This is a genomic window from Rhodobacteraceae bacterium M382 (genome assembly GCA_025141015.1).
GTDB lineage: Bacteria > Pseudomonadota > Alphaproteobacteria > Rhodobacterales > Rhodobacteraceae > Aliisedimentitalea > Aliisedimentitalea scapharcae.
The window spans coordinates 230687-461372 of the sequence record CP081098.1; the positions used below are offsets into that span (position 1 = coordinate 230687).

Consider the following 230686-nt stretch of genomic DNA (forward strand, 5'->3'; position numbering starts at 1 on the left):
TATGGGGTCGACACCCGACATATCGCGCAGATTGACGTTCCTACCGGTCATGCAATCATTGCAGTAGATCAACAGGGGGAAAATCAGATCATCCTGTATTCAGGAGCCAATCAGAAGATAGACCAGAACTCTTTGAAACAGGCTCTAACTGAGGCGAATGCGGGCGATATTCTTGTCATGCAGAACGAAACAAACCTGCAGGTCGACGCTGCACGAATGGCCCGAGGTTTGGGGTTAAATGTTTGTTATGCTGCTGCGCCATTTGATGAAGTGGCGGTTCAGGCCGTGCTCCCTTACCTTGATTTCCTGATCCTGAATCAAGTTGAAGCGGCGCAACTGGAACGATCCACGGGAAAAACACCGGATGCGCTGGGCGTGTCTGATGTGATCATGACCCTGGGTGCCCGTGGTGCCCGCCACATAGATGGCAATACGGGCGTGATTCATGATATTCCCGCGCTTCCCGTAACGGCTGTGGATACCACAGGTGCCGGCGATACGTTCACTGGGTATGTCTTGTCGGGTTTGGATCGTGGTCTGCCAATGGTCAATGCCATGGCCCAGGCCAATCGTGCTGCTGCTCTTATGGTAACACGCCATGGTACCGCAGACGTTATTCCAGATCTCAAGGACGTGCTTGACGCCCGTTTCTGATGATCTGAATGTGCTTCTTTCTGGTCAAAAATACCTCGGGGTGAATTGGCCAAAGGCCAAGAGGGGCAGCGCCCCTTTAGTACCCTTTGGCAAAAGGCGCGGCCTCTCCCCATAATTCCCGTACGCGCTTGTCCCTGCCACAGGCCTGGCGGTACCGTTTGTAAGCAGCGGCCTGACGTTTTGGCCCAAACCGGGTGAACACCAGATTGGTCCCCTTGTAATAGTCCTGATGATAGTCTTCGGCTTCGTAAAATGGGGCACTGGACAGAACAGGTGTCACAATGGCTTGTCCCAAATCCTTCTGTGCTTTTGCGATAGCTTGATCCGCCAGCGACTTTTCCTGACTATTGGAGACAAAAATCGCCGTTCGATAGCTTTCTCCGCGATCACAAAACTGTCCGCCTGCATCGGTTGGATCCACTGATCTCAGAAACAGCGACAACAGGGTTTCACGACTGACCTGATCTGCATCAAAGGTAATCTGAACAGCTTCGTAATGCCCTGTCCCGCCTTTGGTTACGTCCTTGTAGGTCGGATTGCCGGTCTTCCCACCGGTATATCCGGACACGGCCCCGATTACACCGGGCACCCCTTCGAAATCGCTTTCAACGCACCAGAAGCAACCCCCGGCCACGGTGAGTGCTTCGGGCGACTTGGCCTGGGCGTCCTGTGCATCCAGGATGCTGGCCAGACCCATTAGAATCGTTAGGGCCAAAGGCTTCAGTGTTTCGCTCAGCTGCATATCCGACTCCATTTTCTGGCAGGTTGGATCAGACACGGGACACTGGCAATTCTCAGACGTGCAAGGTCACGCAGTGGTGATCCTGTTTTACCACTTGGAAATTGGATCCAATCCACCTAGCGTGCCGCCGCAAGGAGGATCTCATGACCGACAAGATGAGCACGCACCAAGCCAAAGAAGATGCCCGCAACGAAGATATCCTGATCTATCTGAACGGACGCGTCGTACCCAAATCTGAGGCGACCGTCAGTGTGTATGACAGCGGGTTCATGCTGGGGGACGGGGTCTGGGAAGGGTTGCGCCTATACAACGGCACCTGGGCGTTCATGGATGAACATCTGGATCGGTTGTTTGAGGCAGCCAAGGCAATTGACCTGGACATTGGTCTGGATCGGGTTGGTGTCAAAACCGCCTTGTTAGAGACACAAAATGCCAATGGGATGACAACGGACGCCCATGCCAGGGTGATGGTGACCCGCGGGGTCAAAACCCGCCCGTTCCAGCATCCGCAGTTGTCGCAGCAGGGCCCGACATTCGTGATTATCATGGAACATTCACAGCCCAAGTTGCCGCGCCCAATCCGGCTGGCGACGGTACCCCATGTGCGTGGTCTACCGATGAGCCAGGATCCGAAATTGAATTCGCATTCCAAACTGAACTGCATCATCGCCTGTATAGCAGCCGAAAAAGCTGGTGCGGACGAAGCATTGATGTTGGACGTCAATGGATTTGTGAATACCACAAACGCCTGTAACTTCTTTATTGTGCGCAAGGGCGAGGTTTGGACCTCGACCGGTGACTACTGCATGAACGGCATCACTCGCCAAAAAGTAATCGATCTGTGCCGCGCTCATTGCATCCCGGTGCATGAGCGAAACTTTTCCCTCGTAGACACCTATGGTGCAGACGAGGCGTTCCTGACCGGCACCTTTGGTGCGCAGACCCCGGTGGGTGACATTGATGGGCGTGTCATCGGAACAGGTCAGATGGGCCCGATGACAGAGCGGATCCGGCAGCTGTACAAATCCCTGATCCAAGAGGAGTGTGCCTGATGCGGATTGCCATGTGGTCCGGGCCGCGGAACCTGTCGACCGCGATGATGTATGCCTTTGGAAATCGGTCCGATTGCGCAGTAGTAGATGAGCCGTTCTATGCGGCCTATCTGGCGAAGACCGGATTGAACCACCCAATGCGCGACGAGATTCTGGAAAGCCAGTCGCAAGACCCGATCGCGGTCGCGTCCTATCTGGAAACCGCAAAACCGGCGGACAAGCCACATTTTTATCAAAAACATATGACTCAGCATATGATTGATGGCGTGCCCCGCGATTGGATGCGGCATTTGACGAATGTGTTTCTGATCCGGCACCCGGCGCGGGTGATCGCATCTTATGCTGCGAAACGGGAGAACCCGACGCTGGGCGACATAGGATTCCGGCAGCAGGCCGAGTTGTTCGATCTGGTCACAAGCTGGGGTCAGACGCCTGTCGTGATCGATAGCCACGATATTCGCGATAACCCACATGAAATGTTGGAAAAGCTGTGTGACGTGATCGATCTGCCGTTTTCACCAGAGATGCTGGAATGGCCCAAAGGCGGACACAAGGATGATGGGGTGTGGGCCGTGCATTGGTATGGAGCGGTGTGGAACTCTTCGGGGTTTGCGGACCCCGAAGGGTCGCTGCCCGAGGTACCGGAAGATTTGAAAATGGTCCTGGAGGCCGCCATGCCATTCTATGAAAAGATGAAAGCGCAAAAGCTTTAGGATTGCAAAAGGGGCGCTGCCCCTCTTGGCCGTTGGCCAATTCACCCCGAGGTATTTTGACCAGAAAGAAGCAGGAAGTACGATGATCCGAACGTTGATCCATGTTGCCCTGGTGGTGCGCGACTATGATGAAGCCATAGCGTTTTACGTTGGAAAGCTGGGCTTTGAGTTGGTCGAGGACACTTATCAGCCCGAACAGGATAAACGTTGGGTGGTGGTACGACCGGGGAGCGACGGCTGTTCAATTCTTCTGGCTCGGGCCTCGGACGATCATCAGGACCGCTATGTTGGCGATCAGGCCGGGGGCCGGGTGTTCCTGTTTCTGAGAACCGATGATTTCTGGCGCGATTATGAGGCGTTTCGCGCAGAAGGCATCGAATTCGTACGCGACCCGCAAGAAGAGCCCTATGGCACCGTGGCCGTGTTCAAGGATCTTTATGGCACGCTGTGGGATCTGATCCAGTTTGCCGACGGGCGGCCCTGACGCGCGCTGCAAAGGAGGTTGACCTGTTTTCAAGGGATGTGTTGAAGTATTCCTATACTTCATTTTGGGTAGTTCACTAGCATACCCGAAATATACAGAAAAAAGGACTCGACTCGGACCTAATGAGTCGGAAGCATTTGAGCACATACATGCAGATAGGTGCCTTAAGACTGCCGTAGGCAACAGTCTGTCCTGACAAGACACTGTGCCGATCACAGTTGTGGCCTTTTCCTTCGTTTTACCCCAGCAATTGCCCCAGCTTCATGGCGACGCCCATGTCGCCGGACACCTTGATTTTGCCCATCATCACTGCGGTCATCGGGTTCATCTGGCCGGTCAGCAGCTTTTCCAGATTGGCGCGTGATAGGCGCAGGGTGCAGTCGGTGTCCTGATCGGTAGTGCTGGCGGTGTTGTCGGCCAGGACGATCACGCCATCTTCGCCGCAGTCGAACTTCAGTGAGCCGTCAAAAGCTTTGCCGGACAACCCGTCCTGAATACCCCTGGCGATGTCTTCCATGATGTCAGCTCCCTTTGCCCCGGAAAATGAAAATGCCCGCCGATAACTCTGGCGGGCATCTGTGAATTCTCAATGGGTGACGTAACTGGGGGTTACGTCAGGGGAGCCATTCAGCCACCAACGCGCTTGTTACGCGCGGCCAGCAGTTTCAGGCGCAGCGCGTTCAGCTGGATGAAACCTGCGGCGTCGGTCTGGTCGTAGGCACCGGCGTCTTCTTCAAAGGTCACATGCGCTTCGGAGTAGAGCGAATGCTCCGACCAGCGGCCCACGCAGGTCGCGGACCCTTTATAGAGCTTCAGACGCACGGTGCCGGTGACATGGGCCTGAGACGCATCAATTGCGGCCTGCAGCATCTCGCGTTCGGGGCTGTACCAGAAGCCGTTGTAGATCAGCTCGGCGTATTTCGGCATCAGCTCATCTTTGAGGTGCATAGCGCCGCGATCCATGGTGATGGATTCGATGCCGCGATGCGCTTCGAGCAACAAGGTGCCGCCGGGGGTTTCGTAGATACCGCGGGATTTCATCCCGACAAACCGGCCCTCGACAAGGTCCAGACGTCCGCAACCGTGCTTGCCGCCTAGTTCGTTCAGTTTGGTCAGGATGATGGCCGGGCTCATCGCTTCACCGTTGATGCTGACCGCGTCCCCCTTTTCGAAACCGATTTCGATGAATTCGGGCTCGTTCGGGGCGTCTTCGGGGTGCACGGTGCGCTGATAGACATAGTCGGGTGCGGCCACGGCCGGATCTTCCAGCACTTTGCCCTCGGACGAGGTGTGCAGCAGGTTGGCGTCGACCGAAAACGGCGCTTCGCCACGTTTGTCCTTGGCGACCGGGATCTGGTTCTGTTCGGCGAACTCCAGCAGGCGGGTGCGCGACGTCAGATCCCATTCACGCCAGGGCGCAATCACCTTGATGTCGGGATTCAACGCATAGGCGGCCAGTTCGAAACGTACCTGATCGTTGCCCTTGCCCGTGGCACCATGGGCAACCGCATCGGCGCCGGTGGCGGCGGCGATTTCCACCAGACGTTTCGAGATCAGCGGACGGGCGATTGATGTGCCCAGCAGATACAGGCCCTCATACACCGCATTGGCGCGGAACATGGGGAAGACGAAATCGCGCACGAACTCTTCGCGCACATCTTCGATAAAGATGTTCTCCGGTTTGATCCCCAGAAGCTCAGCCTTTTGGCGGGCGGGCTCCAGCTCTTCGCCCTGACCGAGGTCGGCGGTAAAGGTGACAACTTCGCAGCCATATTCGGTCTGCAACCATTTCAGAATGATCGACGTATCTAGACCGCCGGAATAGGCCAGAACAACTTTCTTGGGCGCGGACATGGAATTTCCTCTCAGGTAGATCGACGGGGCGATAGCCGGTTTTCAAGCCAAGAGCAAGATCATGGGGTTTTTGTCGCGGCAATCGGGCGTTAAAGCTGGGTCAACTGTATCAGTTTTTTGAGAAGGTATTCGATATGAAAGGTTGGCATATCTTTCTGCATTCCGTGCAGATGGTTCTGAGAAATCTGCACCCAGCTCTGCAGATCGGATTGGTGCCTATCGTTTTGATGGCAATCCTGTCCACCGTTTTGACCTCATCAACCGGTTTGTCCCTGGATATGCTGGGGAATGAACAGATGATGAGAACGGCGTTTGAGACCGGACAGATCAACATTGGTGGACTATTGCTGTTTGCAAGCATTTCCGTGTTTTTTACCCTTTGGATCTTTGTGAACTGGCACCGCTATGTCCTGCTCGAAGAGTATCCGACAGGATGGATTCCACCGCTGCGGTTAGATCGCATTCTAACCTATTTCGGAAAATCTCTGATGATTGGTCTGGCAATGGCGGTGATGTTGGTGCCGTTGGGGTTGGCATTCCTGTTGGGACCAATTGGAGCACTGCTGTTTGTACTGGGGGCTTTCTTTGTTGTGGTGACCGGTTACCGCTGGTTTTTGTTATTGCCCGCTGCCGCGATTGGAGATCCGTTGTCTATGCGCGAGGCATGGGACAAGACACGTGGGGCGTCTGGTGCGATAATCCTCATGTTGGTATTGGTTATGATGACCCAAGTTGGTCTGGACGTGGCAATTCGGCTGATTGCGGCAGTTTTGCCGATTGCTGCCCTGGTCGTGCAATGGTGTGTCGCGCTGGTCCTGATGTTGGTGAATGTCAGCCTGTTGACGACGATGTACGGGCATTTCGTTCAAGATCGGCCAATCAACTGACGGTATTCTTATGTATGCTTTGGTCCAGCCTCTTGCCTTGTGGGCGGGGTTGGGCCAGTGAAGTGACATGACTGAATTCATGACCCGTGCCCGCTCCGCCGAAAAGGCCATGCGAGACGTTTTCGAACGCACTCCGTTACAACGTAATGTGCATTTGTCCGACCGGTTTGGTGCCGATATCTGGCTGAAACGCGAGGATCTGAGCCCGGTGCGGTCCTACAAGATCCGTGGTGCATTCAACGCGATGCGCAAATTGCCGGATCAGGAATTGTTTGTATGTGCCAGCGCAGGCAACCATGCGCAGGGTGTGGCCTTTATGTGCAAGCATATGGGTGTGCGCGGTGTGATCTTTATGCCGGTGACGACACCCAAACAAAAAATCCAGAAAACAAGAATGTTTGGTGGCGAACATGTCGAGATCCACCTGACCGGAGACTATTTTGACGATACTTTGGCATCTGCCCAGGAGTGGTGTGCACGTGAAGGGGGACACTTTTTGTCTCCGTTTGACGATGCAGATGTCATTGAAGGTCAGGCGTCGATTGCTGTTGAAATCGAAGAGCAACTGGGCGGGGTTCCCGATCATGTGATCCTGCCTGTTGGGGGGGGTGGCATGTCATCCGGTGTATCGCGATGGTTCGGGGAACGGTCCCATTGCGTGTTTGTTGAACCAGCTGGCGGGGCCTGCCTGCGCGGCGCTTTGGCTGCGGGGCACCCGGTGACATTGGATCACGTAGATACCTTTTGTGATGGGGCTGCTGTGGGCCGGATCGGGCAACAGCCGTTTGATCATCTCAAACATGTACCGTTGTCGGATGTTCTAACACTGGGAGAAGACCGGATCTGCACGACGATTGCCGAGATGTTAAATGTCGAAGGCATCGTGCTAGAGCCAGCTGGGGCATTGGCCATCGAGGCATTGGGTGATCTGCAATCCTGGATTCGCGGGCGCACGGTGGTTTGCGTCACATCTGGTGGAAATTTTGACTTTGAACGTCTGCCCGAGGTCAAGGAACGCGCATTGCGGTATTCGGGTGTCAAAAAATACCTGATCCTGCGCTTGCCGCAACGCCCCGGTGCGCTCAAGGAATTTCTGGGAATTCTGGGTCCGGAAGACGATATTGCCCGGTTCGAATACATGAAAAAATCCGCGCGCAACTTCGGGTCGGTATTGATCGGGATCGAAACCAGAAAACCAGAGAACTTTGTTCGCCTGTTTGCCCATCTCCAAGAGGCTGGTTTTACCTATTCCGACATCACAAATGACGAAACCATGGCCCAGTTCGTGATCTGATCGACATCTTGTTCCGAGGGATGCCTTCAGCCGAATTTGGCGGGTAATTCAGTCATGAATTGCCCCTTGGATTCTTCATATGTTGCAAGGATGGATTGCAGATCGACGTTGGTGGCCTGGCCCTGTGCAGATTGTGTTTCGCCGTCCTGACAGAGCTTGGAAAACCCTTCGAATCCAAGGTTTAACGCACTCCCCTTAAGGAAATGCAGATCCTGTTCCAGAGAGTGCAGGTCTGCGCCCTGTTTGAGCCTCCCGATCACTTCCTCCACCTCTTCGAGAAAGATCTCGATGATCTCCTCGAAATCCTCCGCTCCAACTTCTTCGCGTAACTCACTGATACGTGCCCAATGTATCATCACTTGTTCCCTTTGAACCCAACCATAGAAAATTGGACCCTAGGAACGAGGCGTAAACCAAAGGTTAAAGGAACAATTTCACGGGATTACTTTTTGCTTTTCACGACATGTTAAGTGATGGCGCGAATATTGGGCTGAGCCGGGTGTTTTCCGGATCTTTTGTTCATGAGGTTTCTACAGTGCCGTCCAGCAGTTCACTTCAGACGACAACCATGCCCGACGACATGGTTATTCGCCGGGTTCTGGTCGTGGATGATAGCCGGTTGCAGCGACGCATTCTGGTGTCGTCTCTGCGCAAATGGGGATTCGAAGTTGTCGAGGCAGAAAGTGGCGAAGCAGCGCTCCAAATCTGTGAACACAGCCTCCCGGACCTGGTATTGAGCGATTGGATGATGCCGGGGATGACGGGGCTGGAATTTTGCCGGGCGCTGCGGGCCATGCCGTCTCAGGCCTATTGTTATTTTATCCTTTTCACCTCCAAGAGCGGCAAGGGCGAAGTTGCCCAGGGGCTGGATGCCGGTGCGGACGACTTTTTGACCAAACCTGTAAATTCGGATGAATTGAGAGCCCGAATCGCCGCGGGTGCGCGAATTCTCAGTATGGAGCGCGAGTTATCCGAAAAGAACCGGATGGTCTCTGAAACCTTGGGGGAATTGCAGCGGGTCTATGATGCGATTGACAAGGATCTGATCCAGGCGCGCAAGATCCAGGAATCTCTGGTCCCAGAGTTGTCGCGAGAATTTGGAACATCCCAGGTAAGCCTGCTTTTGAAACCCTGTGGGCACATCGGAGGTGACTTGGTTGGGATGTTTTCACCGGGTGTGAACCGGTTGGGGTTCTACAATATTGACGTGTCTGGACATGGTATCACTTCGGCGATGATGACGGCCCGGTTGGGTGGATATCTGTCTTCTCAGTATTTTGATCAGAATGTTGCCATGGAAAAGCGGTTCAATCGCTTTTATGCCCTGCGCCAGCCCAGCGAAGTTGCCAGCATGTTGAACGCAAGATTGGTCGCGGATGCGGGAATAGAAGAATATTTTACAATGGCTTATTGTATCGCTGATTTGCGAAACGGGCATGTAAAAATGGTCCAGGCTGGCCACCCGCATCCGGTAATTTTGCGGCTGGACGGAACAGCTGAATTTGTTGGCGATGGCGGTGTGCCAATAGGTTTGATCCCCGATATCCCTTACTCGCAGATAGATATCCATCTGAAACCGGGAGATCGGTTGTTGCTGTATTCCGACGGATTCACCGAAGCTCGGCTGCAAAACGGAGAGATGTTGGAACCAGAAGGTTTGTTGGACTTGATCCAGCAATGCCAGTCCCGACAGTCCGGGCAGGAGTTTCTGGACGATCTGTTCTGGAATTTGACACAGGTTCAATCGCAAGAATTTGGTATGGAAGATGATGTTTCGGCCACTTTGTTCGAATACAATGGGGCTTGATCCGAACATGATTTGCGTCGATCCACCCTGGTGCACCTACAGGCGCAATCATCCGCTTGGATAAAAAACGATGCAATGGACACCCATGGTGTAGGCAATGCGTTTTCAACTGATCGTCATGATGTATGGATGCGATGTGTTGTGCAGAACCACGCCGGATGAATGACCATATAGAAAACCGATGCTGGAGATTGAACATCACAGCGCGGGTCAGGGGCGATCAGATATTTCCCGCGTTCAGCAGACGGTGCGCGAAATATCTGTCTCCGGCATTGCCAAGCACTGCCGAGGCCTGATCGATGTCCATCCAAACCGCTTCGTGGTCTGGTTCACTGGGCGGCCCACGACGAACCAAAGGGCGGGCCAGATAGATGTTGCAGATCTTTTCTGCCCATAGGTCATATTCCGGCATATAGACGAAACGGCGGAACACACCGAACCATTTGGGCGTTGTAATCGACCAGCCGGTTTCTTCACGTATCTCCCGGTGGAGGGCCAATATCGGTGATTCGCCTGGGTCCACACCTCCACCCGGCAGCTGCAAATCCGGGTTTGGATCATAGTAGCAGGTCAAAAGTATTTTCCCGTCCCGAGGCAACAAAGCATAGGCTCCGGGGCGGCGACTATAGGTTTTGTCCGCCTGTGGCGGCTCTCCAAATCGTCTGATCACGTGCTACCCTCTTCCATCCGCTGTCACGAGCCCTATATAGGCTCGATATGCCAATCCTGGGCGTGTAAGGAAACCCCATGACTTTCGGATCAAAAATCGCGTGGGACGATACAGTCCTGCCTTTCCAGCTTGATGTCTCTGACATGCGCGGGCGCATTGCGCGTCTCGACGGTGTTCTTGATGGCATCCTCAAACAACACGATTACCCTGCAACCGTCGAAGCATTGGTTGCCGAGATGGCTGTGCTGACGGCGCTGATCGGGCAAACCATAGATTTGCGTTGGAAGCTGTCGCTGCAAGTGCAGTCCAAAGGTGCGGTGCGCATGATTGCCACCGATTACTATGCGCCTCAAGTCGACGGTGAACCGGCCCAGATCAGGGCCTATGCCAGCTATGATGCTGACCGGCTGACTGACGCGGTGCCGATCGCACAGGTCGGCGAAGGCTATTTCGCCATCATGATCGACCAGGGCAAGGGTACCAAACCCTACCAGGGGATCACTGCGCTGACCGGTGAATCGCTGAGCAATTGCGCCGAGGCCTATTTTGCCCAATCTGAACAATTGCCGACACGGTTCTCTCTCAGCTTTGGCAAATCCACAGAAGCAGGTGGACAGGAGCATTGGCGTGCCGGCGGCATTATGCTGCAGACCTTGCCCAAAGCGTCGCCGTTTGTGGCAGCAAATGATGGGGACGGGGACCAATTGAAACCAGCGGATCTGGTGTCAGGCGAACAAGAAGAAAACTGGAACCGTGTCAACGTTCTGCTGAATACGGTCGAGGACCTGGAACTGATCGGACCCTCGGTACCGCCCATTGACCTGCTGGTACGCCTGTTTCACGAGGAGCAGCCGCGGGTTTATGATGCGCAACCGGTTCGATTTGGATGTACCTGTTCTGAAGACCGAGTGCGTCAAAGCCTGTCGATCTATTCGGCAAAGGATATCGCAACGATGACAACGGATGACGGGGACGTCACAGCAGACTGTCAGTTCTGCGGAGCACATTACGTCCTGGATCCGAAATCGGTCGGCTTTGAGGCGGAGACACCCGAGGGTGAATGATCTCGCCCGGACATTGCAGGCTGCGCTGGGTCAGCCGGGAGAGGGGTCTTCGGATTTCGATTTGAACCCTGACACCGTGCTGCCCGAGGGGCGCAGGCTGCGTCCGGCCGGGGTTTTGATTCCGGTCAGTGTGGCGCATGGGGAGCCACGGGTGATTCTGACCAAACGGTCATCGGCTCTAAAACATCATCCTGGGCAGATTGCCTTTCCCGGAGGCAAGCAGGATGACGGGGATCGGGATGTGATTGCCGCGGCACTGCGTGAGGCACGCGAAGAAATTGGTCTGCCCGAAACCGTGCCACAAGTCATCGGACAACTGCCGCAACATGAGACGGTTACTGGGTTCAATGTAACACCGGTTGTCGCGCTGATCACCCAGACGTTTGATGTTGTTCCTGAACCCGGTGAAGTGGACGAAGTATTCTCTGTGCCGCTGTCACATCTGATGAACCCGGCCAATTACCTGATCGAATCCCGGATCTGGCGGGGGACACGGCGCTATTACTTTACTGTTCCGTTCGGGCCTTATTACATCTGGGGGGCCACGGCTCGCATGTTGCGGGGGTTGGCGGCACGGATTGCGGAATGACACGGATTGATCAACCTTGGCTGACGGACACGGCGACGCAAACCGTTTGCGCGGCCTTGACTGTTGACGGGGCGCAGGCACTGTTTGTGGGCGGATGCGTGCGCAATGCCCTGTTGGGTCAACCGGTTTCCGACCTGGACATTGCCACAGATGCGCAGCCTGAAACTGTTATTGCACTGGCAAAACGCGCCGGAATCCGGGCAGTTCCGACAGGGATTGATCATGGTACAGTGACGTTGATCGAACACGGGGTTCCGTTCGAAGTCACCACATTTCGTCGTGATGTTCTTACAGATGGTCGGCGCGCTGTGGTCGCGTTTTCCACAGATATTGCCGAAGATGCCCGGCGCCGCGATTTCACCATGAATGCGATCTATGCCCGCCCGAATGGCGAGATCGTTGACCCGCTGGGTGGGTTGGCCGATCTGAATGCGCGCAGAGTGCGTTTCATAGGAAACGGTGAAAACCGAATTCGCGAAGATTACCTGCGCTCGTTGCGGTATTTTCGGTTTCACGCCTGGTACGGTGATCCGCAGGCGGGCATTGATCCCGAAGCACTGGCGGCGATCTCTGCCAACCTGGATGGGCTTGCACAGCTGTCCCGGGAACGGGTTGGGTCGGAGGTGCTGAAATTACTGGGCGCGCGGGATCCGGCCCTGTCGGTTGCTGCAATGCGTCAAAGCGGCGTGCTCGCTCAGATCCTGCCCGGGTCAGATGACCGGGCGTTGGCCATTCTCGTACATCTGGAAGGAGAAGCACCAACAAATCCAGTTCGACGTTTGGCTGCGCTGGGCGATCCGGAAATTGCCAAGGATTTGCGCATGTCCAAACAGAGGTTCACCGAATTACGCATGTTGCGAGAGGCTGCCGTCGGCTCTCAGGGTGCGGCCGAGCTGGGGTATAAGCTGGGTCATGACCATGCGCGTGATGCGATGTTGCTGCGCGCCGCCTTGATGGAACAACCGATATCACCCGAAGTCGAGACAGATATCGCATTGGGGGCAGGCGCGACATTTCCTGTGTCGGCCCGTGATCTGATGCCTGAAATGACAGGTCCGGAATTGGGTCGCACGCTCAAATCGCTTGAACGGACCTGGATTGACAGCGGGTTCACCCTGGACCGTGATCAGTTGTTGGGAACGCTTGACTGACCCTACGTCAAATTGTCGGGGGGTGACAAAACGGCGAATCTGTTTTACCTCTTTGAGGCAATCGTACGTATTGGGAGGAATGCTAATGTATTACGGGATCTGGTTTCAATAACGCCTGAGACCCTGCCCGTTTGGTTCGGGGGGCCTTTGGCGCTGCCCTGAAAACTCATTTGCATTTCACTATGCTCGCACTTTGGAGCACCCCAATGTTTCGCTTTTTCGAAAATCTGATCGACCCCTATTGTGACTACGTCGAATCCGACACGCCGCCAACGCGGTTGTGGCCGTTTTTGCGCGATTATGCACAGCCGTTCAAACGCATCTTTTGGCTGACTGCCATCATGTCGGTGATCGTGGCGGCGATTGAAATCGGCCTGATCTATTACATGGGGCGGGTGGTTGACCTTTTGTCAGGTGAACCGGCGCAGGTCTGGGCCGAATACGGCACGGAGTTAATTGTTCTGGCTGTATTAATTCTGACGGTGCGGCCCGCTTTACAATTGTTCGACGTGCTGTTGCTCAACAATACGATCCTGCCCAACTTTGGCACCTTGATCCGATGGCGGGCGCATAAACATGTGTTGCGTCAGTCGGTGGGGTGGTTTGAAAATGATTTTGCCGGGCGGATCGCCAACCGGATCATGCAAACACCTCCGGCCGCGGGCGAAGTGGTGTTCCAAGTGTTTGACGCCATTACTTTTGCTTTGGCCTATCTGATCGGGGCGGCAATCCTGTTGATGGCGGCAGATCCACGTCTATTGGTACCGTTGGTAATCTGGTTTGGGTTGTATGCGCTTCTGACCAAATGGACGGTCAAACGGGTTGGCCCGGCCTCCCAGGCCGCCTCTGATGCGCGGTCAACGGTGACTGGACGGGTGGTCGATAGCTATTCAAATATTCATTCGGTCAAAATGTTCGCCCACCACAATCGCGAGCTGAGTTTTGCGAAAGAGGCCATAGAGGGCACCCGCAAGACGTTCCAGGCCGAAATGCGGATCTATACGATCATGGACGCGGTTCTGGTTACATTGAATGGTTTGTTGATCGTCGGCGTTGTTGGGTGGGGAATTGCCCTGTGGATGCAGGGGTCGGCCTCGGTCGGGGTGGTAGCGGCGGCAACGGCGTTGACCCTGCGATTGAACGCGATGACCGGCTGGATCATGTGGGCGCTGACCACGTTCTTCCGCCAACTGGGTGTTGTGGCCGAAGGGATGGAGACCATTGCCCAGCCTATCGATCTGGTGGATGCAGCCAATGCAGAACCGTTGCGTCTGACAGAGGGCAAAATCGAACTGCGCAATCTGTCCCATCATTATGGGCGCGAGGCTGGGGGTCTGGATCAGATAAACCTGACCATACGACCGGGTGAAAAGATTGGTTTGATCGGCAGGTCAGGTGCCGGGAAATCGACCTTGGTCAAACTGTTGCTTCGCTTTTATGACGCGGATCGGGGGCAAATCCTGATTGATGGGCAGGACCTGCGCGCCGTGACCCAGGACAGTCTGCGCAGCCACATTGGCATGGTGCAGCAGGACAGTTCGCTGTTGCATCGGTCAGTGCGTGACAACATCCTGTATGGCCGCCCCGATGCGACAGAGGCTGAAATGCTGGGTGCTGCCAGTCAGGCAGAAGCCCATGAATTCATTCTGGACCTTGAGGATCCACAGGGGCGCGGCGGCTATGACGCCCATGTGGGCGAGCGCGGGGTGAAACTTTCCGGTGGACAACGCCAGCGGGTCACTCTGGCGCGGGTCATTCTGAAAGATGCACCAATTCTGCTCTTGGATGAGGCAACTTCGGCTTTAGATAGTGAAGTCGAGGCCGCCATTCAGGACACGCTTTATGGCATGATGCAGGGGAAAACCGTGATAGCCATTGCGCATAGATTGTCGACGATCGCCCAGATGGACCGAATTCTGGTGATGGACCAGGGTCGGATCGTGGAAGAGGGCAACCATTCCGAGTTGCTGGGCGCTCAGGGTCTGTATTCGCAATTTTGGGCACGTCAATCTGGCGGGTTCCTCAATCCGGAGGCCGCTGAATGAGGCTGGGCCACCTGATCAACCCGTTTGGATCGGACCACACCCCTCCACCGGAAACTCTGGGCGCATTCCTGCGCTGGGCCTTAAAGGGGGCCTGGCCGGTCCTGTTTGTGGCAGCCTTCTTTTCTGCTTCGGCTGGCGCGATGGAAGCGGGAACTGCCTGGATCCTGGGGCAGGTGATTGACACTGCGGTGGCGACCGGGACTGACGGGTTTTTTGATCCGCGCAATGTCGGAATGATGGTTGCGGCTGTGGCCTTTTTCATGCTGTTGCGCCCGGCGTTGTTCGGGATGTCGGCGCTGTTCAACAACTATGTGGTCATGCCCAATGTGATGCCTTTGGTGTTGGCCAAACTGAATCGCTGGACGTTGGGTCAATCGGTGACCTATTTCGACGATGATTTCGCGGGGCGGATCGCGCAGAAACAGGTGCAGACATCGAATGCCGTGGCATCGGTGGTATCCGAGATCATCAGCGCCATCGTGTTTTCGCTGGCGTCTCTGGTTGGCGCGTTGGCACTTCTTGGATCGATTCATCCATATGTAGTGCTGCCGTTTATCGGTTGGTTGGCGATCTATTTCTTTCTGATCCGCTGGTATTTGCCGCGGATTCGAAAACGCTCGGCGGCGCGGGCCGGCGCGCGCGCCACTGTGACCGGGCAGGTGGTCGATACCATTACCAATATCAAGACGGTCAAGCTGTTTGCGTCTGCAAACCACGAAGACATTGCCGCCCGTGATGCCATGGTGACCTACCGGGAGCGCGCACTGGAATTTGGTGCGATGGCAGCGTCCTTTCGGTTTCTCCTGATGGCGCTGGCCGGAGTCCTGCCGGTATTACTGATCGGAGCCACATTGCTGTTGTGGCGCAACGGAATGGCAACCGCTGGGGACATTGCAGCGATTGGGAATGTTGCAATTCGCATCGCTCAGATGACTGGCTGGGTCAGCTTTACGCTGATGGGCATGTACGCGAATATCGGCGAGGTAGAGAATGGCATGCGCACCCTGGCACCTGCACGCCGCATAGAAGACTCTGAAAACGCACCGGACCTGAAGGTCGCGGGAGGAGAGATCCGGTTCGAGAACACCGGTTTTGCCTATGGGCGGGACATCGGCGGGGTTCAGGACATTTCTCTGACCATTGCTCCGGGTGAAAAGCTGGGTATTGTCGGCGCGTCAGGAGCGGGTAAATCGACACTGGTTTCGCTTTTGTTGCGGCTCTATGACGGAGAAAATGGCCGAATTCTGATTGATGATCAGGATATTTCGACCATCACTCAGGACAGCCTGCGCCGTCAGATCGGCATGGTTACCCAGGAAACCGCGATGTTCAATCGTTCGGCGCGGGACAATATCCTGTATGGCCGGCCCAATGCGTCTGAGGCCGAGGTTATCGCTGCTGCGAAAAAGGCTGAAGCGCATGAGTTCATTTGTGGATTGCAGGATGGAAAGGGACGCCAGGCCTATGATGCGCATTTGGGTGAGCGCGGTGTCAAATTGTCGGGTGGTCAACGACAGCGGATTGCATTGGCCCGCGCGATCCTCAAAGACGCTCCGGTTCTGGTGCTGGACGAAGCGACCTCGGCATTGGATTCCGAGGTCGAAGCCAGTATTCAGACGGCATTGCACCGGGTGATGCAGGGCAAAACCGTTTTGGCCATTGCGCACCGTTTGTCGACGCTCAGCGAAATGGACCGGATCATTGTGCTGGACAACGGTCGCATTGTCGAAGAAGGCAGTCACGAAACATTATTGGTCCAAGGCGGGCTGTACGCCCAGTTCTGGCATCGCCAATCTGGCGGGTTCATTAAAACCGACGCTGACGTCGAAGCTGCTGAATGAGGTTTCCGCTCTTTCTCCAGCTGCCAAGTCAGGCTATTGAGCGGCCATGAACACCACAGTCACAATCAATCGTTTGGGACATCAAGGCGACGGCGTCGCCGATGGTCCCTTGTTTGCAACGCGCACCCTGCCAGGTGAAATCGTTAGCGGTTTCGCCAAAGGTACCCAGCTGACCGATATCCGGATTGAAACGCCGTCCGAACACCGCGTAGCCGCCCCGTGTCGCCATTACAAATCCTGCGGCGGGTGCCAATTGCAACATGCCGACGACGGATTTGTTGCAGCGTGGAAACTGGACATCGTACGCCACGCCCTGGCCGCGCAGGGGTTGGAAACCGAAATGCGACCGATCCACACATCGCCACCACACAGCCGTCGTCGGGCAACTCTGGCAGCCCGTCGAACAAAAAAAGGCGCTTTGGTTGGATTTCATGGCCGGGCGACAGATGTGATCACCGAAATTTCCGACTGCCAGTTGTTGGAGCCGGTTTTGATGGGGGCTATTCCAGTGGCCGAAGATCTGGCCATTTTCGGAGCCAGCCGCAAAACACCCTTGGCAGTGACCGTGACCCAGTCCGACATCGGTTTGGATGTGTTGGTCCAACACGGCAAACCATTGGATAGCGAACTGCGACAGCAGTTGGCGATGCTGGTCGACAAATACAGTCTGGCGCGCCTGGCCTGGGATGACGAACTGATCGGGATGGAGCGCCCTCCGACACAGCCATTTGGCGATGCCCGCGTTTGCCCACCTCCCGGTGCCTTTCTCCAGGCCACCCGAGACGGCGAGGCCGCATTGTTGCATGCTGTGGAAGAAGTCACCCAGGGTGCGCGGCGTATTGTTGATTTGTTTGCGGGTTGCGGAACCTTCTCTTTGCCTTTGGCGCGCACGGCCCAGGTTCACGCCGTTGAAGGCGACGCCAATATGATCCGTGCATTGGACGCTGGCTGGCGGATGGCGCAAGGATTGAAGCAGGTAACCTCGGAGACCCGGGATCTGTTTCGCAGACCGGTTTTGCCGGACGAACTGAACCCATTTGGCGCACCATTCGAAGCAGCGGTGATTGACCCGCCTCGCGCCGGGGCAGAAGCTCAGATTGCCGAACTGGCCAAAGCTCAAACCGCAAGGATCGCATATGTTAGCTGCAACCCGGTGACGTTTGCCCGGGATGCCAAGGCTCTTGTATCTGCCGGTTACACGCTTAACTGGGTGCAAACAGTGGATCAGTTCCGCTGGTCCGCGCATACCGAACTTGCCGCTTCATTTTCGCTTTGATTGACAGATTGTTCTGATGACACAAACCGTGACACCTTCGAAGACTTCAGCCCTGATCCGATTTTTGGAAAAACCGGGTTTTGGGCAGTTGATCACCGGAGTCATCCTGGTCAATGCCGTTTTGCTGGGGATGGAGACGTCGCCAACCTTGATGGCTCGCTTTGGCGAGATGATCCTGTTGCTCGACAAGATCTGCCTGGCGATCTTTGTTATCGAAATCCTGTTAAAGCTCGTTGCCTATAGGGTCCGTTTCTTTTTCAACGGCTGGAACCTGTTTGATTTTGTGATTGTCGGCATCGCGCTGGTGCCGGCCGCACAGGGGCTGTCCGTTCTCAGGGCGCTCAGGATTCTACGGGTATTGCGCGTTATTTCGGTGGCTCCACGGCTGCGACGCGTGGTCGAAGGTTTCATCACCGCGCTGCCGGGCATGGGAAGCGTGTTCCTGTTGATGGCAATCATTTTCTATATTGGTTCGGTGATCGCCACCAAACTGTTTGCCAGCACTTTTCCCGAATGGTTCGGCACCCTGGGGCTGAGCGCATATTCGCTTTTCCAGATCATGACTCTGGAGAGTTGGTCTATGGGTATCGTGCGACCCGTGATGGTGATCTACCCCTACGCGTGGGTGTTTTTTGTGCCCTTCATCATGGTTACGACATTCGCAGTGGTGAACCTGCTGGTGGGTTTGATCGTGAATTCAATGCAGGACGCACACCATGAAGAGGATGGCGAGCGAACCGACGCCTACCGGGATGAGGTTCTGAGCCGGCTTGAAGCGATTGAACAGCGTTTGAGTGAGCACACCGGCGCTCAGACAAAGAAGTGATTTTGAACCCACCCTGAAACCCAGTAAGGGAAAAGGGGCAGAACAATCGGATTGAGATGCAGGTTATGGAACGACGTGTATTTGGAATTGGAGCAATTGCCGCCTTGTCTCTGGCGGGATGCGGCGCGTCGAGAGGCCCTAGCAAATTTCGTCGCTACAATGGACCCAAGGTGACATCGGTGGTGGTGAACAAGGGTGCACGCAAGATGTACCTGATGCATGATGAAAAGATTCTACGCGAATACAAGGTAGATCTGGGGTTTGCGCCCAATGGAGACAAGAAGATCGAAGGGGACGGAAAGACACCCGAAGGTTCCTATCTGATCGACCGGCGCAATCCCAACAGCTCGTTTCATCTGTCAATTGGGATTTCTTATCCCAATTCCAGAGATATCGCCGAGGCAAAGGCTATCGGCAAAAAGCCTGGAGGCGAAATTTTCATCCATGGGCAACCAAACTTGTTGCGCGATCTGAAACGCGCCCGCAAGACACCGGATTGGACAGCTGGTTGCATTGCCGTCAAAAACCACGAGATTGAAGAAATTTATGCCATGGTGCAGGACGGCACTCTGATTTCACTCCGGCCGTGACGCGCAAAAGTTTTGAAAAACTTTTGCCAATACTTTTCTAAAAGTATTGGCTGGTGGCGGATCAGCCGCCCATAATCAATGTCCACCACAGTTTGCCGCTGGATTCCTGGTGCCATGCGAAACCCATGTTCGTGGCATTGGCGTCCAGAATGACGCTGCGGGTTCCTGGTTCTTCCATCCAGGCCGCCAGAGTTTCCAATTCGGTTTCATAGGTTTCAGAAATCACTTCGCCCAGCATTGGTCCATTGTAACCAGCACGAGCGACACGATCGAGCGGAGACGATCCATCAGACCCAAAATGCCACGGGCGGTTCTGAACCGACATATCGCGAGAGTGAGTTGCTGCAGCGGCAGTCAACTGAGCATTCAGCTGGACCGGTGATTGGTTTGCCGCCTGGCGCAGGGCGTTCACCGAATCGAGAATCCGGAATTGCAGCTTCCCAGTTTCGCCGCCCCGAATGCGATAGGCTTTTGGAAGGGGTTTACCGTCGGATCCCAGTTGGTTGCTGGACGGAACCGGCGTACAAGCTGCTAGCGCCGTGAAAACGACCAGAACAATCGAAATAATCCGCACAGTTTCAGCTCCTTGCTGTCCAATGTATCAAGTTCACTTAACCTGCGATTCCGAGCGGCGCAAATCAACAAGCCAATTACTGCCACACTTCAAGCTGGTTTGATTTGCGACTGCGGCTTTCCGGTCATATTATGCCCGGTAATCGAGGATTCAGACCCCAGGTTGGTTATCACATGTCTCACAATGAATTCAAATTCCCGTCGCGCCGACAGTTTATTGCCGGTTCTGCTGCCCTGATCGGCGCACCTGCTTGGGCGCAGGATCTTTCGGAAGTCGAAGAAACGCAGGAATACGACCCCCTGCGCCCGCCGCCAGAGCCGGAGCCAGCGGTCCGCCGTAACATTTCATCGTTCCGTTCCCTGGACTGGCGTCCATACTTTAGCGGGCTGAAGGGCGGAGCGATCTTGGTAGATACTCAGTCGCGTGCGTTGCACTATTGGTCCGCAGATGAATCTGTTTACAAGCTTTATCCTTCGTCGGTGCCTTTGTCCGAAGAAATGACCCGTCGCGGGCGAACCAGTGTCATTCGCAAAGTCGAGGGACCCAGCTGGGCACCGACACCGTCGATGAAGAAGCGGAACCCGGAATGGCCAAGTTTCATTCCTCCGGGGCCAGACAATCCCTTGGGAACACACGCATTGTATCTGTCTTGGAAATACTACCGTATTCACGGCACACACGACACGCGCAAAATTGGTCGAAGATCGTCCAACGGCTGCATTGGTCTATATAATGAACATATTGCAGAACTGTTCTCGATGGCCAAGGTTGGAACCCAAGTGTTGCTAATTTGACGACATTTCGGTGCATAGACGGGTGTTTAGGAAAACAAGCATTTGCAATCAGCCCATTTTGCTGCAAAGAAAAACATACGAGGTAAGTCTTGGGTGCGTGGTACGGATTCGTCTGTTCTGCGCGAATTCTGGAGGTTAATATGAAAAAACTCGTTCTCGCCGCTGCTCTGACTGGTGCTGCTTCGACCGCCTTTGCTGGCAACGTTGCTGAGCCTATTGTTGAAGCACCGGTTATCGTTGAGCAAACCACAAGCTCTTCCAGCGGCATCCTGCTGCCGCTGTTGCTGCTGGTTCTGGTTGGCGCAGCTGTTGCAAGCAACTAATTGCTTGTACGCTGAATACCAAAGAAAAGGCGATGGGTTTTCCCATCGCCTTTTTTATTGCCTGAGGCAATTGTTGTGATGGGTGCGTGCAAGCACACACCCTACAGTCCAAACCTCAGGTGACTTCGGAGAGTACCTGGTTCAATGCCCAAAGGATCATATCGACATCTTGGGTATCAATTGTCAGGGGTGGGCGAATTTTCAGGATATTATCCTTGGGTCCTTCGCTGCCGATCAGGATGCGGAAATCGCGCATTCGGTTTTTGACATAGGAACAGATCTGCGTGGCTTCGGTCCCATCCGGGTTGACCATCTCCACTCCGACAAACAACCCCATCCCCCGCACGTCGCCGATACATGCATGTGTTTGCTTCAAAGTTGCGAGTCCATCAATCAGCCTGGCACCCATGACGCGTGCATTGTCCTGAAGGTTTTCGTCATCGACAATATCCAGGACCTCTTTGCCAATGCGGCATGACAGGGTTGATCCCCCAAAGGTCGAGAAGAATTCGATCCCGTTGTCAAAACTTGCTGCTATGGCTTTGGTTGTGACCAGCACACCCAGTGGATGACCATTGCCGATCGGTTTACCCATGACAACAATATCAGGCAGGGCACCTTGATGTTCAAAACCAAAATAATAGTGCCCCAATCTGCCCAGTCCGGTCTGGACTTCGTCTGCTATGCAGACACCACCCTCTGCGCGGATTTTGTCGTAGACAGCAGCCAGATAGCCCGGAGGCGGAATGATCTGGCCGCCGACCGAAGGAAAAGTTTCGGCAATGAAGCCAGCCAGCCCGTGTCCTTTGGCCTGGAGACGTTCGATAGCCTGGTCCACAAGCTCGGCAAACTTGGTAGCCCGATCTGGGTCGTTGCGTTTGAATGACCCGCGATAGTCATCCGCTACTTCGACAAGTTCGACCCAATCCGCCTGACCGGTTCCACCGGGTTTGTTGAATTTGTAGGCCGAAATGTCGATCGTTCCGGTGGTGTTGCCGTGATAGCCGTGGTCGGGTGTGACCATCCCGCGCGCACCGGTATGTGCACGGGCCAGACGCAGGGCCAGTTCATTGGCTTCCGTTCCCGAATTCACAAAGAAACAAACCTCGAAGTGGTCTGGCAATTTGGACAGTATCTTGTCGGCGAATGCCGTCTGGGCAGGGTGCAGATAGCGGGTGTTCGAGTTCATCCGTTTCAACTGGTCTGCGGCAACGGATTGGATCCGGGGGTGCGCGTGACCCACGTGGGGAACATTGTTGTAGGCGTCCAGATAAGGGCGGCCCCATTCATCGAACAAGTGATGCTTCCAACCGCGCACCAACATGACCGGGTCATTGTAGGTGAGGCTGAGGTTGCCACCAAAATGGTCGCGGCGGTCTTGTAGTACTCCCGCCTTGTCGGTCGGGTGATAACGCACCAGATCGTCAGCGAGGTTCAGCAGCGCCGCCGGATTGGGGCAGATTGCGCGCCACAAATACATCTCGTCCGGGTCGCCGACACCGGGCCAATCGGCCTCGATCCCTTGGGTGGTCAGCGCAAGTTGGAAATGCACATGCGGGGCCCAGCCACCATTCTGCGTGGGGTCTCCCAGACGGCAGAACTGTTGGCCCTTTTCGATGACATCGCCGGGTTTCAGATGGTCCAGAAATTCGGGGTTCAGGTGACCATAGAGCGTATAGAACGGGTCTCCATCCGGTGTTTTATGCCGCAGGATGATCACCCCGCCATAGTCCAGATGACCGGCGCGATATTCGGCGACAAAAACCTCGCCACGCAGCGGCGCGAACATTGGCGTTTCGGCAGGGGCGAATGCATCGACCGCCAGATGCACGGTGCGCCGGTCGCTGGCCTTCCATGGCCCTTTGCGAAAGGCCGGTTCAGCATAGATCAGCCGCGGTTCGTGGTAATAGCCCAGCCAGATGCGGCCATTGTCTTCGAACTCCTCACCTACGCGGGCGGCTTCCTCCAGCGGCATGTGAAACGGGTTCTGCGGCCAGGTGGAGTGTTCCACCGACAGCGACCCCAGCGGCGCGTCGCCCAGATCCTCACCCATCAGCGGAGCGAAATTACCGCGCTCGTTGTTCAACCACGCCATTACCCGATCTGCGCCGTCCACCACAGGCAGCCCACAGGCCGCGCGCAGGCGGGCAGTGATCAGGGCGGGGTTGATGTCCTGAGCTTCGAGGAAACGCCAGGCAGGTGCCTGCGAGATCGTCACATAGGGGTCGTTCGGGTTAGCCGCTGCCATCAGCCTTGAATTCACCACGCTGACAGCCAGGCGGGTCCGCAGCAAAGGCCAGATCAGGTCAACTTCATTCGGTGTCAACGAATTGGCCGAATGGTACCCGGCCACCAGCGCGGCCAACGCGGCTTCGGGTGCTGGGTGGTCCAGCACGATGTAGGCAGCAGCAATCGCAAGGTCGCAGATCCGGGGTGCGCGGCACATATCGCCTAGGTCGATAAGGCCCGAAATGGTGCGCGGTTCGTTCAGGGTCCCTGTGACGAGAATATTGTAATCATTGGCATCATTGTGGATCGCCTGTTTGGGAAGCCGGGCCAACGCAGATGTCAGGGCTGTGAAATCGGTATGGATTTGCTCCAGGATTGCATGGCGTTTGGGGTCGACCACCACATCCAGATCCTCGCCAATCCACCCGGCGTTCATCAGGTCCCATTTAAAATCTCGGTCCAGACCTTTGTGGTCGAAATCTTCCAACGCTTTGGCAGCCCCGCCCAAAGCCTCGCCAACCCCATGGATCAGGTCAGGACGTTTGGGCTCGGTCTGGGCATAGCAGCGACCTGGTAGACGTTCGAGAACCCAAACCAGCCGCTGTGCCCCCTGGTCGTCGGCAAGTGTCACGACCGAACTGTGATCAGAGGCGCGAATGACAGCAGGAAACGGAAGCTCTGGCGACACCGCCCGGATGTGGTCCAGCGCCTTGATCTGCATGTCGACCAACCAGGATTCACAATCGGGCCGCATGGCCTTGAGGATATACCCGGTCCCATCCGACGCAGTCGCCAGAAAGTTCAGGTCGTATTCACCGTCCAACCGTGTCAGATCGGCGCGAATTCCCCAATTATCCAACAGGGCACTGGCCCAATGTGTGTTGCTCATTCCTTGCTCCCCGGTCCAGTAGAATTCCAGATCCAATATTGGATCCTATTTGAACCGGGTCGGTCGTTTAGTCCAGCCACCCTTTGAGATTGTCCTGAATGATGGATGACAAAGCCGAAATATGGGCGTCCTGATCATTCAGGCAGGGGATATAGGTAAAGCGCTCGCCGCCCGCATGTTCAAAACTCTCGCGAATCTCTTCGTTGATCTCCTCGAGCGTTTCGATGCAATCGGCAGAAAAGGCCGGAGCGACAACCGCGATGTTCTTTTTGCCTTGCTTGGCCAACTCGGCAACATGATCGACGGTATAGGGTTTCAACCATTCTTCGGGGCCGAATTTGGACTGAAAGGTGCTGATGATATCCGTGTCGGTCCAGCCCAGGCGCTCTTTCAGCAGGCGCGTGGTTTTCTGGCATTGGCAGTGATACGGATCACCCTGTTGCAGATACCGTTCCGGCATTCCGTGGTAGGAAACAACGAGGATATCAGGTTTGCTGTCCAGCGCGGCATAGGCCGTTTCGACTGATCCAGCCAGGGCGTCAATATAGGCTGGTTGGTCGAAATAGGCGGGTACTGTACGTGCAGAAGGCTGCCAGGTTTCGTCCATCAGGGCGCGAAAGAACTGGTCATTGGCGGTCGCGGATGTGGCACCGGCGTATTGTGGGTAAAGCGGAAAGAACAGAATTCGGGTACATCCGGCGGCGACCATTTCCTGCACCTTGGATTTGGTCGACGGGTTGCCGTACCGCATACAGAAATCGACCATGACCCGGTCGCCATATCGGTCGGCCATCGCGGTGGTGATCTTGGCGGTCTGATCCTTGGTGATGGTCATCAATGGGCTTTCGCCCTGGTCGTGGTTCCAGATGGATTTATACGCCGCGCCCGAACTGAACGGCCGTTTCGTGAGGATGATTGCTTGCAACAGCGGTTGCCATTTCCATTTCGGATAATCGATCACCCGTTGATCCGACAGGAATTCATTCAGATACCGCCGCATTGGCCAGTATGTGTAGTCATCCGGCGTGCCCAGGTTGGCCAGCAGAACACCCACCTTTTCTGATGGAACCTTTGGATGGTTCGCCGGGGCGTGGGCGGGGCAGGTGGCTTGGGATTTGGCGTCCAGCATGGCGGGTCCTGTCAGTCTGAGGGCGTATGGGATCGAGATAAGCGGAAACCGTGCCGGGTCAATCAGGCAATTTTGTCTCAGGCACTTTCAAGGCATCGGCCAACCGGGATTTTGCCGATCCGGGACGCAGCGGTTTGGGTTGGCTGTCAGACGGGGACCATCCGGTCAGGCATATGATTTCGAACATCGCCGGAATGCGACCTTTGGCGGTGGCGAAATGTTCAAAATACAATCTGTTGGCCTCGTCAAACAGGGTGCGGGTGGTGGGCTTGCGCAGCCGTGCCGACATGGCGTTGGTTTCGCCCATGTGGCGCAGGTCGTGCATCAGATGCCAAATGTCGCGGTATTCTGCGGTTAATGGTACCACGTCAGCCACAGGCAGATTCACCCCGGCGCGTTGCAGCAATCCACCCAGATCACGGATTTCCGCCATTGGCGCGACACGCGGTGAAAGCCCGCCAGACACGCGGGTCTCGGCTTCGGCCAGGACGGCGCGCAATTGGTGCAGGGTTTGCCCGCCCAAGGCTACAACCAGCAGCAGACCGTCTTCTTTCAGCGCGCGACGGCATTGGATCAACTGGCCAACCGGGTCATTGGCCCAATGCAGCCCCATGGCGTGGATCACCAGATCGTGTGAGCTTGGCTCCAGATCCAGCACGTCGTCATCCGGAACGATTGTGGCATTCGGAAAACCCGGGGCCCAGAAATCTGGGACTGGGGTCACAATCGCCGGGGTTGTAAAGATTCTGTTAACCATAGAGAGGCGATCCTGTACCTCGTCCAACGCCGTCTGATGCAGGAACAACGCGTCCGGGCGAATGCGGGCGCGGTGCGCGATCAGCGCAGTCCTGTCAAAAAGTGGGGCCTGATTCGGAGTCTGGTTCGGTGCTTGAGTCATGGGGGCTAACTAAAGTGATGTGGTCCGGTTTTCAAACAGCAGTTCGTCTCGTCTATCCGTCGCGATGCCTGGGGTGTGGTGATATGGTCGACAGCGACTTTGGCCTATGCGGGCCGTGCTGGCGGGATACGCCATTTGTGTCAGGCACGGTATGCGAAGCCTGCGGAACCCCGGTGATGGGTGCCCCGGACGGATTTCGGATCGAATGTGATGATTGTATGGAACGGCCGCGCCCGTGGAACATGGGGCGGTCGGCGCTGGTCTATGAAGGGCGGGCGCGCAAGTTGGTGTTGGCGTTGAAACATGGTGATCGGCCTGAAATCGCCCGTCCGGCGGCGCTGTGGATGGCCCGGGCGGCGAAACCCTTCCTGCGACCGAACCTTTTGATTGCGCCGGTGCCGTTGCATTGGACCAGGCTGGTCCAGCGTCGCTATAATCAGGCGGCGCTGTTGGCGCAGGCGTTGGCTGATGAAACCGGTTTGAGCTGGTGTCCGGATCTGTTGGTTCGAACTCGTCGTACCCCGATGCTGGACCACAAGGGCGTAGATCAGCGGTTCGCAACGCTAACCGATGCCATTACAGATCATCGCAAGCGACGACACAGGATGGCAGCCCGCGATATTGTGTTGGTGGATGATGTGATGACATCAGGCGCAACGCTGACCGCCTGCGCCAACGCCTGTTTACAGGCTGGCGCACGTGAGGTGTTTGTCATCACTTTGGCACGGGCTTGTCGGGACCGATAGATTGCGGACATCCAGGTCCAACCGGCTCTCTCATAGGGAAAGGAGGTGATCACCTTGTCGTGAAATGGTGGCGACAGTTGCAATGACTCCCTAAATCGCTCAAAACATCATCAAACCCGAATAGGAGCCACCGCATGAAGCCGGTTGAAATCTATACATCGCCTCTGTGTGGCTTCTGCCATGCCGCCAAACGACTGTTGAATCAAAAGGGCGTAGAGTTCTCGGAAATCGACGTGCTGGTACATCCCAAGCGCAAAGCCGAGATGATCGACCGTGCCAACGGTGGGCGTACAGTACCGCAGATTTTCATCGGGGAAACCCACGTGGGCGGCTGCGACGACCTGTTTGCACTTGAAAATGCGGGCAAGCTTGACCCGCTGTTGGCGGCCTGATTGATGCGGACCGCGCTGCTTCAGCTGACCTCTTCGGATGACCCGGTCGAAAACCTGGCTACGGTCACTGACATGATCAACACGGCTGTTGCGGGCGGTGCCGGATTTGTGCTGACCCCGGAAGTCACCAATTGTCTGTCCACATCGCGACGCCATCAAAAGGCGGTGCTTTGTCACGAAGAGGACGACGCGACTCTGGCCGCATTGCGCCAGGAGGCGGCGCGCCACGGAATATGGCTGTTGTTGGGGTCGCTGGGGATCAAGACCCACGATGACGATGGGCGCTTTGCAAATCGACAGTTCCTGATAGCCCCGGACGGCGAAATCGCAGCACGATACGACAAGATCCACATGTTCGATGTTCAGGTGTCACCCGAAGAGACATATCGAGAATCAGATGGCTATCGCCCGGGGACACAGGCAGTGGTGGCTGAAACGCCTTTTGCCTGCATTGGCATGACCATTTGCTATGACGTGCGTTTCCCGCGTCTGCACCGGGCCCTGGCGCAGAGTGGCGCACAGATTCTGACTGCACCCGCAGCGTTTTCCTATGTAACGGGCGCGGCGCATTGGCATGCACTGTTGCGGGCGCGGGCAATTGAAACCGGGTGTTTCGTCGTGGCCCCGGCTCAGACGGGGAAACACAAATCCAGCCGAGGTCAAAGCCGCCAGACCTATGGTCATAGCCTGGTTGTGGCACCCTGGGGCGAGATTTTGTTGGACGCTGGTGAAGACCCAGGCGTGAGTTTCGTTGATCTGGACATGGGTTTGGTGGCACAAGCACGCAAACGCGTACCTTCACTGACCCACGATCGTGAATTTGACGGACCCTGAAACGGACCCGAAATGGATGACAACAACGCATTGGCTGTTTCGCTTTTCAGCGAAATTCTTATGGCGGACCAGCTTGCCCGGTCTCGCCTGACTCGTGCGTTGCCGCGCGGCATGGAACTGTCGCATTTTTCGGTGCTGAATCATTTGGTTCGGGTAGGGTTGGAACGGACACCCGCGCAATTGGCCAAGACGTTCCACGTCACCCGTGGGGCAATGACCAATACGTTGGGCAAGCTCGAGATGGCCGGGTATATCCATATTCGCCCGGATTGGGACGATGCCCGACGCAAGATGGTTGCCATCAGCCCGGCAGGGCGAAACGCGCGGGATGCAGCTATCGCCGGAATCGCGCCAATCATTTCCGAAGTGGTTGCCGAATTGGGTCAGGATCGGGTCAAGGCAACATTGCCCATCCTGCGCGAACTGCGGACCAAGTTGGAAAATGACGGTTAGGGTGTGATCGCCTGATCCAGGGTTCTGTGATGGATGGTCATGCAGCCCAGGTGACAACCGAAATGAAAAACGGGACGTCTATCCCCAAACGTCCCGTTCTTCGCTCCAAAATGCCCCGTGAGTGTATTTTGGCTTTTGGATAAACCCAGCTCTTGAGGAACATGGGGTATTACTCACTCGGTGAAGACCTCTCGGTCTGCTTTTGTGGCGTTGGCCGTTCCGCCTGTCCACCTACTCAAACTAGCAACTACAGCAATCGGCTCAACTGTGCATTAGGATCTAATCCTATACGAAAGGATAGATAATGTGACGCCAACTGGCGTCATGCTGTTTCGGGGATACCTGGAAGATCAAGAAAAAAGCGTTAATAAATAGTATTTTAAGCCGCAAAAAGAGGGTGACGCTAGTTAGGTTCACATGAATGACCTTACTTGGCGTCACCTTGTTGTCTGGAACGGGTTGGCTTTACCCACCCACGGCAAATCTCATCAAAGTGGTTTGGTACTGGCAGTAACGTAATTGACGCTCAGGTCGCGATCGGAAATCGACCAGCTCCAGGCCAATGGGTTGAAAACGAACCCCTTGCGATCCACCGGCGTCAGCCCAGATGTGCTCAACAATTCGAACAGTTCATCGGGAGTGATGAATTTGGACCATTCATGGGTGCCACGGGGCAGCCAACGCATCACGACTTCGGCTCCGACGATCGCCACGGCAAAGCTTTTGGGATTGCGGTTGATGGTGGAACAGATCTGTAAGCCACCGGGTTTCAACAAACGCCGCGTCGCAGTCAGAAATTCCAGTGGATCGGCCACATGTTCGACGACTTCCATGTTCAAAACAACGTCGAATTGTTCGCCGGCGTCGGCCATGGCTTCGGCAGTTGTGTGGCGGTAATCAATCTCCAACCCGGATTGCTCGGCATGGACACGGGCCACAGGCAGGTTGCCCTCGGCCGCATCGGCACCGACAACAGTGGCACCCAGGCGAGCCATCGGTTCGGACAACAATCCACCGCCGCAACCGATGTCGAGCAATCGCAGGCCCTGAAATGGCTGGGGCGACTTGAGGTCGCGGTCAAATTCCCCTGCGATCTGAGTGGTGATATAGTCCAGACGACAAGGATTGAGCATGTGCAGTGGCTTGAATTTGCCCTCGGGATCCCACCATTCGGCGGCCATCGCCTCGAATTTGGCGATCTCGGATGGGTCAACGGTGGATTGAGGCGCTTGCATTCCTGTCTCCGTATGCTCTTTTACCAGTCAGTGATTAATATAGGCCTGTAATGGACAAATACCCGGATCAAAAGCGCGCAGTGCAATATTTGTACCCGCCGATCGAACCCTTTGATCAGCGTATGCTGGATGTAGGCCAGGGTCATCGAATCTATGTCGAGCAGAATGGGAACCCAAACGGGGTCCCTGTTGTTGTGTGTCATGGCGGACCGGGTGGTGGGTGTAGCCCGGCGATGCGGCGGTATTTCGACCCGGCGGTTTACCGGGTGATTCTGTTTGATCAAAGGGGCTGTGGCCGGTCGCGTCCCCATGCAGCCTGCGAGGACAATACCACCTGGCATCTGATCGCCGACATGGAGAAAATCCGGCAGGGTCTGGAAATCGACAGTTGGATGGTGTTTGGCGGCAGTTGGGGTGCAACCCTGTCGCTGCTCTATGCCCAGACGCACCCGGATCGGACCAACCATCTGATCCTGCGCGGTGTGTTTCTAATGACCAAAGCAGAACTGGAGTGGTTCTATGGCGGAGGGGCTGGCAAATTCTGGCCCGAGCCATGGGCCCGTTTTGTATCGTTGATTCCCGAAAATGAACGCGACGATCTGATCGGGGCCTATCACAAGCGGCTGTTTTCGGGCGACCGCGCCGAAGAAATCAGCCATGGTCGTGCCTGGTCCAACTGGGAAAACGCGTTGGCGTCTATTCATTCGAACGGTGTCGTCGGTGAAACGCCAGGAGAATATGCCCGCGCGTTCGCCCGGCTCGAAAATCACTACTTTCTGAACGATGGTTTTTTGGAATTCGACGGACAGATACTGGCCAACATGGCGCGAATCTCGCATATTCCCGGAGTTATTGTTCAGGGACGCTATGATATGATCTGCCCGCCCTCATCGGCCTGGAAGCTGAACGAGCTGTGGCCCGCCGCTGATCTGCGGATGGTGCGCAATGCAGGTCACGCCATGTCAGAGCCAGGTATAAGCGCCGAACTGGTACGAGCAATGGATCGGATTGCCGAGGAGATGCAATGACCCGGATCGACCGACGCGCGTTATTCACTTCTGGTGCGGCCGCGGCGTTGCTGGCGGCAACGGGCACGTCCGTAACAGCGGCCCCTCGCCGTGGTGGGGTGCTGCGTTTGGCAGTGCCGCGGGATGGCGACATGCTCGAATCCGTGGCCCGCGGTGCGGTCTATGACACGTTGACCGAAATCGGCCCGGATGGCGTTCTAAAGGGTGAATTGGCGACCAGTTGGCGTAGCAGCCCGGATGCGCGGGTTTGGCATTTTCAGTTGCGCGACGAAGTACCGTTTCACGATGGCGCGATGCTCAATGCCGAGGATGTGGCTGCGTCTTTGCGGGCGCATGATTTCCCCGATGGATGCCTGGGAATCAAGGTGATCGGCACGACACAATTGCAGTTGGAGCTGGTCAAACCGAATTCGGATCTGCCCTACCTGTTGGCTGACCCCAAATTGATCATCGCCCGTGCGGGACAGATTGGGGCACCGTTGAATGCGGCCATCGGAACCGGGGTTTATCAGGTGTCTCAGGCGCAGGACGGTCGTCATTTCAGCGCGACCCGATTGGCGCAGCATTTCAAGGACGGGCAGGCCGGATGGGTCGACAGGGTCGAAGTCATAACTATCCCCGATGCGTCTGTGCGCGCCGAAGCACTGCGCGATGGATATGTCGATATTGCCGCCCTTCCAGAACCCAAAGGCCTGTTGCACCGCGGTGAGTTCACCTATCACCCGTCGGCCCACGATATGGCGCTGGCGACGCACGCCGGTGTCGGTCTGCCGCGCCGCATCGGAGCCAGGGCTCCAATGGATGATGGCCGAATCGTCCAGCGGTGGTGGGTGGCATGAAAACGGATATTGGGTGAACGACAAAGTCAGGACTTGAAGTATCGGGAGTTGCGGCGTATATGCCTCTCTCAACAGCGGCGCGTCGGGCACCAACCCGGGGTTCCACCGGATAGTTTCACGGGCCGCGCGCCCGTTTTTTTGTGTTTGGACGACCTGATGACCAACGACCTGATCGCCAAGGCAGCCATTGATCGCCGCATGGCCGAAATCATCACTCCGGTGATCGAGGATCTCGGCTTTGAACTGGTGCGCGTTCGGCTGATGTCTGGCAAGACTTCGACGCTGCAAATCATGGCTGACAAAGCGGACGGTGGAATCGAAGTCGATGACTGCGCCGAGATTTCAAACGCCGTCAGCGCGGTTCTGGATGTCGAAGACCCGATTCTGGATGCCTATACACTCGAAGTTTCCAGCCCCGGGATTGACCGGCCTTTGACACGGCTCAAGGACTTTGAGGCATTCGAAGGTTATGAAGCGAAGCTGGAAACAGACGAGTTGATCGATGGGCGTCGCCGGTTCAAGGGTGAACTGGCCGGGATCGAAGGCGAAGACGTGCTGATCAATATCGAAGATCAGGGTGAGACCGTGACCATTGGTCTGCAATTTGATTGGCTGAGCGACGCCAAACTGGTGCTGACCGACGACCTGATCAAGGAAATGCTACGCCAGCGCAAAGATGCTGGCGACCTGAACGAAGACCAATTCGACGAGATCGAGACCGAAGGGTCCGAAGAGGAGACGAAGTAATGGCAATCACCTCTGCAAACCAGCTCGAGCTGTTGCAAACCGCCGAGGCCGTGGCCCGCGAAAAGATGATCGACCCCGGTCTGGTCATCGAAGCGATGGAAGAGAGCCTGGCTCGCGCTGCCAAAAGCCGTTACGGCGCGGAGATGGACATCCGTGTGTCCATCGACCGCAAAACCGGTCGCGCCACCTTTACCCGTGTTCGCACAGTGGTCGAGGATGAGCTGCTGGAAAACTACCAGGCAGAATTCACCGTTGATCAGGCCAAACAGTACATGGCGGACCCTCAGCTCGGCGATACATTCGTCGAAGAAGTCCCGCCGGTCGAGATGGGCCGGATCGCCGCGCAATCGGCCAAGCAGGTGATCCTGCAAAAGGTCCGCGAAGCCGAGCGCGATCGTCAGTTCGAAGAATTCAAAGATCGTGCCGGGAGCATCATCAACGGTCTGGTCAAGCGGGAAGAGTACGGCAACGTCATCGTCGACGTGGGCGCTGGCGAAGCGATCCTGCGCCGCAACGAAAAGATTGGTCGCGAAAGCTATCGCCCGAATGACCGTATCCGTTGCTATATCAAGGACGTGCGTCGCGAAGTGCGTGGCCCGCAGATCTTCCTGAGCCGAACTGCACCAGAATTCATGGCCGAACTGTTCAAGATGGAAGTGCCGGAGATCTATGACGGTATCATCGAGATCAAGGCCGTTGCCCGTGATCCGGGTTCGCGGGCCAAGATTGCCGTGATTTCCTATGACGGGTCGATTGACCCCGTAGGGGCCTGTGTGGGTATGCGCGGCAGCCGCGTGCAGGCCGTTGTCAATGAATTGCAGGGTGAAAAGATCGACATCATCCCGTGGAACGAAGATCAGCCAACCTTCCTGGTAAACGCTTTGCAGCCTGCAGAAGTGTCCAAGGTTGTCCTGGATGAAGAAGCCGGCAAGATCGAAGTTGTCGTGCCCGAAGAACAGCTGAGCCTCGCAATTGGCCGCCGCGGTCAGAATGTGCGCTTGGCCAGCCAGCTGACCAACCTCGACATCGATATCATGACCGAGGAAGAGGAATCGGCGCGTCGCCAGAAGGAATTCGAAGCGCGCACCGGTCTGTTCATGGAAACACTGGATCTGGACGAATTCTTTGCCCAGCTGTTGGTGTCCGAAGGCTTTACCAACCTCGAAGAGGTCGCGTATGTCGAGCTGGATGAACTTCTGGTCATCGATGGTGTGGATGATGGCACCGCCGAGGAACTGCAGGCTCGTGCCCGCGATTATCTCGAAGCACAGGCCAAGGCAGCCCTGGATGCAGCCCGTGCGCTGGGTGCCGAAGAGAGCCTCATTGAATTCAACGGTCTGACGCCCCAAATGGTCGAGGCTCTGGCCAAGGATGACGTCAAAACCCTGGAAGATTTCGCCACTTGTGCGGATTGGGAACTGGCTGGTGGCTGGACCACAGCCGATGGTGAGCGGGTCAAGGACGACGGTATTCTGGAACCCTTTGGCATGACGCTGGAAGAAGCCCAGGACATGGTCATGACTGCGCGTATCCTTCTGGGTTGGGTTGATCCTGCGGATTTGGAAACAGAAGAAGAAGCCCCTGAAGGTGAAAGCCAGCAGGAGGACGAGGCCTGATTTCAGGTCTCGTTGGAGGTGTAAATGGGACGCGGTGGTGTCACAAAAGACCATTCGGACGGTCCGGACCGGAAATGCATTGCCACTGGTGATGCTCAGCCCAAACACGGGTTGGTCCGCTTCGTCATGGGTCCCGATGAACAGGTGGTTCCTGATGTCATGGGCAAGTTGCCTGGGCGCGGGGTCTATGTAACGGCGGATCGCGAGTCGTTGAACAAAGCGGTGGAGAAGAAACTCTTTGCCCGCGGCTTCAAGGCTCAGGTCACCGTTCCAGACGGGTTGGTGGACGAAGTCGAACGACAGATCGTCCGCCGGATCGTCGAACTGCTGAGTTTGGCCCGCAAGTCGGGCCATGCGGTTGCAGGTTACGAAAAGGTCAAGGACTGGCTCTCCAAAGAGGAAGCCGAAGTTCTGATCCAGGCCTCGGATGGGTCTGGGCGCGGCAAATCGAAACTGAGCACACCGCATTACGGAAAATATATCGGAAGCCTCACGGCAGACGAACTAGGCATGGCTTTTGGTCGCGAAACTGTGATACATGCGGCGCTCGCCTCTGGTGGACTCGGCAAACGTGTTGTAGAGGAAGCGCAACGACTGAACGGTATGCGTAATGTTGTCGGTGGCAAGGGCCGCCGAACGGAAGGATAAAGAGCTTTATGAGCGATAGTGACGGCAAAAAGACTTTGGGTCTGCGTAGTGGGGCCCGTCCGGGCAATGTGAAACAAAGTTTCAGCCACGGACGGACCAAAAATGTCGTGGTGGAAACAAAACGCAAGCGCGTTGTGGTTCCCAAGCCGGGCGCTGGCAAAGCGGGTGGTGGTGCTACACCATCCGGTGATCCATCGCGCCGTCCTGCCGGGATCTCTGATGCAGAAATGGCGCGTCGTCTGAAGGCCCTTCAGGCGGCCAAGGCGCGCGAAGCGGAAGAGACAGCCAAGCGTGCTGCCGAAGAAAAGGCCCGCGAGGAAGACCGCGCACGCCGCCGGGCCGAGATGGAAGCCAAGGAACGCGAACAGCGTGAAGCTGAAGAGCGTGCCCGCCAGAAGGCGGAAGACGAAGAGCGGAAGAAGCGTGAAGCTGAAGATGCTGCCAAACAGGCGGCTGCCGAAGCCGCTTCTGTCGCGGACAAGAAAAAAGTCGAGCCTGCCGCCCAGCAGCCGCGGACCTTTAAGACCCCGACTGGTGCCGATGCAACGCCCCGCAAAACCGACCGCGACCAGCGTCAGCCGGCCCGCAACAAGGGCCGTGATGATAGCCGCCGTTCTGGCAAGCTGACGCTGAGCCAGGCCACAGGTGGTGCAGGCGGACGTCATCGTTCTGTCGCCGCGATGAAGCGCAAGCAGGAACGTGCCCGTCAAAAAGCCATGGGTGGCGCAGTCGAGCGTGAAAAGGTAATCCGCGACGTTCAGTTGCCGGAATCCATTGTAGTTTCGGAACTGGCGAACCGTATGGCCGAACGTGTGGCTGACGTTGTCAAAGAGCTCATGAAAATGGGCATGATGGTAACGCAGAACCAGCCGCTGGATGCCGATACCGCAGAACTGATCATTCAGGAATTCGGTCACAATGTTGTGCGCGTTTCTGATGCAGACGTCGAAGATGTTATTGCTGATATCGATGATGACGAAGGCACATTGCAGTCGCGTCCGCCGGTCATCACCATCATGGGTCACGTTGACCACGGTAAAACCTCGTTGCTGGATGCGATTCGCGACGCCAAGGTTGTGTCTGGTGAAGCAGGCGGGATCACCCAGCACATCGGTGCGTATCAGGTGAAAACCGAGAGCGGCACCGTTCTCAGCTTCCTCGATACACCTGGCCACGCTGCGTTTACTTCGATGCGGTCACGTGGTGCTCAGGTCACCGATATCGTGGTTCTGGTTGTGGCCGCCGATGATTCGGTCATGCCGCAGACAATTGAGGCGATCAACCACGCCAAAGCGGCCAAGGTTCCGATGATTGTTGCGATCAACAAGATCGATAAACCGGCTGCCGACCCGAACAAGGTACGCGCCGAACTGCTGCAACACGAAGTGGTCGTAGAGCAGATGTCCGGTGAAGTGCAGGACGTCGAAGTGTCGGCCGTCACCGGTCAGGGTCTGGACGAATTGCTCGAAGCAATTGCGCTGCAATCAGAGATCCTGGAACTGAAGGCCAATCCTGATCGTGCTGCCCAAGGTGCAGTGATCGAGGCTCAGCTGGACGTGGGACGTGGCCCGGTTGCTACGGTTTTGATCCAAAAAGGTACTTTGCGTCAGGGCGATATCTTTGTTGTGGGTGAGCAATACGGTAAGGTCCGTGCGCTGATCAACGACAAGGGTGAGCGCGTCACCGAAGCGGGTCCGTCGGTTCCCGTCGAGGTTCTGGGCCTGAACGGCACTCCCGAAGCGGGTGACGTGCTGAACGTGACCGAGACCGAAGCCCAAGCGCGTGAAATCGCCAATTATCGCGAACAGGCGGCCAAGGACAAACGTGCCGCTGCGGGGGCTGCGACCACGCTGGAACAGCTGATGCAGAAGGCCAAGGACGACGAAACCGTCTCTGAGCTGCCAATTCTGGTCAAAGCTGACGTGCAAGGGTCTGCTGAAGCCATCGTTCAGGCGATGGAGAAGATCGGCAACGACGAAGTGCGCGTACGGGTTCTGCATTCGGGTGTTGGTGCGATCACCGAAACCGATGTGGGGCTGGCCGAAGCGTCCGGCGCTCCGATCATGGGCTTCAACGTACGTGCCAATGCCTCGGCCCGGAATACAGCCAACCAAAAGAGCGTCGAGATCCGGTATTATTCGGTGATCTACGATCTGGTCGATGACGTAAAAGCAGCCGCATCTGGCTTGTTGAGCGCAGAGATCAAGGAAAACTTTATCGGGTACGCCACGATCAAGGATGTGTTCAAGGTCTCCAACGTTGGCAAGGTCGCCGGGTGTCTGGTTACCGAAGGTGTCGCACGCCGCTCTGCGGGTGTGCGTCTGCTGCGCGACAACGTGGTCATCCACGAAGGCACGCTGAAGACCCTGAAGCGCTTCAAGGACGAAGTGAACGAGGTCCAGTCGGGTCAGGAATGTGGTATGGCATTCGAGAACTATGATGATATTCGCGCAGGCGATGTCATCGAGATCTTTGAACGCGAAGAGGTTACCCGGACACTGACGTGATCCAACCGACCTTATGAAACCAAAAAGGGACAGCTGAAAAGCTGTCCTTTTTTGGTTTGTGAGTGGTGTTGAACAAGTTTGATATGGGCAAGTAAACCAAACAAGTTGCCAAAATCGTGTTAGGCGGCGGTTTGCACCGGTCGCCCCTCATATACATTGCGACCAACCTTTACGGCGATCCTGCCGTCCGGGAATGCCCGAACGAATGTACCTTGCACTGAGACGCAACTGCCCAAAGTGATAGTCCTTAGCATGCCAAATCCTCCCCAAAGAACGAGACAGCTTCTTTTTACACCAAAATGATTAAAAAATGATCTACAAAATTACCATAGATTTTACACCTTTAGCGATCCTTCACACATTATGTAGCCGAATCACACTGCGCCCCCCCCAACATCCTGATGATATTGAACACGTCAGGGTTGTGGGGAAAATTCATAACCAATCACGCAGGATCGGAATCAGGGGAATATCGGCAGGCGGCATAGGATAGTTGCGCAGCTCATTCGTGCGAACCCACCTGAGTGTTTGGCCTTCCTGTGCAACCGGTATTCCCTGCCATTTTCGGCATGCAAACAGCGGCATCAACAAATGGAAGTCATCATAGCTATGGCTGGCAAAGGTCAAAGGTGCCAGACACGAAGCCCAGGTATCAATACCCAACTCCTCGTGCAGTTCGCGAATCAGTGCGGCTTCGGGTGTTTCACCGGCTTCGACCTTGCCACCGGGGAATTCCCAAAGCCCGGCCATGGATTTCCCTTCGGGGCGCTGCGCAAGCAGCACCCGACCGTCGACATCAATGAGCGCAACAGCTGAAACAAGTAGTGTTTTCACGACCGGTAATCCGCGTTGATTTCGATGTACCCGTGGGTCAGGTCACAGGTCCAGACAGTGCAGGCACCATCGCACAAACCCAGGTCTACCTTGATCATGATTTCGTCGTTCTTCATCAATGCGGCAGCGGACTCTTCGCGATAATTCGGGGAAACCCATCCTTTTTCCGCAACCAAAACATCACCAAACCAGATGCTTAGAAGATCGCGGTCCGCCGCGGCACCGGATTTACCCACGGCCATGACAACGCGCCCCCAATTTGCGTCCTCGCCAGCAATCGCAGTTTTGACGAGCGGCGAGTTGGCAATCGACAGGCCGTGTACCTTGGCGTCGGTGTCATTGGCTGCGCCTGTGATCTGGATTTCTATGAACTTACTGGCACCTTCCCCATCGCGCACAACCTGATGGGCCAAATCCAGCATCACGGTGTTCAGCGCCTGGGCAAAGGCTTCATTCCCTTCTGCATCCACACCGGATGCGCCCGTGGCACATAGCAACAGACTGTCCGAAGTCGAGGTGTCACTGTCCACAGTGATGCAATTGAAACTGGTGTTGTTCAGGTCTGACAGCAGGGCCTGCAACGCGCCCTGTTCGTATTTCGCGTCGGTAAAGATATAGACCAGCATGGTCGCCATATCTGGCGCGATCATGCCTGACCCCTTGGCAATTCCGGCAATTGAAACAGTGCTGCCGTTGATTTCAACCTGGGCAGTGGCCGCTTTGGCAAAGGTATCGGTGGTCATGATTGCGTTGGCCGCATCTTCCATCCGACCAGCGTCGAGTCCATTGTTCAGCTCGCCAATCTTGGCGACGATACGGTCATGCGGCAATGGCTCCCCAATTACCCCGGTGGATGCCGTAAACACGCGATCAGCCGGGACATCGACTGTGGCAGCGACTGCGGCGGTGATATCTGCCACAGATTTCTGGCCATAATGCCCGGTAAAGGCATTGGAATTGCCCGAGTTGACCAGAATCGCTGCCCCGGTCGCGCTATCTCCACCCAGTTTGGCCTGACAATCCAGAACCGGTGCTGAGCGTGTTGCAGATTGCGTGAACACCCCAGCTACAGATGTGCCCGGGTCCAGAACCGCCAGCATCACGTCGGTTCGCCCCTGGTATTTCACACCGGCTGCCGCCGAGGCAAATTGTGCGCCCTTGATCACGGGCAGATCGGGAAAGCTGGCCGGTGCCAGCGGAGAACGGGGCAGCGATTGCGCCATGATTAATTCCTCACCAGATCAAGATCCTGGATCATGTCAAACGACAGATCCTCAATTTCGGGATACTCCACCTCGGCGGCCTCGACCAGTTCAACAACGCGTTTCCCGACGGCTTCTTCACGCAGCTCGGCTTCCAATTCGCCCCGAACAGCGTCCAATTCAGGCGCGGATTGCTGGCGTTTGTCACTCAGTTGGATCAGGTGCCACCCAAATTGCGTGGCAACGGGATCGGATATTTGACCCGGCTCAAGCGATTTGACCGCTTCTTCGAATTCGGGGACCATGCGTCCTTCGCCAAACCACCCCAACGATCCCCCGTTCGGACCAGAGGGGCCGGTGGATTTTTCTTTGGCCATTTCGGCAAAATCTGCACCTGAATCCAATTGATCCTTGATGTCCAACGCGTCTTCCTTGCTTTCGACCAGAATGTGCGAGGCGTTGTATTCCGTGCCGCCAAAGCCGTCGGCGTAACGTGTCTCATAGGCAGTGCGTACATCGTCTTCGGTGGCAGCGTCCTGCATGACGCGGTCGATCGCTTCGCCCGCCAAGAGCGAGCGGCGTTCGTTTTCCAGCGACAGTTCGACCAGCTGCGGTGTCGGTCCCTGAAGTGATTGTTTCAGAGCTGTTTGCTGAACCAGCTGTTTCACGATGGCATCATATAACACGTCATTTGGAAGCTGCTGATACTGTTGCGGCAAAGTTTGCCGGGCGATGATGACGTGACCCAATGTGATCTCTTCGCCGTTGACACGGGCCACCACGGTTTCGGAATGTGGTGCTGCCGCACTGGCAATGGGCATGGCAAGGCTGGCTGCCAATACGAGAGATGGCAGAAAAGTGAGACCTTTGAGCATAGATTCATCCTATTCGGGGGCCGCGACCGGACCCGGCGTTGACACTGTTGTACCTGCCCCTTACATCGCCTTGAGGCCTTGTGCAGGACCGTCTTGTCCCCCGTATCTATGGGTTGTGAACGAGGCGGGCAAGACTGCCCGATTAACAGGACCGTTATAGATCCGTTGGAGTGAATATGCTGGGTATTGGAACTCTCGCCAAAAAGGTGTTCGGAACACCGAATGACCGCAAGATCAAGGCGACGCGCCCGCTGATCGAACAGATCAACGCGCTGGAACCGGAGTTCGAAAAGCTCAGCGACGAGCAGCTCAAGCAAAAAACTGCCGAGCTGCGGGAAAAGGCGCAAAACGGTACATCGCTGGACGACCTGCTGGTCGAAGCCTTTGCCAATTGCCGCGAAGCGGCCCGCCGGGCCTTGGGTCTGCGCGCTTTTGACACGCAGCTGATGGGTGGGATCTTTCTTCACCAGGGCAATATTTCAGAAATGAAAACCGGTGAAGGTAAAACGCTGGTTGCGACCTTCCCGTGCTATTTGAATGCGCTGGTCGGCAAAAGCGTCCATGTCGTCACCGTCAACGAATACCTGGCCAAACGTGACAGCGAATGGATGGGCAAGGTGTTCAATGCGCTGGGTATGTCCTGCGGGGTGATCTGGTCAGGAATGGGCCCCGAGAACAAGCTGGCCGCGTATCAGAGCGACGTTGTCTATGGCACCAACAGCGAATTCGGTTTCGACTATCTGCGCGACAACATGAAGTCTGAGCTGAACGAACTGTTCCAGCGTCATCACTATTTCGCCATTGTTGACGAAGTCGACAGCATCCTGATCGACGAGGCACGGACGCCGCTTATTATCTCGGGTCCTGCCGAAGACCGTTCTGAACTGTATGTCACTATTGATCAGGTGATTCCGTTGTTGACGGAAGAACACTACGAGCTCGATGAAAAGACCCGCAACGTCACATTCACCGACACTGGGAACGAATTCCTGGAACAGCAATTGATCGCCCGTGGTTTGTTGCAGGAAGGCGCGTCCCTGTATGATCCGGAAAGCACATCCGTGGTGCACCACGTCAATCAGGGTCTGCGCGCGCACAAGCTGTTCCTGAAGGACAAGGATTATATCCTGCGCGACAATCAGGTGATGTTGGTGGACGAATTCACTGGCCGGATCATGGATGGCCGCCGTCTATCCGAAGGTCTGCATCAGGCGATCGAGGCCAAGGAAGGTGTCGAAATACAGCCGGAAAACGTGACACTGGCGTCTGTTACCTACCAAAACTTCTTCCGTCTTTACAACAAGCTGGCCGGCATGACCGGCACCGCTGCGACAGAGGCCGAAGAATTCGCCGAGATCTATGGTCTGGGTGTGGTCGAAGTGCCTACCAATCGTCCGATTGCCCGTGTGGACGAAGATGACCAGGTGTTCCGCACAGCTGCCGAAAAATACAAGGCGATGGCAGATGAAGTGAAGACCGCCAACGAAAAAGGGCAACCGGTCCTGTTGGGGACAACTTCGATTGAAAAATCGGAATTGATGAGCCAGCTGCTGACTCAGGCCGGGATCAAGCACAGCGTATTGAACGCCCGTCATCATGAGCAAGAGGCACAGATCGTTGCCGACGCCGGTCGTCTGGGCTCGGTTACCATCGCCACCAACATGGCTGGGCGGGGCACCGACATTCAGCTGGGCGGCAATGTCGAGCTCAAGGTTCTGGAGGCGCTGGCCGAAAACCCCGAAGCTGACCCGGTGACTACACGTGAGGCCGAAGAAGCCAAACACGCCGAAGAAAAGCAAAAGGTGCTGGATGCCGGTGGCCTGTTCGTTCTGGGGTCAGAGCGGCACGAAAGCCGTCGGATCGACAACCAGTTGCGCGGCCGGTCCGGTCGTCAGGGTGACCCGGGACGCACGGCGTTCTATCTGAGCCTTGAAGACGATCTGATGCGTATCTTTGGTTCGGATCGTCTGGACAAGGTGCTCAAGACGCTGGGCCTCAAGGAAGGCGAAGCGATCGTGCATCCATGGGTTAACAAGTCGCTGGAACGCGCCCAGGCCAAGGTCGAAGGCCGGAACTTTGACATGCGTAAGAATGTGTTGAAGTTCGATGACGTGATGAACGATCAGCGCAAGGTGATATTTGGCCAGCGGCTGGACATCATGGCTGCCGAAGACTTGTCTGAAATTGTTTCTGACATGCGGTATGAGGTGATCGACGACCTGCTCGACGCGCATATGCCACCCAAATCCTATGCTGAACAATGGGATACCGAAGGCTTGTATGCGCAGGTTATCGAACAGCTGGGCATCGACGTTCCGGTCATTGAATGGGCCGCAGAAGAAGGCGTTGATGACGAAGAAATCCGCGAGCGGTTGGTCAAGGCATCGGACGAGATGATGGCCAAGAAGGCGGTGGATTTTGGCCCCGAAAATATGCGTCTGATTGAAAAGCAGGTGCTGTTGCAATCCATTGACACCAAATGGCGTGAACACCTGTTGACGTTGGAACATCTGCGATCCGTCGTTGGGTTCCGCGGCTACGCACAGCGCGATCCTTTGAATGAATACAAGAACGAATCCTTCCAACTGTTCGAGAACATGTTGGAGAGCCTGCGGGCCACGGTGACCAAGCAATTGGCCCTGGTTCGTCCGCTCAGCGATGAGGAGCGCCAGCAAATGATGTTGCAGATGGCGCAACAGCAACAGGCGATCCAGGATACAGCCCGTGAACAGGCCCGTGCAGCGGCAGGTATCGCGCCCGAAGGGGCTTCGGATGGGTTTGTAGAAGATGATCCATCAACCTGGGGTAACCCGTCACGCAACGACAAATGCCCTTGTGGCAGCGGTAAAAAGTTCAAACATTGCCACGGCCGTTTGTCTTGAACTTGCCACAAATGACCCAATGACTCCCCAAGGCGGCCACAAACTGGCCGCCTTTTTCCATGACAGTTGTCCCGACCTGCTAGGTAGTGGAGGGTGTCATGTTGAACAAACGTCTGGCCGTAATGATTGGTGGAACCGCAGCCTGTGCGCTGGGAATTGGCTTTGTCATGCAAAAGACGATTCCGGCCCCGCAACCGGTGCCGGTTATCCAGGCCCAAACTATCAGCGATCCGGTCATTCAGACCAATCCTGTCTCGGATGAGCCGTTGGAAATCGACGGTATCACCCTGACGTCGGCGCAACCCGACGAGGACCTGATCGTTGCCCGTTCAACCGCGCCGGATCAATTGCCGGAAACTCCCAAAGACCCGAAAACGCCCCGCTTGGGTTGTGATGTAGATCTGTCCGCCATCGCCGTGGACCAGGGTCATGTCCGGATTGGCGTCATTGCGCCTTGCCAGCAGAATGAACGTCTGACTGTGCATCACAGCGGTCTGATGTTCAGCGCCGCGACGGATGAAAACGGGATCTATTCTGTGCTTGTTCCGGCGATGTCAGAACAGGCTGTCTTTATCGTCGACTTTGCCAATGGAACTGACATGGTTGCGTCGGTGTCTGTTTCGGATTTGGCCGAATATGATCGCATAGCTGTTCAATGGAGCGGCAATTCGGGTTTTGAAATTCATGCCCGTGAATTTGGTGCCGGATACGGAGATGATGGGCATGTCTGGTCCGGGACGGATACATCTGCAACAGGTCAGGTCGTTCGATTGGGTGAAAATCAGGGCCTGAACCCGCTGATGGCCGAAGTCTACACCTTCCCCCGCGCCACCAATACCCAGTCAGGATCCATCGCGATGACAGTCGAAACAGAAGTCACGGCCCACAACTGCGGCAAGGACGTTTCGGCCCAATCCATTGAATTGCGTGGCGGTCAATCCCTGCGCACCCGCGATATGGTGCTCTCTGTCCCGAATTGTTCTGCAATTGGTGACTTTCTGGTGTTGAATAATTTGGTGGATGACCTGAAAATTGCGGCCAAGTGATCCGCAATTTTAATAGGATTCTCACATGGCTTTTCTTCGTGCGGCGGTCTTCGCCGCACTTTTTCTTGGTTGGATTGTACCAACACCTGCCCGGGCACAAGATGTTACTCTGACATCGCCAGATGGTGCGGTCGAAATTTCGGGAACCCTGTTGGGGTTTGATGGCGAATTTTATCGGGTTGATACCCAATATGGCGAACTGACAGTGGACGGGTCCGGGGTAATTTGCGACGGGCCAGGATGCCCGAACCTCTCGGAATTTGTTGCCGAGCTCGCCTTTTCCGGGTCATCGGCCATGGGTGAGGTGTTGCTGCCTGCCCTGATCGAAGGATTTGCGCTGCGCAAAGGGCTCAGAACCAATCGCATAAACCAGGATCCGACCCATTTTGATTATAGCCTGCACCGGCCTGATGATGGTGTTGCTGTTGCCAGGTTTTTGTTTCGCATCACCACCACTGACGAAGGATTTGCCGACTTGTTGGCGAATGAGGCCGACGTGGTTATGGCGCTGCGGGAAATTCGGTCAAATGAACATCAGCGCGCCTACGAAGCGGGTATGGGCAATATGACTGATGCCCGGCGCAGCCGTGTTCTGGCATTGGATGCTATGGTTCCAGTGGTCGCGCCGGGAAATCCGGTACGGACGGTTTCCGTTCCACAATTGGCACAAGTCTTTTCTGGTCAGATCGTGAACTGGCAGGAACTGGGGGGACCAAATGCACCAATTGCCCTGCACTTGCCTGCGGTTGGATCTGGAATGGCACAGGCGGTCGAAGATCGCCTGTTGGCTCCGGTTCGCTTGGATGTTGCCGACGACATTCAGCGACACGATCGCAGCGGTACCTTGGCGCGCGCGGTCACCACTGATCCGTTCGCGTTGGGTATCGCCAGCTTTTCCGAGACCGGCACCGCCCGTCCGCTGACACTGACAGGATCCTGCGGCTATCGATTGTCGGCGACCCGCCGCACGATCAAGACCGAAGACTACCCGTTGACCTCGCCCATGTTCCTGTATCTTCCGGCCCGCCGGCTCCCCCAGATCGGTCGCGAGTTTCTGTCCTATGCCCAAAGCCCGGCAGCCCAGGTTGTCATCCGCCGTGCCGGGTTTGTCGACCAGGCACCAGAGTATATTCGGGTCAGCGCACAGGGAGATCGCCTGGCCAATGCGATCCAAGCCGCGGGGGAAGAGGTTAAGCTGTCCGAGTTGCACAGGATGGTGAAAATGATGAAACCGACAACACGGTTGTCGACGTCGTTTCGCTTTGAGACCGGATCAACACGTCCGGATGCGCAGTCTCGGGCAAATATCGCGCAATTGGCCCGGGCGCTAGAGGTCGGCACTTATGATGCGCGCAAACTGATCTTTGTCGGGTTTTCTGACGGGGAAGGCGCTGCTGAGGGAAACCGTAGGATTGCCTTGAAGCGGGCACAGGCGGTTCGGGATGCCGTGCTGGCCGCGGCCGAGACGATGGATTCCACCCGTACTGAAATTGGGATCGAAGCCTTTGGCGAGGCCTTGCCCATGGCCTGTGATGACAGTGCATGGGGACGCCAGGTAAACCGGCGGGTCGAGGTCTGGGTGAGGTAACCCGTTCTCTGTCCGAGCCATATTGGCGATCTATGTGTGACCGCCTTTCTCTCTCCGGGTTTTGACCGGGAATGGAAAGGCGCGGCCCATCGGGCAGGAGGGCTTGTGTGCGGCCGGCGGGGCGCGCATCGGACCCTTTACAGATATCCTTCGCTGCGAAAGCTGAGCTCAGTTGATTTTCCGATGATCAGATGGTCGTGCAAGGAAAGACCCAGGGCAATACAGGCCTGATTGATCTGATCTGTCATCACGATATCAGACTCAGACGGTGTTGGATCACCAGACGGATGATTGTGAACGAGGATCAAGGCAGTGGCATTCAGTTCCAGCGCCCGCTTGGCAACTTCGCGTGGATACACCGGAACATGATCGACGGTGCCGCGCGCCTGTTCTTCGTCTGCAATCAGCGTGTTCTTTGGATCCAGAAACAGAACGCGGAATTGTTCGGTCTCTCGATGTGCCATCGTGGTGTGACAATAGTCCAGGACTGCGTCCCAGCTCGAAATCACATGACGCTGCATTACCCGCGCGCGGGCCATTCGGTGGGTGGCTGCCTCGACGATTTTCAGATCGGTGATGACTGCATCTCCGATACCTTGGATCCGGGCGAGCTGGTCGGGTTGGGCGGATAACACCCGGTTGAAGTCGCCAAAGTGATCCAGCAAAGCCCGAGCTACCGGTTTCACATCCCGACGCGGTATCGAGCGAAACAGGAGAAGTTCAAGAAGTTCGTAGTCTGGAATAGCAGCGGCACCACCAGTCATAAAGCGGTCCCTTAGGCGCGCACGGTGGTCTTTGATATAGGAGGGAAGCTGGCCAGTTGGCAGCCGCGTAGCCGGGGCCTCTTCGCCGTCGGCAAACAGCGGCAGCGACATTTCCTGAAAGGCAGACGGGCGGCTCATTCAGGGACAATAGCTCGATCATGGTGAAGAATTCGTTAACCCGCTGGGGCCGGACATTGTGTGATGAATGTCGCGCACAAGGGGCTTTGCCCCCGCAGCCTGTGGCTGCTCCCCCAAGGTATTTTGGACCAGAAAGAAGCAACAAGGTCACAGGAACCCCGCAAAAAAACCCGCGGTTTGAAGCCGCGGGTTTCTTTGGTTCTTCTGAATGGGATCGCGATGCTTAACCCTTCATCGAATCCCAAAAGCTTTTGACAGACTTGAAGAAGCTATTGCTTTCAGGGTTGTTGTCCTCGCTCAGATCATTGAACTCGCGCAACAACTCCTTTTGACGGGAGGTGAGATTGACGGGTGTTTCCACAGCCAATTCAATGAACATATCGCCGATTCCACCGCCACGCAGAGCTGGCATGCCCTTGCCACGCAGACGCATCTGGCGCCCGGATTGACTGCCTTCGGGGATCTGAACCCGCCCGCGCCCACCGTCAATGGTGGGGACTTCGATAGAGCCGCCCAGGGCAGCCTTGGACATGCTGACCGGCACCCGGCAATAAAGATTGACGCCATCGCGTTCGAACAGATCATGTTGGGCCACCTCGACAAAGATGTAGAGATCACCCGGTGGGCCGCCGCGCATGCCCGCCTCGCCTTCGCCGGCCAGGCGAATTCGCGTGCCGGTTTCAACGCCGGTGGGGATGTTGACGGACAGTGAGCGATCTTTTTCCACCCGACCCTGACCGTGACAGGATTTACAGGGGTTCTTGATCACCTGGCCCAAACCCGAACAGGTGGGACAGGTGCGTTCGACGGTAAAGAACCCTTGTTGCGCGCGCACCTTACCCATGCCGGAACATGTCGGACAGGTGGTTGGTTCGACGCCACCTTCGGCTCCTGTTCCATCACAGGAAGAACATCCCACAGCTGTGGGCACCCTGATGGTCTTTTGCAGGCCGGAAAAGGCGTCTTCGAGCGTGACGCGCAGGTTATAGCGCAAATCCGATCCACGCGCCGCACGACGGCCGCCACCGCCACCGCGGCCCCCCATGAAGTCTCCGAACAGGTCGTCGAAGACATCCGAGAATGCCGAAGAGAAATCACCAGACCCAAAACCGGGGCCTCCGGGACCACCGGGGCGCCCGCCGCCACCCATGCCATTTTCGAAAGCTGCATGGCCAAAGCGGTCATAGGCCGCCTTTTTCTCGGCGTCCTTCAGAACTTCATAGGCCTCGCCAGCTTCCTTGAACTGGGCTTCGGCATCGGGGTTGTCCTTGTTGCGGTCGGGGTGCAGTTCCTTGGCTTTGCCGCGGAACGCTTTCTTGATTTCATCCGCCGATGCGCCTTTGGACACGCCGAGCACTTCGTAATAGTCGCGTTTTGACATCGATCTATCCTTTTGCCTCAACGAAAGCGGGCCGGTCCGGGGTCCGGACCGGCCCATTTTTGGCCAAGTTCACGCCTTAGCGCTTGTTGTCGTCCAGGTCTTCGAATTCGGCATCGACGATGTCGTCATCGCCGGGACCGGTGTCTGTGTCGGCTGCCGCCGGTTCATCACCAGCTTCTTCGGCAGAGGCCTTGTAGATGGCTTCGCCCAGCTTCATGGCCGCTTCAGTGACGTTCTGGACACCGGCTTTGATCTTGTCGGCGTCTGCCTTGTCACTGTCGAGATCGTCCTTGAGCGCGGCAATCGCCAGCTCGATGGCTTCGATGGTGGTCGGGTCGACCTTGTCGGCGTGCTCTTCCATCGACTTCTCGGTGGAATGGATCAGCGATTCGGCCTGGTTGCGTGCTTCGACCAGCTCCTTGCGGGCCTTGTCGGCGTCGGCATTCTCTTCGGCGTCCTTGACCATCTTTTCGATGTCGTCGTCGGACAGACCACCCGAGGCCTGGATGGTGATCTTGTGCTCTTTGCCCGTGCCTTTGTCTTTGGCCTGAACCGACACGATGCCGTTGGCGTCGATGTCAAAGGTCACTTCGATCTGCGGCATGCCGCGCGGTGCGGGCGGGATGTCTTCGAGGTTGAACTGGCCGAGGATCTTGTTGTCGGCTGCCATTTCCCGTTCGCCCTGGAACACGCGGATGGTCACGGCGTTCTGGTTGTCTTCGGCGGTCGAGAAGACCTGAGACTTTTTCGTCGGGATCGTGGTGTTGCGGTCGATCAGGCGGGTGAACACACCACCCAACGTTTCGATCCCCAGCGACAGCGGGGTCACGTCCAGTAGAACCACGTCCTTGACATCGCCCTGCAGGACACCGGCCTGAATGGCAGCACCCATTGCAACCACTTCGTCCGGGTTCACACCCTTGTGCGGCTCCTTGCCAAAGAACTTGCTCACTTCTTCGGCCACTTTGGGCATACGGGTCATACCGCCGACCAGAACCACTTCGTCAATGTCACCGGCCGAGATGCCCGCGTCTTTCAACGCAGCGGCGCAGGGCTTCATCGACGCCTTGATCAGGTCGTTGACCAGCTGTTCCAGCTTGGCGCGGGTCAGCTTCATGACCATGTGCAGCGGCTGACCGCTGTTGGGGTCCATCGAGATGAACGGCTGGTTGATTTCGGTCTGGCTGGCAGACGACAGTTCGATCTTGGCCTTTTCAGCGGCTTCTTTCAGGCGCTGCAGGGCCATCTTGTCCTTGGACAGATCGACACCGTTTTCCTTTTTGAACTGGTCCGCCAAATAGTTGACGATACGCATGTCAAAGTCTTCACCACCCAAGAAGGTGTCACCGTTGGTCGATTTGACTTCGAACAGACCATCGTCGATTTCCAGAATGGTCACGTCGAATGTACCACCACCAAGGTCATAAACCGCGATGGTCTGGCTATCTTCCTTGTCCAGGCCATAGGCCAGAGCCGCAGCCGTGGGTTCGTTGATGATGCGCAGCACTTCCAGACCGGCGATCTTGCCCGCGTCTTTGGTGGCCTGACGCTGGGCGTCGTTGAAATAGGCAGGAACGGTGATGACTGCCTGAGTGACTTCCTCACCCAGATAGCTTTCCGCAGTTTCCTTCATCTTGCCCAAGGTAAAGGCCGAGATCTGCGACGGGGAGTATTTCTCGCCCTTGGCTTCGACCCATGCGTCGCCATTGCCACCGTCAACGATGTTGAAGGGGACCATTTTTTGGTCTTTGGTTACGGCAGCATCGTCGATACGACGGCCGATCAGGCGCTTGGCACCAAAGATGGTGTTGTCAGGATTGGTCACGGCCTGGCGTTTCGCAGGCTGCCCAACCAGACGTTCATTGTCGGTGAATGCGACGATTGAAGGGGTTGTCCGGGCACCCTCGGCGTTTTCGATAACGCGGGGCTGGCTGCCGTCCATGATGGCCACACAGGAGTTGGTGGTGCCAAGGTCAATGCCGATTACTTTGCTCATTTTTGATCCCTTTACTCTTCAAGGCGATTACCCGAGACCTGAACCCGTTTTGGCATCCTGGCCCCGATTCTCATGCGACGGGTGGGCTTCACCACATCGCGTCTCGGCGTATATAGGGAGCGAAAATACAGCCTGCAACCGCCCTTTGACGCTGGTTTTCGCGAATCTGTGATGAAATTGGAAAGTCTCTGGCAAGAAATGGAAATCAAGTGATGGTGCGGCTCAATGTTCGCGGGTTTGAAATTCACAAGTCCTTTTTGGATCCTGCCGCCCAGGCTGCGCTGATCGAGGCGCTGAAACCGGTCTTGAAAGCTGCGCCCTTGTTCACACCTACGGTGCCAAGCGGGCGCAAGATGTCCGTGCGTATGACATCGGCAGGAAAATTGGGCTGGGTGTCAGACACACAGGGATACAGATATCAGTCGGATCATCCTCTGGGGCAGCGGTGGCCACAGATTCCGTCCAAGGTTCTGGAGGTATGGCGGGATTTGGCAGGCGGAGTCCGGGATCCGGATTGCTGCTTGATCAACTATTATGGTGAAGAGGCCCGCATGGGGCTGCACCAGGACAAGGACGAGGCGGATTTTTCCTTTCCCGTGGTGTCTATTTCTTTGGGAGACGACGGATTGTTTCGCATCGGCCAACAGGCGCGCGGTGGCAAGACCGAATCAATCTGGTTGAACTCGGGAGATGTTGTGGTGATGGGCGGACCGGCGCGGCTGACTTACCACGGCGTGGACAGGATTCGGTTCAAATCGTCGCGTCTGCTACCCAAGGGGGGGCGGTTGAATCTGACGTTGCGCGTAGCGACCTAAGATTGGAAACAAAGGGGGTATGGGACCGCAGGCAGGTTTACCTGACTGCGCCACGCCCAACGGGCGGAAGCTCCCCGATAGGGGAGCAACGACGGGCGGGAGCCGCTGCTGATGCAGCAAGAGCGGACATTCAGGTCGCGAGCTGCGACGACTTGTCAGCGACGCGCACTCCAGCTGAGCGAAACCCGGCGGCGTGTGAAAAATTCGCCCATCAGGCCGATGACAATAAAGACAACACTCAGCCAGAACGCATATTGCCAAGTGGTGAAATGCGGATTGTAGTTGATGAACGCAAACCCTCTGGATTGGTCGATGATATGAAACAGAGGGTTCCAGTCGAACATGACCAACATGGATGATGGCAGCGTATTCGCCAGAAACATCTTGCCGGATGCGATCATGTTGGCCCGCTGGTAAACAGTTCGCAAAATGCCGGTGATACTGGGAAACCACGGCTGAAAACCCAACAATAGCAACCCGATCGAAACCCCTGAAAACCATGACATCAACACCATTCCGAATGTGCTGACCGGATCCTCGATGTGCACCGGAGTAAAAATGATGTGGTATCCCAACAGGATGATACCCATGGTCAATACCTGCAGATACAGGGTCGACATGGCCGCAGACACAATCGAAATAATCGAATTCATCGGTGAATGCATCATCATCGGGCTGTTGAGACTGCCCGCTCCCGCGACAGCGGAAATCGTCTTGGTCTGCAACATGAACAGCATGATACCTGTCATGATGTACAATATGATGTCGCCTCGAACTGCCGAGCTTCGCATGCCCATAAGGGCGAACATCAGATAGAACACGACAACAAAGGTGACGACCTGCATCAGGCTCATCCCCAACGCAACCAATGCGTTGTTATGCCGGGATCGGATATTGCGGACGATCGAATGAAAGGTGACCTCGGCCATGACCAACAGGCCGCCGATATTCGATTGATGCCGTCGTTGCTGAAACATGACAACCCGCCTTGTACGCTGCTGTACTCAATGTGACACGGAATTCTTGCTGTTCCGTTTCAAGCACACCATAAGGGGGCAAACGTGGATTTTCAATAAAACCCCATCGCTGGAGAGATTTCGTGAACTATGACGCCCTTATCCCGGTAATCCGTACTCTGGCCATTCAGGCGGGAACACGGATCATGAAATTCTATACGGCCGACGATTTTGACGTAAAGGTCAAATCGGACGACAGCCCCGTGACCGAAGCGGACGAAGCTGCGGATGCGCTGATCTCCGAAGGATTGCGGTCTGCGTTCCCGGACGTGATGTTGGTGACCGAAGAACAATCGGCGTCGCATTCAACCACCGGCGACACCTTCCTGATTGTTGATCCTCTGGACGGGACCAAGGAGTTCATTCACCGCCGCGGTGACTTCACCGTGAATATTGCACTGGTCGAAAACGGTGTGCCGACGCGGGGTGTTGTCTACGCGCCTGCCAAACAACGGATGTTCTTTACTCTGGCGGATGGGTCTACCGTCGAAGAAACCGGCGATTTCGACCCCGATACCATCGGCGCAACGCGCCCGATCCGCGTGGCAGACAGCGACAATGCGGCCTTGATGGTCGTGGCGTCCAAATCCCACCGTGATCAGGCGACCGAAGACTATATCAACAAGTATAATGTGAAAGACAGCAAGAGTGCAGGCTCGTCATTGAAATTCTGTCTGGTTGCCACGGGCGAAGCTGACATCTATCCGCGTGTCGGACGCACCATGGAGTGGGACACGGCTGCTGGTCATGCTGTTTTGCATGGCGCAGGCGGCAAGGTGGTGCGTTTTGATGACCATGCGCCCCTGATGTACGGCAAGGACGGGTATGCCAACCCGTTCTTCATCGCCTATGCACCGGGTGTAGAGCTGAAGGAAGCCTGATGTCCGTTCTGGTTGTTATCCCTGCCCGCTATGCCTCGACCCGATATCCGGGGAAACCACTGGTTCCGCTGACCGGTGCCAATGGAGACAAACGGTCTCTGGTCGAACGATCCTGGCTGGCAGCCAAGGCTGTGACCGGTGTTGACCGGGTCGTGGTGGCAACGGATGATGACCGCATCCGCGACGCAGCCCAAGCCTTTGGTGCCGAAGTGGTGATGACGTCTGTCGACTGTGTCAATGGGACTGAACGGTGTGCCGAGGCGCATGAGGTGCTGGGTGGGGGCTATGACATCGTGGTCAACCTGCAGGGCGACGCCCCGTTGACCCCGCATTGGTTCGTCGAAGATCTGGTTGCTGGCCTGCGCGACAATCCGGACGCCGAAATCGCGACGCCCGTTCTGCGCTGTGACGGTGCGGCGCTCAACAGCCTGTTGGCGGACCGCAAGGCGGGCCGTGTGGGCGGAACAACTGCGGTATTTGGTGCCGATCACGGTGCTCTCTACTTCTCCAAGGAAGTGATCCCCTACACCGCCGCAACCTATGCAACTGACGATGAAACGCCGGTCTTTCATCATGTCGGCGTCTATGCCTATCGCCCCGATGCACTGGCAAGCTACCCAGAGTGGAAGGTCGGCCCGCTGGAACAGCTGGAAGGCTTGGAGCAGCTGCGCTTCATGGAAAATGGCCGCAAAGTTCTGTGTACCGAAGTGGAGACGCGAGAGCGCCAGTTCTGGGAACTCAACAATCCAGAAGATGTACCAAAGATCGAGGCGATGATGGCAGAGATGGGATTGGATTGACCACTTTGCAGGCAGATCTCGTGCTTTTGACGCCTTCAAGATCGCTGGGGAAAAAATACTTGGAATTCACACAAGATTCCGCGGTATTTACAAGATACAATGGAATTGTGAGTATTTGTAATGTCGCTGTGTATAGACGTGAAAATTTCTTGATCGAGGATGGACCATGCGTAAAAAGGTAACAAAAGCAATCTTCCCCGTTGCGGGGATGGGGACGCGGTTTTTGCCTGCGACCAAATCGGTTCCAAAAGAGATCATGACGCTGGTGGATCGCCCGCTGGTTCAATACGCGATTGACGAGGCGCGGGCGGCTGGGATCAAGGAATTCATCTTTGTGACGTCGCGCGGCAAGGGGGCGTTGGAGGATTACTTTGATACCTCTCCTGTTCTGGAGCAGGAATTGCGCAAGAAGGGCAAGGACGAGCTTCTGGAGACGCTCAAGGCGACCAATATGGAAAGCGGTGCCATCGCCTATTTGCGTCAGCACCGGGCATTGGGTCTGGGGCATGCGGTCTGGTGCGCGCGGCGGCTGATCGCCAATGAACCTTTTGCCGTGATTTTGCCGGATGATGTCATTGCGGCCGAAACTCCCTGTCTGCAGCAGATGGTGGAGGCCTACGAAGAAACCGGCGGCAACATGGTTGCGGCGATGGAAGTCCCGCCGGAAAAGGCCAGCGCCTATGGGGTGCTGGACGTCAAGGAGGACATGGGGTCGATCGTGTCGGTCAATGGGATGGTCGAGAAACCCAAGGCCGAAGAGGCCCCGTCGAACCTGGCGGTCATCGGGCGCTATATCCTCAGCCCCAGCGTGCTGAGCAACCTGAACAAGATCAAATCCGGTGCCGGCGGGGAAATCCAGCTGACCGATGCGATCGCCGCCGATATCGACGCGGGCACGTCGGTGTATGGCTACCGCTTCCGCGGGCAGCGGTTTGACTGCGGCTCCAAGGCCGGCTTCCTGCAGGCCACCGTCGCCTTCGCCCTCGCGCGGGACGACCTCAGAGACGATCTCATGCAGTATCTCGAAGATATTCGGCAGGTCGGCAAAGCCGCGGAATAATCGCACCAGACATAATTTGATCGCATGCTGGCAACAGGCAGTGCGGGTTACTTTGCCCGCACGCTGGAACGCCAATGTTTGGCCCCGGTTTTGCCGGCTGCGCGGAATTATCTGACGACAGGTTGTGCATAGACAATCCAGTTGACCAAGTCGGCGACCCTGATGCCAAAACCAAAGGCGCGCGGGCGGCAGTGCAAATCTGGTGTGATCCCGGTCGGGTTGACCCTGCTGATGTTGACGGGGCCAGAACGATGGGCGGCGCTGGGCAATGAAGTGGTCACAAATGACCTCGGTGATTGCGGAGGTTTGAAAATGGCATCAAACTGGCCACTATGACCACGAAACACCTGCCTTTGACATGACGGACACGACCGCCCCGGGGATGCGCGCTTTGACTTGGCTTGAAGCCTACCGCATGCGGTGGAAGCGGCGACGGCTGCTGTGGCGGTCCTTTCGGTCGCGTCATCAGCTGACCGAAGTCGTCAACCGCACCCGAACCATTGCCCAGAGCGACATTCTGGTTGTGCTGGTCGTGCGCAACGAAGCCGGGCGGATCCCATATTTTCTAGAGTATTACAGAAAGCTGGGTGCGGGGCATTTTCTGGTTGTCGACAACAACAGCGACGATGGCAGCGATCAGTTGTTCGCCGGCCAACCTGATGTATCGCTGTGGCGCACCAGTGACAGCTATCGCGCGTCACGCTTTGGTCTGGACTGGATGACCTGGTTGCAGATCCGTTACGCAGACGGGCATTGGTGCCTGATGGTGGATGTGGATGAACTCATGGTGTTTCCGGTGGGCGACGGTGACACATTGCAGGAACTCTCGGCCAATCTGGAGGCCTGCAACCGCAACGCCTATGGCGCGGTTCTGTTGGACCTGTATCCCCAAGGTTCCCTGGGGATGCAGACATATGTTCCTGGACAGGACCCAACCGATGTATTGACCGGATTTGATGCTGGACCCTTTCGGGCCAAGCGACAATACCCGTTGGGCAACCTGTGGGTTCAGGGCGGTGCACGGGAACGTGTTTTCTTTGCGGATGATCCAGCACGCTCTCCGACATTGAACAAGCTTCCATTGGTCAAATGGAGCCGACGCTATGCCTATGTGAATTCGACCCATTCCATGCTGCCGCCTCAGTTGAATGGAACCTATGATGGGCCAGCTGGTCGTGAGCCGGGCGGCGTATTGTTGCACACCAAATTCCTGCCCGAGATTGTTTCCAAATCTGAAATCGAAAAACAGAGGCAGCAGCATTTCCATACCCCTGCCGATTTTGACGGGTATTATGATCGGATCACCCAGGCACCAGATATGTCGTTTGACGGATCTTTGCGCTACACGGGACCGCAGCAATTGGAGAAACTGGGCCTGCTTCGTCCGGTGCACAGGCCAAAAAGTGATGAATCGAGACAAATTGATGAAAAGAAGCCAGAACTGTAACGGTTTCTAAATTCATTGATTTATAGAAGAAAATTGTGACATATTGCGCAAAAAGGCTGGGGCAGACAGGATCAGGAGATCAGGGGTAACGGCTGCGCTTTTGGTTCAACGGGATTGGAAAGAACGTGGGCCTTTGGGATTCTTATCGAATGCGGGTACGGCGCAAACGCCGGATCATACGCTCCATTCGTAAATCCAGTGAGTTGAATGTGGTGCAGAACCACACCGGGCGTATTCGTCCGGACGATATCATTTTGGTTTCGACCATGCGCAACGAACAGATCCGCCTGCCGTATTTTCTGCGGTATTACAGGGATTTGGGCGTTGATCATTTCCTGTTCGTAGACAATGACAGCACCGACGGCACACAGGAGTATTTGATCGGGCAACCAGATATCTCGTTGTGGCACACACGTGCCAGCTACAAGCGGTCGACATATGGCGTGGACTGGATGAACTGGTTGCAGCGCAAATATTGTCACGAGCATTGGACTCTTGTTGTCGATCCGGATGAGTTTTTTGTGTTCCCGTTCTGCGACACACGGTCAATCCGGGCGTTGACCGACTGGCTGGATAATTCTGCCATTCGCAGCTTTGCCGCCATGTTGCTGGATGTTTATCCCAAGGGGCCGATTGATGCTGTGCCCTATCAGCCCGGCCAGGATCCACTGGATATTGCGTCGTGGTTCGACAGTGGCAACTATATGATTACCCGCAACCCGACCTACAGCAATCTATGGATACAGGGTGGCCCACGCAGTCGGGTGTTTTTTGCCAATGAGCCCAAAAAGGCACCAGCGCTGAACAAGACGCCTCTGGTCAAATGGGATCGAAAATACGCCTATGTCAGTTCAACCCACACGTTGTTGCCGCGAGGATTGAATCAGGTCTATGACGATTGGGGTGGCGAAAAGGCCAGCGGCATTCTGCTGCACACTAAATTCCTCGACACCTTTACCGCCAAGGCCCAAGAGGAACTGACCCGCGGTCAGCATTATTCGGAATCTGCCGAATACAAGGCGTACGCCGAACAGATCCATACCCAACCAGAACTGTGGTGCAAGTGGTCCGAGAAATATATCAACTGGCGCCAGCTTGAGATTTTGGGGCTGATGTCCAAGGGGAACTGGGCATGACGGTGGGGGTGGTCATGCTGGTGCATAATGCGCTCAACCGGGCCGAACAGGTGGCGCGTCACTGGACGGCAGGTGGCTGCCCCGTTGTTATTCATGTGGATCGCAATGTCTCCCGGCGCACCTATCGCAGCTTTGTCGAAGCGTTGTCGGATGACCCGAAGATCCTGTTCTGCAAGCGGCACAAATGCGAGTGGGGTATGTGGGGTATCGTTGCGGCGTCCCAATCCGGATCCGAATTGATGCTGAAACAGTTTGCCGACGTGCGACATGTCTATTTGGCGTCCGGGTCCTGCTTGCCGCTGAGACCCGTCCAAGAGTTGGTGGATTACCTGGCCGCTCGCCCACGCACAGACTTTATCGAAAGCGCTACAACAGCGGATGTGCCGTGGACGGTCGGGGGATTGGATGCAGAGCGGTTTACCCTCAGGTTTCCGTTTTCCTGGAAAAAACACCGTTTTTTGTTTGATCGATATGTGGATCTGCAACGTAAATTACGGGTCAAACGGATCGTTCCTGCCGGTCTGGTTCCCCACATGGGCAGCCAATGGTGGTGCCTGACCCGCCAGACCTTGTCGGCGATATTGCAGGATCCGGAACGACCGGCCTTTGATCGCTATTTCAAACGGGTCTGGATTCCGGACGAGAGCTATTACCAGACTTTGGTCCGCCAATTCTCCAGCAATATTGAAAGCCGGTCGCTGACATTGTCCAAATTCGACTTTCAGGGCAAACCGCATATTTTCTATGATGACCACCTGCAATTGCTGCGTCGGTCGGATTGTTTTGTTGCGCGCAAGATCTGGCCACGGGCCAACCGGCTGTATCAGGCGTTTTTGACTGACCAGGCGGGGGCGATGAAACGTACCGAGCCTAATCCGGGCAAGATCGACCGGATATTCGCCAAGGCGGTCGAACGTCGGGTCAAAGGGCGCCCGGGCCTGTATATGCAAAGCCGTTACCCCAAACACGGGGCGGAAAACGGGATTACATCGAACCCCTATTCCATCTTTGAAGGGTTTACCGAACTGTTCGAGAATTTCGAACCCTGGCTGGAAAAGGCGACAGGGGCGCGGGTCCATGGCCATCTTTTTGCGCCGGATCGGGTCGAATTTGCAGATGGGCAATCGATGATCAACGGTGCCCTGTCGGACAGCGCCGAACAACGTGACTACAACCCTAACAGCTTTCTGACCAACCTGATCTGGAACACCCGTGGTGAACGGCAATGTTTTCAATTTGGTCCGGCCGACAACCAAAAAATCAACTGGTTGATTGCACGAGACCCGAATGCCCAGATCTCGGTCATCTCCGGTGCCTGGGCGGTGCCACTGTTCAAGTCGAATCGCAATTTTGCCGACCTTCGGCGCGAGGCCGCCCGCCTGCAAAGAATCGAAAGCGACCATTTGGGCGTGCTGCGATCACAATATACCAAGGCGCGGGTGCGGATCTGGTCCATGGCCGAGTTTGTCGAAGCCCCGATGGAACCGATCCAGACGATAATCGACGAAGTCGGCCCGGTGAACCAGCGCCGCCTGACCGAAGCGCCAACCATGGTCGAACTCGAAGGGTTCGGGCAATTTCTGCAAAATCTAAAAAACCAGGGTATGCACCCGTATCTGATGGGGGATTTCCCGGTGGAACAAGGACCGATGAATATGCCAAAGCCTGTCCGAAAACCATATTTGGTGCGGTAACGTCGAATGTCCAACAGCTTTGATTACTTTGTTATTTTCGCGGAAATGCGAACAGGATCGAATTTTCTGGAAACCAACCTGAATGCATTCCAAGGGCTTGAATGCCATGGCGAGGCCTTCAACCCTCATTTCATTGGTTACCCGAACACGACCGAAATCCAGGGCGTCACTCAATCGGAACGCGATGCTGATCCGTCCAGATTGATTGACCGGATCAAACAGCAATCCGGAACCCTGGGCGGGTTCCGGTTTTTTCATGACCATGATCCGCGTGTGTTGGAGCTGGTGATGGACGACCCCCGGTGCGCCAAGATCATCCTGACCCGGAATCCATTGGAGAGCTACGTATCCTGGAAGATCGCCAAGGCCACCGGACAATGGAAGCTCACCAATGTCAAAAGCCGCAAGGAAGCGCAGGCGGTTTTCAACGGTGATGAATTTGGAGCCCACGTCGAGGCGCTGCAGGATTTTCAGGTGACACTGCTGAACCGGTTGCAGCGATCCGCGCAGGTGCCATTCTATATGCCGTACGAAGATCTTCAGGACCTGGATGTTCTGAACGGGTTGGCACGTTGGCTGGGATGCGATGATCAGCTGGAACATCTGGACAAAAGCTTGAAACGGCAGAATCCGGCCCCGATCACATCCAAAGTGGCAAACGTAGATGAAATGATTTCTGCGCTCGGTGGCATGGACCGGTTCAATCTGTCACGCACGCCCAATTTCGAACCCCGGCGCGGGGCCGCTGTGCCATCGTATGTGGCGGCTGTGGCAACGCCGTTGCTGTACCTGCCGATGCGCGGCGGACCGGAACAGGATGTTCTTCAATGGATGGCCGATCTGGACCGCGTGGCGATTGACAAGTTGCCAACCAAGATGAACCAGAAACAACTGCGCCAATGGAAGCGCCGCAGCATTGGCCACCGAAGCTTTACCGTGCTGCGCCATCCTGTTGCGCGGGCACATGCGGTGTTTTGTGATCGAATTCTGCAAACCGGCGAAGGCAGCTATCTCCAGATCCGCAATACTCTGCGCCGCCAGTTCCAACTGCCGATCCCCAAGGATTGGCCAAACAAGAGTTATAGCAAATCCGATCATCGCGCCGCGTTCGAGGTGTTTTTGGCCTTTGTCAAAGCCAACCTGGCAGGGCAGACAGGGATTCGTGTCGATGCGGCGTGGTGTACGCAGGCCCAGGCCCTGAGCAGTTTTGGTGATTTCAACTCACCGGATATGGTGCTGCGCGAAGAGGAGCTGGCCGAAATGTTGCCTTTGATGGCGCAGCGCTATGGGCATGTCGAACCACCCGTGCCGGTTTTGACCGGGGATGCCGAAAACGCGCCATTTGGTCTGGCCGAGATTTATGACAAGACCCTCGAAGAGGTCGTGGCAGACATCTATCAGCGCGATTACGTCATGTTCGGGTTCGGACCGTGGAAGAAAATGTGATTATCTCACAGGTCAGCTGGATGAGCCGGGTTCTGGTATCAGGCAGCTGACGAGGCTGCGTCGTGCTGACCCCGGATCTGTGGAGATGTCACGGCCACTCCCGGTGCAAAGGGGTGGGACGTCAGGACCGTGCCCTGTGTTTCAATCGCGGTACCGGCAGCGATCTCGATCCATTCACCATTGTCAGCATCCAACGGCTCCGAAGAGATGATAATGCCGGTTTTACATTTGCGATAGAACAGGCTGGGGGCGTGACGGTCCGACGCATAGCGCGCCGCGAACAGGCGTTCTCCATCTGACCAGCAGGCTGCAAAACGCATGAACGGAAGGGCACCGCTGTCGCGGGACAGGGATTCTACCCGCGCAACAGCCCGCGCCATTGCCGCGATTGGATTTTGATCCAGCCCTTCGCCCAAAGCGATCAGGAAAATGGCCTCGCTTTCCGTGGCCCCCAATCTGTCTCCGTACAGAGAGGCCGGAATCATGCCATCCAGCTGTTGGCGGATGGCGTCATGCCCTCCGGCCTGGCCATTGTGCATAAAGCACCACCGGCCATAGCCGAAAGGATGGCAATTATTGCGCGATGTTGCCGTTCCGGTTGATGCCCGTACATGGGCCAAAAACAACCCCGAACGGGTATGATGTGTCAGTTGTTTGAGATTGGCGTCAGACCACGCCGGGTGCGTATCCTTGTAGAAACAGGGATTGTTGCGATCCGAATACCAGGCCAAACCAAACCCATCGGCATTGATGGCCGTCTTGCCGATCAGAGCATTTCGACTTTGCGCGACCAGCGACTGTTGCTGGTTCAAAACCAGCTCATCAAGATAACGCGGAGCACCGCTCCAGGCGAGAAACCGGCACATGGGATGTCTCCAAATTAAGATGGCGCATATTTACCCAGACGCGCGCGGGAAAATGTATCCAATATTGGGAAATAACGACAAAATTCAGATCAAATGATTGGGTATGCTCCTCTCAACCTATCAAAACCTTAATCCTGAAAATACGCGGGATATTCGGCGCGGAATCGTTCGGCCCATTCTTGGCTCAGTGCATCTGCGAGCTTCGCGGTTGGGGGTAGAATATCTTCCCCAAATTGTGACGCGAGACCCAGGAAATTCAGACACTTTGCCAGAGTACCCGCAGGGTTGGCGGCAAGTTCATCATAGGAAATGCGCATAGGAGATAGCCCCTCCTGCACGAACCAACCTTCCCATGCCCGCTCCATCTCAAGGAGCTCCAAGAGCGTTTTCTCTATCTGTTGGGGATCATAGACAGGCGGCTTGGGCGCAGACAGGCGTTCCAACTCGCTCCCGTCCGCGGCCCTGTGCCAAAGCCCGGTTTGAGTGGCTTTGACCAACGAGATCGCTTGTTCCAACTTGTTGCTTCGGGTCAGGTGGATAAAACGGGTCGATCCAAAAGAGGCCTGAATGCGATCCAGATCGCAATCGGCTTGTGGGTGGAGACCGCCGATTTGCTGAATGAAATGATCAAAGCTTGCCCTCTGTATCCTGAGACCAAATACTCCTGTATCGCCCGTACCGATTTCGATGGCTGCATTTACGACCGTTCGTACCGCCTGTTGCGCAGATGGATCCGTCGTGCGCACCCCATAGGCCTGCAACCATCCATCCAGCGACGTGCTGTGAAAATGAGAGTCTGGGTTTCCAGCAATACCCGTTGCTTTCAGCAATGTGCACAATAGCGTACTGCCGCTGCGCGGGGTGGTGCAAATGACATAAGAGGAAATGTGCGATTTTCCTGACACAGCACCAGTCCGTTACATGTCGCTGCAGGGACCTTTGTAGACCGGATGCGCAAAACGCCTATCAGGCAGCCTGAACAGATTGGCCTTCGGTCAGAATGGTGTACAGCGTCGCGGCGTCCAAATTGGCCCGCAATTTGGTGCAGACCGAGGCTTCGCGCAGTGTACGCGACACCAAAGCCAACGCCTTGAGATGTTCAACTCCGGCCTGTTCAGGCGCAAACAATGCAAAGGCGACATCGACCGGCTGACGATCCACGGCACCGAAATCCAGAGGCTTTTCTAGAATCACAAATACGCCGGTTACCCGGTCCAGATCTTCCAGACGCGCATGGGGCAATGCAACGCCATGGCCCACACCAGTTGGGCCAAGGCTTTCGCGCTCCAGCAGAGCTTCGAGCGTTGTCTGTGCGTCCAGCCCATAAGCGGACTGGGCCACATCAGATATGTCCTGGAACAGGCGTTTCTTACTCGACGCAGAGGCAATAACCTTTACGGCCTCAAGTGCGAGGATGCTCGAAAGTTCCATTGTTGCTTGCTCCGCTATCGCATTCTCGGATGCGCTGGGTCAGGTTGATTATGGATCGATCCAACCGATATTACCGTCTTCGCGACGATATACGACGTTCAATCCATCCTTCTTCTCGTTCCGGAAGATCAAAACAGGTGCCCCGGCCAGTTCCATTTGCATGACAGCTTCTCCTACGGTCAGGGACGGAATCTTGGTTTCCATCTCTGCCACGATGATTGGCTGCAACGATTCTGGTTCGGTCTCTTCTGTTTGCTCCTCCGATGCGAGGATATAAGAGGCTGCACCGAAGAGTTCAACCGGTTCGGAGCGATCCTTGTGATGATCCTTGAGTCGGCGCTTGTATCGACGTAGCTGGGTTTCCATCTTGTCACAGCAGCCTTCGAATGCGGCGTAGATCTCGTTCGCATGGGCTTTTGCCTGAGCGGTCAGGCCAGTGGACAGATGAATTGTGGTTTCGCACACATATTCATGCGCCGAACGGGAAAACACCACATTGGCGTCTGTCGGACGTTCGGCATATTTTTTCACCGCTTCGTTCAACTCGGTCTGCACATGGGTTTGCAGAGCTTCGCCAATGTCGATTTGCTTTCCACTGATTTGGTAACGCATGTGGTCTCCTTCACGTATTTTCATCTTCAGCACGGCCATCCAATCAGACGGGTCCGCTACCAGCCAAAGATGAGGGGAATAGGCCGACCCGCTGATTGCATGTGTCCAGACCTTTGGAGAAAGGTCAGATCCGGATGCGCAGAAAACAGCGTGTTTGCCATACTCCAATTCAGGCGCAACTGATCCAAAGTGTCAATGCAATCCAGTGCGGTTTTACCGGAATCTTTTTCCGGGGTCGGGAAACCGGCAAAACATCGCAGGTCTGCGCCAGACGCGTATGGGGCTGGGTCTGCTATGCGTGCGCGATCCGCTGGGGTCTGTGTTCAGCGCGCGACCGCGCGCTGCGTGGCCCAACGGCACCGGATGCTTTTTCAAAAGCAATCCGTGCGGGCGGGAGCGCCGCCTGACGGGTTACGAAATCCGAAAATTGTCACCCAGATAAACACGGCGCACGTTTTCGTTGTCGACCACCTCGTCCGGGGTGCCTGACATCAGAACCTGCCCGTCGTGCAGGATATATGCCCGATCCACGATCTCGAGCGTTTCGCGCACGTTATGGTCGGTGATCAGCACGCCAATCCCGCGTTTTTTGAGGTCGGCAACCAGATGGCGGATGTCTCCCACGCTGATTGGGTCAACGCCTGCGAATGGTTCATCCAGCAACAGGTATTTGGGGTCAGCGGCCAGGCAACGGGCGATTTCGACCCGGCGACGTTCACCGCCCGACAGGGCCAATGCAGGGGCGCGGCGCAGGTGCTCGATGGAAAACTCTGACAACAACTCTTCGAGCCGTTCACGCCGCTTGTGGCGATCGCGCTGCGAGATATCCAGAACGGCGGTGATATTGTCTTCGACCGACAGCCCGCGGAAAATCGACATTTCCTGTGGGAGATAACCGATACCCATGCGCGCGCGACGATACATTGGCAGGCTGGTGGCGTTCTGGCCATCAATGGTCACAGTGCCGGCCTCGGGGAAAATCAAACCGGCAATCGCATAGAAGCTGGTGGTTTTTCCAGAGCCGTTGGGGCCCAACAGGGCCACGACTTCGCCCCGGTCCAACGTCATGGACACATCCCGGATCACAATGCGTTTGCGATAGGATTTGCGCAGCTTGTCGATACGCAGCCCCGAAGACCCCGACGTTACAGTCAAATTGGGGCGCGCCATCAGTTGTTGCCGTCGGAATTGAGAACAGTTTTAACGCGGCCGATCATCTGAGCCGTTCCATCGGTCAGATGTACGGTCATCCTGTCCGAGGTCAACGCATTGGGACCCTGGGTCAACAGAACATTGCCGCTCATTTCGATGACACCGCTGTCGATGGTGTAATCCGCCCGCTCCGCTTCTGCGGCGTCTGGGCCATTGACCAGCAAAACGTCTCCGGTTGCTTCCAGCCGTTGAATGCTGCTGGCTTCTTGGTTGTAGATCACAAGAACCCGGGCGGCAGACAGCTTCATCACGCCCTGGTTCACCAGGACATTTCCGGTGAATTCCGCAGATCCGTTTTCCTGATTGACGTCCAGATTGTCGGCGGTGACTTCGACCGGCAACGATGGGTCCGCCTTGACTGCGCCAAAGGCGACATTGGTCCCTTCTGCCGCCGCCACGGCGCCAGTCGCCATGAAGGTCAGTGAAATTAGAAGGCGACGCAAGTAGATCACAGGTTATCTTTCCGGCTTTTGGGGGGTGTATATCAGCTTCACGCCCTCATTGAAAAGCATGTGCACGGGGCCACCTTCACTTTTTGATGAAAAATGCATCGTTCCAGCCGTAAAGTCACCGATTGGACCGGCTCCGGTGATTGGTCCGGGGCTGTTTCCGGACACGCCGCTCAATGCGGTGTTCAGACGATCGGTATTGATGACGATCCCGGTCGACGACACGATTTCGACGTTGCCGATAAAGCTGGCCTTGTCCTTGTCCAACCGCACCCGTCCCGTATCTGATTGCAGGGTCATTTCCGACCCGTCTGCCATGCGGATGCGGGCATTCAGATCGGTGGCAACTGCGGGAGTGTCATTGCCGCCCGGACGGGCCAGGCTGGCCGTGACCATGATCTCATCCCCCTGCGCTGTGGTGCCGGAAAAGAACGGGGCCGTAACCTGTTGGTCGCGGGTGCGCTCTTCGATTTCACGTTTGGCAAAGGGAATTTTGGTTTCGGTCTCGCTGCCGCGCGAAATCAGGAACAGGGTCGACAGCAAACCCAGTGCCGCCAGCGGCAGCAGCACCTTGAGAAAGGCAACAATGCGGGAATAGCCGTCCACTGTCCTATCCCAATCCGACGCGCAAACAATCGTGGATATGCAGCAGCCCGATCGGGTCGCCACCTGTGTCGGAATCCACAACCATCAGACAGGTGATGCGTGGCGAATTGGTGTTCATGAAGGCAACGGCTTCTTCGGCGAGCGCACCGGGGCGTATCGTGGCAGGATCGCGGGTCATGACGTCTTTGGCGCTCAGCGCCAGCAACCCCTCCATGTTTCGACGCAGGTCGCCGTCGGTAATGATGCCGACAAGCCCCCCGTCTGCGCCCACTACACCCGTGACGCCAAACCCCTTTTGGCTGATTTCGATCAACGCGTCGCCCATCGGGGTGTCCAACTGAACCAGCGGCAACTCATTGCCGGTATGCATCAGGTCCTGAACCTTGCTCAGCCGTGCGCCCAGTTTGCCACCTGGGTGGAATTCACGGAAATGTTCGGGTGTGAACTGGCGGTGTTCCATCAACGCAATGGCCAGGGCATCGCCCAGCGCCAATGTCATGGTGGTCGACGTGGTCGGAACGATGCCGGATCCGCAGGCTTCGGGCGCGGCGGGAAGCAACAGCGCCACATCGGACTGCTTCAACAGGGTCGATTCCGCCCGGCTGGCCACACCGATCAACGGAATGGCAAAACGGCGGGTATAGGCGACCATATCGGCAAGCTCTGGTGTTTCGCCAGAGTTCGACAGTACCAACGCCACGTCGCCCTGGGCCATCATGCCCAGATCCCCATGGCTGGCCTCGGCCGGATGTACGAAATGCGCCGGAGTTCCGGTCGATGCCAGGGTCGCCGCGATCTTGCGCGCGATATGGCCCGACTTGCCCATGCCCGAGATGATCACCCGACCTGTTGCATTCAGCAACGTGTCCACGGCCTGGTCAAAGCTGTCATCCAGGCTGTCAGCCAGCAGGCTCAGTGCCTGGGCTTCGATGCCGACAACCCGGCGGGCGGTGTCCTGAAACCCGCTCATGAGTGCGCAAAAATGTCGATTTCGGGCCAGCCTGCCAGGTCCAGCTTTGCCCGCATGGGCAAAAAGTCGAAACAGGCCTGGGCCATCTCGGTACGTCCTTCGCGGGCCAAACGTTTGTCCAGCTGTTCACGCAGACGGTGCAGGTGCAGAACATCGGATGCGGCATATTCCAGTTGCGCATTGGTCAGGGTTTCGGCCCCCCAATCACTCATTTGCTGCTGTTTGGAAATGTCGACCCCGATCAGCTCTTGTGTCAGGTTCTTGAGCCCATGGCGGTCTGTATAGGTGCGTACCAGACGGCTCGCGATTTTGGTGCAATAGACCGGGGCGGTCAGCGCGCCAAAGGCATTGTACATGGCGGCAATGTCAAACCGGCCGAAATGAAACAGCTTGAGCACGTTGGGGTCGGTCAGCATTGCGCACAGGTTGGGGGCTTGGGTCTGACCTTTTTCGACCTGCACGATATGTGCATTGCCGTCGCCTCCGGACATCTGGATCACACACAGGCGGTCGCGATGCGGGTTCAACCCCATGGTTTCACAGTCGATGGCCACGATTGGGCCCATATCCAGCCCATCGGGCAGATCGTTTTTGTACAGATGGTTGGCCACGATGTCGTCCCTTTGGAGAATATATGGATCGGGACTGAGATAGGCGCTTTGGCGGGCAAACTCAACGGGCGGGCACCTGCAATCGCGCCGTTCGCCATTCCCCGCTGATGCACAGACCCGATAGTCCGACAAAGCACCGCGATTCGTGGCGGAGCTGGATTTTGTCTGTGAGATTTCTATCGGGGAATTTGGTGCCCAGGAGAGGACTCGAACCTCCACGTCCAAAAGGACACTAGCACCTGAAGCTAGCGCGTCTACCATTCCGCCACCTGGGCAGGTGTCGTGAGGGGGCGTTTAAGCCCAGTCGCTGAGGGTGTCAATCGGAATAATCCGATTTTTTTCAAACTTCTTGAACATTCCTGTGGAAAAAAAATGGTGCCGTATCGGCGGCAACGCAGCGAAGCCTGCAAAAGCGGCGTTTTGCGCCTTGTTTGCCGGGGTTCAGAGCGGTAGATCGGTGTCAAAGCTAACTCGCAGGAGCCATACCATGTCCAAGCTGGTCACGATTTACGGCGGTTCAGGCTTTGTCGGGCGTTATATTGCGCGCCGCATGGCCAAAGAAGGTTGGCGCGTTCGCGTCGCCGTGCGTCGCCCGAACGAGGCAATGCATGTCAAACCTTATGGTGTCGTGGGGCAGGTTGAACCCGTGTTCTGCAATGTCCGCGATGATGCATCGGTCGCCGCCGTTATGCAGGATGCGGATGCGGTCGTGAACTGTGTCGGAATCCTCAACGAAACCGGCAAGAGCACATTTGACGAGGTGCATGTCCAGGGCGCTGGGCGGATTGCCCGGATCGCAGCTGATCAGGGTATCGCCACAATGGTGCACCTGTCCGCAATTGGCGCGGATGCAGAGGCCGCGAGCGCGTATTCTCGCAGCAAGGCCGCTGGCGAAGCCGCTGTTCTGGCGCATATGCCGGGTGCCATGATCCTGCGCCCGTCGGTTATCTTTGGGGCCGAAGACGGGTTCTTTAACTTCTTTGCCGGGACAACCCGGTTTGGTCCGGTTTTGCCGATTGCCGGGGCCGACACGCTGTTTCAGCCGGTTTATGTGGATGATGTGGCCAAAGCAGCGGTCAAAGGGCTGTTGGGCGAAGTGCCGGGCGGTATCTATGAATTGGGTGGCCCAGAGGTCAAATCGCTCGGGGCGCTGCTCGACCAGATGCTGGACGTGATTCACCGTCGCCGTTTGGTATTGCCGATGCCCGGATTTGTCGCGCGCCTGTTGGCCGGTAGCCTGGATATCGTGCAATTTGTCAGCTTTCAGCTGATATCCAACAACATCCTGACGCGTGATCAGGTGCGCAGCCTCAAGACCGACAATGTTGTGGCCGAAGATGCGAACAGCTTTGCTGAGCTGGGGATCAAGCCGGTAACTCTGGCGTCGGTTCTGCCGGATTACCTGTGGAAATTCCGGCCTTCGGGTCAATATGATGCGATCAAGGATTCGGCCAAGAACCTGCAAACCTGACGGGTATCTAGGACACTGGAACAATGCAGCGCGTCAGCCATCAGGTTGGCGCGTTTTCTTTTGCATGGGGGTCGGGATTGCCGGGCTGTGGCGCGCCCCTTAGTTGCTGTAGGCGATGATCAGCAGAACGGATCCCAGAACCACCCGATAGATCACATATGGGGTGAAGCTGACGCTTTGCAGCAACCGCATCATCAGGCTTAGCGCGGCCAAGGCTGAAACACAGGCAAGCCCGGCTGCGATCAGCGCATCCCGGATGACGCCGGGATCTGCCTGGACCGCGACTTGGGTGCCCAGCAGGATGCCCGAGGCCAGAATCGTAGGGATCGACATCAACATCGACAGGCGCGCCGCATCGGTGCGGTCATATCCCAGGGTGCGGGCACCGGTGATGGTGATGCCGGACCGAGAGGTGCCTGGGATCAAGGCCAGAACCTGCCACAGCCCCATGATCAGCGCATGTTTTGCTGTCCAGTCTTTGGCCGTGTTGGTGGACGGGCTGTGGGTGTCGGCCCAATACAGAACCGCACCGAATCCCAACATGGTCCAGCCGATGACGGTCATGGACCGCATGGCATCGCTGAGCCCGGTGACATGCAGGATCGCCCCGGCGATCACGGTCGGGATCGTGGCAATGATCAGGCCCAGCGCCAGTTTTGCCCCCGGTGTATCGCACCGCCCCATGGCGAGCCGCGGTAGCCCTGCCAGCCCTGTTGAAACGTCGCGCCAGAAATAGATGACCACGGCCACCAGGGTGCCCACATGAACCGCCACATCGATGGTTTGTCCCTGGTCGTCCAGTCCGGTCAGGCTGGGCAACAGAATCAGGTGACCAGAGGACGAAATGGGCAAAAATTCGGTGATACCCTGGATCACGGCAACGAGTATCAATTGAAAAAGCGGCATGAGGCAAAAAACCTGAGGAGTATTGCGGGGGCGTGTGGGTTTAGGGATCGGTATAAAGTGCCTGTTTTTAAAGGGAAGGAAATAAATAGGTCCGATATGAAGCCTAAAAATGCTGTACATTTTGGCAAAGCTTGGGCAAATCAAAGCTGAGATCGAAATTTAGGTCAGCATAGTTGACTTTTAATCCGCAACGCTACGGTTTATCACCAGCCGAAGCCAGCCAAACGACGGAGTCCCAGCCATGGCAAAGCAGCCAATGCTCAAATTTGTGCAGATCGACCGCGACATGCCGCAAAAGCGTGCAGCGACTCTCCGCAAAAATGACTTCGATGAGATTTATGCAGAGTACGCCGCCGCCAAGGCCGAGGAACAGGCCAGCCGGTGCAGCCAATGTGGCGTGCCCTATTGCCAGTCGCATTGCCCGCTGCACAACAATATCCCAGACTGGCTGCGTCTGACCGCCACCGGGCGGATGGAAGAGGCCTATGCCACCAGCCAGGCCACCAATACCTTTCCCGAGATCTGTGGTCGCATCTGTCCGCAGGACCGCCTGTGTGAAGGCAACTGCGTGATCGAGCAATCCGGCCACGGCACTGTCACCATTGGTGCGGTCGAAAAATACATCACCGATACGGCGTGGGATCAGGGGTGGGTCAAACCCATCGTTCCCGCGGCAGAGCGCACCGAAAGCGTTGGCATCATCGGGGCCGGTCCCGGTGGGTTGGCAGCAGCGGATATGCTGCGCCGCGCCGGTATTCAGGTGACGGTCTATGACCGGTCGGATCGCGCGGGTGGATTGCTGATGTACGGCATCCCCGGTTTTAAATTGGAAAAGGACGTGGTGCAGCGGCGCAATGATCTGCTGGCCGCAGGCGGGGTCACATTCGAGCTGAATTGCGACATTGGCGATGACGTCACATTTGATGCTGTGCGGGCCAAACATGACGCCATCATCATTGCCACGGGTGTCTACAAGTCCCGCGACCTGTCGATGCCGGGCAGCGGGGCCAAAGGCATTGAAAAGGCGATTGATTTCCTGACCGCGTCCAACCGCAAAAGCTTTGGCGATGCGGTCAAGGAGTTCGATTCCGGGCGGTTGAATGCCGAGGGCAAAAAGGTCGTCGTCATCGGGGGCGGTGACACGGCCATGGACTGTGTGCGCACATCCGTGCGTCAGGGCGCGACTTCGGTCAAATGCCTGTATCGTCGTGACCGCGCCAACATGCCGGGATCACAGCGCGAAACCCAGAACGCCGAAGAAGAAGGCGTGGTGTTTGAATGGCTGAGCGCCCCCAAGGGGTTCACCGACGCCAAGGGCAAGGTCACCGGGGTGATGGTGCAGAAAATGCGTCTGGGCCAGCCCGATGCCACCGGCCGTCAGGCCCCCGAGGTGATCGAAGGCGCAGATTATGTCGAAGAGGCCGATCTGGTGATCAAGGCACTGGGATTCGAGCCCGAAGACCTGCCGACATTGTGGGACCAACCCGAATTGCCCGTCACCCGCTGGGGCACCATCAAGGCGGCGTTCCAGACCGGGGAAACCGACATGGACGGGGTCTATGCGGTGGGTGACATCGTACGTGGTGCGTCGTTGGTGGTCTGGGCGATCAAGGACGGGCGTGACTGTGCCGACGCGATCATTGCGCGTTTGAATGCCAAGGCTGCAGTTGCAGCAGAATGACCTGGTAACCGGGGGGTGACATGCGTGCACCTTGCGTGCACCACCCGTACACCGCCGCAACGCAGAAGAAATGCTGCAACACAGCCAAAAGGTCACCCGGTGTGACCCATCGCCAAGGGGACAGATGTCATGACTGAATTGAGAGGCCAATGTTTGTGTGGTGCGGTCACGGTCACTGCGACCCCGGAGCGGTCTGCGCTGGCCGCCTGTCATTGTGAAATGTGCCAACGCTGGGGCAGCGGCCCATTCCTGAGCTTTCAGGCGGCGCAGGGCTATGCGGCGCTGGGCCCGGTGAAAACCTATCAGTCGTCCAGCTGGGCAGAGCGGGCGTTTTGTGGCCAATGCGGATCGTCGCTGTGGTACCGGATGACGGGCCCCGGATCGCATCAGGGCCAGACCCAGATGTCCGCCGGTCTGTTTGAAGATGCCGCTGGTGCCCGGCTCAAGCTGGAAATCTATGTGGACAAGAAGCCGGACGGCTATGGGTTTGACGGCAATTGCCGCAAGATGACCGAGGCGGATGTGATTGATGCCTTTGCGCCTGCACCGGTCGAGGGGTCGACATGAGCCAGACCAGAACCGGACATTGCATGTGCGGTCGCGTCCGTTTTGTCGCGCGCAATGTGCCCCAGGTATTCGGGGCCTGTCATTGCGACATGTGCAAACGCTGGTCCGGGAACATGTTCAACGGGGTGTCGGTTGTGTCCGGCGATCTGGATTTGACCGGTCAGGACCATATCAGACGTGTCCAGACGTCCGAGTGGGCCGAACGCGCCAATTGCGAGAGCTGCGGATCGCCGCTGTGGTACCGGGTGACGGACCCGGAGTTCGAGCCCAAGACCCATAACATGGCCCTGGGCCTGTTCGACGACACCAGCGGCATGACGCTGGGACATGAATTTTTTGTGGATCGCAAAACATCGGCCAACGATCTGCCCAAAGACCGGAAACAGTTTACCGAAGCGGAAACCCTGGCGCTGTTCGCGCCCGAGGACGCATCGCACGACCAAGGAGACAAGCAATGACCAAATTTGATGCCAATTGGGTGCGCGCCGAAGAAGAAAAGCGCAAGTGGATGGCCGAAAACGGTCTCTATGCCGAGGAAGAAGAGCATTCTTCGTGCGGCGTTGGTCTGGTGGTGTCGGTTGACGGCAAGAAAAGCCGCAAGGTGGTCGAAGCCGGGATTGATGCGCTGAAAGCGATCTGGCACCGCGGCGCGGTGGATGCCGATGGCAAGACCGGCGATGGCGCGGGCATTCACGTGCAGATCCCTGTGTCGTTCTTTTACGACCAGATCCGCCGTACCGGTCACGAACCGCGCATGGACCAGTTGATGGCCGTGGGGCAGGTGTTTCTGCCGCGCACCGATTTTGGGGCCCAGGAACGGTGCCGGACCATCGTGGAATCCGAAGTTCTGCGCATGGGCTATTACATCTATGGCTGGCGGCATGTGCCGGTGGATGTGACCTGTTTGGGGGAAAAGGCCAATGCGACCCGCCCCGAGATCGAACAGATCCTGATTTCCAACACCAAGGGCGTCGACGAAGACACGTTCGAGCGCGAGCTGTATGTGATCCGTCGCCGCATCGAAAAGGCTGCGGCGGCTGACAATGTGACCGGTCTGTATATCGCGTCGTTGTCGTGCCGGTCGATCATCTACAAGGGCATGATGCTGGCCGAACAGGTGGCGGTGTTCTACCCGGACCTGATGGACGAGCGGTTCGAATCGGCATTCGCGCTGTATCACCAGCGGTATTCGACCAATACCTTTCCCCAGTGGTGGCTGGCCCAGCCGTTCCGCATGTTGGCCCATAACGGCGAAATCAACACGCTGCGGGGCAATCTGAACTGGATGAAAAGCCACGAGATCCGCATGGCGTCGTCGTTCTTTGGCGAAATGGCCGAGGACATCAAACCGATCGTGCAGGGCGGATCGTCGGATTCGGCGGCGTTGGATGCGGTGTTCGAAGTCATGGTGCGCGCGGGCCGGTCGGCGCCGATGGCAAAAACCATGCTGGTGCCGGAAAGCTGGTCGAAACAGGCGGTGGATCTGCCGCAGCCGTGGATCGACATGTATTCCTATTGCAATTCGGTGATGGAACCCTGGGATGGCCCGGCTGCATTGGCGATGACCGATGGGCGATGGGTCTGTGCCGGTCTGGACCGCAACGGGCTGCGCCCGATGCGTTATGTGGTGACAGGTGACGGGTTGCTGATCGCGGGATCCGAGGCCGGCATGGTGCCGATCGACGAGGCCGGTGTTGTCGAAAAGGGCGCATTGGGTCCGGGGCAGATGATCGCCGTCGATATGGCCGAAGGCAAGCTGTTCCACGATACCGAAATCAAGGACACATTGGCGGGATCGCGTCCGTTTGGGGAATGGGTCGGCAAGATCCACAATCTCGAAGAGGATCTGAACGGGGTCGAGGAAACACCGCTGTTCACCGGCGAAGAGCTGCGCAAGCGTCAGATCGCGGCGGGGTATTCGGTGGAGGAGCTGGAGCAGATCCTGTCCCCGATGGCCGAGGACGGCAAGGAAACGCTGGCTTCGATGGGGGATGACACCCCGTCCGCCGTGCTGTCGAAAATGTATCGTCCGCTGAGCCACTTCTTTCGCCAGAACTTTAGCCAGGTGACCAACCCGCCGATCGATTCGTTGCGTGAATTCCGGGTGATGTCGTTGAAAACCCGGTTCGGCAACCTGAAGAACGTGCTGGACGAAGACAGCAGCCAAACCGAAATCATCGTGCTGGAAAGCCCGTTTGTCGGCAATTCCCAATGGGACAAGCTGGAAGCGGCGTTCAATGCGCCGATGGCGGAAATCGACTGTTCGTTTGAACCAGGCACCGGCGCGCTGAGCGCGGCCCTGGCCCGGATCCGGTCCGAGGCCGAGGACGCCGTGCGGTCCGGCGCTGGGCATCTGGTGCTGACGGATGAACATTCGGGACCGGGCAAGGTCGCGATGCCGATGATTCTGGCCACATCGGCGGTGCATTCGCATCTGACCCGCAAGGGGCTGCGCACCTTCTGTTCGTTGAACGTGCGGGCCGCCGAATGTATCGACCCGCATTATTTTGCCGTGTTGATCGGCTGTGGTGCCACGGTCGTGAACGCCTATCTGGCCGAAGATTCGATTGCGGACCGCATTGACCGCGGGTTGTTGGATGGGACGTTGACCGAAAACGTCGCGCGCTATCGCGAAGCCATCGACCAGGGTCTGTTGAAAATCATGGCCAAGATGGGGATTTCGGTGATTTCGTCCTATCGCGGCGGTTTGAATTTCGAAGCCGTGGGTCTGAGCCGTGCCATGTGCGCCGAATTCTTCCCCGGCATGACCAGCCGGATTTCGGGGATCGGTGTCACCGGTATTCAGTCCAAGGCCGAAGAGATCCACGCCAAAGGCTGGACCAGCGGGTTGGACGTGCTGCCGATTGGCGGGTTCTACAAGGCGCGCAAATCCGGCGAAACCCATGCGTGGGAAGCCACGTCGATGCATATGTTGCAGATGGCGTGCAACCGCGCGTCGTTTGAGCTGTGGAAACAGTATTCAGCCAAGATGCAGAGCAACCCGCCGATCCATCTGCGGGATCTGTTGGACATCAAACCGCTGGGCAAATCGGTGCCGATCGAAGAGGTCGAATCGATCACAGCGATCCGCAAGCGGTTCGTGACACCGGGCATGTCGTTGGGCGCGCTGAGCCCGGAGGCGCACAAGACGCTGAACGTGGCGATGAACCGGATCGGGGCAAAGTCTGACAGCGGCGAGGGCGGCGAAGATCCGGCGCATTTCGTGCCCGAACCCAATGGCGACAATCCATCCGCCAAGATCAAACAGGTGGCATCGGGCCGGTTTGGTGTGACCGCCGAATATCTGAACCAGTGTGAAGAGCTGGAAATCAAGGTGGCCCAGGGTGCAAAACCGGGCGAGGGTGGCCAGCTGCCGGGCATGAAGGTCACCGACCTGATCGCGCGTCTGCGTCATTCGACCAAAGGCGTGACCCTGATTTCACCGCCGCCGCACCACGACATCTATTCGATCGAGGATCTGGCGCAGCTGATTTACGATCTGAAGCAGATCAACCCGCGCTGTAAGGTGACGGTGAAATTGGTGGCGTCGTCCGGGGTGGGCACGATTGCCGCCGGTGTGGCCAAGGCCAAGGCCGACATCATCCTGATTTCGGGCCACAATGGTGGCACCGGGGCGTCGCCTGCGACGTCGATCAAATATGCGGGTCTGCCGTGGGAAATGGGTCTGACCGAAGCGCATCAGGTTCTGTCGATGAACAACCTGCGCGAACGCGTCACCCTGCGGACCGATGGCGGGCTGCGCACCGGGCGTGATATTGTCATGGCGGCGATGTTGGGGGCCGAGGAATACGGCATCGGCACGGCGGCGTTGATCGCCATGGGCTGTATCATGGTGCGTCAGTGCCAGAGCAACACCTGCCCGGTTGGGGTCTGTACCCAGGATCAGGCGCTGCGCGACAAATTCACCGGCAGCGCCGACAAGGTGGTCAATCTGATCACGTTCTACGCACAGGAAGTCCGCGAGATCCTGGCCAGCATCGGGGCGCGGTCGCTGGACGAGGTGATCGGTCGGGCCGATCTGTTGGCGCAGGTCAGCCGGGGGTCCGCACATCTGGACGATCTGGACCTGAACCCGCTGTTGATCACCGTCGATGGCGCAGCCGACATCGTGTACAACCGCGACAAGGACCGCAACGCGGTGCCCGATACGCTGGACGCGGAAATCGTGCGCGATGCGGCGCGGTTCCTGCAGGATGGCGAGAAAATGCAGCTGTCCTATGCGGTGCAGAACACCCATCGGACCGTGGGCACGCGGACATCGTCGCATATCGTGCGCAATTTCGGGATGCGCAATGCGTTCCAGCCGGATCACCTGACGGTGAAGCTGCAGGGGTCTGCCGGGCAGTCGTTGGGCGCGTTTGCAGCACCGGGGCTGAAGCTGGAAGTGTCGGGCGATGCCAATGATTACGTGGGCAAGGGTCTGTCGGGCGGCACCATCGTGGTGCGCCCACCGCAGGTCAGCCCATTGAATGCGTCCGAAAACACCATCATCGGCAACACGGTTCTGTATGGGGCCACCGATGGGCATCTGTTTGCCGCCGGTCGCGCCGGGGAACGGTTTGCGGTGCGCAATTCGGGTGCATCCGTGGTGATCGAAGGCTGTGGCACCAACGGGTGTGAATATATGACCGGCGGGATTGCGGTGATCCTGGGCAGCATCGGGGCCAACTTTGGCGCGGGCATGACCGGCGGCATGGCCTATCTGTATGACCCGGATGGTCAGGCGGCGAGTGTGATGAACATGGAAACATTGGTGACCTGCCCGGTCACGGTGGACCATTGGGAGGCCCAGCTGAAGGGGTTGATCGAGCGCCACGTGGCCGAGACCGGCAGCCGCAAGGGGGCCGACATCCTGCAGCATTGGGATCTGGAGCGGGCCAATTTCCTGCAGGTCTGTCCCAAGGAGATGTTGAACAGCCTGCCCCATCCGCTGAGCATCGAAGAAAGCGCCATCCCGGCCGAATGATCGGGATTGCCTCTGCGGAAAACCCCGTCGGCCTGTGGTCGGCGGGGTTTTTCATTTGGCGACAGAGGGTTGCGAGAAAATTTCCAGACTCTTCGGAAAATATGTTCAGATGAAACCCTGAGACGAATGTCGATTTGAACCGGGGAGATTTGCGATGAAGATGAAGACTGCGACCCGAATTCTGTCCGTTATGGCGGCAACATTGGGATTGGCCGGGACCGCGACAGCGGGAAGTTGCGGATATGACTATTGTTGGGGCGCTGTGGCTGTGGGGCCCAATGGGGCCTATGGGTTTGCCCATTCCTGGGGATCGGAACAAGAGGCCCATAATGTCGCCAATTCCGGGTGCGAATGGGACTGTACGATCACCCGCACATTCTACAACGCCTGCGCGGCGATTGCGGTGGCGGACAATGGCGGCTGGGGATGGGCGTATGAGTCGAGCCGGGAATTGGCCGAAAGCAGCGCCATGAGCTATTGCATGGACAACGGATACAATTGCCGGGTCCGCGTCTGGAGCTGTTCAAAATAGCCCTCCAAAGCGGGGTTTGTTGACCGGTCCCAAATCCCTGTCTTTTTCGATGGCCCCGAGTGGCCTATAGAGTGGCTATGGCGAAGGCAGTACAGAAAAAGACCCGACCGGCAAAAAGGGCCAAGACGGAGCGCAAACCGTTCCGGCCGATCCGCTGGGTCGGGCGTGTGGCTCTCAGGGTGATTTCGGTTTTTGTGGCGGTCGTGACGCTGATGATTTTCCTGTTTGCCTTTGTCAATCCGCCGATCACCCATACAATGTGGTCCGAACGGAGCCGATTGGGCGAATTGGACCGCGAATGGGTGGCGATGGACGATATCGCGCCTGTGATGGCCCGGTCGGTTGTTGCCGCCGAAGATGCCCGGTTCTGTCAGCATTGGGGATTTGACGTGCAGGCCATTCGCGCCGCCATTGCCGGGGGCGGATCGCGGGGCGCGTCGACGATCACACAGCAAGTCGTCAAGAACGTGTTTCTGTGGCAGGGGCGCAGTTGGATCCGCAAGGCGTTGGAAACCCTGATCACCCCGGCCGTCGAGGCGGTGTGGTCGAAACGGCGTATTCTGGAGGTCTATTTGAATGTGGCCGAGATGGGCGAAGGCATCTTTGGGGTCAAAGCCGCAGCCCAGGCCAATTTTGGCGTTGGCCCGGATCAGTTGAGCCCCCGTCAGGCGGCGTTGATTGCCGCTGTTTTGCCCGCACCACGGGTGCGATCGCCAAAACAACCCACCTCAAATATCAAACGCAAGGCGTCCCGGATCATGGATGGGGCGGCCACCATCCGCGCAGATGGGCGATCCGACTGTTTCGAGGATTGAAAAACCTGACGTGGCAGGGCATTCCTGCACAACACCCTTTTTGAATTTCTGGACGCACATGGCCCGCCTTTATCACGTTCCGCTTTCCCCGTTTTGTCGCAAGGTCCGTTTGGTTCTTGCGGAAAAGAAGATCGAAGTCGAATTGGTGGAAGAGCGGTATTGGGAAAAGGACCCGGATTTTCTGCGCCGCAACCCGGCGGCCAAGGTCCCGGTGGTGCGTTTGGACGGCAAGATGATGGCCGAAAGCGCGGCGATCTGCGAATATCTGGAAGAAACCCGCCCGGATCCGGCATTGATGCCGACCGACCCCGATGGCCGATACGAAGTGCGCCGGCTGGTCAGTTGGTTCGATGACAAGTTCCACAATGAAGTGACGTCAAAATTGTTGTACGAGCGGGTCAACAAGAAGGTGACCGGCGAAGGATACCCGGACAGCCGCAATGTGAAATCCGGGGCGAAGGCGGTCAAATACCATCTGGATTACATGGCGTGGTTGCTGGATCATCGGCGTTGGCTGGCCGGGGATCAGATGACGTTGGCCGATTTTGCCGCCGCGGCGCATCTGTCGTCGCTGGATTATATTTCGGATGTGGATTGGAACCGGTCCGAAGTGGTCAAGGACTGGTATGCCAAGATCAAGTCGCGCCCGGCGTTTCGGTCGATCCTGGCCGATCAGGTGCCGGGGTTTCGCCCGCCCGCCCATTACACCGACCTGGATTTCTGATAGGGGTTCGGGGATGGGGGCGCTGCCCCCCGCCCTGGAATTCGGAGAATTCCAAGGCTCCCCCCGAGGTATTTGGGACCAGAAAGAAGCATGAGCGCCGAGCTGAAAGAAAAACTGGTGGCGCGGGCCCTGGAAGAGGGGTTCGTGGCGGCGCGGATCTGTCGCCCCTGGGATGTGCCGCAGGTGCCCGACCGGTTGCAGGCCTATGTCGATGCCGGGTGGCATGGGCAGATGGGGTGGATGGCAGAGCGCATGCAGTGGCGCGGCAACCCGGCGGCATTGTGGCCCGAGGCGCGCTCCGTCATCATGTTGGCCGAGAGTTACACCCCCGAGGAAGATCCGATGGCCGTTGTGGGCTGTCCGGATCGCGGTGCGGTGTCGGTCTATGCACGGGCCAAGGATTACCATGATCTGGTCAAGAAGCGGCTGAAGCGGCTGGCGCGGTGGCTGATCGCCGAGGGCGGTGGCGAGGTCAAGGTGTTTGTCGATACCGCACCTGTGCCGGAAAAGGCATTGGGCCAGGCGGCCGGGTTGGGATGGCAGGGCAAACACACCAATCTGGTCAGCCGGGATTGGGGCAATTGGGCCTTTTTAGGGTCTGTTTTTACCACATTGGAATTGCCGGAGGACACAGCCGAGCCGGATCGCTGCGGGTCGTGCCGGTCCTGTCTGGACGCCTGTCCGACCGATGCCTTTGTCGCCCCCTATCAGTTGGATGCGCGCCGGTGCATTTCCTATCTGACCATCGAGCACAAGGGGCCGGTGGCGGAAGATCTGAGGGCGCGGCTGGGCAATCGGATCTATGGCTGTGACGATTGTCTGGCAGCCTGTCCGTGGAACAAGTTCGCAGTGGCGGCCAGCGATCTGCGCTATGCGGCGCGCGCGGAATTGAAAGCGCCAAAGCTGGCCGAGTTGGCGGAGTTGGATGACGCTGCATTTCGCGCGTTTTTTTCCGGCTCGCCGATCAAGCGGGTCGGGCGCGACCGGTTTGTGCGCAATGTTCTGTATGCCATCGGCAATTCCGGTCAGGCAGAGTTGCGGTCGGTGGCACAGGGGTTGTGTGACGATCCCGATCCGACAGTGGCCGATGCGGCCCGTTGGGCGGTGGCGCGTCTGTAGAGCGTTGCCGATTTCACGCGGTACCTCTTGACGCTGCCTGAAATCAGAGATTTCAACGCGCCAAGAGATGGAGAGCGTTTCAGTTTAAAAATCGAAACGCGTGAGATGACGCAAACAGGCGGGACGTGTCGCGAAACCTTGGTAGACCGATCCGGCGAACAGTCAGGGAGGTACGCGGCATGGCGCTGGCGTTGGGGGTCGATACAGGTGGAACCTATACGGATGCGGTGTTGATCCGTGACGAGCGCGAGGTGATTGCCTCGGCCAAGTCGCTGACCACACGACAGGATCTGGCCATTGGTATTGGCGGCGCGATCCGGGCGGTTCTGGCCGACAGTGGCGTGGCTGCTGCGGATGTGGGGATGGCGGCGTTGTCCACGACTTTGGCCACCAATGCGTTGGTCGAAGGGCAGGGCGGGCGCGTGGCGCTGATCTATATCGGGTTTCGGGCCGAAGATCTGGAGCGGCACGGGTTGGCCGAGGCGCTGAAGGGCGATCCGGCATTGGTCATGGCGGGGGGGCACACCCATGCCGGAGGCGAGGCGGCGGCGCTGGATGTCGAGGCGTTGAACGCATTTCTGGAGAGCGAGGCCAAGGGGGTGACCGGATTTGCGGTGGCCGGTGTCTTTGCCACCCGCAACCCGGGACATGAATTGGAAGTGGCGCGGATCATCGGTGAGACCACCGGGCGGCCCGTAACCTGTTCGCACCAGTTGTCGGCCAAATTGAACGGACCCAAGCGCGCGGTCACGGCGGTGTTGAATGCGCGGTTGATCGGGATGATCGACCGGTTGATTGGGCGGGCGCAGGAGACATTGGTGGATCTGGGCATTCAGGCTCCGATGATGGTGGTGCGCGGAGACGGGGCGTTGATGTCGGGCGAACAGGCCCGCGAGCGGCCGATCGAGACGATTCTGTCCGGGCCTGCGGCGTCGATTGTCGGGGCGCGCTGGATGACCGGGGTCGAGGATGCGTTGGTGTCCGACATTGGCGGGACAACGACGGATGTGGCGTTGTTGAGCGGCGGAAAGCCGGCGATTGATCCGGCCGGTGCCCGGGTTGGCGGGTTTCGCACCATGGTGGAAGCGGTTGCCATGCGCACCAGCGGGCTGGGCGGTGACAGCCAGGTCCATATGAACACCTCCGGGTTGGCCGGGGGGCTGTTCCTGGGGCCGCGCCGCGTATTGCCCGCGTCGCTGATTGCCATGGAGGCCCCGGAGCTGGTGCATGACACATTGGATGCGCAGCTGCGATCGTCCACAGCCGGGGAATATGACGGGCGGTTTGTGCGGGCGGTTCCGAACATGCCGGTGGTTGGTCTGTCGGGGCGCGAAGAGGTGGTGCTGGAGCGGATCGGGGACCGGGTGCTGCCGATGGGGGATGTGCTGAGGACCCGGATGGAGCAGGGCGCGCTGAACCGGTTGGTCGATCGTGGCGTGGTGCAGGTGTCGGGGATTACCCCATCGGATGCCAGCCACGTATTGGGCCGGGTCGACGCCTGGGACCGGGACGCGGCGGACAAGGCGCTGACCCTGTTTGCGCGACGCCGGATCGGGTCCGGCGACATGGCCGCGACCGGGTCACAGCAGTTGGCTCAGATGATCATTGACCAGCTGACCGAGCAGACGGCGCTGACCCTGTTGGAAGCGGCCTTTGCCGAGGAAGCGGATGGGTTCGGCATTCCCGGTGATCAACTGGCGCGTCACGTGCTGATGCAGCGGGGGTTGGACAAACACCGGGGGCTGATCGCGCTGGATGCATCGGTGAACGTGGATGTGGTCGGGTTGGGGGCATCGGCACCCAGCTATTACCCGGCAGTGGGCGACCGGTTGCATTGTCGGATGATCCTGCCACCGCACGCCGGTGTGGCCAATGCGATCGGAGCTGTTGTGGGCCGTGTATCGGTGCGGCGCAGCGGCACGGTCACCAGCCCGTCGGAGGGGCGGTACCGGGTGCATCTGGACACCGGGCCGGAGGATTTCGAGGAGTCCGATGCGGCGTTGGAGATGCTGGAGCGTGCTTTGACACAGGACGCGCGGTCGGCGGCCGAAGAGGCCGGGGCCCAGGATATCAACATCCATGTGGAGCGGGACCTGAGGACTGCTTTGGTGGAGGCCAAGCAGGTGTTTGTCGAAGGCATGTTGACGGTTGAGGCCAGTGGTCGACCGCGGGTGGCCGTGGGGTGACGCCAGCGTGATGGGCAGGGGGCCTACAGCCGGTGAACGGCGGGCTCCCGCCCGGTCTTATTGCATCAAAATGCAATGCGCCCCGTTGGGCGTGGCAGCGCGGCACGCCGCGCTGCGGGCAGGCGGGTCAGTCTTTTGGGCGGCTTGGCACCCAGGCATATCCGTTGGAACATAGAATATAGGCTTCGCGCAGGCCGTGGGGTTTGTCGGTGGGCGGTTGCAGCACCATGGCCCCGAACGCCGTGGCCCGTTGCACGGCGTCATCCGGGTCGGTGTCATACAGACGGATTTCCAACCCGGCCCCGCGTGGCGGGTTTTCCGGCAGCAGATTCAACAGCGGGTTGGCGTGATAGGTGCCATCCGCGTGCAGCTGAAACACCTGATCGCCATAGGTGACGATGGCGAAATCTGCTGTGACCTGATGGCCCGTCATATCAAAAACAGTCTCTAAAAAGGCGATTTCGCCGGGAACATCCTGCACCAGCAGGTTTATTCCGATCCCTTTGAGGCCACGCCCAAAGCTGTCTGCATCTATTGTGTCATACTCCATGCGCCAAGGTTCGCCGGAGTGGGCAGTTCAGGCAAGCGGAGAATTGCGATTGGTCCCGGATTTGACGCCCGTTGTCATTGTATTGTCATCGCGCACCAGTAGCGGGGGTTGAACTCTGACGCACAATCATAACAATTGGTTCATGGAACAGACGCATTTCCCGACATGGCCCGAAACCGCCCCGAAACTCATCTCTGTTGCCGCAGGTCGTGCCCCTGCGGACACGGTCATTCGTGGTGGGATCTGGGTGAATGTGCACACGCGCGAGGTGTTGCCCGGGCATGACATCGCCATCGTGGCGGGGCGGATTGCCTGTGTGGTGCCGGATGCCACATATTGCACCGGGCCCGACACCCAGATCATCGAGGCCAATGGGCGGTACATGATTCCGGGGCTGTGTGATGCGCATATGCATATCGAAAGCGGTATGCTGACCCCGGCGGAATTTGCCCGCGCCGTCATCCCGCATGGCACCACCAGCATGTTCACCGACCCGCATGAGATCGCCAATGTCATGGGGTTGGAGGGCGTGCGGCTGATGCATGACGAGGCGCTGTTGCAACCGGTCAATATTTTCACCCAGATGCCATCCTGTGCGCCGTCAGCACCGGGTTTGGAAACCACAGGGCATGAGATTTCACCCGAAGACGTGGCCGAGGCGATGACCTGGCCCGGCATTGTCGGGTTGGGGGAAATGATGAATTTCCCCGGCGTTGCCAACGCGGACCCCAAGATGCTGGCCGAAATCGCGGCGACCCAGAATGCCGGCAAAACCGTGGGTGGGCATTATGCGTCGCCTGATTTGGGGCCTGATTTTGCGGCCTATGTGGCCGGTGGCCCGGCGGATGACCACGAAGGCACCTGCGAGGCGGACGCCATTGCGCGGATGCGACAGGGGATGCGGTCGATGATCCGGTTGGGGTCGGCGTGGTACGATGTGGAAACCCAGATCACCGCGATCACCAAAAAGGGGCTGGATCCGCGCAACATGATCCTGTGCACCGATGATTGTCATTCCGGCACGCTGGTCAATGACGGCCATATGAACCGGGTGGTGCGCCACGCGATCGACTGTGGCTGTGATCCGGTGGTGGCCTTGCAGATGGCGACGATCAACACCGCCACGCATTTCGGGTTGGAGCGGGAGATCGGATCGCTGACGCCGGGGCGGCGGGCGGATGTGATCCTGACGTCGGATCTGCGCACGCTGCCGATCGAGGTGGTGGTCGCGCGCGGACAAGTGGTGGCCAAAAGCGGCTCTATTACGGTGGAATGCCCGCATTTGCAGTGGCCGGACCATGCGCGGGGCACCGTGCATCTGGGGCATGCGCTGAGCGATGCGGATTTCCGGATTGCGGCACCCGAGGGGGCCAATCAGGTGCGCGCCAATGTGATCGGTGTGGTCGAAAACCAGGCCCCGACACGGGCGTTGCAGTTTGATCTGCCGGTGCGCAACGGGTTGGTCGAGACCGGGGAACTGTCCGGGGAGGCCGACGTTTGTCAGATCGCTTTGGTGGAGCGGCATCGCGCGACCGGGGGCGTGACCAATGCCTTTGTCTCTGGGTTTGGATACCAGGGCTGTATGGCGATGGCGTCAACCGTGGCACATGACAGCCACCATATGATTGTGGTGGGGACCGACCGGGCGCAGATGGCGTTGGCGGCCAACCGATTGGCCGAGGTGGGCGGTGGTATCACCGTGTTCCGCGATGGTCAGGAATTGGCGCTGGTCGAATTGCCGATTGCCGGGTTGATGTCGGACAGCCCTGCCACAGACGTCGCGGCCAAGGCGCAGGCGATGATGGAGGCCATGCAGGCCTGTGGCTGTCAATTGAACAATGCCTATATGCAGCATTCGCTGTTGGCGCTGGTCGTCATTCCCGAACTCAGGATTTCGGATCTGGGGTTGGTGGATGTGCGATCTTTCACGAAAATCCCAGTATTAGAGCCTGTTTCATGATCAACCTGTGTCTGCCACCGGATCTTCCGGCCCCCGAAACCTTTACCGATGCCACGGCAGCGGTGGATCGGTTGGTGGAGCTGTATGAAAGCGCCACCGAATATCTGTGTACCGAATTTTCCCGCGCCATGGTCAAGGGCGCGCCGGATTGCCGGATCCGCGCCTATTACCCGGAAATTCGGGTCACAACATCCAGTTTTGCCCAGGTCGACACGCGGCTGAGCTATGGCCACGTGGTGTCGCCGGGCACCTATGCGACCACCGTGACCCGACCCAGCCTGTTTCGGCACTATCTGACCCAGCAGATTGATCTGCTGATCTGCAATCACGGCCAGCCCGTCACCATTGGCCCGTCAAACACGCCAATTCCGCTGCATTTTGCGGTTGCCTCGCAGCCCGGCCTGACCGTTCCCCAAGAGGGGGCGGCGGGGTTCACGTTGCGCGATGTGTTTGATGTGCCGGACCTGAGCACCACCAACGACGATATCGTCAATGGAACGGTCCAATCGGATAGCGCAACAGGGCCGCTGGCCTTGTTCACCGCCCAACGGATTGATTATTCGCTGGCCCGGCTGTCGCATTACACGGCGACCGAGCCCGAACATTTCCAGAACCATGTTCTGTTCACCAACTATCAGTTCTATGTGGCCGAATTCGAAGCCTATGCGCGGGGACAGCTGGCAGACCCGAAATCCGGCTACGTCAGCTTTGTTTCGACGGGGAATGTCGAAATTACCGACCCGGATATGGCGATTGCGCCGGTTGAGAAGCAGCCGCAAATGCCGACCTATCACCTGAAACGCGCCGATGGCAGCGGCATCACCCTGGTCAATATCGGGGTTGGTCCGTCAAACGCCAAAACCGCGACGGACCATATTGCTGTGCTGCGGCCGCATGCCTGGTTGATGGTGGGCCATTGCGCGGGGCTGAGGAATACGCAGGCGCTGGGCGATTTCGTGCTGGCGCATGCCTATCTGCGCGAGGATCACGTGCTGGACGATGACCTGCCGGTGTGGACTCCGATCCCGGCGCTGGCCGAGATCCAGATCGCGTTGGAACAGGCCGTGGCCGAAGTGACCGAGCTGAAGGGGTATGACCTGAAGCGCATCATGCGGACCGGCACAGTCGCCACCATCGACAACCGCAACTGGGAGCTGCGCGACCAATCCGGGCCGGTTCAGCGGCTGTCGCAATCGCGCGCCATTGCGTTGGATATGGAGAGCGCAACGATTGCGGCAAACGGGTATCGGTTCCGCGTGCCTTATGGCACGTTGCTGTGTGTCAGCGACAAACCGTTGCACGGGGAATTGAAGCTGCCGGGGATGGCGTCAGATTTCTATAAAACGCAGGTGGCACGCCATCTGATGATTGGTATACGTGCTATGGAACAGTTGCGCGGTATGCCGCTGGAACGGTTGCACAGCCGGAAATTGCGTTCATTTGACGAGACCGCGTTCCTGTAACCCCACGGAAATTGCGATTTTCTGGTGGAAAAGGCGCGATTTTCCCTTGTTTTCTTACACAATCCGTTGTGTTCATACACTACATACCGTTAAAGTTACGCGATGAGGCCCCATAAGTCGGGCAGTCTTAAGGAGAAAAAAAGATGGCCAAACCGATGACCAAGACCCAGCTCGTAGCTGCTCTGGCCGAGGAAATGGGCACTGACAAAAAAGCGGCTGGTGCTGCTTTGGATGCAATCAGCGCCCTGATCACCCGCGAAGTTGCAGGCGGCGGTGCCGTGACTCTGCCGAATATCGGCAAGATCTATTGCCGCGAGCGCCCCGAGCGCATGGTGCGCAACCCCGCCACCGGCGAACAGTTCAAGAAAGAAGCCGACAAGGTGGTCAAGATGACCATTGCCAAGGCTCTGAAAGACAGCGTCAACGGCTGATAGAAACCAAGATTGGTTTTTTGGAAAGGGTCGCCCGTGGGTGGCCCTTTTTGTTTGTGAGGTGTCAGGGGGCGGTACCACGCCTTGGCCCCGTGCGCCGCGGGCAGTTGGGTGACAGAAAAGCGGCGTGCAGAATTGATCCGATGCGTGGGATGTAAAAAGCCCCCCGGCGCAGGGTCGCGCCGAGGGGCTTTTCAGTGTGTGACTGATGCAAAGATCAGTTGTCGGTGCCCGTCGACAATGTGTTTGGCGCAAACACATTGCCAAACCCGGAGTCGTTGGAAGGCGCTTTGGATTCTTCCTCTTCTTCGCCGGATTCGTCGGACTGTAGGGTATTGGGGGCAAACACACCGCCAAAGCCTGAGTTGTTGGATTTGGGCTGGGTGGTTGTGTCTTCTTGGGTTGTGCCCTCTTCCGCAGCCTTGGCTGCCGCTTCGGCAGCGCGGGCGGCGCGTTCTTCGCGCAGTTTCTGGATGCGCAGTTCTGTTTCCAGTTTTTTCTGTTCCTTGATGCTGGCCACGCATTGCGCCGGGCTGTGCACCATGGCGGTGCCGACCACGGTGATCGACCCGATCACAAAGAGCACCAGCGCCATGGCCGCAGCATTGCCGGTCAGCAGACGAGGCAGGCGGAAGCCGGTGGAGACGTCTTTGACCGAGGCACCTTTGCGCGCCAGTGCGGCCAGTTCCTTGCGTTTGATGTTGGCTTCGTTGAACAGCGCGGCAAAGATGGTCAGCACAACGATCATAAAGGCCAGGGCCGAAATCGCAGGTGTGATGCCATAGCGGACCTTTTGTGCCAGTTCGATGGTCAGGGTCGGATATTCGCCAAAGGTGAAGGTGGTGGTGTTGTAGTTTTCGAACGACGCCAGGAACGCCAGCACCGCCGCAGATGCGATCGCGGGCCGCATGAAGGGCATCAGGATCTTGCGGAAGGCCTGGGCATGGGTGGCGCCCAGATCCAAGGCCGCTTCGGTCAGGGCGATGTCATAGCGTTGCAGGCGCGCCACCAGCACCAACATGCAGTAGCTGGCGATAAAGGTGGATTGCCCGATGATGGTCAGGAACAGCCCGTTGGACAGGAAGCTGTCAGCCCCCAGCCCGAGAAAGCGGTTGACCCGGTCCCAGAACACCAGCGTCGAAATCCCCAGCACCACGCCCGGAATCAGGATCGGGGCAATGATGATGGTGTAATAGGTCGCCCGCAGCTTTGGCCAGATCTGGGTCAGCATCAGCGCCCCGGCCAGCCCCATGGTCACCGACAGGATGACGGTGCCAAAGCCGACCAGGATCGAATTCTTGATGCCGTTCAGAATGCGTTCGTCCTGAAACAGAGCCGAAAACCATTCAAACGTCAGGCATTCCCAGGGGGCCGCCCGCGGAAACCCGGGCGAGTTGAAGGCAGTGATCGACATGATCACCAATGGGCCCAGCAGATAGGCAAAGAAGAGCGCCAGATAGGCCCAGATTGAGAGGCGCAGGAAGGAATTTTTCATTTGCCGATGTCCCCCATGTTCACCTTGAACAGGCGCATCACGGCCAGAACCAGCAGGATACAGGTGACAAGCAGAACCACCGCATAGGCTGCCCCCTGGGGCCAGTTCGAATTGTCATTGAACCATTGATAGATGATCTGGGTGAACCACAGGGACGATGGGCCGCCCAGGATTTGCGGCGCAGCCAATGCGCCGGCCGACAACATGAAGACCATGGTACAGCCCGAGCTGATGCCCGGTTTGGCATAGGGAATGACCACCCGCCAATGGATCCGCCACCAGGGTGCGCCCAAGTCGCGGGCGGCTTCGATCTGGTTGTGATCCAGGCTTTCGATGACGTTGTACATCGGAAAGATCATCAACAGGATATAGGCATAGCCCAGCCCGGCATAGAGCGCGATGTCATTGCGGATAAAGTCGAACGGGGTGTCGAATACCCCCAAACCCACCAGTGCCGTGTTCAGCACGCCGGATTCGCCAAAGATGATGCGCAGGGCAAAGGCGCGCAGGATTTCATTGATCCAATAGGGAATGATCAGCATCAGCGCAAAAATGCGGATATGGTTGCCTTTGGTCTGACCCAGGTAATAGGCGATCGGATAGCACAGGATCAGGTTGAAGATGGTCACCAGCACCGCCGCAATCAAAGTGCGGTAGAACACGGTCAGATCAACCGCATTGTAATCCTGGCTGCCACCTTCGGGGCCAAACACCAGGTATTTGTAGTTCTGCAGCGTATAGACGTCGTTGGGTCCGCCGATTTCCGGGGGCGGCAGGTTGGGACGGAAGGAAAAGTCGAGCATCGACAATTGAGGGAGGATGATCAGGCCAATGGTCCAGAACAGGACCAGACCCAGCATCACGGAACCCATCAATGTGCCGTTGCGATTGAAGAAGTCTTTCAAAAAGCGTGGCATGATCTGGATCCCTATTCCGCCGCCAGTTCGCCGGCGGGAACGACCACGGCGTTGTGGACTTCGTATTCCAGGGTCATTTTCTGACCGGTGTGATCGTCAAAGGATTGTCCCAGGTTCGGAATCGACACTTTCAGTTCCTTGCCGCCATCGCCCTGGCAGAAGATGTTGAAGCTGTTGCCTTCGAATTCTTCGTGTTTGACCTGGGCGGTGACGAAATGATCGCCCTGGGTGCCGGTGGGCGCGATGGACAGGGCTTCGGGGCGGATGAACAGCATGGCGTCGTCGCCCACATTCATCCTGCCCTGGTTGGCCGTGGTGATCCGGGCCATCAGGTCGCCCGAGCGGTTGGTGCGGATCAGGGCTTCGTTTCCGATGATCTTGGAGACTTTGCCGCGGAAGACGTTGTTTTCACCGACAAAGGAGGCGGCAAAGGCGGTCGAGGGATCGTTGTAGATGGTTTTGCCATTGCCGATCTGGTCGATCACGCCCGCGCGCATCACAGCCACATCATCGGACATGGTCAGAGCTTCGCCCTGATCGTGGGTGATGTAGATAAAGGTGATGCCAACCCGTTTCTGGATTTCGCGCAGTTCCGTGCGCATGTGCTGGCGCAGCTTCAGGTCCAGCGCCGACAGCGGTTCATCCAGCAGCAGCACATCGGGTTCGGCACACAGCGCGCGGGCGATGGCCACCCGCTGACGCTGGCCACCGGACAGTTCGCTGGGCAGCTTGTCGCCCTGACCGGGCAGGGCGATCATGTCCAGCAGTTCGTCGGCCCGCTTGCGTCGTTCGCCAGCAGATGCGCCTTTGATTTCGAGCGAAAAGGTAATGTTTTCCCAGACCTTCATCAGTGGGAACAAGGCCAGGTTTTGAAAGATCAGCGCCGTGGGGCGTTTGTTCGGCCCGATCCCCGCCATGTTGCGCCCGCCGATCAGGACATTGCCTTCGGACGGTTCCAGGAACCCGGACACAGCGCGCAATATCGTGGTTTTGCCACAGCCCGATGGGCCCAGGAACGAAAAGAAATCGCCACCCTTGATATGAACATTGGCGTCACGCACAGCAACGAAATCGCCAAAGCGGATCCAAATATTTTCGAGATCAACGCCGACTCCAGCACTCATCTGGCTACTCCCTGATGCCAAATTCCACCGCGTCCAATTGGGCGCGTGATTTGGTCTTGGATTTGTTGTTATTGGTCGTGTGTCCGCGCCCCCAGAGCCGATCCGGGGACGCGGTGATCAGCGCGAGAAATCAGGCGCTCTTGAACTTGTTGACGAATTCCGTCCGCACATCCGCATACCACGGTGCTTCGGCCGGCCAGGGGTTCAGATTGGCCAGGCTGTCGCCGGGATAGGCTTCGGCAAAGTTCTTCTTGTAGGTGTCCCCCGAGAAGGTATCGGCACCCAAAACTGGCGAATTGTAGCCATGGCTGTCGATCGCCTTGCCCGCCGGTTGCTTTTGGTAGGCATAATTGATGAAGGCATAGACCTGTTCGGTATTGGTCGCGCCAACCGGCATGGAAATGCCGTCAACCCAGGCCATCGCGCCTTCGACCGGTGCCTGATAATGCACCGGCTCACCGGCGGCTTTCAGGGCCAGCGGGGGCCCGTCCCAGGTCTGGCCAACAACAACACCTTCGTTCAGCAGGCCGTTCTTTTGGGTGTCGGCATCGTTCCAGATCAGTTTGATCCGCGATTTGTACGAGATGCACCAATCCGCGATCTGTCCCCAGACCTTGCGCATGGTGTCTTCGTCACCATAAGCCGCCCAGACCGATCCCGGTTCCATCTGACCCGAGGCCTCCATGTACAGACCCGCGCCCAGCATCATCGAATGCGCGCGCCCCATGGTTTTGCCAGCGTTTTCTTCGCTCCAGACATCGCCATACGACGGGGCATCCCCGGCGGGCAGCCATTTGTCGGTGCGATAGGCAATGCCTTCGGTGCCCCAGATATGCGGCAGCCAATGCGACCCCTGATCTGCAAAGTTCCAGGCAACCGTGCCGATCTTGGCCATCGCGGGGTTCACCGCGTCGATATTGACCTTGTTCATGTCAAAGGGCTGCAACAGTTCCAGCGGACCCCACTGCAAGGACCGGTTGTTGGTGGGCGATACGATATCGAATCCCTGACCCTTGGTGGCTTTCATCTTGTTGATGATTTCTTCGTTCGACCCGATGCCGGTGTAATTCACCTTGATCCCGGTTTCGGCTTCGAACCCGGCGATGAATTCCGGTGGCAGGTAATCGGACCACATCAGAATGTTGACTTCGCCGGACGAGGCAAGTGCGGATTTCGAATAAAGCGGTGCAGCCAGCGCCGCAGCCCCGGACATTTTCAGAATTGAACGACGTGAGATTTGTGTTTTCATAATATTCCCCTTGTTGGTTCTTTGTCGGCCTTATGTCTTGCCGATTTTGTGGAAACGTTTGGTTGATTGCTCCTTTGACTTCTCCTGTGACAGGTCTCGGCGTTTATGAAACCAGGCGACTTCGCGGTCATGCCAGATCGTTTTGACAGTCATGTAAACGAGACCAAGATCTCCAAATTTTCAGTTCCTTCCGAGACAGCCGGGCCTCAATTTTCAAAGCCTCTGAAATCGAGGGGCGGCCCCGACGTCCGTGAATACATGGAAACAGGAACTGGACCGCGGTCTGTCCTCTTTACGAAACGCCCAAGTCGGCCACTTGTCCAGACATTTATCGGGCTCCGTGGCGGGAGCTTTGTGTTGTTGTGTGGTTTTTTGGGCTTTTCTGGGTGTATTTTTTGGGCGGTGCGGCTTGGTGCGCCGCCCTTTGATTTTGGGGGTGTTTCAGATTGATTGATTGAAGAGCTGCGTGAGGTTTTGTTGGGTGAGTGTGACGGGGTTTCCGCCGCATGAGGGGTCTGTGAGCGCGCCTGCGACGAGGTCTGGGATTGCGTCTGCTGTGACGCCGAGCTCGGTGAGTTTGCGGGGGATGGCGAGGCTGTCGTTGAAGGTCTGGACAAAGGTGCAAAACCCGTCAAAGCCGCCGGTGATGCCCAGATAGGCGGCGGCCTGATCAAACCGGTCGGCGATTTCGGGTGCGTTCAGCGCCAGCACGGCGGGCATGCAGACCGCATTTGTGGTGCCGTGGTGGGTGTTGAACATGGCGCCGACGGGGTGGCTCATGGCGTGGATGGCCCCGAGACCCTTCATGAAGGCGGTGGCCCCCATGGCGGCGGCCGACATCATCTGGGCGCGGGCCTCCAGATCGGTGCCGTCCGTATAGGCGCGCGGCAGATATTCCTTGACCAGGCGCATGCCTTCGAGCGCGATGCCCTGGGACATCGGGTGGTAATGGGGGCTGGAGAACGCCTCGACGCAATGGGCGAAGGCATCGAGCCCGGTGCCTGCGGTGATGGCCCTGGGCATGCCCACGGTCAGCTCGGGGTCGCAGATGACGACTTCGGGCAGCACCTTGGGGTGAAAGATGATCTTCTTGGCGTGGGTCACCGAATTGGTGATGACGCTGGCGCGGCCGACTTCGGATCCGGTGCCTGCGGTGGTGGGCACGGCCACGATGGGCGCGATGGCGTCCGCATCGGCGCGGGTCCACCAATCGTCCACATCCTCGAACTCCCACACGGGCCGGGTTTGGCCGGCCATAAAGGCAACCATCTTGCCCAGGTCCAGCCCCGAGCCGCCGCCAAAGGCGATGACGCCATCGTGGCCCCCGGCGTTATAGGCGGCAACCCCTGCGGCCAGGTTGATCTCGTTGGGATTGGGGTCGACCTCGGCAAACAGACCCCGGCCCAGACCGGCGGCCTCCAGGATGTCCAGGGTGGCTTTGGTGATCGGCAGATCGGCCAGGCCGCGGTCGGTGACCAGCAGGGGGCGTGTCATGCCGGTGGCGGCGCAGGCGGCGGGGAGTTCGCTGATCCGGCCAGCGCCGAATTTGATGTTGGTCGGATAGGACCAGTTTCCAACGAGAGACATGTTCGTTCTTCCTTCAGACAGGGTCAGGGCGGCTCTCAGCCGGTGACTTTCTTGAGATGGTAGGATTTGGGCCGGGTCAGATTGTGATAGCCGATGATGGAGAGCCCACCGCCGCGCCCGGTGTTCTTGCAGCCGGTCCAGCACAGGCCGGGGTCCAGGTAATCGGCGCGGTTCAGGAACACGGTGCCGGTCTCGATGCGATCGCCGACCGCTGCGGCGCGGTCCACATCCGCCGTCCACAGCGATGCGGTCAGGCCAAAGTCGCTGTCGTTCATCAGGGCGATGGCCTCCTGGTCACCGGACACCTTCATGATGCCCACCACGGGCCCAAAGCTCTCGTCGCGCATCACCGCCATGTCATGGGTCACGCCGGTCAGGATCTGCGGCGTCAGATAGGCCGCACCATCATCGGCCACCATCGGCGCGATATGGGCGGTTGCACCGGCGGCCACGGCGGCGTCGATCTGGGCGCGCACCTCGGCGGCGAACCGGACATTGGCCATCGGCCCCAGGGTGGTGTCCGGGTCCAGCGGATTGCCCAGGGTATAGCCGCTGACGATCTCCACGGCCTTCTCGACAAAGGCGTCATAAAGGCTCTCATGCACGTAAATCCGTTCGATCCCGCAACAGCACTGACCGGCGTTGAACATCGCCCCATCGATCAGCGTGTCGACGGCGGCGTCCAGATCGGCATCCTCCATCACGTATCCCGGGTCCTTGCCGCCCAGCTCGGTGCTGACGCCGGTGAAGGTCCCGGCGGCGGCGCGTTCCATCGCCTGGCCACCGCCGACCGAGCCGGTGAAATTGACAAAATCGAACGCCCGGCGCGCGATCAGCTCGGATGTGGTGTCATGATCCAGGAACACGTTCTGGAACACGTCCTGCGGCACGCCCGCATCGTGGAACGCCGCGGCCATGCGTTCGCCCACCAACAGGGTCTGGGTGGCGTGTTTCAACACCACGGTATTGCCGGCAATCAGCGCCGGGGCCACGGTGTTGATGGCGGTCATATAGGGATAGTTCCAGGGTGCGACGACCAGCACCACCCCATGGGGAATCCGTTTGATATATCGTTTGAATGTCGCGTCCTCGCCCACGGCGATATCAGCCAGCGCCTCCGCCGCAATCGACGCCATATGGCTGGCGCGCTCGTTGAAACCGCCAAATTCACCACCATACCGAATGGGCCGCCCCATCATATGGGCCAGCTCGGGCACGATGGCATCATTCATCGCGCCCACCGCCGCGACCCCGGCCATCACCAGGTCAATCCGCTCGGCCAACGGCCGCGCCGCCCAGGCGGCTTGCGCCCCCCGTGCCCGCGCCGCCACCGCAACAGCCGCCTCGCGCGACAGCACTGTGCGTTCGGCAAACACCGATCCGTCAATCGGGGAAATACACGTCAATGTCTGGCCCATGCCCTCAACTCCACATCTCGGATCAGGGGCACGCGCCCCTGCTTCTTTCTGGTCAAAAATACCTCGGGGGTCTGGGGGCAGCGCCCCCAGCCTTGACCCCAGCTCACGCCCGTTCGAACCCGCGCGCGACCTCCCAATCGGTCACAACGCGGGCAAACTCTTCGATCTCCACCTCGGCGGCACGGGCGTAGTGGTCGACCACATCGTCGCCCATCGCCGCGCGCAGCATGTCCGAGCCGTGCAGCGCGGTGCGCGCCGCGCCCAGATCGCCGGGGATCAGGCCGGTGTCGCCCTGATAGACATCGCCCACCGTGGGCGGCTGCAGCTCCAGACCTTCCTCGATCCCGGCCAGACCGGCGGCCAGCATGCCCGCCATCGCCAGATAGGGGTTCATGTCCGATCCCGGGATCCGGCATTCGACGCGGATGGCCTTGGACCCTTCACCACACAACCGATACCCGGCGGTGCGATTGTCCACCGACCAGATGATCCTTGTGGGGGCAAATGTCCCCTTCATGAAGCGTTTGTAGCTGTTGATATAGGGGGCCATGAAATAGGTGTAATCAGGCGCATATTTGAGCAGCCCGGCCATATAGGACTTCATCAGGTCCGACATCCCCAGCGCGTCATCCGGGTCGTGAAACGCCGGTTTGCCATCGGCCCACAGGGATTGATGCACATGGCTGGAACTGCCGACCTTGTCATGATGCCATTTGGGCAGAAAGGTTGCGGCGTGGCCCTGCTGCCAGGCGATCTCCTTGATCGCGTGTTTGGCGATCGAATGATACTCCGCCGTGTCCATGGCAGGCGCATATTTGATGTTGAGCTCTTCCTGCCCGGTCTCGGCTTCGCCCTTGGTGCATTCGATCGGCAGACCCGCCTCCCACAGGTGATTGCGGATCGGGCGCATCACATGTTCTTCCTTGGTGGTCTGCAGGATGTGGTAATCTTCGTTATAGCCCGAGATCGGCGTCAGATCGCGAAAGCCGCCCTTGCGGATCTCGTCAAAGCCCTTCTCGAACAGAAAAAACTCCAGCTCGCTCGCCATCATCGGCTCGAACCCCAGGGCGCGCACGCGGGCGACCTGACGCTTCAGCATCGCGCGCGGACTGTGGGGCACCTCGGCGTGGGTGTGGTGATCCAGAACATCACACAGCACCAGCGCGGTCCCCTCCAGCCAGGGCACAAGGCGCAGGGTGCTCAGATCCGGCTTCATCACATAATCGCCATAGCCCCGCTCCCAGCTGGTGCTCGCATAGCCTTCCGGCGTCCCCATCTCAAGATCCGTCGCCAGAAGGTAATTGCAGCAATGCGTCTCCTCCCACGCACCCCCAACAAAATGACCCCCATGAAACCGCTTCCCCATCAAACGGCCCTGCATGTCAACAAAACACACCAATACCGTGTCAATGCTGCCACCAGCCACCTGAGACTCAAGTTCCTTGAATGTGAGCGTGCTGTTCATGTCTGGTCCTCCCGAACCGCTATGTCTGTCAGTGCCGGTTCCAGCAGCATCAGGATTTCCTGCGCGCGGTCGGCAATTTCATCGGGGGTGCGCAGCAGATCGTTGCGCACCTCAAGCATGACGTTGGCCAGCCCACGCGACAGCGCATGCAGGCAGAGCGAATGGGTGACCCCATCCGCAGGGCCATAGGGTTCATTGCGGGCGACGTGGCGCTGTGGGATCCGGTCCACGTGGTCCAGCATCGCGTCCACCAGACGGCTGTCGGTGTCGTGCAACAGGCCCAGTTCAACAGCGCGGGGCTGGCCAAAATAGGTCGGCGTGAAGGAATGCACCGTCACCACGATGGTGTCTGGGCCACGGGCGTCCAACACAGAGTTCACAGCGGCGCAGAACGGATCATAGACCGCCCTGGTGCGCGCATCGCGGTCGGATTGGGTCAGGTCGGCATTGCCGGGAACCTGAATCAATTCCGATTTTGCGGGCATGGCGCTGGCGGCGTCGGGCGGGCGGTTGCAGTCATAGACCAGCCGCGACACGGTCGCGGCCACAACCGGCGCATCCAAGGCGCGCGACAACGCCAGCGCCAGATCCCGCGCACCCGGATCCCAGGCGGCGTGGCTGTCGCGGTCCGAGGGTTTTAAGCCCAGATCGCCGTAGTGCTGTGGGATGCGGCGGCTGGCGTGTTCGCACAGGATCACCACGCGGCCTGTGCCGTCTGGATTCAGGACTTCGACGGGAGCGGCTGTCATGCCGGGGTTTCCGACTTGGGCATGTCTTCGATCAGGCGGGTTTCCAGCAATTGGCCGTTGCGATAGAGGATCGGATAGGCCACCGCGGCGATATGGCTGTTGAATTCGCGGAACGCGCGCAGGGTTTCCAGGTGGATGTCGCTGGTTTCGAAACTGTCGGTGGTGCCGTGTTGCAGCCGTTTCAGATGGCGTTTGCGGCTGTCGCGTTCGGCGCGTTTGATTTCGGTTTTTTCCAGGCTCAGCAGGCGGGCGCTTTCGAGATCGTCGGAGATCAACACGTTTGACGCCAGACGCATATTGGCCAGGATGCCTTCGTGCATCTGCACCAGCTCGCTCCAGCCGTCTTTGGAGAAGGTGGCACCTTTGGATCGCATCTCGCCGGCCAGGATGGTCAGGCGTTTGGCGACCACATCGCCGGCGGTCTCTAGCCGGATGGCGTATTCCATCAGGTCACGGGCGATTTTTGCGTCTGCCTTGGAAAATTCGTCCGACGGCAATGCGGCGACAAACCCACGGATGCCTGACAGGCAATCGTTGACATCATGGTCGATGGCCTGCACCGCCTTGATCTGGTCCTTGTCACCGGCCTGATACAGGTTGAGACAGGGTTGGAACATGGCTTCGACCAGATCGGCCATGCGCAGGAGTTCCCGTTTCAGCGCGGAGAGCGCCTGGGTCGGGCTGTGCACCTGGCGCAGGTTCAACGCGCTGGTCGGGCGCATCAAATCCTGGGTTTGTTCGGCGCGGATCGGATCCTTGATCAGGTTTTCAAATGGCGATTGCAGTTTGCGACAGAAGGGCAGCGCCAGAACCAGCAGCGAGGCGTTAAAGGCCAGATGCGCAGTGACCAGCATTTGCCCACCCTGCGGATCGCCCAACAACCCGGTGCGCAGGGCCAGATTGGCCCCGAACAGGGTGATCACCGCCCAGGTGCCCCGCAGGGCCAGATTGGCAAAGGGGATGCGGCGCGCCACCGGGTCCATGCCGCGCGACAGCCAGACCGGGATAAAGCCCGAGCCAAAGTTGGCCCCCAGCACCAGCGACAGACCAGCGGCAAAGGGGATGGCGCCGATCTGAACCAGGGTGACGCACATCAGGATGGCGGCGACGCTGGAATGCATGACAAAGGCCAGCGCCCCGCCCACAAGAAAGGCGGTGATATAGTCGCGGGCCAGATATTCCGCGATCGCGGGGAGAAAGGCGCTGTCGCGGATCGGGTCCATGGCTTCGCGCAGGAAGCGCAGAGAGATCAGGATAAAAGCGACGCCCATCAGGATGCGGCCCAATTGGCGGGCTTTGCGGGCTTCGGTTTTGACAAACAGATAGCCACCGATGGCCAGCAGCAGCGGCACCAGCCAGTCCAGTTTGAATGACAGGATCTGAATGATCAGCGCCGATCCCAGATCGCCGCCCAGCACGATCGCCAGGCCGGTGGGAAAGGTCAGCAACCCGCTGGCCGCGAACCCCGACGTCAGCAGCGCCACCGCCGCCGAGCTTTGCAGGACGATGGCCAATGCAATGCCCACCATGCTGGCCTGTGCATTGCTGCGTTGTCCGGTCAGAACACGTTGGAACGACGCGCCATAGCTGCGTTCGATGCCGGTGCGGACCATGCGCACCGCAAACAGCAGCAACATGGTCGCGCCTGCCAGGCTGATGAGAAAGCTAACAATTGCCATGCGTCTATCCGTGGATCAGGGTGAGAAGCTGTTGGTGCAGCGCAGGGGTCGCAGCCGAGACGACGCGCCCGTCCGACTCCATCGTCAGCGGATTTCCGTCCCAATCCGTCATGATCCCGCCTGCGGCCTGGATCACGACAGAGACGGGCATGTAGTCATAGGGCTGCAGGTCATAGTCGATCACCGCGTCCACATGACCGGCAGCCAGCAGAGCATGAGGATAGCAGTCATAGGCAAATCGGCGGGTCTGGCCGGCGCGGGTCAGACGATCAAACAGGGCCGGATAATCGCGATAGATCTTTTCGCCTTCGTTGATGAACAGGATCGACTGGTTCAGATCGGTTTGGGTCGAAGTGTGGACCGGGTCGCCGTGGAGCGTGGTCTGATGACCACGGACCCCGACAAAGGTTTCGTTCAGGGCCGGCATTCCGATCACGCCGATCTGCGGCACCCCGTCAACCAGATGCCCCAGCAGAAACCCGAACAGCGGATGGCCCGACAGAAACGAACGGGTGCCGTCGATGGGATCGACAATCCACAGGTTGCGGCTGTCTCCACCGGTGATCCCCTCTTCTTCGCCAAAGACGCCGTGATCGGGGAAATGTTCGCTCAGATAGGCACGGACCTGCGCTTCGACGCCTTTGTCGGCCTGGGTGACCGGGCTTTCGTCGGATTTGAAATCAATGCCCAGCGCGCCGCGAAAATATCCGCGTGCGGCGTCGGCTGCGATGTCGGCGATGCGGGTTGCGTGTTCGACCAGATCAGACTGTGTCAGCATTGCGGGTCTTTCCGTCTGCGAGAAGTGTCGTGATGTCCCAATCGGCCAGCGCCTGTGCCAGAGTCGGATCTGGGGTCTGGTCGGTCACCATGTCGTCGACCTGGGACGGTTTCAGCCCGATGTGGGGGGCTTTTTCGTTGAATTTGTGATGGGTCATCGCCATCAGCACACGGTCGGCATTTTCGGCAATGATCCCGCCCAGGTCGGCTTCGGCGGCGTTGAGATACAGAAAGCCGCGTTTGGGTGACAGGGCATCGGCGCTGAGCACGGCCATGTCGAAGGAGAACCGACGGGCCTGTTTTTCGGTGACATAGCCAAAGGCACCGCGTTCGTCGCTTTGCATTTCTCCGCCCAGCAGATGCACCCGGTTGTCATTCTGGCTGACCAGGGTCTGGGCCACACCGATGGAATTGGTTGCCACGGTCAAATTCGACCGGCGGCTCAGCTTTTCCGCGACAAAGGCCGTGGTCGAGCCAACATCGAGAAACAGGCACATGCCGTCATGGATCTGGTCCACCACACCGGCCGCGATGACGCGTTTTTCGGCAGCATTCTGGGAGATGCGGCGGAAGAAGCTGGGGTCGTTCTTGTTTCCGACCAGATAGGCACCGCCGTGTACGCGGGCGACTTCGCCGGATTTGGACAGGGATTTGATGGTTCGACGCACGGTTTCTTCGGAGACGTCCAGCGCCTTGGCCAGATCGGCGCTGCGGGCGGATCCACCCAATCGACGCAACGCTTCGATCAATTCGACCTCTCGATGTGTGTGTGGCGCCCGAACTTGCACATTTATCCCCATTTACCCAAACAATTCACACAAAGACACACAAACTTCACAATTATCAAGCTCTTTTTTGTTGAGCGATGTGTGGATTTGTGGAAAGTCGGGATGTGTCAGGGTCAGGGACCGAGGGGTCCGTCGCGTGATCCGGCCCCCAGAAATCGAGCGTCGGCAGGAAAATCAGATGACCGAAAACCGGAATGTTCTCTTTGTTATCATCGACCAATTGCGGGCCGATTGCCTGTTCGGGTCACTGGCGGATCATGTGGATTTGCCCAACCTGCGCGCCCTGATGGACGAGGCTGTGACCTTTACCCGACATTTTTCGGTGACCAACCCCTGCGGCCCGTCACGCGCGTCGATCCTGACCGGGCAATATGCGATGAATCACCGGTCGGTGCGCAATGGCACCCCGTTGCGCCACGATGCGCCCAATATCGCGACCAGTATGCGTAAGGCCGGGTATCTGCCGCTGTTGTTCGGGTATACCGACACCTCGCAGGATCCGCGTGTCTTTGATGCGGATGATCCGTTTCTGACATCATATGAAACCCCGATGCCCGGGTTTCACGAGGTGATGGAAATGCGCCAGGAAATGTCGATACCCTGGCGGTCGCATTTGATGAACCAGGGCTATGAATTCGACAGGTATTGGGATGTCTACACACCCGTTTCTCCGGCTGGCGCGCCGCCGCGGTTGAACGATCCGGCGCTGTATCGGGCCGAGGACAGCGATACCGCGTTTCTGACGGATGCGTTTCTGAACCACATGCCGGCCTGTCGTGATCAGGGGTGGTTTGCGCATTTGACCTATATTCGGCCCCACCCACCATTGGTGGCCCCTGCGCCCTATAACGACATGTATGATCCGGATAGTTTGCCCAGCCCCGTCGGTCTGGACACGGCCGCAGCGGAAACCGCGCTGCATCCGTTCTTTGGTCCGGCGTTGGGCTATGCGACCCCGGCCAAATTTGTCGAAGGGTTTCCGGATCTGGAGCCAACGGAGGACAATATCCAGACCCTGCGGGCGATCTATCTGGGGTTGGCAACCGAAGTGGACCACCATGTGGGGCGGGTCGTGCAATTTCTCAAGGACAGCGGGCAATACGACAGCACGTTGATCGTGGTGACGGCCGATCACGGCGAAATGCTGGGAGATCGTCATGCGTGGGGCAAGATGAATGTTCATGATGCGGCCTATCACACCCCGCTGATCATCCGGCAGCCCGGCAATGCCGCGCGCGCGGGGACCCGGATCACAGCGCCGACAGAGTCGATTGATGTCACACCGACGATCCTGGACTGGATCGGGCAGGAGATCCCCAATTCCATGGACGGGCGGTCGCTGTTGCCGTTGCTGCGCGGGGAGAGGCCGCAGGATTGGCGGCCGTATACGTTTTCCGAGCTGGATTTCGGGGCTCCGATGCAGCCGACCGTCTGGCAGACCGCATTGGGGACGGATGCCAGCGAGTCCAATCTGAGCATCCTGCGGGACGATCGATTTACCTTGGTCGAATTTGCCGCCGACCTGGCCCCGATGCTGTTTGATGGGGGCGGTGCCGGATCCGACGCCTTGGTGAATGTTGCGGACAGGCCGGAGTATCAGGCGGATCTGGCCCGGTTGACGCGACAGATGCTGCGCCATCGCATGAAGAACATGGATCACACGTTGTCGTTGACGACGATTACCGATGCTGGTGCCGTGGTTCGGCCACGGCGCGGCTGAGGCGCAACGGGGGCGCAACGGGGGCGCGGCTGAGGGGACAGCGAGGGCGGATCCGGCCCTGACAGTGCTTTTCATGTTCAGGATTTTCTTGTAATCGCCGGATGGGTGGGCAAGGGTCCGCGGGATGGGCCCGGACGGACCCGGATGGACCTGTCAGGCAAAGGATCTGCTATGGATATGCGCGCGATCGCCATGGGGCTGATGTTTGCGTTGATGTGGTCATCGGCCTTCACATCGGCACGGATTATTGTTCAGGATGCCTCGCCGTTGTTTTCGCTGGCAGTCCGATTCCTGATTTCCGGGCTGATCGGGGTCGCGATTGCCCGTGCCATGGGGCAGAGCTGGCGGCTGACGCCGTTGCAATGGCGCGCCACGATCCTGTTCGGAATTTGCCAGAACGCGCTGTATCTGGGGCTGAACTTTGTCGCGATGCAGACGGTTGAGGCGTCGCTGGCGGCGATCATCGCATCGACCATGCCGTTGCTGGTGGCGCTGGCGACCTGGTTGGTGATGGGGGAAAAGCTGAAACCGCTGGGGTTTGCCGGGCTGATCGCCGGTATTGTCGGCGTGGCGCTGATCATGGGGACGCGGATCGGGTCGGGAACCGATATGTTCGGCGTGCTGTTGTGCTGTATCGGCGTGCTGGCGCTGACCTTTGCCACATTGGCGGTGCGGGGGGCGATTTCGGGCGGCAATTTCATGATGGTTGTGGGGTTGCAGATGCTGGTGGGGTCCGCCGTGTTGTTTGTCGTGGCACCGCTGACCGAGGATATTTTTGTCAACCCGACGGTGCGTTTGGGGTTGGCCTTTGCCTATACCACGTTGGTGCCGGGGTTGGCGGCGACGTTGATCTGGGTGCTGTTGCTGAACCGGATCGGCCCGATTCGGGCGGCGACCTTCCATTTTCTCAACCCGGTGTTCGGGGTTGCAATTGCCGCCGTGTTGCTGGGGGAAAAGTTGGGCCCGCTGGATGTGGTAGGTGTGCTGGTCGTGACCGTGGGCATTCTGGCTGTGCAGCTGTCCCGGCAACCGGAGCGCTCCCGTCCGGTCACGCAGGGCTGACGCCCGGCGAGACCCGTTGGGCGTGGCCGCGCCGGTCGGCGCGGCGGGTGCACAGATCCGCGAGACGTTGAAATAATAGTTGGAAATCGCCCGGGGCCAGCCCATCTGTTGACGAACGACAAAACATCGGAGGATGACATGCGCCAATACACCAAGGATCCCGACGCCGTTGCCGCCCTTTCGCCCGAGGAATACCGCGTGACCCAGCAATCGGGCACGGAGCGACCGGGCACTGGCAAATTGTTGGAGAACAAGGATCCCGGGATCTATGTGGATATCGTATCCGGCGAGCCGCTGTTTGCATCGTCGGACAAATACGAAAGCGGCTGTGGCTGGCCGAGTTTCACCAAGCCGATCGAACCGGCCCATGTTGCCGAGATCGAAGACCGGACATTGGGCATGATCCGCACCGAAGTGCGGTCGACCCATGGCGACAGCCATCTGGGCCATGTGTTTCCGGATGGCCCGCGGGATCGGGGTGGGCTGCGGTATTGCATCAACTCGGCGTCATTGCGGTTCGTGCATCGCGACGACATGGAGGCCGAAGGCTATGGGGATTATCTGAACCAGGTGGAGGACATCGCATGAGCACCACGCAACGCGCCGTTTTGGCGGGGGGATGTTTCTGGGGGATGCAGGAGTTGATCCGGCATCGTCCGGGCGTGATTTCGACCCGTGTGGGATACACCGGAGGCGATGTGCCCAATGCCACCTATCGCAATCACGGCACCCATGCCGAAGGCATCGAGATCGTGTTTGATCCGGCCCGTACATCCTATCGTGAGATGTTGGAGTTCTTCTTTCAGATCCATGACCCGACGACCACGAACCGGCAGGGCAATGATGTCGGGATGAGCTATCGGTCAGCGATCTATTTTGTCGACGAGACGCAAAAGGCGGTGGCAGAGGACACCATTGCCGATGTCGAGGCGTCAGGGATCTGGCCCGGCAAGGTTGTCACCGAAGTCGAGCCGGTTGGCGCGTTCTGGGAGGCGGAACCGGACCATCAGGATTATCTGCAACGTTTGCCACAGGGCTATACCTGCCATTTCCCGCGCCCGGATTGGGTGTTGCCGAAACGGGCGCAGGCCTCCTGAGCAAGGGCCGGACGGTGCGTGCAAGCACGCACCCTACGCAGGGTCGGCTGCGGCTGACCCGTGGTGGATCAGCTGGTCGTCGGCCAGTCTGGTCCGCCGCCGGGATCCAGGGCCATTTCGGCCCGGATCCAATCGGCGAATGCGGTGATATGCGGCGAGTTGTCCGCCTGGGGAGACAACAGCAGGTAGTAGGCTTCGGGCATTCGGGCGCGATGGGCAAACGGGGCGATCAGCTGTCCGGTTTTGAGCAGCCGCAGGGCAATCGCATCATGCACGAGACACATCCCGCCGCCCGTCATCGCCACCGACAGGCTGACCAGATATGTGGTGGAATAGGTGATTGGGGGATCTGGCCACGGCAGGTCCTGATCCTCGGCCCAGCTGGCCCAATTGGCCAACAGATTTGAACAATCATACAGCGGATGATCGGCCAGCGTATCCAGCGTGACCGGATACCCCGGCGCACAGACCGGGTAATAGTGATCCCCCCGCAGGATTTCGGTGCGCACCGTATCGGATGGGCGCAGGGAATAGCGGATTTCAATATCCGCGCCTTCGGCCATTTCGCGGGGTTCCCACAGTTCGGTTGACAGGCTCAGCCGGACCTCGGGGTGTTGCGCATAGAACCGCGGCAACCGGGGGGCCAGCCAATTCACCGCAAAGGTAATATTGGACTGCACCCGCACCACATTCTGTTGCGTGCCGGTGATGGCGCGGGTGCCGCGCACCAAGGTGTGAAACGCCTCGCGCACCACAGGCAGATAGGTGATCCCGGATTCGGTCAGCACCAGCGCCCGGGGGCGGCGGTGAAACAGGGGCCGGCCCAGATGCGATTCGAGCGATTTGATCTGCTGGCTGACCGCGCTTTGGGTCATGTTCAGATCCCGCGCCGCGCCGGTGAATGACAGGTGGCGGGCGGCGGCTTCGAATGTGCGCAGCCAGCCGAGAGGAGGGAGGGCGTTTTTCATGTTCATAATCTTGGCATAAGTCATGCTAATGGCAAGATGCGTTTTTTTTCGTTGGTCAAATGCGGGCGCAAGATGCAGGTTTTAGCGATCAGATCCGACCCCTCCGATCCCCGGGGACCTCTTTCGGGACTACCCCCAGGACTTACCAAGGACAGAATTTATGAGCGTGACCAATCTTCGCCCCAATATCGATCACTGGCAGGAACGTGTCGATATGGCTGCGACCTTTCGCTGGACCGAGCGGCTGAACATGCACGAAGGCGTGGCCAATCATTTCAGCCTGGCGGTGAATGACGATGGCACCCAGTTTCTGATGAACCCCAATCAGATGCATTTCGCCCGCATTCGCGCGTCTGATTTGTTGTTTCTGGATGCCAATGATCCGGATGTGATGAACCAGCCCGGTGCCCCGGATCCGACCGCATGGGGGCTGCATGGGTCGATCCATCGGCTGTGTCCGCATGCGCGGTGTGTGATGCATGTGCATTCGATCCACGCCACGGTGTTGGCGACGCTGGCCGACAGCAACCTGCCACCCATCGATCAGAACACCGCGACGTTTTACAACCGCTATGTGATTGATGATCATTTTGGCGGGCTGGCATTTGACGACGAAGGCGCGCGCTGTGCGGCGGCGTTGAGCGATCCCAAGAAAAAGACCATGATCATGGGCAATCACGGCGTGCTGATCATTGGCGATAGCCCCGCCGATACATTCAACCGGCTGTATTATTTCGAACGTGCGGCGGAAACCTATATCCGGGCGTTGCAGACCGGGCAAAAGCTGCGGGTTCTGTCGGATGAGATTGCCGAAAAGACCGCGCAGGAGCTGGAAGATTACCCCAATCAATCCGAAGCGCATCTGAGCGAAATCAAAGCGATCCTGGACGACGAAGGATCGACTTACGCCAGCTGAGACAAGATCGGGCAGTGGCGGGAAAACCCCGCCCTGCGCATCTGATTGGCCCGCCACGAGGACCCACCATGTTGGATACCAAAGACACCCGGGCGCGCACCCTTGCCGCCCGCCACTATATCCGTGCCGACGTTCTGGAGAACGAACGCGAATTGTTCCTGCGCAGCTGGCAGCTGGCCGGGCATGTCGGGCAACTGAAAGAGCCCGGTGATTTCATCACCCTGTCGCTGTTTGATCAGAACATATTTCTGGTGCGGGACCGGTCGGATGTGGTGCAGGCGTTTTACAATGTCTGCCCGCATCGGGGTCATCAGCTGGTCGAAGGGTCGGGACACAAGGCGGTGCTGACCTGTCCGTATCACGCCTGGACCTTTGGGTTGGATGGTAATCTGCGCGGCATGCCGAAACGCGGTGGCGCGGGCGCGCCGGAACGCTCGGATGTTTGTCTGAGCGCGGTGCGGGTCGAGGAGCTGGCCGGGTTCCTGTTTGTGAACCTGGACCCCGAGGCCCAGCCATTGGCGGAGTTTGCACCCGGTCTGGCGGCGCAGATGTTAGAACGCGTGCCCGAGCTGGTGGATCTGGTGGTCGAGGGCGACACTGCCTATGGCCACACCTATACCTGCCGGTCGAACTGGAAGGTGATGTTGGACAATTATCTGGAGTGCCACCACTGCGGCCCGGCGCATCATTCGTTTGACGACATGATGAACATCGCCCAGAACCGGTTCGAGCTGTACCAGAATTACACCTATCAAGGTGCCCCCACGGCGATGAAGGCCGACAATGCGGCCTTCCGGCTGGATCTGGAGCATGACGTGCTGGAGGGGCAGTTCTGGTTCCTGTTTCCCAACACGGTTTTTGGTCAGTTCCCCGGTGCACGTGGGTTTTATGCCTCGCGGTTTGATCCGGTGACGCCGGATCTGACCGAACGGCGGTCGTTGTCGTTGACCACGGCCGCGCCCACAGACCCGGATATGGCGGAGCGCAACCGGTTGCGCACCGAATGGTCGACGACTGTGGTGTCGGTCGAAGATCGCAACCTGTGCGAAAACGTGCAAAAGGGCATGCATCAACGCGGGTATCAACAGGGGTGGTACATCACCGACCCGGATGCGCACGACATTTCCGAACACGCGATGCGCCATTTCCACGACATCTATCTGGCGGCGATGGGGGAAGAATCGTGAAGAACATCTACACCTTTGGCGGCCAACCGGCGCGGCGCAATCTGACCGTGGCCTGTCTGCGCGCCAACAAGGCGGCCGGGGTCAAGATGACCCAGGTGTCAGCCGTGACCGAGGACGAGGCCCGCGCCTGCGAAGAGATGGGGATCGACATGATCACCATTTCGGATGTGGATTATGACGCTGTGCGCCGGGGCGCGCCGCAGACGTTCATCACGTCCAGCCAGACCATGTGCCAGTATTACGAGCCGCAGGAATGCCTGACGGCGGCGTTGAAATCGGCGGAAAAAGGCGCCGATGCGGTGTTTACCCCGCGCGGCATGGGCATTGTCGAATTGATCGCCAACGAAGGGTTGGCGGTGCAGGGACATGTCGGATTGGTGCCGCGCAAATCGACCCTGACCGGCGGGCTCAAAACCTATGGCAAGACCGCCGAGGAAGCGATGCAGCTGTTGGAGTGGATGCGCCGGTACGAGGACGCAGGCGCGGTGGCGGTCGAGGTCGAATGCGTGGCGGTCGAGGCATTGGCCGCGATCAATCACAAGACCACGCTGGTGACCCATTCCATCGGGGCCGGGTCGGGGGGCGACATCATCTTTTCGTTCATGGAGGACATCTGTGGTGACGTGGAAAACCCGCCCCGCCATGCCAAGGCCTGGGGCGATGTGGGGTCGATCCGCAAGGCGTTGGCCGCCGAACGGGACAAGGCGTTGACCGGGTATCGCACGGATGTGCAATCGGGGGTTTTCCCCGATGCCGACCATACGGTTTCGATGCTGCCGGGCGAGGCCGACAAGCTGGCCGAGGCGTTGCACGGGTGGAAGACGCTGCACCAATAGGCGTGCCAGACGACAGTCAATATGGGTGCCAGAGCGCCTGATCTGAAATCGACACGACACAGATGTCGCACACTCTTTGAGGGACACTTGCCCCATGGGCGGGCCCTGAAGTGATGGACAGCAAGGAGATGCCAAAATGTCCGACACCACATCCTCTTCGCAGCAGCTCACCGGGCCCGTATCGGGTGCGCAGGTGGAAAACATGACGCGCGAGTGGAACTATCACCCCGAGTTGCCGTTACAGGATTCGTCCGTTTTCAAATGGCCGCCCAATCCGGTTTTTCTGGCCGGTTGGCTGGCGCGCAATTGGTTGATGCTGAGCGAACGGGTGATGATGGCCATTGTCGCCGTTGGCCTGTGGTATTTCTTTTACCCCTCGCTGGAGGTTGCACAGACATTTGCCTGGGGCTGGATCGCCCAGATCTGGGTCGTGAATTTTGCCATGATCTGCCTGTTTGCAGGCAGTCTGCATTGGTATTTCTACATGCGCAAAGGGCAGGGAAAGAAGCTGAAATTTGACCATCGTCCCCAGGGCACCAAAAACAAGTTGTGGAATTTCAGCGATCAGGTGCAGGACAATATGTTCTGGTCGCTGGGGTCGGGCGTGTTGCAATTGACCGGGTTTCAGGCGGTCAGCATGTGGCTGATGGCAAACGGGTATACCCCCACCATCACATTTGCCGAAAACCCGGTGTGGTTTCTGGCGTTTCTGGTGATCATTCCGATGTGGTCGGCGTTCCATTTTTATTGGGTGCATCGGTTGCTGCATCAGCCGTTTCTGTACAAACGCGTGCATGCGCTGCACCATCGCAACGTCAATATTGGACCCTGGTCCGGGTTCTCGATGCATCCGGTGGAACATTTCATCTATCTGACCACGCTGTGCATCCATTGGGTTTTGCCCAGCCACCCGATCCACCTGTATTTTCACATGGTGTTTCAGGGGCCCGGGGCCGCGATGTCGCATGCCGGATACGAGGATCTGCTGATCAAGGACAAACGCGCGCTGGCGCTGGGCACATTCTATCATCAGCTGCACCACCGGTATTATGAATGCAACTATGGCAATCAAGAGATGCCCTGGGACCGCTGGTTTGGCACGTTCCATGATGGATCGCCCGAAGCGACAACCGTGACGCGGGCCCGCAAGAAGCGGATGTTCGGGTAAGCGTCGCGTCCCTGCGATCAGGTCACATCTGATCTCAGGGATCGGGGGGTGACGCCGAATTCGGCGCGAAAGGCGCGGGTGAGGGCGCTGGGGTCTTCGTACCCGCTGCGCAGGGCGATTTCGGCGACGCTCAGATCGGTTTCCAACACCAGCTTGCGCGCCTGAATCAGGCGGAGCCTGCGATAGATCGTCTGGGGTGTGGCCCCCATTTCCGACCGCATCCGGGTTTCCAGATCCTTTTGGGTGCGCCCGGTCTGGCGGGCGATGGTGCCGATCGGCAGAGGGTGTTCCAGATTGGCCTGCATCACGGCGATGGCGCGGGCCACCGATTTCGACCGCCCCATCAGCGTGCCCTGATCACCTGTGGCTTCGGGACTCATGAACAGGGTGGCAACTTCGAGCCGCAGGGCCTGGCCCTGTTGGTGGCCGATCAAGGCCAGAATGGTTTCAAACGCGGCCAGCGCCCCGGAACAGGTGATGCGATTGCCGTCCTGCATATGACGCACCCGTTCGGCGTGCACGTCAGGAAAGGCTTCGGTAAAGCGGTTCAGCTCTTCCCAGTGGATGGTGGCGCGGCGCCCGTCCAGCAGCCCGGCGGTGGCGAGCAACCATGCCCCGGTATCAAAGCCCGCTATCACACGGTACCTGCGGTCCGCCGCCCGCAGGGCCCGGTTGGCACCAACGGTGGCATGGCGCAGGAAATCATAGCTGGGCATGGCAATCAGGATGTCGCCGCTGCATTCGGACAGCTTGGCATGGGCCCGCACCTCCATCCCCGACGACGACACAGCCGGCGCGCCATCCAGTGTCAGGAACCGCCATTCATAAACCGATCGCGCAGCAAATTCATTGGCCGCCCGCAGCGGTTCGACCGTATTGGCCAGACACAGGGCGGAAAAGGCGTCGAACAACAGCACGTCAACCTGTTGCGTGGCCATCGGATCAGAGTGCCATTTCTGCATGAACCGGGTCTAACCCTGCACGGTCCATGGGACAAGTCAGGTTTTGCGGAACAGGGCAATCAACGCGGTGTCATCCCGGTGCGGGCCGGTGGCGCGGTCGCCATAGATCCGGTGTTCGGGCAGGGACAGGTTGTGAATGCGTCGATCTGACTGAAGTTGGTCAAACATCTCGGCAAATCCACGGTCCTGAAAATGCCGCGCGTTGATCGACAGGGAAAACAGCGCATCACGTCGGGCAATGCGCAGCAGCAGCGGAATGGCGTCGGGCCCGACATGGCCATGGGTAAAGGTGCCAGAGGATACGAACCCGGCATAGCTGTCGCGCGGCATCGGCACGCCCTGCATCAGGTTCGCTTCGATGGCGTCGCGATAGATGTCCTTGCGCAGGGCCTGTTCCAGCATATCGGGGCTGATGTCTGTGGCGTCGATGGTCCGAATTCCCAATTGGGTGAGCCAGAACCCGCACAGCCCGGTCCCGGCACCGATGTCCAGCACGGGTCCGCGGCCGCTGGCGTTGACGAAACAGCGCGCGGTGATTTCCGGCAGCAGATAATCCTGATCCGCGGCAAAATTCTGATCATAGGATTCCGCCCAATCGGCATACAGCTGCTTTGCCCCCTCGGGGGTGTCCAGCGCATAGGCGGACTGTAGATCAGGATTTGCGCGTTTCATGCAGACATGAAAAGGGGGTTTTGGATTCGAATCAAGTCTTGCGCTTGGTGCCGCATCGCAGCATCAATAGGCGTATGAATAAAACGCTTCTGTGTCTTGGATTTGGTTACTCGGCGCGAGCGCTGGCGCAACAGCTGGTGCCGCAGGGATGGCGAGTCATCGGAACCACCCGTGATCGTCTGGCCCCTGTTGATGGGGTTGAAGTGCTGCAATGGCCGGGGGACGAGATCCCGTTGGACGGTGTCACCCATATCCTGAGTTCGATTGCACCAACTGCTCAGGGCGATCCGATCCTGATTGAGATGCGCGACCAGATTGCACGCGCGCCGGATCTGGAATGGGTCGGGTATCTGTCCACCACCGCCGTTTACGGAGATCGGGGTGGCGATTGGGTTGACGAGGCATCGGATCTGAGCCCGGCCAGCCCGCGTGGACAGTGGCGCGTGGATGCCGAACGCGCCTGGCAGGCCATCGACGGTCTGCCGCTGCACATATTTCGGCTGGCCGGGATCTATGGCCCCGGGCGCGGTCCGTTTTCCAAGCTGAAGTCGGGCAACCTGCGCCGGATCATCAAACCGGGACAGGTGTTTTCGCGGATTCATGTGGATGACATCGCCCAGGTTCTGGTGGCGTCGATGACACAACCCAATCCGGGCGCAATTTATAACGTCTGTGACGATGAACCGGTGCCGCCGCAGGATGTCATCGGCTATGCCGCCGAATTGCAGGGGCTGCCCTTGCCCCCCGAAGTTGCGTTTGAGGACGCGGATATGACCCCGATGGCGCGCAGTTTCTATTCGGAAAACAAACGCGTGCGCAATGATCGGATCAAGGACGAGCTGGGCGTGCAGTTGATTTATCCGGACTATCGGACCGGGTTAGAGGCGCTGGTTGCGGCCGAGAGCATCTAGGATCAATTTGCGACATGCCTGTGCCGGAACTGGAAGGGATCGGGCCTGTTTTCTCTGCCTAGCTTGAGCGGAAGAGGGAGGACGATGATGCAGTTTTGGGATGAACGGGTTGAATTGGCGGCAGTGCTGCGGCTGGCGGCGCGGGGCGGCTGGCAGCGTGGCGTGGACAATCATTTTTCGCTGGCGGTGGGGGATGGATTGTTTCTGGTCAACGCCCGCGGTCTGCATTGGTCCGAAGTCACGGCGTCCAATCTGTTGTTGCTGGATCATGATGGGTCCGTGATCGAAGGTGACGGTACGGTCGAGGCGTCGGCGTTCTACATCCATTCCCACATCCATCGCACGGTGCCATCGGCGACCTGTGTGCTGCATGCCCATCCCACGTATGCGACCGCGCTGGGCTGTGTCACCGGTGGGCGGCTGGAAAATTGCCATCAGGACGCGCTGCGGTTTTATGGGCGGGTCGCCTATGATGATGGGTTCAATGGCTCGGCCTTTGGCGATGACGAAGGCAGGCGGATCGCCAATACCATCGGCAATGGGTCCATCGTGGTGATGGCGCATCACGGGATCACGGTCGTCGGCCCGAGCGTGGCCAAGGCCTATGATGATTTTTACAATTTCGAGGTCGCCTGTGAATATCAGATCACGGCGATGTCGACGGGCCAACCGTTGGCCATCATGCCTGAAGCGCAGGCCGCGAAACTGGCCCCGACCATGTTCGACGACGAACAGACCAACATGCATTTCGCCGCAATGCTGCGGATGCTGGACCGCGAAGAGCCGGAGTATGCGCATTAGCGATCAGGGCGAACCGCAGAGCAGACGGGAAAGCGATATGGATGACGCGGTCTTTCAGGCGTATCTTCAATCGTCGTTGAACCCGCTGCATGCCTATTTACGCATTGCCCGCACGATGCAGGCAATTTGGCTGGATCAATGCGCCGAAGAAGGGCGTCCGGTTGATCAAGTGGCCTTTGCCGATCTGGCGGAGAAGATCACATTTGAATCCCGCGCCCGAGCGCTGGAGATGCGTGGGATGACGGATTGTTTTGCCCACATCCAGTCACAGGGGTTGGAGTTTCTGTATTACAACGATCTGGCGGGGACATTCTGGGGGTATGACGGCGTCGCTATTCAGCCCAATGGGCGACCGGTAATCTATGAGGCCAAGGCAACGGCGCGTCCAATTGCAAAAAGCGCGGGTCGATATCTGCGCAAGACACGTCACAAGGGGCGTCAATTGGGGTGGGAGTGGTGCTGGTCGACATTGACGGAATGCGCCTGTCTGGGGGCAAGCGCCTATGTTTTTCTGGCGCTGGTCCGCCCCATGATCGAAGGGCGATGCGATCGTCGGCTGCTGGTATCCCGATGTCAGTGGGATGGGGCCGATTGGGACAGTTGCGAAATCCGCGTGTTCAACGAAGACGAGCTGATGCCCGCAGATCGGGAGCCGTTTGATTTTGTCAAACAGCGGGCATGGTTGAAAGAGATCGACCGCGCGTGCCCCGAGGAACGCCCGAGGCCGTGATCAGGCCCTTTTCTCTCCAATCGACGCGATGCCGAGAACGTCCAGAACCTTGGCTTCGATCTGGGGGGCGTTCATGGCGGCGGTGGCGTACATGTCGGCGGGGCTGGATTGGTCGATGAACGTATCGGGCAGCACCATCGAGCGGAATTTCAGGCCGTCGTCGAACACGCCTTCGTCCGCGAGCAGCTGGGCGACGTGTGAGCCGAACCCGCCCACGGCTCCTTCTTCGATGGTGATCAGGGCCTCGTGATCGGCGGCCAATTGCAGGATCATGTCACGGTCCAGCGGTTTGGCAAACCGCGCGTCGGCGATGGTGGGGGTGATGCCCTTGGCCGCCAGGGATTCGGCGGCTTTGCGCACCTCGCCCAGACGGGTGCCGAACGACAACAACGCCACGCGTTTGCCGGTCTGGATCATCCGACCCTTGCCTATTTCCAACACCTCGGGCGTTTCGGGCATTTCGACGCCTTCGCCTTCGCCACGGGGATAGCGGAAGGCAATCGGGCCGGCGTCATGCGCGGCGGCGGTGGCAACCATATGCACCAATTCGGCCTCATCCGCGGCGGCCATGACGACCATACCGGGCAGGTTGGACATGAACCCGATGTCGAATGACCCCGCGTGGGTCGCGCCATCGGCGCCAACCAAGCCGGCACGGTCGATGGCAAAGCGCACCGGCAGGCGTTGGATGGCCACGTCATGCACCACCTGATCGTAGCCGCGTTGCAGGAAGGTCGAATACATCGCGCAGAACGGTTTCATCCCACCGGCAGCCAGCGCGGCGGCAAAGGTCACCCCATGCTGTTCGGCAATGCCGACGTCAAAACAGCGCGACGGATAGCGTTCGGCCATCAGGTTCAACCCGGTGCCGTCGGGCATCGCGGCGGTCACGGCACAGATCTTGTCATCCTTGGCGGCCAGTTTGACCAGCTCATCCCCGAAGACATTGGTGTAGGAGGGCGCGTTTGAGGGGGCCTTTTTCTGTTCGCCGGTGATGACGTCGAATTTGGCGGTGGCATGGCCCCGGTCGCGGGCGGCCTCGGCGGGGGCGTAGCCCTTGCCCTTTTTGGTCAGCACGTGGATCAGCACCGGACCAGTGGCGCGCGCCTTGACCGTGCGCAGAACCGGCAGCAATTGGTGCAGGTCGTGCCCGTCGATGGGGCCGAGATAGGAGAAGCCCAGTGCCTCGAACAACGTGCCGCCCACGGCCATGCCTTTGAGCATGTCCTTGGCGCGTTTGGCCCCTTCGCGGAAGGGTTCGGGCAGCAGGGAGACCGCGCCCTTGGCGGCGGCCTTGAGCTCCTGAAACGGTTCTTCGGCGTAAAGGCGCGACAGATAGGAGGACAGCGCGCCGACGGGGGGTGCAATGCTCATCTCGTTGTCGTTCAGGATCACGAACATGCGTTTGTCCAGATGCCCGGCATTGTTCATCGCCTCGAACGCCATGCCCGCCGACATCGACCCATCACCGATCACGGCGATGGCATCGCCGTTGCCTTCGGGAATCACCCCGCCCAGATCGCGGGCGGTGGCAAAGCCCAATGCCGCGCTGATCGAGGTCGAGCTGTGCGCCGCACCGAACGGGTCATAGGGAGATTCGGAGCGTTTGGTGAATCCGGACAGGCCGTCCTTCATCCGCAGGGTGCGGATGCGATCGCGCCGTTCGGTCAGGATCTTGTGCGGGTAACATTGGTGGGACACGTCCCAGATCAGCTTGTCCCGCGGGGTGTCGAACACCGCGTGCAATGCCACAGTCAATTCGACCACGCCCAGACCTGCGCCCAGATGGCCGCCGGTGACGGACACGGCGGACACGGTTTCAGAACGCAATTCAGAGGCCAGTTGAATCAATTGGCCATCGCTGAGCGATTTCAGATCAGCGGGGCGCTGGATCTGATCCAAAAGCGGGGTCTGGGGCCGGTCTGACATGGCGTCTCCACAAGGGTTCGCTGTGTGTGTTCGTTGGTTCAGCTGTCACGCGCAATAACGAAGCGTGCGGCTTCCTTCAAGGTTTCAGCCCGATCACCGTAAATTGCCAGCGCGTCGCAGGCCTGATCGGCCAGCTCGGCGGCGCGGGTTTTGGCTGTTTCAAGCCCGAGCAGGGACACGAATGTTGCCTTGCCTGCATCGGCGTCCTTTTGCACGCGTTTGCCGACCTTGGCCTCGTCCCCTTCGACATCCAAGATGTCGTCAGCGATCTGAAAGGCAAGACCCAGCGCATCGGCATACTGACGCAGGGCGGTGCTGTCGGCCCCGGACATCACCGCACCCGCAGTGGCGGACCAGGAGATCAGGCAGCCGGTTTTGCGGTTCTGCAGTTTGGTGATCTGATCCAGTGTCAGCGGTTCGCTGGCGGTTTCGGCCGCCATATCCAGCATCTGACCCGACACCATGCCGTCCTTGCCTGCGTCCTGTGCCAGGCCCCGGATCAGAGACAGCGCATTGGGGCCAAGGGTCGGATCGGACAGCAGTTCAAAGGCGAGGGTCTGGAGTGCGTCCCCGGCCAGCACGGCCAGGTCTTCGCCAAATTTGCGGTGCACGGTGGGCTGACCCCGGCGCAGATCGTCATCGTCCATGCAAGGCAGGTCGTCATGCACCAGAGAATAGGCATGGATGCATTCGATGGCCAGTGCCGCCCTGAGCGCCACACCCTGGTCCACGTCATGCAACCGTGCGCTTGCCAGAACCAGGAACCCACGCAGCATCTTGCCTCCGACGATGGCATAGCGCATGGCCTCGAGCAGCCGGTCATCCCCGGCCAGCACTTTGTTGGCATACCCGGTGACCAGACGCTGTGCGTCTGCCAGGGAATTGGCAAATTGGGTCGTGGTCATGCAGTTATCCGGCATCCAGCGGGGCCGTGCCCATTGGGGTGCCCTCTTCATCCAGTGTGATGGCGGCGACCTTTTCCTTGGCGCGCTGCAATTCATCCTTGCAGCGTTTTTTCAATGCTGCACCGCGTTCATAGAGCGAGATCGACGCATCCAGCGCCACATCTCCGCGTTCCAGCTGATCGACCACAGTCTCCAGCTCTTTCATCGCCTGTTCAAAACTCATTTCTTCGACGGGGGTCTGGGTCATGTTGCGGCCTTCATCAATTCTTGCACATGCGCCTTGGTTGCAGCGGCTAGGGCGTTCAGATCATATCCGCCTTCCAAAGTCGAGACGATACGCCCCTGGCACAGCTCATCGGCAAGCGCGCACAATTCGGCCGTGATCCAGGCGAAATCACCGGTGGACCAGTTCAGATTGGCCAGCGGGTCGTCCTGATGGGCATCGAACCCGGCAGAGATGATGATCAGTTCGGGTTTGAAGGTGCGCAGGCGCGGGAAGGCCTGGGATTCATAGGCGGCTTTCATCTCGGACCCACCTGAATCGGGGGCCAGCGGCATGTTCAGGATATTGCCGTGGGCGCCGTCTTCGTCGGGGCGGCCCGACCCGGGCCACAGCGGCATCTGCTGTGAGGTGATGACCAGGGCGCGCGGGTCGTCCCACAGCAGATCCTGGGTTCCGTTGCCGTGATGGACGTCGAAGTCAACCACGGCCACACGGTTCAGCCCGTGGTGATCCAGCGCGTGTTTCGCAGCCAGCGCCGCATTGCCGAACAGACAGAACCCCATCGCGGTTTCGGTTTCGGCGTGGTGCCCCGGCGGGCGTATCGCGGCAAAGGCATTCTGGACGTCCCCGCCCAGCACCATGTCCACGCCGCGCACCGCGGCACCTGCCGCGCGAAAAGCCGCGTCCAACGATCCCGGAGACAGGAACGTATCGCCGTCGATCTGTGCAAATCCATCCGAGGGCAAGCCCCGACGTAGGTTGTCCAGATAGCCTGCGGGATGGACACGCAGAATGTCGTCTTCAGCCGCCATCGGGGCCGATACACGGATCAGGTCGAGCGGTTCCAGCGCATGCAGGACATGTTCCAGCCGCGCCACCCGTTCCGGGTGACCCTGTGGCGTTACATGGGTCAGGCAATCGGCATGGGTGATGAGGGCCGTTTTTGCGGCGTTGGTCATAGGGAGATGGTCCTGTCGCGGCGTCAAGATGGGGCGAGATTAGTTCGCAATCCGAGCAGGGGAAACCGGTTTTTTATGCACCATTGCCCGAGAGGGGCCGGGGCTGTGCCCCGTGGCCGTTTCGGACTTGGGGCTCTGCCCCAAACCCCGAGGTATTTGAGACCAGAAAGAAGCAGCAGGCCGGTCAGGCGGAAAGGGTGCGCGCAGCCCCTGGTTCCCGGTTTCACGCAACTACAGCGGTCTGGCGTGCTCAGCCCATTTCGTCCTGACAGGCGATGGCGGCTTCGAGGCCGACCATGGTGCCGCCGAGGTCAATGGCCATGACTTCGCCGTGTTCGTTATACAGTGTCATCGTATATTTTGCCGCGATATCGAACAGGAAATCGGAGTTGGTAAAATAGATGTCGGCACCGGGCACGTCGTTCAGGTAAATGCCTTGGGCTTCGCCTTCGTATTCCTGACCGTCCAGATCAAAGAGGATCGGATATGTTTCGCCTTCGACGATGTCCCCCCAGGATTCATTGAAAGCGGTGATGTAGCCCGCGCCTTCGGTGCGATCAAATCCGATGCGGACAACGCTGCCATCCTGATACGCTGCCTGAATCAGGCATCCGTCGCCCAGTGTCGGGTCAATCATTACGTCCCAGCCCCCGGCTTCGCCCCAGGGTTCAAGTTGCTGTGCCACAGCGCAAAATGGCAGCGCGGCCAGAAACAGGGTGGTCGTCAGGATTTTCATTTCGTGTCCTCCATAGTGCGGCGGCTGCTGCATCTGAGCGGAGCAGGTGCAGCGTCGATTTTAGCCGCGCGGGTCGATCAACTGGAATTCATGCACCCAGAATACACGGGCGACGCGGGTTTGTCTTTTCTTAATCCATGAGCTGTTGGCCCAGGGGTGTTCGGCCCGCCAGCCGCGGTGGGTCAGGATCAATCCGGTGCCAGCATGTAGCCCGCGCCGCGCACGGTTTGCAGGTACCGCGGCTGTTTGGGGTTGGGTTCGATCTTGCGCCGCAGGCGGGTGATCTGCACATCCACAGCGCGTTCCTGTGCCTGTCCCCGGTCGCGCCCCAGGTCTTCGACCAGCTTGGCCCGGCTGATTGGTTCGCCGGGTTGCGCGGAAAAGATCTTCATCAATTGGGTCTCTGTGGCAGTCAGCCGGACCAGCGCGTCGCCCTGCCACATTTCGCTGCGTTCGATATCATAGCGGATCGGGCCCAGGTGCAGGATCTTTGGCACGGTGTCCTGGACAGGGGTTTCAGGCATACGGCGCAGGATGGCATTGATCCTGAGCAAAAGCTCCTTGGGTTCAAAGGGTTTGACCAAGTAATCGTCTGCCCCGGCCTCCAGCCCGGCAATCCGGTGTTCGGTCTCGCCTTTGGCGGTCAAAAGCATGACGGGGGTGGTGTTGGTCTCGCGGATGGCGCGGGTCAGGCTGACGCCGTCTTCTCCGGGCATCATCACGTCGATCACGATCAGGTCGAAATCCAACCCGGACAAGACCCGCCGGGCGTGGGCGGCATCCCGTGCAGCGGTGACCAAAAACCCGTTGCGGACCAGAAATTTCTTGAGCAGATCCCGGATGCGTTCATCATCATCCACGATCAGCAGGTGGGCGTCCAAATCACTCATGTGCTGCTATCCCGCAATTTTCCATAGGCCCGGCGCATGTCCGGATCCATCATGGCCTCGAGAACCTTTTTAAAACCTGAAACTGCATCCGGGCCAGCTTCCTTGTAGGCGGCCCGCATCCGGGTGCGCTGGGCGTCAGAGAGTTTCGATTCCAGAGTGCGCCCATCTTCGGTCAGGAACAAGTGACGTTCGCGTTTGTCGACGGTGCCCACCCGGCTTTCGACCAACCCGTCGTCGATCAGGGTGCGCAGCACCCGGTTCAACGATTGTTTGGTGACACCAAGGATGGCCAGCAGGTTGTTCACCGTGGTGCCCGGCGCGCGGTTGATGAAATGGATCGCCCGGTGATGGGCCCGCCCATAGGCCATTTCCACCAGAATGCGGTCCGGATCCGCGGTGAACCCGCGATAGGCAAAGAACATTGCCTCGATTCCCTGACGCAGTTGTTCATCCGTCAGAAACAGCAGGCTTTCGCCGCCAAACCCCGGCGCTGATCGACCCTCAGACATGGCTCGTGTCCTTTTCTGGTTTTGTTACAGTTTAAGTCAGCCTTGTTGACATTCCAAGAGCAAAGAGGTATCGAATCGCAGTTTTGGCGCAATATTATGTCCGGTTCGGTCGTAAAGAGCGCAATATTCGTAAAGCAACCCCGCGTCAGGAGGATTTGGTATGTCGGGTTATGATGATCGGGACGGTCTGATCTGGATGGATGGAGAGATGGTCAATTGGCGTGATGCCAAGGTCCATATTCTGACTCATGCCATGCATTATGCCAGTTCCGTATTTGAAGGCGAACGGGCGTATAACGGCAAGATTTTCAAAAGCCGCGAACACTCCGAGCGGTTGATCGCCTCCGCCGAGGCGCTGGACATGCCGATGCCCTATACGGTCGATCAGATCGAAGCCGCCAAGGAAGAGACGCTGAAGGCCAGCGGTCTGACCGACGCCTATGTGCGTGCGTTGGTCTGGCGTGGGTCGGGCGAAGACATGGGTGTCGCATCGGCCAAGAACCCGGTTCGGATGGCGATCGCCGTCTGGGGCTGGGGCGCCTATTACGGCGACGCCAAGATGAAAGGCGCCAAGCTGGACATTGCGGAATGGAAACGGCCCAGCCCGGAAACCATTCCGGTTCATGCCAAGGCCGCCGGTCTGTACATGATCTGCACCATCTCCAAGCACAAGGCCGAAGCCAAAGGCTGTTCGGATGCGTTGTTCATGGATTGGCGCGGATATGTGGCCGAAGCCACCGGTGCCAACGTGTTTTTCGTCAAGGGTGGCGAAGTGCACACACCGCTGGCCGATTGCTTTTTGAACGGGATCACCCGGCAGACCGTGATCGGAATGCTCAAGGACAAGGGCATCACCGTGCATGAACGTCGGATCAAACCCGAAGAGATGGCGGATTTTGAACAGTGCTGGCTGACAGGTACTGCGGCCGAGGTGACTCCGGTGGGGCAGATCGGGGATTATACGTTCGAGGTTGGTGATCTGACCCGCGGAATTGCCGAAGATTACGAGAAGCTGGTACGCAGCTGATCTCACGCGACTTGGGGTTTGAAAACGGGCGTCCATATGGGCGCCCGTATTTCGTTTGCGCTCAATTCTTTGGGTCTGTTGCGGCGCGGGTGCGGCGGCGGTCCAGGCCCAGGCGGCTTTCGCGCCAGATGACCAGGATGTTGCCGGCAATGACCAAGGTCGCCCCGGCCAGCATGACCCAGGTCGGTAATTCCGCGAACCAGACATAGCCGATGATGATGGCAAACAGCATCGACATATAGTCATAGGGAGCCAGCATCGACGCCGGGCCAAAACGATAGGAAGAAGTCACAAGGATCTGTGCGATACCGCCGACCAAACCGGCCCCGATCAGCAGCAGGGTCGTTTGCAGGTCCGGCACCACCCAGCCAAATGGCAGGGTCAGCAGGGACAGACCGGATGCGGTGGCCGAGAAATAGAATACGATGGCTGCGGTGTGGTCTGTCTGGACCAGCTTGCGCAGGTGGATCTGGACCATCGCCCGGGCCATGGTCGCGAGCAGAACGCAGATCGCGCCCAGCGTGGCGGTATCGCTCATGTCTGCGCCGCCGCCCAACCGGGGCCAGATCATGATCAACACCCCGACCAACCCGATGGCCACGGCAGAGAGGCGCACCAGCCGGATGGTTTCACCCAGCAAAAGCGCTGCGAGGATGACTGTAAAAATGGGGGTGGCATAGCCGATGGCCGTGACTTCGGGCAGCGGCAGCAACCCCAAACCGGTAAATGTCAGCGCCATCGCAGATGTCCCCAACACCCCACGCCAGACGTGACCCATCGGATTCTTGGCAACAAACCCGTGGCGCAAGTCGCCCCGGATCGCCAACCAGACAACGATGACGGGAATCGCAAAGAACGAGCGGAAGAACACCGCTTCGCCCGCAGGCACAACATCCGATGTCGCCTTGATCACACCGGACATGGCAGTGAACAGGCCGATGGCGGTCACTTTGAGAAAAACCGCGAGAATCGGTCGATGCGATGTTAATGATTGTGCCATGGCCGCGACCCTGCGCCTCAGCGACCGAAAGATCAACGGGTTGATTTTGCTTTGCCGCCTGACGCAAAACGGAGCCATCAGCCGGAGCGACCAGAATGTATGACACCAACCATTTGATTTCCCGATTACATGCGGCATCACGCGGGCATGAAACCCGGAACTTTGCGCGGTTTCCAGCGCGGGCCAGTGTCACCTTTGGTGAGCTGTTTGCCGGGGCCGAACGCAATGCAGCGGCTTTGGTGGCGATGGGGGTGCAACCCGGGGACCGCGTTGCCGTGCAGGTTCACAAGACGATCGAAGCGATCCAGCTGTACCTGGGAACGGTGATGGCGGGGGGCGTGTTTCTGCCGCTGAATACCGCCTATACCACGTCCGAAGTCGCTTATTTCCTGGGGGATGCGACACCACGCGTTGTGGTGTGTGATCCGGACCGGTCGGAGGCAATACGCGGGATCTCCGGAGATGCGCGGGTGGTGACGCTAGATGCCAAAGGCAATGGTACGCTGACCGAGTCCGTCGTGGGCCGGGGGGCGTTTACCCCGGTGGCGCGCGGGGCACAGGATCTGGCTGCCATCCTCTATACGTCGGGGACCACCGGGCGGTCCAAGGGCGCGATGCTGAGCCATGCCAATCTGGCGTCGAATTCAGAGATGTTAAAGGAATACTGGCGGTTCACAGATCAGGATGTGCTGATCCATGCCCTGCCGATCTTTCACACGCACGGGCTGTTTGTGGCGACCAATGTGGCGCTGTTGGCCGGGGCGGGGGTTGTGTTCCTGCCGGGGTTTGACGCGGACGCCATTCTGGAGGCGATGCCGAATGCCACCGCTTTGATGGGGGTACCGACGTTCTATACCCGCCTGTTGGCGGATGAGCGGCTGACGCGGGAACGGGCAGCCAACATGCGTCTGTTCATTTCGGGATCGGCACCCTTGTTGGTTGAGACCCACGAGCTGTGGGAAGCGCGCACCGGTCATCGGATCCTGGAACGCTATGGCATGACCGAAACCAATATGAGCACGTCCAACCCCTATGACGGGGAACGGCGCGCCGGAACCGTGGGTTTCCCGTTGCCCGGCGTCGAGGCGCGGATCATGGTAGATGGCGTCCCGGTGCCGACGGGCGAGACCGGGGTTTTGGAAGTGCGCGGATCAAATGTGTTTCAGGGCTATTGGCAGATGCCCGAGAAAACCGCCGAAGAGCTGCGCCCGGACGGGTGGTTCATCACCGGCGATCTGGCCCGGATGGACAGTGATGGCTATGTCACCATCGTGGGGCGCGAAAAGGATCTGATCATCACCGGCGGGTTCAATGTTTACCCAAAGGAGGTCGAAAGCCTGATCGACGATATGCCGGGGGTGCTGGAGAGTGCCGTCATTGGCGCACCACATCCCGATTTCGGCGAAGCGGTCGTGGCCATCGTTGTGGCAACTGATCCGGAATTGCAGGCGGATCAGGTGCGGGAGACGTTGGCCGCAGACCTGGCAAAGTTCAAGCAGCCCAAGCAGGTGATCCTGGTGCCGGAGTTGCCCCGTAACACCATGGGCAAGGTTCAGAAAAAGGCGCTGCGCGAGGAATACGCCGGTTTGTTTGCCTAAGGGTCCCAGGCCTTAGGTCAGGAATAGCAGGAACAGGTTGAGCGTGACAAAGGCGGTTGTTGTGGCGGCCAGCATGGCGATCGACGCGGCGCCTTCGAGCCCCTGTTTCTGGGCCAGAACCGTATAGATGCCGAACATCGGCATCGCCGCCGACAGGATTGCTGCGCTGTGGAAATCCGGGGTCAGCGCGATCCAGCCCAAAGCGCTCAGCGTCAGAGCCGCACCGGCAACCAGCCCGGGGTGGATCAGCAGTTTGGTCATGGTGATCTGCGCGGCCAGTCCCCGGTTGCCATGCAGCGGCAGGCCGACCAGTGATCCACCGATCACCACCAGCGACAATGCCGAGGCCGAGGCCGCCAACATACCGGTCAGGCGGGTAAAGGGGGCGGGCAGAGGGACATTGACAAGCGAGACCGCCAGGCCCAGCAACAGCCCGATCACCATCGGCATTTTCAGCACATTGAGCAGAATTGCTCCGATGTGGCGCAGCAAAGACCCCTGTCGGTTGCCCGATGCGCCTTCCATCAGCAACAGGCACAGCGGCACCAACAGGATGTTTTCCACCAGAAGGTTCAGCGCCAGGATGATTTCGGCCTGGGCCGGGAAAGCCAGCAACATGATCGGAAACCCGATGAAAGCATTGTTGGGACAGGTCGAGCCCATAACGCCCAACGCGCGCCGTTGCGGGTCAGTGCCGCGCAGGGTGAACAAGATCCAGGCGGTGGCGATGGTCGCCAGCCCGCCCAGCCCATAGGCCAGCATATAGTCGGGTTGGAACACATCCGCGATCCGGCGCGACGCCACCGCATTGAACAGCAGCGCGGGCAAGGCGATATTCAGGACATATTTGCCCAGTGTGCGCATTTCGGCAGCGGCGAACCAGCCTTTTGCCACCACCAGATACCCCAGCGCGATTGCGCCATAGATCGGGAAGGTGATGGCAAGGATCTGGGTCATGTCAGCAGGTCAGACCAATGGTTGGGCAGGTCGGTGTCGATCTCTTTGGACAATTGTTCGAGATAGGCCAGCATCAGCTTGGCCCGTTTTTCGGCAATCTCGCGGCCCTTGGTGGTGACCATTTCCTTGGGCAGCTGCAGCAGTTTCAGGTGCCAATGGTCGATGGACCAATCCTGATCATCCAGCGGACGGTCGGCGGCAAAGGGATCGGCCGGATCATAGATCGCGCGCTTCATGCTGCCCGCGACAATGAACGTGCGGGCAATGCCGATGGCACCCAATGCGTCCAGCCGGTCCGCGTCGCGCAGGATTTCGGCTTCGGTCGATTGCGCCGGGATACCGGCGGAATAGCTGTGCGCCGCAATGGCGTGTTGGGCGGCTTTGATTTCGGCCCCGGTATACCCCAGGTCCTGCAGGATCGGCACGGCGCGCTGGGCCGATAGGGTCGAAGCCTCGGCCCGATTGGGGGCGTCCTTGGGTAGGTTGACCAGATCGTGCAGATAGGCCGCAGCCATCAGAACCCGCAGGTTTACAGAGTCTTCGTGATCGGCCTGATGGCGGGCAATACGGTGGGCATTGGTCCAGACCCGATCCAGATGGGCCAGATCATGCGCCGGATCCTGATCCATCTGCTGGGCGACAAGGCGGCGCAGCCGCGCGTGAATGTCGTGCATCAGCCGATCGTGCCCTGGTTTTCGCCAATCTGACCGCGATGCAGCAGCAGATGATCCAAGATAACACAGGCCATCATCGCTTCGGCCACGGGCACGGCGCGGATGCCGACGCAGGGGTCATGACGACCCTTGGTAATGACTTCGATGGCGGTGCCGTCCTTGCGGATCGACTGACGCGGGGTCAGGATCGACGAGGTCGGTTTGACCGCAAAGCGCACCACCACGTCCTGTCCGGTGGAAATACCGCCCAGAATGCCGCCCGCGTGGTTCGACGAATATTCAGGGCCGTTTTCGCCCATATAGATCTCGTCGGCGTTTTCCGTGCCGCGCAACAGGGCCGCGGCCATGCCTTCGCCGATTTCGACGCCTTTGACCGCGTTGATCGACATCATCGCGGCGGCCAGATCGGTGTCGAGCTTGCCATAGATCGGAGCGCCGATTCCGGCGGGAACGTTGCGGGCCACCACTTCGACAATGGCACCAACCGAATCGTGATCCTTGCGCAGCTTTTGCAGGTAATCTTCCCATGCCTGTGCCTGATCTGCGCCCTGGGGAATCCAGAAATCATTCTGGTCAATCGCGTCCCAGTCGAATTTGGACCGGTCGATCTCCATCTCGCCCATGCGGGTCATGTAGCCTTTGATTTCCAGGTCAGGGACCAGTGCCTTGATCGCCGCGCGTGCGACGCCACCAGCGGCGACCCGGGCTGCGGTTTCGCGGGCCGAGCTGCGCCCGCCACCGCGATAATCGCGGTTGCCGTATTTCTGGTGATAGGTGATGTCAGCGTGGCCGGGGCGAAACGTCTGGGCGATTTCGCCATAATCGCGCGACCGCTGGTCGGTGTTTTCGATCATCAGCTGAATCGGAGTTCCGGTGGATTTTCCGTCAAACACACCCGACAGGATTTTCACCGCATCCGGTTCGTTGCGCTGGGTTGTATTCTTGTTCTGACCCGGGCGGCGTTTGTCGAGCCAGAGTTGCAGCATCTCGGGTTCGATTGCCACATTGGGTGGGCACCCGTCCACGGTCGCACCCAATGCGGGTCCGTGGCTTTCACCCCAGGTGGTGACGCGGAAGAGGTGGCCAAAGCTGTTCATCGACATGGGACGCGGTCTCCTTTGGGGGATGTGATTAGCGACGCGGGGTCAGGGGCTCAAGCGGATTCGCGTGTTGGGATGTGGGTTGGGGGCGCTGCCCCCGTCACCTTTGGTGACTCCCCCGGGATATTTGGGGCCAGATGAACAGGGGATCAGTCCACTTGGCCCTGACTGTTAGGGCCTGATGGCTGCCATAGCTTGTGTTTGGTGGCATTGCGGCCTAGGGTCTGCGCCACCTCGGGGTGCACCATTGGTGCTGAGATGACACCCGTTGAACCTGAACCGGCTAAAACCGGCGGAGGGAAGGTTTCGGAGACATCCACCCTTGCCCTATCGCCGCAAAGGAGGATGAGATGAAACATCTTGCATTTGCAGCGGGACTTTTGAGCGCGACGGCAGCCTATGCCGAAACGCCTGAATTGACCGTTTATACCTATGACAGCTTTGTCTCCGATTGGGGCCCGGGCCCGGCGGTGGAAAAAGCGTTCGAAGACGTCTGTGGCTGTGATCTGAAGCTGGTTGGTGCGGGCGATGGTGCGGCGTTGCTGGCGCGGGTCAAGTTGGAAGGCGCACGGTCCGACGCAGATATCGTGCTGGGGTTGGACACCAATCTGACCGCTGCTGCGGCTGAAACCGGGCTGTTCGCCGTCCATGATGTGCGCGCCGATTATGCGTTGCCGGTCAGCTGGGAAGATCCGCTGTTCGTACCCTATGATTGGGGGTATTTCGCGTTCGTGCATAATGCCGATGCGGACGCACCGACGGATTTCAAGGCGCTGGGCGCCAGCGACAAGAGAATCGTGATTCAGGACCCGCGGTCGTCCACGCCCGGTTTGGGCCTGCTATTGTGGGTCAAGGCGGCCTATGGCGATGAGGCCCCGGCGATCTGGGAGGGGCTGGCCGACAATGTGGTCACCGTGACCAAAGGCTGGTCCGAAGCCTATGGCCTGTTCCTGGAAGGCGAAGCGGACATGGTGTTGTCCTATACGACATCGCCCGCCTATCACCTGATTGCCGAAGAAGATGCGTCCAAGGCAGCAGCATCATTCAGCGAAGGCCATTATATGCAGGTCGAAGTGGCCGGTAAGCTGGCCGCCAGCGACCAGCCCGAACTGGCCGATCAATTCCTGGCGTTCATGGTGTCGGATGCGTTCCAGTCGATTATCCCCACGACCAATTGGATGTACCCGGCGGTCACTCCGGCCGCCGGTTTGCCGGATGGGTTTGACACGTTGGTGACGCCCGAGAAATCGCTTTTGTTGCCTGCCTCGGAAGCGGCAGCCGTGCGGGATGTAGCCTTGGGCGAATGGCTCGGCGCGCTGAGCCAGTAAGCGCAGCCTCTGGGATTTGCGCGGCGATTGCTGTTGCCGCGTTGATTCTGGGGACGTTGTGCGCCGTTGTTTGGCGGGCCGAGGCCGGGTCGGGTCTGGGCCCGTCCGATTGGGCGGCGCTGCGGTTCACCGTGTTTCAGGCCAGTCTGTCGGCGCTGTTCAGCGTCGGGCTTGCGATTCCTGTGGCGCGGGCTTTGGCGCGGCGTAGGTTCTTTGGTCGCCGCCTTTTGATCGGGCTGTTGGGTGCGCCGTTTATCCTGCCGGTGATTGTTGCCATCTTGGGATTGCTCGAAGTGTTTGGGCGCGCCGGGTGGATCAGTACGGCATTGGGCTGGATCGGGGTGGAGCCGATCCGCATTTATGGCCTGCATGGTGTCGTGCTGGCGCATGTGTTTTTCAATTTGCCGCTGGCAACCCGGTTGATCCTGCAAGGATGGCAGGAGATCCCGGCAGAACGGTTTCGTCTGGCCGCACAATTGGGTGCCGATGGTCGGGATATGTTCCGCCTGTTGGAAGTGCCGATGCTGCGTCAGGTGGTGCCGGGGGTGTTGGCCGTGGTTTTTGCAATCTGCCTGACCAGCTTTGCCGTGGCGTTGACCTTGGGTGGTGGGCCGCGTGCGACAACAATTGAATTGGCAATCTATCAGGCGTTTCGGTTTGATTTTGATCTGGGTCGGGCGGCGCTGCTGTCGGGCCTTCAGCTGGTGTTGACCGGATTGGCGGCCTGGGTTGCGTTGCGGGTGTCGGTAGGCGAAGGATTTGGCGGCGGGTTGGACCGGCTGGTCAGACGCTGGGATGGAGAGAGCCCGGGCGCACGCGCCGTCGATGCCGGGTGGATCTGTGCCGCGGCGGCATTTTTGCTTTTGCCGTTGATGGCCATCGTGGTGTCCGGGGCACCGGGGTTGGTCGACTTGCCCTGGGCAGTTGTACAGGCCGCGATGACATCGATTGGGGTGGCTGCCGCCAGCACGTTGGTTCTGTTGCTGTTGGCTTTGCCAATGGCGGTGGCCGTGGCGCTGGGTCATGGTGGCGCAATCGAAATCTCGGGAGTGCTGGGATTGGCGGCGTCGCCTTTGGTGATTGGCACCGGGTTGTTCGTGGTCATTCATCCCTTTGCAGATCCCAGCGATTTTGCTCTGATCGTGACGGCTGTGGTCAATGCGGTGATGGCGTTGCCCTTTGCGCTGCGGATCCTGGTGCCACAGGCCCGGTCTGTGGTGGCGCGCTATGGCAAGCTGACCCTGTCGCTGGACATGGGCGGTTGGCCATTCGTAAGGCGCGTTCTGCTGCCGCGGATGCGGGCGCAGATCGGATTTGCCGCCGGGTTGGCGGCGGCGCTGTCGATGGGGGATCTGGGGGTCATTGCGTTGTTCGCGGATCACGAGATGGCAACATTGCCTCTGCAGATCTATCGGTTGATGGGGGCCTATCGGATGGAAGCCGCGGCCGGGGCGGCGCTGTTGCTGTTGGGTTTGTCGATGGGGGCATTCTGGGTTTTGGACCGGGGAGGGCGTTGGCATGCTGAAGCTTGAGAAATGTCGCATCTCCAACGGCGGTTTTGATCTGAGCGCAGATCTGTGCGTTTCGCGGGGTGCGCGCGTGGCGGTCATTGGCCCATCCGGGGCAGGCAAGACCACCCTGATCGAGGCGATCGCCGGGTTTTTGCCCTTTGCCGCGGGGACGTTGCGGTGGGATGGTCAGGATCTGGGCGCGATGGCACCAGGCAAGCGGCCTGTTGCGATGTTGTTCCAGGATGGCAATCTGTTTCCGCATTTGAGCGTGGCGCAGAATGTCGGGCTGGGGATTCGGGCCGATCTGCGGTTGGACACGCAGGACACCGCACGGGTTGAACAGGCATTGAACCGGGTTGGGTTGGACGGTATGGGCGCTCGCAAACCTGCGGCGCTGTCCGGGGGACAGCAAAGCCGGGTGGCCTTGGCCCGGGTGCTGGTGCAGGGGCGGGATTTGCTGTTGCTGGATGAACCCTTTGCCGCGCTGGGGCCCGCATTAAAGGCCGAGATGCTGGATCTGGTGGCGGACCTGATCGCGGAAACCGGTGCGACTCTGATGATGGTGAGCCACGATCCGAATGACGCGCGCCGGATCGCCGATCAGGTGATACTGGTGGCAGACGGTCAGGCGCATGCGCCGGTGGCGACGGCGGAATTGCTGGACAATCCGCCGCCTGCGTTGCGGGCCTATCTGGGGTGACAGGCGCGCGATTTATCTAAGTCAGGCTGCAAGAGCCGCGCGGGTTTTGCCGATCTGGAGCGCGGCCTGGGCGGCTTCGCGGCCCTTGTCCACAAAATGTTCGCGGTAGATCGCGTTGTGGTGATCGGTTTCCTGATAATGGTGCGGGGTCAGCGAGACCGAAAGCACCGGAACCCCGGTGTCCAGTCCGGCGCGCATCAATCCGTCGACGACAGCCTGGGCCACGAAATCATGACGATAGATGCCGCCATCAACGACAAAGGCGGCGCAGGCCACGGCACCATAGCGTCCGGTCGCGGCCAGATCCCGCGCCACCAGCGGCATTTCGAATGCGCCGGGAACGTCATAGACATCGACCTGTTCGGCGGGGATGAGTTCGCAGAACCCCTCCAATGCGCGATCGACAATATCGGCGTGCCATTGCGCCTTGATGAAAGCATAGCGGGTGTGTGTCATAGTGATCTCCTTTGGTTACAGACACGGCACCCAAGGCGATCACGAACGTCCAGACACACTGATGGCGTGATCTGATCCGCACGTTCTCTTCCATCCGGACTTTCACCGTCGGCTCTGGCCTCTCACCAGATCTGCTGACACTCCCAATGACCGGGAGCCGCTCGCGGGCTGGCAGGATCAATGCCCTGCATACCGCCGGTGGGGAATTTCACCCCGCCCTGAGAACAGACCGGACATTGGCCATGATTGCGATGATTTTCAAGCGTTGAGTGTTGCGGGTCTGAAATAATTCGAGGCGTGACAAAAATCAGGGGCCTGACAAAAATCAAGGACCAAAGGAGGGTCAAGCGGTCATCTTTGCGACCCAATGCCCTTTCCAAATGCGATCGAGTACTTACCTTGGGTCGCAACAGGAGGAGAAAGACATGAAGCTATATTATGCCGGGGCGTCGCCCTTTGTGCGCAAGGTTGTGGTTCTGCTGCACGAAACCGGTCAGCTGGATGATGTCGAGATTGTCGATGTGGCCACCTCGCCGGTTGCCCCCAGCGCAGATGTCAGTGCCTCGAATCCGCTGTCCAAGATCCCGGCGCTGGAGCGGGGCGACGGGCCGACATTGTACGACAGCCGGGTGATCTGTGAATATCTGGACGACCGTGCGGGCGGCAAGCTGTACGCCGGTGGTTGGGACACAAAAATTCTGGAGGCGACCGCTGACGGGATCATGGATGCGGCTGTTTTGTTGTCGTATGAAAAACGCCTGCGCCCCGAAGAAAAACGCTGGCCCGAATGGATTGACGGCCAATTGGGCAAGGTTCTGGGCGGATGTGCGGCTTTGAACGCGCGGTGGATGCCCCATTTGCGCGGCCCGCTGAATATTGGTCAGATTGGCGTGGCCTGTGCGCTTGGCTACGTTGACTTTCGGCATCCGGATTCTGGCTGGCGCACCGGAAATGAAGCCCTTGCCGATTGGTTTGCGGCGTTCGAATCGCGCCCCAGCATGGAGGCCACGCGACCGCCCGAAAGCTGATAATTAGCCGACCCTCTCCCAATTCCGGTGATTTCGCCTGGGCAACTGTGTCCGGTACGTTACATAAATATGTATCTGCGACTTCATGCGCACGCATGAAGTCTGGACGAATGCATTTTGCGTCGATAGATACGCGCCTTGAGTCACCGCAAAACCAGCGGTGCATGCGCATGTTTGCCCTTAAGCGGGCGCTGGAATTGGAGAAAACCTCGTGTCCCACGCAGAAGACCACGAAGGAACCCGGAGAGATTTCCTCTACTACGCCACTGCCGGCGCCGGGGCAGTGACCGCGGGTGCCGCCGTATGGCCCCTGGTCAACCAGATGAACCCCTCGGCCGACGTCAAGGCGCTGTCCTCGATCCTGGTGGACGTCAGTGATGTAGAGATCGGAACACAGATCAGTGTCATGTTCCTGGGCAAGCCGGTGTTCGTTCGCCGTCGCAGCCAGGAAGAAATTGATGACGCCCGTTCAGTCGAGCTGTCCGAGCTGATTGACCAATCATCGGAAAACCCCAACAAACCCGGCACCGATGCTGCCGATGCCAACCGCACACTGGATGATGCCGGTGAATGGCTGGTGATGATGGGTGTTTGTACCCACCTGGGCTGTGTGCCTCTGGGTGATGGCGCAGGTGATTTTCACGGTTGGTTCTGCCCGTGCCACGGGTCGCATTATGACACCGCAGGCCGGATCCGCAAAGGTCCCGCACCTGAGAACCTGCACGTGCCGGTGGCTGAATTCACCGACGCAACAACGATCAAACTGGGATAAGGAAGCGCGCTCATGTCCGGAATTCCGCACGATCATTATGAACCAAAGACGGGCGCAGAAAAGTGGCTGCACAGCCGCCTGCCCATCGTTGGTCTGATCTACGACACAATCATGATCCCGACCCCCAAGAACCTGAATTGGTGGTGGATCTGGGGCATCGTTCTGGCATTCTGCCTGGCCCTGCAAATCGTTACCGGTATCGTTCTGGTGATGCATTACACCCCGCATGTTGATCTGGCGTTCGCCAGCATCGAACACATCATGCGCAATGTGAATGGCGGCCATATGCTGCGGTACCTGCACATGAACGGCGCATCGCTGTTCTTTGTTGCGGTATACATCCACATCTTCCGGGGTCTGTTCTACGGCTCCTACAAGGCACCACGAGAAATCACGTGGATCGTCGGGATGCTGATCTATTTGATGATGATGGGCACCGCATTCATGGGGTATGTGTTGCCTTGGGGTCAGATGTCCTTTTGGGGTGCGACCGTCATCACCGGCCTGTTTGGTGCCATTCCGTTCATCGGCGAACCGATCCAGACCTGGCTGCTGGGCGGGCCCGCCGTTGGCAACGCCACGCTGAACCGTTTCTTCTCGCTGCACTATCTGCTGCCGTTTGTGATTGCCGCCCTGGTCGTGGTTCACATCTGGGCCTTCCACACCACAGGCAACAACAACCCGTCGGGTGTTGATGTCCGCAAGGGATCGAAGGAAGAAGCCAAGAAAGACACGCTGCCGTTCTGGCCCTACTTTGTGATCAAGGACTTCTTTGGTCTGGCCGTTGTTCTGGTTATTTTCTGGGCGATTGTCGGCTATATGCCCAACTACTTGGGTCACCCCGACAACTACATCGAAGCCAACCCGCTGGTGACACCTGCGCATATCGTTCCTGAATGGTACTTCCTGCCGTTCTACGCGATCCTGCGTGCCTTCACTTCGGAAGTCTGGGTTGTTCAGTTCGCGTCCTTCGTGACCGGTGGCATCGTCGACGCCAAGTTCTTTGGTGTGCTGGCCATGTTTGGCGCGATCGCGGTGATGGCTCTGGTGCCATGGCTGGATACCAGCCGGGTGCGTTCGGGGACCTATCGTCCGATGTTCAAATGGTGGTTCTACCTGCTGATCGTCGACTTCTTTGCCCTGATGTGGCTGGGTGCGATGCCTGCTGAAGAGCCCTATGCTTCGTTCTCGCTGATCGCTTCGGCCTATTGGTTCGGTTACTTCCTGGTCATTCTGCCCATCCTGGGTGTGATCGAAAAGCCGGACGCACAGCCCGCGACCATCGAAGAAGACTTCAACGCGCATTATGGCAAGGCGTCTGACGCTTCGCCCGCCGAATAAGAGGGACCGAAACCCATGTTCAAGAAACTTGCAATCGGTGCTGCCTTTGCTCTGGCGATTGCCCCTGTCGCGTCCAACGCGGCAGGTGGTGGCGACCAGCACATCGAGGACTTTGCGTTCTCGTTCGAAGGCCCGTTCGGCACCTACGACCAAAACCAGCTGCAGCGCGGTCTGCAGATCTATACCGAAGTCTGCGCGGCCTGCCATGGTCTCAAGCAGGTTCCGATCCGGACCCTGTCTGACGAAGGCGGCCCGCACATGGCCGAAGATCAGGTGCGCGCCTATGCAGCTGAAAACTTCTCGGTGTTTGATGCAGAGCTGGATGATGACCGCCCGGCAAAGCCGGTCGACCACTTCCCGGCCAACACGGCAGCGGGTGCGCCCGACCTGTCGATGATGGCCAAGGCCCGTGCCGGGTTCCACGGCCCCTATGGGTTGGGTATCAACCAGTTCGTCAAAGGTATGGGTGGTGCTGAATACATTGCATCGCTGCTGGACGGTTACACTGGCGAAGAAAAGGAAGAGGCAGGCACTCTTTTTTACGAAAACACTGCCTTTCCTGGTGGCTGGATTTCGATGGCACCGCCGCTGTTCGACGAACAAGTCGAATTTGCCGATGGTCATGCTAATGATGTGCATAACATGTCCCAGGACGTCGCGGCGTTCCTGATGTGGACTGCCGAGCCCAAGATGATGGCCCGCAAGCAGGCCGGTTTTGTTGGTGTTCTGTTCCTGACGATCCTGTCTGTTATGCTGTATCTGACCAACAAGCGCATCTGGGCCCCCCACAAGAGCAAGACGCGCGACTGATCGCTGATCAATCCGTCAGTACATTGAATATCAAAGCCCCTGCCAGATCATCTGGTGGGGGCTTTTCTTGTTTGGTTTTCTATTGGGGGCGTTGCCCCCTCTGCCTCTGCGAGGCATTCACCCCCAAGGTATTTGAAACCAGAAAGAAGCAGCAAGCTGCCGAACGGGAGATCAGGCGGAGAGCCGGGTCTCGGTCACACCGATGATCTGGGCGGTCACGATGCTGCCCTCGCGCTGGGGCTGTGCAAATGTGACTTCGGTGAATTGTTCAGTCCGACCCATATGGGGGTTTTCCATCAGAATGTGATGGGTTTTGCCAATCTGGGCGGCCAGATGAGCCTGAACCTGTGCGTCCCCCGCAGCCCGCAAACGGGCGGCGCGTTGCTTGATCACATTGCCATTGATCTGGTTGGGGATTTTGGCCGCCGGCGTGCCGTCCCGTTTGGAATAGGGGAATACGTGCAGCCAGGTCAGATCACAATCCGTGACCAGTTTCAGCGAGTTTTCAAAATGCGCATCGGTTTCGGTCGGGAAACCCGCGATGATATCAGCGCCAAAGGTCATGTCCGGTCGCAGTCGGCGGGCGTCTTCCGCAAAGCGGATTGCGTCGTCGCGCAAATGCCGCCGTTTCATCCGTTTGAGGATCAGGTCATCGCCGTGTTGCAGGGACAAATGCAGATGCGGCATAAGGCGCGTTTCTGTTGCGATGGCTTGCATGAGGTTCTCGTCTACTTCGATCGAGTCGATCGACGAGATCCGCAGGCGCGGCAGGTCTGGCACCAGTTTGAGAATCCGCATCACCAGGTCGCCCAGTTTGGGCTGTGCCGGCAGATCTGCCCCCCACGAGGTCAAGTCGACCCCGGTCAGCACCACCTCGTTGTAGCCTTTGTCCACCAGCCGTTTGATCTGATCGACCACGACCCCGGCCGGGACCGAGCGTGAATTGCCGCGGCCATAAGGAATGATGCAGAACGTACACCGATGATCACAGCCGTTTTGAACCTGCACATAAGCGCGCGACCGGGTGCCAAACCCGTCGATCAGGTGGCCGGCGGTTTCGGACACGGACATGATGTCATCCACCTGGACCCGTTCGGTTTGGCCAATGAAATCCGCCGCCATGTTCTGCCAGGTGCCGGGTTGCATTTTTTCGGTGTTGCCGATGACAGTGTCGACTTCGTCCATGGCCGCAAAAGTTTCGGGTTCGGTCTGGGCGGCGCATCCGGTTACGATAATCCGCGCATCCGGGTTCTCGCGGCGCAGTTTTCGAATTTCCTGACGCGCCTTGCGAACGGCTTCGGCGGTGACCGCGCAGGTGTTGATCACCACGGCATTGTCCAACCCGGCCTGTTGCGACAGCTCTTTCATAGCCTCGGTTTCATAGGCGTTAAGACGACACCCGAGGGTCGTGAACTGGGGTGGTTTCGAGATCATCAAACAGAGTCCAGAAATTCACGGGTTAGAATGCCATCAAACACGTGGGTTGCGGTGCCGGTCATCCAAATCCCGTCCTCGCGCCAATCGATCTCCAATGGTCCCCCATCCAGATGCACTGTGATTTTGCGCTCTGTCAGGCCCTTGAGATGGGCCGCGACGGCCGCAGCGCAGGCACCGGATCCACAGGCAAGAGTGATCATGCCGCCCCGCTCCCAGACCCGCATACGGATCGCGTTGAGGTCGATGACATGGATGAATTCGACGTTGGTCCGTTCCGGGTACAGCGCGTGGTGCTCCAGGTTTGGTCCAACGGTTTTCAGGTCGACAGATTCGGCATCCCGGACCACGAAAACCATATGCGGGTTGCCCATGCCGACCGCGCCGGGAGATCCTGGGAGTGGCAGGTTCATCAGATCCTCGACCGGCCCCGCCAGCGGGATCTGGTCCCATGCCAATTGCGGCAGGCCCATATTCACGCTGAAGATATTGTCACCCAAAGACCTGGCTTGCAGCACCGCATGATCGGTTTTGAACGACATGTCGGATTTTCCGGTCTCTTCGGAAATCAGGCGTGCGATACAACGGCTTGCGTTGCCACAGGCCCCGGCCCGCGACCCATCCGAGTTCCAGAATTCGACGTCCAGATCGGCGACATCCGAGTCGCGCAAGACAACCAACTGGTCAAAGCCAACACCAAAAGCGCGATGCCCGATCGCCCGCGCCAAAGCTTGGGTGATCAGATCCGGCGCACTGCGCGCATCGACAATAACAAAGTCATTGCCCAGCCCGTGCATCTTGCGAAATGGCAAGCCCGAGGTCGCTTTGCGAGTGGTATTTGATCCGTTGTTCATAGGCCTCATATAGTTCAGCGAGAAAAATCTATCCAGAGGTCGATTTCTTTGATTTTGGGCCTTGACCGCTATGCACTGTGGGCATAGTAACCGCGCCACAGAGTGTGGGCCGTTAGCTCAGTTGGTAGAGCAACTGACTTTTAATCAGTGGGTCGCAGGTTCGAATCCTGCACGGCTCACCACTGAAATCCTTTAAATATTGACTACTTAGCCTCATTTTTGGCACCCTTGGGATGTATGGTAAGCCCATACTGAGGGCTTAGTCTGCCTGTTTGAAATTCAAGCGTCTTTACGCTGATTCAGCGTTGTTCTGGCTTTGGTGGCCACATCACTCTTGGAGAGCTTGGTGTACCTTTGGGTTTTGTCATCGTCTTTGCCTGCTCATCACTGTGCGCGTAGCTCTCACAGATCGCCGGATTTGGAGGCTCGAGAATGCTATGGATATCCGCGGGGCAATGGGCGTTTTGGGTCCGCCATCTCGGCCTGGGGTCGTCCGGTGTTCTTTGTCAGGCTATGGCCAAACGGATGGTGCGAATTCTGGCGTTGTCGTCGCAAAACCCCCAGCGGGTCGATCCCGGTGTGTTGTCCGATCGCTGTTCCTCTCTTCGTCCGGGTGCGGCCTGTTGCTGTCCGGACACGTGGATTTGAACATTGCAACCACAGCTGTCGACAACAGCAGTTGCGCCGTTCCGTGCCGAACGTTAGCATCGCGGAAAACCATGTGTATTCAGTGAATTTTAGGAGAGTTTAACATGACCGAATTGAATGCTGGCGGCGTCGCCATTCTTGGCTTCAATGGTGACGGCTCCAACGATTTTTCGTTCGTGTTGATGTCTGATGTTGCCGCTGGCACCGTCATTTACTTTACCGACGCAGGTACAAGCAGCGGCAGCAATCAGTTTCTCGACAATGGGATTGATGGGGTAAAGGCCTGGACGGCCTCTGTGGACTATGCGGCCGGGACCGTTGTGAATTCGGTGACAGGCCCGCATGTTAGTGAGTTTGCCGACCCGTTCATTTTGGGCGATTTCTCGCTGTTTGGGGCATTGAACCTGGCTGGCAAGGTTGCTGGTGGTGATCAATTGTTCGCCTTTCAGGCAACCGGGACGGAGTTGGCACCTGGGGTCATTGAGGCGGATTCCGTCAATTTTCTGTTTGCGATTCAATCCAATTCGACCAATTTTCAAGGCTCTTCGAGCGATGGTGGAGCCTCGGACGGAGACCCCAGCGATCCTAACCAGTCCGGCGTGCCGCTGGGGCTGACCGAGGGCGATACCGCGCTGGCCCTGGGGGCTGGTTCGGATCCCGAAGATCCGACAGGTAACCTGGTCTATTCCGGTCCGACCACAGGAACCCGTGCAGGTTTGTTGGCCGCAATTGCGGACGAGTCGAACTGGACCAAATCCGATACACCGCAGACCCAGCTGACAGCCGCATTTACTATTACGGACGCGGCTGCGAATGCCGATCCGGTGGTCAGCATTCCCGCGGTGATCCCGACCACGGCGCATCATTTTGAAACGGATGAAGACACCGTTGTGAACGTGACGGGGGTGTCCGTTTCTGATGCCGAAGGCGACGCAGTCACGGTGATCCTGACGGCAGATGGCACCATCACCGTCGCCAATTCGGGGACCGTGACAGACAATGGATCAAGCAGCGTAACGGTGAGCGGCAGTGTCGCAGATGTGAATACGGCACTGGCCGGTTTAACCTATCTGCCATCATTCGAATTCAGCGGTGACGAAGTCATCACCATCAAGGCGTTTGATGATCTTCTGTCCTTTACGCAGGAACGTATCACTGTTCAGGTGGCACCGGTCGATGATCCGACCACGATTGGTGATGTCCCGGCAACGGCCGGATTCACCTCGGCTGAACTGTTGTCCGGTGCGCAATTGCTTTTCGGGGACGTCAGCGGCGACGTCCCGGTTGCAACGGTCACAGACCCTGACACGATCCTCTTTGGGGGCGGTCGTATCGAGGTTACCTATTCCAGTGGCGGAGTGCCAAGCGATCAGCTTTCGGTGCGAGATGTGAGTTTTATTGTTCCGGGAACAACCACCAGACTCGGAATTGAAATTGTCGAGCCTGTTCAGCCGACCCCACCCGCAGCTCAGTTGCCGACTGAGATTTTCAGCACTGTCAGCTTCGGTCCAGACTCGGAGGGCCGGGCCAAAATCGGCGAAATTCGCGTTGGCAACGATGGTAGCAATGGATCATCTCTGATTATTGATTTGGTTGGCACAGTTCATGCTGCTGCTATCGAAGACATTTTGCTGGCTTTGGAATTCGGCAGCACGATGCCAGGGGCAGGCACCCGAACAATCGACATCACGGTGTACGATGCCGCCGACAATGCGTCCAACACAACCAGCACGGATGTTTCGATTACTGTCGCCAATGCTGTCCCGGTTCTGGATGGGCTTGAATCAGTCGTGGAACTGGACGTTGCCACCCTGGGAACACCGCAGCATTTCATCGATACGGCGCTGGACGTCATTGATCCGGATTCGAACGATTTCGACGGCGGGTCGGTGCGCATCGAATTCACCAGCCTGCGCGATGGCGAAGGCGATTTCCTGGTTGGCGACGAATTCTTTGGTATTGCCGATTTGGGCGATATCACCGTGGTCGGGACTGCCGTGTTCCATCTGGGCAATCAGATCGGCACCATTACCGGTGACGGAACAGGCGGAGCGCCCTTTGTCGTCGACCTGGCAGGAGCGAACGCAACCCCGGATGCTGTCGAGGCGCTGATCGAGGCGCTGACCTATACCAATATCGCAGGCACGCCTGAAACAACACGTGGCGTTGATCTGACAGTATCCGATGGAGATGGCGGTACAACCGATCCCCAGTCCTTCCGGATCGAAGCCATTACCCCGCCGCCGCCGCCGCCGCCAGCCGACTTTACCATCACCTATACTGAAAACGACCCGATCCAGGTGATCGACGATGAAGCCCAGATTTCGGTGCCGACCTTTACGCCGAATGATTTTGTCAACCTGACGGTCACGATCACGGGTGGCGGTGTAACAACCGAAGACGTGTTGACAGCGGCCTCGGGCGTTTCAGGTGTAACACCAGTTTATAGTGGCTCGACAATAACAGGTGTAAGCGTTTCTGTCGGAGGCGCATCAGTATTTTTTAGTGCCTCGGGTGGGTCCAATGGCAATCCACTGGTTCTTGTCCCGCAAGTTGGTGGGTTTTTTGGCACTTTGGGCGGAACAGTCGAACACGTCCAATTGCTCAGTCAGGCCCTTGGCTATGTGAACACCAGCGACGATCCGACCGATGCGAACCGGACAGTTACCGTTGATCTCGACACCGGGGCAGGTGCTGTGACCTTGAACACGTTCACGGTTGACGTTGACCCGGTGGCCGATGCCCCGGTTATTTCGGATCTGGCGACGCAGGTTGATCTGCTTTTCGCCAATGTTTCCGGGACCTCTGCGTTCATCGATACATCGATCACCGTCACCGATGCTGACACAACCAATTTCAACGGTAGCAAGCTGACCGTTGAACATACCGGGGCGGCCCAGGCAGGCGATCAGCTGACCGTCGAAGATCAGGGTGCAGTCACTGTAGCGGGGTCAACGATTTCCCATACGGGTACTGCTGTTGCCACAATCACCGGCGGCAGCAATGGATCGGCGCTTGTCATTGATTTCACCGGAGCAACGGTCACGCTTGCAATGGTCGATGAGATCATGGAAGCCATTTCGTTTGAGACAACCGATCTCGATCCCGCGCTATCACGGACCCTCCGGTATACGCTTGAAAATGCCGAGGCTGGAACCGCCACGTCGGCACCAGTAACAATCAACATCACCGGGCCCGGTGCCAACCAACCACCTGAAATTGCCATCCCGGATCCGATATTTGGCGTGAACCGCAGCGATCTTTTGGACACGCCACAGGCCGTTTTTGCCTCTGTTTCAGTCACGGACAGCGATTCAGCGGACTTTGTCGGCGGTTCGCTGACGATTTCTTATGTCGAGTCTCGCGTGCGGACAGAGAACCAGCTGAGCATTGTGGGCCCGACGTTTTTTCTCATCGGGAATCAGCTGGGTCACAGCACAATGGGTAGGGTCGGGACAATTGTCAGCGATGGCAGCGATGGATCGCCGCTGCAGATCAGCTTTAACACCCCTTTTTTGGTAACGCCATCGATTGTTGACGAGCTTCTGGACGCCATCCGGTATCAGAATACCTCTCTGACTCCCGAAGCAAGTGTGGATCTGCTGGTCCAGATCAGCGATGGAGACGGGGAAACGTCGCTCCCGGCGCAGGTAAGAGTTGATATCACTTTCGATGCAGTCGCGGTCGATGACACTGTCGCTGGCACCGAAGATACTCAAACGGTCATCTCCTTTGCCGACCTACTTGCAAATGACCCTGATGCGGACCCAGATGCCACCGTGACCGGTGTATCCGGGGCTGTAAACGGAACTGTGGCCATCTTTGGTGATACCGTCAGGTTCGACCCAACCGCTGATTTTTCCGGTGACGCATCCTTTACCTATGAAATCAGCAATGGCCAGTCCACTGATCAGGCCACTGTTACGGTGTCTGTTGCTGCGGTCAATGACGCCCCGACGGCGGTGACGCTGACGCAGACGCTGAGCGACATTGACGAGAATTCGGACACCAGCAGCCGGATCCAGGTGGCGACGATTGCGGTGACGGATGATGCGCTGGGGGTCAATGACCTGGGGCTGAGCGGCGCGGATGCGGCCGAGTTTGAGATCGACGGCGGGGTTCTGTACCTGCGGGCGGGCACCACGCTGAACTTTGAGGATCAGGACCAGTTCGACGTGACGGTGACGGTGGATGACACCAGCGTCGGCGCAACACCGGATGCCCAGGCCAGCCTGAGCGTCGCGGTCAACGATGTGAACGAAGCGCCGACGGCGGTGACGCTGACGCAGACGCTGAGCGACATTGACGAGAATTCGGACACCAGCAGCCGGATCCAGGTGGCGACGATTGCGGTGACGGATGATGCGCTGGGGGTCAATGACCTGGGGCTGAGCGGCGCGGATGCGGCCGAGTTTGAGATCGACGGCGGGGTTCTGTACCTGCGGGCGGGCACCACGCTGAACTTTGAGGATCAGGACCAGTTCGACGTGACGGTGACGGTGGATGACACCAGCGTCGGCGCAACACCGGATGCCCAGGCCAGCCTGAGCGTCGCGGTCAACGATGTGAACGAAGCGCCGACGGCGGTGACGCTGACGCAGACGCTGAGCGACATTGACGAGAATTCGGACACCAGCAGCCGGATCCAGGTGGCGACGATTGCGGTGACGGATGATGCGCTGGGGGTCAATGATCTGGGGCTGAGCGGCGCGGATGCGGCCGAGTTTGAGATCGACGGCGGGGTTCTGTACCTGCGGGCGGGCACCACGCTGAACTTTGAGGATCAGGACCAGTTCGACGTGACGGTGACGGTGGATGACACCAGCGTCGGCGCAACGCCGGATGCCCAGGCCAGCCTGAGCGTCGCGGTCAACGATGTGAACGAAGCGCCAACGGCGGTGACGCTGACGCAGACGCTGAGCGACATTGACGAGAATTCGGACACCAGCAGCCGGATCCAGGTGGCGACGATTGCGGTGACGGATGATGCGCTGGGGGTCAATGACCTGGGGCTGAGCGGCGCGGATGCGGCCGAATTCGAGATCGACGGCGGGGTTCTGTACCTGCGGGCGGGCACCACGCTGAACTTTGAGGATCAGGACCAGTTCGACGTGACGGTGACGGTGGATGACACCAGCGTCGGCGCAACGCCGGATGCCCAGGCCAGCCTGAGCGTCGCGGTCAACGATGTGAACGAAGCGCCAACGGCGGTGACGCTGACGCAGACGCTGAGCGACATTGACGAGAATTCGGACACCAGCAGCCGGATCCAGGTGGCGACGATTGCGGTGACGGATGATGCGCTGGGGGTCAATGACCTGGGGCTGAGCGGCGCGGATGCGGCCGAATTCGAGATCGACGGCGGGGTTCTGTACCTGCGGGCGGGCACCACGCTGAACTTTGAGGATCAGGACCAGTTCGACGTGACGGTGACGGTGGATGACACCAGCGTCGGCGCAACGCCGGATGCCCAGGCCAGCCTGAGCGTCGCGGTCAATGATGTGAACGAAGCGCCGACGGCGGTGACGCTGACGCAGACGCTGAGCGACATTGACGAGAATTCGGACACCAGCAGCCGGATCCAGGTGGCGACGATTGCGGTGACGGATGATGCGCTGGGGGTCAATGACCTGGGGCTGAGCGGCGCGGATGCGGCCGAGTTTGAGATCGACGGCGGGGTTCTGTACCTGCGGGCGGGCACCACGCTGAACTTTGAGGATCAGGACCAGTTCGACGTGACGGTGACGGTGGATGACACCAGCGTCGGCGCAACACCGGATGCCCAGGCCAGCCTGAGCGTCGCGGTCAACGATGTGAACGAAGCGCCGACGGCGGTGACGCTGACGCAGACGCTGAGCGACATTGACGAGAATTCGGACACCAGCAGCCGGATCCAGGTGGCGACGATTGCGGTGACGGATGATGCGCTGGGGGTCAATGACCTGGGGCTGAGCGGCGCGGATGCGGCCGAATTCGAGATCGACGGCGGGGTTCTGTACCTGCGGGCGGGCACCACGCTGAACTTTGAGGATCAGGACCAGTTCGACGTGACGGTGACGGTGGATGACACCAGCGTCGGCGCAACGCCGGATGCCCAGGCCAGCCTGAGCGTCGCGGTCAACGATGTGAACGAAGCGCCAACGGCGGTGACGCTGACGCAGACGCTGAGCGACATTGACGAGAATTCGGACACCAGCAGCCGGATCCAGGTGGCGACGATTGCGGTGACGGATGATGCGCTGGGGGTCAATGACCTGGGGCTGAGCGGCGCGGATGCGGCCGAGTTTGAGATCGACGGCGGGGTTCTGTACCTGCGGGCGGGCACCACGCTGAACTTTGAGGATCAGGACCAGTTCGACGTGACGGTGACGGTGGATGACACCAGCGTCGGCGCAACACCGGATGCCCAGGCCAGCCTGAGCGTCGCGGTCAACGATGTGAACGAAGCGCCGACGGCGGTGACGCTGACGCAGACGCTGAGCGACATTGACGAGAATTCGGACACCAGCAGCCGGATCCAGGTGGCGACGATTGCGGTGACGGATGATGCGCTGGGGGTCAATGACCTGGGGCTGAGCGGCGCGGATGCGGCCGAGTTTGAGATCGACGGCGGGGTTCTGTACCTGCGGGCGGGCACCACGCTGAACTTTGAGGATCAGGACCAGTTCGACGTGACGGTGACGGTGGATGACACCAGCGTCGGCGCAACACCGGATGCCCAGGCCAGCCTGAGCGTCGCGGTCAACGATGTGAACGAAGCGCCGACGGCGGTGACGCTGACGCAGACGCTGAGCGACATTGACGAGAATTCGGACACCAGCAGCCGGATCCAGGTGGCGACGATTGCGGTGACGGATGATGCGCTGGGGGTCAATGATCTGGGGCTGAGCGGCGCGGATGCGGCCGAGTTTGAGATCGACGGCGGGGTTCTGTACCTGCGGGCGGGCACCACGCTGAACTTTGAGGATCAGGACCAGTTCGACGTGACGGTGACGGTGGATGACACCAGCGTCGGCGCAACGCCGGATGCCCAGGCCAGCCTGAGCGTCGCGGTCAACGATGTGAACGAAGCGCCAACGGCGGTGACGCTGACGCAGACGCTGAGCGACATTGACGAGAATTCGGACACCAGCAGCCGGATCCAGGTGGCGACGATTGCGGTGACGGATGATGCGCTGGGGGTCAATGACCTGGGGCTGAGCGGCGCGGATGCGGCCGAATTCGAGATCGACGGCGGGGTTCTGTACCTGCGGGCGGGCACCACGCTGAACTTTGAGGATCAGGACCAGTTCGACGTGACGGTGACGGTGGATGACACCAGCGTCGGCGCAACGCCGGATGCCCAGGCCAGCCTGAGCGTCGCGGTCAACGATGTGAACGAAGCGCCAACGGCGGTGACGCTGACGCAGACGCTGAGCGACATTGACGAGAATTCGGACACCAGCAGCCGGATCCAGGTGGCGACGATTGCGGTGACGGATGATGCGCTGGGGGTCAATGACCTGGGGCTGAGCGGCGCGGATGCGGCCGAATTCGAGATCGACGGCGGGGTTCTGTACCTGCGGGCGGGCACCACGCTGAACTTTGAGGATCAGGACCAGTTCGACGTGACGGTGACGGTGGATGACACCAGCGTCGGCGCAACGCCGGATGCCCAGGCCAGCCTGAGCGTCGCGGTCAACGATGTGAACGAAGCGCCAACGGCGGTGACGCTGACGCAGACGCTGAGCGACATTGACGAGAATTCGGACACCAGCAGCCGGATCCAGGTGGCGACGATTGCGGTGACGGATGATGCGCTGGGGGTCAATGACCTGGGGCTGAGCGGCGCGGATGCGGCCGAATTCGAGATCGACGGCGGGGTTCTGTACCTGCGGGCGGGCACCACGCTGAACTTTGAGGATCAGGACCAGTTCGACGTGACGGTGACGGTGGATGACACCAGCGTCGGCGCAACGCCGGATGCCCAGGCCAGCCTGAGCGTCGCGGTCAACGATGTGAACGAAGCGCCAACGGCGGTGACGCTGACGCAGACGCTGAGCGACATTGACGAGAATTCGGACACCAGCAGCCGGATCCAGGTGGCGACGATTGCGGTGACGGATGATGCGCTGGGGGTCAATGACCTGGGGCTGAGCGGCGCGGATGCGGCCGAATTCGAGATCGACGGCGGGGTTCTGTACCTGCGGGCGGGCACCACGCTGAACTTTGAGGATCAGGACCAGTTCGACGTGACGGTGACGGTGGATGACACCAGCGTCGGCGCAACGCCGGATGCCCAGGCCAGCCTGAGCGTCGCGGTCAATGATGTGAACGAAGCGCCGACGGCGGTGACGCTGACGCAGACGCTGAGCGACATTGACGAGAATTCGGACACCAGCAGCCGGATCCAGGTGGCGACGATTGCGGTGACGGATGATGCGCTGGGGGTCAATGACCTGGGGCTGAGCGGCGCGGATGCGGCCGAGTTTGAGATCGACGGCGGGGTTCTGTACCTGCGGGCGGGCACCACGCTGAACTTTGAGGATCAGGACCAGTTCGACGTGACGGTGACGGTGGATGACACCAGCGTCGGCGCAACACCGGATGCCCAGGCCAGCCTGAGCGTCGCGGTCAACGATGTGAACGAAGCGCCGACGGCGGTGACGCTGACGCAGACGCTGAGCGACATTGACGAGAATTCGGACACCAGCAGCCGGATCCAGGTGGCGACGATTGCGGTGACGGATGATGCGCTGGGGGTCAATGATCTGGGGCTGAGCGGCGCGGATGCGGCCGAATTCGAGATCGACGGCGGGGTTCTGTACCTGCGGGCGGGCACCACGCTGAACTTTGAGGATCAGGACCAGTTCGACGTGACGGTGACGGTGGATGACACCAGCGTCGGCGCAACGCCGGATGCCCAGGCCAGCCTGAGCGTCGCGGTCAACGATGTGAACGAAGCGCCAACGGCGGTGACGCTGACGCAGACGCTGAGCGACATTGACGAGAATTCGGACACCAGCAGCCGGATCCAGGTGGCGACGATTGCGGTGACGGATGATGCGCTGGGGGTCAATGACCTGGGGCTGAGCGGCGCGGATGCGGCCGAATTCGAGATCGACGGCGGGGTTCTGTACCTGCGGGCGGGCACCACGCTGAACTTTGAGGATCAGGACCAGTTCGACGTGACGGTGACGGTGGATGACACCAGCGTCGGCGCAACGCCGGATGCCCAGGCCAGCCTGAGCGTCGCGGTCAATGATGTGAACGAAGCGCCGACGGCGGTGACGCTGACGCAGACGCTGAGCGACATTGACGAGAATTCGGACACCAGCAGCCGGATCCAGGTGGCGACGATTGCGGTGACGGATGATGCGCTGGGGGTCAATGACCTGGGGCTGAGCGGCGCGGATGCGGCCGAGTTTGAGATCGACGGCGGGGTTCTGTACCTGCGGGCGGGCACCACGCTGAACTTTGAGGATCAGGACCAGTTCGACGTGACGGTGACGGTGGATGACACCAGCGTCGGCGCAACGCCGGATGCCCAGGCCAGCCTGAGCGTCGCGGTCAACGATGTGAACGAAGCGCCAACGGCGGTGACGCTGACGCAGACGCTGAGCGACATTGACGAGAATTCGGACACCAGCAGCCGGATCCAGGTGGCGACGATTGCGGTGACGGATGATGCGCTGGGGGTCAATGACCTGGGGCTGAGCGGCGCGGATGCGGCCGAATTCGAGATCGACGGCGGGGTTCTGTACCTGCGGGCGGGCACCACGCTGAACTTTGAGGATCAGGACCAGTTCGACGTGACGGTGACGGTGGATGACACCAGCGTCGGCGCAACGCCGGATGCCCAGGCCAGCCTGAGCGTTTCGGTCAATGATGTGAACGAAGCGCCGACGGCGGTGACGCTGACGCAGACGCTGAGCGACATTGACGAGAATTCGGACACCAGCAGCCGGATCCAGGTGGCGACGATTGCGGTGACGGATGATGCGCTGGGGGTCAATGATCTGGGGCTGAGCGGCGCGGATGCGGCCGAGTTTGAGATCGACGGCGGGGTTCTGTACCTGCGGGCGGGCACCACGCTGAACTTTGAGGATCAGGACCAGTTCGACGTGACGGTGACGGTGGATGACACCAGCGTCGGCGCAACGCCGGATGCCCAGGCCAGCCTGAGCGTCGCGGTCAACGATGTGAACGAAGCGCCAAGCGGCTCTGTAGCCCTAACAGGGGTTGAAGCGGAAACATTTGTTCTGACCGCTGACGTGTCCGCCATTGAGGATCCCGAAGGGATTCTTGCTGGAAGCTTTGTTTATACCTGGTTCCGTGATCTGGTGGCGATTGCGGGAGCGACAGAGCAAACATACACCCTGACCGAGGCAGACGTCGGATCGGAGATTTCGGTATCCGTGACCTTTACCGATTTGCTTGGCAAATCAGAGACTGGCGGGACCGCGGAGACGGATGCCATTACGGCGACCAATCAACTTTTGACCGGAACGCCGGACATGGACACCCTGACCGGCGGCGGCGGGGACGATACAGTTCTTGGCCTGGGCGAAAACGATCGGCTCTCAGGTTCCGGTGGCAATGACAGTATCGAAGGCGGTTCTGGAAATGATCTCATTGATGGTGACACGGGCCGCGATACCCTGGAGGGCGGTGATGGCGCAGACATCCTGCGCGGAGGCGAGGGCAATGACGAATTGGACGGTGGCACCGGATCTGACAGGATAAATGCCGGGGCGGGAGATGATTTTGTATTCTCGTTCTCGTCCAGTTCGGCGGACAGCGATCTTATCTTTGCAGGGTCAGGGGACGACACGGTGGTGTCTGGAAACGGACAAGACACGGTCTTTGGTATGGAAGGCGATGATCTGATTTCCGGAGGCGGCGGATCTGATTTCCTGGTGGGTCAAGACGGTGATGACGTTCTGAGCGGCGGTGCCAATCAGGATATTCTGTTCGGTGGCGATGGTGACGACTTCCTGAACGGTGGGTTTGCACACGATCTGCTGCATGGCGGAAGCGGCGCGGATCGGTTCTTTAGGTTCGATGGTCTGGGCCATGGTACGGATTGGATCGCTGACTATGACGCCAGCGAAGGCGACCTCTTGGTCTTTGCTGGACCTGCGGCCACAGCATCAGACTTTACCGTATTCTTTACAAATGCGGTTGATGATCTGGGCATTCTCTCCGGCGATGACGCGATCGAGGAGGCATTCGTGCTCTACAATCCTACGGGTCAAAGGATCTTTACCCTGGTCGATGGAGCCAGCCAAACAGAGTTGATCTTGCGCGTTGCGACGACCGGAGAAGAATTCGATCTGTTGGCCTAATGCGATCTCGGGCTGCGTGCTCTTTGGGCGCGCAGCCTTTTATGGCTGTATGAATATCGAAGATCGACTGACCTGGGTTTGAAACCCGGTTTTGCGATTTTGACGCTGCTGTCAGGATGCTGGTTCCTGAGGCGACCGAATGCGTACATCCCGCCTCTGTCGCACTTGGTGGTACCATATTGCAGAGTATCATCCTGGCCTGGTGATCAAACCACCGTCCATGCCGACGCGCCAAAAAGTTCCCTGTCGTGGTGATGGTGCCGTTGGGAGGATCAGATTGCTTTGGCAGATTGACGGCGGTGCCCGAGACACCTGATCGAGAAAGACGCCCGCAATCGAGAAGACATGAGGAGGCGTTCGTGTCGTTTCAGCCCACCAAGCGGCAGGCTCAGGCAGCGGTTACTTTACGTTAACATTTTCTATCTTTTTGTGCATTCTGTGTTAATGTTTTGGAAAGTCGGACAAAGATTGAGTTGGTCATAGTAGACTAAGTGCGGCTGATTTTGATGTCCGAGATTTTCGAATTTTTTTGCTGCCACAAGGAGTTGAATGCAATGGTTGACCCGAGCCTGTTTACACCCGTCACCGATAACACGCTGCTGCCATTTGGAGGGACTCTGCTTGCGCAGGGGGATGACAACGAAGAAGGCCCATTTGACATTACTGCCATCTTCGAGTCCGGTTTTGTTTTTGGAAGTCAGACCTTTACGGAAATGTTTGTCGGAACAAACGGCGGGGTAACATTCAACGCCGCCAACCCGCAGGTGTCCTTTAGCAATACCTTTCTTAATAATCCGTTCTCGATCGCACCGTTCAACGATGACATGGATACCAGAACATTCCCGGCTGGGGCCAATCCGGGGGTGTATTTTGACACCAATCCAGACCGCGATTCCATTGTCGTAACGTGGAACAATATTGGACGGTTCTCCAACAACGTCACGACGCCGAATACGTTCCAGTTGGAGATCATGGATCTGGGCGACAATGATGCCGAATTGATCTTCCGCCATTTTGACATCCAGGGCAGCAACGGTGCCTTCCACATGGGTGCGGTGACTGACAACGGGTTGCCAGTCTACCTGAGCGGCGGTGCTGCGGGCGACCAACTGGGTACGGCTGCGGACCTGGAAACGCTGGTGGGCAATACCGGTGTGGCCGGTGTTTGGCAGATGCGCGTGATTGACGGCGAATTGCAACCCGCTGATTTCGGCGGCGAAGTTTTGACCGGCAACGCCAACGGCAACACGATCAATGGGTCGAACCTGAACGATCTGATTTCTGGCGGCGGTGGCAATGACACAATCTTTGGTTTGGATGGCATTGATACACTGAACGGGGATGACGACAACGACTCCATCGAAGGGGGCGATGACGGCGACCTGATCAACGGCAACGACGGCAATGACACCCTGCGCGGTGGCAATGACAATGACCGCATTTTTGGCGGCCTCGGCGATGACGAACTGTACGGCGAAGGATCGTCAAGCGGTGGCGCAAACGAATTGGAAGGTGGTGCCGGAGCGGATGCGTTGTTTGGCGCAGGTGGCACATCCATTGCTTCCTATACCACATCTGCAACCGGGTTGCGGGTTGACCTTAGCAACACCTCCTCGAACACAGGCGATGCAGCGGGCGATACATATTCGTCCATAAGCCAGGTGCGTGGTTCTGATTTTTCAGACGCCTTGGTCGGCAACAGCAGCAGCAATATTCTATTTGGCGGCGGCGGAAATGACAGCCTGACCGGGAACAATGGCAATGACCGCCTCGAAGGCCAGGATGGCGACGATCTGCTCAGCGGTGGATCGGGCAATGACTCGCTGGTTGGCGGTGCAGGTGCGGACAACTTGATCGGTGGTGCCAATACTGACTATGCGGACTATCGTGACGCAAGCACAGCCGTGCTCGCCGACTTGCAGGACAATTCCGGCAACACCGGTGATGCAGCCGGTGATGTCTATTCCGAAGTCGAGGGCCTGTTGGGTAGCAAGTTCGATGATACGCTTCGCGGTGACACCGGAGCGAATGATCTGCGCGGCGAGGACGGCAACGATGAACTGATCGGACGCGATGGCAACGATGCCCTGCGGGGTGGTGATCAGGACGACCTCCTGAACGGCGGTCTTGGCGGAGACAATCTGTTTGGAGACAGCGGGTTGGATACAGCCTCTTACGCCGACGCAACAACCGGTGTTCGGGCGGACCTTGCCAACTCTGGGACCAATACCGAAGAAGCAGCCGGCGATACCTATAGCAGCATTGAAAACCTGCTGGGGTCGGCGTTTGGCGATACGTTGCGGGGCAACAGTTCTGACAACCATATCGACGGCGGTGAGGGCAACGACTCGCTCTATGGCCAGAACGGAGAAGATACGCTGCGTGGCGGTTTGGGCGAAGACACGCTGTCTGGCGGCAGCGGTTCGGATACGGCCGATTACTCTCAATCAACCGCTGGGCTTCAGGTGGATCTCAGCGATTCATCCAGGAACACTGGCGAAGCCCGTGGCGACACGTTCTCCAGCATCGAAAATCTGATGGGTTCGGGCTTTAATGATACGCTCGTCGGAAACAGCAGCTCCAACAGCCTGTTTGGGATGGGCGGAGATGACATGCTGATTGGCGGTGGTGGCACTGACAACTTTGATGGTGGCGAAGGCAACGATACGGCGACCTTTGAAGGTGGTGGTTTTGTGGTCATCGACCTCGAAGACAGCACTGCAAACGGCGGCGATGCGTCGGGCAGCACCTTTACCGGCGTTGAAAACCTGATCGGTACCAGCAATTCGGACGATCTGCTGGGTGATAGCGAAAACAACCTGTTGTCGGGTTTGGACGGGGTTGACCGTCTCGAAGGTCGTGGTGGCGATGACACCCTGAACGGTGGCGGCGGTAATGATACGCTGACCGGCGGTGATGGTGCCGATACCATCGTCATCGAAATGGGCATGGGCAATGACACCGTGACCGATTTTGTGGTCGGACAGGACAGCCTGGATTACTCGAGCCTGACCAGCGAAGAGCGGGATGCCGTGACCTTTTCGGCGTCCGGTAGTGGCGACCGGGTTGTCACTCTCAGCGATGGGTCGACCCTGACCATGACCGGTGTGGCGCGCAATACCCCAGCAACGGGTGAGCCAACCATTTCTGGTGATGCCACACAGGGCGGAACGTTGACCGCTGATGCGTCTGCAGTTGCGGATCCGGATGGTCTGGGTACCCTCTCGATGCAATGGCAGCGCGGTGGGGTGGATATTCCCGGGGCAACGGGTGGCACCTATGTTCTGACCCAGGACGATGTGGGGGAAACCATCACAGTTGTCGTCAGCTTTACCGACGGGTTCGGAACGGACGAATCCAGAACCAGCGCGCCGACGTCGGCTGTTGCGGATGTGAATGATGCGCCGGTTGGAGCGGTTGTGATCAGCGGCACGGCCGAGCAGGGGGGGACGCTGACGGCGGATCCTTCTGGTGTGAGCGATGCGGATGGGATCAATGCGGCGACCCTGTCGGGTCAATGGTTGCGCGATGGTGTCGCGGTGGCTGGTGCGACGTCGACGACCTATGCGCTGACGCAGGCCGATGTGGGGGCGCAGATGTCGTACCGCTTTGGCTATACCGACAATGCGGGCACGGCTGAAACCGTGACCAGCGCGGCGACGGTTGCGGTGGCCAATGTCAACGATCTGCCAACCGGGGCCGTGACGATTTCGGGTGGCACCAAAAGCGGCGATACGCTCACTGCGGATACGTCGGGGGTTGCGGATGCCGACGGGATCAACGAATCGACCGAAGCCGGACAATGGCTGCGGGATGGCACCCCGATTGCGGGTGCCACCAATGAAACCTACACCCTGACATCCGACGATGTGGGCCGCCAGATTTCGGTTGTGTTCACCTATACGGACACCTTTGGAACGGATGAAAGCGTCACCAGCGCTGCCACAGGTCCGATCACGCCAGGCGCGTTGAACCTGACGGGGACACCGGGGCGCGATGTTCTGATCGGGGCCGAAGGCAACGACACGATCACCGGTCTGGGCGACAACGACCGTCTGGTCGGGAACGCCGGCAATGACATCATCAACGGGGGCGATGGCGCCGATACGCTGAACGGTGGCGAAGGCAATGACACCATTCAGGGCGGGGCCACGGATGCTGACCTGCGCGATGTGGTCTTTGCCGGAGCGGGCGATGACAGCGTGGACGCGGGCGCGGGCAACGACCAGGTGTTTGGTCAGGCGGGCAACGATACCATCGCCGGTGGCGCGGGTGTTGATGACCTGCAGGGTCAGGACGGCGACGACGTGATCACCGGCTCGGCGTTTTCCGATCTGGTGTTTGGCGGTGCGGGCAATGATTTTGTCAATGGCGGCTTTGGCAGCGACCGGATCAATGGCGGCTCTGGCGCGGACAAGTTCTTCCATGCCGGTGTCGAGGGCCACGGATCGGACTGGCTGCAGGATTACCTGTCCACCGAAGGCGACGTGCTGTTTTGGGGCGGTGTCCCCGCCACGGCGGGCGACTTCCAGGTCAACCTGGCCCATACCGCCAATGACGTGGGCGAACGGTCGGGCGATGACACGGTGCAAGAGGCGTTCGTGATCTACAAACCCACCGAACAGATCATCTGGGCGCTGGTCGATGGCGGCGGTCAGAGCGCGATCAACATCCAGATCGGCACGGACACATTCGATCTGTTGATCTGAGGATGTAACCTGCTGCGTCCGACCGATCAGGTCACAGTACAGGGGGCCGTTCCGGCCCCCTGTCTTCACTACCACCCCTCCACAGCCGTATGAGCCGATTGGGCCAGAGTGCCGTGGGAAGGCCCTTCCCAGAGAGAGCCAACGTCCGGATCCAGGCCAGAACCCGTCAGCAGGGTGCAGGTTTTGAGATCGGATGCGGATGGTTTCCGATTTTCCCACACTTTGTGATCGCCAAAATCGGCCTAGAGCCTGCCGTAGCGGGTTATGGTTTTATGCCGCGTCGCACCCATTGCCCAACAGGCGGATCGCAAGCCATTGTCCCGAGAAGAGGCCAATGGGAAATGTCGGTGCACCAAACGTGGTTTGGAGGTGCAATACAGCGCCGATTCCCGGATTTTTAGCTCTGTCATAGTGAGTGTGTCGCCCTGACGGATCATTTGGTGACTTCAGCCGATTAGAAGGGCGGCATGACGAAATCGGTGACCTAACACTACCGCCCGCCCGCCTGGTCCAAAAACAATGGTTCTCTGTCGATGTGGCTGTCGGCATATGGGCAGGCCAGCCCCGAGACCGCCGGCGGGTCCGATGACATTCGCCCGAGCTGTCGCACACCATCCAGCGAGACGTTAACGACATTGCCCTATCCTTCGGACTATCGGTAGTGGCCGAAAGGGGGCTTGGCCGCTAGAGCTCCTTTGCGTGCCGATGCCCTTTGACGGCGTGCTCAAAAAACGGTGGAGCGGAGATCGCACCCGACGTTGCGCCAAAGCAGATAGCGGACGTAACCTGAGCCGGGTAGCCCACGAAATCCAGACCCGCAACGCCCGGATGATCCTATCTTTGGGTTTTGCACGGTCGGGATCCCCCGTTTGAATTGAGCGCCATTGGGAAAGAGGAAATCGCCGCTTGGCTGTCGGTTCTGTCTCACGGACGGGTAACAGCGTTAGGTAAATCCAGCGGCGGCCAAGGGGTCGATTTTTGCGATAGAGGTAGAAAAATAAAAAATTTGAAAGCTGCCTCAATATCTCCGTCAGGGAGAAAAACTCGAATTATCTTAATTCAGCGACCGAAATAATTGCCAAGAGGGACACTGTGAGCAATAGTAAGGGTATTATTTGATTCATTTTGGAGTTGAGGCATGTCCGCCCAATATTTCGAGAATGAAAACCTGCAAGATAAGCAGGTATGGGTTGGTTTGTTCGACCAAATCGCGGCGCGTGTGGGTGCATCTGGTGTTTGCCTTTTTCGCCTTGACCGTACAGATATACTCAAATGTCGAAAATACAATCAAGCTGTTCCACACGATACGAAAGAGATCGTTTTACAGATACTACAGCATCACCAAAAAACTCTGGCAGAAGAGTTCGAGCGCAGCACATTGGTATGGTTGAACCAACTTGTCGCCAGGGACAGAAAACTTCAGGATTTTATTGATGCGTCGTCGGTTTTTCCCGAAGAAGATGGTTCCTTGGTGTTTATGTCGGTCGAGCTTGAAGAACTGCCTTTAGTAGTTGGAATCTTCATGACAGACATTGACAGGCCAGACGCGCAAGCCAGTCTTCTTTCGGCACGTCAAGAGATCGCGACCATCGTAGAAGCGGAAGTCCTTACCCAAAAAACGGCGGCACGGCGCGACTTTGATGAAAAGGCGCGCCATTTTGATGATCTGAAAGTTGGCATTGTCGGGGTGAATGCTGGGGGCACGAATAGTGTCATGAATTCATTTGCAGAGAAAATTATTATCGATGAGGGGCTTGGCGTGGAAGACTTGCCTGACTTCTTGACGTCAAGCTCAAAAACGCCTCCCACATCTACAGGGCATAGCTTTGACAATCCAAAACCTGGCGTCACCTCTGTCTATCGGACCGGCGATCTATCGTGGCTCGTGCGGCCCGGGGGCGTATATGATGATCTGACCTCTCCGTTTCAACACATTCTTGTGCTTATGAAGTCGACTTCGCGCCAAAAGGCAGTAGAGGCATTTGGAGAGCAGAATGGACTGTTGAAGTCAGAGGTTCGTGCTGTCGGTGCGCTCTGCGATGGACTTTCAGTTGCTGAAATTTCGGCGACATATGGCATCGCCGAGTCAACCGTGCGCCAGCAATTGAAGTCTGTTTTCCAGAAGTCCGGTCTGCGGTCGCAAACAGGTATCGTGGCAGCTGTTTTACGAACCGTATGTGGTTGAAGTCGCGTGTTATTTAACAGACATCTCTCCACAAAAAGCTGATCCAGATCCATGTATTTGGCGCTGTTGACATGTTTCAGATACCGCTACCGCGCGCTTCACCCCACCATGGCAACCCGTTCTGGTTCACTGCGATCAAGATAGGCTTCTGTTCCCGGAACTGCGGTCGTCGGGGGTTCTGACCGAAGACGCACTGCGAACAGCATGGTTTTTCAATTGCCTGGGGCACGCGGTCGAGATGTGTTTGAAACAGATGATCCTCTCGGAGCGGTGTGAAAACGCAGGAAAGGTTTGAACACCTGGGGCATTTGTTGGGTGAAAAGGCGACCATGCCCTTTCACATTGATTGCAAATCAAAAACTGTCGGGCTGCGGCCCCGCGTACTGGCCATCGCTCCTGGGTGTTTCCTTTGGCAAATATGCACCTGCAACCCGCCTTTTGCTCGTTTTCAATTCTGCACCAATGGAATGAAGAAAGTTAACAATAAGTAAACTCAACCTACCATTTGGGAGTTTGCCGGAAAGGAGAGCTGTGGCAACAATCAATTTGTAGTTCGTAGTGACTGCGTGGCTCCAGATTTTTCTGGGCTGCGTTACTGTCTTATATTCTGATGTTCTGATTATGGTTGCCGGCACTGGTTTGCCTGGTTTCTTTTGGGGGAAATTATGCACGTTCATTTTGTTATTTCGTGTTTTCAAGAACCACATTTAGAGCAAAGCCGACGAAAGCTCATTTAGCTTGGATTCTGAAGTCAACCGATAAACTTATGGATTGATCCATAGGTCACCTTTGCGTCTCAAAAAAACAGTCGTTCCAAATGGGCTCCGAATGTATTCGGAGCAATTGTCGAATTGTGCGCACTCAAAAACTATCCCTGAGGAAGAAAATTCATGGCCGCCCCTGTAATCACTAGCATTGTTCCGTCCATTACAACTCTGGTTGAAGGTGAAACGTCGTTCAGCCTCACGATCCAATTCGACCAAGGTCTTGATTCGGCCGTAACGCCATCAATTTCTCTCGATCCTGCGCTGGCCGCGACGCTAGGGGTACCAACGGGCATTGCGTTTTCCACAACGACAACTGCGGACGACACGGTTGTTGTGACATATGTGGTAACTGACGCGAACCTAGAATTGGCTGACGTGGATGTTTCTGTTTCGGGCGCGCAGAACTTGTCCGCAGAGGTGATTTCTCCGACCGTGATTACAGATGTCTTTTCGGTGGATATGGCCGTTGAAACACCTGCCGCGCCTGATCTGACACCCAGTTCGGATTCCGGCAGCAGCACATCCGACAACATTACGTTTTTCCAAACACCTTCGCTGAATGTGTCTTTGGTTTCTGAAGTCGGGGCAACTGTTCAGTTGCTGCGCAGTCCAGCGGGTGCAGGGACCTATACGCTGGTCGGCAGTGAAACGGTGACATCAGGAAATGCCGGTTCGATCGTTCAGTTCCAGGACAATGGCCAGGTTTTGTCCGATGGTGTTTATGACTATATCACCCGGGTTACTGATGCGGCAGGGAACCAATCCTCGTCTTCCATTCTGTCCGTAACCGTGGACACGCAAGTTGTTGCACCCGGGAACATTCAGATGGTGGCCGCAGACGATTCGGGCTTGTCCAACAGCGATGCGGTAACCAGCGAGGGTGCGCCGGACTTTACCATCGACCTCGGCGCGTCTGCCAAGATTGGTGACGTGATCGAACTGCTGGACAATGGCAGCGTCGTGGCATCGGTGACGTTGACATCGGATGGGGCCCAGACTGTCACCTTCGAAAACGTCCCATTGAACGAGGCGGCACATGTGATGACCGCCCGCGCCAGCGACACAACCGGCAATTCGGCGGTTGGAATTGCATCTCTTGACGTTGTGATCGATCAATCCAACCCGGACACACCCACCTTGTCCGTTCCGGGAAGCGAAACCACGACTTCGGATATTGCTATTTCGCTCAATGGATTGACGGGAGGCGTCGCTAGCGGAACCGTGACCCTCAGCGATGGCTCGGCGAGCGAAACGTATACCTTTACCGACGCGGAAATCTCCGGCGGGTCAGTCGCCCTGACCGAAGAAGACCTGTCGGGCTCTGGTTTGTCCTTGGCTGATGGAACGATCACTGTATCTGCGGTGGTTATGGATTTGGCTGGCAACAGCTCCACAGCAATCAACCAGAGCTTTGTGCTCGATAGCACGGCAGACGAACTGAACGACCTCTCCGTAACCTTCAACGGAACTGCAACAGACGGGTTTATCAACGCGTCGGAGGCAGGGGCCGCTGGGGTCAACATCATTGTTGATGGAATAGACGGCGACATTGTCGGGCCGGTAGATATTGTCCTGACGTCGGACGGTGGCGGAACTGCGACGATCTCGAATGTCACCAACGGGACCCATGCGATTGCGCCTGCGGCGTTGGCCTTGTTGAACGATGGCACCCTGACAGCCACAGTCGTCGTCTCGGATGATGCCAATAACACCAAGACTGTGACCGACAACGCCGTATTGGATACCGGCCTTCCGACTGTCACGGTGACGTCAAGCATCACGGGCACGGCCAACGCGGCTGACGGGGATGTCACTTTTACCATCGAGTTTGACGAAGATGTTTCTGGTTTCGACACGTCTGATGTCACGGTTGCCAACGGCACCAAGGGAAGTTTCACGGCTGTTGACGGCAATACTTACACGTTGGTGGTCACGCCTGATGCAGCGCTCGAAGGCAACGTGACCGTGGATGTCAGCACGAGCGGTGTGGTAGATGCCGCCGGCAACGTCGCAACCGCACCTGCACAATTTGTTCAGGCCGTCGACAATATCGCTCCGTCGATCACGTCGGTTTCGGTCAGCGACGCAACGGTTGGTGGTGATGACGTTTCGGGAACCGTCACTATTGATGTCACTTACGATTCCAATATGGACCAATCGGTGGATCCATCGATTGCATTCTCCTCGCCCGTAGACACGACACTGGGACTGAATGCCGGTATGTCGGGCTGGCTCGACGCGACCACTTATCGTGCGGTCTATGACGTGCTCGACGGTGATGTTGATGTCCAGGATGTCGATTTCACCGTCACGGGGGCGCAAGACCTGGCTGCCAACCCCCAAGCCCTTCAGAGTTTTGACGAGAATATCGATATCGACACGGTGAACCCGACAGTGACGATCTCTGATGATACCAACGGTGTATCCAACAGCACCTCAGGGGACGTCACCTTTACTTTCGAATTCACCGAAGGTGTGACCGGATTCTCTGCATCCAACGTCACGGTGACAAACGGGACAAAAGGTTCGTTTGTGCCAGTGGATAGCAATACTTATACGCTGGTTGTCACGCCTCAGGCGGGTGTTTCAGGGGATATTTCCGTCGAGTTGAATACGGCCGGTGTGGTCGATGCCCAGCAGAATGTTGCTGTAACTCCAGCGGTTTATACTCAGCCGATTGATACGGTTGTGCCCACCGTGACGGGCATCAGCGTGACTCCGTCTTCTGTGAACGAAGACACGGCTTCGATTGACATCGTTGTGACCTTTAGCGAGGCGATGGATCAAGCGGGTGGGCAAGAGCCTGTGGTTTCCCTGTCACCTGCTCCGGCAGGTCTGAGCCTGGGTGCAGGCGTATGGACGTCTGGCGGCACGGTTTTCACCGTGACGGCAACGCATACCGACAGCGACGAAGCCGTTGCCGATATTGATGTGACCGTCACCGGCGGTCAGGACGTGAATGGCAACGCGCATGTCTCCACCAACGAAGTGGATGCGATCACGGTCGACAGCGTGGCCCCGGTTGCGATGATCACCATGGACAGCGCCGCGCTGAACGCCGGAGCGGACAGTGCCACAGTGACGATCAGCTTTTCCGAGGCCGTGACCGGGCTCGAGATCAGCGACTTTACGGTACCGAATGGCGCGCTGTCTGCGCTGGCCACTGCCGATAATGTGACCTGGACGGCGACCTATACCGCGAACTCTGGTGTGGACAGCGCGACCAACCAGATCGAGCTGACCGCGGGCACGGTTCTGGATGCGGCGGGCAACGACAATGCTGTGGCTTCGGGCCCCAGCTTTGCGATTGATACGGTTGTGCCCACGGTGACGGGCATCAGCGTGACTCCGTCTTCTGTGAACGAAGACACGGCTTCGATTGATATCGTTGTGACCTTTAGCGAGGCGATGGATCAAGCGGGTGGGCAAGAGCCTGTGGTTTCCCTGTCACCAGCTCCGGCGGGTCTGAGCCTGGGTGCAGGCGTATGGACGTCTGGCGGCACGGTTTTCACCGTGACGGCAACGCATACCGACAGCGACGAAGCCGTTTCCGATATTGATGTGACCGTCACCGGCGGTCAGGACGTGAATGGCAACGCGCATGTCTCCACCAACGAAGTGGACGCGATCTCGGTCGATAGTGTGGCCCCGGTTGCGATGATCACCATGGACAGCGCCGCGCTGAACGCCGGAGCGGACAGTGCCACCGTGACGATCAGCTTTTCCGAGGCCGTGACCGGGCTCGAGATCAGCGACTTTACGGTACCGAATGGCGCGCTGTCTGCGCTGGCCACAGCCGATGGTGGTGTGACCTGGACGGCGACCTATACCGCGAACTCTGGTGTGGACAGCGCGACCAACCAGATCGAGCTGACCGCGGGCACGGTTCTGGATGCGGCGGGCAACGACAATGCTGTGGCTTCGGGCCCCAGCTTTGCGATTGATACGGTTGTGCCCACGGTGACGGGCATCAGCGTGACTCCGTCTTCTGTGAACGAAGACACGGCTTCGATTGATATCGTTGTGACCTTTAGCGAGGCGATGGATCAAGCGGGTGGGCAAGAGCCTGTGGTTTCCCTGTCACCAGCTCCGGCGGGTCTGAGCCTGGGTGCAGGCGTATGGACGTCTGGCGGCACGGTTTTCACCGTGACGGCAACGCATACCGACAGCGACGAAGCCGTTTCCGATATTGATGTGACCGTCACCGGCGGTCAGGACGTGAATGGCAACGCGCATGTCTCCACCAACGAAGTGGACGCGATCTCGGTCGATAGTGTGGCCCCGGTTGCGATGATCACCATGGACAGCGCCGCGCTGAACGCCGGAGCGGACAGTGCCACCGTGACGATCAGCTTTTCCGAGGCCGTGACCGGGCTCGAGATCAGCGACTTTACGGTACCGAATGGCGCGCTGTCTGCGCTGGCCACAGCCGATGGTGGTGTGACCTGGACCGCGACCTATACCGCGAACTCTGGTGTGGACAGCGCGACCAACCAGATCGAGCTGACCGCGGGCACGGTTCTGGATGCGGCGGGCAACGACAATGCTGTGGCTTCGGGGCCCAGTTTCGCGATTGATACGGATGTGCCCGTAGCACCTATTATTACCGAAATTTTTGACGATACATTCGTGCCTGCAGGTGCGACCACGTCGAACGACCCACGCCCAACAATTCGCGGTACCGGCGAAATCGGGGCAACTGTGACGGTCTATGTTGCCGAAGGTATAGGGGGGACTCCGTCCGCGCTGGCTGAAACGGCTGTGGTTGATGGCAGCGGAAACTGGGAGATTACGCCGACAACCGATATCGTCTCCTCGCTAACTGGCACGTACGAGCTTTTCTTTACGGCATCGCAGACAGATCCGGCAGCCAACACGAGCCCGGTATCGTCTTCAGTGCAACTGGACCTGGATTTTGCGCCCGAAATTACAGGCTACACTGATGGCGGCAATCCAGTGCCGTCACCTGACCAGACCGTTGCCGAGCGGGATGATGGCGCAGTGGACGAAAACGCTGGCGACATCATTACCACCGGACGAATTCTGTTCGAAGACGCACCGACGAGCCAAGTGATGGGTCTTTCGATTACACCACCTGTTGGTGGGATTGGTGTGCTCAGCGCGTCTGTAGTTGACACGACCGAAACCGACAGCTCGGGTCAGATCGAATGGACCTATACGGTTTCAGCTGCCGAGCTGGATTATCTCGGTGCCGATGACACCTTGAATTTTGATTACACGCTCGTCTTGGTGGATGGGTCGGACCAATCGGATCCGATCGACATCACGATCACAATTACTGGTACGAACGACGCCCCGGTCGTTTCACTGACACAGCCAGTTGCTGTGAATGAAGATGCCGATGCATCGGCTCAGGCATTGTCTGTTTCTGGCAACATCATGGTTACGGATGTGGATGCCGGGCGAACCGTGCCAACGGCACAGTCGGCGGATGCAGATGCGTTGACATTGACTCTCGCGGGAGCAGCTACAGCCAAATTGAATGGAGCGGATTATACTGGTCCCAACGATATTTCTGCGTTGACCCAGGCTGTGAACCTCACACTGACCACCACTGCGGCGACTGCGACGGGATCCGCACAAAGTTTTGCTTTTTCTTATTCGGCAACGGGCAATATCGATTGGTTGAACAATGGCGAAACGCTGACTTTGACGTTCGTTGTTAATGTGGCCGATGGTACCGACACGGTTCCACAGGAAGTCAATATCACGATCACCGGCAGCAATGATGCGCCTGTTGTGACGGTGGATACGGATACGGCCACGGATGACTCTGTTGCGGCGACCGGCAATGTGCTGAGCAACGACAGCGATGCGGATGGCTCCGATGTGCTGGCGGTTGCGACGGCGGCGGCTTCGGGGGGCAGCGCCACGGCGGTGACCACCGGCACGGTGATCACGGGGACCTTCGGGACACTGACGATCTCGGATGACGGCGGCTATAGCTATGTGGTGACGGATGAGAGCCTGGATGACACCGACACGGTTCAGGATGTGTTCGACCTGGGTGTCAGCGATGGCACCGCCACGGTGGCCTCGACCCTGACCGTCGCGATCACGGGCAGCAATGATGCGCCTGTTGTGACGGTGGATACGGATACGGCCACGGATGACTCTGTTGCGGCGACCGGCAATGTGCTGAGCAACGACAGCGATGCGGATGGCTCCGATGTGCTGGCGGTTGCGACAGCGGCGGCCGCGGGGGACAGCGCCACGGCGGTGACCACCGGCACGGTGATCACGGGGACCTACGGGACACTGACGATCTCGGATGACGGCGGCTACAGCTATGTGGTGACGGATGAGAGCCTGGATGACACCGACACGGTTCAGGATGTGTTCGACCTGGGTGTCAGCGATGGCACCGCCACGGTGGCCTCGACCCTGACCATTGCGATCACCGGCAGCAATGATGCGCCTGTTGTGACGGTGGATACGGACACGGCCACGGATGACTCTGTTGCGGCGACCGGCAATGTGCTGAGCAACGACAGCGATGCGGATGGCTCCGATGTGCTGGCGGTTGCGACGGCGGCGGCTTCGGGGGACAGCGCCACGGCGGTGACCACCGGCACGGTGATCACGGGGACCTACGGCACGCTGACGATCTCGGATGATGGCAGCTATAGCTATGTGGTGACGGATGAGAGCCTGGATGACACCGACACGGTTCAGGATGTGTTTGACCTGGGGGTCAGCGATGGCACCGCCACGGTGGCCTCGACCCTGACCATTGCGATCACCGGCAGCAATGATGCTCCTGTTGTGACGGTGGATACGGATACGGCCACGGATGACTCTGTTGCGGCGACCGGCAATGTGCTGAGCAACGACAGCGATGCGGATGGCTCCGATGTGCTGGCGGTTGCGACGGCGGCGGCTTCGGGGGGCAGCGCCACGGCGGTGACCACCGGCACGGTGATCACGGGGACCTACGGCACGCTGACGATCTCGGATGATGGCGGCTACAGCTATGTGGTGACGGACGAGAGCCTGGATGACACCGACACGGTTCAGGATGTGTTTGACCTGGGGGTCAGCGATGGCACCGCCACGGTGGCCTCGACCCTGACCATTGCGATCACCGGCAGCAATGATGCGCCTGTTGTGACGGTGGATACGGATACGGCCACGGATGACTCTGTTGCGGCGACCGGCAATGTGCTGAGCAACGACAGCGATGCGGATGGCTCCGATGTGCTGGCGGTTGCGACGGCGGCGGCTTCGGGGGGCAGCGCCACGGCGGTGACCACCGGCACGGTGATCACGGGGACCTTCGGGACACTGACGATCTCGGATGACGGCGGCTATAGCTATGTGGTGACGGATGAGAGCCTGGATGACACCGACACGGTTCAGGATGTGTTCGACCTGGGGGTCAGCGATGGCACCGCCACGGTGGCCTCGACCCTGACCGTCGCGATCACGGGCAGCAATGATGCGCCTGTTGTGACGGTGGATACGGATACGGCCACGGATGACTCTGTTGCGGCGACCGGCAATGTGCTGAGCAACGACAGCGATGCGGATGGCTCCGATGTGCTGGCGGTTGCGACAGCGGCGGCCGCGGGGGACAGCGCCACGGCGGTGACCACCGGCACGGTGATCACGGGGATGTATGGCACGCTGACGATCTCGGATGACGGCAGCTACAGCTATGTGGTGACGGACGAGAGCCTGGATGACACCGACACGGTTCAGGATGTGTTTGACCTGGGGGTCAGCGATGGCACCGCCACGGTGGCCTCGACCCTGACCATTGCGATCACCGGCAGCAATGATGCGCCTGTTGTGACGGTGGATACGGATACGGCCACGGATGATTCCGTTGCGGCGACCGGCAATGTGCTGAGCAACGACAGCGATGCGGATGGCTCCGATGTGCTGGCGGTTGCGACGGCGGCGGCTTCGGGGGGCAGCGCCACGGCGGTGACCACCGGCACGGTGATCACGGGGATGTATGGCACGCTGACGATCTCGGATGACGGCAGCTACAGCTATGTGGTGACGGACGAGAGCCTGGATGACACCGACACGGTTCAGGATGTGTTCGACCTGGGTGTCAGCGATGGCACCGCCACGGTGGCCTCGACCCTGACCATTGCGATCACCGGCAGCAATGATGCGCCTGTGGTGACGGTGGATACGGATACGGCCACGGATGACTCTGTTGCGGCGACCGGCAATGTGCTGAGCAACGACAGCGATGCGGATGGCTCCGATGTGCTGGCGGTTGCGACGGCGGCGGCTTCGGGGGACAGCGCCACGGCGGTGACCACCGGCACGGTGATCACGGGGACCTACGGCACGCTGACGATCTCGGATGATGGCGGCTACAGCTATGTGGTGACGGACGAGAGCCTGGATGACACCGACACGGTTCAGGATGTGTTCGACCTGGGGGTCAGCGATGGCACCGCCACGGTGGCCTCGACCCTGACCATCGCGATCACCGGCAGCAATGATGCGCCTGTGGTGACGGTGGATACGGACACGGCCACGGATGACTCTGTTGCGGCGACCGGCAATGTGCTGAGCAACGACAGCGACGCGGATGGCTCCGATGTGCTGGCGGTTGCGACGGCGGCGGTCTCGGGGGGCAGCGCCACGGCGGTGACCACCGGCACGGTGATCACGGGGATGTATGGCACGCTGACGATCTCGGATGATGGCGGCTACAGCTATGTGGTGACGGACGAGAGCCTGGATGACACCGACGCGGTTCAGGATGTGTTTGACCTGGGGGTCAGCGATGGCACTGCCACGGTGGCCTCGACCCTGACCATTGCGATCGCGGGTTCCGAAGATCTGGCTACTATCTCAGGTGACTTTGTCGACACCATTTCCGAAGCTGGAGTGGATGGCAGCAATATGGCTGTTTCCGCGACTACGGCGTCGGGCACGCTGACAGTCACTGATCTGGATGCAGGTGAAAACCTGCTCAAGGAGAAAACAGAAAGTGGGGACAACGCCTATGGCGTATTCTCCGTCAATGCGAATGGCAGTTGGAGCTACGCCTTGACGGATCCCGAAGTATCCGGGGTTCAGGAGCTAGCCGTCGGAGAAAGTGTGACCGACACGATCACCGTCGAGTCGCTTGATGGTTCGGCGTCGCAACTGATCACCGTTACTATCCAAGGCACCAATGACGCACCCTTTATCGTGGGTACATCGGACCTGAGTGGCGATGTTGTCGATGGGGGAGTTCTCACCGCCTCCGGAACAATCAACTTCAATGACCATGAAATCGCCGACAACCATACAATTCTGGTTGCACCTGCGACGACCGGATATGTGGGTGCCTTCGCCAGTTCCGTTACTGCGCTTGCAGTTGGCTCGACCGCATCGGGTTCGATCACTTGGACGTTGACGGTTGGCGCATCGGAAATTCAGGGCCTGAGTGAGGGTCAAGAGATTGTTCAATACTATGATGTGGCCATCACGGATCCGCATGGTGGGCAGGTACAGGAACAGATCGCAATTACCCTGATGGGCACAAACGATCTGCCAGTGATTTCCGCCACGACGTCGCCGGCCGCCATCAGCGAAGACGTCGACGCGTCCGCTCAAACGATTGCTGCAAATGGAATGCTCGAAGCATCAGACGTTGATATTGGCGAAAGTGTTCAGGGCCAGGGTAATGCCCCGGACACGATAAGCGCATCGGTTATAGGTGATGCTGCTGTGACATATACAGGAACCGGGACGCTTCCAGATGTTTCAGCTCTTGCTGCAAATGCGAATCTCGCGTTTTCGACCGCACCGCAAGTCTCTACCGGAGCTGCACAGACCTTTGCTTTCAGCTACAATGCCACCGGAGATCTGGACTTTCTCGCCTTGGGAGAAATGCTGGAACTAACCTATACGGTGCAGATTTCTGATAACCACGGCGGAGTTGTCACAGATACAGTAACGGTTACGATTACGGGAACAAATGACGCCCCCACTGCAGTCGCCGATACCGGGTCTGCGGTCGAAAACGGCGGCACTATTCTTGTCGATCTCACGGGCAATGATACCGACCCGGATTCTGCTGACGATTTGGAAATTGTGTCGATTGATACAACCGGAACGCTAGGCACAGTAGCGATCAATCTCGACAACGATACGGTTACCTATGATCCGAACGGTCAATTCGAAGCCCTTGCTATTGGAGAAATGGCAACTGATACATTTACTTACACGATTTCCGACGGCAATGGAGTTACCTCGACCGAGACGGTGACGATCACGATCACGGGCAGCAATGATGCGCCTGTTGTGACGGTGGATACGGACACGGCCACGGATGACTCTGTTGCGGCGACCGGCAATGTGCTGAGCAACGACAGCGATGCGGATGGCTCCGATGTGCTGGCGGTTGCGACAGCGGCGGCTTCGGGGGACAGCGCCACGGCGGTGACCACCGGCACGGTGATCACGGGGACCTACGGGACACTGACGATCTCGGATGACGGCGGCTACAGCTATGTGGTGACGGACGAGAGCCTGGATGACACCGACGCGGTTCAGGATGTGTTTGACCTGGGGGTCAGCGATGGCACCGCCACGGTGGCCTCGACCCTGACCATTTCGGTGTCGGGCAGCAATGATGCGCCTGTTGTGACGGTGGATACGGATACGGCCACGGATGACTCTGTTGCGGCGACGGGCAATGTGCTGAGCAACGACAGCGATGCGGATGGCTCCGATGTGCTGGCGGTTGCGACAGCGGCGGTCTCGGGGGGCAGCGCCACGGTGGTGACCACCGGCACGGTGATCACGGGGACCTACGGGACACTGACGATCTCGGATGACGGCGGCTACAGCTATGTGGTGACGGACGAGAGCCTGGATGACACCGACGCGGTTCAGGATGTGTTTGACCTGGGGGTCAGCGATGGCACCGCCACGGTGGCCTCGACCCTGACCATCGCGATCACCGGCAGCAATGATGCGCCTGTTGTGACGGTGGATACGGACACGGCCACGGATGACTCTGTTGCGGCGACGGGCAATGTGCTGAGCAATGACAGCGATGCGGATGGTTCTGATGTGCTGGCGGTTGCGACAGCGGCGGCCGCGGGGGACAGCGCCACGGCGGTGACCACCGGCACGGTGATCACGGGGACCTACGGGACACTGACGATCTCGGATGACGGCGGCTACAGCTATGTGGTGACGGATGAGAGCCTGGATGACACCGACACGGTTCAGGATGTGTTCGACCTGGGTGTCAGCGATGGCACCGCCACGGTGGCCTCGACCCTGACCATTGCGATCACCGGCAGCAATGATGCGCCTGTTGTGACGGTGGATACGGACACGGCCACGGATGACTCTGTTGCGGCGACCGGCAATGTGCTGAGCAACGACAGCGATGCGGATGGCTCCGATGTGCTGGCGGTTGCGACAGCGGCGGCTTCGGGGGACAGCGCCACGGCGGTGACCACCGGCACGGTGATCACGGGGACCTTCGGCACGCTGACGATCTCGGATGACGGCAGCTACAGCTATGTGGTGACGGATGAGAGCCTGGATGACACCGACACGGTTCAGGATGTGTTCGACCTGGGTGTCAGCGATGGCACCGCCACGGTGGCCTCGACCCTGACCATTGCGATCACCGGCAGCAATGATGCGCCTGTGGTGACGGTGGATACGGATACGGCCACGGATGACTCTGTTGCGGCGACCGGCAATGTGCTGAGCAACGACAGCGACGCGGATGGCTCCGATGTGCTGGCGGTTGCGACAGCGGCGGCTTCGGGGGACAGCGCCACGGCGGTGACCACCGGCACGGTGATCACGGGGACCTACGGCACGCTGACGATCTCGGATGATGGCGGCTACAGCTATGTGGTGACGGACGAGAGCCTGGATGACACCGACACGGTTCAGGATGTGTTTGACCTGGGGGTCAGCGATGGCACCGCCACGGTGGCCTCGACCCTGACCATTGCGATCACCGGCAGCAATGATGCGCCTGTTGTGACGGTGGATACGGATACGGCCACGGATGACTCTGTTGCGGCGACCGGCAATGTGCTGAGCAACGACAGCGATGCGGATGGCTCCGATGTGCTGGCGGTTGCGACGGCGGCGGCTTCGGGGGGCAGCGCCACGGCGGTGACCACCGGCACGGTGATCACGGGGACCTTCGGGACACTGACGATCTCGGATGACGGCAGCTACAGCTATGTGGTGACGGATGAGAGCCTGGATGACACCGACACGGTTCAGGATGTGTTCGACCTGGGTGTCAGCGATGGCACCGCCACGGTGGCCTCGACCCTGACCATTGCGATCACCGGCAGCAATGATGCGCCTGTTGTGACGGTGGATACGGATACGGCCACGGATGACTCTGTTGCGGCGACCGGCAATGTGCTGAGCAACGACAGCGATGCGGATGGCTCCGATGTGCTGGCGGTTGCGACGGCGGCGGTCTCGGGGGACAGCGCCACGGCGGTGACCACCGGCACGGTGATCACGGGGACCTACGGCACGCTGACGATCTCGGATGATGGCGGCTACAGCTATGTGGTGACGGACGAGAGCCTGGATGACACCGACACGGTTCAGGATGTGTTCGACCTGGGTGTCAGCGATGGCACCGCCACGGTGGCCTCGACCCTGACCATTGCGATCACCGGCAGCAATGATGCGCCTGTTGTGACGGTGGATACGGACACGGCCACGGATGATTCCGTTGCGGCGACCGGCAATGTGCTGAGCAACGACAGCGATGCGGATGGCTCCGATGTGCTGGCGGTTGCGACGGCGGCGGCTTCGGGGGACAGCGCCACGGCGGTGACCACCGGCACGGTGATCACGGGGACCTACGGCACGCTGACGATCTCGGATGATGGCGGCTACAGCTATGTGGTGACGGACGAGAGCCTGGATGACACCGACACGGTTCAGGATGTGTTTGACCTGGGGGTCAGCGATGGCACCGCCACGGTGGCCTCGACCCTGACCATCGCGATCACCGGCAGCAATGATGCGCCGACCTTTGTCTTCGCCCCCACTGTTTTGCCACTGTCGGATACTCCCAATGATGACACGTTTGCCACTATCGATGGTGCGGTGGTGGTCGACGACATAGATACTGGTGATTTTCCGGCGCTGTCTCTGGATGGTGGTTCGAGCACGCTTGAGGCCGGCTTTACACATGAAAGTATCGGGCAATTCGGCACTCTCTATTTCAATAGCACTAATGGAGCATTCCGCTTTGCTCCGAATGACGCTGCGATCGAAGGACTGGATGACGCTGAAACTGGTTCGGATGTCTTCACGATTACGGTTACTGACAGTCAATTGGCTACGGCCCAGCAGGCGATCACCATCAATCTAACAGGTACGAATGACGTTCCTGTTATCGTTGCTGATGTTTCTGCGGCGACCGAAGATGGTGCAACGATCACTGGCGACTTGTCATCCAATGACGTGGATCGCGACGGGGAGGCGCTCAGCTATACGCTGGATGCGCCAGTTTCGGGGTTTGTGCTCAGCAGTGATGGAAGTTGGAGTTTTGACCCCAGCCATGCCGATTACCAATATCTGGCCCGGGATCAGATGGTTACCGTTGTGGTCAACTATTCCGCTACGGACGGTACGGTTGCAGACTCTGGAACTCTGAGTATCACTCTTACTGGTACGAATGATGCGCCGAACGCTGTTCTTGATACGGTTACTGTTGTCGAAGGCCAAAGTGTCGGCGGCGATCTGTCTACGAACGACGACCCTGTCGATGATGGGTCTGTATTGACTTATACGCTGAACGCGCCGGTTGATGGGCTCACAGTGAACACCGATGGAACGTTCACTTTTGATGCTTCGCATGCAACCTACGATTCTCTGGGTGCGGGCCAAACCACCGTCGTGGTCGCGTCGCAGCGGGTCGAGGATCAGGATGGAGCATTCGATAATGAAACGCTCCTGGTCACTGTAAACGGCGTCAATGATGCTGCGGTTATCACCGGTGACGACACTGGTTCGGTCACTGAGAATGCTGAAGTTGCAGCAACTGGCAATTTGGATCACACGGATGTTGATGCAAACAATGCCAATGATGCGTGGTCTACTACTGTGGTCACACAAGGCATCTACGGCCTGCTCACCATTACCGGAAGTGGGAGCTGGACTTATGTTCTGGACGAAGCCAATCCCACTGTTGATGCGTTGAATGCAAGCATGTCCTTGACCGATACGATTACGGTCGAGACCACTGATGGAACACAGGAAACCATCCAGATCACCATTAACGGCGGCAATGATGCACCGACGGTGTCGGCTGGTGTTACTGGGGGCGCGGGCGAGGATGATGCGGGATTCACCATAGACTTGCTGAGCAATGCCTCGGATGTGGATACTGGCGACACGTTGAACGTAGCAGGGTTGAACCTGGTTGGTGGCGATGACAGGGGCGTGAGCGTCGTTGGCAATAGCCTCGATGTGGACCCCTCGGCATACAACCATCTTGCCGCAGGCGAGACCGAGATCATCAGCTACTCTTTTGTTGTCCAAGATGGCAAAGGTGGCAGCGTGGCACACACCGCAACCATCACGATCACGGGCAGCAATGATGCGCCTGTTGTGACGGTGGATACGGATACGGCCACGGATGACTCTGTTGCGGCGACCGGCAATGTGCTGAGCAACGACAGCGATGCGGATGGCTCCGATGTGCTGGCGGTTGCGACGGCGGCGGCTTCGGGGGGCAGCGCCACGGCGGTGACCACCGGCACGGTGATCACGGGGACCTTCGGGACACTGACGATCTCGGATGACGGCGGCTATAGCTATGTGGTGACGGATGAGAGCCTGGATGACACCGACACGGTTCAGGATGTGTTCGACCTGGGGGTCAGCGATGGCACCGCCACGGTGGCCTCGACCCTGACCGTCGCGATCACGGGCAGCAATGATGCGCCTGTGGTGACGGTGGATACGGATACGGCCACGGATGACTCTGTTGCGGCGACCGGCAATGTGCTGAGCAACGACAGCGATGCGGATGGCTCCGATGTGCTGGCGGTTGCGACGGCGGCGGCTTCGGGGGACAGCGCCACGGCGGTGACCACCGGCACGGTGATCACGGGGACCTACGGCACGCTGACGATCTCGGATGATGGCGGCTACAGCTATGTGGTGACGGACGAGAGCCTGGATGACACCGACACGGTTCAGGATGTGTTCGACCTGGGGGTCAGCGATGGCACCGCCACGGTGGCCTCGACCCTGACCATCGCGATCACCGGCAGCAATGATGCGCCTGTGGTGACGGTGGATACGGACACGGCCACGGATGACTCTGTTGCGGCGACCGGCAATGTGCTGAGCAACGACAGCGACGCGGATGGCTCCGATGTGCTGGCGGTTGCGACGGCGGCGGTCTCGGGGGGCAGCGCCACGGCGGTGACCACCGGCACGGTGATCACGGGGATGTATGGCACGCTGACGATCTCGGATGATGGCAGCTATAGCTATGTGGTGACGGACGAGAGCCTGGATGACACCGACGCGGTTCAGGATGTGTTTGACCTGGGGGTCAGCGATGGCACTGCCACGGTGGCCTCGACCCTGACCGTCGCGATCACGGGCAGCAATGATGCGCCTGTTGTGACGGTGGATACGGATACGGCCACGGATGACTCTGTTGCGGCGACCGGCAATGTGCTGAGCAACGACAGCGATGCGGATGGCTCCGATGTGCTGGCGGTTGCGACAGCGGCGGCCGCGGGGGACAGCGCCACGGCGGTGACCACCGGCACGGTGATCACGGGGATGTATGGCACGCTGACGATCTCGGATGACGGCAGCTACAGCTATGTGGTGACGGACGAGAGCCTGGATGACACCGACACGGTTCAGGATGTGTTTGACCTGGGGGTCAGCGATGGCACCGCCACGGTGGCCTCGACCCTGACCATTGCGATCACCGGCAGCAATGATGCGCCTGTTGTGACGGTGGATACGGATACGGCCACGGATGATTCCGTTGCGGCGACCGGCAATGTGCTGAGCAACGACAGCGATGCGGATGGCTCCGATGTGCTGGCGGTTGCGACGGCGGCGGCTTCGGGGGGCAGCGCCACGGCGGTGACCACCGGCACGGTGATCACGGGGACCTTCGGCACGCTGACGATCTCGGATGACGGCAGCTACAGCTATGTGGTGACGGATGAGAGCCTGGATGACACCGACACGGTTCAGGATGTGTTCGACCTGGGTGTCAGCGATGGCACCGCCACGGTGGCCTCGACCCTGACCATTGCGATCACCGGCAGCAATGATGCGCCTGTGGTGACGGTGGATACGGATACGGCCACGGATGACTCTGTTGCGGCGACCGGCAATGTGCTGAGCAACGACAGCGACGCGGATGGCTCCGATGTGCTGGCGGTTGCGACAGCGGCGGCTTCGGGGGACAGCGCCACGGCGGTGACCACCGGCACGGTGATCACGGGGACCTACGGCACGCTGACGATCTCGGATGATGGCGGCTACAGCTATGTGGTGACGGACGAGAGCCTGGATGACACCGACACGGTTCAGGATGTGTTTGACCTGGGGGTCAGCGATGGCACCGCCACGGTGGCCTCGACCCTGACCATTGCGATCACCGGCAGCAATGATGCGCCTGTTGTGACGGTGGATACGGATACGGCCACGGATGACTCTGTTGCGGCGACCGGCAATGTGCTGAGCAACGACAGCGATGCGGATGGCTCCGATGTGCTGGCGGTTGCGACAGCGGCGGCTTCGGGGGGCAGCGCCACGGCGGTGACCACCGGCACGGTGATCACGGGGACCTTCGGGACACTGACGATCTCGGATGACGGCGGCTATAGCTATGTGGTGACGGATGAGAGCCTGGATGACACCGACACGGTTCAGGATGTGTTCGACCTGGGGGTCAGCGATGGCACCGCCACGGTGGCCTCGACCCTGACCGTCGCGATCACGGGCAGCAATGATGCGCCTGTTGTGACGGTGGATACGGATACGGCCACGGATGACTCTGTTGCGGCGACCGGCAATGTGCTGAGCAACGACAGCGATGCGGATGGCTCCGATGTGCTGGCGGTTGCGACAGCGGCGGCCGCGGGGGACAGCGCCACGGCGGTGACCACCGGCACGGTGATCACGGGGATGTATGGCACGCTGACGATCTCGGATGACGGCAGCTACAGCTATGTGGTGACGGACGAGAGCCTGGATGACACCGACACGGTTCAGGATGTGTTTGACCTGGGGGTCAGCGATGGCACCGCCACGGTGGCCTCGACCCTGACCATTGCGATCACCGGCAGCAATGATGCGCCTGTTGTGACGGTGGATACGGATACGGCCACGGATGATTCCGTTGCGGCGACCGGCAATGTGCTGAGCAACGACAGCGATGCGGATGGCTCCGATGTGCTGGCGGTTGCGACGGCGGCGGCTTCGGGGGGCAGCGCCACGGCGGTGACCACCGGCACGGTGATCACGGGGACCTTCGGGACACTGACGATCTCGGATGACGGCAGCTACAGCTATGTGGTGACGGATGAGAGCCTGGATGACACCGACACGGTTCAGGATGTGTTTGACCTGGGTGTCAGCGATGGCACCGCCACGGTGGCCTCGACCCTGACCATCGCGATCACCGGCAGCAATGATGCGCCTGTGGTGACGGTGGATACGGACACGGCCACGGATGACTCTGTTGCGGCGACGGGCAATGTGCTGAGCAATGACAGCGATGCGGATGGCTCCGATGTGCTGGCGGTTGCGACAGCGGCGGCCGCGGGGGACAGCGCCACGGCGGTGACCACCGGCACGGTGATCACGGGGACCTACGGGACACTGACGATCTCGGATGACGGCGGCTACAGCTATGTGGTGACGGATGAGAGCCTGGATGACACCGACACGGTTCAGGATGTGTTCGACCTGGGTGTCAGCGATGGCACCGCCACGGTGGCCTCGACCCTGACCATTGCGATCACCGGCAGCAATGATGCGCCTGTTGTGACGGTGGATACGGACACGGCCACGGATGACTCTGTTGCGGCGACCGGCAATGTGCTGAGCAACGACAGCGATGCGGATGGCTCCGATGTGCTGGCGGTTGCGACGGCGGCGGCTTCGGGGGACAGCGCCACGGCGGTGACCACCGGCACGGTGATCACGGGGACCTACGGCACGCTGACGATCTCGGATGATGGCAGCTATAGCTATGTGGTGACGGACGAGAGCCTGGATGACACCGACACGGTTCAGGATGTGTTTGACCTGGGGGTCAGCGATGGCACCGCCACGGTGGCCTCGACCCTGACCATTGCGATCACCGGCAGCAATGATGCTCCTGTTGTGACGGTGGATACGGATACGGCCACGGATGACTCTGTTGCGGCGACCGGCAATGTGCTGAGCAACGACAGCGATGCGGATGGCTCCGATGTGCTGGCGGTTGCGACGGCGGCGGCTTCGGGGGGCAGCGCCACGGCGGTGACCACCGGCACGGTGATCACGGGGACCTACGGCACGCTGACGATCTCGGATGATGGCGGCTACAGCTATGTGGTGACGGACGAGAGCCTGGATGACACCGACACGGTTCAGGATGTGTTTGACCTGGGGGTCAGCGATGGCACCGCCACGGTGGCCTCGACCCTGACCATTGCGATCACCGGCAGCAATGATGCGCCTGTTGTGACGGTGGATACGGATACGGCCACGGATGACTCTGTTGCGGCGACCGGCAATGTGCTGAGCAACGACAGCGATGCGGATGGCTCCGATGTGCTGGCGGTTGCGACAGCGGCGGCTTCGGGGGGCAGCGCCACGGCGGTGACCACCGGCACGGTGATCACGGGGACCTTCGGGACACTGACGATCTCGGATGACGGCGGCTATAGCTATGTGGTGACGGATGAGAGCCTGGATGACACCGACACGGTTCAGGATGTGTTCGACCTGGGGGTCAGCGATGGCACCGCCACGGTGGCCTCGACCCTGACCGTCGCGATCACGGGCAGCAATGATGCGCCTGTTGTGACGGTGGATACGGATACGGCCACGGATGACTCTGTTGCGGCGACCGGCAATGTGCTGAGCAACGACAGCGATGCGGATGGCTCCGATGTGCTGGCGGTTGCGACAGCGGCGGCCGCGGGGGACAGCGCCACGGCGGTGACCACCGGCACGGTGATCACGGGGATGTATGGCACGCTGACGATCTCGGATGACGGCAGCTACAGCTATGTGGTGACGGACGAGAGCCTGGATGACACCGACACGGTTCAGGATGTGTTTGACCTGGGGGTCAGCGATGGCACCGCCACGGTGGCCTCGACCCTGACCATTGCGATCACCGGCAGCAATGATGCGCCTGTTGTGACGGTGGATACGGATACGGCCACGGATGATTCCGTTGCGGCGACCGGCAATGTGCTGAGCAACGACAGCGATGCGGATGGCTCCGATGTGCTGGCGGTTGCGACGGCGGCGGCTTCGGGGGGCAGCGCCACGGCGGTGACCACCGGCACGGTGATCACGGGGACCTTCGGGACACTGACGATCTCGGATGACGGCAGCTACAGCTATGTGGTGACGGATGAGAGCCTGGATGACACCGACACGGTTCAGGATGTGTTTGACCTGGGTGTCAGCGATGGCACCGCCACGGTGGCCTCGACCCTGACCATCGCGATCACCGGCAGCAATGATGCGCCTGTGGTGACGGTGGATACGGACACGGCCACGGATGACTCTGTTGCGGCGACGGGCAATGTGCTGAGCAATGACAGCGATGCGGATGGCTCCGATGTGCTGGCGGTTGCGACAGCGGCGGCCGCGGGGGACAGCGCCACGGCGGTGACCACCGGCACGGTGATCACGGGGACCTACGGGACACTGACGATCTCGGATGACGGCGGCTACAGCTATGTGGTGACGGATGAGAGCCTGGATGACACCGACACGGTTCAGGATGTGTTCGACCTGGGTGTCAGCGATGGCACCGCCACGGTGGCCTCGACCCTGACCATTGCGATCACCGGCAGCAATGATGCGCCTGTTGTGACGGTGGATACGGACACGGCCACGGATGACTCTGTTGCGGCGACCGGCAATGTGCTGAGCAACGACAGCGATGCGGATGGCTCCGATGTGCTGGCGGTTGCGACGGCGGCGGCTTCGGGGGACAGCGCCACGGCGGTGACCACCGGCACGGTGATCACGGGGACCTACGGCACGCTGACGATCTCGGATGATGGCAGCTATAGCTATGTGGTGACGGACGAGAGCCTGGATGACACCGACACGGTTCAGGATGTGTTTGACCTGGGGGTCAGCGATGGCACCGCCACGGTGGCCTCGACCCTGACCATTGCGATCACCGGCAGCAATGATGCTCCTGTTGTGACGGTGGATACGGATACGGCCACGGATGACTCTGTTGCGGCGACCGGCAATGTGCTGAGCAACGACAGCGATGCGGATGGCTCCGATGTGCTGGCGGTTGCGACGGCGGCGGCTTCGGGGGGCAGCGCCACGGCGGTGACCACCGGCACGGTGATCACGGGGACCTTCGGGACACTGACGATCTCGGATGACGGCGGCTATAGCTATGTGGTGACGGATGAGAGCCTGGATGACACCGACGCGGTTCAGGATGTGTTTGACCTGGGTGTCAGCGATGGCACCGCCACGGTGGCCTCGACCCTGACCATTGCGATCACCGGCAGCAATGATGCGCCTGTTGTGACGGTGGATACGGACACGGCCACGGATGACTCTGTTGCGGCGACGGGCAATGTGCTGAGCAATGACAGCGATGCGGATGGCTCCGATGTGCTGGCGGTTGCGACAGCGGCGGCCGCGGGGGACAGCGCCACGGCGGTGACCACCGGCACGGTGATCACGGGGACCTACGGGACACTGACGATCTCGGATGACGGCGGCTACAGCTATGTGGTGACGGATGAGAGCCTGGATGACACCGACACGGTTCAGGATGTGTTCGACCTGGGTGTCAGCGATGGCACCGCCACGGTGGCCTCGACCCTGACCATTGCGATCACCGGCAGCAATGATGCGCCTGTTGTGACGGTGGATACGGACACGGCCACGGATGACTCTGTTGCGGCGACCGGCAATGTGCTGAGCAACGACAGCGATGCGGATGGCTCCGATGTGCTGGCGGTTGCGACAGCGGCGGCTTCGGGGGACAGCGCCACGGTGGTGACCACCGGCACGGTGATCACGGGGATGTATGGCACGCTGACGATCTCGGATGACGGCAGCTATAGCTATGTGGTGACGGACGAGAGCCTGGATGACACCGACACGGTTCAGGATGTGTTCGACCTGGGGGTCAGCGATGGCACCGCCACGGTGGCCTCGACCCTGACCATTTCTGTGTCGGGCAGCAATGATGCGCCTGTGGTGGTTGTTGGCGCTGCAGGCCAACAGGTCGCTGGGTTGCCTTATGTTCTTGGAACTGGAGACATTTCAGCGAGTGATGTCGATACTGGTGACGTGCTGACCTATACTGTGACCCCTGTGACCGGCGGTGGGTTGCAAGTGAATGGAGTGGCATCGACCAGCTTTACCCAAGCGCAACTCGAAGCTGGGCAAGTTGCGGTTCTGTATGATGGTGGCTCCAACTTGTCGCCGATCTTTGATGTTTCGGTCAGCGATGGGACAGACAGTGTGTCTGCGACTGCCAGCTTCCAGGTTGATTTCTCGCCAACCAGTTTCACCCTGGTTCCGGAACAAGCTGAAACAGATAACTATGGCAACCGCTTTGGAGCGGCGTTGAGCCCGACCGGGGTCGTTTCCGGCAGCTTTGATGCGCCTGGGAACGAAACAGTTCTGCGTTTTGATGGGTTCGACATCGACTTTGCGGATGAAGTGCGGTTGCTGGTGAATGGCAGCGAGGTCGGTTTCCTGGGTGTCGGTGTTGATAACGGCGTACAGGCCTATGAGTTTGTTATCTCGGATACGCTCGTGAATCCCACAGGCAACGTCGTCCAGTTCCAGCAGATGCTGAACCCCGATTTCAAATGGGGCGTGACCAATATCGTGCTTGATAGCCGTGTTCGTCTGACAGAGGACGTCTTGGAAACCGGTGAGTTCGGGAACAACTTCAACGGCTCGTCTGATGCAGATGGCATTGTGACGGCGGTGTTCCAGGGCCTGGGCAAGGATGCGACCTTGTTCTTTAATGCCTTCGACATTGACTCTGGTGGTGAAGTCGAGGTGCTTCTCAATGGGACAAGCCTTGGTTTCCTGGACAAGGGACTGGACAATGGGCTGTCGGCGAACGAATTCCAGATTGACCTGTCTGATCAGATGGTTGGCGACAATGTCGTCCAGTTCATCCAGCGACAGCAAAGCACCTATACGTGGGGTGTAACTGATTTGGTGATCACCGAACGCTCTGCTGTGGATTTCAACCTTGAACGCGAAGCTCTGGAAATCGGCAAGTTTGGCAACAACTTTGGTGGCAGCACCGATGCCGACGGGGTTGTGACCGGTTCGTTTATTGGATCCGGCGAAGATCTTGTGCTGGGCTTTTCTGCCTTCGACATCGACACGGCGACCGAATTGCAGGTTGCAGTGAACGGCGTTGATCTGGGGCCGGTTGCACCGACTTCAAATGACGGAACAGCGTTCTATCAGTTCCGCATCGACAGCAGCGCGCTCTTGTCCGGTGAAAACCTGGTTACATTCACCCAAGCTGATAATCCGGCCTACAAGTGGGGCGTAACAGATATCAGTATTCAGTCCATTGATGCCGAGCTGACCCAGGGGACGACGGAAACTGGCAAATGGGGGAACAACTATGCAGGGCGGACAGAGGCCGATGCCTCCGCCGTATTCAGCTTTGCCGGTTCGACGAAAGATCTGTCTGTCGATCTGACAGGATTTGATATCGACACAAATAACGAGGTCGAGATCTTCCTGAATGGTCAGAGCCTTGGGTTCTTGGATCAGGGAACGAATGGAGGCAACTCCAGTCATTCAGTGTTCCTGTCCTCGGACATTCAGATGAGTGGTGAAAACACGCTGAGCTTTGTTCAGGAAGACAATCCGAATTACCAATGGGGTGTCACTGATTTGCTCTTGTCTGAACATGTGGATGCAGTCCTGACGGCAGATGTGACCGACACCGGGTCCTTTGGCAACAATTTCAATGGAACCAATACACCTGATGCAGAACTTCTTATGACGTTCATGGGTGGTGTCGATGACTTCGAACTGACCTTCAATGCATTCGACATCGACACGGACAATGAAGTCGAGGTCTTTTTGAATGGCAACAGTCTTGGGCGTCTTGATGCAGGTGTGGATCAGGGATTGTCGGCGTACCAGTTTGACATAGCGCAGGCGGATCAACTGGCCGGTACCAACATGTTGACATTTGTTCAGCTGCAGAACCCGAATTTCGTTTGGGGTGTCACGGACATTCTTCTGCAGACCGCTATGTTGCCGGATGAACCGATCACGATCGAATAAGTCTTTGGGGCCGACCCTACTTTGTCGGCCTTAGCTTTGCGAAACCCTGCGTAACTTAGTTATGCAGGGTTTTTCGTAATGGGGGTGCGAGCACAGCCTGAGTAACACCATGACAGTGGGGTACTGGCGAAAACTGTGCTCTTCTGCCTGCTAACCTGGAAAAAACACAGCATCAATGGGCGCCCCATTGATCGGCAACAGGACGGCGTTCCTCCGCACGCCTCAGCGATCGAAATTCAAGCTGGGGATGATGTCCATAGGTTTCGCGGCAAATCCTGACACTGCGGAGTCATTCCTGCGCTTGAGAAACATTGAACAATGTAGCAGGATGAGCCCAAAATGCTCTGCGAGGCACACGCATCGCCCGTGACCGTTTGAAGCGAACAAGCGGACCAGGCATGGCAACCTGTCCGCCCTAGCATACTACCATCAAGAAAGCGGGATCATTCGCCATAAGGCACCCAGATCGTTTTGATCTCGGTGGACGCTTCCAGGAAACGGCGTGTGACGTCCGTGGACCAATCCATGGTTTGCCGGTTGTTGACCCAAGTCCGCTTGAGATTGCTGGCCGAGGCGTCTTCGACTTCCCGAGATAGATCACTGGACGAGAATGACCACATGGCGTCCACATTCATATGCCCGGCGAGCGGCACTGCTATGTCAGAAGGCGTCCCAGTGAGGATGTTCACGACGCCTGCGGGAACATCCGATGTTTCAAGCACCTGATAAAAATCTGTCGCGGCCAGCGGGTAAGGGTCGGAGGCGGCCAAAACGACTCGGTTACCCATCGCCAAGGCGGGAGCCATAACCGACACAAGTCCCAACAAAGGGGCCTCATCTGCGCACAGAGCACCGATCACGCCAACCGGTTCCTTCATGGCCAGGGCCACGCCACGTATCGGTACGCCGTGGGCCTGACCGTCATATTTGTCGGCCCAGGCTGCGGCTGTGAACAGACGCTGAATCGAGGCTTCGACCTCGGATGCACCGCCCCGTTTCCCGGTCATGGCATTGATGCGCTGCGCGAATTCATCGGCGCGCGCAGACAGGTTTTCACCGATGTAATACAGGATCTGCGCCCGCAGGTGGCCGGTGGTCTTGGCCCAACCTTTTGCCCCGGCTGCGGCCTCGACCGCGTTGCGGACGTCCTTGCGATTGGCCAGGCCCACGTGGCCCAACAACGCACCGGACCGATTGTAGATCGGTTTGGAATAGCCGCTGTCCGGGCGGGTCTGTTTGCCACCGACATACATTTTGGCCGTGCGGTCGATTGCGTCGACTGGTGCGCCTTCGCCAGCATAGGCCTCAACGGGTTTCAATGGCTTGGTTTTGGCCTTGGGTTTGGTATAGGCGCTCAAGCCCTCCCAGCCACCTTCGCGACCAAAGCCGCTTTCGCGCACGCCGCCAAACCCGGCGGCTGCATCAAACAGGTTGGTGGCATTGACCCAGACCACGCCTGCGACCAGTTTCGGCGCAATATCCAGCGCCAGGTTCACGTTTTCCGTCCACACTGTCGCGGCCAACCCATAGCGGGTGTTGTTGGCCACCTCGACCGCCTCGGCCGGGGTGCGGAAGGTACAGGAAACTAGCACAGGGCCAAAGATTTCTTCCTGCATCAGCGGATCGGAGGGTTCCATCCCTTCGATCAGGGTAGGGGGATAGAAACAACCCTGGCTGGGCATTTCGATCCGGGCCTGATGCATGGACCCAACTGTATTGGCCGCAACCATCTGGGAAATAGTCTGTAACTGTACGGGGTCAACAACCGCACCGATATCAATGCATTTGTCCAGGGGGTTGCCAATGCGCAGCTTGTCCATCCGCGCCTTGAGCTTGGCATGAAAGGCCTCGGCAATGCCTTCCTGTACCAACAGGCGGGACCCGGCGCAGCAGACCTGACCCTGATTGAACCAGATCGCGTCCACCAACCCTTCGACAGCGGAATCCAGGTCGGCGTCGTCGAATACGATATACGGGGACTTGCCTCCCAGTTCGAGCGTCATCGCCTTGCCGCTGCCTGCGGTGGCCTGACGGATCCGGCGACCGACGCTGGTCGATCCCGTAAAGGCGATCTTGTCCACGTCTGCGGCGACAATCATTTCGCCCACGGCACCATCACCAGTGACAATATTAACCACCCCATCAGGTAGCCCGGCCTGACGACAGATGTCGGCGAACAGCAATGCGGTCAAAGAAGTATATTCAGCCGGTTTCAAAACCACCGTATTGCCCATGGCCAGCGCTGGAGCGATTTTCCAGGCCAGCATCAACAGCGGGAAGTTCCACGGGATGATCTGACCACACACCCCCAGAGCCTGGGCATCGGGCAATTCGCCCTCCATCAGCTGGGCCATGCCCGCGTGGTAATAGAAGTGCCTTTGGGCCAGCGGGATATCGATATCGCGGGATTCCCGTATCGGCTTGCCGTTGTCCATCGTTTCGAGAACGGCGAACAGGCGGGCGTGTTTTTGCAGCAGACGGGCAATGGCATAGAGGTAACGTGCCCGACCCGGCCCGCCCTGGTTTTCCCATTTGCCCTGCGCTTTGCGGGCGGCGGCAACGGCCATATCCACATCCGCTTGTGTGGCTTGGGTCAAAGACGCGAGAACCTCGCCCGTTGCGGGATTTCGGCTTTCGAACGCGTGTGCGCCGGGGTTGGTGAAATCACCGTCGATGAAATGCCCGAAGCGATCGCCTTGATCGACCAACCAGGCCAATGCCTCGGCGGCGCTTTCGGGAGCAGGGCCATAATCCATGGACTCAAAAATCTCTTTGACAGTCATCGTGGTTCCTCGGTCTTCGCGGTGTCGTTTTCCGAAAGGGGGCGACCCGGAAATTCGTTTCGTCTCGGCGTCAGATGCGCCGATCAGCCCATAGCATGCCGGTATCCGGCGGAATAATGGCCGGTCAGGTGGTGTTCCAGCTGGCGTTCAATATCGCCCAACAGGGACGACGCGCCAAAGCGGAACAGGTCGGGTTGCAGCCAGCGGTCGCCCAGCTCTTCCTTGATCAGAGACAGATACACCACGGCGTCCTTGGCCTTGGAGATACCGCCGGCCGGTTTATAACCAACCCGATACCCGGTGCGGTCAAAGTAGTCGCGTATTGCCCGGATCATCACCAGCGTCACTGGCAGGGTGGCATTGACGCTTTCCTTGCCGGTTGACGTTTTAATGAAATCGGCCCCGGCCATCATGCACACCAATGAGGCACGTGCCACATTGCGCAGGCTGCCCAGCTCACCAGTGGCTAGGATCGCCTTGACGTGGGCGTCGCCGCAAGCGTGGCGAAAGGCGCGCATTTCATCATACAGTGCCTGCCAGTCCCCGGTCAGCACGTGACGCCGCGAAATAACGATGTCGATCTCATGTGCGCCTGCCTTAACACTCTCTTCGATTTCGGCGACGCGCAAATGGAACGGTGACAGTCCGGCGGGAAAACCGGTCGACACTGCGGCCACCGGAATGCCAGACCCACGCAAGGCGTCCACGGCGGTGGTGATCATGTCGTGATAGACACAGACTGCTCCGGTGGTCAGTCCGGGCATTCCCAATGCGTCCAGCATGTCGGTGCGCACTGGTTGGCGCGCCTTGGCGCATAGGCGTCGAACCCGCCCGACTGTATCGTCGCCGGACAGGGTGGTCAGGTCGATGCAGCTGATCGCCTTGAGCATCCAGGCCGCCTGATAGTCCTTTTTCACGCTGCGCCGCCCGGGAAGGGTGGCCGCGCGGCGTTCAACGGCCGACGTGTTCGCCTGCACCGCCCGGACCCAATCCAGGTTCAACGCCATGCCGGGGTTGCGCGGTTCCGTCACCAGCGGCAAATGCGTTGTGTGTTCTGCTGTTTGGTTATCCATGTTTTTGATCCCAGAAACCGACAGGGAAACCTCGCATGGGTGCGACATGTTAGCAAGCGATGGGGGCAGTTTCCGTTCGGGAAATTTGACCATTTGGGCAAATAATGACCCTTATTGCGAATAAGTCGCAATATCATTGACTTTGTTGCGAATCATTCTCATATTGCCAGTAACGAAATTCACAGGAAGGAGTCCGCCATGCGGATTCGCCGGTTTGCTCTGATCGTCACTTCACTGCTTCTCCCGTTGATCGGGGGACAGGCGATGGCGCAGGAGCCAATGAAAGTCGTTGCCACAACTGGCATGATCGCGGATGCCGCGCGCCAGGTTGGCGGGGACCAAGTCAAGGTCAAAGGGCTGATGGGTCCCGGGGTTGACCCACATGCCTACCGTCAGACCCGCAGCGACATTGTCGCCATGACACGTGCCGATCTGGTGCTGTGGCATGGTCTCTATCTCGAAGCGCAGATGGAAGACTTCTTTCACGATCTGGAGCGCAAGCGCAACGTCGTCGCCGTCGCTGATGGCCTGCCCAGGGACGTTCTGCGCGGTCATGATTCCTATGCGGACAAATTCGACCCACATGTCTGGATGACACCGGTTCTGTGGAAGCAGATGGTACGCCAAGTGCAAAAGGCACTGACAGATACCCGACCAGAATCAGCCGAGTTTTTTGCCGCAAACGCGGATGCGCATCTGGCAGATCTGGACCGGCTGATTGCCTATGGAACCGAAACACTGGCCAGCGTTCCGGTCAGCAACAAGGTGCTGGTCACAGCCCATGATGCCTTTGGATATTTTGGGCGGGATTTTGGGTTTGAGGTGCTGGGAATTCAGGGAATATCGACCCAATCCGAAGCCGGGCTGAACCGGATCAGCGAACTGGTCGACATGCTCGCGGATCGCAAGATTTCAGCTGTCTTTGTCGAAAGCTCGGTTTCGGATCGGTCGATCCGCGCCTTGATCGAAGGTGCTGCGTCGAAGGGCCACGAGGTTAAAATTGGCGGCGAACTTTTCTCGGACGCAATGGGTGCCGACGGTACCTATGAAGGCACCTATTTAGGGATGCTGGACCATAATATGACAACAATAGCCGGGGCGCTTGGCGCCGAAGTGCCCGAGCGCGGCATGGATGGCAAGCTTTCGGCAGGGTTTTGAGCATGACATTGGAATTGGCAAGCAATCAGGGTCAGGCACCAGCGGAAAAAGGGTTGGAACACAGCCCGCTGGCCATTCGTGGTTTGACTGTGACCTATGGTCAGAAACCAGCGGTGTTTTCTGTCGACATGACCGTCGAACCGGGCAAGATGACTGCCATAATCGGTCCCAATGGGGCCGGAAAATCCACCACGCTCAAAGCTGCATTGGGCATCATCAAGCCGGTCTCGGGGCAAGTGCAGGTGTTCGGCAAGCCGCTGGAGGATCAGCGCGCCCGCATTGCCTATGTCCCGCAACGTGCCAGTGTAGACTGGGACTTTCCCACGCGAGTGATCGACGTCGTCCTGATGGGGCTGTATCGCGAATTGGGCCTGCTGGGGCGTCTGCGCAATCGGCACAAGGCCCGCGCGATGGAGTGCCTGAACCGGGTCGGTATGCATGATTTTTCGGATCGTCAGATCGGTCAGTTGTCCGGTGGCCAGCAACAACGTGTCTTCCTGGCGCGTGCGTTGGCGCAGGAGGCGGATCTGTACCTGTTGGACGAACCGTTTGCCGGGGTGGATGCCGCCACCGAAAAGGCAATCATCAATGTCCTCAAATCCCTGCGTAAATCGGGCAAGACCGTTGTCGTTGTTCATCATGATTTGGCAACTGTGCCCGAATATTTTGACAATGTGTTCCTGATCAACACGCGCAAAGTTGCCGAAGGATCTGTTGCGACAACCTTTACCGCCGAAACCTTGCAGGCCGCCTATGGCGGGCGGCTGGCCACTGCACAGGTGGATCAGCTGACACTGGCCGCGGGGTAAATACCATGCTGTTCGAAGCTCTGACGCTTCAGCTTGGCTATAACGCCACGCTGGTGGCTATTGGTGCGACCCTGCTGGGGGTTTCAGCCGGTGTCACCGGGACTTTCCTGTTTCTGCGCAAGCGGGCTTTGGTCAGCGATGCGGTATCTCATGCGACGCTTCCTGGAGTATGCGTGGCCTTCATCCTCATGGCCATGCTGGGCGGGGATGGGCGAAATCTGGTGGGTCTCTTGCTGGGCTCGGCGGTGTCGGCTGGAATCGGTCTGTGGTGTCTCAACTGGTTGACTCGCAACACACGGCTGGCCGAAGACGCGGCAATCGGTGCCGTGTTGTCGGTGTTCTTTGGGTTTGGGATTGTGCTGCTGACTGTCATCCAAACGCTGGGTGTGGGTCGCCAGGCGGGTCTCGAGGGGTTCCTGTTGGGCTCGACCTCTGGGATGTTGTGGGCCGATGCGTTGGTGATTGCGGGCGGCGGGGCGGTTACCCTGTTTCTGATCCTTCTGCTGCGCAGGCCGATGACGTTGGTGGCATTTGATCCCGAATATGCGGCTGCGCGCGGGTTGCCCGTCGACAGGATTGATCTGGCGATGATGGGGCTGGTTATGGCTGTAACGGTTGTGGGGCTCAAGATCGTGGGGCTAATCCTGATCGTCGCCCTGTTGATCATTCCCGCTGTCACAGCCCGTTTCTGGACCGAACGAAGTGATCATGTGGTGCTGTTGGCGGGTCTGACGGGTGGCATATCCGCCTATCTGGGGGCGGCGATTTCCGCGTCGGCCCCGAACCTGCCAACAGGTCCGATCATCGTGTTGATGAGCTTTGCGCTGTTTGCCTTGTCGATGCTGCTTGCCCCCAATCGTGGTGTTTTGGCCGCGATCTTGCGCTATGTTCGCTTTCAGCGCCGGGTGCACGTTCGTCAAGGCTTGTTGGCGTTGTCCCAAGGGCAGCCAATCTATGAAAAATTGACTCTGAGATTGCTCAACCGTGCCGGATTGGTGCGCCTGGACGGGGTCGCTACGGACACAGGTCGCGCACGCGCCGCCAAGGCGCTACGCGACGAGAAACGTTGGGAAGTGGTGCGTTCAGACCAGGCGCATGAAGCCGCTGCCGCGCTGTATGACGGGTTGCGTGAAATCGAAACCGTGCTGACCCGTGATCAAATTGATGAAATCGACCGCCGAATCGGCGGGCCAAAAGAGGTGCCGGCATGAGTGGTGAAGAATTTGTCCCCCTGTCGCTGACACCTTTGCTGATCGGCACATTTGCCGCTGTGGCCTGTGCGTTACCTGGCAATTTTCTGTTGTTGCGGCGTCAGGCGCTGATCGGTGATGCGATCAGCCATGTGGTGTTGCCCGGGATCGTGGTGGCCTTTTTGATCACCGGGGCCATTTCGGCCTGGCCGATGATGCTGGGGGCCGCCGGGGCGGCGGTGGTTGCCGTGGTGATGATCGAAGCAATTCGCCGGTTGGGTCGGATCGAACCGGGGGCAGCCATGGGGGTGGTGTTCACCACAATGTTTGCCGGGGGTGTTCTGCTGCTCGAACAGACCGATACTTCGACCGTGCATCTTGATGTGGAACACGCGCTATACGGCAACCTTGAAAGCCTGATCTGGCTGGATGCTGTGGGCTGGGCATCGTTGCTGGATACCCAGGCACTGGCGCATCTGCCGGTCGAACTGCCCCGCATGGCTTTGACTCTCGTCGGAGTGCTGGTGTTTACCGCACTCTTCTGGCGCGCGCTCAAGATCTCGACCTTTGACGAAGGGTTTGCCCGGACCATGGGGATCCGGGTCAATATGTTGGGCATGGCGCTGGTCATCACTGCTGCGATTGCCGCTGTGGCCGCCTTTGATGCAGTGGGGTCGATTATCGTGATAGCGATGTTTATCTGTCCGCCCGCTGCGGCGCGTATGATGACCAACCGGCTCGAGGGGCAAGTCGGGTGGAGTGTTGTCTTTGCCGTGATTTCGGCGGTTCTGGGGTATGTTCTGGCAGGCTATGGCCCGATGTGGATTGGCGGCAGTGACGCGGTTTCGGCAGCAGGTATGATTGCTACTGTTTCGGGCGTCATCCTCGCTCTGGCAGCAAAATTTGGCCCGTGTCGCAACCGCACAGGTGCCCCTGTTTCGGCATGACCCCCGGGTCCAGACACAGGCCCTGGCAGGGTCGAATTATTCTGTTGGATCGCGTGTGTTTTCTGACTTAACCACCCTGTGACGCATCTGGCAGAATCGCAGGTGCATATGCTAAGTGTTGTTGTATGGCACATGCGAACCCCAATATCAGCGAAAACCGCCCCGTCATCCGTCAACTTGATGACAGCGCAATCAACCGTATTGCGGCGGGCGAAGTCGTCGAACGCCCGGCTTCCGCGGTCAAGGAACTGGTGGAAAACGCCATTGATGCGGGGGCAACCCGGATCACCATCGACATTGCCGATGGCGGCAAGACCCTGATCCGTGTCACCGACGACGGATGTGGTATGCCTCCGGACGAGCTGCCTCTGGCCCTGTCGCGTCATGCAACATCCAAGATTGACGGCTCGGACCTGCTCAACATTCACACCTTTGGGTTTCGCGGTGAAGCGCTGCCTTCTCTGGGTGCGGTGGGCCGCCTGACGATCATCAGCCGGGCCGAAGGGTACGACGCCGCTCAGATTCGGGTGTCTGGCGGGCAGATGGATCCGGTCAAACCAGCGGCGCTGCGATCAGGTACAATTGTAGAACTACGTGACCTGTTTTTTGCCACCCCAGCACGATTAAAATTCATGCGATCAGACCGGGCGGAATCCCAGGCAATTGGCGATGTGGTCAAACGTCTGGCCATGGCTGAACCGTCAGTGGGGTTCACGTTGCGTGATGTGTCGGGTGGTGGCGAAGGGCGCGTGACCTTTCGGGCTGATCCGCTGTCTGGCGATCTATTCGACGCCTTGCATGGACGACTGGCGCAGGTTCTGGGGCGTGAATTCGCTGAAAACGCACTGCGCATTGATGCGACCCGCGACGGAATTCGGTTGTATGGTTATGCCGCCTTGCCCACCTATTCGCGGGGGGCTTCGGTGGCGCAGTTCCTGTTCGTGAACACACGTCCGGTCAAGGACAAGACCCTGCAAGGCGCATTGCGCGCTGCCTATTTTGATTTCCTTAGCCGTGACCGCCATCCGGCGGCGGCACTATTCATTGATTGCGATCCAACCCTGGTCGATGTGAACGTGCACCCGGCCAAATCCGAAGTTCGTTTCCGAGATCCCGGGATTGCGCGCGGCCTGATCGTTTCGGCCCTACGTCATGCGCTTGCCGAAGCCGGGCACCGGGCCTCGACCACGGTTGCAGACGCGACGTTGGGTGCCATGCGACCCGAGCAGCCGAGCCAGACCCGCGTGTATCAGATGGACCGGCCTTCTCTGGGCGCGCGGGTTGCCAATTATGCGGCGCAGCGCCCGGCCAATCCCGAACCTTTTGGGTTTGAGGATCTCAAGCAGGACTACAGCGGTCGTGTTGTCGAAACCCCGCTGGAGCCAACTCAAAGCGAAGATCCCGCCAGTACCGAGGAACAGCACCCGCTGGGCGCCGCCCGGGGGCAAGTGCATGAAAACTATATCATCGCACAGACGGCTGATGGCATGGTTATCGTCGATCAGCACGCGGCCCATGAACGGCTGGTCTATGAAAAGCTGAAAAATCAAATGGCCGAAAACGGCGTCGCAGCCCAGGCTTTGTTGATTCCTGAAATCGTCGAACTGTCCGACAATGACTGTGCCCGGCTGGTCGACGTTGCCGACGAGTTGTCAAAATTCGGATTGACCATCGAACCTTTCGGCGGAAATGCCGTCGCGGTGCGTGAAACCCCTGCCATCTTGGGAGAGGTCAATGCCACTGCGATGATCAGGGACATTCTGGACGAACTGGACGATCAGGGCACCAGCCAATTGGTTCAGGCCAAGGTCGAAGCGATTCTGTCCCGTGTTGCCTGCCATGGCTCGATTCGCTCGGGCCGTCGCATGCGCGGCGAAGAAATGAACGCCCTGCTGCGCGAGATGGAAGCCACGCCCCATTCGGGCCAGTGCAACCATGGCCGCCCAACCTATGTAGAACTGAAGCTGGCCGATATTGAACGGTTGTTCGGACGCAGTTGATCCCATTCATCAGGCACGCTAGAGATTGTGGAAACAAAACAAGAACGGGCGGGCGATATGACTGAAATTGCGGGATTGGGATTTGCCCTGAATGATCCGCTGGCGATTGCAGCGCTGGCCGGCGTTGCAACATCTCTGTTGATTGTCATTCTGCTGTTCTTGGCACTGCGCGCGGCCAATCGGTCTGCCCGAATGACCGAACCGCTTGCACAGCAGATGTATCACCTTGGCCAGCATGTTCAGCAATTGGGCCAAGGACAGGAACAACTGCGCGGCGGGCTGCAGCATGTGTCGGAAACCCAGGCCAACGCTCAGGTACAGATGATCCAGACGGTCGAAGCGCGGCTCGCCGCCGTTCAGCAGAACATGAGCGATCGTCTTGCCGACAACGCCCTGCGTGGCCAGCGTGCAATGGCTGACATGCAAGAGCGGATGAAAGAAAGCCTGCACGGCTCCTCCAAGCAGACCACGGCGTCGCTGACCCAGTTGCAAGAGCGGCTAAAGATGATCGACAAGGCGCAAGATAACATTACCAAACTCTCTGGTGATGTCCTGAGCTTGCAGGACATTCTGTCCAACAAACAGACACGGGGCGCATTCGGAGAGATTCAGCTGAATGACATCGTGTCCAAGGCCCTGCCAGCCGACAGCTATTCGCTGCAACACACCCTGTCCAACGGAAAACGCGCCGATTGCCTGATCCATCTGCCAAACCCACCCGGCCCGATCGTGATCGACAGCAAATTTCCTCTGGAACCTTATGAAGCCCTGCGCAAGGCCGAGACCCAAGTCCAGCTTCAAGAGGCGGCGCGCATGATGAAAACCGCAATTCGTGCTCATATCAAAGCCATCTCAGAAAAATATATCATTGATGGGGAAACCGCCGAAGGCGCGCTGATGTTCCTGCCCTCCGAAGCGGTATATGCAGAGCTGCACGCCAATTTTCCCGATATCGTGCGTGAAGGTTTCACCGCCAAGGTCTGGATCGTCTCGCCTACAACCTGTATGGCCACATTGAATACCATGCGTGCCATACTGAAAGATGCCAGGATGCGGGAACAGGCCGGGGCAATTCGAACCGAGCTGGGCCTGTTGCACAAGGATGTAGAGCGGCTGGGAGACCGGGTTGGAAATCTGGACAGACACTTTGGCCAGGCGACCAAGGACCTCTCGGAAATCAAGATCAGCGCGGAAAAGGCAGGGCGTCGTGCCCAGAGACTGGACAATTTTGACTTTGAGGAATTGGCTCCGAAACCGTCCGAGAATGTTGTGCCGCTGAGCAAAACCGAAGGATGAGCGACGTGAATCCGGATATCGCCCTGTTGCGCGCCGCTGAAATCGAATCCGAACGGTTGGTATCCCTGTTGCGCATCGGGGTTGGATTGGCCTTGCTGGTTTCGTTCTTCCTGATTGTGTCACCGGTGGACCCGCTCGCAAAATTCCTTCTGAAACGTCAGTGGTTCTTTGCCGTTCTGACCATGACGGCCTATTTGCTGCTGGGGGTCGTGTTCTACCTGATGGCCCGTAAGGGACAGTTGCGCCACTGGATGATCTGGCCTGCGGTCGCTGCGGATAGCCTCTTTCTGCTTGGGAATGCGTGGCTGGGGTTGATGAATACCGGGCTTGCCGGGCAACTTGTATTTGTTCTGCCCCCGGCGTGGCTTGTCCCTTTGGTCTTTGCTTTTGGTGTGTTGCGGTTCGATCCGTACAAGCAGGCGTTTGGGGTGGGTGTGGTGGTGCTCGGACTCGCGGTCCTGTTTCTGATACCGGGAGAGGGCAGGGAGGGGCTGGACGTAAACAGGGTCACCATTTTTCTGTCCTTCGCGCCGAATCTGATGCGGTTGGCTATGATTGCTCTGGCTGGTGCGGTTTTGGTGGTGGCCGCGCAACGGATGCGGCGTCTGTTGTTCCGCTCGCTGACGGAGGCCCGACAAAGGGCAAATCTGACTCGATACCTGCCTGCGCAACTGGCAAGCCGTTTGGCGGATGATGGGTTGAACGTGCTGCGACAGGGGGCGCGGCAGACAATGTCCATCATGTTCATCGACATTCGCGGTTTCACCAGTTGGTCGCAGAACCAGGATCCGGGTGATGTCAGCCGATTTATTTCGGAATATCGCAGTCGTGTGTCTGAGGTCGTGCGTGCGCAGGGCGGTATCATCGACAAATTCATGGGGGATGCCGTGATGATCCTGTTTGACGGTAAAGATGACGCTGCCTGTGCATTGCGGTGTGCCACAGGTTTGGCCGAGGAAATCGCCCGGTGGTCTGATACACGGGCGGATCCTATCAAGGTCGGGATCGGGATTCACCGCGGAGACGTGTTTTGCGGTGTCGTCGGTGGAGCGGATCGGCTGGAGTATTCGGTGTTTGGGGACGTGGTGAACAGCGCTGCGCGTCTGGAGCAATTGACCAAAGACGTTGGGTTCACGGTCATTGCATCGCATGATGTTCTGGGCGCGGCAGATGCCGATAAGGTGGGGTGGTGCGCCTTGCCGGCTGTTGAATTGCGTGGCCGCACCGGCTGCGTTCAGATCAGTGGCTGGTCGCCGACAACCCAATAGACGTGCACAAAGCCCGCGCCAAACCGGGCGCGTGTGGCAACGGTTTTCTTGCGCGGGCCTGAAATGTCGGTTGCCTGTGTCACCGGTGGCGGTCTCACGTATTGCGCCAGATCAAGGACGTAGTGCGCAACTGCGCTATCTGATCAGGTAGCAAACGTGAACGGAAGGAAGGAAGCGACATGGAAATCTCTGCCCGGAAAGTGGCTCAGGTTGCGTTGATGGCGCGGGAACTGGACCGGGCCGAAGGTGAATTGCGCGCCTTTATCGACCGGTTGAACGAAGACGAACAGGCCGAGCTGGTTGCGGTGATGTGGGTTGGACGCGAGAGCTTTTTCGCCGAAGATCTGGCCGAAGCCATTGCCACTGCAAAATCCGAGGCTTCGACCCCCTGTGCCGATTACCTGTTGGGAACACCGCATTTGTCGGATCACCTGGAAAACGGGCTGGAGGCGTTGGGTATTTCGGTCGAAGATGTGGAAAACGACCTGATGTAGGCGGGGTTTCCGCCAGCGGCAGGTGCGAGGGGCCAGCCGCTCGCGCTCCCCGGAGTTTTCTGGGCAAGATGAATGAAGGAGCACCGTGTTTCGGGCGCTCCCTTTTTTGTATCAGGCCGTTTGGTCGACCACTTGAAGATGCTGAGCGAGCTTGGCGATTTCTCCCATCCATTTTGCGACCAGGGCTGGATCTGAGGGGGCCGCGCTGACACCGGGGGCGATTTTGCCGTTGATCACAGCTTCGATCGCAAAGGAGACAGGGAACGAAACCAGCCGCGCCATGGCCGTGCCGCGTTCGTCGCCCCAGGCATCCATCACATAGGTTTTGTGCCAGACCGTCGTGCCATCCTTTTCCGCCTTGAGATCGACGCAGAGCACAACGCGGTCGGCTTCGCCTTCGTCATATGCATTTTCGGTCCAGAATTGGTCCGACATTTCCTTGAGCCTTGCGTCACCTTCGGGGCCGCTCAGGGTTTCAACCTCTTTGAAAACGCCATCCCAAGCCTGGGCCCAGCCATTCAGGCGTAGAGTGCCACGCACGAATTGCTTGACCGACCAATCTGTTCCGAACTCGTACTGCTGCATAAAGGGCAATGAGTCCCGATTGGGATAGACCTCGAAGCTCTCTGGTGTGGGCAGTGGCGCTGTATAGGAGCTGATCGCATCCCAAGGGCGTGCGACATCCAGCGGCGCGTGGTACCGGATTGATTTTGAAGGGGAGCGCAACGCCTTGAGCACGCCCAGCGGTGACCAACTGAATTTGTAGCGGAAGGGGTTTGGCGTTTTGGGAATTCCCCCGCAATATGACAGAAAGCTGATGTCGTTGGCTGCGTCACAGGCCGCTGATTCCTTGTAGTCGTCCACCAGCGCATGCGCCATCAAATGGTCGATGCCCGGGTCCAGGCCAACTTCGTTCACCAGACAGACACCGGCGTCGCGGGCCTTGTCATTCAGGGCGCGCATTTCGGGGGCAATATAAGACGAGGATACAAAATGGGCGCCGCGTTCGATGGCGAGCTCTGCCAGTGGCACATGCCAGTCGCCGGGCAGCATCGACACGATCACATCCTGTGGGCTGAGCATCTGACCCAGGTTGGCGATACTGAAAGTGTGAATATTGGTGGTCAGGTCGCCCACTGCTTCGCGGGCCTTGTCAGCTGTTCGATTCCAGACGGCCACATCATGGCCCATTTCCAGCAGCCGACGCAGGCCGGGGATGGCTGATAGCCCTGTTCCGCACCAGTGAATTGTCATTGGGTTTCCTTCCTCATCCGAATTTCAGTTTGGCGGTGACGATGGTGAGTACAGCCATGACCGCACAGATATTGGCCAGGATCAGCGGCCAGTCTGTGACCATGATCCCATAAACAAGCCACAGCGAGACAGTCGCCAGAAACATCAGGTTTGAAGCCAACGACAGGCTCGACGTATCCCGAGTTGCCCAGACCTTCCATGCCTGTGGGATCCAACAGATGGTGCCCAGGATCGCGGCTACAAATCCAATGTACATCGGGTTCACTGCGGCAGATGCTCCAGAAATGTTGCTTTGGCTCGGCCCCAGACACCGGAGTCGATATCAGTCAGGGTCGTCAGAGACGCCAACAATTGTGCGGCGTAGTCTTGTGAGCTTTCGACCGGCAGCATTGATGGCAGATTGTCGATTGCCATGACGTCCAGCACCGGATCTGTGGCAACGCGCAGCGCCGGGTTTTCCCAACTGGTGGCACGGTCGTAGACGGGGACCGGGTTATAGTCGCTGTCCGGGTCACAGGCGACATCGCCGATGGCGCTCAATGTGCGATTTGCGTTCAGGGCCGTTTGCGGGACGAATACCGGAGTGCCCGGGCGTGCAAAAATGCAGTTCAGGAACAGGTCGTGATCCAGGATTTCGGGGAATGGCCCGCCACTGGCTGTCTCTGCCATATCCCATTTGGTGACCGAAATGCCCATCGCCTCGCATAGGTCCGCCGCGCCGGTGCCGACGCGGCCCAACGCGCCGATGACGATCGCCCGCGGGCGCGGTTTGCCGGTGGCTTCGACTTCGGCCAAAAGTTCTGCAACAAGAGTGTCCTTGCCGGGGTAAACACCAACGGGGCCGCAGATCTTGCCATGCTGTTGGGCCGCCCATGCCTTGAGCGTGACAGCGGCACCGGCATATCCGGCCCAATACCCAAAGGCCGCGACACGGCGACCGGATTCGTCCACCAGATATTCCAGATCATAGAGCGTGCCGCCCCCGGCCTTGAACCGCTCCAACAGGGCCTTGCCGGAATGCTGCCCTTTGAAGGCGTGGCCAAACATGATGTGTTTGTGGGGTAGCGGTGTGCCGGTTTCGGGCAGTTCCTTGAGACCAAAGATGATTGCGTCCAACGGGGCCTCGGGCCAGCTGTTTTCGGGCGCGATTTCACATCCGGCATCCACATAACCCTGTAGCGGAATTGCCCGGACCGAGCTTTCTTCGACGGTGACCCGGATACCGGCGTCCATCAGGGATTTGGCACCCTCGGGGGTCAGGCCAACACGTTCTTCATTTGGGCGTTGCTCCGCCCGGACCCAGAGATGTGTCATCTGTCTTCCTTTACAACATGCCTTTGGCGTAAACTGCGCGCACCGACGCACGGTTCTCCATCGCCGTCATGAATTCCCTGATCTTGGGGAAGTTGTCCAGCTTTACTCCGTCGCCTTCTAGCCAGCTGGTAATGACATACAGGTAGCAATCCGCCAGGCTGACCGTGTCGCCCAGCACAAATGGGCCACGCAATCCGAATTGCGTGATGTATTGGCAGGAGTCCGTCATGGTCTGGGGGACCTTGGCCTTCATGTCCTTGTAAGAGGAGGGTTGGCTGGCCCAACGGCTGCCGCGCATCTTGTGGGCGTGATTCACATGCATGGTCGAGGCGAGATAGAACATCACCTCGCGCATGCGGGCCGCTTTGATGGGATCACTGGGACGCAGACCGGCGTCGGGATTCAGGTCTGCTATGAATTCCAGCAGTGCGCCGGTTTCGGTCAGGATCCCCCCATCGGCGACCAGGGCAGGGACGCGGCCTTTGGGGTTGATTTGCTGGTAGCCCGAAGTGGTTTGCTCCTTGGCGGCGAAATCCACCTGGATCGGATCATAGGTCACCCCGGCTTCTTCCAGAGCGATGGCAACGGCGACCGAGATCGTGCCTGGTGCATAGTAAAGCTGCATGTTCATTTCTATCCCTCCCAAAGGGTGGTCAAAGATGGGTTTGCGCGTGATGGCGCGCTGGGTGTTCCAGATGCGGAATGGCGTTGAACAGAACCGGGCTCAGGTGGTGATCAATCGGATGCAGTCGGTGCATGGAGGTGTTCATGATTGCAAGCGCTATCCGGGCCATATTCAGTGTGTCCAACCCCAATGCGCGTGCCATTACCATGGAAATCAACGCACCCGACGTGACAACCAATGCCGGACCGTCCCCAGCGGAAATTTCTGTCAGAACCGATCCAACGCGGGTTTCGAAGGCGTCCCAGGTTTCTGGCGGTGACTCGATTTCATTCTGCTGCCAGGCGTGAAACACCCGGGGCAGATGCCGGACGAACCCTTCGCGTTCGGTGGGGATGGCAACCCCTTGTTGTTCTTCGAGCAATTGGGCGAGTGTAAAATATTCGATTTCGTTCAGCCGGGCATCCCGCACGATACCGTCGGCGACATTCATGCTGGATGCTGTTTCGATATGCCGGGTCAAGGTGCCGGAAAACACCCGGGGGTGATAGGCTCGGCTATCGCGCAAATAGGTGCCCAACCACTCCGCTTGCTGGTGACCCAATGCGCTTAGCTTGTCATAGCTGGCTTCATCGCGGGCCTGGGTATTGGCCTGACCATGGCGGACAAGGGTGATATGGGACATGAACCGGATTCCAAAAGACTGACGGGCAAGTTCTAGGGGAGGATGGGAGCCGGGACCAGAGGCGTTTTTGGCCATCGTTGCGTCGAAAACACCAGTGGTGGTGTGTTTTGAGATTGCGGGAACCTCGGGTGGGGATATTTTTGACCATAAGAAGGTGGAACGCAGTGCAAGGGGCGGATGATGCAGATTGATGAGCAGCGGTTTCTGGCGGATTTGCACAGGTTGCGATCATTTGGGGCATCAGGTGTCGGTAAAGGTGTGATCCGGCCGGCGTTCAGCGCCGCGGATGTGGTCGCGCGCACTTGGTTGGCAGAGCGTATCGAAGACGCCGGGTTGGTTCCGCATTTTGATCCCCTTGGCAACCTGTTTGGATTGGCGGAAGGGCGGTCTTTGCTGGTTGGATCGCATAGCGACAGCCAGCCCGAAGGCGGTTGGCTGGACGGGGCGCTGGGCGTAATTTCCGGATTGGAGATCGCCCGCGCCGCGCGTGCTGCTGGCGGACCTGCAGTGTCGGTGGTGAGTTTCCAGGATGAAGAGGGCCGGTTCGGGGTGACCACCGGATCAGAAGTCTGGAGCGGCAAGACCTCTTTGAAGGAGGCGGATCAGTTTATCGACAATACCGGAACGACGATGGCACAGGCGCGCGGCGTTCTGGCCGATGTGGCACAGGACTTTTTGCCCCATGACAGGTTTAGCGGTTTTGTCGAGATGCACATCGAACAAGGCCCTGCGTTAGATCAGAGCGGCGAAAAGATCGGGGTCGTGACCGATATTGTTGGCATTCGCGATATGAGGATCACCTTGGACGGGCAGCAGAACCACGCAGGCACGACTCCGATGGCGGTGCGCCAGGACGCGTTTCAGGCGCTTGCGACCTTTAACATGGAGCTGGCGCGGAGGTTTGCCAACGTCGTGACCCCTGCAACAGTCTGGACCATCGGACATGTGTCGCTGCATCCCAATGCAGCCTCGATCGTGCCCGGGCGGGTGCGGTTTTCCATGCAGTGGCGAGATGGGGATCTGGATCGACTGACCCGGATGGAACAGATCATACTGGAGCTGGCAGAAGAAATTGGCCAGCGCCACAGCGTAACAGTTTCCTTGGGGCCGGTGATGGGGATTGATCCCAAGCCGATGGACGTCAACATTCAGGCGGCCCTGGCGGTGGCAGCAACGGATCTGGCACCGGGTGTTTGGCGTAACATGACGTCAGGTGCCTTGCATGACGCAGCAAATATGGCGTCCGTTATGCCGGTGGGCATGCTGTTTGTTCCATCGATCAACGGGATCAGCCACGCCTTTGACGAGGACACGGACGAAGCGGATCTGGTCCTGGGTCTGCGTGTACTCGCCCGCGCGGTTCAGGCTCTGGCGTAGCCGCGCCGGATCATACGATTGCGATGTTGGTCTGCGGCGACCGAGGCGTCACGCAGGTTTCCATAGATACTGATGACACTTTGCCCGCCCCGTCCGGCAACCCCCCATTCGCGCAGAACCGAAACTTCGGAGAACAGGTTCATCGCCAGTTCGATCCGGTAAAACCGGGGTGCGCGGGTCGGGGTGCGGTTGTAAAGCAGACAGGTGGCCATATCCAGAATCTATCGCTCCCGATTCGGTGCCGCAAGAGGGTGCGTTCAGATGATGTCCAGAACCCTCAAGCCCAATCCAAGAGCCGAGAGGGATGCCAGCGCAAAGGCCAAGGTGCGCAGAACCGGAATTCCCAGAGCATAAATTACATAATGGGCGATCAGGCCGATGGTAAACGTCATGGCCAATGTTCCGGGATAGCTGTCGTCGGGTCGGGTCAGCATCGCGATGATCGCCAATGGGGCAAAGGCGACATAGGCTTCGACAGCGACGATGTGCGCCCGTATGGCGCGTTGTGCCCATGCGGACTGAGGAATGTCGTCCGGGCTGGGATTCGCCAGGCCGCCCATCAGCCCCCGCACCATGATTCGATCCAGGATATAGGGAACCCAGGCGATAGCGACCCAAAGACCACTGAGGGCTGTGAAATACTGTAACTGCGTCATGACCGTCTCCTTGCGAAAATATTCGCAAGTGTACGGGAAGAGGCGGCGTTCTCAAAATATGGCGTCGATGTCGTGCGTTGTAATGGCGTGGTATCCGGCAAGAACAAAAATGGCCTGCCCGAGGGGCAGGCCGAGATTTTTGCCAGATGGTCTGATGTGACCGGATCAGGCGGCCTTGCGCCCGCCTGCGGGCCGGCGCGACCGACGACGGTTGTTTTGTTGTGGCTTTGGTGCGGCTTTGGTTTGCTCAACAGCCCAGGGACGGCCGCTGGCCACGGGAATATCCTTGCCCATGGTTTTCTGAATCGCCTTGAGTTCGCCCATTTCACCGGGTGCGCAGAATGCGATCGCGGCCCCGTCGCGCCCGGCACGGGCCGTCCGGCCGATGCGGTGCACATAATTGTCAGGCACATTGGGAAGGTCAAAGTTGTAGACGTGGCGTACATCCGGAATATCCAGGCCGCGGGCCGCCACATCGGTGGCGACCAGAACCCGGGTTTCGCCACATTTAAAACTGCGCAGGGCGCGTTCGCGTTGGCCTTGGGATTTGTTGCCATGCACCGACCCGGCGGCAAAACCGGCCTTTTCCAGCGCTTTCATCAGGCGTTCGGCACCGTGTTTCGTGCGCGAAAACACCAGCGCCAGCTCATCGCGGTGCGCATCCAGCAACTCGATCAGCAGTTTGGTCTTTTCGGCCTGCGCGATAAAATGCACGGCCTGGGTCACCTTGTCGGCGGGTTTGCCCGGAGGTGCAGTTTCCACGCGCACCGGGTTGGTCAGATACGCAGCAGCGATTTCCGACATCTGTTTCGGCATGGTGGCCGAAAACAGCATGGTCTGGCGTTCTTTTGGCAGCAGTGGTGCGATTCGGCGCAGCGCATGGATGAATCCGAGATCCAGCATCTGATCGGCTTCGTCCAGGATCAGAAACTGTGTCTGGTCCAGGCGCACGGCCTTGCGGTCCAACAGGTCAATCAGGCGGCCGGGGGTCGCGACCAGCAGATCCACGCCCTTTTGCAGGCGGTTGATCTGGGGATTGATCGACACGCCACCCACAACCAGGCTGACCCGGGTCGATGTGCCATCGGCATAAGATTTCAGGTTATCCACGATCTGGTTGGCCAGTTCGCGTGTGGGGGCCAGGATCAGCGCCCGCACGGATTTCGGGGCCGGACGCCCCTCCATCCGCTGAACTGCGCTGAGCAACGGCAGACCAAAGGCCAGTGTTTTGCCTGTTCCGGTCTGGGCCAGACCCATCACGTCACGTCCGTTCATGGCGTGGGGGATGGCTTTCTTCTGAATGGGTGTGGGTTCGGTGATCCCGAGACCTTCGAGATTGGCGATCAGGCGGGGGGTGAGCCCCAGCATATTAAATTCCAAGAGCCGTGTCCTTTATCGGCGGGGCGGTTTGCACAAACCGCACAAATGACTAGCAGCGCCCCGGAATGGAGCGCCATCGCGTTGGTGTTGCGCAAAGCTCTGTCGCAGGGCCGAATTGCCCATACCCCGTCTTCGCGCTGACCCCCGCGTGAATTGGGTATCAGTATATATGGTAGGTTTATGCTGCGCTGCCCTGTCTGGGCTATGGTGCCAAATGGCGCGCGGTCCGCTCACGCTGCGGACAAGGCATTCAAGGGCATATGGCGGCTGGCGCAGCGTTTGTCAACCTTGGTGCGTTGAGGTTGATTTATATGTCCTGTGCCATGCAATCGATGCATAGCGGGCAGTCTCAGGGACGTGTTGTCAGCCGGTGTATGGAAACATATCTGACCCTTTGTTCAGAAACAGGAACGAAATCACACACCATCGGGGAATACGCCCCGACCGAAGACAAGGACACGTCTCATGGCTCATACTACTTATATGCCGAACACCGGTTTTGGCCTGATAGCTCGCATGCGCGACGCTGTTGGCACGTTTTTTGCCACTCGGGCCCAGACCGCCGAGTTCAACCGCACCTATTCAGAGCTGCAGGGGCTCAGTGATCGTGAATTGAATGACATCGGCATTCGTCGTTGCGATATTGCAGACCGCGTTCACAAGCACATCTACTGTAGCTGATCCGGTTGGAACGGGGTGGACACAAATCCCACCCCGGTTCCTGAACGGTCAATATCTAGGTGGGTGACAACCGCATTTTTGCCGACAATCGCTCTGGCCCGATCTGACCAATCAACGGGCATCCCAATGTTTCTTGCAAGGCGTCGGTCAGTTCTTCGACTGTTTGGGTTGAAACGAACATACCTCCGGTCCGGTCGGCCAGACACTTGGCGACGGTGTCTCCGTCGGCAAAAGCTGATTGTTCCGGATTGTCCCAGCCAAAGAAATCCACGACAACCTTGAACCCGATGACATGTACGGTCAGATCCCGCCCGGTTCGTGCCAACGCGTCCGCCAGGGCGCAGGGGCGACCACCGCAGGTTTCATTGCCATCCGTCACCAACACCACAATGCCCGGACGTCGTTCATAATCCAGTGTCTGGGCGGCGGCGTGAACGGACGCTGCCAGGGGGGTCATCCCGCTGGGGTTCAGTCTCTCGATTTCGTCTATGATCGGTTCGGCAGCCTGATCAACGGGACCAAAGCGCAGATCAATGTTGCTACAGGCATCTTTCGGACCCGGGCCATAGATCAACAGACCCACTCTGCGATAAGGCGCGATCCGGGGCATAGCCTGACGAATGGCGCTGCGTGCGTCCACGATCCGGGTGGCTTCCTGGATGTCGAATCCGATCTCCTGCATTGACGCAGACCCATCAAACACCAGCATGGCGTCGCGGGCGCAATCAGCAAGGGATTGCGCGGGATGGGCCAGCGCCCCACACATCAAAAGCGCGGCGGGAAGGTGAGAGACAGCCATCTGATAAAGATAGGGCGTGGATTTCAATTTCAACACGCCTCCTTTGGTGCGGGTCTCGGCGCGCCCATGAGCTTTGCCAGGGCCATGGGTGTCTTACAAAACGCTTGGGCGTGCCAGTTTGAACCGGATGCAGGAAAGCTTGCATCAGCGGGACTGTGGGTCTATACGCCCACGGTGGCCTGTTGGGTCACGAGAATCAACATCAAGAAAAGCCGTGGTTGACCCGTTAACGCTTCGGGGGTCACATCCGGCAAGGAGAAGCGATATGAAACTGAACGAACTGCGCGACAATCCTGGCGCAACCAAAAAACGCATGCGCGTTGGCCGTGGCCCTGGGTCCGGCAAAGGTAAAATGGGTGGCCGTGGTATCAAAGGTCAAAAATCCCGTTCGGGTGTGGCAATCAATGGTTACGAAGGTGGCCAAATGCCTCTGTACCAGCGCCTGCCAAAGCGTGGCTTTAACAAGCCGAACCGCAAAGAATTCGCCGTTATCAACCTGGGCCTGATCCAGAAATTCGTTGATGCTGGCAAACTGGACGGCGCGGCCGCGATCACCGAAGATGCGCTGATCGCATCCGGTCTGGTCCGCCGCAAACTGGACGGCATCCGCGTTCTGGCCAAAGGTGAAGTCACCGCCGCCCTGAACGTCGAAGTAACAGGTGCTTCGAAAGCTGCCGTAGAGGCAGTTGAGAAGGCAGGCGGCTCGCTGAAGGTCACTTCTGCGTCTGCGGCAGAGTAACGGCTTGTGAGCGGCACCTTTGCCGCTTACATAGGTCCCGAGTTTTCCATCAACGCCGCCCGAGCCGGAAAACGGTTCCGGGCGGCGTTTGCATCTAGAGAGACCGATTAATGGTATCAGCAGCAGAACAAATGGCGGCCAACACAAGCTGGGCCGCACTGGGCAAAGCCACCGATCTGCGCAACCGAATCCTGTTCACGCTGGCCTTGTTGATCGTTTACCGGCTGGGGACTTTCATCCCGGTGCCTGGTATCGACGGCAACGCACTGCGCGAATTCATGGAATCGGCGGGGCAGGGCATTGGCGGCATGGTGTCGATGTTCACCGGCGGCGCATTGGGGCGTATGGGTATCTTTGCCCTGGGCATCATGCCGTATATTTCAGCATCGATTATCGTGCAGCTGCTGACAGCCATGGTTCCTCAACTTGAACAGTTGAAGAAAGAAGGCGAGCAGGGCCGTAAAAAGATCAACCAGTACACTCGCTTCGGGACTGTCGCGCTGGCAACGGCGCAGGCATACGGGCTGGCCGTCTCACTGGAATCGGGTGATCTGGCGACGGATCCCGGTATGTATTTCCGCATGGCCTGTATGGTGACACTGGTCGGTGGCACCATGTTCCTGATGTGGTTGGGTGAACAGATCACCGCGCGCGGTATCGGCAATGGCATCTCGTTGATCATCTTTGTCGGCATCATTGCCGAAGTTCCGGCCGCACTGGCGCAGTTCTTTGCTTCGGGTCGGTCTGGCGCGCTGAGCCCGGCGATCATCATCGCTGTGATTGTGATGGTGATTGCGACGATCATGTTCGTGGTTTTCATGGAACGTGCGCTGCGCAAGATCCACATCCAATATCCACGCCGTCAGGTGGGGATGAAGGTCTATGACGGCGGCTCTAGCCACCTGCCGGTCAAAGTGAACCCAGCAGGCGTTATTCCAGCCATTTTTGCCAGCTCTCTGCTGTTGTTGCCGGTCACGATTTCGACCTTTTCGTCCGGTGCGGCTACTGGGCCTGTGATGTCCTGGCTGCTGGCCAACTTTGGCCCCGGTCAACCGCTGTACTTGCTGTTCTTTGTTTCGATGATCGTGTTCTTTGCGTATTTCTATACGTTCAACGTATCGTTCAAACCCGATGAAGTTGCCAACAATCTGAAGAACCAGAATGGGTTTGTCCCTGGCATTCGTCCTGGCAAGAAGACAGCTGAATATCTGGAATACGTCGTGAATCGTATTCTTGTGTTGGGTGCTGCTTATCTGGCAGCCGTCTGCCTGCTGCCGGAAATTCTGCGCGGTCAATTCGCCATCCCGTTCTATTTCGGTGGTACGTCGGTGCTGATTGTCGTGTCGGTGACCATGGACACCATCCAGCAAGTTCAAAGCCACCTGTTGGCGCATCAGTATGAGGGGCTCATCGAGAAATCCCAATTGCGCGGCAAAGGTGGCAAGAAACGTGGCAGAAGGAGCCCGGCGCGCAAATGAACATAATTCTGTTGGGCCCGCCGGGAGCGGGCAAGGGAACGCAAGCTCGTCATTTGGTTGAAACCCGGGGCATGATCCAATTGTCTACCGGGGACATGCTGCGCGAAGCCAAGACCTCGGGCACCGAGATGGGCAAGAAAGTGTCCGCGATCATGGACGCGGGCAAGCTGGTCACAGACGAGATCGTGATTGGCCTGATCGAAGAAAAGCTGACCACCGAAGCCGGTGCTGGGTTTATCTTTGACGGCTTTCCGCGCACATTGGCCCAGGCCGACGCACTGGCCGCGCTGCTGGCCAAGCTGGGTCAATCGCTGCACACCGTGATCGAAATGCGGGTGGATGACGACGCGCTCGTCAATCGCATCACCGGCCGGTTCACATGCGGCAATTGCGGCGAAGTCTACCACGACGAAACCAAGCCGACCAAAGTCGATAGCGTTTGTGACGCGTGTGGCGGGACCGATATGGTGCGCCGCGCCGATGACAACGAAGACAGCCTGCGCACCCGCCTGATGGAATACTACAAAAAGACCTCTCCGCTGATCGGCTACTACTATGCCAAAGGCGACTTGCGCCCGGTCAATGGGTTGGCCGACATCAAGGAAGTGACCGCCTCGATCGAGGCTATCCTAGGGTAATATCCGAATTGGGGTTGACGATTTTCTGAAAAGTCAATACCCACCCGCATTCCCTACGGGAATTGATTCCTGTTGGGCAGATTCGTCTGCCTGCAAGACCACCTCGAACAGATGCTGGATCCGCTGGCCACACTGCCAAGATCGAGTGTTGTGAAAAAAGGTTCCGGCGCTACGGAATCGCAACAAAAAAGGAAAGTGACACGTGGCACGTATTGCCGGCGTAAACATCCCGACTGCTAAGCGGGTCCCTATCGCCCTCACCTATATCACCGGAATCGGTAACACTTCGGCTTCAGCGATCTGCGAAGCTGTCGGCATCGACGCGACCCGTCGCGTCAACGAGCTGAGCGACGCCGAAGTTTTGGCCATCCGCGAGCACATCGACGCCAACTATAACGTCGAAGGCGACCTGCGTCGTGAAGTTCAGATGAACATCAAACGCTTGATGGATCTGGGCTGCTACCGTGGCCTGCGTCATCGTCGTAACCTGCCCGTTCGCGGTCAGCGTACCCACACCAATGCTCGTACTCGCAAAGGCCCCGCAAAGGCCATTGCTGGTAAGAAGAAATAAGGGAGGGTTTGATCAATGGCACGCGAAAAGACTCGTACCAAGAAAAAAGAGCGTAAGAACATTGCATCGGGCGTTGCCCATGTGAACTCGACGTTCAACAACACCAAGATCCTGATCTCGGACGTACAGGGCAACGCGATCTCGTGGTCGTCGGCCGGTACCATGGGCTTCAAAGGCTCGCGGAAATCGACCCCCTATGCTGCTCAGATGGCTGCAGAAGATGCAGGCAAAAAAGCACAGGAACACGGTGTGAAGACTCTGGAAGTCGAAGTCCAGGGCCCCGGCTCGGGTCGTGAATCGGCTTTGCGCGCACTGGCTGCTGCCGGCTTCAACATCACGTCGATCCGTGACGTGACGCCGATTGCACACAACGGCTGCCGCCCACCAAAGCGCCGCCGCGTCTAATAGACCAAAAATTGCACTGGGGCCTCGTGTTTTCACATGGGCCCCAGTCCGTCATTTTAAACCTCGGGCGTCTGTACCTTTTGGGACCATGGGGCACAGACAGGAATGGAGGGACCGCATGATCCACAAGAATTGGGCAGAACTTATCAAGCCGACCCAGTTGGAGGTGAAGCCGGGCAATGACCCAGCGCGCCAGGCAACTGTTGTGGCCGAACCGCTCGAGCGCGGCTTTGGTCTGACACTGGGCAACGCCCTGCGTCGCATCCTGATGAGCTCGCTGCAAGGCGCCGCCATCACCAGCGTTCAGATTGATAACGTCCTGCACGAGTTCTCGAGCGTGGCCGGTGTGCGTGAAGACGTCACCGACATCATCCTGAACCTCAAGCAAGTGTCGCTGCGCATGGAAGTCGAAGGCCCCAAGCGCCTGTCGATCAATGCCAAAGGCCCGGCTGTCGTGACCGCAGGTGACATCAGCGAAAGCGCTGGTATCGAGGTTCTGAACCGCGAACACGTCATCTGTCACCTCGACGATGGTGCTGATCTGTTCATGGAACTGACCGTGAACACCGGCAAAGGTTATGTCTCGGCCGACAAGAACAAGCCCGAAGATGCGCCCATCGGTCTGATCCCGATCGACGCGATCTATTCGCCGGTCAAACGCGTCAGCTATGATGTGCAGCCGACCCGCGAAGGTCAGGTTCTGGACTATGACAAACTGACCATGAAAGTGGACACTGACGGGTCGATCACGCCGGATGATGCCGTGGCTTATGCCGCTCGCATTCTGCAGGATCAGCTGTCGATCTTCGTCAACTTCGAAGAGCCCGAGTCGGCCAGCCGTCAGGACGAAGACGACGGTCTGGAGTTCAACCCGCTGCTGCTGAAGAAAGTGGACGAGTTGGAACTGTCGGTGCGTTCGGCGAACTGTCTGAAGAACGACAATATCGTTTATATCGGGGATCTGATTCAGAAAACCGAAGCAGAAATGCTGCGCACGCCGAACTTTGGCCGCAAGTCGCTGAACGAGATCAAGGAAGTGCTGTCCGGCATGGGACTGCACCTGGGCATGGACGTCGAAGATTGGCCGCCTGACAACATCGAAGATCTGGCCAAGAAGTTCGAAGACAGCTTCTAAGTCATTCGGGGAGGGCCACGGCCCTCCTCTTCAATGCCCGGGTTGGCCGGGGAAGACATGGGCAATCCTGCCCCAAGGAGAGGGACTGACACGCATCGGTCTCCAGACAAAGCACAAGCTTGAATAAGGAATATCAAAATGCGCCACGCACGTGGATACCGTCGCCTGAACCGCACACACGAGCACCGCAAGGCTCTGTTTGCAAACATGGCTGGCTCGTTGATCGAACACGAGCAGATCAAGACGACTCTGCCGAAAGCAAAAGAACTGCGCCCGATCATCGAAAAAATGATCACTCTGGCGAAAAAAGGCGACCTGCACTCGCGTCGTAACGCTGCTTCTCGTCTGAAAGAAGACCAGTATGTTGCGAAATTGTTCGACGTTCTGGGCCCCCGCTACAAGGACCGTCAGGGCGGATACGTTCGCATCCTGAAAGCCGGTTTCCGGTATGGCGACATGGCCCCGATGGCGATCATCGAATTCGTTGACCGTGATCTGGACGCCAAAGGCGCAGCCGACAAGGCACGCGTTGCTTCGGAAGAAGTAGCCGCAGAAGAATAAGAACTTTGAGGATCTTATCCTCGGTTCAGGCCCCGCTCGATTTCGAGCGGGGCTTTTTTGTGCGCTGGCCCTTGGCAGACCAAGGCGGTTGTCCCTAGGGTGATCGCATGACCTTGAATGTCCTTCCCGACCGTATCGACCGTCCGTCTGCCTGGATTGGACAGGACATGCATCGACGTCCACAGGAATGGTTGGTTGAACTGTCACCGCGCGATATCGCGGATCTGGAACAGGCGGCGAAACACTATCTGAACATAGGGCGGGACATCGGCGAAATCACCAAAGCCGACTTTCCTCTGGTTCACTTCGGAACCCACCTAGAGACCCTGCGCGATCAATTGATCAACGGGATTGGGTTTGAAGTCCTGCGTGGCCTGCCGGTTCAGCATTATTCGCAACACATGACAGCCGCCATTTTTTGTGGCGTCGGCGCGCATCTCGGATCGGCAAGGTCACAGAACGCGGCTGGCCATATCCTGGGCCATGTGCGCGATATTGGGGCGGATGCGAAGGACCCCAATACCCGAATCTACCAGACTCACGACCGCCAGACCTTTCATACGGACAGCGCCGACGCCGTCGGCCTGATGTGCTTGCAAGATGCGCTCGAAGGTGGAGATTCGCTTTTGGTGAGCGTCGAGGCGATTTTCAATCGGATGCGGGTGGACTGTCCTGATCTGTTGCAACTGTTGTTTGATCCCATTGCGACGGATCGTCGGGGCGAAGTCCCGGAGGGGATGGACCCGTTTATGACCATCCCACCGCTCAGCTGGTGTGAGGGGCGATTGACGGTGTTCTACCAACGCCAATACATCGACAGCGCGCAACGGTTCGCGGACGCGATGCAACTGACACCTGATCACATTCGGGCCTTGGACACATTTGACGCACTGGCCAATGACCCGGTTCTGCATTTGCCTATGCGGTTGCAGCCGGGGGATATGCAATTCGTCTATAATCACTCCCAGCTGCACGATCGGACAGGGTTTACAGACCGACGTGACCCGGCACTGCGCCGGCATCTGTTGCGACTATGGCTGTCGTTGCCTGGGGACCGAACATTGCCGCCTAGTTTCGCGCAGCGCTATGGCAATCTCGAAGTCGGAAACCGGGGCGGGATCATAACGGATGGAACCCGTCTGCATGCGCCTCTGGATTGAGCCGAGCGGGAAAACGCCCAACGTCTTGCATTCAGCGGGTCTCGACCGCATATCGGGGGGCACGCTGAAAAAGGAAGTCACATGTTCCGAACGATCTTTGCCATCTTGGTTATCCTGTGGGCTCCTCTAGCCAGTGCCGAGACCCGAATTCCAAACTCCCAGGCGGAGATCTCGTTGGGATTCGCGCCCCTGGTAAAACAGGCGGCACCAGCCGTGGTGAATATCTATGCCAAGATCGTGACCGAGCAGCGTCAGCGGTCGCCGTTCATGAGCGACCCGTTTTTTGATGAGTTCTTTCAGGGTTTTGCCAAACCCCGGCCGCGGGTCCAAAATTCGTTGGGTTCGGGGGTCATACTGACCGCTGACGGGATTGTGGTGTCGAATTATCATGTCGTTGGCATGGCGACGGAAATCCGCGTGGTGACAACGGATCGACGTGAATACAATGCCCGTGTGGTTCTGGCCGACAAAGCCAGCGATCTGGCCATTCTGCAATTGGATGATGCCGCCGAATTGCCCTTTCTTCCGCTGCGCGACAGCGACAGCGTGGAAGTCGGGGAGTTGGTTCTGGCCGTTGGCAACCCGTTTGGCGTTGGACAGACCGTCAGCAGCGGCATCGTGTCGGGTCTGGCCCGATCCGGGTCAGCCGCGGGGGGCGGCTTGGGCTATTTCATTCAGACCGATGCAGCGATCAATCCAGGTAATTCCGGCGGAGCATTGATTGATGTGAACGGCGATTTGATAGGGGTGAATACCCGCATTGTCAGCCGCTCGGGCGGATCCAATGGTATTGGATTTGCGATTCCCGCCAATCTGGTCCGGGAATTCGTACAACAGTCCCGCAATGGTGCCGAAGAATTCATGCGTCCCTGGGCCGGTATGTCGGGGCAACCGATTGACGCCGATCTGGCTGCCTCATTGGGAATGGACCTTCCCGAAGGCATGCTGATTTCAGACCTTCACCCGGCCAGCCCTTTTGCCAAAGCAGGATTCGCAGTCGGTGATGTCATCACCAAGGTTGACGGAGAGGTGGTCAATTCGCCGCCGGAAATGGTGTTCCGTATGACTGTCGCCGGAATGGGCAGCGAAGCAGAGTTCATCAGGGTGCGTGACGGGACCGAAACACCTATCAAAGTGGCAATGAAACCGGCCCCGGACGACCCGCCCGCGAACCCGATTCAGTTTGATGAACACACAACATTGCCAGGATTGACGGTGGCACGTGTCAACCCGATGATAATTTCCCGAATGGCGTCCGTACCGCTTCCTGATGATGGTGTGGTGGTTCTGGATCCTGGCCCATATGGCGCGCGGGCCGGGTTGCAGGCCGGAGACGTCATCCGTGCGATCAATGGCGCGGAAGTGAGCGCACCGACTGATGTTTTGAAGTTGATGCAAGACACGGGCCGCAGGGTTGAGATGGATCTGTTCAGACGTGGTCAGATTTTGAAACTTCGGTTCCGGCTGTGAGCCGGCTGTTATCTATCCCAGGGCAGAGGGCGGTCCATAAAATCAAGTCCGATCGACCAGACCGATAGATTTCAGGGTGGAAATGAGGACTTGGATTGAAACTGCCGCGTTCGTTGTTTAGGCGATGGTCTGGGCACAACAGTGCCTTGCTCGGCTCTCAAAATGCGAGTGTTGTGATTGCAGGATGATCTGGCCAAGCCCGTCGGGCGTTCCGGGTCAGGCAACGATCATGGGGGGGCTGTGGCAGGTGCTCCCAAGTCGAAAGCGAGGTTATCCAGATGTCAGATCTTTTCGATCTCGGAGAAAAACAAGGGACACAACCGTTGGCCGCCGCCTTGCGGCCACGGTCGCTGGACGACATCATCGGACAGGATGCTTTGACGGCCCAGGGGTCGATCCTGCAACGTCGGATCGCGGCAGATCAATTGGGCAGCATTGTCCTGTACGGCCCGCCCGGCATTGGAAAGACCTCCATAGCACGCGCTGTCGGCGACATGCTCAGCAAGGATTTTCGTCCCCTTCATGCGACACGCGCTGGTGTCAAAGAGATCCGCCAACTCGCGGACGAATCCCGTATGCGGCCCTTGCTCATCTTCGTTGACGAGGTTCATAGGTTCTCGGCGACTCAGGCTGATGATCTTCTGGCGATCTGTGAAGAAGGGACAGCCGATTTTATCGGTGCAACCACACAGAACCCGTATACCGCACTGCCCAAAGCTCTTATTTCGCGCTCGACCATTCTGAAACTTGAACCAATTTCGATCGAAGACATGGAAAAAGTCGTTGCACGCGGGCTTGATCATTTGGCGAGCACCGGAATCAATGTCTCCCTTTCGCCGGAACACAGGCAGCTCATCGCAGGGCGTTCGGGCGGTGATGCACGCCGCGCTTTGACAACGCTCGAGAGCCTGGCCGTTGGTCACACTTCTGGCGAACCTGTTGTCGTGACCGAAGCCATGATCGAAGAAGCGTATATGGCTGCACCGGTTAACCACGACCGATCAGGGGATCAGCATTACGATGTTATCTCGGCCTTTATCAAATCCATGCGCGGCGGTGGTGCACCAGATGCGGTTCTCTATTGGCTGGCACGGCTCTTCCATGGGGGTGAGGATCCGCGTTTTATCGCCCGCCGCATCATGATCCAGGCGTCTGAAGACGTGGGGCTTGCCGATAACGGGGCCCTCCAGACTGCGGTGGCGGCCGCCCAGGCTGTTGAAATGATTGGATACCCCGAAGCAAGAATTATCCTTGCTCATGCTGCGCTTCATGTTGCCCGTGCGCCCAAATCTGGATCTGCCAATCATGGGATTTCGGCGGCGCTCGCGGCGGTCGCGAGCGAGCCACCGCAGCCGGTTCCGTTGCACCTGCGCGATACGCATTATCAAGGCAGTGAAAAATTGGGTCACGGCGGGTATCGAAGCCCGCACAAGGATCCAAGAGGTTGGGTTGACCAGCAATATGCGCCAGGTATCGAACCGGGTCGCTTTTACAAGAGCGAGGCGCGCGATGCGCAGACATTTGAAAAGCGTGCAGATGAATATTGGGAGCGGGTCACAGGACGGCCAGTCCCAAAACTGTTCGAATAGTGGTCTTTGGCTCGGGGCTGGCGGGGATCGCGGTCATCCGATTGGCAAATGGGATGAAACGCCTCTCGGTGGCTGCGCCCAGCTGTCCATGACATGACCCTTGGGATAGGAAAAACGGGCTCCGAGACGGTGGAAACCGGGTTCTTTACTGGTGAAACTCGGGGAAAACTTGACATCCTGCCCCCCGCGCGCGACAGACCGTTGATGATTTCGAGGGCTGGTTTTCGGCGCTGACAATCACGCAAGGAGTGGGTGCATGAGCCGGGTACAAAAGATCACGATCACCGAAGACGACGCGGGACAGCGGGTTGATCGCTGGCTGCGCCGGATGTTCCCTCATGTCAGCCAGGGCAGCATCGAAAAGATGTGCCGCAAGGGTGATCTGCGGGTGGACGGCGGACGGGTCAAGGCCTCGACCAGGGTCGAGGAAGGTCAGACTGTGCGGGTTCCACCGTTGCCTGATGCAGATCACAAGCCCCCGGAAGCACGTGAAATCCGAATCTCCGCAGCCGATCAAAAGCTGATCCAAAGCTGTGTGATCTATCGCGATGACGATGTGATCGTGCTGAACAAACCCTCTGGATTGGCCGTCCAGGGCGGCAGCGGTACCACCCGACATGTGGACGGTTTGGCCGAGGCGCTGCGCTTTGGCTATGACGAAAAACCCCGCCTGGTTCATCGGATCGACAAGGACACGTCCGGGGTGCTGGTGCTGGCCCGCACGCGCAAGGCTGCACAGGAATTGACAGCAGCGTTTCGACACAAGAACACGCGCAAGATTTATTGGGCGCTGGTTGCTGGTGTCCCAACCCCTTACCTCGGCGAGATCAAGACGGGTCTGGTCAAGGCTCCGGGCCACGGCAAAAGCGGCGAAGGCGAAAAGATGATCAATGTGCACCCACGCGACATTGATGAAACGCCGGGTGCCAAGCGGGCACATACGTATTACGCAACGCTATATCGTGTAGCATCGCGGGCGGCCTGGGTTGCGATGGAGCCAATCACCGGACGGACCCATCAGCTGCGGGCACATATGGCGGGGATGGGTCATCCGATCATCGGTGACGGCAAATATGGCGGTTCTGGTCAGGAAAACCTGGGAGATGGCTGGGGTGCCCAAATGGGTGGGATGATTTCCAAAAAGCTGCATCTGCACGCCCGACGCATGGTGTTCGAACATCCGGTGACCCGCAAGGATGTCGTTGTGGTTGCCCCATTGCCCGACCACATGAAGGAAAGCTGGGACACCTTTGGCTGGACCGAAGATCTGGCGGCTGACGACCCGTTCGAGGACCTGCAGTGAGCGCATCGTTGCGATTGATCCTGTTTGATGTGGACGGCACGTTGGTCGACAGCCAGGCCGCGATTGTCGGTGCCATGACCGACGCGTTTGGGAGCATAGGTCTACCGGTACCGACCCGACCCGAGATCCTGTCAATTGTTGGATTGTCGTTGGATCGCGCCATGACACGTCTGGCACCGCAGGGGAATGCCGAAACACAGGCCGCATTGGTCGAAGGCTATAAATCTGCCTACCATCAGGCCCGGATGCAGGCCGGTGCCGGGCATTCGCCTTTGTATCCCGGGGCGCGTGCGACTCTGGAAGCGCTGAATGCGGTTCCGGAGTATCTTTTGGGGGTTGCGACCGGGAAATCACAACGCGGGATGGAAGGGTTGATCGAGGCGCATGACCTGACCTGTTTTGTCACCCGGCAAGTGGCGGATCACCACCCGTCCAAACCGCACCCGTCCATGATTTTGACGGCAATGGCGGAAACCGGCGTGACGCCGGAGCATACAGTCATGATCGGGGATACGTCCTTTGACATGGATATGGCCCGTGCTGCTGGCGTGCGCAGCATTGGAGTGCCATGGGGGTACCACCCGGTGGATCGCATCGGTGCAGATCATGTGATTTCCAGTTTTGCGGATCTGCTGCCGTTGCTGAATGGACTATGGAAGGCTTAGAGCATGAGCGATTGGAAGCAAAAGCGGTTTTGGAAAGAGGTGGGAATCGCTGAGGCCGAAACAGGATACGCGATCGAATTGGATGGGCGACGGGTCAAGACCCCGGCCAAAGCGGCGTTGGTTGTGCCGACTCAGAGCATGGCCAACGCAATTGCCGCCGAATGGGACGCCCAGTCTGGTGCAGTGAACCCACAGACCATGCCATTTACCCGTTCTGCCAATGCGGCGATTGATAAAGTTGCGATTCAACATGCCGAAGTCGCGGACATGCTCGCCGGATACGGAGATTCGGATCTTTTGTGTTATCGCGCCGAAACGCCCGCCAAATTGGCGCGCCGTCAGGCCGAACAATGGGACCCGGCGTTGGACTGGGCGGCGTTGGATTTGGGCGCCCGCCTGGAACCGCGAGTCGGTGTGATCCACGCCCCTCAAGATGCGGCCGAATTGGCAAAACTGACCCGGCGTGTCCACGCATTGAACAACTTCCAACTTGCGGCCTTTCATGACCTTGTCAGCCTGTCCGGGTCGCTGATTTTGGGGTTTGCTGCGGCGTTGGGATGGCGTTCTGCCCAAGACATTTGGGACATCTCCCGCCTGGACGAGATTTGGCAGGAAGAACAATGGGGCGAGGACGAAGAAGCGACTGCAGCCGCATTGGTCAAGCGTGGAGCCTTTCTGCACGCCAAGCAGGTCTTTGATTTTTCCTGACAGGATAATGAGTTGAAGCTAGCTGCATGTTGGTCTCAAAAAGTCAACTTGACCTAACGGAAGTGTGCGGACTTGTCACGGAATTGATGATCGAACCCTTGACGTTTGTTGGCGAATGCGCCCATGCTTGGCCCCGCAAAGGGGTGAATTCCAACTTGCATGCTATATTCCGACATTGCTGGTGTCGGTTTCAATCCGTCAAAAAGGCGGAAAATCAGGAAGAGGTAAACATGAAAAAATCCGTATTTCTGGGCGCAATGACAGTTGCCGGCCTTGCCGCCGGTGCTGCTGCTGCTGGTACCATGGATGACGTAAAAGCACGCGGTAAGCTGAACTGCGGCGTCACGACTGGGCTGGTTGGCTTTGCCGCCCCGGACGCGAATGGGGAGTGGAATGGGTTTGACGTTGCCGTGTGCCGCGCTGTTGCAGCAGCGGTTCTGGGTGATCCGAAAGCTGTAGAGTTTGTACCGACCACCGGTAAAACACGCTTTACGGCTTTGGCGTCGGGCGAAATCGACATGCTCGCACGTAACACAACCTGGACTTTCAGCCGTGACGTTGATCTGAAATTCGAATTCGTTGGCGTGAACTACTACGACGGCCAAGGCTTTATGGTTCCCAAGGAACTGGGTGTGTCGTCCGCCAAGGAACTGGATGGCGCGACTGTCTGCATTCAGACCGGTACAACAACCGAGCTGAACCTGGCGGATTTCTTCCGCAGCAACAACATCAGCTATGAGCCGGTTCCAATCGAAACCAACGCCGAAGCACAGCAGCAGTATCTGGCTGGTGCCTGCGACGTGTACACCACGGACGCCTCGGGTCTGGCTGCGACACGCGCCACATTCGAAGATCCGGCTGCACATGTTCTGCTGCCTGAAATCATCTCGAAAGAGCCGCTGGGCCCGCTGGTCCGTCACGGCGATCACGAATGGGGTGACGTTGTCCGTTGGACCCTGAACGCTCTGGTTTCGGCCGAAGAGCTGGGTGTAACGTCTGCCAATCTGGCTGAAATGGCGACAGGTGCAAACAATCCTGAAATCGCACGTCTGCTGGGGTCCGAAGGCACCCTGGGCGAGATGCTGGGTCTGGACGCCGAATGGGCCAAACGCGCTCTGGCCGCCGGTGGCAACTATGGTGAAGTATTCGCCAAGAACATCGGTGAAGATACTCCAATCGGTCTGGCACGCGGGCTGAACGCACAGTGGACCGAAGGTGGCCTGCTGTACTCGCCACCGTTCCGCTAAGTTTCTGAGTATAGAGGGCGCGGGGAACTCCGCGCCCTCTTCTTTTGCAAAAGAAGCTGCGAGTTATCCCGGAGCAGAGCAAACTCTGCCAAGTCGGATGAACTCTGTCAGCCACGGGGATTCCACAATATGTCAACTTTGACCGACCCGCCGAATACTGGGTTTCGGCTGTCGATGCTGATCAATGATACCCGATATCGTTCTTTGACGTTTCAGGTGATTGCAGCAATCGTACTGGCCCTGAGCATCTGGTATCTGGGCAACAACCTCATCCAGAACCTGCGTGCTGCAGGATTGAACATTTCCTATTCGTTTCTAGGCGATTCTGCTGGATACGACATCAACCAGCGTTTGATCGAATATGATAGCCAATCATCGCACCTGAGTGCTGCGATCGTTGGAATTCTCAATACGCTTCTGGTTGCCTTCCTGGCCTGTATCACAGCGACAATTTTCGGCGTCATTGCCGGTGTTCTTCGTCTGTCGAACAACTGGCTGGTTTCTAAACTGATGGCAGTTTACGTCGAGATCTTTCGGAACATTCCGGTACTGATCTGGATCATCATCATCTTCACCATCATGACAGCGGTGATGCCTGGACCGCGTGCATTCCGTGGTGACAATGCCACGTCCAGCATGTTGTTTGATATGTTCGCGTTTACCAACCGCGGTGTTTATATTCCGATGCCCTGGTTTGAGCACGGCTTGTTCGCATCGCCCTCAATGAATTGGCTTGTTGTGATTGCGGGTCTGGTTGCGTCCTGGTTCGTGACACGCAAAATTGGTGCCTGGGCGACACAAAAGCAGGAAGAAACTGGTATACGTCCTAAAACCTTGATGATGGTTCTCGGGGTTTGGTTGGTTCCGTTCCTTTTGTTGATGCTGGTCATGGGGCTGTCCTGGGACATTCCCGCTTTGAAGGGCTTCAACTTCAAAGGTGGCATCAAGATCGGTGGACCGCTGATTGCGCTGTGGTTTGCGCTGTCGATCTATACAGGCGCTTTTATCGCCGAAAACGTGCGGGCCGGCATTCAGGCAATCTCCAAAGGTCAGTCCGAAGCTGCAGGCGCGTTGGGTCTTCGCCAGGGTCGTATCATGAACCTGGTCATTCTGCCCCAGGCGTTGCGGGTCATCATTCCACCGCTGATTTCCAACTTCCTGAACATCACCAAAAACTCTTCGCTGGCGATCGCGGTGGGCTACGCGGACATTACCGCCACGCTGGGCGGCATCACTTTGAACCAGACTGGCCGTGCGATTGAATGCGTGCTGCTACTGATGCTGTTCTACCTGACGGCCTCGCTGCTGATCTCGATGGTGATGAACGTCTACAACGCATCCGTCAAACTGAAGGAGCGCTGAGCAATGGCTGATCCGAAAACAAACTCCATAGCCTACGTCGCTGAATCCATGCTTCCGGAATTGCCGCCTCCGGCGCGTGAAGCCGGTGTGGTCAAATGGCTTCGTGAAAACCTGTTCTCCTCGCCGGGCAATTCGGTTCTGACCATTGTGTCGATCTTGGTGATCTACATGATTGCCAACAACACGCTGCCCTGGATCCTGAACGGTGTTTGGAACGCCAGTTCTCTGGCGGAATGCCGCGAGATTCTGGCCGGTAAGAGCGGCGCCTGTTTTGCGGTTCTGACCGAGCGCTGGCCGCAGCTGATCTACGGCTTTAAATATCCGTCGGACCAATACTGGCGTCCCAACCTGGCCTTTGTGATGATGCTGGTTGCTCTGGCTCCGGTGTTGTTCTTTGATCTGCCACGCAAGATGCTGATCTTTACCGCGCTTTATCCCTTCATTGCCTTTTGGCTGATCTGGGGTGGGTCGATCATGGTGCCGATCGTGGCGCTGGCCGGCTGTGTGGCTGCCGGCGTGACCTTCCAGAAAATGGGGCGCAACAGTTTTGCCGCCGGGTTTTTTGGTGCGATTGCTGTTGCGCTCGTGGTCTGGAAAGTCGGGGGTCTTCTGATCCCGGAGAATGCATCGGAAAACGCACTCTTGAGTGCAGTGCCCAGCCGGGATCTGGGGGGCTATATGCTCAACATGATGCTAGGTGTGACCTGTGTGTCCCTATCGGTGCCTTTGGGCATAGCATTGGCCCTGGGTCGTCAGTCGGACATGCCGCTGATCAAATGGATGAGCGTGATCTTTATCGAGTTCATTCGTGGCGTTCCACTGATCACCCTGCTGTTCGTGGCGTCGGTGATGTTGGCCTACTTCTTCCCGCCGGAAAGCACGGTGGACCTGTTCCTGCGCGTGGTGATCATGATCACCATGTTCTCGTCGGCCTATATCGCCGAGGTGATCCGGGGCGGTCTGGCAGCCTTGCCGACGGGACAGTACGAAGCCGCTGACTCTCTGGGTCTGGATTATTCGCAGGCGATGCGTTTGATCATCCTGCCGCAGGCGCTCAAGATCTCGATTCCGGGTATCGTGAACGTGGCGGTGGGTCTGTTCAAAGATACAACGCTTGTTTCCGTGATTTCGATGTTCGACATCATCGGTATGATCCGTGGTCCGATCCTGGCATCGACCGAATGGAACGGCGTGTACTGGGAGCTGCTCGGCTTTGCATGCGTTGTGTTCTTTGTCGTCTGCTACGGCATTTCTCAATACTCACAGTGGCTCGAGCGTCGTCTCGCCACCGATCACCGTTAAGGAGTTCAACATATGTCTGAACTGGCTACAAACCGCGAAATCGACCGCTCCAAGATGCAGGTGAGCGACGAGGTCGCGATCGAAATCAACAATATGAACAAGTGGTACGGGTCTTTCCACGTGCTGCGTGACATCAACCTGACCGTTCATCAGGGCGAGCGGATTGTGATCGCTGGCCCGTCGGGCTCTGGCAAATCCACTTTGATCCGCTGCCTGAATGCGCTGGAAGAGCACCAGCAGGGCAAGATCGTTGTGGATGGGACCGAATTGTCCAATGACCTTAAAAACATCGACAAGATCAGGTCCGAAGTTGGGATGGTGTTCCAGCACTTTAACCTGTTCCCCCATTTGACCATTCTGGAAAACTGCACACTCGCTCCGATTTGGGTACGAAAGACGCCCAAAAAGGAAGCCGAAGAGCGTGCGATGCACTTTTTGGAAAAGGTCAAGATTCCTGAACAGGCGGACAAATACCCCGGTCAGTTGTCCGGTGGTCAACAGCAACGTGTCGCGATTGCCCGGTCTCTATGCATGATGCCGCGGATCATGCTGTTCGATGAACCGACATCGGCGCTGGACCCCGAGATGATCAAAGAGGTGCTCGACACCATGATCGAACTGGCCGAAGAAGGCATGACCATGCTGTGTGTGACCCACGAAATGGGCTTTGCCCGTCAGGTGGCGAACCGCGTGATCTTTATGGACGCGGGGCAGATTGTGGAACAGAACGAGCCAGAAGAGTTCTTTAACAACCCCCAATCAGAACGGACCAAACTGTTCCTGAGCCAGATTCTGGGGCACTGATTTCTATTATCAGAAACGAAAAGGCCGGGTTTTCCCGGCCTTTTTTCATTTAGTCTGCTGTCAATTCTCGTGGAACAATGAAATCCCGCACTGTTCCACCTCCCCAGTTCAAATCGGCCCAGGTCGCGATGTCGAAATCGACAACCAACGTGGCTGCGGTTGGGTAGTCGTCGAACCGTTCATGTTTTGGCGGTTCGGAAACCAGGGCATGGGCAAAGGCGGCAATGCCGGGGTTGTGGCCCAGCATCAGAACCTTGGGCGCTTGGGCTTCTTTGAGAACCTGGAACATGAGATCCGAACTGGCCAGATACAGCCGTTCAGAAAAGGAAACCGGAGCTTCCAATGACAACAGGTCATGGGTTTCACGGGTGCGCTGCGCCGAGGACGACAGCACCACGTCAGGTATATGCTGGTTGTCCCGCAACCATTGTCCAATGGCCTTGGCGGATTTGCGGCCACGTTTGTTGAGAGGGCGGGCGTGATCGCTGGGAGCAGGCGCGTCCCAGGCCGATTTCGCATGGCGGATAAGAATCAAAGTGCAAGTCATCAGAACTTACAATAACTCATGTGATGTGACGTTTGTTCGGGATTTCGCCCGGATTTTTGACTGAGCGGACAAGCGCTTCTGGCCAGGCATCCTTTTGTCACGCATTCGCCGGTTTGGGCGATAAAGTCATAGCAATCCTTGACCAGGAAATTCCCTTGGGCATTCATGGCTCCAACCGGACAGGTTGTCGTGCAGGGTTTATCGACGCAACCATGACAGGGAGAGTCGGAGAGGCGAGGGGCGGGAATATCAAATTCCTGATCAAACAAAAGCGCGCCTCGAAATGAGATCATCATGCCCATCGTGTCATGAACCATCACTTTTGTCGGACTGGAAAACACTCTGCCACTGTCCAGCGCCCAGCTGACAAAAGGCGCGTGTGGTGGGCCTCCGAACGGATAATGGGCCTGAGCGCCCATTTGCTTTGCCAAGGTGCCGATGACCCGCTTTGACCAGCGGTCAATGGGGTTCTCCAAACCATCCCTGCCTTCAGGGCTGGATTTGAACTGGGACCAGAACCCCGCGTCTGTTCCCAAAAGGAGCAACGTGCCATGATCCACAGATTTTGTTGGTGTCAGCCGTGGGTGCAGCGCCCCCAGGATTGCCAGACCGTGGTCCCGAGCGGTGCTTTCAATCTCGGTGTACATCTTCAGTGCCTCTTGAAGGGGAGTTTCAGGCTCCACCCCAATTGGGAGGGGCGGTGATCCTGCCATTGCAGCCCGACAACCATGTCATCATGCCCGTCCGCTGGTTGGGCGATATAGGTCCGAAAAATCCGATCCCAAATGGACAGAGCAAAGCCATAGTTACTGTCATGCTCGTGGCGATGTACCGAATGATGGACCCGATGCATATCGGGTGTCACCAGAACCACGCGTAGCATTCGGTCGAACCCCGGTGGCAATCGTAGGTTGGAATGATTGAACAAGGCCGTTCCATTCAGGATGATTTCGAACAGGACAACCGCTATGGCGGCAGGTCCCAACAGATAGACGAGGCCGATTTTCAATATCATGGACAGACCGATTTCCACCGGATGGAATCGAACCGCTGTCGTGACATCCATATCCCGGTCGGCGTGGTGAACCCGGTGCAGGCGCCAGAGAACGGGGATCTTGTGGGTGATCAGGTGCTGTGCCCAGATCCCAAAATCCAGAATCAAGATGGCGCATGTGATTTCGACCCAGGCAGGCAGCGCGAGGTGGTTGAACACCCCCCATCCCTGGGCCGAGGCATCCAAAGCTGCCCCGACTGCCAGCAACGGCATCCACGCTGCAAGGCCTCGCAAGAGTATGCTGTTCAGCACAGTGATCGACAGGTTGGTTGTCCAGCGCCTGCTACGCGGGACACAGCGACTGCGCCGGGGGATCAGCGCTTCGGCCCCCGCGAACAGGCAGAACAAGCCCAGAAAAACACCCAGGCGGATCAGGGTTTCGTGTTCCATACATGCATGAGCACGCATGTATCGCGCAAACGCAAGCCGGAAAGCCACACGTTTTCGTCAAAAGCCGACCTGTCCAAGGGTGGCCACGTAGATTCAGGCGCGGATCAGCGACCCGGCCCCATGTTCGGTGAACAATTCCAGCAGCACAGCATTGGGCGCGCGACCATCCAGAATGACAACGGCCCGTACGCCGCCATCAATCGCGTTCAGCGCGGTTTCCGTTTTGGGGATCATGCCCCCGGCAATCACCCCTTCACGGGTCATCTCACGGATCTTCTCGGCCTTCAGCTCTGTTACAACATCGCCGTCAGCGTTTTTGACGCCGGAGACGTCGGTCAACAGCAACAGTCGATCCGCCTTTAACGCAGCCGCGATGGCCCCCGCAGCGGTATCGCCATTGACGTTGAATGTCTCGCCATCCCGCCCTGCGCCCAAGGGCGCGATGACCGGGATCATGTCATTCTCAAACAGGTTGTGCAGCAAGGAGGGATCCATGTCGGCCGGTGTGCCGACAAAGCCCAGATCCGGGTTGGTCTGCTCGCACATCATCAGATTGGCGTCTTTTCCCGACAACCCGACTCCGCGGCCGCCCTGACGATTGATCGCCTGTACGATCCGCTTGTTGACCACACCGGACAACACCATTTCAACCACTTCCACAGTGGCTTGGTCTGTTACCCGCTTGCCGTTCACGAATTCCGATTGAATATCGAGCCGCTCGAGCATCGCATTGATCATCGGGCCACCGCCATGCACGATGACGGGATTCACGCCAACCTGCTGCAATAAAACGATATCGCGGGCAAAGCTGTCCATGGCTTCGTCGCTGCCCATGGCGTGTCCGCCCAGCTTGATAACGACGATGGCCCCGTCATAGCGCTGTAAATACGGCAGCGCCGAAGAGAGAGTTTCAGCTGTGGCGATCCAATTGCGATTCATAGCTCGTGTCTTCATGGTCCCGGTCCCTTTGGGTCCCCGTGTTACGCGGAACTGGGGCCGGTGCCAAGTGCAGCATTGCGGTTATAGCGCCGAGTGATAGGGTCGCGGTGAGTTTGACCGACAGGGATTTTGGATATGACGCGCAGAACGTTGTTGCTGACAGGGGCCAGCCGGGGCATTGGCCATGCCACAGTGCGCCGGTTCAATAGCGAAGGCTGGCGAGTTATCACCTGTTCGCGTCATCCCTTTCCCAAGGAATGCCCCTGGGGTGGTGGTCGCGAAGACCATGTCGAACTGGACCTGAGCGACCCCTCCGAGACAATCAACGCGGTCGGAGCCATACAGGAAAAGCTGGACGGGCGGCTGGATGCCTTGGTCAATAATGCTGGAGTTTCGCCCAAAGGGCCGGATGGCGAACGGCTCAACACATTGGATACGGACCTGATGACCTGGGGAAAGGTGTTCCACGTGAACTTTTTTGCCTCTGTTGTTCTGGCCCGTGGGCTGCGGGACGAGTTGGCGGCTGCAAAGGGGTCAGTGGTGAATGTGACCTCCATCGCCGGCAGCCGGGTGCACCCTTTTGCAGGTGCGGCCTACTCAACGTCCAAGGCGGCTCTGGCGGCCCTGACGCGGGAAATGGCGCATGATTTTGGGCCGTTGGGGGTTCGGGTCAATGCAATTGCACCTGGGGAGGTGGAAACCGCGATTCTGTCGCCAGGCACTGACAAGATTGTTGCAAAGCTGCCATTAAAGCGGCTGGGCCAGCCCGAGGAAGTTGCGGCCGCGATCTATTTTCTGTGTTCGCAGGACAGTTCGTATATTTCTGGGGCCGAAATCGAAGTGAATGGGGCACAGCACGTATGATGTGCCCCGACAAAACGCTCAGATTGGGTTATTCCAGATTGGCGATGATCGACCGCAGCGTTGGAATCCCATCGCCCTTTTCCGACGATGTCAGGATGATTTCCGGATAGGCTGCGGGATGTTTGGACAAGGCCTGACGAACCTGGGACAGGATGCGGTCCCTGTCCTTTGCCTTGACCTTGTCCGCTTTGGTCATCACGCATTGGAATGTGACGGCGCTGGAATCCAGCAGTGACATGATTTCATCATCCACCGGCTTGACCCCATGGCGGCTGTCAATCAGCACGAATGCCCGACGCAAGGTCTGGCGACCACTCAGGTATTGCTTGAGCAGCTTTTGCCACTTTTCGACGATCTTGAGCGGCGCATTGGCAAACCCATAGCCGGGAAGGTCGACCAGATACAGCTCGGGCCCCTGGGTGAAAAAGTTGATCTCTTGGGTTCGCCCTGGCGTGTTTGATGCCCGAGCAAGTCCCTTTCTTCCAGTTACAGCGTTAATAAGGCTCGATTTTCCGACATTTGATCGCCCGGCGAAACATACCTCGATTCGGTCTGCTTCAGGCAGGCCGGACATCGCAACCACGCCTTTGACGAATTCAGAATCGCCAGCAAACAGCTTGCGCCCCTGTTCGGTCATATAGTCGTCCGGCTCTTCGGCCAGAGGGAATTGAAGTTGCATCACAGCACCTTTACCTGATCGCCAATGCGGATTGTACCGCTGCGCAGGACTTCTGCGCGCACTGAAAAATCCTTGTGCCCCCATTGTGACATGAGCGTGCCCAACGTGTCTGCATCGCGTTCACCGGTGGCCGGGTTTGCCGTGGTCGCCAAACAGCGTTCTGTGCGTTCCCTTGGGATCAACACCGCATCGCCAATCTGGATTTCCCGGTCGATCCAATCGAATTCCTGCCACTCTGCCAATCCATCGAACCACAGATTTCCACGCCAGCGTTGCGTCGCCAAGGGGTGGCCAATAGCCCGTTCGACGGCGCGGTGAGAGGCCGCATTGCATAGGGTGACCGACAACAGATCGGTGTCGGTCCATCCCCGCCGAGGGCACCGCATGAGCCGCGCGGACGCGGCTCGGTTCTCTGGGATCAGCGATCCGGCCCAGTCCAGAAACCGGGTATGATCGGCCTCATCATCGGGGGAAAAGGTCAGATCAGGCAGATCCGGGTGGGTTAGCGTCATGCGCCCGGTCGCATCGTCCAGACGGGCATCAATGGCCATCAGTCGGGGGGCTTTGGACCCGCGATTAAAGTTCTGACAGGGCACCCATTCAGATCCGTCAGCCGTCGACAGTTCATGGGCAACCGCCCAAAGACGATCGCCGGGCATGGTTTGCCCGGCGGTCAATGCGATTTGATCCAGAGCTTCCCGACCATGCGATTTGATCGGGTGCCGCCAGATTTGGGTGACAGATCCTGTCATTTCGCGTCCGGTTTCTGACCACGTTTAAAGCTGGACATCATGTTGCCAAACACGTCTGGCTTGTACCCTTGGCTGCGCATGATCAGATACTGTTGCGTAAAGGTGATCGTGTTGTTGGCGATCCAGTATACGACGAGGCCACTGGCAAAGCTGCCCAGCATGAACATAAACACCCATGGCATCCAGGCAAAGATCATGGCCTGTGTTGCATCCGTCGGTGCCGGGTTCAGCTTTTGCTGAATCCACATCGAAATGCCCAAAAGCAAAGGCAGAATGCCGATAAAGATTGTCGCCATCAGGGTTCCTGGCTCTGGCCCTGCCCATGGAGCCCAGCCAAAGAAGTTCATGATGGATGTCGGGTCCGGCATGCTGAGGTCCTGAAAGGGACCAAAGAATGACGCCTGGCGTAGTTCAATGGTGACAAAGATCACCTTGTAGAGGGAAAAGAAGATCGGGATTTGCAGCAGGATAGGCAGACACCCGGCAGCCGGGTTTACCTTTTCCTTCTTGTAAAGCTCCATCATGCCCTGCTGGACTTTCTGACGGTCATCACCGGCCTTTTCCTTGAGCGCTTCCATTTGTGGTTGCAGCTCTTTCATCTTGGCCATCGAAACATAGGATTTATAGGCCAGAGGGAACAGGATTGCCTTGATGATCAGCGTCAGGCCAATAATCGACCAACCCATATTGCCGATCAGCTTGTTGATCTCGTGCAGTAGCCAGAATATCGGCTTGGTCAGGAAAAAGAACCAACCCCAGTCGATGCTGTCCAGGAAACCGGCAATGCCGCTTTTTTCATAGGCACGGATGGTGCCCCACTCCTTTGCACCTGCGAACAGCTGGGTGGAAACTTCGGCAGTTTCTCCGGCGGCCAGTGTCATGGTCGGCAGGACAACTTCGGTTTGATAGATGTCCCGGCGTTCGTCATATTTGGCGACCGATTTGAAAGGTTGGCCTGATGCGGGAACCAGAGTCGACATCCAATAGTGGTCGGTGAACCCGATCCAACCATCTGTCTCGACTTGTTTGACCTCGGCACGGGCACCTTCGCGGGGGTCAACCGAGAAATCAGGCATGTCACCATAGTCGATTTCAGACAGCTCTCCGTCGGCCATGCCAACGACGCCTTCGTGAAGGATAAAGAAGTTCTTAAGGTCCTGCGGTTCCCCATGCCGGGCCAGAATCCCATAGGGGGCCAACGCGGCGGTGCTGGTCCCGGAATTGGTTACGCTCTGCGTGACCGTAAACAGATAGTTATCGTCAACAGAAATCTTGCGGTTAAAGAGCAGTCCATTGCCATTGTCCCAGGTCAGGGTGACCGGCGATTCAGACGTCAGTGTTTCGCCAGCAGGCGCTGTCCAAATGGTATTTGCACCAGGAACATCATCCAGGCCAAGCCCGGTGCCTGGAGCCCATCCGTACAAGGCATAATAGGCAGAAGGTTCGCCAACCGGAGACAGCATCCGCACGATGTCGGCACCTTCTTCGATTGTGACCCGATAGTCCTTGAGGGACAGATCGTCGATGCGACCACCTTGCAGCGAGATGCTGCCGGAAATCCTGGCGGTGTCGATGGTGACCCGCGCAGCCTCAGGAGCCTTGGCTTCTGCGCCAGTGACCGCACCCGTGCTGGCCGAGCTCACTGCCGGTGCTGCCGCTGTATCCCCATCTGCCGCAATTTGCGATACGGGGGTGGTTTCTGACGCGACTTCGGGCTCCGGCGGGGGGAACACGACGAACCACACGAGAATCACAATAAAGCTGAGCGCAGTTGCGAGGATTAGATTTTTGTTCTGATCGTCCATCTGGGACTGCCACCTTGTGCATGGAATGACAGAGTGGGTTCAACAGAGTAGGGCTGCAAAGGTCAAGCGGAAACCGGGGTTTTGGAGAAGTCTTCCTGCCTGTGTGCGCCGGTTTACCGCGATTTACCCCAATTGCCGCCCAATTTTGGGTGCATCTTGCAATTTTGCCTGATGTGCAGTGATCCAATCCACAGTCTGGTCGAATGGCATCGGGCGCCCGATCCCGAACCCCTGAACGTGATCGCAACCCAGTTGCGCCAACAATGCGTGTTCACCAACGGTTTCGACACCTTCGGCCAAAGTTTCCAGATCCAACCGTTCCGCCATGGTCAGAACGGCACCGATCAGGCGCTGCTGTTCCGGATCCCGGTCGGCCTTGGTCACAAAGGATCGGTCGATCTTGATCCGAGACACCTTGAACCGACGGATCGAGGCAATGGAGGCATGGCCCGTACCAAAGTCGTCCAGGTCAATGCGGCATCCCAGCTTGCTGAGGCCGATGATATTGCGGGTGACCATGTCATCGGGATTGTCGGTCATCACGGTTTCCAGAATCTCGATGGCCAAGCGGTCCGGGGACAATTCAAAGCGGTCCAATTCCCATCTAATCTTGTCAACAAGCCCCGGGTTGCGCAATTCATCTGTGGCAAAATTCACGCCCACACGGGGGACGTCGTATCCCGCGTTATCCCAGGCCTTCAGCGCCGTCATCGCATGATACATCATCACCTGACTTAGGCGTTCCAACAGATGTGCTTCTTCCATAGCAGGCAGGAATACATCCGGTGGGATCAGACCGTGGATCGGATGCGCCCAGCGGGCCAACACTTCGAAGCCGGTGACTTTGCCGGTGTCCGTCGATATCTGTGGTTGGAACCAAGGTTGGATTTGGCCGTTTTCCAGTGCATTGGCGGCCTCTTCCCGAAGATCTCCGCGAGCCTTGGTTTGACGATGAATCTCTGCAGAATAGGCGCGAATACAGGAGGGGCCGTTTTTCTGGGCTTCGATCAAGGCTGCAGAAGCGGCTTCCACCCATTCATTCCAGGCGCGTCCCGGTGTTCGGTTGCGCAGGCAAAATCCAACAGAACAGGATTGATACAGCGACAGCCCATCCAATGAAACCGGTTCTTCGATAACGGACTGCAGCCGTCCTGCCATTTGTATGCACAGCTCAAGATCCAGTTGGTTCACCCCAGACAGGCAAACTGCAAACCGGCTGTCACCCACACGCGCAACGGCGTCCGAATCTCTGAGAACAGACAGAATTCGATCGCCGGTGCGCGAAATCACAGTGTCTGAAGCCGCCTGACCATGACGATCGGCGATCTCACGAAATTCGTCGATCTCGAGCATGAAACATGCCGAGCGCAAATTGCCGTCGGCAGTACGGTCAAACGTCTTTTCAACCGCCTCTTCAAACCCGGGGCGCAACAGCAACCCGGTAATGGCATCATGGGTGCCTGCCTGGGATCGGCGCCAAAATTCGAATGCTCCGAAAAATGCGAACACCAAAGGCAATCCGAGCGAAGTCAAGATCAACGCAAATTCCCCGCCGAGCCAGAAAGCACCAAGCGTCAACGCTGGCAGGAATGCCAACACCGGAGGGCCCAGCAAAATGGGCAACACATGCTTTTGCAGTCGGGAATGCAGGCCGGAGGGCGGCTGAGGCATGACAGGACCTTTCAAATCGCTTGGCCCGACCGTAATCCCCCGAATCTGTTTTGTGTGTTAACGCAGCTGAGGAATTTCCATCAGATTGTCATCGTTTTTTCGAGGATTCAGCGAGAGTCCTGCAAAATCGAACAATTTGGGGTCCAGAAGATGGGACGGGCGCGCGTTCATCAGGGACCGGAACATCACCTGACGGCGGCCGGGGCTGTTGCGCTCCCATTGGTCGAGAATCTGTTTGACCTGCTGACGTTGCAAGCCATCCTGACTGCCGCACAGATCACAGGGGATGATCGGGTAGTCCATCGCCTTGGCGAATTTTTCACAATCGGCTTCGGCCACATGCGCGAGCGGACGATAGACGAACAGATCGCCTTCCTCGTTGACCAGCTTGGGCGGCATGGTGGCCAGACGGCCGCCATGGAACAGATTCATGAAAAAGGTTTCCAGGATATCATCGCGATGATGCCCCAGAACGACCGCCGAACAACCTTCTTCGCGTGCAATTCTATAAAGATTACCGCGCCTTAGACGCGAACAAAGGGCGCAGAATGTCCGCCCCTCAGGCACCTTGTCCATGACAATCGAATAGGTGTCCTGATATTCGATGCGGTGCGGCACATCCATTTTTTCCAGAAATTCCGGAAGGACAGTTGCCGGAAATCCGGGCTGTCCCTGGTCCAGATTACAGGCCAACAGATCAACCGGCAGCAACCCGCGCCACTTCAATTCATACAGGATAGCCAGCAGCGTATAGCTGTCTTTGCCGCCCGACAGACAGACCAGCCAGCGCGCGCCGGGCTGGATCATTCCATATTGCTCGATCGCCTCGCGCGTCTGGCGCACGACGCGTTTGCGCAGCTTCTTGAACTCGGTGCTGGTGGGGGCACCGTGGAACAGCGGATGGATTTCGTCAGTTTTATCGAACATGGACGGGCCTTACTAGAGTTGCCAATTTCGGGCAAGAGGCGGGCGTTGCGTTTACCACATCTGTAAAAACAGGGGGGGTGATATCCGTGCACCATGCGTGCACCACCCGTGCACCGGCTGACACCCGAATCGCTCAGATGTCGGTATTTTTGCCGCGATCAGGCTGGTCAGGCCGGTCAGGCCGGTCAGGCACCGGATCATACCCATCACTGCCCAACGGATGACAGCGCCCGATCCGCCGCAGCGCCAGCCAGCTGCCCCGGATCGGCCCGTGTTTCTCCAGCGCTTCGAGCGCATAGGCGCTGCAGGTTGGCTGATACCGACAGTTGAACCCAACCCAGGGGCTGAACACCAGACGATAGGCCCGCACGGGCAGGGCGACGATATGGGCAAGAGGCGACATGCGGCAAAGATAAGGGCAAACGCCGGGAGAGGGAAGTTGCGTGGCTGCTTTGTCGCGGGGACGCCCTGCGCGCCGTTTTGGATGAGGGTTTTGGCAAAGGTGACGAAGGCGGGCGCCATGGGACAGGCCTGTTGATCAGAGCGCCGGGAACAACGGCTGTAGCCGGCCCACAGCGGACAGGGTTGTGATGTGTGGGGGGACACCGCATTGCGGGACACAGCGCCCCTTCACGGTGCCGGTTCATGCGTCCAGTGTTTGGGTAAAATGGCCGACATCGACAACCCGGAGTGTGGGAAATGGGGCTGCCGACCCCGCATGGTGCGGCATTGGCAGCCCCCAACTTTAGCTGGCGTTCTTGAACTCGGCGTATTCGCCGCGCACCTGAATGGTGACAGTGACGTCTGTGCTGTCGCGATTGCGCCAGAACCAGCCATGGTCGCCGTCGAATGAAGCAACGATTTCGCCTGTGTCGCCCGTCGATCCGCGGCCCTTTTGGTAGGTGACAGAATTGCCGCCACCGTGACCGTGCATGTCGAAATTCACCCGACCGCCGTCAACGAGCATCCGGTATTCCACCGTCTGCCCTTTTTCCATCACCAGCTTCCATTCGGCCGAGGCGCCTGGTGCCAGCGTAAAGGTGGTCTCGTCACGCCAGATTTCGGCCTGCTGCGCATGCGCAGCGCCTACAAAAAGCCCGAAGATATCGTTCATCAAGGTCGATTCTTCCTGCGCTTCAAGTTCTAGCTGCCTGTCAGCTTCGGCCTCTTTCGCGAGCTGGGTCTTGATTTCTCCCATTTCGGTCAGGCCGATCACGCCACCTATTCCTGTCGGGTCGATGTTGTATTCGGCGGGAAGCACGACAGTCACCAGAATCACGACGGCGCTGGCCGCGGCAATGGCGGTGGACCGGATCAGCTGTGCGGAGCTTGGCAGTTCATCAAGGCTCGGTTTTTTTGCGTTAAACATTTTGATTTTCCAAGTTCTTAGGCGGCTACAAAATAGCCGATGATTTGCAGGCCCGTGAGGATGAACCCCATGGACATCATGACGACGTTGGCGGTGTAGGCCTGTTGGAAGAAATTCGGAGATTTCCGCCAATAGCCCATGACGATGAGGATGACGGCAAGCGCCATGATCTGGCCCAGTTCGACGCCCACGTTGAACGCCAGAAGATTGGCCAGAAGCCCGTCCGAGGCGATTTCGTAATCGAGGATCTTGGTGGCCAGGCCCGTGCCATGGAAAAAGCCAAAGATCAGCGTTGCGGCCTTGGTGTTGGGCTGGACACCGAACCAGCGCTGGTAGGCCCCCAGATTGTCGAGCGCCTTGTAAACCACCGAAAGGCCGATGATGGCATCAACGATATAGGCGTTGATGCCCCAGCCGAACCAGACGCCGGCCAGCATCGTGGTCGAGTGACCAACCGCAAAAATGCTGACATAGATGCCCACGTCCTTCATCCGGTAAAGGAAGAAGACAACGCCGAGCAGGAACAGGATGTGGTCGTAGCCCGTCACCATGTGTTTGGCACCGAGATACATGAAGGGGATGATGTTCACCCCCCAGATTTCCTGGATGTAACCCGCGTCACCTTCGGTGACATTATGGGCCAGCGCGTGGCTCGCGCTCAGGAAGAGCGCTGTTAGCGCAAGAAAGGACAGGATCACGATCCGGCGTGGGCCGGGGTCGATCCAGCCCCGATGGACTGTCGTCATGGATTGAACTCCGCAGATGTGTTTGATGATCAAAAGATGTGCGCCATTGGGCGCGATCCATCACACACGCGGCGGGCGTTCGATCTGGTACGTCCGCAGAGGTTTCACAGTGGCTGAGCCCAGACGCCACGCGGTTCTGTAGATGTCGATCGGTTGCGGAACCATATCGGGGCCAGGCACGATTGCCTGGCTGTGATCATGATCGACACGGTCGTGGCTGTGTCCATGCATGGCCCACAGCAGATCCTCTTCCAACCCGTGGGAATGCCCGTGCTGGGCGATCATCTCAGCGTGCTCTTGAAGCACGTCGAGGACTGCGGGCGCATGCGAGGTTGTGGGCATCACCGACCAGACAACAAATGTCGCGCACAGCAGGGTTGCGAAAGCAGCCTTTGCGATGGTCAGCAGGGGTTTCATCAGGTTTGCCTGTCCGCTCGTCTGTGTCGTGATGCGTGGTCGCACAGTTTTGTTCATCCCCCTAGGGAGGATAGGGTGTTCATAGGGCAAACCACCCTGGTCATGCAAGCCCTCCCGCGGCCGGGGCGGAATGGCGACAGTCGCTGCGATTCGGGCCAAGGTCTGGTATACGGGACACAGCAGATGTTGGCCCCACAGCGGCCCGTCAGCTCTGAGCAAGAGACCGAATTGCGGAGGAAGAAGCCCGGAACGTTCTGAGTGTTGTCGCCATTTTCAATTGATTTTCAAACATGCGGATTGAACACTGGCCAGATATTTGAGGGGAAAGATACATGAGTTCATTGAATCGCCGAAACCTGTTGAAAGTAACCGTATCCACGATCGCGATGGTGTCGCCAATTGGAGCAGCCCTTGGCCAGACCACGTCCCTTGCTGATATTGGGACAAAAGTCATTCCGCTGCCAACAGTCACTGTCTACACCGCGCGGGACGTTCTCACGCTTGATCCGGCAAAACCGGTTGTAAATGCCGTGGCCGTGGTGGACGGGCGCATTCTTTTGACCGGTACGCTCGATGACGTGGTGGGGACACTCAAGGGGCAGCGTCACACGATCGACGACCGGTTTGCCGACAAGGTGATCGTGCCGGGTTTTATTGCCCAGCATGACCATCCGCTTTTGGCTGCCCTCACGATGTCCTCGGAAATCCTGTCGATCGAGGATTGGGCGTTGCCATTTGGAACAGTCCCGGCTGTTCGGGACAAAACGGATTTCATTGACCGTCTGACAAAGGCGGTTGACGCAAGAACAGACCCGGCGGAACCTGTGGTGTCCTGGGGGTATCACCCGGCCTTTTACGGGG

The 230686-nt window shown here is 58.3% G+C and carries 184 protein-coding genes, 2 tRNA genes and 2 riboswitches (2 of these 188 cut by a window edge); of the genes, 105 read left to right on the plus strand and 81 right to left on the minus strand.

The genetic code is table 11. The features are described from left to right. Positions 1-654 carry the 3' portion of a ribokinase gene (locus tag K3727_01085; protein ID UWQ91443.1) on the plus strand. It extends 219 nt beyond the left edge of the window, so the window shows 654 of its 873 coding nt (coding positions 220-873); its start codon lies beyond the left edge, outside the window; the stop codon is at positions 652-654. Positions 655-730: 76 nt separating this feature from the next. On the opposite strand, the gene msrA (K3727_01090) is transcribed toward K3727_01085, so the two are convergent. Further along, the gene (msrA, locus tag K3727_01090; protein ID UWQ91444.1) at positions 731-1396 is read right to left on the minus strand and encodes a peptide-methionine (S)-S-oxide reductase MsrA; all 666 of its coding nucleotides are present in this window, start codon (positions 1394-1396) and stop codon (positions 731-733) included. Between the two features lie 143 nt (positions 1397-1539). Between msrA (K3727_01090) and K3727_01095 the strand changes: the two genes are divergently transcribed. The 3 genes from K3727_01095 (at position 1540) to K3727_01105 (ending at position 3645) form a co-directional block, all read left to right on the plus strand. Then, a complete protein-coding gene (locus K3727_01095; protein ID UWQ91445.1) occupies positions 1540-2448 on the plus strand; it encodes a D-amino acid aminotransferase in 909 nt (302 codons plus the stop codon). Beyond that, entirely contained in the window at positions 2448-3161 is a 714-nt protein-coding gene (locus K3727_01100) for an HAD family hydrolase (protein UWQ91446.1), read from the plus strand. The genes K3727_01095 and K3727_01100 overlap by 1 nt, the downstream gene beginning before the upstream one ends. An 82-nt stretch (positions 3162-3243) precedes the next feature. Further along, on the plus strand, positions 3244-3645 hold the full coding sequence (locus K3727_01105; GenBank protein UWQ91447.1) for a VOC family protein: 402 nt from the start codon (positions 3244-3246) through the stop codon (positions 3643-3645). A 238-nt stretch (positions 3646-3883) separates the two neighbouring features. On the opposite strand, the gene K3727_01110 is transcribed toward K3727_01105, so the two are convergent. Next, complete coding sequence (locus tag K3727_01110; GenBank protein ID UWQ93225.1) at positions 3884-4165, minus strand: SCP2 sterol-binding domain-containing protein; 282 nt, start codon at positions 4163-4165, stop codon at positions 3884-3886. Positions 4166-4272: 107 nt separating this feature from the next. After that, the gene (locus K3727_01115; protein UWQ91448.1) at positions 4273-5499 is read right to left on the minus strand and encodes an argininosuccinate synthase; all 1227 of its coding nucleotides are present in this window, start codon (positions 5497-5499) and stop codon (positions 4273-4275) included. 134 nt (positions 5500-5633) lie between these two features. Here K3727_01115 and K3727_01120 point away from each other — a divergent pair, with 134 nt between their 5' ends. Continuing rightward, positions 5634-6386 (plus strand): hypothetical protein, encoded by a 753-nt coding sequence (locus K3727_01120; GenBank protein ID UWQ91449.1) that lies wholly within the window; start codon positions 5634-5636, stop codon positions 6384-6386. A gap of 67 nt (positions 6387-6453) precedes the next feature. Next, positions 6454-7680, plus strand: coding sequence for a threonine ammonia-lyase IlvA (ilvA, locus tag K3727_01125; GenBank protein UWQ91450.1), 1227 nt, complete (start codon positions 6454-6456; stop codon positions 7678-7680). A gap of 26 nt (positions 7681-7706) precedes the next feature. Here the strand turns inward: ilvA and K3727_01130 are convergent, their stop codons facing one another. Further along, complete coding sequence (locus K3727_01130) at positions 7707-8036, minus strand: Hpt domain-containing protein (GenBank protein ID UWQ91451.1); 330 nt, start codon at positions 8034-8036, stop codon at positions 7707-7709. 212 nt (positions 8037-8248) lie between these two features. Between K3727_01130 and K3727_01135 the strand changes: the two genes are divergently transcribed. After that, positions 8249-9487 carry a SpoIIE family protein phosphatase gene (locus tag K3727_01135; protein ID UWQ91452.1) on the plus strand — a complete coding sequence of 413 codons (1239 nt, stop codon included), beginning with the start codon at positions 8249-8251 and terminating at the stop codon, positions 9485-9487. Positions 9488-9707: 220 nt separating this feature from the next. Here K3727_01135 and K3727_01140 read toward each other — a convergent pair whose 3' ends face one another. Next, positions 9708-10157, minus strand: coding sequence for an NUDIX hydrolase (locus K3727_01140; GenBank protein UWQ91453.1), 450 nt, complete (start codon positions 10155-10157; stop codon positions 9708-9710). 77 nt (positions 10158-10234) lie between these two features. On the opposite strand from K3727_01140, the gene K3727_01145 reads away from it, so the two are divergent. The 8 genes from K3727_01145 to K3727_01180 all read left to right on the plus strand — a co-directional run bounded on the left by K3727_01145 (position 10235) and on the right by K3727_01180 (position 19539). Further along, positions 10235-11221, plus strand: coding sequence for an Hsp33 family molecular chaperone HslO (locus tag K3727_01145; GenBank protein ID UWQ91454.1), 987 nt, complete (start codon positions 10235-10237; stop codon positions 11219-11221). After that, a complete protein-coding gene (locus K3727_01150; protein ID UWQ91455.1) occupies positions 11121-11810 on the plus strand; it encodes a CoA pyrophosphatase in 690 nt (229 codons plus the stop codon). The genes K3727_01145 and K3727_01150 overlap by 101 nt, the downstream gene beginning before the upstream one ends. Further along, on the plus strand, positions 11807-12961 hold the full coding sequence (locus K3727_01155) for a CCA tRNA nucleotidyltransferase (GenBank protein UWQ91456.1): 1155 nt from the start codon (positions 11807-11809) through the stop codon (positions 12959-12961). Before K3727_01150 ends, K3727_01155 begins: the two co-directional genes overlap by 4 nt. Before the next feature lie 206 nt (positions 12962-13167). Next, positions 13168-15006, plus strand: a complete 1839-nt coding sequence (locus K3727_01160; protein UWQ91457.1) for an ABC transporter ATP-binding protein/permease — start codon at positions 13168-13170, stop codon at positions 15004-15006. Continuing rightward, the gene (locus K3727_01165) at positions 15003-16847 is read left to right on the plus strand and encodes an ABC transporter ATP-binding protein/permease (protein UWQ91458.1); all 1845 of its coding nucleotides are present in this window, start codon (positions 15003-15005) and stop codon (positions 16845-16847) included. The genes K3727_01160 and K3727_01165 overlap by 4 nt, the downstream gene beginning before the upstream one ends. 46 nt (positions 16848-16893) lie before the next feature. After that, a complete protein-coding gene (locus K3727_01170; protein UWQ91459.1) occupies positions 16894-18123 on the plus strand; it encodes a class I SAM-dependent RNA methyltransferase in 1230 nt (409 codons plus the stop codon). A 16-nt stretch (positions 18124-18139) separates the two neighbouring features. Then, positions 18140-18949: an ion transporter gene (locus K3727_01175; GenBank protein ID UWQ91460.1), complete on the plus strand. Its 810-nt coding sequence runs from the start codon at positions 18140-18142 to the stop codon at positions 18947-18949. 65 nt (positions 18950-19014) lie between these two features. Then, positions 19015-19539, plus strand: a complete 525-nt coding sequence (locus tag K3727_01180; protein ID UWQ91461.1) for a L,D-transpeptidase family protein — start codon at positions 19015-19017, stop codon at positions 19537-19539. A gap of 61 nt (positions 19540-19600) precedes the next feature. On the opposite strand, the gene K3727_01185 is transcribed toward K3727_01180, so the two are convergent. Beyond that, complete coding sequence (locus K3727_01185; GenBank protein ID UWQ93226.1) at positions 19601-20107, minus strand: CAP domain-containing protein; 507 nt, start codon at positions 20105-20107, stop codon at positions 19601-19603. A gap of 179 nt (positions 20108-20286) precedes the next feature. Between K3727_01185 and K3727_01190 the strand changes: the two genes are divergently transcribed. After that, the gene (locus tag K3727_01190; protein ID UWQ91462.1) at positions 20287-20907 is read left to right on the plus strand and encodes a L,D-transpeptidase; all 621 of its coding nucleotides are present in this window, start codon (positions 20287-20289) and stop codon (positions 20905-20907) included. Positions 20908-21047: 140 nt separating this feature from the next. Beyond that, positions 21048-21230, plus strand: coding sequence for a hypothetical protein (locus K3727_01195; protein UWQ91463.1), 183 nt, complete (start codon positions 21048-21050; stop codon positions 21228-21230). A 115-nt stretch (positions 21231-21345) separates the two neighbouring features. Here K3727_01195 and K3727_01200 read toward each other — a convergent pair whose 3' ends face one another. The 3 genes from K3727_01200 to K3727_01210 form a co-directional block, all read right to left on the minus strand. Next, on the minus strand, positions 21346-24348 hold the full coding sequence (locus K3727_01200; protein UWQ91464.1) for an aminotransferase class III-fold pyridoxal phosphate-dependent enzyme: 3003 nt from the start codon (positions 24346-24348) through the stop codon (positions 21346-21348). Between the two features lie 67 nt (positions 24349-24415). After that, entirely contained in the window at positions 24416-25477 is a 1062-nt protein-coding gene (hemH, locus tag K3727_01205) for a ferrochelatase (GenBank protein UWQ91465.1), read from the minus strand. Between the two features lie 58 nt (positions 25478-25535). Further along, on the minus strand, positions 25536-26375 hold the full coding sequence (locus K3727_01210; protein ID UWQ91466.1) for a class I SAM-dependent methyltransferase: 840 nt from the start codon (positions 26373-26375) through the stop codon (positions 25536-25538). A gap of 14 nt (positions 26376-26389) precedes the next feature. Between K3727_01210 and K3727_01215 the strand changes: the two genes are divergently transcribed. From K3727_01215 to K3727_01230, 4 genes are all read left to right on the plus strand, one after another. Beyond that, the gene (locus K3727_01215) at positions 26390-27121 is read left to right on the plus strand and encodes a double zinc ribbon domain-containing protein (GenBank protein UWQ93227.1); all 732 of its coding nucleotides are present in this window, start codon (positions 26390-26392) and stop codon (positions 27119-27121) included. 134 nt (positions 27122-27255) lie between these two features. Then, on the plus strand, positions 27256-27513 hold the full coding sequence (grxC, locus tag K3727_01220) for a glutaredoxin 3 (protein UWQ91467.1): 258 nt from the start codon (positions 27256-27258) through the stop codon (positions 27511-27513). A gap of 3 nt (positions 27514-27516) precedes the next feature. Continuing rightward, entirely contained in the window at positions 27517-28347 is an 831-nt protein-coding gene (locus tag K3727_01225) for a carbon-nitrogen hydrolase family protein (GenBank protein UWQ91468.1), read from the plus strand. Positions 28348-28359: 12 nt separating this feature from the next. Further along, positions 28360-28800, plus strand: coding sequence for a MarR family winged helix-turn-helix transcriptional regulator (locus tag K3727_01230; GenBank protein ID UWQ91469.1), 441 nt, complete (start codon positions 28360-28362; stop codon positions 28798-28800). A 488-nt stretch (positions 28801-29288) separates the two neighbouring features. On the opposite strand, the gene ubiG is transcribed toward K3727_01230, so the two are convergent. Further along, positions 29289-30035 (minus strand): bifunctional 2-polyprenyl-6-hydroxyphenol methylase/3-demethylubiquinol 3-O-methyltransferase UbiG, encoded by a 747-nt coding sequence (ubiG, locus tag K3727_01235; protein UWQ91470.1) that lies wholly within the window; start codon positions 30033-30035, stop codon positions 29289-29291. A 50-nt stretch (positions 30036-30085) separates the two neighbouring features. Between ubiG and pip the strand changes: the two genes are divergently transcribed. The 6 genes from pip to infB all read left to right on the plus strand — a co-directional run bounded on the left by pip (position 30086) and on the right by infB (position 37420). Continuing rightward, complete coding sequence (pip, locus tag K3727_01240) at positions 30086-31063, plus strand: prolyl aminopeptidase (GenBank protein ID UWQ91471.1); 978 nt, start codon at positions 30086-30088, stop codon at positions 31061-31063. Continuing rightward, positions 31060-31902, plus strand: coding sequence for a peptide ABC transporter substrate-binding protein (locus K3727_01245; GenBank protein UWQ91472.1), 843 nt, complete (start codon positions 31060-31062; stop codon positions 31900-31902). Before pip ends, K3727_01245 begins: the two co-directional genes overlap by 4 nt. Positions 31903-32058: 156 nt before the next feature. Then, the gene (gene rimP, locus K3727_01250; GenBank protein UWQ91473.1) at positions 32059-32649 is read left to right on the plus strand and encodes a ribosome maturation factor RimP; all 591 of its coding nucleotides are present in this window, start codon (positions 32059-32061) and stop codon (positions 32647-32649) included. After that, complete coding sequence (nusA, locus tag K3727_01255; protein UWQ91474.1) at positions 32649-34265, plus strand: transcription termination factor NusA; 1617 nt, start codon at positions 32649-32651, stop codon at positions 34263-34265. The genes rimP and nusA overlap by 1 nt, the downstream gene beginning before the upstream one ends. Positions 34266-34289: 24 nt before the next feature. Next, positions 34290-34913 carry an RNA-binding protein gene (locus tag K3727_01260; GenBank protein UWQ91475.1) on the plus strand — a complete coding sequence of 208 codons (624 nt, stop codon included), beginning with the start codon at positions 34290-34292 and terminating at the stop codon, positions 34911-34913. Positions 34914-34921: 8 nt separating this feature from the next. After that, the gene (gene infB, locus K3727_01265) at positions 34922-37420 is read left to right on the plus strand and encodes a translation initiation factor IF-2 (protein UWQ91476.1); all 2499 of its coding nucleotides are present in this window, start codon (positions 34922-34924) and stop codon (positions 37418-37420) included. 435 nt (positions 37421-37855) lie between these two features. Here the strand turns inward: infB and mutT are convergent, their stop codons facing one another. Genes mutT through K3727_01280 form a run of 3 tightly spaced genes read right to left on the minus strand, consistent with a single transcriptional unit; the run spans position 37856 to position 40331 of the window. Next, the gene (gene mutT / locus K3727_01270; protein UWQ91477.1) at positions 37856-38254 is read right to left on the minus strand and encodes an 8-oxo-dGTP diphosphatase MutT; all 399 of its coding nucleotides are present in this window, start codon (positions 38252-38254) and stop codon (positions 37856-37858) included. Next, positions 38251-39477: a bifunctional glutamate N-acetyltransferase/amino-acid acetyltransferase ArgJ gene (gene argJ, locus K3727_01275; GenBank protein ID UWQ91478.1), complete on the minus strand. Its 1227-nt coding sequence runs from the start codon at positions 39475-39477 to the stop codon at positions 38251-38253. Before argJ ends, mutT begins: the two co-directional genes overlap by 4 nt. 2 nt (positions 39478-39479) lie before the next feature. Then, a complete protein-coding gene (locus tag K3727_01280; protein UWQ91479.1) occupies positions 39480-40331 on the minus strand; it encodes a peptidylprolyl isomerase in 852 nt (283 codons plus the stop codon). A 176-nt stretch (positions 40332-40507) separates the two neighbouring features. Between K3727_01280 and secA the strand changes: the two genes are divergently transcribed. The 3 genes from secA to K3727_01295 all read left to right on the plus strand — a co-directional run bounded on the left by secA (position 40508) and on the right by K3727_01295 (position 45847). Continuing rightward, positions 40508-43213, plus strand: coding sequence for a preprotein translocase subunit SecA (secA, locus tag K3727_01285; protein ID UWQ91480.1), 2706 nt, complete (start codon positions 40508-40510; stop codon positions 43211-43213). 98 nt (positions 43214-43311) lie between these two features. Continuing rightward, on the plus strand, positions 43312-44259 hold the full coding sequence (locus K3727_01290) for a hypothetical protein (protein ID UWQ91481.1): 948 nt from the start codon (positions 43312-43314) through the stop codon (positions 44257-44259). Positions 44260-44284: 25 nt separating this feature from the next. After that, entirely contained in the window at positions 44285-45847 is a 1563-nt protein-coding gene (locus K3727_01295; GenBank protein UWQ91482.1) for a substrate-binding domain-containing protein, read from the plus strand. Between the two features lie 137 nt (positions 45848-45984). On the opposite strand, the gene radC is transcribed toward K3727_01295, so the two are convergent. From radC to dnaK, 3 genes are all read right to left on the minus strand, one after another. Beyond that, on the minus strand, positions 45985-46749 hold the full coding sequence (radC, locus tag K3727_01300) for a DNA repair protein RadC (GenBank protein ID UWQ91483.1): 765 nt from the start codon (positions 46747-46749) through the stop codon (positions 45985-45987). A 223-nt stretch (positions 46750-46972) separates the two neighbouring features. After that, complete coding sequence (dnaJ, locus tag K3727_01305) at positions 46973-48130, minus strand: molecular chaperone DnaJ (GenBank protein ID UWQ91484.1); 1158 nt, start codon at positions 48128-48130, stop codon at positions 46973-46975. A gap of 76 nt (positions 48131-48206) precedes the next feature. Continuing rightward, positions 48207-50126 (minus strand): molecular chaperone DnaK, encoded by a 1920-nt coding sequence (gene dnaK / locus K3727_01310; GenBank protein ID UWQ91485.1) that lies wholly within the window; start codon positions 50124-50126, stop codon positions 48207-48209. A gap of 212 nt (positions 50127-50338) precedes the next feature. Here dnaK and K3727_01315 point away from each other — a divergent pair, with 212 nt between their 5' ends. Next, positions 50339-50941, plus strand: a complete 603-nt coding sequence (locus K3727_01315; protein ID UWQ91486.1) for an alpha-ketoglutarate-dependent dioxygenase AlkB — start codon at positions 50339-50341, stop codon at positions 50939-50941. A 155-nt stretch (positions 50942-51096) separates the two neighbouring features. On the opposite strand, the gene K3727_01320 is transcribed toward K3727_01315, so the two are convergent. Then, positions 51097-51918 (minus strand): ABC transporter permease, encoded by an 822-nt coding sequence (locus K3727_01320; GenBank protein ID UWQ91487.1) that lies wholly within the window; start codon positions 51916-51918, stop codon positions 51097-51099. Between the two features lie 122 nt (positions 51919-52040). Here K3727_01320 and cysQ point away from each other — a divergent pair, with 122 nt between their 5' ends. The 7 genes from cysQ (at position 52041) to K3727_01355 (ending at position 60421) form a co-directional block, all read left to right on the plus strand. Continuing rightward, the gene (cysQ, locus tag K3727_01325; GenBank protein UWQ91488.1) at positions 52041-52838 is read left to right on the plus strand and encodes a 3'(2'),5'-bisphosphate nucleotidase CysQ; all 798 of its coding nucleotides are present in this window, start codon (positions 52041-52043) and stop codon (positions 52836-52838) included. Then, positions 52838-53638: a 3-deoxy-manno-octulosonate cytidylyltransferase gene (locus tag K3727_01330; protein UWQ91489.1), complete on the plus strand. Its 801-nt coding sequence runs from the start codon at positions 52838-52840 to the stop codon at positions 53636-53638. The genes cysQ and K3727_01330 overlap by 1 nt, the downstream gene beginning before the upstream one ends. 166 nt (positions 53639-53804) lie before the next feature. Next, a complete protein-coding gene (galU, locus tag K3727_01335) occupies positions 53805-54698 on the plus strand; it encodes a UTP--glucose-1-phosphate uridylyltransferase GalU (protein ID UWQ91490.1) in 894 nt (297 codons plus the stop codon). Positions 54699-55056: 358 nt separating this feature from the next. Beyond that, positions 55057-56145, plus strand: a complete 1089-nt coding sequence (locus K3727_01340; GenBank protein ID UWQ91491.1) for a glycosyltransferase family 2 protein — start codon at positions 55057-55059, stop codon at positions 56143-56145. A 149-nt stretch (positions 56146-56294) separates the two neighbouring features. Further along, the gene (locus K3727_01345; GenBank protein ID UWQ93228.1) at positions 56295-57281 is read left to right on the plus strand and encodes a glycosyltransferase family 2 protein; all 987 of its coding nucleotides are present in this window, start codon (positions 56295-56297) and stop codon (positions 57279-57281) included. Further along, on the plus strand, positions 57278-58975 hold the full coding sequence (locus tag K3727_01350; protein ID UWQ91492.1) for a beta-1,6-N-acetylglucosaminyltransferase: 1698 nt from the start codon (positions 57278-57280) through the stop codon (positions 58973-58975). The genes K3727_01345 and K3727_01350 overlap by 4 nt, the downstream gene beginning before the upstream one ends. A gap of 6 nt (positions 58976-58981) precedes the next feature. After that, positions 58982-60421: a nodulation protein NodH gene (locus tag K3727_01355; GenBank protein UWQ91493.1), complete on the plus strand. Its 1440-nt coding sequence runs from the start codon at positions 58982-58984 to the stop codon at positions 60419-60421. Positions 60422-60459: 38 nt separating this feature from the next. Here K3727_01355 and K3727_01360 read toward each other — a convergent pair whose 3' ends face one another. From K3727_01360 to K3727_01405, 10 genes are all read right to left on the minus strand, one after another. Next, the gene (locus K3727_01360) at positions 60460-61287 is read right to left on the minus strand and encodes a class II glutamine amidotransferase (protein ID UWQ91494.1); all 828 of its coding nucleotides are present in this window, start codon (positions 61285-61287) and stop codon (positions 60460-60462) included. A 128-nt stretch (positions 61288-61415) separates the two neighbouring features. Further along, on the minus strand, positions 61416-62174 hold the full coding sequence (locus K3727_01365) for a Stf0 sulfotransferase family protein (GenBank protein UWQ93229.1): 759 nt from the start codon (positions 62172-62174) through the stop codon (positions 61416-61418). A gap of 79 nt (positions 62175-62253) precedes the next feature. Then, positions 62254-62718: a PTS sugar transporter subunit IIA gene (locus K3727_01370; GenBank protein UWQ91495.1), complete on the minus strand. Its 465-nt coding sequence runs from the start codon at positions 62716-62718 to the stop codon at positions 62254-62256. Positions 62719-62766: 48 nt separating this feature from the next. After that, complete coding sequence (gene raiA, locus K3727_01375) at positions 62767-63330, minus strand: ribosome-associated translation inhibitor RaiA (protein ID UWQ93230.1); 564 nt, start codon at positions 63328-63330, stop codon at positions 62767-62769. A 411-nt stretch (positions 63331-63741) separates the two neighbouring features. After that, complete coding sequence (gene lptB, locus K3727_01380; GenBank protein ID UWQ91496.1) at positions 63742-64500, minus strand: LPS export ABC transporter ATP-binding protein; 759 nt, start codon at positions 64498-64500, stop codon at positions 63742-63744. Then, on the minus strand, positions 64500-64955 hold the full coding sequence (locus tag K3727_01385; protein ID UWQ93231.1) for an LptA/OstA family protein: 456 nt from the start codon (positions 64953-64955) through the stop codon (positions 64500-64502). The genes lptB and K3727_01385 overlap by 1 nt, the downstream gene beginning before the upstream one ends. A gap of 42 nt (positions 64956-64997) precedes the next feature. Continuing rightward, a complete protein-coding gene (locus K3727_01390) occupies positions 64998-65597 on the minus strand; it encodes a hypothetical protein (protein ID UWQ91497.1) in 600 nt (199 codons plus the stop codon). 4 nt (positions 65598-65601) lie between these two features. Next, entirely contained in the window at positions 65602-66567 is a 966-nt protein-coding gene (locus K3727_01395; protein UWQ91498.1) for a KpsF/GutQ family sugar-phosphate isomerase, read from the minus strand. Continuing rightward, a complete protein-coding gene (locus tag K3727_01400; protein UWQ91499.1) occupies positions 66564-67178 on the minus strand; it encodes a ribonuclease D in 615 nt (204 codons plus the stop codon). The genes K3727_01395 and K3727_01400 overlap by 4 nt, the downstream gene beginning before the upstream one ends. A 189-nt stretch (positions 67179-67367) precedes the next feature. Further along, positions 67368-67453, minus strand: a tRNA-Leu gene (locus K3727_01405). Between the two features lie 212 nt (positions 67454-67665). Between K3727_01405 and K3727_01410 the strand changes: the two genes are divergently transcribed. Further along, complete coding sequence (locus tag K3727_01410) at positions 67666-68649, plus strand: complex I NDUFA9 subunit family protein (GenBank protein ID UWQ91500.1); 984 nt, start codon at positions 67666-67668, stop codon at positions 68647-68649. A gap of 99 nt (positions 68650-68748) precedes the next feature. Here the strand turns inward: K3727_01410 and K3727_01415 are convergent, their stop codons facing one another. After that, positions 68749-69555 (minus strand): undecaprenyl-diphosphate phosphatase, encoded by an 807-nt coding sequence (locus K3727_01415; protein ID UWQ91501.1) that lies wholly within the window; start codon positions 69553-69555, stop codon positions 68749-68751. A 241-nt stretch (positions 69556-69796) separates the two neighbouring features. On the opposite strand from K3727_01415, the gene K3727_01420 reads away from it, so the two are divergent. The 9 genes from K3727_01420 to K3727_01460 all read left to right on the plus strand — a co-directional run bounded on the left by K3727_01420 (position 69797) and on the right by K3727_01460 (position 82166). After that, positions 69797-71236 carry an NAD(P)-dependent oxidoreductase gene (locus tag K3727_01420; protein ID UWQ91502.1) on the plus strand — a complete coding sequence of 480 codons (1440 nt, stop codon included), beginning with the start codon at positions 69797-69799 and terminating at the stop codon, positions 71234-71236. A 129-nt stretch (positions 71237-71365) separates the two neighbouring features. Next, positions 71366-71803 carry a GFA family protein gene (locus tag K3727_01425; GenBank protein UWQ91503.1) on the plus strand — a complete coding sequence of 146 codons (438 nt, stop codon included), beginning with the start codon at positions 71366-71368 and terminating at the stop codon, positions 71801-71803. Further along, a complete protein-coding gene (locus K3727_01430) occupies positions 71800-72261 on the plus strand; it encodes a GFA family protein (GenBank protein ID UWQ91504.1) in 462 nt (153 codons plus the stop codon). Before K3727_01425 ends, K3727_01430 begins: the two co-directional genes overlap by 4 nt. Further along, positions 72258-76790, plus strand: coding sequence for a glutamate synthase large subunit (gltB, locus tag K3727_01435; GenBank protein UWQ91505.1), 4533 nt, complete (start codon positions 72258-72260; stop codon positions 76788-76790). The genes K3727_01430 and gltB overlap by 4 nt, the downstream gene beginning before the upstream one ends. Positions 76791-76944: 154 nt before the next feature. Further along, positions 76945-77322 carry a DUF4189 domain-containing protein gene (locus tag K3727_01440; GenBank protein UWQ91506.1) on the plus strand — a complete coding sequence of 126 codons (378 nt, stop codon included), beginning with the start codon at positions 76945-76947 and terminating at the stop codon, positions 77320-77322. A 77-nt stretch (positions 77323-77399) separates the two neighbouring features. Beyond that, positions 77400-78137, plus strand: coding sequence for a monofunctional biosynthetic peptidoglycan transglycosylase (gene mtgA, locus K3727_01445; GenBank protein UWQ91507.1), 738 nt, complete (start codon positions 77400-77402; stop codon positions 78135-78137). 58 nt (positions 78138-78195) lie between these two features. Next, positions 78196-78861: a glutathione S-transferase family protein gene (locus tag K3727_01450; GenBank protein ID UWQ91508.1), complete on the plus strand. Its 666-nt coding sequence runs from the start codon at positions 78196-78198 to the stop codon at positions 78859-78861. 90 nt (positions 78862-78951) lie between these two features. Next, on the plus strand, positions 78952-79980 hold the full coding sequence (queG, locus tag K3727_01455; protein ID UWQ91509.1) for a tRNA epoxyqueuosine(34) reductase QueG: 1029 nt from the start codon (positions 78952-78954) through the stop codon (positions 79978-79980). A gap of 179 nt (positions 79981-80159) precedes the next feature. Beyond that, the gene (locus K3727_01460; protein UWQ91510.1) at positions 80160-82166 is read left to right on the plus strand and encodes a hydantoinase/oxoprolinase family protein; all 2007 of its coding nucleotides are present in this window, start codon (positions 80160-80162) and stop codon (positions 82164-82166) included. A gap of 127 nt (positions 82167-82293) precedes the next feature. Here the strand turns inward: K3727_01460 and K3727_01465 are convergent, their stop codons facing one another. After that, a complete protein-coding gene (locus K3727_01465) occupies positions 82294-82716 on the minus strand; it encodes a glyoxalase (protein ID UWQ91511.1) in 423 nt (140 codons plus the stop codon). Positions 82717-82858: 142 nt separating this feature from the next. Between K3727_01465 and ade the strand changes: the two genes are divergently transcribed. From ade to K3727_01480, 3 genes are all read left to right on the plus strand, one after another. Beyond that, entirely contained in the window at positions 82859-84676 is a 1818-nt protein-coding gene (ade, locus tag K3727_01470) for an adenine deaminase (protein ID UWQ91512.1), read from the plus strand. Then, on the plus strand, positions 84673-86139 hold the full coding sequence (locus K3727_01475; GenBank protein ID UWQ91513.1) for an AMP nucleosidase: 1467 nt from the start codon (positions 84673-84675) through the stop codon (positions 86137-86139). Before ade ends, K3727_01475 begins: the two co-directional genes overlap by 4 nt. Before the next feature lie 143 nt (positions 86140-86282). Beyond that, the gene (locus K3727_01480; protein UWQ91514.1) at positions 86283-86570 is read left to right on the plus strand and encodes an HU family DNA-binding protein; all 288 of its coding nucleotides are present in this window, start codon (positions 86283-86285) and stop codon (positions 86568-86570) included. A 217-nt stretch (positions 86571-86787) separates the two neighbouring features. On the opposite strand, the gene K3727_01485 is transcribed toward K3727_01480, so the two are convergent. The 11 genes from K3727_01485 to K3727_01535 all read right to left on the minus strand — a co-directional run bounded on the left by K3727_01485 (position 86788) and on the right by K3727_01535 (position 99830). Continuing rightward, positions 86788-88065 carry an ABC transporter permease gene (locus tag K3727_01485; GenBank protein ID UWQ91515.1) on the minus strand — a complete coding sequence of 426 codons (1278 nt, stop codon included), beginning with the start codon at positions 88063-88065 and terminating at the stop codon, positions 86788-86790. Beyond that, the gene (locus K3727_01490) at positions 88062-88982 is read right to left on the minus strand and encodes an ABC transporter permease (GenBank protein ID UWQ91516.1); all 921 of its coding nucleotides are present in this window, start codon (positions 88980-88982) and stop codon (positions 88062-88064) included. Before K3727_01490 ends, K3727_01485 begins: the two co-directional genes overlap by 4 nt. Positions 88983-88993: 11 nt before the next feature. After that, positions 88994-90106, minus strand: coding sequence for an ABC transporter ATP-binding protein (locus tag K3727_01495; protein ID UWQ91517.1), 1113 nt, complete (start codon positions 90104-90106; stop codon positions 88994-88996). Positions 90107-90236: 130 nt separating this feature from the next. Continuing rightward, a complete protein-coding gene (locus K3727_01500) occupies positions 90237-91355 on the minus strand; it encodes an extracellular solute-binding protein (GenBank protein ID UWQ91518.1) in 1119 nt (372 codons plus the stop codon). Between the two features lie 441 nt (positions 91356-91796). Beyond that, positions 91797-92942: an iron-containing alcohol dehydrogenase gene (locus K3727_01505; GenBank protein UWQ91519.1), complete on the minus strand. Its 1146-nt coding sequence runs from the start codon at positions 92940-92942 to the stop codon at positions 91797-91799. A 35-nt stretch (positions 92943-92977) separates the two neighbouring features. After that, positions 92978-94360 (minus strand): aldehyde dehydrogenase family protein, encoded by a 1383-nt coding sequence (locus K3727_01510; GenBank protein UWQ91520.1) that lies wholly within the window; start codon positions 94358-94360, stop codon positions 92978-92980. A 103-nt stretch (positions 94361-94463) separates the two neighbouring features. After that, positions 94464-95825, minus strand: a complete 1362-nt coding sequence (locus tag K3727_01515; GenBank protein UWQ91521.1) for a glutamine synthetase family protein — start codon at positions 95823-95825, stop codon at positions 94464-94466. Continuing rightward, complete coding sequence (locus K3727_01520; protein ID UWQ91522.1) at positions 95822-96574, minus strand: N-formylglutamate amidohydrolase; 753 nt, start codon at positions 96572-96574, stop codon at positions 95822-95824. Before K3727_01520 ends, K3727_01515 begins: the two co-directional genes overlap by 4 nt. Then, on the minus strand, positions 96571-98253 hold the full coding sequence (locus K3727_01525; protein ID UWQ91523.1) for a Na/Pi cotransporter family protein: 1683 nt from the start codon (positions 98251-98253) through the stop codon (positions 96571-96573). The genes K3727_01520 and K3727_01525 overlap by 4 nt, the downstream gene beginning before the upstream one ends. Before the next feature lie 4 nt (positions 98254-98257). Next, positions 98258-99031: an inositol monophosphatase gene (locus tag K3727_01530; protein UWQ91524.1), complete on the minus strand. Its 774-nt coding sequence runs from the start codon at positions 99029-99031 to the stop codon at positions 98258-98260. After that, on the minus strand, positions 99015-99830 hold the full coding sequence (locus K3727_01535) for a DeoR/GlpR family DNA-binding transcription regulator (GenBank protein UWQ91525.1): 816 nt from the start codon (positions 99828-99830) through the stop codon (positions 99015-99017). The genes K3727_01530 and K3727_01535 overlap by 17 nt, the downstream gene beginning before the upstream one ends. 166 nt (positions 99831-99996) lie before the next feature. Here K3727_01535 and K3727_01540 point away from each other — a divergent pair, with 166 nt between their 5' ends. The 4 genes from K3727_01540 (at position 99997) to msrA (K3727_01555) (ending at position 103697) form a co-directional block, all read left to right on the plus strand. Then, entirely contained in the window at positions 99997-101538 is a 1542-nt protein-coding gene (locus K3727_01540; GenBank protein ID UWQ91526.1) for a sulfatase-like hydrolase/transferase, read from the plus strand. A gap of 171 nt (positions 101539-101709) precedes the next feature. Then, positions 101710-102600 carry a DMT family transporter gene (locus tag K3727_01545; GenBank protein ID UWQ91527.1) on the plus strand — a complete coding sequence of 297 codons (891 nt, stop codon included), beginning with the start codon at positions 101710-101712 and terminating at the stop codon, positions 102598-102600. Positions 102601-102738: 138 nt separating this feature from the next. Next, the gene (msrB, locus tag K3727_01550) at positions 102739-103188 is read left to right on the plus strand and encodes a peptide-methionine (R)-S-oxide reductase MsrB (protein UWQ91528.1); all 450 of its coding nucleotides are present in this window, start codon (positions 102739-102741) and stop codon (positions 103186-103188) included. Next, on the plus strand, positions 103185-103697 hold the full coding sequence (gene msrA / locus K3727_01555) for a peptide-methionine (S)-S-oxide reductase MsrA (protein ID UWQ91529.1): 513 nt from the start codon (positions 103185-103187) through the stop codon (positions 103695-103697). Before msrB ends, msrA (K3727_01555) begins: the two co-directional genes overlap by 4 nt. A 68-nt stretch (positions 103698-103765) precedes the next feature. Here msrA (K3727_01555) and K3727_01560 read toward each other — a convergent pair whose 3' ends face one another. Next, complete coding sequence (locus K3727_01560) at positions 103766-104665, minus strand: LysR family transcriptional regulator (GenBank protein ID UWQ91530.1); 900 nt, start codon at positions 104663-104665, stop codon at positions 103766-103768. Positions 104666-104825: 160 nt separating this feature from the next. On the opposite strand from K3727_01560, the gene K3727_01565 reads away from it, so the two are divergent. The 4 genes from K3727_01565 to K3727_01580 all read left to right on the plus strand — a co-directional run bounded on the left by K3727_01565 (position 104826) and on the right by K3727_01580 (position 108772). After that, positions 104826-105581: a class II aldolase and adducin N-terminal domain-containing protein gene (locus K3727_01565; protein UWQ91531.1), complete on the plus strand. Its 756-nt coding sequence runs from the start codon at positions 104826-104828 to the stop codon at positions 105579-105581. Between the two features lie 68 nt (positions 105582-105649). Continuing rightward, a complete protein-coding gene (locus K3727_01570) occupies positions 105650-106768 on the plus strand; it encodes an aromatic ring-hydroxylating dioxygenase subunit alpha (protein ID UWQ91532.1) in 1119 nt (372 codons plus the stop codon). Beyond that, positions 106765-107604, plus strand: a complete 840-nt coding sequence (locus K3727_01575; GenBank protein UWQ91533.1) for a 3-methyl-2-oxobutanoate hydroxymethyltransferase — start codon at positions 106765-106767, stop codon at positions 107602-107604. Before K3727_01570 ends, K3727_01575 begins: the two co-directional genes overlap by 4 nt. Before the next feature lie 136 nt (positions 107605-107740). Continuing rightward, on the plus strand, positions 107741-108772 hold the full coding sequence (locus tag K3727_01580) for a sterol desaturase family protein (protein ID UWQ91534.1): 1032 nt from the start codon (positions 107741-107743) through the stop codon (positions 108770-108772). Positions 108773-108789: 17 nt separating this feature from the next. Here the strand turns inward: K3727_01580 and K3727_01585 are convergent, their stop codons facing one another. Beyond that, positions 108790-109734 carry a helix-turn-helix domain-containing protein gene (locus K3727_01585; protein UWQ91535.1) on the minus strand — a complete coding sequence of 315 codons (945 nt, stop codon included), beginning with the start codon at positions 109732-109734 and terminating at the stop codon, positions 108790-108792. A 36-nt stretch (positions 109735-109770) separates the two neighbouring features. Continuing rightward, a complete protein-coding gene (locus K3727_01590; GenBank protein UWQ91536.1) occupies positions 109771-110406 on the minus strand; it encodes a class I SAM-dependent methyltransferase in 636 nt (211 codons plus the stop codon). Between the two features lie 74 nt (positions 110407-110480). Between K3727_01590 and K3727_01595 the strand changes: the two genes are divergently transcribed. The 3 genes from K3727_01595 (at position 110481) to K3727_01605 (ending at position 112848) form a co-directional block, all read left to right on the plus strand. Next, positions 110481-111317, plus strand: a complete 837-nt coding sequence (locus K3727_01595; protein UWQ91537.1) for an SDR family oxidoreductase — start codon at positions 110481-110483, stop codon at positions 111315-111317. A gap of 84 nt (positions 111318-111401) precedes the next feature. Next, entirely contained in the window at positions 111402-112118 is a 717-nt protein-coding gene (locus tag K3727_01600; GenBank protein ID UWQ91538.1) for a class II aldolase/adducin family protein, read from the plus strand. After that, positions 112108-112848 carry a hypothetical protein gene (locus tag K3727_01605; protein ID UWQ91539.1) on the plus strand — a complete coding sequence of 247 codons (741 nt, stop codon included), beginning with the start codon at positions 112108-112110 and terminating at the stop codon, positions 112846-112848. Before K3727_01600 ends, K3727_01605 begins: the two co-directional genes overlap by 11 nt. On the opposite strand, the gene dxs is transcribed toward K3727_01605, so the two are convergent. From dxs to K3727_01640, 7 genes are all read right to left on the minus strand, one after another. Continuing rightward, a complete protein-coding gene (dxs, locus tag K3727_01610) occupies positions 112849-114777 on the minus strand; it encodes a 1-deoxy-D-xylulose-5-phosphate synthase (GenBank protein ID UWQ91540.1) in 1929 nt (642 codons plus the stop codon). It abuts the gene before it with no gap. Positions 114778-114815: 38 nt separating this feature from the next. Beyond that, complete coding sequence (locus K3727_01615; protein UWQ91541.1) at positions 114816-115682, minus strand: polyprenyl synthetase family protein; 867 nt, start codon at positions 115680-115682, stop codon at positions 114816-114818. 4 nt (positions 115683-115686) lie between these two features. Then, positions 115687-115929: an exodeoxyribonuclease VII small subunit gene (locus tag K3727_01620; protein UWQ91542.1), complete on the minus strand. Its 243-nt coding sequence runs from the start codon at positions 115927-115929 to the stop codon at positions 115687-115689. Beyond that, the gene (locus K3727_01625; protein UWQ91543.1) at positions 115926-116864 is read right to left on the minus strand and encodes a histone deacetylase family protein; all 939 of its coding nucleotides are present in this window, start codon (positions 116862-116864) and stop codon (positions 115926-115928) included. The genes K3727_01620 and K3727_01625 overlap by 4 nt, the downstream gene beginning before the upstream one ends. A gap of 250 nt (positions 116865-117114) precedes the next feature. Further along, a complete protein-coding gene (locus tag K3727_01630) occupies positions 117115-117633 on the minus strand; it encodes a hypothetical protein (GenBank protein UWQ91544.1) in 519 nt (172 codons plus the stop codon). A gap of 155 nt (positions 117634-117788) precedes the next feature. Continuing rightward, the gene (locus tag K3727_01635; GenBank protein ID UWQ91545.1) at positions 117789-118490 is read right to left on the minus strand and encodes a response regulator; all 702 of its coding nucleotides are present in this window, start codon (positions 118488-118490) and stop codon (positions 117789-117791) included. Further along, positions 118487-118999 (minus strand): MarR family transcriptional regulator, encoded by a 513-nt coding sequence (locus K3727_01640; protein UWQ91546.1) that lies wholly within the window; start codon positions 118997-118999, stop codon positions 118487-118489. The genes K3727_01635 and K3727_01640 overlap by 4 nt, the downstream gene beginning before the upstream one ends. Before the next feature lie 160 nt (positions 119000-119159). On the opposite strand from K3727_01640, the gene K3727_01645 reads away from it, so the two are divergent. Further along, positions 119160-120026, plus strand: a complete 867-nt coding sequence (locus K3727_01645) for a branched-chain amino acid aminotransferase (GenBank protein ID UWQ91547.1) — start codon at positions 119160-119162, stop codon at positions 120024-120026. 61 nt (positions 120027-120087) lie between these two features. Here the strand turns inward: K3727_01645 and K3727_01650 are convergent, their stop codons facing one another. Continuing rightward, entirely contained in the window at positions 120088-121026 is a 939-nt protein-coding gene (locus tag K3727_01650) for a DMT family transporter (protein UWQ91548.1), read from the minus strand. A 95-nt stretch (positions 121027-121121) separates the two neighbouring features. On the opposite strand from K3727_01650, the gene K3727_01655 reads away from it, so the two are divergent. After that, positions 121122-122624 carry a malonyl-CoA synthase gene (locus tag K3727_01655; protein ID UWQ91549.1) on the plus strand — a complete coding sequence of 501 codons (1503 nt, stop codon included), beginning with the start codon at positions 121122-121124 and terminating at the stop codon, positions 122622-122624. Positions 122625-122636: 12 nt separating this feature from the next. On the opposite strand, the gene K3727_01660 is transcribed toward K3727_01655, so the two are convergent. The 3 genes from K3727_01660 to aroC are packed head-to-tail and all read right to left on the minus strand — an operon-like array spanning position 122637 to position 125358. Then, positions 122637-123581, minus strand: a complete 945-nt coding sequence (locus K3727_01660; GenBank protein UWQ91550.1) for an AEC family transporter — start codon at positions 123579-123581, stop codon at positions 122637-122639. Then, entirely contained in the window at positions 123578-124255 is a 678-nt protein-coding gene (locus K3727_01665; GenBank protein ID UWQ91551.1) for an HD domain-containing protein, read from the minus strand. Before K3727_01665 ends, K3727_01660 begins: the two co-directional genes overlap by 4 nt. Next, positions 124255-125358: a chorismate synthase gene (gene aroC, locus K3727_01670; protein ID UWQ91552.1), complete on the minus strand. Its 1104-nt coding sequence runs from the start codon at positions 125356-125358 to the stop codon at positions 124255-124257. The genes K3727_01665 and aroC overlap by 1 nt, the downstream gene beginning before the upstream one ends. 222 nt (positions 125359-125580) lie before the next feature. Continuing rightward, positions 125581-125673, plus strand: a riboswitch (TPP riboswitch). Positions 125674-125705: 32 nt separating this feature from the next. Here aroC and thiB point away from each other — a divergent pair. The 3 genes from thiB to K3727_01685 are packed head-to-tail and all read left to right on the plus strand — an operon-like array spanning position 125706 to position 128894. Next, positions 125706-126683 (plus strand): thiamine ABC transporter substrate binding subunit, encoded by a 978-nt coding sequence (thiB, locus tag K3727_01675; GenBank protein ID UWQ91553.1) that lies wholly within the window; start codon positions 125706-125708, stop codon positions 126681-126683. Next, positions 126659-128215 carry a thiamine/thiamine pyrophosphate ABC transporter permease ThiP gene (locus tag K3727_01680; GenBank protein UWQ91554.1) on the plus strand — a complete coding sequence of 519 codons (1557 nt, stop codon included), beginning with the start codon at positions 126659-126661 and terminating at the stop codon, positions 128213-128215. The genes thiB and K3727_01680 overlap by 25 nt, the downstream gene beginning before the upstream one ends. Beyond that, positions 128202-128894 (plus strand): ATP-binding cassette domain-containing protein, encoded by a 693-nt coding sequence (locus K3727_01685; GenBank protein UWQ91555.1) that lies wholly within the window; start codon positions 128202-128204, stop codon positions 128892-128894. The genes K3727_01680 and K3727_01685 overlap by 14 nt, the downstream gene beginning before the upstream one ends. 21 nt (positions 128895-128915) lie before the next feature. Here the strand turns inward: K3727_01685 and K3727_01690 are convergent, their stop codons facing one another. Beyond that, complete coding sequence (locus tag K3727_01690; GenBank protein ID UWQ91556.1) at positions 128916-129350, minus strand: 6,7-dimethyl-8-ribityllumazine synthase; 435 nt, start codon at positions 129348-129350, stop codon at positions 128916-128918. A gap of 78 nt (positions 129351-129428) precedes the next feature. After that, positions 129429-129580, minus strand: a riboswitch (FMN riboswitch). A gap of 195 nt (positions 129581-129775) precedes the next feature. Between K3727_01690 and K3727_01695 the strand changes: the two genes are divergently transcribed. The 4 genes from K3727_01695 to K3727_01710 all read left to right on the plus strand — a co-directional run bounded on the left by K3727_01695 (position 129776) and on the right by K3727_01710 (position 133301). Continuing rightward, positions 129776-130378, plus strand: coding sequence for a glutathione S-transferase (locus K3727_01695; protein ID UWQ91557.1), 603 nt, complete (start codon positions 129776-129778; stop codon positions 130376-130378). Between the two features lie 211 nt (positions 130379-130589). After that, the gene (petA, locus tag K3727_01700; protein UWQ91558.1) at positions 130590-131150 is read left to right on the plus strand and encodes a ubiquinol-cytochrome c reductase iron-sulfur subunit; all 561 of its coding nucleotides are present in this window, start codon (positions 130590-130592) and stop codon (positions 131148-131150) included. A 12-nt stretch (positions 131151-131162) separates the two neighbouring features. Beyond that, positions 131163-132491, plus strand: a complete 1329-nt coding sequence (gene petB / locus K3727_01705) for a cytochrome b (protein ID UWQ91559.1) — start codon at positions 131163-131165, stop codon at positions 132489-132491. A gap of 15 nt (positions 132492-132506) precedes the next feature. After that, positions 132507-133301, plus strand: a complete 795-nt coding sequence (locus K3727_01710) for a cytochrome c1 (GenBank protein UWQ91560.1) — start codon at positions 132507-132509, stop codon at positions 133299-133301. A 171-nt stretch (positions 133302-133472) separates the two neighbouring features. Here the strand turns inward: K3727_01710 and mtaB are convergent, their stop codons facing one another. After that, positions 133473-134735 (minus strand): tRNA (N(6)-L-threonylcarbamoyladenosine(37)-C(2))-methylthiotransferase MtaB, encoded by a 1263-nt coding sequence (mtaB, locus tag K3727_01715; protein UWQ91561.1) that lies wholly within the window; start codon positions 134733-134735, stop codon positions 133473-133475. Then, positions 134735-135589, minus strand: a complete 855-nt coding sequence (gene dapF, locus K3727_01720; GenBank protein UWQ91562.1) for a diaminopimelate epimerase — start codon at positions 135587-135589, stop codon at positions 134735-134737. The genes mtaB and dapF overlap by 1 nt, the downstream gene beginning before the upstream one ends. 106 nt (positions 135590-135695) lie before the next feature. Here dapF and K3727_01725 point away from each other — a divergent pair. From K3727_01725 to K3727_01745, 5 genes are all read left to right on the plus strand, one after another. Further along, positions 135696-135771 (plus strand) — tRNA-Lys (locus K3727_01725). 570 nt (positions 135772-136341) lie between these two features. Further along, a complete protein-coding gene (locus K3727_01730) occupies positions 136342-147564 on the plus strand; it encodes a tandem-95 repeat protein (GenBank protein UWQ91563.1) in 11223 nt (3740 codons plus the stop codon). A 554-nt stretch (positions 147565-148118) separates the two neighbouring features. Then, complete coding sequence (locus tag K3727_01735) at positions 148119-152273, plus strand: hypothetical protein (protein UWQ91564.1); 4155 nt, start codon at positions 148119-148121, stop codon at positions 152271-152273. Positions 152274-153411: 1138 nt separating this feature from the next. Next, complete coding sequence (locus tag K3727_01740) at positions 153412-154458, plus strand: hypothetical protein (protein UWQ91565.1); 1047 nt, start codon at positions 153412-153414, stop codon at positions 154456-154458. An 890-nt stretch (positions 154459-155348) separates the two neighbouring features. After that, positions 155349-178742, plus strand: coding sequence for a VCBS domain-containing protein (locus K3727_01745; GenBank protein UWQ91566.1), 23394 nt, complete (start codon positions 155349-155351; stop codon positions 178740-178742). A gap of 443 nt (positions 178743-179185) precedes the next feature. Here the strand turns inward: K3727_01745 and K3727_01750 are convergent, their stop codons facing one another. Next, positions 179186-181525: an aldehyde dehydrogenase family protein gene (locus K3727_01750; GenBank protein UWQ91567.1), complete on the minus strand. Its 2340-nt coding sequence runs from the start codon at positions 181523-181525 to the stop codon at positions 179186-179188. 83 nt (positions 181526-181608) lie between these two features. Continuing rightward, positions 181609-182598: a deoxyribose-phosphate aldolase gene (gene deoC / locus K3727_01755; GenBank protein ID UWQ91568.1), complete on the minus strand. Its 990-nt coding sequence runs from the start codon at positions 182596-182598 to the stop codon at positions 181609-181611. A 198-nt stretch (positions 182599-182796) separates the two neighbouring features. Here deoC and K3727_01760 point away from each other — a divergent pair, with 198 nt between their 5' ends. The 8 genes from K3727_01760 (at position 182797) to K3727_01795 (ending at position 191760) form a co-directional block, all read left to right on the plus strand. Beyond that, complete coding sequence (locus tag K3727_01760; GenBank protein UWQ91569.1) at positions 182797-183756, plus strand: zinc ABC transporter substrate-binding protein; 960 nt, start codon at positions 182797-182799, stop codon at positions 183754-183756. A 2-nt stretch (positions 183757-183758) separates the two neighbouring features. After that, entirely contained in the window at positions 183759-184565 is an 807-nt protein-coding gene (locus K3727_01765) for a metal ABC transporter ATP-binding protein (GenBank protein UWQ91570.1), read from the plus strand. A 5-nt stretch (positions 184566-184570) separates the two neighbouring features. Then, positions 184571-185776, plus strand: coding sequence for a metal ABC transporter permease (locus K3727_01770; GenBank protein ID UWQ91571.1), 1206 nt, complete (start codon positions 184571-184573; stop codon positions 185774-185776). Next, the gene (locus tag K3727_01775) at positions 185773-186702 is read left to right on the plus strand and encodes a metal ABC transporter permease (GenBank protein UWQ91572.1); all 930 of its coding nucleotides are present in this window, start codon (positions 185773-185775) and stop codon (positions 186700-186702) included. The genes K3727_01770 and K3727_01775 overlap by 4 nt, the downstream gene beginning before the upstream one ends. Positions 186703-186827: 125 nt before the next feature. Further along, positions 186828-188702 (plus strand): DNA mismatch repair endonuclease MutL, encoded by a 1875-nt coding sequence (gene mutL / locus K3727_01780; GenBank protein ID UWQ91573.1) that lies wholly within the window; start codon positions 186828-186830, stop codon positions 188700-188702. Between the two features lie 57 nt (positions 188703-188759). Further along, a complete protein-coding gene (gene rmuC / locus K3727_01785; protein ID UWQ91574.1) occupies positions 188760-189998 on the plus strand; it encodes a DNA recombination protein RmuC in 1239 nt (412 codons plus the stop codon). After that, on the plus strand, positions 189995-191266 hold the full coding sequence (locus K3727_01790; GenBank protein UWQ91575.1) for an adenylate/guanylate cyclase domain-containing protein: 1272 nt from the start codon (positions 189995-189997) through the stop codon (positions 191264-191266). Before rmuC ends, K3727_01790 begins: the two co-directional genes overlap by 4 nt. A 179-nt stretch (positions 191267-191445) precedes the next feature. Continuing rightward, on the plus strand, positions 191446-191760 hold the full coding sequence (locus K3727_01795; protein ID UWQ91576.1) for a DUF3775 domain-containing protein: 315 nt from the start codon (positions 191446-191448) through the stop codon (positions 191758-191760). 111 nt (positions 191761-191871) lie between these two features. Here the strand turns inward: K3727_01795 and K3727_01800 are convergent, their stop codons facing one another. From K3727_01800 to K3727_01820, 5 genes are read right to left on the minus strand one after another with little or no spacing between them, the layout of a single operon-like run. Further along, positions 191872-193014 (minus strand): saccharopine dehydrogenase NADP-binding domain-containing protein, encoded by a 1143-nt coding sequence (locus K3727_01800; GenBank protein ID UWQ91577.1) that lies wholly within the window; start codon positions 193012-193014, stop codon positions 191872-191874. Positions 193015-193027: 13 nt separating this feature from the next. Continuing rightward, entirely contained in the window at positions 193028-193270 is a 243-nt protein-coding gene (locus tag K3727_01805) for a SemiSWEET transporter (protein UWQ91578.1), read from the minus strand. Positions 193271-193275: 5 nt separating this feature from the next. After that, positions 193276-194328 (minus strand): saccharopine dehydrogenase, encoded by a 1053-nt coding sequence (locus tag K3727_01810; GenBank protein UWQ91579.1) that lies wholly within the window; start codon positions 194326-194328, stop codon positions 193276-193278. Positions 194329-194338: 10 nt separating this feature from the next. Beyond that, on the minus strand, positions 194339-194953 hold the full coding sequence (locus tag K3727_01815) for a glutathione S-transferase family protein (GenBank protein ID UWQ93232.1): 615 nt from the start codon (positions 194951-194953) through the stop codon (positions 194339-194341). Between the two features lie 28 nt (positions 194954-194981). Continuing rightward, positions 194982-195635 (minus strand): histidine phosphatase family protein, encoded by a 654-nt coding sequence (locus tag K3727_01820; GenBank protein ID UWQ91580.1) that lies wholly within the window; start codon positions 195633-195635, stop codon positions 194982-194984. Between the two features lie 180 nt (positions 195636-195815). On the opposite strand from K3727_01820, the gene K3727_01825 reads away from it, so the two are divergent. Continuing rightward, a complete protein-coding gene (locus K3727_01825) occupies positions 195816-197012 on the plus strand; it encodes a hydantoinase/carbamoylase family amidase (GenBank protein ID UWQ93233.1) in 1197 nt (398 codons plus the stop codon). Here the strand turns inward: K3727_01825 and K3727_01830 are convergent. From K3727_01830 to K3727_01840, 3 genes are all read right to left on the minus strand, one after another. After that, positions 196997-197224 (minus strand): WGR domain-containing protein, encoded by a 228-nt coding sequence (locus tag K3727_01830; GenBank protein UWQ91581.1) that lies wholly within the window; start codon positions 197222-197224, stop codon positions 196997-196999. The two genes, K3727_01825 and K3727_01830, sit on opposite strands and share 16 nt — an antisense overlap. 45 nt (positions 197225-197269) lie before the next feature. After that, positions 197270-197668 (minus strand): MAPEG family protein, encoded by a 399-nt coding sequence (locus tag K3727_01835; protein UWQ91582.1) that lies wholly within the window; start codon positions 197666-197668, stop codon positions 197270-197272. A gap of 165 nt (positions 197669-197833) precedes the next feature. Continuing rightward, the gene (locus tag K3727_01840; protein UWQ93234.1) at positions 197834-199036 is read right to left on the minus strand and encodes a DEAD/DEAH box helicase; all 1203 of its coding nucleotides are present in this window, start codon (positions 199034-199036) and stop codon (positions 197834-197836) included. Between the two features lie 477 nt (positions 199037-199513). Between K3727_01840 and K3727_01845 the strand changes: the two genes are divergently transcribed. Beyond that, a complete protein-coding gene (locus tag K3727_01845) occupies positions 199514-199729 on the plus strand; it encodes a DUF1127 domain-containing protein (GenBank protein ID UWQ91583.1) in 216 nt (71 codons plus the stop codon). A gap of 55 nt (positions 199730-199784) precedes the next feature. On the opposite strand, the gene K3727_01850 is transcribed toward K3727_01845, so the two are convergent. Next, positions 199785-200438, minus strand: a complete 654-nt coding sequence (locus K3727_01850) for a VWA domain-containing protein (GenBank protein ID UWQ93235.1) — start codon at positions 200436-200438, stop codon at positions 199785-199787. A 355-nt stretch (positions 200439-200793) separates the two neighbouring features. Between K3727_01850 and rplO the strand changes: the two genes are divergently transcribed. From rplO to K3727_01935, 17 genes are all read left to right on the plus strand, one after another. Further along, the gene (gene rplO, locus K3727_01855) at positions 200794-201267 is read left to right on the plus strand and encodes a 50S ribosomal protein L15 (protein ID UWQ91584.1); all 474 of its coding nucleotides are present in this window, start codon (positions 200794-200796) and stop codon (positions 201265-201267) included. Between the two features lie 110 nt (positions 201268-201377). Further along, positions 201378-202745, plus strand: coding sequence for a preprotein translocase subunit SecY (secY, locus tag K3727_01860; protein ID UWQ91585.1), 1368 nt, complete (start codon positions 201378-201380; stop codon positions 202743-202745). Next, positions 202742-203383: an adenylate kinase gene (locus K3727_01865; GenBank protein UWQ91586.1), complete on the plus strand. Its 642-nt coding sequence runs from the start codon at positions 202742-202744 to the stop codon at positions 203381-203383. The genes secY and K3727_01865 overlap by 4 nt, the downstream gene beginning before the upstream one ends. Positions 203384-203585: 202 nt before the next feature. Further along, positions 203586-203954: a 30S ribosomal protein S13 gene (gene rpsM / locus K3727_01870; protein UWQ91587.1), complete on the plus strand. Its 369-nt coding sequence runs from the start codon at positions 203586-203588 to the stop codon at positions 203952-203954. 15 nt (positions 203955-203969) lie between these two features. Next, complete coding sequence (gene rpsK, locus K3727_01875) at positions 203970-204359, plus strand: 30S ribosomal protein S11 (GenBank protein ID UWQ91588.1); 390 nt, start codon at positions 203970-203972, stop codon at positions 204357-204359. 118 nt (positions 204360-204477) lie between these two features. Next, positions 204478-205494 (plus strand): DNA-directed RNA polymerase subunit alpha, encoded by a 1017-nt coding sequence (locus K3727_01880; GenBank protein UWQ91589.1) that lies wholly within the window; start codon positions 204478-204480, stop codon positions 205492-205494. A gap of 138 nt (positions 205495-205632) precedes the next feature. Beyond that, positions 205633-206055, plus strand: coding sequence for a 50S ribosomal protein L17 (gene rplQ / locus K3727_01885; GenBank protein ID UWQ91590.1), 423 nt, complete (start codon positions 205633-205635; stop codon positions 206053-206055). A 107-nt stretch (positions 206056-206162) separates the two neighbouring features. Continuing rightward, on the plus strand, positions 206163-207215 hold the full coding sequence (locus K3727_01890) for a TauD/TfdA family dioxygenase (GenBank protein UWQ91591.1): 1053 nt from the start codon (positions 206163-206165) through the stop codon (positions 207213-207215). Between the two features lie 81 nt (positions 207216-207296). Then, positions 207297-208685 (plus strand): trypsin-like peptidase domain-containing protein, encoded by a 1389-nt coding sequence (locus K3727_01895; protein ID UWQ91592.1) that lies wholly within the window; start codon positions 207297-207299, stop codon positions 208683-208685. 278 nt (positions 208686-208963) lie between these two features. Then, positions 208964-210274, plus strand: coding sequence for a replication-associated recombination protein A (locus tag K3727_01900; GenBank protein UWQ91593.1), 1311 nt, complete (start codon positions 208964-208966; stop codon positions 210272-210274). A gap of 256 nt (positions 210275-210530) precedes the next feature. Continuing rightward, on the plus strand, positions 210531-211577 hold the full coding sequence (locus K3727_01905; GenBank protein ID UWQ91594.1) for an RluA family pseudouridine synthase: 1047 nt from the start codon (positions 210531-210533) through the stop codon (positions 211575-211577). Beyond that, positions 211574-212242 (plus strand): HAD-IA family hydrolase, encoded by a 669-nt coding sequence (locus tag K3727_01910; GenBank protein ID UWQ91595.1) that lies wholly within the window; start codon positions 211574-211576, stop codon positions 212240-212242. The genes K3727_01905 and K3727_01910 overlap by 4 nt, the downstream gene beginning before the upstream one ends. 3 nt (positions 212243-212245) lie before the next feature. Beyond that, on the plus strand, positions 212246-212950 hold the full coding sequence (locus tag K3727_01915) for an ATPase (protein UWQ91596.1): 705 nt from the start codon (positions 212246-212248) through the stop codon (positions 212948-212950). A gap of 230 nt (positions 212951-213180) precedes the next feature. Beyond that, positions 213181-214197, plus strand: a complete 1017-nt coding sequence (locus K3727_01920) for an amino acid ABC transporter substrate-binding protein (protein UWQ91597.1) — start codon at positions 213181-213183, stop codon at positions 214195-214197. 129 nt (positions 214198-214326) lie between these two features. After that, positions 214327-215559 carry an ABC transporter permease subunit gene (locus K3727_01925; GenBank protein ID UWQ91598.1) on the plus strand — a complete coding sequence of 411 codons (1233 nt, stop codon included), beginning with the start codon at positions 214327-214329 and terminating at the stop codon, positions 215557-215559. A 3-nt stretch (positions 215560-215562) separates the two neighbouring features. Beyond that, the gene (locus K3727_01930) at positions 215563-216861 is read left to right on the plus strand and encodes an amino acid ABC transporter permease (protein ID UWQ91599.1); all 1299 of its coding nucleotides are present in this window, start codon (positions 215563-215565) and stop codon (positions 216859-216861) included. A gap of 54 nt (positions 216862-216915) precedes the next feature. Then, positions 216916-217665: an amino acid ABC transporter ATP-binding protein gene (locus K3727_01935; GenBank protein UWQ93236.1), complete on the plus strand. Its 750-nt coding sequence runs from the start codon at positions 216916-216918 to the stop codon at positions 217663-217665. 49 nt (positions 217666-217714) lie between these two features. Here K3727_01935 and K3727_01940 read toward each other — a convergent pair whose 3' ends face one another. The 4 genes from K3727_01940 to argB all read right to left on the minus strand — a co-directional run bounded on the left by K3727_01940 (position 217715) and on the right by argB (position 220610). Further along, a complete protein-coding gene (locus tag K3727_01940) occupies positions 217715-218212 on the minus strand; it encodes a histidine phosphatase family protein (protein UWQ91600.1) in 498 nt (165 codons plus the stop codon). Continuing rightward, positions 218212-218859, minus strand: a complete 648-nt coding sequence (locus K3727_01945; GenBank protein ID UWQ91601.1) for a ferredoxin — start codon at positions 218857-218859, stop codon at positions 218212-218214. Before K3727_01945 ends, K3727_01940 begins: the two co-directional genes overlap by 1 nt. A gap of 2 nt (positions 218860-218861) precedes the next feature. Then, positions 218862-219656 carry a sterol desaturase family protein gene (locus tag K3727_01950; protein ID UWQ93237.1) on the minus strand — a complete coding sequence of 265 codons (795 nt, stop codon included), beginning with the start codon at positions 219654-219656 and terminating at the stop codon, positions 218862-218864. A gap of 93 nt (positions 219657-219749) precedes the next feature. After that, positions 219750-220610, minus strand: a complete 861-nt coding sequence (argB, locus tag K3727_01955) for an acetylglutamate kinase (GenBank protein UWQ91602.1) — start codon at positions 220608-220610, stop codon at positions 219750-219752. 120 nt (positions 220611-220730) lie between these two features. On the opposite strand from argB, the gene K3727_01960 reads away from it, so the two are divergent. Further along, positions 220731-221459 carry an SDR family oxidoreductase gene (locus K3727_01960; GenBank protein ID UWQ91603.1) on the plus strand — a complete coding sequence of 243 codons (729 nt, stop codon included), beginning with the start codon at positions 220731-220733 and terminating at the stop codon, positions 221457-221459. 28 nt (positions 221460-221487) lie between these two features. Here K3727_01960 and yihA read toward each other — a convergent pair whose 3' ends face one another. The 9 genes from yihA to K3727_02005 form a co-directional block, all read right to left on the minus strand. Next, positions 221488-222138 (minus strand): ribosome biogenesis GTP-binding protein YihA/YsxC, encoded by a 651-nt coding sequence (gene yihA / locus K3727_01965; GenBank protein ID UWQ91604.1) that lies wholly within the window; start codon positions 222136-222138, stop codon positions 221488-221490. Beyond that, the gene (locus tag K3727_01970) at positions 222138-222890 is read right to left on the minus strand and encodes an MOSC N-terminal beta barrel domain-containing protein (protein ID UWQ91605.1); all 753 of its coding nucleotides are present in this window, start codon (positions 222888-222890) and stop codon (positions 222138-222140) included. The genes yihA and K3727_01970 overlap by 1 nt, the downstream gene beginning before the upstream one ends. Beyond that, positions 222887-224695, minus strand: a complete 1809-nt coding sequence (yidC, locus tag K3727_01975) for a membrane protein insertase YidC (GenBank protein ID UWQ91606.1) — start codon at positions 224693-224695, stop codon at positions 222887-222889. The genes K3727_01970 and yidC overlap by 4 nt, the downstream gene beginning before the upstream one ends. 123 nt (positions 224696-224818) lie before the next feature. Further along, entirely contained in the window at positions 224819-226366 is a 1548-nt protein-coding gene (locus K3727_01980; protein ID UWQ91607.1) for a bifunctional diguanylate cyclase/phosphodiesterase, read from the minus strand. Positions 226367-226423: 57 nt separating this feature from the next. Continuing rightward, positions 226424-227293 carry a tRNA 2-thiocytidine(32) synthetase TtcA gene (gene ttcA, locus K3727_01985; GenBank protein ID UWQ91608.1) on the minus strand — a complete coding sequence of 290 codons (870 nt, stop codon included), beginning with the start codon at positions 227291-227293 and terminating at the stop codon, positions 226424-226426. A gap of 133 nt (positions 227294-227426) precedes the next feature. Continuing rightward, positions 227427-227696: a membrane protein insertion efficiency factor YidD gene (yidD, locus tag K3727_01990; GenBank protein ID UWQ91609.1), complete on the minus strand. Its 270-nt coding sequence runs from the start codon at positions 227694-227696 to the stop codon at positions 227427-227429. 342 nt (positions 227697-228038) lie between these two features. Continuing rightward, the gene (locus K3727_01995) at positions 228039-228662 is read right to left on the minus strand and encodes a transmembrane anchor protein (protein UWQ91610.1); all 624 of its coding nucleotides are present in this window, start codon (positions 228660-228662) and stop codon (positions 228039-228041) included. A 17-nt stretch (positions 228663-228679) separates the two neighbouring features. Continuing rightward, positions 228680-229408 carry a HupE/UreJ family protein gene (locus K3727_02000; protein ID UWQ91611.1) on the minus strand — a complete coding sequence of 243 codons (729 nt, stop codon included), beginning with the start codon at positions 229406-229408 and terminating at the stop codon, positions 228680-228682. 60 nt (positions 229409-229468) lie between these two features. After that, positions 229469-229825: a hypothetical protein gene (locus K3727_02005; GenBank protein UWQ91612.1), complete on the minus strand. Its 357-nt coding sequence runs from the start codon at positions 229823-229825 to the stop codon at positions 229469-229471. Positions 229826-230157: 332 nt separating this feature from the next. Between K3727_02005 and K3727_02010 the strand changes: the two genes are divergently transcribed. After that, positions 230158-230686: the 5' portion of an amidohydrolase gene (locus tag K3727_02010; GenBank protein ID UWQ91613.1), read on the plus strand. Its footprint extends 1361 nt past the window's final position; the window shows 529 of its 1890 coding nt (coding positions 1-529); it begins with the start codon at positions 230158-230160; its stop codon lies beyond the right edge, outside the window.

Bases quoted from the DNA above. Each gene is read 5' to 3' on its own strand.
- rimP (UWQ91473.1), top strand. From the start codon at position 32,059: ATGACCAACGACCTGATCGCCAAGGCAGCCATTGATCGCCGCATGGCC.
- K3727_01630 (UWQ91544.1), bottom strand. From the start codon at position 117,633: ATGCAGCAGCCGCCGCACTATGGAGGACACGAAATGAAAATCCTGACG.
- argB (UWQ91602.1), bottom strand. From the start codon at position 220,610: ATGAAGACACGAGCTATGAATCGCAATTGGATCGCCACAGCTGAAACT.
- K3727_01640 (UWQ91546.1), bottom strand. From the start codon at position 118,999: ATGTCTGAGGGTCGATCAGCGCCGGGGTTTGGCGGCGAAAGCCTGCTG.
- K3727_02005 (UWQ91612.1), bottom strand. From the start codon at position 229,825: ATGAAACCCCTGCTGACCATCGCAAAGGCTGCTTTCGCAACCCTGCTG.
- mtaB (UWQ91561.1), bottom strand. From the start codon at position 134,735: ATGATCTCGAAACCACCCCAGTTCACGACCCTCGGGTGTCGTCTTAAC.
- K3727_01980 (UWQ91607.1), bottom strand. From the start codon at position 226,366: ATGCCTCAGCCGCCCTCCGGCCTGCATTCCCGACTGCAAAAGCATGTG.
- lptB (UWQ91496.1), bottom strand. From the start codon at position 64,500: ATGGCGCGCCCCAATTTGACTGTAACGTCGGGGTCTTCGGGGCTGCGT.
- K3727_01580 (UWQ91534.1), top strand. From the start codon at position 107,741: ATGTCCGACACCACATCCTCTTCGCAGCAGCTCACCGGGCCCGTATCG.
- K3727_01775 (UWQ91572.1), top strand. From the start codon at position 185,773: ATGAGTGGTGAAGAATTTGTCCCCCTGTCGCTGACACCTTTGCTGATC.
- yidD (UWQ91609.1), bottom strand. From the start codon at position 227,696: ATGTCGCCTCTTGCCCATATCGTCGCCCTGCCCGTGCGGGCCTATCGT.
- rplO (UWQ91584.1), top strand. From the start codon at position 200,794: ATGAAACTGAACGAACTGCGCGACAATCCTGGCGCAACCAAAAAACGC.
- K3727_01845 (UWQ91583.1), top strand. From the start codon at position 199,514: ATGGCTCATACTACTTATATGCCGAACACCGGTTTTGGCCTGATAGCT.
- K3727_01655 (UWQ91549.1), top strand. From the start codon at position 121,122: ATGTATGACACCAACCATTTGATTTCCCGATTACATGCGGCATCACGC.
- K3727_01660 (UWQ91550.1), bottom strand. From the start codon at position 123,581: ATGACCCAGATCCTTGCCATCACCTTCCCGATCTATGGCGCAATCGCG.
- K3727_01890 (UWQ91591.1), top strand. From the start codon at position 206,163: ATGACCTTGAATGTCCTTCCCGACCGTATCGACCGTCCGTCTGCCTGG.
- K3727_01915 (UWQ91596.1), top strand. From the start codon at position 212,246: ATGAGCGATTGGAAGCAAAAGCGGTTTTGGAAAGAGGTGGGAATCGCT.
- msrA (UWQ91529.1), top strand. From the start codon at position 103,185: ATGAGCACCACGCAACGCGCCGTTTTGGCGGGGGGATGTTTCTGGGGG.
- hemH (UWQ91465.1), bottom strand. From the start codon at position 25,477: ATGCTGGACGCCAAATCCCAAGCCACCTGCCCCGCCCACGCCCCGGCG.
- rmuC (UWQ91574.1), top strand. From the start codon at position 188,760: ATGACTGAAATTGCGGGATTGGGATTTGCCCTGAATGATCCGCTGGCG.
- K3727_01425 (UWQ91503.1), top strand. From the start codon at position 71,366: ATGACTGAATTGAGAGGCCAATGTTTGTGTGGTGCGGTCACGGTCACT.
- K3727_01605 (UWQ91539.1), top strand. From the start codon at position 112,108: ATGCGCATTAGCGATCAGGGCGAACCGCAGAGCAGACGGGAAAGCGAT.
- K3727_01625 (UWQ91543.1), bottom strand. From the start codon at position 116,864: ATGACCAACGCCGCAAAAACGGCCCTCATCACCCATGCCGATTGCCTG.
- K3727_01865 (UWQ91586.1), top strand. From the start codon at position 202,742: ATGAACATAATTCTGTTGGGCCCGCCGGGAGCGGGCAAGGGAACGCAA.
- K3727_01410 (UWQ91500.1), top strand. From the start codon at position 67,666: ATGTCCAAGCTGGTCACGATTTACGGCGGTTCAGGCTTTGTCGGGCGT.
- K3727_01290 (UWQ91481.1), top strand. From the start codon at position 43,312: ATGTTGAACAAACGTCTGGCCGTAATGATTGGTGGAACCGCAGCCTGT.
- yihA (UWQ91604.1), bottom strand. From the start codon at position 222,138: ATGCAACTTCAATTCCCTCTGGCCGAAGAGCCGGACGACTATATGACC.
- K3727_01695 (UWQ91557.1), top strand. From the start codon at position 129,776: ATGAAGCTATATTATGCCGGGGCGTCGCCCTTTGTGCGCAAGGTTGTG.
- K3727_01340 (UWQ91491.1), top strand. From the start codon at position 55,057: ATGACGGACACGACCGCCCCGGGGATGCGCGCTTTGACTTGGCTTGAA.
- K3727_01665 (UWQ91551.1), bottom strand. From the start codon at position 124,255: ATGCACGACATTCACGCGCGGCTGCGCCGCCTTGTCGCCCAGCAGATG.
- K3727_01560 (UWQ91530.1), bottom strand. From the start codon at position 104,665: ATGAAAAACGCCCTCCCTCCTCTCGGCTGGCTGCGCACATTCGAAGCC.
- K3727_01525 (UWQ91523.1), bottom strand. From the start codon at position 98,253: ATGGCAATTGTTAGCTTTCTCATCAGCCTGGCAGGCGCGACCATGTTG.
- K3727_01760 (UWQ91569.1), top strand. From the start codon at position 182,797: ATGCGGATTCGCCGGTTTGCTCTGATCGTCACTTCACTGCTTCTCCCG.
- queG (UWQ91509.1), top strand. From the start codon at position 78,952: ATGAGCGCCGAGCTGAAAGAAAAACTGGTGGCGCGGGCCCTGGAAGAG.
- K3727_01520 (UWQ91522.1), bottom strand. From the start codon at position 96,574: ATGACAGCCGCTCCCGTCGAAGTCCTGAATCCAGACGGCACAGGCCGC.
- K3727_01940 (UWQ91600.1), bottom strand. From the start codon at position 218,212: ATGACTTGCACTTTGATTCTTATCCGCCATGCGAAATCGGCCTGGGAC.
- K3727_01570 (UWQ91532.1), top strand. From the start codon at position 105,650: ATGTTGGATACCAAAGACACCCGGGCGCGCACCCTTGCCGCCCGCCAC.
- K3727_01155 (UWQ91456.1), top strand. From the start codon at position 11,807: ATGACACGGATTGATCAACCTTGGCTGACGGACACGGCGACGCAAACC.
- mtgA (UWQ91507.1), top strand. From the start codon at position 77,400: ATGGCGAAGGCAGTACAGAAAAAGACCCGACCGGCAAAAAGGGCCAAG.
- K3727_01730 (UWQ91563.1), top strand. From the start codon at position 136,342: ATGACCGAATTGAATGCTGGCGGCGTCGCCATTCTTGGCTTCAATGGT.
- K3727_01635 (UWQ91545.1), bottom strand. From the start codon at position 118,490: ATGAGTGATTTGGACGCCCACCTGCTGATCGTGGATGATGATGAACGC.
- K3727_01530 (UWQ91524.1), bottom strand. From the start codon at position 99,031: ATGCTGACACAGTCTGATCTGGTCGAACACGCAACCCGCATCGCCGAC.
- grxC (UWQ91467.1), top strand. From the start codon at position 27,256: ATGAAGCCGGTTGAAATCTATACATCGCCTCTGTGTGGCTTCTGCCAT.
- petB (UWQ91559.1), top strand. From the start codon at position 131,163: ATGTCCGGAATTCCGCACGATCATTATGAACCAAAGACGGGCGCAGAA.
- K3727_01430 (UWQ91504.1), top strand. From the start codon at position 71,800: ATGAGCCAGACCAGAACCGGACATTGCATGTGCGGTCGCGTCCGTTTT.
- K3727_01960 (UWQ91603.1), top strand. From the start codon at position 220,731: ATGACGCGCAGAACGTTGTTGCTGACAGGGGCCAGCCGGGGCATTGGC.
- K3727_01970 (UWQ91605.1), bottom strand. From the start codon at position 222,890: ATGACAGGATCTGTCACCCAAATCTGGCGGCACCCGATCAAATCGCAT.
- K3727_01370 (UWQ91495.1), bottom strand. From the start codon at position 62,718: ATGGAACTTTCGAGCATCCTCGCACTTGAGGCCGTAAAGGTTATTGCC.
- K3727_01880 (UWQ91589.1), top strand. From the start codon at position 204,478: ATGATCCACAAGAATTGGGCAGAACTTATCAAGCCGACCCAGTTGGAG.
- K3727_01355 (UWQ91493.1), top strand. From the start codon at position 58,982: ATGTCCAACAGCTTTGATTACTTTGTTATTTTCGCGGAAATGCGAACA.
- K3727_01490 (UWQ91516.1), bottom strand. From the start codon at position 88,982: ATGCCACGCTTTTTGAAAGACTTCTTCAATCGCAACGGCACATTGATG.
- K3727_01105 (UWQ91447.1), top strand. From the start codon at position 3,244: ATGATCCGAACGTTGATCCATGTTGCCCTGGTGGTGCGCGACTATGAT.
- K3727_01685 (UWQ91555.1), top strand. From the start codon at position 128,202: ATGCTGAAGCTTGAGAAATGTCGCATCTCCAACGGCGGTTTTGATCTG.
- K3727_01095 (UWQ91445.1), top strand. From the start codon at position 1,540: ATGACCGACAAGATGAGCACGCACCAAGCCAAAGAAGATGCCCGCAAC.
- K3727_01795 (UWQ91576.1), top strand. From the start codon at position 191,446: ATGGAAATCTCTGCCCGGAAAGTGGCTCAGGTTGCGTTGATGGCGCGG.
- K3727_01810 (UWQ91579.1), bottom strand. From the start codon at position 194,328: ATGACACATCTCTGGGTCCGGGCGGAGCAACGCCCAAATGAAGAACGT.
- K3727_01750 (UWQ91567.1), bottom strand. From the start codon at position 181,525: ATGACTGTCAAAGAGATTTTTGAGTCCATGGATTATGGCCCTGCTCCC.
- K3727_02000 (UWQ91611.1), bottom strand. From the start codon at position 229,408: ATGACGACAGTCCATCGGGGCTGGATCGACCCCGGCCCACGCCGGATC.
- K3727_01170 (UWQ91459.1), top strand. From the start codon at position 16,894: ATGAACACCACAGTCACAATCAATCGTTTGGGACATCAAGGCGACGGC.
- K3727_01650 (UWQ91548.1), bottom strand. From the start codon at position 121,026: ATGGCACAATCATTAACATCGCATCGACCGATTCTCGCGGTTTTTCTC.
- K3727_01385 (UWQ93231.1), bottom strand. From the start codon at position 64,955: ATGGCGACTGGCGCCGTGGCGGCGGCAGAAGGGACCAATGTCGCCTTT.
- K3727_01735 (UWQ91564.1), top strand. From the start codon at position 148,119: ATGGTTGACCCGAGCCTGTTTACACCCGTCACCGATAACACGCTGCTG.
- K3727_01350 (UWQ91492.1), top strand. From the start codon at position 57,278: ATGACGGTGGGGGTGGTCATGCTGGTGCATAATGCGCTCAACCGGGCC.
- infB (UWQ91476.1), top strand. From the start codon at position 34,922: ATGAGCGATAGTGACGGCAAAAAGACTTTGGGTCTGCGTAGTGGGGCC.
- K3727_01920 (UWQ91597.1), top strand. From the start codon at position 213,181: ATGAAAAAATCCGTATTTCTGGGCGCAATGACAGTTGCCGGCCTTGCC.
- K3727_01645 (UWQ91547.1), top strand. From the start codon at position 119,160: ATGTCGGGTTATGATGATCGGGACGGTCTGATCTGGATGGATGGAGAG.
- K3727_01345 (UWQ93228.1), top strand. From the start codon at position 56,295: ATGCGGGTACGGCGCAAACGCCGGATCATACGCTCCATTCGTAAATCC.
- K3727_01175 (UWQ91460.1), top strand. From the start codon at position 18,140: ATGACACAAACCGTGACACCTTCGAAGACTTCAGCCCTGATCCGATTT.
- gltB (UWQ91505.1), top strand. From the start codon at position 72,258: ATGACCAAATTTGATGCCAATTGGGTGCGCGCCGAAGAAGAAAAGCGC.
- K3727_01905 (UWQ91594.1), top strand. From the start codon at position 210,531: ATGAGCCGGGTACAAAAGATCACGATCACCGAAGACGACGCGGGACAG.
- K3727_01225 (UWQ91468.1), top strand. From the start codon at position 27,517: ATGCGGACCGCGCTGCTTCAGCTGACCTCTTCGGATGACCCGGTCGAA.
- K3727_01100 (UWQ91446.1), top strand. From the start codon at position 2,448: ATGCGGATTGCCATGTGGTCCGGGCCGCGGAACCTGTCGACCGCGATG.
- K3727_01620 (UWQ91542.1), bottom strand. From the start codon at position 115,929: ATGACCCAGACCCCCGTCGAAGAAATGAGTTTTGAACAGGCGATGAAA.
- K3727_01230 (UWQ91469.1), top strand. From the start codon at position 28,360: ATGGATGACAACAACGCATTGGCTGTTTCGCTTTTCAGCGAAATTCTT.
- rpsK (UWQ91588.1), top strand. From the start codon at position 203,970: ATGGCACGCGAAAAGACTCGTACCAAGAAAAAAGAGCGTAAGAACATT.
- pip (UWQ91471.1), top strand. From the start codon at position 30,086: ATGGACAAATACCCGGATCAAAAGCGCGCAGTGCAATATTTGTACCCG.
- K3727_01460 (UWQ91510.1), top strand. From the start codon at position 80,160: ATGGCGCTGGCGTTGGGGGTCGATACAGGTGGAACCTATACGGATGCG.
- secA (UWQ91480.1), top strand. From the start codon at position 40,508: ATGCTGGGTATTGGAACTCTCGCCAAAAAGGTGTTCGGAACACCGAAT.
- K3727_01935 (UWQ93236.1), top strand. From the start codon at position 216,916: ATGCAGGTGAGCGACGAGGTCGCGATCGAAATCAACAATATGAACAAG.
- K3727_01710 (UWQ91560.1), top strand. From the start codon at position 132,507: ATGTTCAAGAAACTTGCAATCGGTGCTGCCTTTGCTCTGGCGATTGCC.
- K3727_01465 (UWQ91511.1), bottom strand. From the start codon at position 82,716: ATGGAGTATGACACAATAGATGCAGACAGCTTTGGGCGTGGCCTCAAA.
- K3727_01510 (UWQ91520.1), bottom strand. From the start codon at position 94,360: ATGGGCCAGACATTGACGTGTATTTCCCCGATTGACGGATCGGTGTTT.
- K3727_01815 (UWQ93232.1), bottom strand. From the start codon at position 194,953: ATGCAGCTTTACTATGCACCAGGCACGATCTCGGTCGCCGTTGCCATC.
- K3727_01150 (UWQ91455.1), top strand. From the start codon at position 11,121: ATGACGGGGACGTCACAGCAGACTGTCAGTTCTGCGGAGCACATTACG.
- dapF (UWQ91562.1), bottom strand. From the start codon at position 135,589: ATGAACAACGGATCAAATACCACTCGCAAAGCGACCTCGGGCTTGCCA.
- K3727_01995 (UWQ91610.1), bottom strand. From the start codon at position 228,662: ATGTTTAACGCAAAAAAACCGAGCCTTGATGAACTGCCAAGCTCCGCA.
- K3727_01770 (UWQ91571.1), top strand. From the start codon at position 184,571: ATGCTGTTCGAAGCTCTGACGCTTCAGCTTGGCTATAACGCCACGCTG.
- K3727_01415 (UWQ91501.1), bottom strand. From the start codon at position 69,555: ATGCCGCTTTTTCAATTGATACTCGTTGCCGTGATCCAGGGTATCACC.
- K3727_01115 (UWQ91448.1), bottom strand. From the start codon at position 5,499: ATGTCCGCGCCCAAGAAAGTTGTTCTGGCCTATTCCGGCGGTCTAGAT.
- K3727_01925 (UWQ91598.1), top strand. From the start codon at position 214,327: ATGTCAACTTTGACCGACCCGCCGAATACTGGGTTTCGGCTGTCGATG.
- K3727_01360 (UWQ91494.1), bottom strand. From the start codon at position 61,287: ATGTGCCGGTTTCTCGCCTGGAGCGGTGCTCCGCGTTATCTTGATGAG.
- dnaK (UWQ91485.1), bottom strand. From the start codon at position 50,126: ATGAGCAAAGTAATCGGCATTGACCTTGGCACCACCAACTCCTGTGTG.
- K3727_01745 (UWQ91566.1), top strand. From the start codon at position 155,349: ATGGCCGCCCCTGTAATCACTAGCATTGTTCCGTCCATTACAACTCTG.
- K3727_01740 (UWQ91565.1), top strand. From the start codon at position 153,412: ATGTCCGCCCAATATTTCGAGAATGAAAACCTGCAAGATAAGCAGGTA.
- msrA (UWQ91444.1), bottom strand. From the start codon at position 1,396: ATGCAGCTGAGCGAAACACTGAAGCCTTTGGCCCTAACGATTCTAATG.
- K3727_01515 (UWQ91521.1), bottom strand. From the start codon at position 95,825: ATGAACAGCACGCTCACATTCAAGGAACTTGAGTCTCAGGTGGCTGGT.
- K3727_01590 (UWQ91536.1), bottom strand. From the start codon at position 110,406: ATGAAACGCGCAAATCCTGATCTACAGTCCGCCTATGCGCTGGACACC.
- ilvA (UWQ91450.1), top strand. From the start codon at position 6,454: ATGACTGAATTCATGACCCGTGCCCGCTCCGCCGAAAAGGCCATGCGA.
- K3727_01450 (UWQ91508.1), top strand. From the start codon at position 78,196: ATGGCCCGCCTTTATCACGTTCCGCTTTCCCCGTTTTGTCGCAAGGTC.
- K3727_01895 (UWQ91592.1), top strand. From the start codon at position 207,297: ATGTTCCGAACGATCTTTGCCATCTTGGTTATCCTGTGGGCTCCTCTA.
- dnaJ (UWQ91484.1), bottom strand. From the start codon at position 48,130: ATGTCAAAACGCGACTATTACGAAGTGCTCGGCGTGTCCAAAGGCGCA.
- K3727_01330 (UWQ91489.1), top strand. From the start codon at position 52,838: ATGTCCGTTCTGGTTGTTATCCCTGCCCGCTATGCCTCGACCCGATAT.
- K3727_01135 (UWQ91452.1), top strand. From the start codon at position 8,249: ATGCCCGACGACATGGTTATTCGCCGGGTTCTGGTCGTGGATGATAGC.
- K3727_01900 (UWQ91593.1), top strand. From the start codon at position 208,964: ATGTCAGATCTTTTCGATCTCGGAGAAAAACAAGGGACACAACCGTTG.
- aroC (UWQ91552.1), bottom strand. From the start codon at position 125,358: ATGTCGATGAACAGCTTTGGCCACCTCTTCCGCGTCACCACCTGGGGT.
- rplQ (UWQ91590.1), top strand. From the start codon at position 205,633: ATGCGCCACGCACGTGGATACCGTCGCCTGAACCGCACACACGAGCAC.
- K3727_01420 (UWQ91502.1), top strand. From the start codon at position 69,797: ATGGCAAAGCAGCCAATGCTCAAATTTGTGCAGATCGACCGCGACATG.
- radC (UWQ91483.1), bottom strand. From the start codon at position 46,749: ATGAGCCGCCCGTCTGCCTTTCAGGAAATGTCGCTGCCGCTGTTTGCC.
- K3727_01615 (UWQ91541.1), bottom strand. From the start codon at position 115,682: ATGACCACGACCCAATTTGCCAATTCCCTGGCAGACGCACAGCGTCTG.
- K3727_01930 (UWQ91599.1), top strand. From the start codon at position 215,563: ATGGCTGATCCGAAAACAAACTCCATAGCCTACGTCGCTGAATCCATG.
- K3727_01835 (UWQ91582.1), bottom strand. From the start codon at position 197,668: ATGACGCAGTTACAGTATTTCACAGCCCTCAGTGGTCTTTGGGTCGCT.
- K3727_01495 (UWQ91517.1), bottom strand. From the start codon at position 90,106: ATGAGTGCTGGAGTCGGCGTTGATCTCGAAAATATTTGGATCCGCTTT.
- K3727_01130 (UWQ91451.1), bottom strand. From the start codon at position 8,036: ATGATACATTGGGCACGTATCAGTGAGTTACGCGAAGAAGTTGGAGCG.
- K3727_01830 (UWQ91581.1), bottom strand. From the start codon at position 197,224: ATGGCCACCTGTCTGCTTTACAACCGCACCCCGACCCGCGCACCCCGG.
- K3727_01690 (UWQ91556.1), bottom strand. From the start codon at position 129,350: ATGACACACACCCGCTATGCTTTCATCAAGGCGCAATGGCACGCCGAT.
- msrB (UWQ91528.1), top strand. From the start codon at position 102,739: ATGCGCCAATACACCAAGGATCCCGACGCCGTTGCCGCCCTTTCGCCC.
- argJ (UWQ91478.1), bottom strand. From the start codon at position 39,477: ATGGCGCAATCGCTGCCCCGTTCTCCGCTGGCACCGGCCAGCTTTCCC.
- K3727_01190 (UWQ91462.1), top strand. From the start codon at position 20,287: ATGTCTCACAATGAATTCAAATTCCCGTCGCGCCGACAGTTTATTGCC.
- K3727_01820 (UWQ91580.1), bottom strand. From the start codon at position 195,635: ATGTCCCATATCACCCTTGTCCGCCATGGTCAGGCCAATACCCAGGCC.
- raiA (UWQ93230.1), bottom strand. From the start codon at position 63,330: ATGCGTTACCAAATCAGTGGAAAGCAAATCGACATTGGCGAAGCTCTG.
- thiB (UWQ91553.1), top strand. From the start codon at position 125,706: ATGAAACATCTTGCATTTGCAGCGGGACTTTTGAGCGCGACGGCAGCC.
- K3727_01765 (UWQ91570.1), top strand. From the start codon at position 183,759: ATGACATTGGAATTGGCAAGCAATCAGGGTCAGGCACCAGCGGAAAAA.
- deoC (UWQ91568.1), bottom strand. From the start codon at position 182,598: ATGGATAACCAAACAGCAGAACACACAACGCATTTGCCGCTGGTGACG.
- ade (UWQ91512.1), top strand. From the start codon at position 82,859: ATGGAACAGACGCATTTCCCGACATGGCCCGAAACCGCCCCGAAACTC.
- K3727_01540 (UWQ91526.1), top strand. From the start codon at position 99,997: ATGACCGAAAACCGGAATGTTCTCTTTGTTATCATCGACCAATTGCGG.
- K3727_01245 (UWQ91472.1), top strand. From the start codon at position 31,060: ATGACCCGGATCGACCGACGCGCGTTATTCACTTCTGGTGCGGCCGCG.
- K3727_01500 (UWQ91518.1), bottom strand. From the start codon at position 91,355: ATGAAAACACAAATCTCACGTCGTTCAATTCTGAAAATGTCCGGGGCT.
- K3727_01535 (UWQ91525.1), bottom strand. From the start codon at position 99,830: ATGGGGATAAATGTGCAAGTTCGGGCGCCACACACACATCGAGAGGTC.
- K3727_01395 (UWQ91498.1), bottom strand. From the start codon at position 66,567: ATGAGCGGGTTTCAGGACACCGCCCGCCGGGTTGTCGGCATCGAAGCC.
- ttcA (UWQ91608.1), bottom strand. From the start codon at position 227,293: ATGTTCGATAAAACTGACGAAATCCATCCGCTGTTCCACGGTGCCCCC.
- dxs (UWQ91540.1), bottom strand. From the start codon at position 114,777: ATGTCAGACCGGCCCCAGACCCCGCTTTTGGATCAGATCCAGCGCCCC.
- K3727_01315 (UWQ91486.1), top strand. From the start codon at position 50,339: ATGGTGCGGCTCAATGTTCGCGGGTTTGAAATTCACAAGTCCTTTTTG.
- K3727_01260 (UWQ91475.1), top strand. From the start codon at position 34,290: ATGGGACGCGGTGGTGTCACAAAAGACCATTCGGACGGTCCGGACCGG.
- ubiG (UWQ91470.1), bottom strand. From the start codon at position 30,035: ATGCAAGCGCCTCAATCCACCGTTGACCCATCCGAGATCGCCAAATTC.
- K3727_01485 (UWQ91515.1), bottom strand. From the start codon at position 88,065: ATGAAAAATTCCTTCCTGCGCCTCTCAATCTGGGCCTATCTGGCGCTC.
- K3727_01440 (UWQ91506.1), top strand. From the start codon at position 76,945: ATGAAGATGAAGACTGCGACCCGAATTCTGTCCGTTATGGCGGCAACA.
- K3727_01210 (UWQ91466.1), bottom strand. From the start codon at position 26,375: ATGACTCAAGCACCGAACCAGACTCCGAATCAGGCCCCACTTTTTGAC.
- K3727_01180 (UWQ91461.1), top strand. From the start codon at position 19,015: ATGGAACGACGTGTATTTGGAATTGGAGCAATTGCCGCCTTGTCTCTG.
- K3727_01840 (UWQ93234.1), bottom strand. From the start codon at position 199,036: ATGCTGGGGCTCACCCCCCGCCTGATCGCCAATCTCGAAGGTCTCGGG.
- yidC (UWQ91606.1), bottom strand. From the start codon at position 224,695: ATGGACGATCAGAACAAAAATCTAATCCTCGCAACTGCGCTCAGCTTT.
- K3727_01480 (UWQ91514.1), top strand. From the start codon at position 86,283: ATGGCCAAACCGATGACCAAGACCCAGCTCGTAGCTGCTCTGGCCGAG.
- secY (UWQ91585.1), top strand. From the start codon at position 201,378: ATGGTATCAGCAGCAGAACAAATGGCGGCCAACACAAGCTGGGCCGCA.
- K3727_01790 (UWQ91575.1), top strand. From the start codon at position 189,995: ATGAGCGACGTGAATCCGGATATCGCCCTGTTGCGCGCCGCTGAAATC.
- K3727_01800 (UWQ91577.1), bottom strand. From the start codon at position 193,014: ATGACAATTCACTGGTGCGGAACAGGGCTATCAGCCATCCCCGGCCTG.
- K3727_01160 (UWQ91457.1), top strand. From the start codon at position 13,168: ATGTTTCGCTTTTTCGAAAATCTGATCGACCCCTATTGTGACTACGTC.
- K3727_01165 (UWQ91458.1), top strand. From the start codon at position 15,003: ATGAGGCTGGGCCACCTGATCAACCCGTTTGGATCGGACCACACCCCT.
- mutL (UWQ91573.1), top strand. From the start codon at position 186,828: ATGGCACATGCGAACCCCAATATCAGCGAAAACCGCCCCGTCATCCGT.
- K3727_01680 (UWQ91554.1), top strand. From the start codon at position 126,659: ATGGCTCGGCGCGCTGAGCCAGTAAGCGCAGCCTCTGGGATTTGCGCG.
- K3727_01280 (UWQ91479.1), bottom strand. From the start codon at position 40,331: ATGCTCAAAGGTCTCACTTTTCTGCCATCTCTCGTATTGGCAGCCAGC.
- K3727_01320 (UWQ91487.1), bottom strand. From the start codon at position 51,918: ATGTTTCAGCAACGACGGCATCAATCGAATATCGGCGGCCTGTTGGTC.
- K3727_01585 (UWQ91535.1), bottom strand. From the start codon at position 109,734: ATGCAGAAATGGCACTCTGATCCGATGGCCACGCAACAGGTTGACGTG.
- K3727_01805 (UWQ91578.1), bottom strand. From the start codon at position 193,270: ATGTACATTGGATTTGTAGCCGCGATCCTGGGCACCATCTGTTGGATC.
- K3727_01195 (UWQ91463.1), top strand. From the start codon at position 21,048: ATGAAAAAACTCGTTCTCGCCGCTGCTCTGACTGGTGCTGCTTCGACC.
- K3727_01565 (UWQ91531.1), top strand. From the start codon at position 104,826: ATGAGCGTGACCAATCTTCGCCCCAATATCGATCACTGGCAGGAACGT.
- nusA (UWQ91474.1), top strand. From the start codon at position 32,649: ATGGCAATCACCTCTGCAAACCAGCTCGAGCTGTTGCAAACCGCCGAG.
- K3727_01600 (UWQ91538.1), top strand. From the start codon at position 111,402: ATGATGCAGTTTTGGGATGAACGGGTTGAATTGGCGGCAGTGCTGCGG.
- galU (UWQ91490.1), top strand. From the start codon at position 53,805: ATGCGTAAAAAGGTAACAAAAGCAATCTTCCCCGTTGCGGGGATGGGG.
- K3727_01945 (UWQ91601.1), bottom strand. From the start codon at position 218,859: ATGTACACCGAGATTGAAAGCACCGCTCGGGACCACGGTCTGGCAATC.
- K3727_01545 (UWQ91527.1), top strand. From the start codon at position 101,710: ATGGATATGCGCGCGATCGCCATGGGGCTGATGTTTGCGTTGATGTGG.
- K3727_01950 (UWQ93237.1), bottom strand. From the start codon at position 219,656: ATGGAACACGAAACCCTGATCCGCCTGGGTGTTTTTCTGGGCTTGTTC.
- K3727_01505 (UWQ91519.1), bottom strand. From the start codon at position 92,942: ATGTCTCTCGTTGGAAACTGGTCCTATCCGACCAACATCAAATTCGGC.
- K3727_01200 (UWQ91464.1), bottom strand. From the start codon at position 24,348: ATGAGCAACACACATTGGGCCAGTGCCCTGTTGGATAATTGGGGAATT.
- K3727_01295 (UWQ91482.1), top strand. From the start codon at position 44,285: ATGGCTTTTCTTCGTGCGGCGGTCTTCGCCGCACTTTTTCTTGGTTGG.
- K3727_01595 (UWQ91537.1), top strand. From the start codon at position 110,481: ATGAATAAAACGCTTCTGTGTCTTGGATTTGGTTACTCGGCGCGAGCG.
- K3727_01850 (UWQ93235.1), bottom strand. From the start codon at position 200,438: ATGCTGGTGTTTGATGGGTCTGCGTCAATGCAGGAGATCGGATTCGAC.
- K3727_01475 (UWQ91513.1), top strand. From the start codon at position 84,673: ATGATCAACCTGTGTCTGCCACCGGATCTTCCGGCCCCCGAAACCTTT.
- K3727_01145 (UWQ91454.1), top strand. From the start codon at position 10,235: ATGACTTTCGGATCAAAAATCGCGTGGGACGATACAGTCCTGCCTTTC.
- K3727_01825 (UWQ93233.1), top strand. From the start codon at position 195,816: ATGCAGATTGATGAGCAGCGGTTTCTGGCGGATTTGCACAGGTTGCGA.
- K3727_01120 (UWQ91449.1), top strand. From the start codon at position 5,634: ATGAAAGGTTGGCATATCTTTCTGCATTCCGTGCAGATGGTTCTGAGA.